The organism is Ensifer adhaerens, assembly GCF_013283195.1.
Taxonomy (GTDB): domain Bacteria; phylum Pseudomonadota; class Alphaproteobacteria; order Rhizobiales; family Rhizobiaceae; genus Ensifer; species Ensifer adhaerens_G.
This window is the reverse complement of sequence record NZ_JABEKT010000002.1, coordinates 452,676-681,383: the sequence shown is the minus strand read 5'-3', so window position 1 is coordinate 681,383 and position 228,708 is coordinate 452,676. Positions and strand designations below refer to the sequence as shown.

Genomic DNA, 228,708 nt, shown 5'->3' with positions numbered 1-228,708 from the left:
AGGACGGCCTGAAACCTTTGACCCCGAGGATATTGGAGAGGTCCACCTTGCCGTAGCTGGAGCGCAGGATGGGTGCCGTCTGGTTGAGCCGACGCAGCGACCCTTCCAGCGAATCGAGCGCATCCTCCTCGGCAAGGTCTATCTTGTTGACCAGAATGCGGTCCGCCGCGACGATCTGGTTGACCGCCTGATTGTCGCTGCCGTCGAGCACCGGATCGTATAGGTGCTGGTCGATATGCATTGCATCCACCAGTGTCACGACGGCGTCGAGCTCCACCTCGTCGGCCACACTGCGGTCTACGAAGAAGGCGGTGGCAACCGGCGTGGGATCGGCAAGACCTGAGGTCTCGACGATGATGTGGTCGAACTTGTCCTTGTGGCTCAGGAGCTTCTTCATCACGTCGATCAGATCATTGCGCACGTCGACGAAGCAGCAGATGCAGCCGTTCTGCATCTGGAAGATTTCCTCGTCGGAAGCGAGGACCAGATCGCTGTCCACGTCGACCTCGCCGTATTCGTTCTCGATCACCGCGATGCGATGGCCATGACGCTCGGTAAGGATGTAGTTGAGCAGCGTCGTCTTTCCCGACCCTAGGAACCCGGTAAGGATCGTGATCGGGAGTTTCTGCTGGCTCGCAGGCTCGATATGCATGTTCATGCGCCCTTCTCCCTCAAGGCTTTGAGAACGTCTTCCGGAGTAATCGGATAGTGGTGGAAGCGAATGCCGATCGCGTCGTGAATGGCGTTGGCGATGGACGGTCCGATCGCGATGATCGGATCCTCGCCCACACCCTTGGCGCCCCAAGGGCCGCCCGGATCGGGCGCTGCCTCGAGAATGATCGTCTCGATATCAGGCATGTCCATGGAGAGCGGCATCTTGTAGTCGACCAGGCCGGCATTGAGCGAGCGACCGGTCTTCTTGTCGATCAGGTAGTCCTCGGTCAGTGTATGGCCGATGCCCTGCTGGATACCGCCTTCGATCTGCCCCTGCGCGGCGATCGGATGGATCACCCGGCCGACATCGTGCACCGGCACGACACGCTTGACCTCAACGATCCCGGTTTCCGTATCAACGTCGACCTCAGTGAAGTGCGCCGCAAAGGAATAGGACTTGGTAGGTTCATAGGTACCGTTGCCGACAATGTTGGCGGCGGGAATTCCGCGCGAGGGCCCCATGGCTTCCGAAACCGTCATGGAGCGGTCGGGCTCGGCGGTGACGAAGACCTTGCCATCGCAAAGGTCGATCTCATCAGACGAGACCTGCAGCTTCATGGCTGCCCGTTCGAGCACGGCGGCGCGGACCTTGCCAGCGGCCATCTTGGCGGCGGTACCGACCAGATAGGTCGTGTGGCTGGCGAAGGCGCCGATGTCCCACGGAACCACGTCCGTGTCGCCGTGAATGACGCCGACGTCCTCGAAGCGGACGCCGAGTTCTTCCGCAACGATCTGCGCCAGCGCCGTATGCGCGCCGGTACCAAGTCCGGCAGCCCCGGTCAGCAGCGTCACCGTGCCGTCCTCGTTGATTTTCACCGTGGCGTTGCCCTGCTCCTTGATGCCCGGGTAAGCGGACGAGCCGTGCATTTCGCAGCCGATACCCCACCCTTTGCGGATGTGCGGGCGCTTGGGATCCGGCGTCCGGTCCCGGTTCCAAAGCGCCTTCCAGTCGAGCACGTCGACGCCGTGCTGAAGGCAGATTTCAAGCCCGTGGCCAATGATCGGGTGGCCTGATGGCGCGATGTCGCCCGCCCGCACAACGTTCTTCAACTTCAAATCCGCCGGATCCATGCCGAGCCGTTCGGCCGCCTCGTCCATCTGGATGTCGAGTGCATAGTAGCTCTGCACCACCCCGTAACCGCGGAAAGCGCCGTTAATCGGGGTGTTGGTATAGACGCAGCGCCCTTCCAGCCGCACGTTCTCGCAGCGATAGAGCGAGGTGGCGGCGGTGGTTCCGACAATGGTCACACCCGGACCGTGGGAACCGTAGGCACCGGAATCATAGACCAGCTTCATGTCGCGGGCGACAAGCGTGCCATCGTTCTTGAAACCCTGTTTCAGCCAGATCCTGCAGGGGTGACGCGAGCGACCAGCCACGAAGGTCTCGTGGCGGGTGAACTCCATTTTCACCGGCCGGCGGGTTTCCTTCGCCAGCAGCGCACACAGAAACTCGTGCTGGAAGAGGTCCTGCTTGGCTCCGAAGCCACCGCCCATATGGTCGACGAGCACGCGCACCTTGGTGAGCGGCAGGCCGAGCACTTCGGCGAGGATGCCGCGGACCATGAAGGAGGTCTGGGTCGAGGTCCAGAAGGTCAGCTTGTTGGAGCCGTCCCAGTCGGCGATGCAGACGTTCGGCTCCATGTAGGCCGGATGTGGCCGCCCGCCGGAAAAGGTGCCTTCGAGAACGAAATCCGCCTCGGCGAAACCCTTGTCGATGTCGCCGCGGCTGACGCGCACGGGGTCGAGCACCAGGTTGCCGCCGGGGCCGACGTCGTGGATCAGCGGTGCACCGGGCTGGGCGGCGTCCTCCGGCTCGAAGACGGCAGGCAGGGCCTCATATTCCACCTCGATCAGGTCGAGCGCCTCGTCGGCGATCTCCTCGCTGATCGCGGCGACTGCGGCAATGCCCTCGCCCCAGAAGCGGACCTTGTCGTCGAGGATGTACTGGTCCCTGGTGCAGGAGGCAGAGCGTGGATGCGGCGAGCCGTAGTGCAGGACGCGCGGCACGGTCTCATGGGTCAGCACTGCCTTGACGCCCGGATAGGCGAGCGCCTTGCTGACGTCGATCGCCTTGATGCGGGCATGGGCGATGGCCGCGCGCTTGATCTTGCCGTGCAGCATACCGGGGAGCTTGATATCGCCGGTGTACTGCGCCTCGCCTGTCACCTTCTCGAGCACGTCGTCGCGCTTGACGCTCTTGCCGACGATTCTGAACTCGCGCTGTTCGATAGGGGTGGTCATGTTCATGGTCTTGCAGCCTCCATCTCGCGCGCGGCGGATTTGATCGCGTCGAATATCTTGGTGTAGCCAGTGCAGCGGCAGATATTGCCGGAGAGCCCGAAGCGGATTTCCTCATCGGTCGGGCTCGGATTGTCGTCGAGTAACTTCTTCGCCATCATCAGAATGCCGGGCGTGCAGAAGCCGCATTGCGAGGCGCCGTGCCGCATGAAGGCATCCTGCAGGGGATGCAGCCTGTCGACGCCCGGCTGAAGACCTTCGACTGTCTCGACCGAGCGGCCCTCGGCTTCCACGGCAAGCATCAGGCAGGCGTTTACCGGCTCGCCATCGACGAGCACGGTGCAGGCACCGCAGTCGCCGACGTCGCAGCCCTTCTTGGTGCCGGTGAGACCGACATCGTCGCGCAACGCATCAAGCAGGGACCGGCAGCCATCGACGGCCATCTCGCGTGCCTCGCCATTCACGATGAATTCGACCATCCGTTTCATGCGAAAGTCTCCAATGCCTGTCTGATGGCCCGGCCGGTCAGGACGCCGACCATGTCGCGCCGGTAGTCCGCGCTGGCGCGAACGTTGCTGATCGGTGTGCATTCCTCCATTGCCTTGTCGGCGGCCTTCCTGACCGTCGCGGCGTCGAGCCTCGATCCACGCAGCATGGCTTCGGCTTGCGGCGCGCGGAGCACGGTGGCGCCGACCGCACCGAGCGCAATGCGGACGTCGCTGCAGACACCCTCGTCCATCGCCAGGCTCACGGCGACGCCGACGGTGGAAAGCTCCATCGCCTTGCGGCGACCGTGCTTGAGATAGGCCTTGCCGATATTGTCCGCCGCTGGCGGCACGGTGATGCCGGTAACGATCTCGCCCTTGGCGAGAACGGTCTTGCCGGGGCCGGTGAAAAACTCGGCGATCGGCACGACCCGCATGTCGGTGCGGCTGTAGATGTGCACGAAGGCGCCGTCCGCGACCAATGGCGGAATGGTATCGGCCGACGGCGAGGCGCGACAGATATTGCCGACGACGGTCGCGCGGTTGCGCACCTGGATGGAGCCGAGCGAGGCGAGTGCGGCACGCAGGTTCGGATATTGCTGGCGCACCAGCGACAGGTTCTCCAGCCGTCCGACGGTCACCAGCGCGCCGAAGGTCAGGCCGCGCGTCTCGTCGTAGGTGATGTCGGACAAGCCAGGGATCTGCTTGATATCGACGACGTTGCGCACGCGTCGCAGCCGCTCGCGGATCTCGACCAAAAGGTCCGTGCCTCCGTTGAACAGAAATGTATCGTCGCCGAGTTCGGTGAGAAGGCGGGAGGCATGCTCCAGCGTTTCCGCCCGATAATAGTCGAAGCGTCTCATGGAATTCCTCTTGGGGTTCGGAGCTCCGGCGGCGCGCGGCCGCCGGACTAATGGTGTTGCTCTCTAGGCAAGGTCGGCAGCCGGCGTGCCGTCCGCGAGCTCTGCTTCCTCCGGCTCCTTCGCCGGAACGCCGTTGAAGAGAATGTTGAGCAGCGCTGCCGCGAAGGTACCGACGAGGACGCCACTGTGCAGGAACTTCTCGATCGCCGCGGGCAATTGGTCGAAGATGTTTTCGGCGACAACCGGCACCATGGCGAGGCCGACGCTGACGGCGACGATGTAGAGGTTGCGCCTGTTCGCCGCGAAATCCACCTTCGTCAGGATCTTCACGCCCGTTGCCGACACCATGCCGAACATCACGATGGCAGCACCGCCGACAACGTAGCTCGGGATCGAAGCGCTGACGAAAGCAACTTTCGGCAACGAGCCGAGCAGGATCAGGATGACGCCGCCCGCCGCCACCACGAAGCGGCTGAGCACGCCGGTGATCTGAAGAAGGCCGACATTCTGCGCATAGGTCGTGTAGGTGAAGGTATTGAGCAGGCCGCCGATAATGTTCCCGACACCGTCGGTTCTCAAGCCCCGGGTCAGTTCAGCCTGGGTGATCTTGCGACCGGCCATGTCGCCTACCGCCAGGAATTGTCCTGTCGATTCGATCATCATGACCGTCATGACCGCACAGAGCGACAGGATCGACCAGAACTCGAAGATCGGCCATCCGAAGGCGAGCGGGTGAATGATGCGCACCCAGTCGGCCTCTGCAACGCCGTGGAAGTCCACCTTTCCGGCAGCGATCGCGATCACGAAGCCGACACCGATGCCAAGCAGGACCGCAAGATTGGCCATGAAGCCCTTGAGGACGCGGGTGAGCAGCAGGATCGACAGGAGCACGATGGCGGCGACGGCGAGCGCGAAGGGCGCGCCATAGGCGGGGTTGGGGATCATGCCATCCGGGCCCTTGATCATCGGCTGGCCGCCCGCCGCCCAGTTTACCCCGACGCGCATCAGCGAGAGGCCGATGACCAGCATGACGGTACCGGTGACAACAGGCGGAAAGAAGCGCACCCAGCGGCCGAAGAACGGCGCGACCAGGACCGTGAATACCCCGGAGCCTATGACGGCGCCAATGACGCCCGGCATGCCGAGATCGGGATTGGTGCCCGTCGCGATGATGGAGGGCACGGCGGTGAACGAAATCCCCATCATGATCGGCAGGCGAATGCCGACGTTCCAGATGCCGAGTGCCTGGATGAGGGTAACGATGCCACAACAGAACAGGTCGGCGCTGACGAGCATCGCGATCTGTTCCTTGGGCAAGTGAAGTGCGCTGCCGACAATGAGCGGTACGGCGACCGCTCCGGCATACATGACGAGAACGTGTTGCAGGCCCAGAGCCATCAGGCTCGGAATCGGGTACATCTTTTCGACTGGATCCGTCGTGTCGGACTTACGCATTCGCTTTCCTCCCAGCGAACAGCTTCCGGCGCGGTGGGGCATCTTGGCCTCATGATCTTTTAACCGCACGCCGTACACCGAGGATCATGCGGCTGGTCAAATCAGCAAACAATCGGCACAATTAGATTTATTCATATAATAATTGAATGAATGGATCGCGATGGACATCACGCTGAAACAGCTTAGGGCCTTCGTCACCGTGGCCAACCTCGGACAGTTCACCCTGGCTGCCGACAAACTCGGCTCGTCGCAGTCGGCCGTCAGCACGCTCGTGCGCCAGCTGGAGCAGAACCTCAATCTGCGTCTCTTCGACCGTCACACGCGACTTCTGCGCCTCACGGAGGCCGGCACGGACATATTGCCGGTCGCAGCACGCGCCGTGGCCGACATCGAAGGCATGGTGGAGAGCTCGCGTGAATTGAATGCGCTCCGGCGCGGAAAAGTTTCGATCGCAGCCGGAACTGTGCAGGCCGCTCTGATGCTGCCGCAGCTCGTCAACGCCTTCAACAAGCTCTACCCCGAGATCTCCGTCGCCCTGCATGATGTCGCGGAGAAAGCCGTCTTGGAACAGGTCGCCAACAGCTCGGTGGATCTTGGCATCGGCACGGTACCGGAGGACGACAGCGAACTCATGGGCACCCGGCTTACGACCGACGAATTCCTCGTCGTCCTTCACCCGGACGATCCGCTCGCCAAACTGACCGAGCTGCGTTGGACAGATCTTGTCGACAGGAAGCTGATCGGGCCGCAGCGGGGCAATCCGATCCGAGACCGCCTGGAGAACGAACTGGCGCGCAACGGCATCGTGCTGCCCTTCGATAAGACGATGCAGGAGGTGGCGCTGCCGCTGACGATCATCGGCATGGTCGAGGGCGGTCTCGGCGTCGCGATCATGACCTCGGCGGTCACGCGTCTCGCGACGTCGATGGGCCTCGTCGTGCGGACGCCGACCGAGCCGCACATCAAGCGGGAAGTCAGCCTGATCCAGAAGCGCGCGCGTTCGCTCTCGCCAGCCGCCCGACGGTTTCGCGACTTCCTGCTGAAATCCGTGCACTAGACTTTTACCGTAAAGGGTCAGCGGTGCCGCCCCCGGACCACCAGCCCGCAATTGACCGCGCAAGGCTTCGAGCGTTATCTGGTGGCGCTGCTGGACCGTGACGACTCGGGCAGGCAGGGCGCAGCCGCACGACGCTGCGCGCGGTAGCCTTCGGGCCAGCCGCCGCTCCCAGCCCAACCATGCCCAGGAGCACCCATGGCCCATTCTTTGAAATGCCACACCGATGCGGACCGTCACAACCGGCCCGATCTTTCCGCCGATGCCGTCCGTACGGCGAAGGAAGACCTTGCCGCTTGTTTCCGCATGGCAGCGCGCAACGGTTTTGAGGAGGGGATCTGCAACCATTTTTCCGCGGTCGTGCCTGGCCACGACGATCTCTTCATCGTCAACCCATACGGCTATGCCTTTCGCGAACTGACGGCGTCAAAACTCCTCGTGTGCGATTTCAATGGCACCGTCATCGACGGTGAAGGCGAACCGGAGGCGACAGCCTTCTACATCCATGCGGAGATACATCGCCGACTGCCGCGCGCAAAGGTCGCCTTCCACACCCACATGCCCTATGCGACAGCGCTCTCCATGACCGAGGGTGCTCCGTTGATCTGGGCTGGACAGACGGCGCTGAAATTCTACGGACGCACCGCCGTCGACGAAAACTACAATGGCCTGGCGCTCGACCACCAGGAGGGTGCGCGCATCGCCGCAGCCGCCGGCGACGCTGATATCGTTTTTCTGAAACACCATGGCGTGCTGGTACTGGCGCCCACGATCGCAGAAGCCTGGGACGACCTCTATTACCTGGAGCGAGCGGCCGAAGTGCAGGTGCTCGCCATGTCCACGGGCAGGGAGGTCTTGCCGGTAGATCCCGCAATTGCCGAGGCGGCCTACAGACAGATGCGCGAAGGCGATCCCGCGTCCGCCCAGGCCCATCTCGCAGCCCTTCGCCGCCAGCTGGATGGCGAGGAACCGCAGTATCGTCACTGATTTTGGGTGGTCGTCTGCGGTAGGTGATGGGCCACAACCCTCGACCCATCGCAGTCGCAGCACATTGATTTAGCTTATTACTTTCTTTGGAGATCTTTACTTGCGCGTATTCCCGACGAAAGCAATTATTGCGATTTACTTATCAAATGATTGAAATAATGAATTTGTTTCAATTAATGGCCCGTGCTTAGTCTTCCGCCATGACAAGAAGGTGGGGACGGAATGGCACGTGACAATCTAACGGCGTCGCTCGCAAAACTGACCGGCGGTCAGTCCTTTGCTCTCACGGGCGGAAGCGTCATTCATGACGACGGCTCACAATCGGTGAGCGACATTGTCGTCGGCGCCGACGGGCGCATCGCCATTGTCGAACCCTTTCTCGACAGCGGGTCCTACAGCGCCCATGTGGATATTACAGGCATGCTCGTTTCGCCGGGTTTCGTCGACGCGCACCAGCATCTCGACAAAACGGGCGTACTGCGCTTTACCCCCAATCCGTCAGGCACGCTCCAGGGCGCCCGCGAAGCCTTCGCGAAATATGCCCGTACCGCCGGCCCTGACGACATTCGCAAGCGCGCAACGCGCACAATCGGGCGATGTCTTTCCCGCGGCACGACCGCGATCCGCAGCCATATCAACGTCGACAAGGATGCCGGCTTCCACGGCATCGAGACGCTGGCGGCCATTCGCGATGCTGAGAGGCACCGGATCACGCTTCAACTGGTCGCCTTCATGACGCCCCATCCCGGCCAGGATTTCGAGTGGCTGGGCAAGAACATCGACCGCGCCGTCGCGCTCGCCGATGCCGTCGGCGGAACGCCCGCCGTTTCCGAGGACCCGCCGCGTTACCTCGACATCTTGTTTTCCGCGGCTGTGAAGTCCGGCAAGCCGATCGACCTGCATCTCGATGAACACCTCAATAGCGGGGTGCATCTTCTCGACGCCGCTCTCGATCGCGTGGAACACTTCGGCATGCAGGGGCGCACCGTCTTCAGCCACGTCTCTGTGTTGAGCGCCCTGCCCCGTCGGCAGTTCCAGCGGATAGCCGAGCGCCTGCACAAACTGAATGTCGGTGTCGTGACGCTGCCTGCGGCAAATCTCTATCTGCAAGGCCGCGACTACGAGGTCCTGCCGCCGCGCGGACTGACGCGCGTCGCCGAGCTCTATCGTGCCGGCATCACCATCGCCACGGCCTCGGACAATATCCAGGACCCCTTCGTCCCGACCGGCTCGGGCGACATGCTGGAAATCGCCCGCTGGACGCTGCTGGCCGGCCACCTGCGCGGTGATGAACTCGCCGCAGCGCACGGCATGATCACGACGGCCCCTGCCCGCCTGATGGGCCTTGGAAGAGACTATGGCCTAAGGCCCGGCGCGCGCGCTGACTTCGTGGTCACTGACTGCATCGATACCGACACGCTGGTTGCCGGCGGACCGGATCGGGCCTTTGTCTTCTCGAACGGGCGCCTGGTCTCGCAGAGCGCCACCGAAAATATCCGCCTGCAGGAGAACGCATAAAAGGGAACGGCTGCTCCGGGGGGATTGTGACTTCAATCTAATGGGAGGAATGAAATGATAACTGAAATTTCGCGTCGTTTACTGCTTGCGTCCACTCTCGGAATGGCCCTGACCGGAATGCTCCGGCTCGACGTCGCGCATGCGGAAGACTTTAAGATGGGCCTTCTAGTGCCTGGTAGTGTCTCCGAAGAAGGATGGAACCGGATCGGTTACAACGCGCTCAAGGGCGTGGAGGAACAGCTTGGCGCCAAGATCAGCTATGTCGAGCTGCAGCAGAACCCGGCCTCCTTCGAGAAGGCGTTTCGCGACTATGCCAGCCAGGGTTACAAGGTCATCCTCGGCCACGGCTTCGAGTTCCAGGACGCCGCGCGCGATGTCGCCCTCGACTACCCGGACACCTATTTCCTTATCTCGTCGAGCGCGATCCACGAAGGCAACGTCATCGGGCTCAACACCGATACCAGCCAGCCCTTCTACCTGATGGGCGTCATCGCCGCGAAAATGGGTGGCAAGGCCGGCCTCGTTGGCGGCATGGAAATCCCGCCGATCCAGCAGGCCTTCACCGGCTTCAAGAACGGCGCAAAAAGCATCAACCCGGACTTCCCGATCAGCGAGGCCTATATCGGCAACTTCACCGATACGACCGCCGCCAAGGAAGCTGCATTGAGCATGATTTCGCAAGGCGCGGACTTCGTCGTACCGAACGCCTCGGGCGCAACGGTCGGCGGCTATCAGGCCATCGCAGAGTCCGGCCCGGACGTGCGCTCCTTCTCGATCTTCAGCGATTTCACCGAGGTAGCGCCCAACAACATCCTGGGGCTCTACGTTGCCGATTACGCGCAAGGCGTGGTCGAGGTGGTCCGCGCGATCAAGGACGGTCACCCGCCGGCGGCAAACGTCGTTTTCGGCCTGAAGGATCCCAAGGTCATCTCGTTTACGTTTCGCGACGACGGCCCGGTCACCGTGCCGCAGGACATCCGCGCCGAGGTGAAGGCAATCAGCGACAAGATCGCCGCTGGCGAGATCAAGACCGGCGCAGAATAGCCGGCTTCACGCTGCGGCAGGTCGTCCGGCCGCAGCCCTCCCGCCTCACACCAACATCCGGACCGACCCATGGCTGAGATAAACCAGGGAGTGCGTGAGACCGTGAATTCTCAAGCAACCCACGCCTTCACCCACACGCTCTCGCGCGCCGCGATCAGCGCTCTGACACCCATCGCGGCGGTTCTCGTCGCTCTCGCCTTTGGCGCCGCCCTTTTATCGCTCAACGGCTTCAACGGCAGCGACGTCGTTACCGTGATGGTCTTCGGCTCGTTTCAAGACATGCGTTCGGTCGGAGAAATTCTCCTCAAGGCGACCCCCCTGATCCTGATCGGCGCGGGCCTCTGTGTAGCCTTCCGCTGTTCGATCTGGAACATCGGCGCCGAGGGCCAACTCTATGTTGGTGCGATCGCTGCAACTCTTGTCGGCACCAGCATCGATGGACTTTCCGTGTGGGTGCATGCGCCGCTCGTGATGCTGGCCGGGGCGTTGGCGGGCGCTGCCTGGGCCGGCATTGCCGGCTACCTGAAGGTGCGCTTTCAGGCGAGCGAGATCGTCACCACGATCATGCTCAACTACATCGCCCTCATCCTTACGAGCTATCTGGTCACCGGTCCGATGCGCGACGCGAGTGCTGCCTATCCGCAATCGGCAAGGCTGGTGCGCGAAGCCTGGACACCACGTCTGGTGACCGACCTGCGGCTTCACATCGGCATTCTCGTCGCTTTGGTGCTGGCCGTCGGCCTCTACATCTTCCTGCGAAGAAGCAGTCGCGGCTTTGCGCTGCGCGTCGTCGGTCTCAACCCCCACGCCGCCCGTTATGCCGGCATGAACGTCGCACGAAACGTCATGATCGCTATCTGCATCAGCGGCGCGATGGCCGGGCTTGCCGGCGCCTTCGAAGTGGCGGGCGTCACCCGACGGCTCTATCAGAACATCTCGCCCGGTTATGGCTTCGAAGGCATCGCCGTGGCGTTGCTGGCGGGCAACAACCCGTTGGCAGCGATTCTCTCGGGCGGCCTGTTTGCGACGCTGCGCTCGGGCTCGGAAGTCCTCCAGATCACCTCGCAGGTCCCGCAGGTCCTGGTGCTCGTCATCCAGGGCATTGTCATCCTCTCGGTCGTCGCCTTCGCCAAGCTGCGCGACGTCCTCAGGATCGTGGCTTGAAAGCATGGAAACTCCCGCACGACCCTTTGCCGTCCGCGGGAAAACAAAACCTTTGGCTACATTCCTAGAGGGTATAACCGATGGACGACATGATGCTCCTCACCTTCCTCGCGACGCTCGTCGGCGCCGCCTGGAGGCTTGCCACCCCCTTGATCTTCGCCTCGATCGGCGAGGTCTTTTCCGAGCGCGCGGGCGTGCTCAATATCGGACTCGAGGGCACAATGCTCGTCGGCGCATTCTGCGGCTTCGCTGCGGCCTCGGCCACCGGCAACATTCCGCTCGGGCTTTTGGCGGGCGTTGCCGGCGGCATGCTGTTCGGGCTCGTCTTCGCCTTCTTCACGATCACCATCAAGGCAGACCAGATCGTGGTGGGCGCGGCACTCAACCTGCTCGGCATGGGCCTGACGGCCTTCCTCTTCCGCACCTATTACGTCTCGACGGGCAAGGGCATCGATATCGCCCAGCCAGTCCACATACCGTGGCTGAGCGACCTGCCCTTCCTCGGGGAGGCGTTCTTCCGGCAAAACCTGATCGTGTACTCGACGATACTGGCCGCCATCCTCGCCACACTCGTGCTCTACCGCACCTCGTTCGGCCTGACGCTTCGCGCCGTCGGCGAACACCCGAAAGCCGTCGACGTCGCCGGTCGCAGCGTGCCTGGCTACCGTTATGCCGCCGTTCTCGTCGGTACCGGGTTTGCGGGGCTCGGAGGCGCGTTCCTGACGCTTGGTCACTCCAACCAGTTCGTCGAAGGCATGACCTCCGGCCGCGGTTTCATCGCCCTGGCTGTCGTGGTCTTTGCGCGCTGGTCGCCGATCGGGGCATTCTTCGTCTCTCTGCTCTTCGGCCTCTTTTATGCCCTGCAGCTCATGCTCCAGGCGCAAGCGTCCATCGTCGTGCCCTATCAGGTGCTGCAGGCGCTTCCCTATATCATGACGATCATCACGCTCGTCGTGTTCCGCGGCAAGGGTGCTGCACCCAGCAAGCTCGGCCAGCCCTACGAGATGAGGTGATCGACATGTCGACAAGACCCTTCCTGCGCATCGACAATATCCGCAAACGCTTCGGGCCCATCGTCGCCAGCGACGGTGTATCCCTCGAAATCGAGGAGGGCGAAATCCACTCGCTGCTTGGCGAAAACGGCGCCGGCAAGAGCGTGCTGATGAGCATGATATGCGGCATGGTCCGGCCGGATGAAGGCGATATCGTCTACAAAGGGCAACCGGTGAGCTTCGCCAGCCCGCGCGACGCGATCCGCCAGCGCATCGGCATGGTGCACCAGCATTTCATGCTGGTGCCGAACCTCACGGTGGCGGAAAACTACATCCTCGGCCAGGGTTCTGCACTCAGCGTCATCTCCGACATGGACAAGGTCCACCGAAAGATCCGCGCGCTTTCCGAACGCTACGCCCTCGACGTACGTCCCGACGCAATCGTCGAAGATCTCTCGGTCGGCGAGCAGCAGCGGGTGGAAATCTTGAAAGTGCTGTTCCACGGCATCGACCTGCTGATCCTCGACGAGCCAACCGCCGTTCTGACCCCGCAGGAGACCGACCGCCTCCTCTGCCTGATGAGCGATCTCGTGAAGGATGGAAAGACCGTCGTCTTCATCTCGCACAAGTTGGACGAGGTGATGCGCGTCAGCAATCGCATCAGCGTCATGCGCGACGGACGCGTCGTACACACGGTCAAGGTAGGGGAAACGAATGCGCGGGAGCTCGCCCGCATGATGGTGGGCCGCGACGTTCGCATGGAGCTGCCGCGCAACCCCGAGCCACCCGGCCCTATCGTGCTCTCTGTTGAAAACCTTGCCTGCCGCGCAGAGAATGGCATTCCGGCCGTGCGCGGCGTGAGCTTCGACGTGCGCGCCGGCGAAATCGTCGGCATCGCCGGCGTTTCCGGCAACGGCCAAACGGAACTCTCGCTCGCACTTTCCGGACTGCTGCCCGTCGATACAGGGCGCGTCGTTCTCAACGGAAAGGAGATTACCGGTCTTGATCCCGCCGCGATCAATGCCAGGAGCTTTTCCCACATACCGGAGGACCGTCACAAACATGGCATCGTGCTTCCGCTGTCGCTCAGCGAAAACACCATCCTCCAACGCTACGACCAAAAACCCTTCGCGACGGGCGGCATGCTGAATGGCCGGGTGATTGCCGAGCATACCCGCGACCTGATCAAGCGTTTCCGTGTGAAGAGCCGGGACGAGAACCAGCCAATCGCTGCGCTGTCAGGTGGGAACCAGCAAAAACTGGTCGTCGCGCGGGAGCTGGCGCGCAATCCCGATTTCATCCTCGTCAACCAGCTTACCCGCGGTATCGATATCGGCGCGATGGAGTTCGTGATGGAGGAGATGCTGAAGCAGCGCGACAGCGGTCGCGCCATTCTGCTTATCTCCACGGAGCTCGAGGAGCTGTTCGCAATCTGCGACCGCATCCTGGTGATGTTCCACGGCGGGATCCTTGGCGAACTGCCCCCGGACCGCACTCGTCTCGACGAACTAGGCTTGCTTATGGCCGGCAACAAGGAACAGCCGGCACCTGCGGGGTAGACAAGCGAAGATTTGGCAGGCTTTGATGGGGCAGGATAACGGGAGGTCGCGCGTACATGAACATAACCCTGCGGCAACTCAGGGCCTTCATCGCAGTGGCCGAGCTCGGCCAGTTCAACATCGCCGCACGCAATCTCCATCTCACCCAGTCCGCGGTCAGCATCCTCATCCGCGACCTTGAGACGGAAATCGGCGTGCGTCTGTTCGACCGGCATACGCGCATGGTCTCCCTCACTCTTGTCGGCCAGGAGTTTCTGCCGCAAGCGCGAAAGATCCTGAAGGACCTGGAACTGGCCGTCGGCGACGTGCGCGACAACGCCATGCTGAAGCGCGGCCAGGTGACGGTCGCCGCGGCGATCGTGCTTGCCGCCACCATCGTTCCGCCGATCATCGCGCGCTTCCTGCGCATGTACCCGGAGATCTCCGTCAATATTCGCGACATGCCCGAGGAGCAGATCACCCCGGCGCTCAAGCGCCACGAGGTCGACATCGCCGTCGGCACCCTCTCCGAGGAGGATCCGGAGATCACCGCGACGGCCTTGCTGCGCGACAAGCTGATGCTCGTCTGCCGGGAAGATCACCGGTTTGCAAAGCGCAAATCCGTGCGCTGGGCACAACTTAAAGACGAGACCCTGATTACGCTTGCCGCTTCCAATCCACTACGCAACATCGTCGAGCACAATCTTATCCGCGTCGTCCCGAACTATCGGCCGAAGTACGAGGTGCGTTTTTCGACGACCGCGATCAGCATGATCGCTGCCGGGATGGGTGTTTCGGTGCTGCCGGAGAATTCCGGACAACTCGCCTCGGCCGTCGGGGTGACCACAATCGATCTCATTGACCCCATCGTCATGCGCGATGTCTCACTGCTTCAACGGCGCCATCACAGCCTTTCTCCCGCTGCCGAGCATCTGAAGGCGGCCTTCATTGCCAGCGCTGCAAGAAACAATTGAGTGTTCGACAAGGCCCCGGGACGCTCTACCAGCGTGCTCGTCGCTTGCGATGACCAACTCTTAAGCCCCGCCCCTCTTTAAATCCCCGCGTGAGTTCACCGATCCGCCTGCTTCGCCCTGACCTGCTTTGAGCAAAGTGTCGTCAGAGCGGTGCGACACAACACCGACGGCTTGAAGCGATATCGAACTGCGAACCTCCTCATCAGGCCAATGTTCGATCCGTGCCTACTGCCGAAATGCTGGCCCAATCTCAGGCAACCGCCTGCGCGCCGGTGATTTCGACAAGTGAACCGCACATGAAGGCTGCTTCGTCCGAGGCCAGGAAGGCGACCAAGGCTGCGACCTCCTCGGGTTTCCCGATGCGCCCGAAGGGGACGAGCTTGTCGAGATCGGCAATGGTGCGCCCGGAACGCTTCACTCCGGCTTCCAGCATCGGGGTGTGGATCTCGCCTGGGCAGACGGCGTTAACGCGGATCTTGTTCGGCGCGTAGTCGCGCGCAAGGTTCTGCGTGAAGCTGGCCACCGCGGCCTTCGTGACGTTGTAGGCGATGTGATTGGGGGCAGGATAAAGGCCCCACTGGGAGGCCGTGTTCACGATCGCGCCGCCGCCTGCCTCGATCATGTGAGGGAGCGTCGCCTGGCACAGGTGGAACATTGCATCGACATTGACCGCAAAGCTCAGCCGCCAATCCTCCGGCATCAGCGAGAGGAGATTGCCGCGGCGGTTGATGCCGGCATTGTTGCAAAGCACGTCGATATGCCCTTCGGTCGCAATGACGTTATCGATGATGGCGCGGCAACCCTCGGCAGTGGCGATGTCGCTGGCGAGCGCACGGGCGTTGCCGCCCTCGCCCGAAATCTGCGCGACGGTCGCTTCCGCGCCTTCGCCGTTCATGTCCGTGACGATAACGCGCGCGCCCTCGGCAGCGAAGCGGGCGCTGATCGCTCCCCCGATGCCGCCAGCAGCTCCAGTGACGATGACGACCTTATCCTTGAAACGCATCCTGTTACCTCATGTAGCTGCCGCCGTTCACGTCCAGCACGGCGCCGTTGAGAGAGGCCTGCGAGGGACGGAAGGCGAAGGCGGTGATCTCGCCGATTTCCTGTGGGTCGACCATCCTGGCGATGGGGATGCCGGCCAAAGCCGCCGCCTCACCGTGTTCGGCGATATAGGCTTCGGCCATTTCGGTGCGCACCCAGCCGGGCGCCAGCGCTAACGCGGTCACGCCCTCATGCCCGTGGCTTTGCGCAATCGATTTGGTGAGATTGATCAGGGCGGCCTTCGAGGCGCCATAGGCCATGGCACTGGAGGTGTAGCCGCGCTGACCGGCACGGCTGGCCATGTTGACGATCCGGCCGCCGCCATGCACGCGAAAATGCTGGATGGCGAGCTTCGACAGATCGACTGCCGAAAGGAAGTTGACCTGCATTTCGCGCACCCAGACCCGCTGCCACTCTTCCATCGGCGCGTCGATCGCAACTTCTGACCGGATACCGGCATTGTTGACGAGGCCCGTCAGCCGACCGGCAACGGCCAGGGCCTGATCCCACAGGGCCTGCGGCCCGGCCGGATCCGACAGATCGGCTGGCACGCACCAGCCCCTGCCGTTAAGCGATTTCACAAGCACCTCGGCGGCATCGCGATTGCGGCCGTAGTGCACGACGACATTCGCTCCGTCCGCCACGAGAGCATGGCAGATCGCCCGCCCGATGGCGCCCGTCGCACCGGTGACGAGAATGGACTGTCCCGAAAGCTTCATAGTTCACCCACCTGCGGACCCCAGGTATCCGACAGGGCAAAGCCTTGCGCAAAGGGATCCTGTGGATCGAGCCGAAGTTGCTGGCGGCCGAAGACGTAGCCCTGGCCGGTGATGCGCGGCAGGACGGCCGGGCGTCCGCCGACGGTTGTCTCGCCGACAATCTCCGCCGTGAAGGTCCCGCCGATGATGCTGCGCGAAATGCGCCGGTCGCCGATCCCTGCCAGCCCCCTTGCATGCAGGATCGCCAGATTGGCCGAGGAGCCCGTGCCGCAGGGCGAGCGGTCGACCCGGCCCGGTTTCAGTGTTGTGCAGGTGATGACCGATCCATCAGGTTGATAGTCGCGGAACATCACATACGCGATCTCATCGAGACCCGGGATCTCAGGATGATCCACCTCCACCTGCTTGGCCAACAGCGCCTTGATCTCCGTCCCTGCCTCGGCCAGGGCGCGAGCCGCCTCCGGCACGATCCTTAAGCCCACTCGATCAACGTCGATCTGGGCATAAAAGACACCACCGAAGGCGATGTCCCCGGTGATGCGCCCCCATTTCGGCGTGTCGATCACGACATCGAGCGCGTGAACGAAGGCCGGGACATTGTCGAGGCTGACCGACAGGCATCGGCCGTTCTCACACCGCGCACGGGCGACGATCAGCCCGGCTGCGGTATCCAGACGGACCACCGTTTCCGGCTCAATCATAGCAACACGGCCGGTTTCGATAAGCGCGGTCACCACGCAGATGCAGTTGGAGCCCGACATCGGATGGGCACGATCCGGCTGCAGCACGATGAAGGCGGCATCGGCATCCGGCCGGGTCGGCGGCAGCAGCAGGTTGGTCGTGTGGACAACCTGTGCCCGCGGCTCGCGTGTCAGGAACAGACGCAGCGACGGGTCCACGTTGTTGAGATGGTTCATCTTGTCGAGGATGGTTGCGCCCGGAATGTCGGGGGCGCCGCCGATGAGGACATTGCCGCTTTCGCCCTTGCAATGCACGAGCAGGATATCGAGTACCTTGTCGAAGGTCATTTCAGATACCATCCCCACGGCTCATCACCAACCAGACGCGTGATCTGCTTTGTCTCCAGATAGTTGTCGAGGCCCCATCGGCCGAGTTCCCGACCAATTCCGGACTGCTTGTAGCCGCCCCACGGCGCTTCGGTGAAAGTCGGCTGCGAGCAATTGATCCAGACGATCCCGGCGCGGAAGGCGGCGGCCACGCGTTCGCAGCGTTCATCATCCGCCGACATGACGGCGGCGGCGAGGCCGAAGCGGGAATCATTGGCAAGATGGATCGCCTCCTCCTCGGTCTCGAAAGGACGAATGCAGACGACCGGGCCAAAGATTTCCTCGATCCAAGCATCGCTGTCGAGCGGCATGTCGGTGAGGATCGTCGGCGCGACCCAGAAACCCTTGTCGAAGCCCTCGTATCTGCCGCCGCACGCGACGGTCGCGCCCTGCTCTATCGCACGGTCGATGTGGCGCAGGACGTCCTCGTACTGGCCCTTGTTGACGAGTGGCCCGAGCAGCGTACCCGCGTCGAGGCCGTTGCCCATCTTGATTTTCCTTGCTTCCTCCACCAACCGCGCCAGAAGCTTCGGGTAGAGCGGGGCTTCCACCAGTACCCTTGACGTGGCCGAGCAGACCTGGCCCTGGTTCCAGAAGATGCCGAACATGATCCATTCGACGGCCTTCTCGATATCGCTGTCGGCAAAGACGACGAACGGCGACTTGCCGCCGAGTTCGAGACTGATGCGTTTAACGTCCTTCGCGCCGGCAGCCATGATGCGCGAACCAACCGGCCCTGAACCCGTGAAAGCCACCTTGTCGACCGCGGGATGCTCGACGAGGGCCTGCCCTACGACCGAACCTTTGCCCGAGAGAATGCTTAGCACGCCCCGCGGCAGCCCCGCTGCCTCGGCGATCGCGCCAAGCTCCAGCGCCGTCAGCGAGGTGGTTTCGGCGGGCTTGAGAATCATGGTGCAGCCGGCTGCAAGAGCAGGAGCGACCTTCCAGGAGGCCATGAGAAGCGGATAATTCCAGGGAACGATGGCGACCGCGACGCCGAGCGGTTCGCGCACGGCCTTGGAGACGAAGCGCGCATCCGCAAGCGTCACCTCCTCCACTTCGCCATCCAACTCCTCGGCAAGATCGGCATAGAAATCGAAGCAGCCTGCGGCGTCCGCCAGGTCCCATTCGGACTCGGGCAGCGGCTTGCCGTTATCGCGGGTCTCCATGCGCGCAAGCTCCGGCAGGCGATCGCGGATGCCCTTAGCCATGGCGCGGAGATAGTTCGCGCGCTCCTTGCCCGAAAGACGCGGCCAGGGCCCGTTGTCGAAGGCTTCGCGCGCCGCCTTCACGGCAGCTTCGGCCTCCAACGCGCCGGCGGCGGCAATGTGATGGAAAACTTCTTCGGTCGCCGGGTCGATCACCGCGAGCATCGCTCCGTCGGCGGGAGCGACCCATTGGCCATCGATGAAAAGCTTGTTCTGCATGATATCCTCACAGGTAATGCATGGGCGGCATCAGTCCGGACTGCGGACAACGCCCTTCAGAAACGGTCGACACGATAAGGACGCATATCGACAGGCGGTGTCACGCCGGTCATCAGGTCGCCCATCAGGCGCGCGGTCGTTGCGGCATAGGTAACGCCCAGATGACCGTGGCCTGTGGCATAGAAGACACCCGAGACCTTCGCCGAGGCAGACATGACCGGCACGGTGTCGGGAAAAGCCGGACGATGACCCATCCACTCCGAAAAGTCTTCGCAGCGCAGCCTCGGTAGGGCCGTCTGCGCCCGCCGCACGGTTGTCTTCGAGCGGCGGTAATCGGGTGGCGCGTCAAGGCCCGCCATTTCCACCGTGCCGCCGACGCGGATCCCGCCCGCCGTTGGCGTGACCATGAAGGCCCGTGCGGGCCAGATGATCGAATGGCGCATGGAAATGCCGGGAGCCATGATCTGTGTATGATAGCCACGCTCGGTTTCGAGCGGCATCGGCTCTCCCAGCATTTTCGAGAGCAACCCGCTATAGGCACCCGCTGAGATCACCACCTCATCGGCAGCGATGCGATCGCCTCCCGCGAGCCGCACGGCGGTGATGCGGTCGGATCGGTCAAACCCCGCCACCGCTGCGCGCCGGATTTCGCCGCCGCGTTCGCGGAAACGTTGCGCCAGGCGGTTCACCAGGCGAAACGGATCACGCAGGCTGCGGTTCTGCGGAAAGAGGACGGCGATGCCGATCGTGTCCGACAGTTCCGGTTCCAGTTCCCGCGCCTGCGCACCCGTCAGCCGGCGGTACGGAAAGCCGAAGCGCTCGAGGATTTCGATATGCTCACGGTCGGCGCGAAACTCCGCCTCGTCGCTGTAGAGCGAAAGGCAGCCCTGTTCCGTCAATTCGTCTTCCAGCCCCGTTTCGCACAGCAGAGGCAGGAGGTCGTCATAGACACGCCTGCAGAGGGCCGCACCCTCGGCCTCCAGCCGGCGCAGCTTGCCAGGCCGCGAGGCGGCAACGAAACGCGCGAACCAGGGAAGGAGCTTTGGCATATAGCCAGGACGAACGCGCACCGGCCCCTCGGGGTCGAGCATCCAGCCCGGGATCTGCCGCCAGATCGACGGGCGTGAAGCCGGCATGAACTCGGTCACGGCAATCGAGGCCATGTTGCCGTAGGACGCGCCGCGCCCGACCTCGTCCCTATCGAGAAGGACGACCTGGCGGCCGCGCGTCTGCAGCTCGTAGGCAATCGCCGTGCCGATGATCCCTGCGCCGACAACCACGGTCGTCATGCTCGCCTCTTTCCGTTGTTCATCAGTCTGGTCGGGCGGCTCATCCGCCTGGTCATGGGGACTTACCAGTTTAGGATCGGTTGCATGGCGGCGCGGAATTCGGCCTTTTCCTCGGCCGTCAGGAGCCCGAGCGGCCCTCGGCATTCGCCGACCGGCAAGCCCTGCAATTCGCAGCCATACTTGATCTTCTGGACGAACTTGCCGGACTCGAGGATGTTCATCGCCCGGTAAAGGGTCTTCATCATTTGGCGGGCCTTGCCGAGGTCCCCCGACCTATACGCCCGGTCGAGATCGCAGCAGGCCTTGGCCATGCAGTTCGATGGACCGCAGATCCAGCTTTCCGCACCCCAGAACATGAAATCGAGCGCGATGTCGTCCGAACCGCTGACAAGCTGGATTTTGCCTTCGTAACGACTGGCGATGTCGATCGCCCGTTGCAGCACGCCCGAGCTTTCCTTGATGGCAATGACGCGCGGATTGTCGGCAAAATGATCCATCAGTTCGAAGCTGATGTCCGACCCGTCCTTGGCGGGATAACTGTAGAGCACGAGATCGACGTCGACGGCGGCAAGAACGGTCTCGTAGTGCTTGATGAGCTCGGCCTGGCTCGGGCGGGTGTAGAACGGCGGCGCGAGCAGGACGGTGTCGTAGCCGATCTGCTTGGCAATCGCCGTCTGTTCGATGACCTCACGCGTGGCCGGCGCATTGGTGCCGGCGATCAGGATTTCACCTGGCTTGGCAAAGTCTTTGACGAACTGAAGAACGTCGCGACGCTCTTCCGTCGACTGGCTGAAATATTCTCCGGTGGAGCCGTTCGGCACCCAGCCCGTGACACCGGCTTCACGCAGGTGAACCATGAGCCTTTCGAAGGCCTTGAAATCGATCTGACCCTTGGCATCGAAGGGGGTGACGAGGGCCGGCATGACGCCTGACAGTTTCATGGGAATCTCCATTCGGATGTTCGTGTGGCGGGCGCGTCAGACGGCCAGCCGCTTGAGGATGCGTTGTTCGATGACCGTGACGGCGCGCGTCAGCGGGAAGGCGATGACGAAGTAGATGAGGGCGACGGCGGTCAGCACCTCGATGGGCCGGGCCGTGTTGTTGGATATGTTCTGGCCGACGAACATGAGGTCCGCCATGCCGACAGCCGAGACCAGCGCGCTTTCCTTGAAGAGGCTGATGCAGTTGGAAAGCAGCGTCGGTGCAGCGCGCAGCACCGCCTGCGGGAGGACGACGTTCGCCGTGCGTGCCCAGGGAGAAAGGCCCAGCGCCACGCAGGCGTCCAACTGCTCGCGCCCGACGGACTTCAGCGATGCACGGAACGTTTCGCTGCTGATCGCCCCCATGTAGAGCGTCAGCGCTATCACACCGGACGCCATGTTGGAGAGTTCGACGCCGAGGACCAATGGCAGGCAGAAAAATATCCAGAACAGCTGCACGAGCACGGGCGTGCCGCGGAAGAACTCCACATAGACGCTCGATGGGCCTCGCAGGATTGCGTTCTTGGAGGTTCTGGCAAGGGCGACAAGGAAGCCGAGGATGCAGCCGAGCAGGATGCAGATCAGGGTCAGCTTGAGTGTGGTCCAGAGGCCGAGCAAGAGTGCATGCTGGAATTTCAGCACGATCGCGAAGTCGAAGGTCATCGTTGAACTCCTCAGCTTGCCAGGGCTTCGCGGCGGCGTTCCAGGTAGCCGACGACCTGGGAAACCGGGAACGACACGGCGAAATAGAACAATGCGACGATGGTGAAGGTCTCGATCGGGCGGTATGTCTGCGTGGCCAGGGTCTTGCCCTGGTACATCAGATCCTGGACAGCAACGATGGCGACCAGCGCGCTCTGCTGGAAGATCCCGATCCCGTTGGTGAGCAGCACCGGCATCGAGTTGCGCACCGCTGTGGGTAGAACGATATAGAGAATTCTCTGGAATGGGTTCAAACCGAGCGCCACGCCGGCATCGAGCTGCTCGCGCGGCACGGCCTGGATCGAGGCACGGTAAGCCTCCGCATTGAAGGCCGCGAGATTGAGGCCGAGCGCCAGGATCCCCATCGTGACTGAACCGAGGAACACGTTGAACAGCATGGGGACGCAATAGAAGAACCAGACAATCTGGATGATCGCCGGCGTGCAACGGAAGAATTCGATGAAGAGCGTGACCGGGAGGCGGATCACAGCAAAGCGGCTCATCACGAGCAGCGCCAGTCCAAAGCCAAGCGTCAAGCCGATGGCATTTGCGGCAATCGTGAGTTCGACCGTGACGAGCAGGCCATCCCAAAGCGGTCCGAAATTGCGAAAGACGGACGCGAAGTCAAAACTGTAGTTCATGGCGTCCTCCTCAGTGCTTGATGTGGAACACCCGCTCGATGAACTCGCGCGTGCGCTCCTCCTTGGGAGAGCCAAGCACCTGCTCTGGCGGACCATCCTCGACGACCACGCCGCCGGCGCAGAAAATCACGCGGGAAGCAATGTTCTTCGCAAACCACATGTCGTGGGTCACAATGACCATCGGCATCTGCTGCTGGGCGAGTTGCAGGATCACCTGTTCGACTTCGGCCACAAGCTCGGGATCGAGCGCCGAAGTCACCTCGTCGAACAGCATGAGTTTCGGATCGAGCATCAGGGCGCGGGCAATGGCCACGCGCTGCTTCTGCCCGCCGGAGAGCTGGGCTGGATAGGCTTTAGCCTTCTGCGCGAGGCCGAAACGCGTCAGCAGCGCCATGGCCCTCGCCTCTGCCTCGGCCTTCTTCTCTCCCCGTACCTTCATCGGCGCGAGGATCAGGTTTCCGATCACGTCGAGATGCGGAAATAACGTGTAGTGCTGAAACACCATTCCGATCGACCGCCGGACCTTGGCATCAATCGTGGTCTTGCCGTTGCCGTTTGCGCAGATGTAGGGCTTTCCACCGAAACCGACGGACCCTCTGTCGATCTGTTCGAGTCCCATCAGAACACGCAGAAGTGTGGACTTGCCACCGCCGGAGGGCCCGATAACGACGACGCGGTCGCCCGCCTTCATTTCGATATCGAGGCCCTGCAGCACCTTGACGACGCCGCCGTAGCTCTTGTGCAGTCCTTCGATCTTAACCAGCGGGGCGGTGTCCGACATCGTCCAAACTCTCCTCCTTGAGACAGGGAAGCGGAGCCGCCGCGGGGCGGCTCCGGCATGGCTGATAGTTGCCGGGCTCAGTTGCCGGTTTTGAGAACCTGATCGACCGCCTTGCGGATCAGTTCCTCGATGTGACCGGTAGCAACCCGCTCTTCGAGGAAGATATTGATCACCTCGACATCGGCGGCGGAAAGCTGATGCGGCAGGCCAAAGGCGACGCCCTGTCTTGCAAGCGCCGGCGTGGGGTTCAGCGCAACGGCCCAATCCGGATTGGACTGTGTGAAGAGCTGGTTGGTATCGGACGCGTCGACAAGTATGTCCGCGCGGCGGGATACAACGGCAAGGCGTGTTTCATCGTTGGTTGGCAAGCGCAAGATCGTGGCAGTCTTGACGACCGAGGAGATCGCCTTGTCTTGTGCCGTGCCCGACATCACCGCGAGCGTGACGTCGGCCTTGTCGATATCGGCGACTGCGGCCGCGCCAGTCGGGATCTTGGGATTCTCCTTATTGTAGGCAAGCGAGATCTGATACTCCATCGCAGGAACGGAGAACTGCACGGCCATGGCCCGTGCCGGTGTCCGGTTGAGCGCCAGCGACACGTCCCATTTCCCGGCCTGCAGACCGGCGACGATATTGTCCCAGGTCGTGTCTACGAATTCGGGCTTGACCTTCAAAACCTCTGCAAACTCGCGGCAGAGGTCGGCAAAAAAGCCGGAATACTCGCCGCTTGCCGGATCGCGCATGACATAGGGCGGGGCGACAGCTGCTCCGCACCGCAGCGCCCCGGTTTTCTGGACGCCCTGCCAGTATCCGTCTGTGGTCTCAGCCGATGCGGCTGTGGGAGAAAAACTCGCCACCAGGACGAGCGCCGCCGTCGCCCGCAGTGCGGACGTCATCACTCTCGAAAGCATGTGCATTCCCCAATTTTTGTGCGCGTAAAGCGCGGTTCCACCGGTCGGCTGCGGCCGTTCTTTTTGTTTTTCGTGTCGGCTCCGTGTCGACTGAGTAATTTATGTCGTCTCCGTGTCGACAAAGTCAAGCGGAAATTTTACAATTGCTGCGCGGTCGTTTTTCTGGCCCAATGCCGAAGAAATACGGAAAGGGACGTAAGTGTCTGACGAGATTGATACGAAACGGGTGCGCGGCACCGGCTGGAAAAGCGTCTACGACACGCTGCGAACTGAAATTCTCGCTCTGGCCCTGCCGCCGGGCCAACTGCTGGATGAGACAACGCTTGCCGAGCGTTTCGATATGTCTCGGTCGCCGGTGCGCGAGGCCTTGATCAGGCTTGCGGGCGAGGATCTGGTGGTGACGCTTTCCAATCGCAGCACGATCGTGGCGCCGATCGAGGTCGCAAGCTTTCCAAAATATGTGGAGGCGCTTGATGTCGCCCAACGCATGAACACTCGGCTTGCCGCAGCTCTCAGGACCGACGCCGACCTTAAGATCATAGCCAAGCGTCAAAAGGAATTCGAGGCGGCCGTCAGGACCGGCATGCACCTGAAGATGTCGGAGGCCAACAAGCAATTCCACATGGCCGTCGCTTACGCTGGGAAGAACACCTATCTCGCCTCATTCTACGAGCGCCTCCTCAATCAGGGCCAGCGGATGCTGCACCTGCATTTCGAATATCTTGAGCGCACCGGCGACGGCTATCTCCTGACCGACGAGCATGAGTTGATGCTGGAGGCAATCCGGGCGAAAAACGTCGAGCGTGCCGACGAGCTGGCCCATGCCCACACCCGCCAGTTCCAGGATAATTTCATCTCGTTCCTGCGCGAAAATTACACGACCGATGTCGCCTTCGGGCCGCTTGCGGCTGCGGAATAGACCATGCCCCTGCCCCAGAAGATCGGATTCATCGGAACAGGCGCCATCACCGACGCCATGGTGCGCGGCCTGCTCGCAAAGCCCGCTGCGGTCCCGCATGTTATGGTGTCGATGCGCAGCGCGGATATTTCGGCGGCGCTCGCCGCCGAATTCCCGCAAGTGCTGGTCTCCAACGACAACCAGGCGATCGTCGACGGCTGCGATACGGTCGTCCTGGCGATCCGCCCGCAGATCGCCGAGGACGTCATTCGCCCCCTGCGGTTTCGTGACGACCAGAGGGTGATCAGCGTCGTCGCCGCTACCGGGAGACAAGCACTCCGCGACTGGATCGGCGCCGACGTTGAGCTCACTCAGGCCATCCCCCTACCCTTCGTCTCCCGGCGGAAGGGCGTCACCGCCGTCTACCCACCGGATGAGGGCACGGCCGCTATCTTCAACGTGCTCGGCAACGCCGTCGAATGCGAAACCAAGGCGGAATACGACCTCCTCGCTACCGCGAGCGCCCTGATGGCGACCTATTTCGGCATCATGCACCGCACGACGGAGTGGCTCGCGGAAAACGGGTTGCCGGAAGAAAAGGGCCGCGCCTATCTCACGCCACTCTTTGCCGGTCTTGCAGAAGCAGCAGCTCATGCCGAAGAAGATATCAAATTCATCGATTTGAGCCGCGAATTCGCCACCAGGGGCGGTTTGAACGAGCAAGTGTTTCAAGACTTCGACGGTCAGGGCGGGACGGATGCCCTGAGACGAGCGCTCGATGGTGTTCTTAAACGCATCTCCCGCTGAATCTGCGTTGGACCTTTGTCCGGTTGGGCGAATACGGCCCCCTGCCCAGCCAGAGTCCTGACATCAACAGCTGCGGAATAGCTCACCCCTGGAATGGCCGGGATTGGGTTAGATCGAGCTTGTTTTCGTCACAGTCGAGTTCGCCCAGTGCCGGCCATCGGTTCAGATGATTTTCGAATGACGGACGTCGCGAACCGCCGCTATTCGCCGAGACGTGGCGCGGCCTTGACCGTGTCGATGATGTTGCCGAGCAAGAGATGCAAGGCATCGCGGTAACCGGTGCGTGCCGACGGGGCGCTCTCCTGCGAGGTCATCACCACGGTCAGCTCGAGCGCCGACACGATATAGAGCATCTGGCCTCCATACCCCCAGGCGAAGTGCACAGTCTCGCCAGCGATCTGGCGCTGAAACCAGCCATAACCGTAGATGTCCCCGGAGAAGCGCGAATTGGTGCGCGGTTGCCAGGACTGCGCGATCCACTCAGCCGGCACGACCTGTCGCCCTTCGGCCGTCTTGCCGCCGTTGCGATAAACCTCGCCGAAGGCAAGCAGCGATCGCGCGCTCATCGCCATCTGGTTGCCGCCCAGATAGATGCCTTGCGGATCGCGGTCCCACCCATCGATGCGAAAGCCCTTGATCGGGCCGAGCCATTCGCGGGCAAGAGCAAGGGTCGGCTTGCCGCTAACCCTGGTCAGAATTGCGGAAAGCAGGTGAGTGGACGCAGTCGAATAGAGCATCTCCCCGCCGGGTTCATCGTCGAACGGCTGTGCCAACGCGGAGCGAACCCAATTGCGGCTCGACACCCAGCGGCCGTAATTGGGGCCGGACATTCGTCCAAGCCCGGCCTGCATCGACAGCAGATGACCGATGGTGATGTCCTGAAGCCGCGGGTCCGGGGACACCGGCAGGTCGGACTCGAGGATCGGCGCAATCTTTTGCTCCGGCCCCTGCAGCAGCCCCTTGTCGATCGCGATGCCGACGAGCGCCGACACGATCGATTTGGAAGCCGACTTGATGTTGGTGCTGTCCGAAGGGCGATTGCCCCGGTAGCCACGCTCGGCAACGACGGCACCGGATCGGGCGACGATCACCGTCTTCAGCGGCGTCAGGTCGTCTCGCGCTGCAAGTCCCTCCAACAGCGTCGGAAGCGAAGGCCGCTCCTGTGCGACTGCCAGGGAGCACATCGCCAGAAGCCAGAACAATGCAGCGGCAAATCTGATCATATATTCCGATCTAGGGTGAAAGCGCGGCCGCGTCATCGGACGACATTCATTGTCACGCTGATTTGAAGCCCGGTGAAAAGCCCGGACCTGGCGTATCCGTGCACCGGTTTCACGCTTCCTGCGGGCCGGCAGCGCCTGCGGCAAGCACCGACACGAAACGGCGCAGGCTCTGCCGGACGAAATCCGCAACCGGGATCTGCGGGTCGAAACTCCACCAAAGCAGAGCCCCCTGCCAATGGGACGCCATCAGCAAACCGATACCGGGCATCGGCGCCGACGGACCGGCGAGACGTACGTCCAGCGCTTCAGAAAGGGCATCGCGCCACCGCGCGCCGCGGGCGCGAAGCGCCGGGTCGCGCAAATCCTCGCGCAGGACCCGCAACCCGTCGGCGTAGGCTTCGATGCCACCATAATCGCCCGACAGTCCGGCGAGCAGATCGACGGCACCTTCCGGTGTCATCGGTAGGGTGGCCGCAAGCTCTGCAGTCAAGCGGTCGAGCCCGTCCCAGGCCTGCAGAAGCGTGCGCTGGACAAGGTTCTGCTTGTTTTCGAACCGCTGGACCAGCGTGGAGGCGGAGAGCCCCGTGCTCACGGCAAGGGCGGCGAAGGTCAGGCCCTCCGGTCCGCTTGCATGCATGATCGCCAGCGCGGCGGCCAGCACATCTTCGTCGGGCATCGTTTTGGGGCGCGGCATCTTGACTCTCATTAATAACCGAATAATCGTTTATATATCTCATTCCCGTCGCCACGACCAGATGGCGCGGATCGCCGATGGAGGAAAAATGATGCTCAAGGGAAAAATAGCGCTGGTCGCAGGCGCCACGCGCGGCGGCGGACGCGGCATTGCCGCTGAGCTCGGAGCCGCGGGCGCGACGGTCTATGTCACCGGCCGCACCACGAGAAGCCAGCAATCGGACTACAAGCGCCCGGAAACGATCGAGGAGACGGCGGAACTCGTCAGCGCGCTTGGCGGCGAAGGTATCGCGGTGCAGGTCGACCACCTGCAATCTCAAGAGGTGAAAGCGCTCGTCGAGCGCATCCGCACGGAACAAGGTCGGCTCGATATTCTCGTCAACGATATCTGGGGCGGCGAAAACCTTTTCGAATGGAACAAGCCGGTATGGGACCATGACCTCGACAACGGCTTGAAGCTGCTCCGGCTGGCAATCGACACGCATCTGATCACTGCCCATCACGCCCTGCCGCTGATGATCGAGAATAGCGGCGGGCTGCTGGTCGAGGTGACGGACGGGACTGCCGAATACAACGCAGAACACTACCGGCTCTCGCCGTTCTACGACCTCGCGAAGGTCGCGGCCAATCGCATGGCCTGGGCACATGCCAAGGATTTGGCGCCGCACGGCGCCACGGCCATATCGATTACGCCTGGCTGGATGCGATCGGAGATGATGCTGGAGCATTTCCAGGTAACGGAAGAAACCTGGCAGGAAGCAACGAAGCTCCAGCCGCATTTCGTCATTTCCGAAAGTCCGCGCTTCGTCGGCCGCGCCGTAGCCGCAGTTGCCGCGGACCCGCAAAAAGCGCGATGGAACGGACAATCGCTGTCGAGCGGCAACATCGCCCAGGCATACGGCTTCACCGACCTCGACGGCTCGCGCCCCGATTGCTGGCGCTACATGCGCGAGGTGATGGAAACGGACAAACCCGCTGATGCAGCAGGATATCGCTGAAACGGCCCGCCTGCGGGCAGGCCGCGCTCAAATCCATCAGATTGCCAGCGTCTGCACCGCGCCATCGCCGAACTCGCAATCGAGTTCCCATCCGGTTTCGGTTTCGGCCCGGCGAACGCGCAGGAACGTCGCCCCGTCACCAGGGGCCGGCAGCGTTGCGTTGACGGCGCACCGGTAGATCCTCGCGCCCGACCGGACTTCGATCGTTTCGCTTTCGACAATTTCCTCGTCGATGCGGTTGGCGAACGGATAGGGCGCAAACATCGCCGCCGTATGGATCGAGTGAACACGGGTGACGGAGCCATCCTCGTCGAAGAGGTCGACCGTCGCGACACCAGCACGGTGTTCGCCTCCCGAGAGAAACACCACATGCTCGATTCGGTTCTCGGAGATATAGCCAAGCACCTCGCCAAGCGTGTTGGGGTAGCCGTCCCATCCGTCGGAATGCAACGCGGACAAGTTCGTCCAGGAAAGGCTTTGATCGCGCTGGGTGGCGCGCCGATGCCGCGGCAGCAACATAGCAGGAGATACGACGAACTTCGGCCCGGGAGCTAGCAACAACCATTGCTTCAAGCTTTCCATCATCGACGGCGCGAACATCGCGGACGCCTTCAGGCCATCACCCACCTTTCGGTGGGCTCGCTGCGTACGCGTGTCGAGCATGAAGAAATGGAAACCGTCGAAATCGAACATATCGAGCTTGGCATCTTTGCCCCGTTGGTACTTCCGGTAGGCTTCGACACCGCGCATCGCCTTGCCGGCATTATCATCGTCATCCGGATCGGAGATCGGCTCCCAACTGTCGTCGATCTCCTGGTCGTCGGGCAGCATGAAGGACGGGATCTGTCGCAAGACGTTGCGCACGCTGCTCTGGCTCAGCCAGGCCTCGTAGGGCAGGCGGTAACGATCATCCCGTCGGGTAGGGTCATAGAGCCCCGCCGTCGGATCGACATAGACCTGGCCACCGACGAAAAGCGCGAAGCGCGGCTTGATCCCAGCACGGGCCTCCAGCCGTTCAGCAATGCGCCCATAGCCGCGGTAGGCGACCGCCGCGTCGAGAAACCCAGCCGGATACTGGCAGGAAGAGAGCGAGAAACTGGTTCCGTTCGGCGCCGGTTCCAGGGGCGGAAGTGCCGGTGGATCATAGGGGACGATGCCGTCCCTCAGATCGAAATCCTGCTCGGCAACAGGTGGATGCGCCGACTGCATGAAGCCCTGGCGCCCTGCCCTCGGCGATGGAAAGGCCATCGCGCGCTCCACGGCCGCGGCCATCTTCTCAAAACGGCTGTAGGCGAACGCGACAGCCTGCCCGCAAGCGGCATTGCCGGCCGCTCCCGTCGGATCGAGCCGCCGCATCCGCCTTTGCCCGATATCGGCAACGAAGTAACCATAGGCCGGCGCCAGGGCGGCAGGACCGGGCACGACGCGTTCAAGCGGCGACGGCGGCTCTTCACGATCGAGGTCCGGTGCGGCCACCGCCGCATCCTCGTCATAGGCCAGCAGAACCAGAAGGGCATCGCTGCGATCGGCAATTCCATGGCCGGGCATGCGGGCGAGCAATGGAACTTCGAACGCATCCCACCCATCGTCCTCAAGTGCCTTCGAGGTATAGGCAACGAGATGCTCCAGGAGATAGGCTGTGTCCCAGGGCTGTGTCGGATCATCCGGCCGACAGATACGATCATCGACCATCCGGATGCGCAGGAGCAATGCGGCTTCGGTCGCCCGATGCAAGGGCGCCGAACCGAGGCGGATGACCAGCGCCGGGGTCTTCGGGCGCTCTTCGGTAATGATCGGACCGATCCAGGGCGGATAGACCACTTTTTCACTGTCGGCCTTGACGACGCCCGCCGGTATGTCGGCGTCGAAAAACTGCTGTATCTGCGCCAAGGCCGCGTGCCGCGTCGTTCCGACCAGCGCGTCCTGGTGGCCCGCGCCCGGAATGACGAAGGGAGGCATATAGACCCGGCCGGCGGCGCCAAAAATCTGCCGCATGCGATCAACGGTCGAGACATGTGACAGTCCGTTTTCTCCCCCATGCACGCTGAAGGTCGGGAACGACCAGTGCTTTGTCAGGTTCTGGCGCGAGACCAGACCGTTGCGCCCTTGAAAATCCGTCATCGTCGAGGAACGCACGAAATGCAGGTGGGACGACACCGTCGACAGGCTCGACGGACCGAAATGCTCGTCGATGTAGCGCAGCACTTCGGGCTCCATGTTGCGCACATCGAAATGGCGTCCGTAGAGCGCGTCCATGCGATGCCGAGTGCGCGTCCAGGGCGTGCGCTTCGTTGGCCATCGCGGGTTCTCGACGTCCAACTCCTCGACCGGATAGGGCAGCGACGACAGAAGACGATCGAGAAGATCGTCCGCAAGCGTCGGTTCCTTCGGGTTGAAACTGTAGCTGCCCGGCAGGAAATCGATGAGGTAGCGCGTGAGATAGGCGCGAAAGATGTTGGCCGGCGCAAAAACGACGAGCGGCCCGACCTGCGTGAAGGCGGCGCGATGGACGAGCCCGGTCGCATGGCCGTTCAGCACGGCGATGCTGAAGACGACGGCTCCCATGCAATGGGCGATCACGTCGACCGTCCCGTCCGGCGACGTTGCCGCCACGGCCTTCAGTGCCGCCGGTACGTCGACATTGCCGATCTGGTCGAAGCTCCACGCCTCTGTCGCCGTCGGTTGGCCCGCGCTGGTTCTGAGATCGGCGATCCAAATGTCACGACCCGTGCACCAGAAATGGCTGGCGAAATTGGGGTTGACCGCGTGATGCGCAAAGGTGGTGCCGCTGGCGCTATGGCCGTGCAACATAATGAGCGGGCGCTTCTTGCTGTTGGGATGGCGGTAGCGCGTCAGCCGCACCTCGCCGGCCACATCGCTGCCTCCGCCATCCGGCCGTTCCGGCGCAAGCGCGATGCGATGCAGCTCGGCGGTAATCGACGCGCCGCCCGGGAGCTTCAGCGTCGTCGGTGGCAGGCGGTTGACGGTCGCCGGTCGCGGTCGCTTGTCCTGGTCGGGAGCACGAAAGCTCCAGAGATGCAGACCGAGCAGAAGCCGCGCGATGAAGCCGAAGACTGTCAGCAATTCGGCGATGGTGTTGACGCCGTCGCGTTGATCGACGACCCGGAACAACGGCACGCCGATCCGCGCGAGATAACCGACGTCGAGTTTCAGCACGCGCTCGCCGCTGCCGGGGCTCAAGCCCGGAAACGTGTCGAGCGTCATCTCCATAAGCTGGCGCCAGGGATTGCAGCGCCGCTCATAGGTGAAGGTCTTGACGCCGACGATACGGTTGCCGGCGAGCGCGATCTTGCCGCCGACGTCCTGCGGCCCAATGGTCAGATCATAGCCGAGCGTCCTGATCTCGCCGGAGCGGCTGGCAATCGCAAAAGCCGATTTGAGCCGCGACCAGAGGCCGGGGCCATCGTCTCCATCGGCGAGTGCCTGGTAGCCGTCCCGAAGCCCCCGGTTCAGCACCCAGGCCTTGCCCGCGCGCCACACGCGCCCAGGCATCGAGCTCTGCTGGCGCTCGAAGAGCCGCAGACTGCCGGAGATCGGCGCGCTGAATTCGGCGGCGGCATCGAGCCTTCGCTCCTTCACATGCAGGGGCAGCCAGGTCGTCTCCAGCGTTTCCCAGACGTCCCGAGGGAAAATCCGGATCTGGCTTCGGATGGCACCATCCGGCACTTCGGTTGCGACACGAAGGATCGGGTGGCTGCCATTGCTCGGCGTCAACTGCAAAAGCGAGATGGGCGTGAAGCGCATGGTCAGCTCGACGATCCGGGTTTCCTCGATCCCATCCACCGGCGTCAAGCTGATGGGGCCGACAAGCCTTTCGGTGATTTCGACCTCGCTTGACTGCGCCCGCGCGGCGACGTCGGTGTTGCGAAAGACCGGCCGAACCAGCGGGGAACCGATGGGCCGAACTTCGGCTGCATCATAGTTCCATTCCTCGGCCAGCGCTTCCGCGGCGCGCAGCGCAATCGCAGCAATCGTCAGGGCTGGGTTTGTCGCAAGTGCGGTCGGAACGATCGACCCGTCGAGCACGACGAGATCGTCATGCACCGCGTCGGAATCCACCGCTGTGAAGACGCGGCCAAGGTGATCGACCACACCGTCCGCGCCCGTATCGGCCATCGCGCAGCCGCCAAGCGGATGGAAAGTCGCCAGCGGCCCGCGCTGATCTTTCAGCAACCAGGTCAAGTCGGCCGGCAACAGCTTCCAGACCGGATTGGGAATAAGCCGGCCACCGGTGCCTTTCGTCAGCGCCGCGAGTGCCTCGACTTGCCTGTCGAAAACGGGCAGAGTTTGCAGCTTGTCCCAGCGGATCCGCGCAATGCCGTCCCGATCGACCGCATTTGGGTCGCCATCGAGTTCGATCCGGCCCTCAGCTCCATCGTCGGCCATGACGGCGTAAAGTGCCGAGCGGCCGATGCGTGCGGCCGGCGCTGCGTAGATATCGTCATCCGGAAACCCCGGACGGTGCCGCGTACCATCATGCCTGGCGAGGCCGTGCAGCATATTGAGGGTGGCGAAAACCTCGGCGAAGGCAATGCGCAGAGCCGCCGGCACCGACATCTCCTCGATCATCACACCCTTTGAGGCACGAAGGTCGATTACCCCGGTGATCATCGGCCCGATGGCCCGGGTCGATGGCTTGATCGTTTCGTCGGCGACGGTGTTGACATCGGCGGCGGTCGCATAGTCGGCAACCAGCATGTCGCCATTGGTCGAGCATCCTGTGCCGAGGTTCCTGTCCGCCAGTTGCAAGCCTGCGCCGCGAGAGCGCATGAGGATTTCGCTCGATCCGAGCGCACCGGCGGCGAGCACGACCTTGCGGGCCCTGATCGCCACCGGGTCGGTGTCGCGCTTGCGGAGCTTCGCGTTGGTGTGCACGCCCCTGACGAGCCAGCCGACATCTCCATCCCTGGCCAGGCTGAGGACCGTTGCGCCGCTGAAGATTTCGGCACCGTATTGGTTCGCGCTCACCAGCAGATTGACGTCGAGTGAGTTCTTTGCGCCACTATTACAGCCGGTCGCGCAATCACCACAGCGAAGGCACTTGTTCAGGCGCACATTGCCGGAACTGGTGGTGTCACTCATCGCGACCGTGATCGAAGCCGGTCTGAAATTGCCGTCCGGCGCGATTGCGCGCACCGACCTAAACTTTTGCGGCACGCCATCGACATGGTCGGCAATAGTGTTTGGAGCGCCCATGACGGTGCTACCGAGCAGATCGCGTGCACGATCGAAATAGGATTTCCAGGTCGAGAGATCCTTGAGGGCCGTGGGCCACCGCTTGTGGAAAACGCTTGGCAGCGGCGTTTCCATGACACCGGCATTGATCAGCGATCCTCCGCCGATCCCGTTGGCGACGACCGCAACGACCTCAGCACCGATCCTGATATCGATCAGGCCCTCCTTGTTGTTGTCACCACGAATATGGCGCGGCAATTCGCCAAGGCCTGTCGGAAAGGAGCCCGGCAGGTATTCGCGCCCGCGCTCCAGCACGCCGACCGAAATCGGCCTGCCCTCATGCGTGCGCCCGGCGAAAGTCGAAGCGGCAATCGCGCCGCCATAACCGCTGCCAATGATCAGGACATCGAAATGCACAGCGGCAGGAGCCTTGCGGACGCGATCGACCAGCCGCTCGAAGCCCTGGGAAATCCAGGCCGTCTTCGATTCCGTGTCGAGGTCGCTCATGCCAGCCCCCGCATCGAACCATCCCCACACGCGAGGGTGACGCGGCGCCCCGCATCATCGGCAGATGCGCCCGTTGGTCTGACAAGCTGCGATGTGCCGTTACCGATGTCGTCTGTCTGCACAGTGTTCTCCATCAGATTTGCCGCCGCGATCAATCGCGGTCGCCTTCCCTCCGGTCGTTCCATGCCTGCAAAATATGCTCGCACCGTCTCCACGGCTCGAGGGCAACAGATGCGATCTTAACTTTAAGTTGCATTCGAACACAAAGAACCGCGTCAGGCCTTCCGACCCGCACCCTGATTTTCAATGAAGCTGAGAGACCCCTCTTAGCGCCGAGCGGATTATATGCGAAAGTTCGCAGATACGTGAGAGGGGGACTACTAATCCAGAAGTAGTAGCCTTCTCGGCCGGATGCATGGCGCCAATGGCAACCACCCATCGGCCGTCGCATTTCCGGCCGCGACGTTGCTCCCGGTAGGACAACGCCTGACCGGCAAAAGGCGACCTCCAGAGCGCCGCGATCCAGCACCGTTTCGCTGGACGGTCTTGAACGAGCCCCTCGCCTCCTGTAGTGCGGGTCCTCATTGATTTTGGATTGGGACAATCGTGTCGAGAGATCGTTATTCGAGAAAACTGGAATGTGCCAAATGCGGTGCGTCCGGCTTTGCAGAAGCCTCGGAGAACGACGATCCGAAAAGCAGGACCCGTGGTTTTCTCATCGACCAGATGCCAGCGGGCTTTTCGACGGAGCGCCCGTCGAGCGATCCCGCGAAACACATGATACGGTGCCGTTGCGGCAATATCTTCGCGTTCAAGCAGAAGACGGTCTACGCGCCGAGCGGAGAACCGCGAAACTGAGCAGGTTCTTGCGACCTGCCGCTCGACGATTTAGGAAGCCCGGACCACCAGGCCCATGGCCTCGCAGATCATCACCGACTGCTCGATGGTGATGACGGCACGCTTCAGCGTCACCGTTTCCGGTTCGATCGACGTTAAATCGCTGCCACGCAGGTCACATCCACTGAAATTGGCACTGTGAAGCCAGGCGCCCGACAGGTCGAGGCCGGTCATCGTGCCGCTCTCGCAGCGGGCGCCGGTCAGGTCGGCCTCGCGCAGGACCGCGTCGGTGAAAACGGCGCTGCGAAGGTCCGCACCCGGCAATCCGACGAACGACCAGTTGCCGCCCTTCACCCTTGTCGCATCGAACTTGCAGCTGTCGAACATGCTGCCGACGAACTTGCAGTCGTTGAAGTCGACGTCGTAGAAATTGCACCCGACGAAGGTACAGTTGATGAAGGCGCTGCCCTCGTGGCGCGAGCAATTGAACTTGGCGCGACGGAAGGTGCATTCCTTGAAGACGGCACCAGCGCTGGTGGCCTCGGTCATATCCAGATCCGAAAACAGCGTGCGGCTGTGGTTGCGGTCGGAAATATCGAGCCCGTACCAGTCGGCACCGGCGATGGTCACGTCCGTGGCGGGGGCTGTTTCTCCGTGTTTGCGTTCGGCCATCGTCGCCTGCCCTTCGTCAATTCGATCACTGTTCGGATCACGTGTCTGGCGTGAAAACGCGCGTCAGGCAAGGCAGCAGAAAGCCATTTCCTCCCCTCTGCGTCTTGCAAGGCGCCCCCGCGACGCTTCAGATTTGCCGCAGACGTCGCAGCACCTGCAGTGCCTTGCCCTTAGTGGCCAGGCGCTTCGTCGTCGGTGTCGGCAGCGTCGACGGCGCGATCGTACACCGCGCGCCAGCCGAGAACCCTCGCAAGATATTCTTCGTCACCGCTCTGACGGGCGAGGTGCTCCTGCTGCCTGAGGCCAACGCGCATGGCCGCGCGGGCCGACCGGTCGTTCGGGCAGGCAAAGTTCTGCGGATGGTCATTGCGGCCCAGCGCCGCAATGAGATCGGCCTTTACGGCGACCGTCGACGCATTGCCGTAACACTCCAGAAGCCCCTGGAACCGCTGATGCAGGTGCGGATCGAAAGCCCTCTCCTCGCCCATCGGCCCGACGACCGGATTGCCAGGATGCAGGCTGCCGAGCGGCAGCAGGCCCGGCGGGATCGGAGTATTGGCGGAATGCGTGCGGCCGCTGCGCAAGAGTTGCGGCAACACGTGCGTGTGCGGACCGGGCGGAGATATGCCGCCGGTGTCCGGCCCGCCGATCTTCTGATAGACCTCGACACGGCCGATGGCTGTGACGGCAACGCGATGGGGATGGGCCTTCAAGATAGCCTGCATTGCCGGATTGTCGGCTTCAAACAGCGAGCGTCCGACACACCGCCTCATGACCTCAAGCAGCTCGATGTCTTCGGTGCGAATGCAAAAGTCGCATTGCGGCAGCGAAAGCCCCATATCAAAGAGGATGCCGTGGCGATCGCCGGGGCGAATGGCCCCTTCGTCAGGGCCGAGTTCGGTCAGGAGCGCACGCGCCTCGCGCCGCGCATCGCCTTCCGGCAGGCACAGAGCGACCGCGTGGCTCCAGCGGTGCGCTCTCGGGCTCAGCGCTTCGTAGGCGACCGGCACGAGATCGGCGACGCAGGCCGGATCGATCCGCACGCCACCTCTCTCCGTGGCCCTGCAAAACATCTCCGGCGCGTCGACAACGAGCGCTTCACCGGGATCCTGGTGGAACTCGGCAATGGCGCCGAAGGTCCCCATGCTCCACCCGGCCTCCGGGTCTTTCAGATGCGTGCTGAGCATGTCGGCGAGTTCAGCCATGGATATTATCCCCTGCAACCTCTTGTTCGATGCCGGCTTGCGCAAGGCGCGTCGGCTGCACGATCAGCCCCCCCGCCGCCTCGGTGACATAGGCTTCGATACCGTAGACGCGCCGCAAGAGGTCTGCGGTCAGCACCGCGGCAGGCGGGCCGTCGGCGACGATGCGGCCGCCTTCGAGAAGCACGAGCCGATCGCACCAGCGCGCCGCCAGACCGAGATCGTGCATCGAGGCTACGACCGAAGTGCCCTGCCGCGTCAGATCGCGGAACACCTGCATCAGCGCTATCTGGTGCGCCGGATCGAGGCCCGCGACCGGCTCGTCGGCCAGAAGCAGGTCGGCCTGCTGTGCCAAGGCTCTTGCAATCAGCGCGCGCGCTTTTTCGCCGCCGGAAAGATCGGTTGCCCGGCGCGATCGCAACTTGTCGATATCCATGCGCTGGAGCGCTGCTTCAACGGCTTCCTGGTCGGCGAGCGCCGATCGTGCAAAGGCGCCCCGGTGCGGCTGTCTCCCGAGGTCGACCAGAGCTTCCACCGTGATCGGCCAGGCGATATCCCTGTCCTGCGCGACATAGGCGACGTGACGGGCAAGGTCGGCTGCAGTCATCCGCCGCAGATCCCGCCCAGCAAGCTGAATTTCGCCGCTCGACGGGATCAGCCCCAGGCAGGCGCGCAGAAGCGTCGATTTGCCGGCACCGTTTGGCCCGATAAGACCAACGAATTCGCCCGGCCCGACGCTAAGAGCGATGCCCTTCAGCACCGTATTGCCGCCAAGCGAGGCGGAGAGATTGGAAACGGCAAGCCGGCTCATGCCATCTGCCTCCGCGCGCGCATCACCAGAACAAGAAAAAACGGCGCACCCAAGACAGCGGTCAGCACGCCGAGCTTGAGATCGCGTCCGGGTGCAACGACGCGCACGAGAATGTCGGCGGCAAGCAGCAAGGCCGCCCCGCCGAGCGCGCTGGCAAAGAGCAACCGCGAGGGCCGCGCCCCGACAAGGGGACGCAGCAGATGCGGAACGACCAGGCCGACGAAACCGATCGCACCGGCCACCGCCGTTGCCGCACCGACCGAGGCGGCCGTGCCGATAACCGCGAGCCGCTGCACCCTTTTCATATCAATCCCCATGCTCGCCGCCGTCTCGTGGCCGAGTGTCAGGGCATCGAGCGCCCGGCCGAGGCTTGCCAGCATCAGCCAGCCGAGCACCATGAAGGGCGCGGCCAGCCAGACATGGGTCATCGACCGGTCGGTGAGCGAGCCCAGCATCCAGAACATGATCTCCATCGCCGCGAACGGGTTTGGAGAGAGATTGAGCGCCAGCGAGGTCATCGCCCCGGCAAAGGTCGAAACCGCAACGCCGGCAAGGATGACGGAGAGCGGTCGGGCATCAGCCCCGGCCATCAGCCGGACGACCAGAACGGCGCAGAGCGCGCCGCCAAGCGCCATCAACGGCAGCGCAAGCGGTAGCAAGGCCGACAGTCCGGTGTAGATGGCGATCACAGCACCGAGCGACGCCGAGGCGCTGACCCCGATCAGCCCGGGTTCGGCAAGCGGATTGCGCAGATAGCCTTGAAGGGCGGCACCGGAAAGCCCGAGCGTCGCGCCGATCATCAGCCCGAGGATTGCCCGCGGCAGGCGGATTTCCCGCATCACCAGCCCGATCAGACTGTCGTCTCCAGCGAAAAGACCGGCGAGGCCCTGCCATGGGCTGACATCTGCAGGGCCGACCGTCAGCGAAAGGACGAAAAGCGAGGTGACAAGAATGGCAAGCAAGACGATGAGCAAGCGGTATCGGGCGGTTTCCGTCATCTTTTCCCCAAGTCGAGTTGCGTGGCATCGAGTTTCATAGCGGCCTGCTGCAGGATGCGTGCGGCAACCAGGGTGAACGGTCCGCCGCAGATGGTGTAGCGACTGTCGAGCTGGACGGCCTGGTGCTGCGAGGTAACTGCTCTGAAGGCGGGATGGGCGAAATTCTGCTTGGCGAGCGCCGGTCCGCGTTCGCTGCTGGCATCGATGGCGATCAGGTCCGGACGTGCAAGCACCAAAACTTCCAGTGGCAATTGCCCGGTGCCGGAGATGCCCAGCTTGTCGGCGAGATTTTCCAGTCCCGCGATGCCGACGATATCGGCAACCAGCGTGCCGCTGCCCGAGGTGAAGCCGTTGGCATAATAGAGCGCCAGATCGACATCGTGCACCTTGATCGTCTTCAACCGCCCGATCTCGGCATCCATTTCCGCCACCAGTTGATCCGCGCGCTGTTGACGACCGAGAAGCTTTCCCATGCGTTGGAGGTTTGCCCGGACCTCGGCAATCGATGCCTCCGGCGCGAACTCCTCGACTGCAAAACCGAGCCGCTTCAACAGATCGACGGTCGTGCGCGTCGTATAGGTCCCGGCAATCACCAGATCCGGCTTCATCAGGAAGATTTCTTCGGCAAGCCCATGATTGACCACATAGGAGTTCGCCTCGGCGGCAAGCGCCGAGGTCGAGCCATCGGTGGCCAGATAGGATACCGAATGGAGTTGCCCCTTGTCGGCCACCAGCATCGCCATCTGGTCGGTGCAGACGTTCATGGAGACGACGCGGCGCGGCGCTTCGCCTGCCCAGGCGCCAAAGGGCAAGGCTGTGCAAAGCACCCCTGCAACCAGATATCGCCTGCACCAACCGGATGTCATCAGAACGAGGCCTTCAGGCCGGCAAAGGCGGTCACGCCTTGCGTGTTGTAGCCGTAGATCTCCTCATAGTCCTCATCGAAAAGGTTGTCGACGCGGCCGAAGATCTCGAGCGTGTCGTTGACCTTGAAGCTGCCGCCAACATTGACCAGCGTATAGGCGCCGAGCGGCACTCGCTCCGGGCCCGGCCGATAGGCGACATCCTGCATCCGGCCATTGAGGATGACTTCGCCGAAGACCCTGATACGATCGTCATAGAAGACATACGCGGCATCGAGCGACGCGGCATGGCGCGGACGGCGGACCTCCTGCAGCCGCGGCCCGCCGGCAAGCGTCTGCTCGGTCGAAGCGGTGTAGGTGTAGGTCGCCGTCGTCGTCAGTCCGTTGAAGAAGTCGACCGTCGCGGAGACCTCGACCCCGTGGCGCAAGCTTTCGCCGGAGCGATTGACCGGCGTCGAACGGAAGCTGGCGTCGTAGACGGTGGCGATCTCGTTTTTAAGGTTCTGGTCAAAGTAGGTGACATCGACGGTCAGACCGTCTTCGAAGAAGCGCTGCTCGACACCGATGTCCCAGCCGAGGCTTTCCTCCGGTTTCAGGTAGGGATTGCCGATGAAGGTTCCCGGGATATAGCCGAACTGCTCGTAGAAGGTCGGATTGGTCACGCCGGTGCCGACGGATGCGTGCAGGCGGGTATCGCTGCCCGGTATCTCCCAGGAGGCGCTGAGGCTCCATGTGGTCGCGTCCTCGAAGCGATCGTTGAAATCGCGCCTGAGGCCTGCATTGACGAAGAACTGGTCGGCGAACTCGCCGCGATACTCGCCGACGAGCGAATGCGCATTGCGGCTGAAGGTCTGCTGCAGATGCGACGGCGTGAACGTCTCGCGCTGCCACTCGTAGCCTCCGGTGATCTGGTGGCGGATACCGTCTCCACCATCGAAGCCGTAGCTCGCCTGATAGCTGCCGTTGTAGCGGTTGCCGTCGTTCCAGGATCGCCCGAAGCCGCTGACATTGTCGCGGTGAACGTCAAGGCCGGAGACGCGCGCCTTCTGGGTGAGATCGCCGTCGAGCGCCGAATGGGTCAGGCCGAGCGAGCTCGAGAGCTCGCGCGATCGCGTATAGTCCAGCGTGTCGTAGGTCAGCGCCGTCATGTAATCCTGCGCGTCGAGGTCGGTCTTGCGGTTGACGGCGCGCAAGGTCGCATCGAGCTGCAGATCCGGCGAGAGATCGAAGGTGAACTTGCCGTTGACGGTGCCGTTGCGGTCGCCATCATCCTCGGAGCCGGTATCGGAGACATTGAAACCGCCGGTTCTCTGGAACACGCCGGACAGCGCGTAATCATAGCCCTCGCCGCCGCCGCGGGTCGACAGGCCGCCAAGCCAGGTACCGTCGCTGCCGACTTCGGTGCGGGCGTTTGACACGGCACCATCGCGGCTTCCCTTCTTGGTGATGATGTTGATGACACCGGCCATGGCATTGGCGCCCCAGAAGGTGCTTTGCGGTCCGCGCAGGATTTCGATGCGCTCGATGTCGTCGGCAACCAGGCCGCCGAAGTCGAACTCGCCCTGGGACACGTCGTTCGCCTCGACGCCATCGATCACCACCAGTAGCTGATTGCCTTCCGCACCGCGCACGCGCACCTGCGTCAGGCCGCCGGAGGCACCGGTGCGCGAAACCGAGAAACCGGGAACGAGACGCAGGGCGTCGGCGACGTAGCGGATCTGGTTTTTCTCGATCTGATCTCCGGTAATCACGGTAAAGGCGCGCCCGGATTTGCGCTGTTCGGTCGGCGTCAGGCCATCGGAAACCAGGATCTTCTCAAGCTTGGTCGGTTGTTCGTTTGCGGCCGTATCCTGTGCCTGAGCCCCGCCCACGAGTGTCAGAACCAGCGCCGCTGCGCCAGTCAATTGCTTCGTCATATCGTCCCCACTCCGGCGCGATGGGCACGATCCGGCCCACGCGCGATCGACCGCGGGCAAAGGGTGGCAGAGGCAAGACGACAAGCGACCACCCCGGCGCCGTCTGCGGCACGCGGCAACATTGCTCCAATGTCACCGCTACGGACGGCCGCGCCTCGACACCCCTCGTGTCCAGGCATGGGTGACCGAAACAGGCAGGTCTCCTGACTTCCGCGTCGTCGCTTCCTCCCGCCTTCCCACGCGAGAGTTCGCGCAGTGGCTTCATGGGGTTCCGCTCGGCGGTTACAGTTGCGGGGGCAGTCGCGGTTTCGGTCCCTTGCGGGCAATCCTCACCGTGTTCCCTTTTCATCCGTCGTCAGACGGAACCTGTTTCGCAAGAAATGACCTATCATATGCCGGCGGCCGGTCAACCGCCGGTCGCATTTTCCACTGGTAAAGTCTGCGCGCGCAGAGCTCGCAAGGCCCATGGCGCAAAGGCTACTTCAGGAACGCCCGGAAGCGCCGCATGGCGAAGGCAAAGAGAATGGCGCCGATCACCAGCAAGGCAAGGAGCTGCGGCCAGACGACATCCAGACCGGCATCGCGAAACAGGACCGCCTGCGCCAGAATGACGAAATGGGTGTTCGGCGCCGCCAGCATGATATTCTGGATGATCTCCGGCATGCTTTCGCGCGGTGTCATGCCACCGGAGAGCGCCTGGAGCGGCAGAAGAACGAGCATCAGCAGCAGGCCGAACTGCGGCATCGAGCCGGCAATCGTGGCCAGCAGGATTCCCATCGACGTGGTGGCAAAGAGTTGCAGGGCGGTGGCGAGCAGGAACAGCGCAAACGAACCCTGCACCGGGACGGCAAGCACCCCCTTGACCACGAAGATCAGCGACACCGCAGAAGCCAGCAGCACCACCAGCCCCATCGACCAGACCTTGCTGACCATGATTTCGAACGGGGTGACGGGCATGACGAGCAGATGCTCGACCGTGCCATGTTCGCGTTCGCGGATGAGGGCAGCTCCTGTCAGGACGATCGACAGGATGGTGATGTTGGTGATGACGTTCATCACTGCGCCGAACCAGCCCTTGTTCAATTCGGCATTGTACCGCGCGCGCAGGACTAGATCGACCGGCAGTTTCTGCTCGCTGCGGTGGCGCTCGAGGAAGCCCGCGACCTCGCCGGTGACGATCTGCTGGATGTAGCCGTTGCCGGAGAAGGCCTGGCTCATCCGGGTCGCATCGACATTCAGCTGGATCGTCGGCGTGCGCCCGGCGAGCAGATCCGTCTGGAAATTCGGCGGAATGTCGAGCGCAAAGGTATCCAGCCCCTGATCCATCCGCCGGTCCATTTCCGCCGGCGTGATCATCTGCGGCGGCACGAAATAGGGCGGATAGAAAGCCGTCGATATCCGCGTCGACACCGGCGAGCGGTCCTCATCGACGATCGCGACGGCGGCGCGGTTGAGCGTCTCCGGCATCGCCGTCGAGCCGGTATAGACCGACAGCGTGAAGGAATAGACGATCAGGATCAACAGGATCGGATCACGCCAGAGACCCCAGAGTTCCTTGATGCCGAGATGGTAGATGTGGGACAGGCGCATGGTCACCTCGCCTGCTTCTTGAGGGACAGGGTGCCGATCGCCAGCAGCACCGGCACCGCGATCAGCATCGGCACGAAAGCGCCCGCGAGATCGCCGAAGCCGAGCGCCTTGGAGAAGGTGCCGCGAGCGATGGTCATGAAATGCGTCGTCGGGTAGATCTGGCCGATGAAGGCGCCCGCGCCCTCCAGCGACGAGACCGGATCGATCATGCCGGAATACTGGATGGCCGGAATGAGCGTCAGGATCGCCGTACCGAAAATCGCGGCAATCTGGCTGGACATGAAGGTGGAGATGACGAGCCCCATCGCCGTTGCCGCCGAGACGTAGATCAATCCGGCGACCGTCCAGGCCAGCAGGCTGCCGGTGAACGGCACCCGGAAGACGAAGATCGCAAAGGCGGTCAAAAGCGCGAAATTGAGCATCGCCAGGGCGATATAGGGGAGTTGCTTGCCGACCAGGAATTCGAGCCGCGTCACCGGCGAGACGTAGAGGTTGACGATCGAGCCCAGCTCCTTCTCGCGCACGACGCTGAGCGCCGACAGCATGGCCGGGATCAGCATCAGCAACAGCGGAATGACGGCGGGCACCATGGCGACGATGCTCTTGACGTCGGGATTGTAGCGGAAGCGCGTCTCGATCTTGAAGGTGCCGGCGGTTGCCGCATCGCCGTAGCGTTCGCGGATCTTTCCGGTCAGCCAGTGGGCGTGCAGGCCCTGCACGTAGCCTTTGACCGTTTCGGCGCGGCTCGCCATGGCCCCATCTATCCAGGCGGCAATTTCGACCGCGTCGCCACGGGCCGCCCGTCTGGCAAAACCCGGCGGTATCTCGATCGCAAGGCTCAGTTCGCCATTGCGCATGCGCCGGTCGAGGTCGGCATAATCGGTGATCGGGTCCTTCTCGATGAAGTAGCGCGAGCCTGCGATTTCGAGAATGTATTCGCGGCTGGTGGTGGTCTGGTCATGGTCGAGCACCGCGAAGGTCAGGTCTTCGACATCCATGTTGATGCCATAGCCGATGACGAACATCAGGATGACCGTGCCGATGGTCGCGAGCGTCGCCCGGATGGGATCGCGCACCAGTTCCAGCGCCTCGCGACGGGTGTAGCTGAACATGCGTCCGACGTCGAAAAACGCCGACGTCGCCGACGCCTTTCGTTCGACCTCCTGCGCGATTGCCGGCTTCGACGGGTCGTGCGCCCTGACCACGGAAGGCGCCGCCGGCTTCGCGCCGGCGATCGCCTCTTCGAGATAGGCGATGAAGGCTTCCTCCAGCGTCGACGCGGAGCGGCTCTTCATGATGCCCTCCGGCGTGTCGCTGACCAGCACCTTGCCCGCATGCATCAGCGACATGCGATCGCAGCGCATCGCCTCGTTCATGAAGTGGGTGGAGATGAAGATCGTCACCTGCTCGTTGCGCGAGAGGTCAACGAGGATCTGCCAGAAACTGTCGCGCGCGACGGGGTCGACGCCGGATGTCGGCTCGTCGAGGATGAGGATGTCGGGCGAATGGATCAGGGCGACGGCCAGCGACAGCCGTTGGCGCACCCCGAGCGGCAAGGCGTCCGGCAGCGCCTCCATCACGCCGGCGAGATCAAAGCGATCCGCAAGCTCCTCGATCCGCTTTGGAATGGTGTCAGCTGCCATGCCGAAGAGCTTGGCATGCAGCTCGAGGTTCTGCAGGACCGTCAGCTCGGTATAAAGCGAGAAGGCCTGCGACATGTAGCCGACACGGTGACGCACTTCCATGTCGCGCGGGTCGACTTCGCGCCCGAAGAGCTTGGCCGTGCCTTCGCTGGCGGCGAGCAGGCCCGTCAGCATTTTCATCGTCGTCGTCTTGCCGCAGCCATTGGAGCCAAGGAAGCCGAAGATCTCGCCGCGGCCGATGCGGAAGCTGACATTGTCGACGGCGACGAAATCGCCGAAGCGCATGGTGAGGTTGTTGGCCTCGATGGCGATGTCGTCGCCCACCCCTTCCGGACGCGGCGGAATGACGACGTCGTGGTGCTCGCGCCTGAGATCTTCCGGAAGCAACGCGATGAAGGCGGCATCGAGCGTGTCGACGCCGGTATTTTGCAGCAACTCGTCAGGCGTGCCCGTTGCCAGCACCCGGCCGGCATCCATCGCCACCAGCCAGTCGAAGCGGGCCGCCTCTTCCATATAGGCGGTGGCAACGACGACGCTCATGCCAGGCCGCTCGGCGCGGATCTCATCGATCAGCTCCCAGAACTGCCGGCGCGACAGCGGGTCGACGCCCGTGGTCGGCTCGTCGAGAATGAGGAGGTCAGGGTCATGAATGAGCGCACAGCACAGTCCCAGCTTCTGCTTCATGCCGCCGGAAAGCTTGCCCGCGGGACGGTCGGCGAAAGGCGCAAGGCCGGTGCTTTGGAGCAGGCCGGCGATGCGCCGCTCGCGCTCCTCGCGATCGTGGCCGAACAGGCGGCCGAAGAAATCGACGTTCTCGAAGACGGAAAGCGTCGGGTAAAGGTTCTTGCCGAGGCCCTGCGGCATATAGGCGATGCGCGGGCAGGTCCGCCGCCGGTGGCCGGCATCGGCGATGTCTCCGCCGAGCACCTCGACGCGACCGCCCTGGACGGCGCGGGCGCCGGCGACAAGCGAGAGCAGGCTCGACTTTCCGACCCCGTCCGGCCCGATCAGGCCGGCCATGCAGCCGGAGGGGATGTCGAGCGTCACGTCGTCAAGCGCCCGGGTCTTGCCGTAGGAAAGGGTGACGGCGTTGAGGCGTACCACGGGCTCTGCCGGCGACAGGCCGGCCCTGTCGGGATCCGCCATCACTGCACCAGCGTGCCGGTCTGGCTCGCCGGCCACTCGGCCTTGGGATCGACCTTGACATAGGCGACCCCCGGAAGCCCCGTCTTGACCATGCGGATATACTTCTTCAGCAGTTCCTTCGGGATCTGCGCCTTGATCCGGAAGGTCAGCTTCTGGCGCTCTTCGGCGGTCTCGACCGTCTTCGGCGTGAACTGCGCGACATCGGCGACATAGGAGACCTTGGCGGGAATGATGTATTGCGGTGCTGCGTCCAGCACCAGCCGGACCTCGCTGCCGATAGACAACAGCCCGGCCTGATCCGTCGGCAGGAAGAAGGTCATGTAGACGTCGCCGAGATCGACGAGATTGAGCACCCGGCCGCCGGCAGCCAGCACTTCGCCGGGCTGGACCACCCGATACTGGATGCGACCGTCGCGCGGCGAAACAAGCGTGCTGTCGTTGATGTCGGCAACGATGCTCTCGACCGACGCCTTGGCGGCCTCGACCGAGGCTTGCGCATCGATAACCTGGGATTTCGCCGAATTGATCGCCGCATCCGACGCGGCAAGCGAGGCTTCCGCGGCACTGGCGGCAGCTCTCGCACCTTCCGCGGTGGCGCGGTCATCATCAAGCACCTGCTGCGAAACTGTGCTCGTCTTGACGAGTTGCTCGGAGCGGGCGAGGCGCCGCTCGGCAGCGTCCAGTTGTGCCCGGCGTTGCGCCAGCACGCCTTCGGCTGCCGCCTTTTCCGCCTCGCGCTGGGTCACAAGGTTCTTTGCCGCCTCGACGCCGACAATGGCGCGCTGCTGTTGCGCTTCGGCCTGTCGCTTATGCGCCTCGAGCTGGACCGTATCCATCTGGGCGAGCACCTGCCCGGCAGTGACGAAATCGCCCTCGTCGACCATGATCTCTCTGATTCTGCCCGGCGTTTTGGTCGAGATATCGATTTCGACCGCCTCTATGCGCCCGTTGCCGCTGGCAATCCCGGCAGGTAGGGCGTTGCGATCGAGATTCTGCCAGGCGTAGTAGCCGCCGGCCAGGGCCAAAGCGATCAGGCCGAGCACGAGCCAATTCTTCCGGGCTTTTTCCATATCAGCGTCCCACCTTGCAATGCACATCACGACAATAGCCCGCGACGACCCAAACACAACCGGGAATAGGCCCGGCGTGGCCAACCGTCACCGCGACGTAAACCGATCGCTAAGACAAACCCTTGGTATCGGGACCCTGCATTGACTCATGTCAATTCGAGTGGTGGGTAGATAGGAATTTGACAAAAGCCGATCAAAAAAATCAAAAGTAAAATCTCAATATTGACAGATGTCGATCAGCATGTGATTTTTGTCGAAATCGATAGCGGCAAAATCGCCATCGCAGCGTGGGAGGACACCATGCAACCGCTTTTGAAGGTTGAAGGACTGAAGAAATCATTCGGGGGCGTCGCAGCCTTGCGCGACGGCCGCCTTGAACTTCAGGCCGGTTCCGTTCACGCGCTTTGCGGCGGCAACGGCGCCGGGAAATCGACATTTCTTTCGATCCTGATGGGCATCCAGCAGCGCGACGGCGGCACGATCTGGCGGCGCGGCAAGGAGGTCCACTATGGCAACCCGGCTGAGGCGCTTGCCTCCGGCATTGCCATCATCGAGCAGGAACTGAGCCCCGTTCCGCACATGACGGTCGCCGAAAACATCTATCTCGGCCGCGAACCTTCGGGGCGTTTCGGCGGCATCGACTTCAAGAAAATGAACCGCGACGCGCAGCAGCTTCTCGATCGGCTCGAATTCGGCATCCGCGCCACCCAGACGATGATGACGCTTTCGGTCGCGCAGATGCAGCTGGTCGAAATCGCCAAGGCTTTCAGCCACGAAGCCGAAGTCATCTTCATGGACGAGCCGACATCGGCGATCGGCGAGAAGGAAGCGCAACACCTGTTTGCTGCGGTTGCCCGCCTCAAGGCCGAGGGCAAGGGCGTCGTCTACGTCTCGCACCGGCTTTCGGAAATCTTCCAGATCGCCGACAGCTACACGGTCTTTCGCGACGGCGGCTATGTCGGCAGCGGCCTGCTTTCCGACATCGATCGCCCAGGCCTGATCAAGATGATCGTCGGGCGCGAACTCGGCGAGGAATACATCAAGACCAACGACCCGACCGACGAGATCGGCCTGGAGGTCTCGGGCCTGACACTGCCCGGCAAGATCGAGGACATCTCGTTTTCGGTGCGCAAGGGCGAAATCTTCGGCATCTACGGGCTGATGGGCTCCGGCCGTACGGAGATCTTCAACTGCCTGTTCGGCCTCGACCGCCCGTCTCACGGCGATGTCATGCTCGAAGGTGAACGGATCACCGTCAGCAAACCGGCCGACGCGATGGCGAGCGGTATCGCGCTTGTCACCGAAGACAGAAAAGTCAGCGGCCTCAATCTGGCCGACAGCGTTCGCGGCAACATCTGCCTGGCAAGCCTTCCGGAGATGAGCCCGCGCTTCGTCATGAAGGGGCGGGACGAGGCCGCAGCCAGTGCCGAGATGATCGCCCGCTTCGGCATCAAGGCGGCGCGCGACACGATGCCGGTCTCGGGTCTTTCGGGCGGCAACCAGCAGAAGGTCGTGCTCGGAAAATGGTTCCTGCGCCAGCCGAGATTGCTTCTGCTCGACGAGCCGACCCGCGGCGTCGACGTCGGGGCCAAACGCGAAATCTACCGCATCATCTGTGATTTCACCGCGGCCGGCGGCACCGTCGTCATGATCTCCTCCGAGATCGACGAGGTGCTGGGCATGTCCGATCGCATCCTCGTCATGCGCCAGGGAAAATCCGCCGGCATCCACGATCGCCGGGCGACGGACGCCCAGTCGCTCGTGCATCTATCGACCTGAACCACCCGCGAGATCGACGCCAAAAAGCGCTTGTCCGACATCAAAGGGGCCTGAGAACCGTGTCCAACATCGAAAACAACGCATCCAGAAGCTGGTTCAGCGCCGAAAAGCGCGGCACGCTGATACAGGAATACGGCATCTTTCTCGCCTTCCTGCTGCTGGCGGTCATCCTGTCGTTCTCCAACGAGTATTTCCTGACGCCGGGCAACATTTCCAATGTACTTCTGCAGACGTCGATCAACGGCGTGCTGGCGATCGGCATGACCTTCGTCATCCTGACGCGCGGCATCGATCTTTCCGTCGGCTCGGTCGTGGCGCTTGCCGGCATGGTCAGCGCCAGCTTCGCGACGACCTCGGCAACGGCGGGCATTGCCGGCGCGCCCTACCCCTTCTTCGTGGCGCTTGCGATCGGCATTCTCGTCGGCGTCGCCTGCGGCATCATCGTCGGCTTCATCGTCTCGCGCTTCTCCGTTCCGGCCTTCGTCGCCACCCTCGGCATGCTATCTGCCGCCCGCGGCATGACGCTGATCTACGGCGGCGGCAAGCCGGTACCGGCACTGACGCCGGAATTACGCTGGATCGGCACCGGCAACATCCTCGGCATCCCGATGCCGGTAATCCTGCTTGGGATCGTCTTTCTCGCTTCCTGGTGGATCCTGACCCGCACGCGTTTCGGCCGCTACATCTACGCCGTCGGCGGCAACCCGCATGCGGCCAAGACCTCCGGCATCAACGTCACCCGCATCCGCTTCCTCGTCTACGTCATTTCGGGCGGACTTTCGGGCCTTGCGGGCATGATGCTGTCGGCGAGAACAGGTTCCGCCCTGCCGCAGGCCGGCATCGCCTATGAACTGGACGCGATCGCCGCGGTCGTCATCGGCGGCACCAGCCTTTCGGGCGGCGTCGGTCGCGTGACGGGAACGCTGATCGGCGCGCTAATCATCGGCGTGATGAACAACGGCCTCGATCTGATGGGCATCCAATCCTACTACCAGCAGGTCCTGAAGGGCGCGCTGATCGTCGGCGCCGTGATGCTCGACCAGAAACGCAATCAGGGTCTCTGACCCCCAAGACATCGGCCGCCCTGCGGCGGCCGTACACCAATCCGTGCGCCATGAAGGCGGCGGAAACCACAATGGAGGAGTAGCATGAAGAAACTCGTGATCGCCCTGGCTTCCGCCACGGCCCTCTTCGCGTCATCAGCTGTCGCGCAGGAAAAGCTCAAGATCGGTGCCGCACCCTACGGTCTCAATGCCGAATTCATGCAAATCTGGTCGGCGGCCCTTGAAGAGCACCCCGCCGTCAAGAGCGGTGAAGTCGAACTGACCGTGTTCGACGGCCGCTACGACGCACTGGTCCAGCAGGAACAGTTCAACACGATGATCACGCAGAAGTTCAACGCGATCATCTTCGTGCCGATCGACATCGAGGCTGGCGCAACCGCCGTTCAGGCCGCCCATGATGCCGGCATTCCGGTCGTCGGCTCCAACACCCGCGTCAACTCCGAGCTTCTGACCGCCTATGTCGGCTCCGACGACACCGTGTCGGGCTACATGGAAGCCAAGACCGTTCTCGACAAGATCGGCTGCAAGGGCAACGTGGTGATCATCGAGGGTCCGATTGGCCAGTCGGCGCAGATCTCGCGCCTGGAAGGCAACAAGAAGGCGCTTGCCGAGTGCCCTGACGTCAAGGTTCTCGAGCAGCAGACTGCCAACTGGTCGCGTGCCGAAGCCCAGACGCTGATGGAAAACTGGCTGACGGCTCATTCGGGCCAGATCAACGGCGTCATCGGCCAGAACGACGAGATGGCGCTCGGCGCGATCGAAGCGATCAAGTCGGCCGGCCTCAAGGTCGACGACTTCGCCATTGCCGGCATCGACGGCGTGACCGATGCTCTGACGGCCGTCAAGGAAGGCACGATGACCTCGATCCTGCAGGATGCCCGCGCCCAGGCGCAGGGCGCGCTCGACCTCGCGATCTTCCAGGCCAAGAAGGGCGACTACAAGCCGCAATCCGACATCTGGGCGCAGTATCCTGACATGCCGTTCAACGACGGCAAGGACAAGGAATACAACGTTCCGTGGACCCCGGTCACGACCGAGAACGTCGACAAGCTGCTTGAAGCCCGCAAGTAACGCCATCACAGGCGGGGCGGCTTGCCCGCCCCGCTTTCCAACCGCCGAGGGAAAACCGACATGACCGAGACCACACCCCAGATCGACCTCAACTTCCCGCTGACCGGCAAGGTTGCCCTCGTCACCGGCGGCGCCTCCGGCATCGGCGCGGCTGTCGCCAGCGCTTTTGCCGCCAAGGGCGCGAAAGTGGCCGTGCTCGACATCAACGAGGATGTCGCCCGCGCCAAGGCCGAGGCTCTCGGCGGGGATGCAAAACCGTTCGTCTGCGACGTTTCGGACGCGGCCTCGGTCAATGCGGCAGTCTCGGGCGTCGTCGCGGCTTTCGGCGGCATCGACATCGCCGTCAACAGCGCCGGCGTCGTGTTCCTCGCGCCTGCCGAAGAGCTGTCGCTCGACTATTGGGACAAGACCATCGCCATCAATCTGAAGGGCAGCTTCCTCGTCACCCAGGCCGTCGGCCGGGCGATGATCGCTGCCGGCAGGGGCGGCAAGATCGTCAACCTCGCCTCGCAGGCCGGCACGGTCGCGATCGAGGACCATGTCGCCTATTGCGCCTCGAAATTTGGCGTCATCGGCATGTCGAAGACCTTTGCGGCCGAATGGGGCAAACACGGCATCACCGTCAACACCATCTCGCCAACCATCGTTCTGACCGAGCTCGGCAAGAAAGCCTGGAGTGGCGAAAAGGGCGAGGCCGCCAAGAAGCGCATCCCGGCCGGCCGGTTCGCCTATCCGGAAGAGATCGCGGCCGCTGCCGTGTTCCTGACGTCGGCCGGAGCCGACATGATCAACGGCGCCGATCTCCTGATCGACGGCGGCTACACCATTCTCTGACGAAGCACGACCCATCTACAGGAGACACCATGCAAAGGTTCATCAACAATCCCGACGAGGTCGTCGAGGACACCGTCAAGGGCTTCGTCAAGGCTCACTCCGACATCGTCCGTCTGGCTGACAATCCGCGCGTCGTTGTCGCCAGGGGCGCGCCGGTCGCCGGCAAGGTCGGTGTCGTCACAGGCGGCGGCTCCGGCCACGAGCCGGCCTTCACCGGCTACACCGGCCGCAACATGCTCGACGCCGTCGCCGTCGGCGAACTGTTTTCGTCGCCGACCGCCAAGAGCTTCCATGATGCCATCCGCGAAGCCAATGGCGGCAAGGGTGTCGTCTGCCTCTATGGCAACTATGCCGGCGACAACATGAACGTGAAGATGGCAATCAAACTTGCGGCCAAGGACGGCATCGACGTCCTGACCGTCGTTGCCAATGACGATGTCTGCTCGGCACCGCCCGAGGAGCGCGAGAAGCGTCGCGGAGTGGCCGGCGAGATCTTCATGTGGAAGATCGGCGGCGCCAAAGCGGCCGAAGGCGCAAGCCTCGAAGAGGTGCGCGCAACCGCACAGAAGGCGATCGACAATTGCCGTTCGATCGGCGTCGGCCTTGGACCCTGCACGCTTCCGGCCGTCGGCCATCCGAATTTCCAGATCGAGCCCGGCACCATGGAAGTCGGCATCGGCCACCACGGCGAACCGGGTGTGCGGGTCGAGGCGCTGAAGACCGCCGACGAAGTCGCGAAAGACATGTGCCAGATCGTGCTCGACGATCACAACCTCGCGTCTGGAACCGAAGTCGCGGTGCTGGTGTCCGGCCTTGGCGCCACGCCGCTCAACGAACTCTACATCCTGAACGACACGATCGAGAAGGAAATCACCGGCCGCGGCCTCAAGATCTACCGCACCTATATCGGCAACTACTTCACCTCGCTGGAAATGGTCGGGGCGACACTGACCGTGCTGGCGCTCGACGACGAACTCAAGGCGCTCCTCGACGTCGAGGTTCGCTGCACCACCATCTTGTGACGAAAGAGGCGTATCATGCAGACGTTTAGCAACGCCAATTCCGGCGCGATCGTGCTGTCGCTCGCAGAGCGCATCATCGAGAACCGCGCTTACTTGAGCGAAATCGACGGCAAGATCGGCGACGGCGACCATGGCGTCAACATGGCCAAGGGTTTTGCCATGGCCGCCGACCGGCTGAAGGACAGGGAAACCACCCTGTCGGAGGCGCTCGACACGCTCGGCACCGTGCTGATGACCGAGATCGGCGGCTCCATGGGGCCGCTCTACGGGGTGATGTTCACCGAGTTCGCCGAGAAGCTCGACGGCGTGCCCGCCATCGATGCCGCGACTTACAGCAACATGCTGCATGCCGGTCTCGAGGGCATCCAGTCGATCGGCTCGGCCAAGGTCGGCGACAAGACGCTGATCGACACGCTCGTTCCTGCGGTCGAAGCCTTTGACGGGGCGACCGCGAACGGGAAATCGTTCGATGAAGCGCTCGACGCCCTGGTTGTCGCCGCCGAGGCGGGGCGCGATTCGACCCGCGATCTCGTTGCCAAGATCGGGCGCGCCAGCCGGCTCGGCGAGCGCTCGCTCGGTGTGCTCGACGCAGGCGCCACCTCCTGCGCGATCATCCTCAAGGAGCTTTCGCTCGGCGCCCGCGCACGCATTGCGTAGTTCATGATGAAGGCCACGGCACGCAACTGTGCCTTTGCCGGACAAAGATGCCTCCCAAGGCCGGCGCGATCCCGCTGAACGCAGCGGGATCGCGCACCGCGACCAGAGGAAATTCAGCCGGCGGCGCCGGCCGCAGCCCGCACCAAAATGCGCAGCGGGCCAATTCGACTGTATAAACACGGCACTTCCAATGGCCCTATTAAAGTCGCAGTGCTGCAAGGTTGCAAAAGCACGACGTTGCTTCCATGTTCACCAACCAAAACAGGGAACGAACGCAACCAGATGACATCGAAGACATCCTCACCACGCAAGGGCGGCGCGAACAGGAGCGGCGCGACCGACGCGTCCGATGCCATCCCGCTGCGCTATGGTGACGATCCCTATGTCTGGGCCTGCTGGCTCTACTACGAAGATGGAATGACCCAGGGCGAGATCGCCGATGCCATGGGTGTCTCGCGCGCGACCGTCAACAGCTACCTCGCCGATGCCCGCGAGAAGGGTATCGTCAACATCTCGCTTGAGCCGGCCCGGCTCGCGTCACTGACAATCGCCCAGGAACTGAAGCGCCATTTCGGCCTTGCCGACTGTCTCGTCGTTCCGAGCGACGACAACGCCCGGCCGTTGATCGACCGGCTCGGCGTCGCCGGGGCAATGGCGCTGCAGAAGTTGATGAAATCCGGCGACACCCTGGCTGTCTCCTGGGGACGCACTGTGATGTCGGTCGGTGAGCACGCGGATGTGCAGGCACTGCAGGACGCAACCGTGGTGCAGGCGACCGGTGGCACGACGGCGGCGTTCTCCTACACCCCGGAACTCTGCGCCGCTTCGATCGCCCGCGCGATTGGTGCACGCTGCGTCGGCATCACCGCGCCGGCGATCGTCAAATCGAGGGAATTGCGGCAGATGCTGCTCGACGAGCCGCTGCTGCAGGAGCAATTCGCGACGTTGGCGCAGGCCAACCGCATTCTTTTCGGCATTTCGTCGCTGCGGCCAAACTCCACCATCCACACCAGTCGTTTCTTCGAATCCGTCTCGCTGCAGGATTATCTTGCGGCCGGTGCCGTCGGCGTAGTCGCCGGGCGTTTCATCGACGAACGCGGACGCCCCGTCGCCGGACCGCTCGATGACAGGACGGTCGGCATTTCGCTCGAGATGCTGCGCCGGATCGGCACGCGCATCGCCGTTGCCGGAGGCTTCGACAAGGTGCCGGCCCTGCTGGCGGCGCTTCGCGGCGGCTATGCCAACGTGCTGATCACCGACGCTGCAACCGGCCACGGCATTCTCCGGGCTGATGGCGTCACCGGCCTCGACACCCGGATTTCGCAAAAACCGAAGCTTGTCCAGGCGCCCAGCTCCTACCGCACCCACGTCAAGAAATTCCTCAACAATCCCAATGAGGTGGTCGAGGAAATGCTCGACGGCGTCGTCAGGGCGCACCGCGACTACATCGAACCGATCAATGGTTCGCACCGCGCGCTCGTCGCGAAATCCGGGCCGCGCCCGGGCAAGGTCGGCCTCGTCATCGGTGGCGGCACAGGCCACGAACCGTGCTTCCTCGGCTATGTCGGGAAGGGTTTGGCGGACGCGGTCGCTGTCGGTAACATCTTCTCGTCGCCGCCGCCGGATCCGATCGTGCAATGCGCCGTTGCCGCGTCGGGCGGCGAGGGCGTGCTTTTCGTCTACGGCAACTATGCCGGCGACGTGATGAACTTTGAGATGGCGGCCGAGATCGCCGAGGAAAAGGGCATCAAGGTCCGCACCGTCTTGACCACCGACGATATCGCCTCCTCGCCGATCGAGGATCGCGAGGGCCGGCGCGGCGTCGCCGGCAATTTTTTCATCTTCAAGATTGCAGGGGCGGCCTGCGACCGGGGCCTTTCGCTCGATGCTTGTGAGGCTGTCACCCGCAAGGCGAACTTGCGCACCTATACCGTCGGCGTTGCGCTCGAGCCCTGCTCGATGCCGCAGACGCGGCGGCACAATTTCGAGATCGGCCCCGACGATATGGAAATCGGCATGGGCATCCATGGCGAGCCCGGTGTAACGCGCGAGCGCATCAAGCCAGCCGACGACATCACCGACGCAATCATGGACAACATCTTTAAGGAGATGAAGGCAACGGCGGGCGATCGCGTGGCCGTTCTCATCAACTCGTTCGGCGCGACGCCGCTGATGGAGCTCTACATTCTCTACCGGCGCGTGGCGCAGCGCCTCGCCGCCAAGAACATAGAGATTGAAGCGAACTGGATCGGCCATTATTGCACGTCCCTCGACATGGTCGGCGCATCGATCTCGATCCTCCATCTCGACCAGGAACTGACCGATCTGCTGCATCACCCTTGCGAAACGGCTTTCCTGCGTATCAATTAGCATTCCGTCAGGGATCCATGATCAAGCATGGGTATCGGGCGTTCTGGGAGGACAATGATGTCGGAAAATGCGGCGCGCCGCTTGGTCAGCATGTTTCAGGCGATTTCCGATGCCGTGGAAGCCGAGAAGGATCATCTGTCGGAGCTTGACGGTGCCATCGGCGATGCCGATCACGGCACCACCATGTCGCTCGGCTTCCTGGCGGTGAAGGCCGAACTGTCAAAGCTCGACCTTGATCAGGCGCAGATCTCCGACGTCATGGCCACGGCGGCAGGCGCATTCCTCAATGCCGTCGGCGCCTCGACCGGCCCGCTCTATGCCACGGCCTTTCGCCGTGCAGCGCAGGCCGTTGCCGGCAAGACGGAACTCGACCTTGCCACCTGCGCGGCCATCATCGAGGCCATGGGCTCGGGAATGCGCGAGCGCGGCAAGGGGCAGCGCGGCGACAAGACGATGCTCGACGCCTGGCTGCCGGCAGCCGATGCCGCCGCGGCAGCGCTTGCCGAAAACAAGGGTGCCGACGGTTTCTGGCGCGATATCGTCGCCTCGGCGGAGGCTGGAGCCAACGCAACGCGCTCGATGATTGCCACCAAGGGACGCGCGGCACGGGTGCGCGAGCGCTCGCTTGGCCATGTGGACCCCGGCGCCGCATCGTCGGTGGTGATCCTTCGCGCCATGGCGTCTTCGCTCAACCGGGCGGCCTAGCGAACGGGCGGCGACAAGGGCCGGACGAGTCACGCGCACGTGATGCCGCTGTTTGGACAAAATTTACCATCACATGCCAAGGCTGGTGTGCACCGGAGATGCAGGCGCGTTCAAGTTTTGTTGAACCGCCGCGTCACGAAAGCCAGCGGCAAGCGCTTGCAGCTAAAGCCGCTAGAGGTCTTATGGTCCGGTCGCCATTTCAAGGAGCCCGCATGCGGCGCATAACGAGACATCTTCTTTCCCTGTCATCAGCAAATGCCGCTGAATTGCTGGGCAAGACGAAGCAGGCCCGGCGCGCCACCCTTGCCGTGTCGGTCGCCATCGCCCTTTCCGGCTGCATGTCGGCCTTCGACGACGTGCGTGCGCCGCCGCCGATCCCGACAAAGCTGATCGCCGCCATGGCCAAGAATGGCTCCAAGCCGGAAAGCCCGGTGCTCGTTCGCATCTTCAAGCAGGAAAGCGAACTGGAGATCTGGAAACAGAACAAGTCGGGCCAGTATGCGCTCTTGAAGACCTACCCGATGTGCCGTTGGTCCGGAAAGCTCGGGCCGAAGACCAAGTCGGGCGACCGCCAGGCGCCGGAAGGCTTCTACCATGTGTCGGCACGCATGCTGAACCCGAAGTCGCAATATTACCTGTCGTTCAATCTCGGCTATCCGAACCGGCTTGAGTCGGCGCTCGGTTATACCGGCGAGGCGCTGATGGTGCATGGCGCCTGCTCGTCATCCGGCTGCTACGCGCTGACGGACCAGGGGGTTGGCGAAATCTATCCCGTGGTTCAGCGTGCGCTCGCCGGTGGCCAAGGGCAATTTCAGGTGCAAGCCTACCCGTTCCGCATGACGGCAACGAACATGGCCAAGCACAGCAGCGACCCGAACTTCGATTTCTGGAAGAACATCAAGCAGGGCTACGATATCTTCGAGGCGACGAAGCGCCAGCCGAAGGTTTCGGTCTGTGGGGGCCGTTATGTCTTCAATACCGAGTTTGCCGATGGCGAGCCGACCGATCCGCTTGCCGCCTGCCCTGCAGCAACCACAGCTCCCGACGCCGGGCTAATGGCAAGGCTGCAGACGGAAGACGCAAAGATTGCCGGCCTGGTCGCCAATCAGACGCCCGCACCTGTCAATGCCTATGTCGACGGCGGCATGCACCCGAGTTTCCGGGCACTGCTCGAGAAAAACGGTGCTGAAAAGCTGGCCGCAAAGATATCGGCAACTAAATACCCCATTAGCCGACCGGATGCGGCACTGGCAGATCCCTATGCCGGCCTGTGATCGGCGTCGGGAGATGAGCGACAGCAATGCGTCATTCCCGGTGATCATCGAACACAGGTAACTGAGGACCCCCATGCCCCAACGTGACGTCGGTCGCCGATCCTTCCTCAAGCTTTCCGCCGGGATAGCGGCGCTCGGACTGGCGGGTTGCGGGTCGACGCGCGAGCGGGTTTCGCAGCAATATGCCCCGGCACCGGAACCGGTGCCGGCCGCCAATACCTTTGTTGCCGAGATGTATGGCGAGCGGCCGGGAGAAACTTACCCGCTGCCGGCGATCCCCTACGAGAAGATCGACCCGCGGTATTACAGGCAGATGGTTCCCGACCCGACCGGTGAGCGGCCAGGCACACTGGTCGTCGATGTCGGCAACCATTTCCTCTACCGTGTCTACGAGAACGGCCAGGCGATGCGCTACGGCGTCGGCTTGGGCCGCGCCGGCTTCGCCTGGGCCGGGCGTGGCGTCATCCAGTACAAGCGGCCATGGCCGCGCTGGAAGCCGCCGAACGAGATGGTCGCCCGCCAGCCGGAACTGCAGCAGTACAGCATCGAGGCAGGAGGCATGGAGCCGGGGCTGAAGAACCCGCTCGGCGCCCGCGCCATGTACATCTTCCAGAATGGCGAAGACACGCTCTACCGCATCCACGGCTCGCCGGAATGGTGGACCATCGGCCAGTCGGTATCGTCGGGCTGCGTGCGCATGATCAACCAGGACGTCGTCGATCTCTATGATCGCGTGCCGAACGGCACGCCGATCGTGGTGACGGACCTGTCGGGCGGCGGCATGGCGGCGCAACAGGCGGAGCCGTTGCCGCAGGACAATCTCCTGCCCGGAGAAGGCGGCATTCCCGGTGCACCGCCGCCTATCTATTAAGACGGACCAGTCCACGTGGGAGCAATGGATGCCCCCACGAACGAAATCCGGCCTTAGATAACGAGCAGCGGTGTCTTGCCGCGGACGCGGTTGTAAAGATCGATCGCATCCTGCTGCAGCATCCGCACACAGCCGGCAGACGCATTCTTGCCGATCGAGCGCCACTGCGGCGAACCGTGGATGCGATAGAGCGTGTCCTGGCCATCCTGGAAGATGTACATCGCCCGCGCGCCGAGCGGATTGCTGAGGCCCGGATCCATGCCGCCGGCCTCGATACCGTATTTCTTCAGGTGCGGCTGGCGCGCGACCATGTCATCCGGCACCGTCCAGCGCGGCCACTTGCGCTTCCAGTGCACGACGGCCCTGCCCTTCCAGGCGCGACCCTGGGCGCCGAGACCGACGCCGTAACGGATCGCCTTGCCGCCGGGCAGCACCCAGTAGAGGAACATCTTCTGGGTATCGACGACGATTGAATAGGCCGGCTCGTTGGTCGCATAGGCAACTTCCTGCCGCAGGAATTCGGGCTTGATCGCACCGAACTCGACTGCCGGAACATCATAGCCCTCGTCCTTAACCGGGCCGTAGATCTTGGCGTAGTCGAGCTTCGGCGCCGGTTCGTCCTTGCGCTCAGGCTCGATCGGATCGATCTCGCGAGGGGTAATGACGTCCTTGTTGGCCTTGTCGGCGGCTTTTGCCTCGAGACCGGGCTTCGGGACCTGGGTACAGGCGCTCAAAATGGAGCTTGCGACCACTGCAAGCAGCGATCGGCGGGACAATTGAAAAGACACTGTTTTATTCCGGGGTTGGGGACATGCGCGGAGAGAGGTCTGCTTTTGGTCCCATTCGTGACCGAAATGTGGTCAAATCCGATCTCACTGGTGGATGATCACCGCCAGGGGTTCGCGGTCATCCGACTGTTGCAAAATTCACTCGGTCGGGCGCGCGCGAGGAGCTGATGCGGCCCATGCCGGAGCAACATCCAAAGTCAGCCAGGGGCGAAACAACCCGACAGAGCAGATGAATTCGACGGGCCTTGCCTCTATCGGACGGCATCCTTCCGCAGCGCGCTTTCCGCCTCGCCGAGGCTCATGTCGAATACTTTTCTGCCGATCTCGAAGCCGAAGCCGTTGCGGGCAAATGCGGACAGTTCCTTGGCTTTGCGCTTGTCGTCGAGCTCACCGCGACGAAAAGGACCGAAGCCGCGCTTGCGGGCAAAGACGACGGCCGCGTAGAGATCATCGGTCGCCTCGAGCGCGAGGGCTGCGGTTTCCCGGTCTATGCCTTTTACTTGGAGTTTCTGGGCAATCGCCCGTTTCGATTTTCCGCTGCGCACCGCCGATTGGGTGCTGACCTGCGCGTAATCGGTATCGTTCAGGGCGTTCAGATCATAGGCGAACTTGACCGCGAAGTCGGCAACAGCCTTCAGCTGCTCCTGGCTGATATCCTCGAACTTCTGTCGCGCCTTCCGGGTGATGGCGTCGAACAATTGCTTCTCGGTCATCATCTGGCGCTCGAGGCGATAGACCGCCGAGTTGCGCGCCCAGGACAGCATGCGTCCGGTGGGCGTGTCAGAAGGCGGCGTATCGGAGGACAAATTGTCGGCTTGCAGATCGTTTGGTGTCACGGTGCGGGCGGGCTCGTTTGCAGTGCGCTTGTTGGCTAAAGTCTGGCGCGAAGGCATAACCTGCTAGCACGCGGCTTCGGTAGCCGCCAGCAATGGGACAGATTGTCGTGCCGCCGGATCGAGAATTTGCGGGCGGAAACCGCGGCGCATCTTTGCCATTGCCAACGGGGCCTTTGCAATATGTCCCGCGGCTGATATGTTCCTTATTCGTTCCCCGTCAAGAATCGCTCATTTCGTGGGCGGGGATGCCTCGGCATTGCCCGGAGCGCCGGGCAATTTGCACCGGCGCGCGGTGCAAGGGGTAGCATCTGCAGAGACTTACCGAGGACTACGGCGTGGCGGCGGCCTATCTGGAAAAATTGAACGACCGACAGCGCGATGCCGTCGAATTTGGCGTGACCGCTCCGGGCGAAACGATCGCCGGGCCACTTCTGATCATCGCGGGCGCCGGGTCGGGCAAGACCAATACGCTCGCCCATCGCGTCGCCCACCTCATCGTCAATGGCGCCGATCCGCGCCGTATCCTGTTGATGACGTTTTCGCGCCGCGCGGCATCCGAAATGGCCCGACGGGTCGAACGCATCTGCGCCCAGGTGCTTGGCGCTAACGCGTCGGTGGCCACCGATGCGCTCACCTGGGCCGGAACGTTCCACGGCATCGGCGCGCGCCTCTTGCGCATCTACGCCGAACAGATCGGGCTCAATGTCGATTTTACCATCCACGACCGGGAAGACAGCGCCGACCTGATGAACCTCGTGCGGCATGAGTTGGGCCTCTCCAAGACCGAGACACGCTTTCCGACCAAGGGCACGTGCCTGTCGATCTATTCGCGGGCGGTCAATTCCGAGACGTCGCTCGGCGAAGTCTTGCGCGCGCACTACCCCTGGGTTTCCGGTTGGGAAGAACAGTTGAAGCAGCTGTTTGTCCGTTATGTCGAGGCGAAGCAGGCGCAGAACGTGCTCGATTACGACGACCTGCTGCTCTATTGGGCGCAGACCGTCAGTGTGCCGGAACTCGCCGAGGACATCGGCAACCGTTTCGACCATGTGCTGGTCGACGAATATCAGGATACCAACCGCCTGCAATCCTCCGTGCTGATGGCCTTGAAGCCCGGCGGTCGGGGCCTGACAGTTGTCGGCGACGATGCGCAGTCGATCTATTCGTTCCGGGCGGCGACCGTGCGCAACATCCTGGATTTCCCGGGAACGTTCACCCCGCCGGCCGACGTCATCACACTTGATCGAAACTATCGCTCCACCCAGACGATCCTCGCTGCCGCCAATGGTGTCATCGATCTCGCCCGCGAGCGCTTCACCAAGAACCTCTGGACCGAGCGCCAGTCACCAGAACGACCGAAACTGCTGGCGGTCGCCGATGAGGCCGACCAGGCGCGCTATATCGTCGAGAAGGTGCTGGAAAACCGCGAGGTCGGCATGACGCTGAAACAGCAGGCAGTGCTGTTTCGCACATCGAGCCACAGCGGACCACTCGAGGTGGAACTGACCAGACGCAACATCCCCTTCGTGAAATTCGGCGGGCTGAAGTTCCTCGACAGCGCCCATGTCAAGGACATGCTGGCCGTGCTGAGGTTCGCCCAGAACCCCAGAGATAGGGTCGCAGGCTTCCGCCTTCTGCACATGATGCCGGGTGTCGGCCCGCAGACCGCCGGAAAGATCCTCGACGCCATTGCCGCCGATCCGGAACCGCTGGCGGCACTTGCGGAAATCCCCGCGCCGCCGCGCTCCGGCGACAGCTGGAGCGCTTTCGTGACCCTGATCGAGAGCTTGCGCAAACAGGCCGGCGGCTGGCCGGGCGAAATTGCCCAGGCGCGCGAATGGTACGAGCCGCATCTCGACCGCATCCACGAGGATGCGGACACACGAAAAGCCGACCTGCTGCAATTGGAGCAGATTGCCGGAGGGTATCCCAGCCGCGAACGGTTCCTCACCGAGCTGACACTCGATCCGCCGGATGCGACCAGCGACCAGGCGGGCGTGCCGCTGCTTGACGAGGACTACCTGATCCTGTCGACCATCCATTCGGCCAAGGGGCAGGAATGGCGCTCCGTCTTCATGCTCAATGTCGTCGACGGCTGCATCCCCTCCGATCTTAGCGTCGGCACGACTCATGAGCTTGAGGAGGAACGCCGGCTGCTCTATGTCGGCATGACGCGGGCGAAGGACAGCCTGACACTGATCACGCCGCAGCGGTTCTTCACGAGCGGCCAGCACGCGCAAGGCGATCGTCACGTCTACGCCGCGCGCACGCGCTTCATTCCGGCAACCCTCCTGCAGTTCTTCGAGACGGCTTCCTGGCCACTGGTCAGCGCCTCCGCGTCCGAGCGCAGCGCCCGTCAGATCCGCATCGATGTCGGCGCGCGCATGCGGACCATGTGGAAGTAAGGAGCGGCACGTGGCCGAGCCTATCGAAAGCATGAACGAAAGGCAGCCGGCGGCGAATGCGTCAGTAGCCGAGCGGCAGCGCAAGATCATCCACATCGACATGGATGCCTTCTATGCATCGGTCGAGCAGCGCGACAATCCGGAATTGCGGGGCAAGCCGGTCGCCGTCGGCGGCGCCGCCGCGCGTGGCGTCGTTGCCGCCGCCAGTTACGAAGCGCGCAAGTTTGGCGTCCACTCCGCCATGCCGTCCGTCACGGCGAAACGAAAATGTCCCGACCTCATCTTCGTCAAGCCACGCTTCGACGTCTATCGCGGCGTATCGCAGCAGATCCGCGAGATTTTCGCCGAATATACGCCTGTCATTGAGCCGCTCTCACTCGACGAAGCCTATCTCGACGTGACCGACAATCTGAAGGGCATGGAGATCGCCACCGAGATTGCCGAGGAAATCCGCGCAAAAATCAAGGCGACAACGAAGCTGACGGCGTCAGCCGGCGTCAGCTACAACAAGTTCCTCGCCAAAATGGCGAGCGACCAGCGCAAGCCTGATGGACAGTTCGTAATCACGCCGAAGAACGGACCAGCCTTCGTGGAAGCACTTCCGGTGAAGAAGTTTCATGGCGTCGGGCCGGCCACGGCAGAGCGGATGAAGCGACTGGGAATCGAGACCGGCCTTGATTTGCGGCAGCAATCCCTGGCGTTCCTGCAGGAGCATTTCGGCAAATCCGGACCGTATTTCTACGGCATCGCCCGCGGCATCGACGAACGGCGCGTCCAGCCAGACCGGGTACGCAAATCGGTGGGCGCGGAGGACACGTTCATCGAGGACATCTTCGAGCTCGAGCCGGCCTGTGCCGAATTACTGCCCTTGACCGACAAGGTCTGGCGCTATTGCGAGGCGCATGGGATGAGCGGCAAGACCGTGACGGTCAAAGTGAAATACTCGGACTTTACCCAGGCAACGCGCAGCAGAACGCTCAGTGGTCCCGTCGCCGCGGCACCCGAGATGCTGGAGGTGGCGGTGTCGTTGCTGACGTCCGTCCATCCGTTCAAGCGCGGCGTACGCCTGCTGGGCGTCACCCTGTCGTCGCTCAACGGCAATGATGCCGACGAACGACCCCAGCTCGAGCTTTCGTTCTGAAGTACCCGCACGCCCAAATGAAAAAGCCTGCCGCGGGAGGAGGTGCGGCAGGCTCTTAAAGGGATTGAATGGCAACTGGGAGGAGGAGTGTTGCCATTCCGACAGGCGCTCTTTGGGAGGAGGAGAAAGCGCCTGCATTCATCGAAGCTCTGCGGGAGGAGGTGCATCACTCCGATGAGTGGAATATACAGGAAGCCGGCCACTTTCGTAGCGCCGACTTCGCAGGGCAGCCATGCGCTGAGCGCCGGTCGGACGGGTCAGCGCGCTTTGAACCGGTCGAAGGCGGTCAGCCGCACCATAGGCGGGTCGGCCTCGCTCCAGCGATAGATTTCGCTTCTGAGGTAGCGAAGCTCCTCGTCCAGCGCCTCTTCGCCGATCTCGATCCACCAGGATTTCGGGCGACCATCGCTGCCATCAGACCATCGGTAGCCGCGACCCTTCAGGTGGTCCTTCATCTCGAAGGGGCTGTTTTCCGCGTAAAGGCGGACGCGCGAGCGCTGGCTTGCCGCATAGAGTTCGGCAAAGGGTGTCTGCTGCGATTGATCTGCAGGCCCGGCGATCACCTCAAGCAGCGCAAAGCAGTCGTCGACGGCACGATGACCATCGTGAAAATATCCCGCCTGGCCGATAAGGTAGCCGAGCTTCGTGCCTTCGAAACCGCGGTCGCTCCAGCCGATCTCGGAAACCGAGCACGCCCAGGCCTTCTTCTCGAAGATCGGCGAAAAGGCTTCGCAAAACGGCCGGTCGAACCCGGCATTGTGGGCGATAATCAGGTCGGCACGTTCAATGATCGCCTGGAGCCGAGGAAGGTCGATCGTCTGGCCGGCGACCATGTCGTCGGTAATGCCGGTGATGCGCGTGATGTCGGCAGGAATGGGACCGCTCGGCTGCCGCAGACCGCCATAAACGTCGATGACGTCGCCGATCGCACCATGGGCGTCGAAGGTAAACGCGATCACGCCGATCTCGATGATCTCGTCCTTGCGATGATTGAGGCCCGTCGTTTCAGTATCGAGAATGACGCCGACGAGCGGAAATTCCGCCCGCGGCGGCGTCACGACGGGACGCGCCTCAAGCTTTTGCAGCACGCGGTAGCGACCCGTCGCCTCGAGATGATCGACCATCGCCCCGGCAGTCATGCCGGCAGCCGCGCGAGACGATGCGCGCTTGGAGCGTGCTCCCTTTTCGTCCGGATCGGACGAAACAAACATGTCGTATTGCAATGCCATCAGCCTTTCTCCCGGAACTTTTGGTGAAAGGGAAGACCGAGTGGCCATCGCGCCATCACTTTCCCGCTCTGTCAACAGACCTGTGTCGAGAGGACCGGATTTAACGCGGGAAAACCTGTCATTGGGCCCGGATGCTGCGGGCGGGATACCCGCAGCGTGCCGTCACGCGGCGTGAGCATCCTGCGCCTCATCGAGTTTGGGAAACGACAGCCTCTGTGATGAGGCATGGGGGCACGATGTCACGCGGCACGCCGCAGGCGGCGCATCAGATAATCTCCGAGACTGTCGAGCATCGCCGCCCAGCCATCCTCGTGCCCGAGCGCGCTATCGCTGCCATCGAGATAGACGCCACTCTCGGTCATGACGACACGCGTCGCGTCGTCGACGGCCGAGAATTCTACGGTGACAACGCCGGCAAAGATAAGGTCGCCCATGTAGGAGATCGTGCTTGTATAAACGATGCGTTGGTTCGGCTTGATCTCTTCGTAGCGCGTGGTGTTGATGTAGGGCTCGGCATCGATCGCGCCGAACGTGCAGATATCCGTGTGCCCGACGGTGAAATCGAAGGCGCGCCAGGCCAGCTCCCAACCATCGCCGGGCGCACTCCAGGTTGCGAGCACATCGCGGTCCGACCAGGCGGCAAAGACGAGATGCGGCGGGGCTGCATAGGTTCGTTCGACGATGACGGTGGCGTGTTCGGCTTTCGACGTTTTCATGGCGCTCTCCTTGATATGCCGGTCGGGATTGACTGCCTGCGGGAAAGCTAAGCCGGGGGCCGTCGACCTGTTAGAGCCGATATGGACAGGAGCGGGGCATTCATGCCAATCATCGGCGATGTTTCCGAAAAACACCGATGGCGCCGATCTCACCGTCAGCATTCTGGTCCTGCCTGAAACCGGCCCCATGGCAGTTTACGGCCTTTACGAGGTCATGAGCCATGTCGGCAGGTTTGATGCCGGCACGAGGCGGCCTCCCGTTCGCCGATTGCGCCCGCGCATCGTCGCGCGGCAGATGGAACCGTTTCCTTCCGCCATCGGCGTGCCGATCGCGCCGCAGGAAACGATCGACACGCAAGCCGATGCAGACCTGATCATCATTTGTGATCTGGAGCTGGGGCCGACGGACTTTCCCAGCGGACGCTGGAGCCAAGAAATCGCCTGGGTGCGCGAACAGTTGCGGCGCGGCGCGACGGTGTGCTCCACCTGCAGCGGCTCGCTGCTGCTCGCCGAAGCAGGCCTGCTCGACGGCAAGGACGCGGCATCGCACTGGACTGCCGCCGGGCTATTCCGTGACCTCTATCCCGCTGTCCGTTTCCGGCCGGAGCGCATCCTGTGTGAAAGCGGCTACGATGGACGGCTGATGACCAGCGGCGGCGCCTCGGCCTGGCAGGAGCTTGTGCTTTACCTGATCGGCCGCTTCTGCGGCCCGACGGAGGCGGCCCGGATCGCCAAGCTCTTTCTGATCGGCGATCGTCGGGACGGGCAACTGCCCTTTGCGGCGATGGCGCAGCCACGGCGGCATGAGGATGCCATCATCGCCGGCAGCCAGATATGGATCGCCGACCATTATGCGGTGAGCAATCCGGTAACCCGGATGGTCGAGCAATCCGGGCTGCCGGAACGCACGTTCAAGCGTCGCTTCAAGCAGGCCACCGGCTACGCGCCTGTCGACTACGTGCAGGCCATCCGCATCGAGGAGGCCAAGCAGATATTGGAAACCAGCGACGGCGGCATCGACGACGTCGCGGCGGACGTTGGGTATGAGGACCCGACCTTCTTCCGCCGGCTGTTCAAGCGCATGGCGGGCATCAGCCCGGCGCAATACCGTCAGCGTTTTCGCGCGCGCTAGCCGCGCACGCGCCATCCTGGATGGGGCATTTCACCCTGCCTCAGCCAAAGGGGATAGTGGCGCGATGAACCCGCCACGCAGGCTTCGGACGGGCGCCCAGGGTGACACCCGTCCTCGTTCCGGTTAGCCAAGCGCCGCAACAGCCTCGATCTCAAACAGCATTCCGTCGAGCGCCAGCCGCGGAACCGGGATCAGCGTGCATGTCGGCTTGGTACCGTGGCCGAGTGCCGCTTCCAGTTCGGCGCCGAAGACGTGCAGTCGCTCTTCGGAGTGATCAACGATCAGCACCGTCAGTTTGACGATATCACTTGGCCCAGCGCCCGCCGCGGCAAGCGCGGTGCGCAGATTGGCAAGCGCCCGGCGAACCTGCTGCCGGAAATCCGGATCGAGGCTGCCTTGCTCATCCTCCCCTCCCTGGCCGGCGATGAAGACCATCCGCACGCCTGATGGAACCACGCCGACATGGGAATAACCATTGACCGATGCATCATAGAGCCCGACCGGGTTAAAGAGACGGACAGGCGATTTCGAAAGTGTCGATGCCATTGTTTTGCTTTCCGTTTGTTGCACGAGGAAGCCTTGGAAAGCGCATTTGCACGATCGTCGATACGGTGTGCCGTCGTGCGCACCTTCCGGCTCCATATCACCTTGACGAACCGGCAACGCCCGCTGTGACGCGGTCGCGTGGCATTTTTTTCGCTTGCTCATGCACGTCGCGAACACCAGCCGGCGCGCCCGCCGGGACCTTCGCAGCGAAACAGACAAGATCCGACGCCGACGCCCCCGCGACACCATGGACGAACTGCTTCCACCCTCGCAAAGTTGGATAGCCTCCCGGCGACGCTGAAGGCGGCCTTGATTGCCCCAGCGGCAATGGCGTAGCTAGAGGCAGTCGGTTCGACGGATCGATCCAACCGACATGGCAAAAGGTGTCGCATGAACGAAGAACCGAAAATCGTCCTGTCCCCGCTCTCGCAGGAATTCTCGCGCGACGGGATCACTGTGACAGTCGAAATCTCCCGCGTCGAGGACGGCAACGAATGGGCGCTCGAAGTCACCGATAGCCAGGGCATGTCGACGCGCTGGGAAGACCTGTTTGCGACCGATGCGGCCGCGCTCGCCGAATTTCTGAGCGCCGTCGAAGAGGACGGCATGTCCGTGTTCGTGATGCCCTCTGCACTGCACTGACAAGCGTCAGCGAAGATAGATCGTCACGAGATGCGATAGGGGGGCGAGGGTTGCCCCTTACGCCTCGGCATAGCTCTCCGTCCGTCGCCAAGAGAAGACAACCTTGTTCGTCTGTAGACAGACGCGACAAGGCCATCCGGCCGGTCATTGCACCGACCCCGTTGGTTTCTCACGCGAGCCGTTCGCTTAAGGCAGACGTGCGAAGGCGGGTCTCGTTCAGCAATCCCGCCGCCTGGATCAGCGGGTAGGCCGCAGCGGCTATGTGCGAATTGATCCGGTGCAGGTCGCCGACGAGATCGATGAACAGGGCGTTGCTGCTCAAACTGACGCCCTTTTCCATGCCTTCCCGGCCGAGATGCCCGTTGATTGCGCGCTCTTCAAGCGCGCGGAAGCGGTCCTTCTGCGAAGCCAGACGAGCTGCCGCGCCGACGTCGCGTGACGAAAGGGCCGCGGGCACCAGGCGCAGCGAGGAGGCCACCTCCTCGCAAAGCCTGTCGATGGCCTCGCGCTGGCTCGGCGCGAGCTCAATGTCCTGCCTGATCTTTGCCCGGATGCGGTCAGCCAGGTTGAGCTTGATGACGTCGCCGGCATGCTCGATATTGCTGGCAAAGAGCATGATCTCGAAGGCACGGCGGGTGTCGACCGCCGAAAGCTCGCCTTGGGCCAGGCGGCCGAGATAGGCATGGACCGAGCCCATGTAGGTCCCGAGCTTGAGATCGATGGCGTTGACCTCCTTCAATGCCTCCAGCCGACTGGAAGACAGCGCGGTCAGCGACGTCAGGAACATTCGCTCCAGCAACTCGCTCATCCGGATCGTCTCCATCGTCGCATTGGAAAGCGCAATGGCTGGCGTCGCCAACGAGACGCTGTCGAGATAGCGCGGCGTCGCCAGGGGATCGTCGGCGGTCGCGGCATTCGGGATCAACCGGTCGACAATACGCACGACGACTGGGGTGATCGGCAGGAACACGGCTGCGACCACAAGATTGAACGCGGCATGGAGCCCGACCGCAACATGCAAGGGGTCTATCGGCAGATGCCCGGCAAGATCGACGATCTGTCGTGACAGCGGCAGCAGTGCCACGGCCAGAAAACCACGACAGAGCAGATTGGCGACCGGAAGCTTGCGGGCGACAGACGGCTGATCGAGGGTCGCGCTGACGGCAGGCAGACCGCCGCCGAAATTGACGCCGAGGATCAAAGGCACGGCGCCGGCCACCTCCAGGCTGCCATTGGTCATGAGCGATGCGATCAACAGAATGACCGCCAGGGTCGAATGGCAGAACCAGGCGAGGATCGCACCGACGAGGAAGCCGAGAACCGGCTCATTGGCAATCGCCGCCAGAACGTCGTGAAACAGCGTGGCCTCCCGCAAGGGAGCCGTCGCCGAGACGATGACCTTCAGTGCCAGGAGCATGAGACCAAGGCCCATCATGATCCGACCGGCATTTCGCGGGCGAAACTCGCTCGACGCGCCGAAGGTGAGATAGCCCGCGAACAGAAAGAGTGGCGCCATCGTCGTTGCCAGCGACGAGCCCGACGCGAACAGGCCGGAAACGAGCGCCGAGCCGATATCGGCCCCCAGCAGCACCGCAAGGCCCGTCGCCGACCCGATAGCGCCAGCCCCTGCCAGGCCGGCGATGATCAGCGCCATCGCCGTGGCGCTGCCGAGAACGGCGGTGGCGGCGATACCACCACCGAACGCGGTCAGCCGGTTGGAGAGCCGCTGCTCGACGAAGCGCTGCAGCCGGTCACCCCAACCGCGCATGACCCCGGTCCGCACCATCCGCACGCCCCAGAGCAGCAGCGCGACGCCGCCGAGCAGTTCCACAATGACAAACGTTCCGGAATTCATGTTTTGCGAGGCCCTTGCGCTTCAGGCGATCAATCGGCGACAGATATGTCGGGAGCGACAGATCCAATGTTGTAGCCTTCGAGCTGCGCTGCAGACCGGTCCGCCACGGGGAAGTTCAGGATGGTTGCCGTTCCCGGCGTGACGGGAACGACGCGCGAGGGCGGCAGGTCCAGAAATTCGTGGCAGGCCGCGCGGATGACGCCGCCATGCGCCACCACGAGCAGGTCGCCGTCCGTTCGCGACATCCAGTCGCGAACCCCGTCGGCGACGCGTTTGCGAAAGGCGATCCAGGTTTCGGCATTGGCGGGCGTGAATGTCCCGGCGCGCCAGGCGGTGTAATCCTCCGGGCGCTCGGCGATCAGCTCCGGCTTGCGCCGCCCCGTCCATTCTCCCATGTCGAGCTCGCGAAAGCGCTCGTCGGACGGTGCATCTGGATGCCCGATAAGCGCAACGGTCTGCCGAGTCCGGCCGAGATCGGAGGCGATGATGCGCGCAGGCTTTAGCGCCTTGGCATAGGGACGGAACCGCCGGACCTGGGCCATGCCGCGCTCGGACAGAAGCGAGTTGTCCTGGCCCTGTAGTCGTTGTTCGGCGTTCCACTCGGTTTCGCCATGGCGCATGAGGATCAGCCTCATTGAGTTATCCTTTCTCCGCTGACGGCAAAGACTGCGTCAGGGGTCCGTATGAATGACAGTGTGACGGGGTCGCCAGGCATGGCGCTGAAATAACCTTCCGCCATGCCGGTGATCCTGAGTTCGCCGAGCATAGCCGTGACCATCGTGCGTCCGGCAATCGGCGCGGCCTCCGCGAAACGCGCGGTGACCGAAGGCTTGTCCGCCACCGCGCCAACAGACACGTCTTCGGCGCGATAGAGGAGCTGTACCGCGTCGTGACCGGGCGCGATGGAACCCGAGGTCAGCGGTGTATCGTTGAAGACGAACATGTCCGCGACCCGGCGTGCCGGCAAAAGATTGGCCGGCGGCGTGCCGAGAAAGGTGGCGACGAAGGTCGTGGCCGGATTGCGCAGCAGTTCGATCGGCTTGCCGAACTGCTCGACGCGGCCATTGTTGAGCACGGCGACATGCGTCGCCATGGTCATGGCCTCTACCTGATCATGCGTGACATAGACAGAGGTAGCACCGGTTGCCCTGTGGATCCGCATCAATTCGCTGCGCATCTCGATACGCAGCTTGGCATCAAGGTTCGACAGGGGTTCGTCAAACAGCAGAATGCTCGGCTCCGGCGCGATGGTGCGGGCGATCGCCACGCGCTGCTGCTGGCCGCCGGAGATTTCCGCGGGATAACGCTCGGCAAGGGCGCCGATGCCGAGCAAAGCAAGGACTTCCTTGACCCGACGATCGCGCTTTTCGCGCGGCCACCGAGCAACCTTCAAAGGCCATGCGATATTGCCGGCGACCGTCATGTGCGGCCACAAAGCGTAGCTCTGGAAGACGAGGCCGGCGTTGCGTCGGCCCGCATCGGCAATCACGCCGCCCGCACCACTCGACACGGTCTGGCCGACAAAGGCGATCTCGCCTTCACTCGGACCTTCCAGTCCCGCCAGCATGCGCAGCAATGTCGACTTGCCGCAGCCGGAGGGGCCGACGAGGACCAGGAACGAGCCGGCTGGTACCGATATGTTGACATCCTTGACCGCGGTGAAGGCGCCAAATCGCTTGACGAGGTTGCGGATCTCGATGGCGTCCGCGGCGCCGGTTGCAAGTGCGTTCATGGTTGTTTCCATTTCTGGACGCGGTTCTGGAGGCCATGGGCCAGAAACGAGGCCGCAAGGCAGACGATAAGGATGACGAGGGTGATGGCATTGGCGAACTGCATGAAGCCCTCGGCGGCATAACGATAGGCGACCATGCTGAGCACGGGCGACGTCGCGGTGAACAGGAGCACGACCAGCGAGAGATCACGCACCATCTTGACGAAAACGAGGATCGCTCCGGCAAACAGGCCGCGGATTGCCAGCGGGAAGATGATCGCGAACAACCGGCGAAGCAGGCCCGCTCCGGTCAGCCGCGCGCTTTCCTCAATGTCGGCGGAGATCTGGCCGAGAACCGATCGGCCGGACTGCACCGCGAAGGGGAGATTATGCGCAGATGCCGCAATCACCAGCAGAGCGAAGGTGCCGTAAAGCGAAGGCAGCGGGCCGATCGGTGCACCAAAGAGGGCAATATAGGCGGCGGCAAAGGCGATGCTCGGCACCAGAAGCGGGACGAAGGCAAGCTGGGAAAGGATCGTGGCCAGCAGGCTGCCACGGCGCTGGACGATGGTGTAGGCGAGCGCGAGGCCCAGCAGCATCGTTGTCAGCGCGACGACAAGGCCGAGGCGGATCGTGTTCCAGAGGGCGTCGATCAGCACCGGGTTGCGGAAGATACCCGCCTGCCCTTGTGCAATTTCGCCGCCGCCTTCGCCAATCCAGAAATGCAGCGTCCAGTTCGAAAACAGCGCGCCGCTTTGCGGTGCAAGGCTTGAGGCGGCGAGCACCAGAACCGGTACCACGGTGGTCAGAAGACCGATGGTTACGGCAACCGCAAAGAGCGGCCAGCGCCAGGCACCAAGGGGAAATCGTTTCGTGCGACCGCCCTTGCCGGTGACCGTGACGAAGGCCTTGCGGCCAGAGACGATGCGGTCCGACATCCAGAGAAACAGCGCCGACACGGCGATCAGAAGCAGAGCGAGCACGAAGCCGCGCTCGTTTTGACCGGTTTCGATCATGCCGAAGAGGCGGGTGGAAAGCGTCTGCATGCGCACCGGCAGGCCAAGAAGTGCGGGCGCTGCGAAGTTGGCGACGGCGCCGGCAAAGGTAAGAGAAGCGGCGGCGATCAGGGCCGGCGTGACCACGGGCAGGATGATGCCGAAGAAGATGCGCGGCCGTTTGGCACCGGCCATCTGCCCCGCCTCAACCAGATCCGCGCCGACCGAACTCAGGGCTGCGGCGATAATCGTATAGGCGAGCGAGTAGTAGTGGGCGATCAGTACGATCGCGGTCGGCACCAGCCCCCAGGCGAGCCAGTCGGGAATGGCAAGGCCATTGGTCTCGAAGAAGCCAGCGGAACCGCCGAGGCGGGAATTTCGAAACAGCGTTCCCCAGGCGAGCGCCGCAGCGAAGCTCGGAATCATATAGGGCAAGGTCCCCATAAGTCCGAGCAGGCGACGTCCGGGCACGTCGGTCAGAACTACGAGCCATGCCAGAAATCCGCCGAGGATGAGGCAGCCGCTGGCGACCCCGAAGCCGAGAACCATTGTGTTGAACAGCGGTCGCCACCAAAGATTGAAGGACAGCGGGCTGACAAGCACCGCCTGCCAGGCCGCGATGCCTTCAGGGGTGAGCGTCGACAGAAGGATGCGCGCAAGCGGCGCCACCACCAGGATGGCGACGATGGCAACGAGGATTGCCGGCATGACGAAGCCTGATCGGAGCAGCCGGCGACCGCCCGATGGCGCGAAGGTCGATATGAATGTCATTTGCGAACCTCGGCGTTTGCCGGCGCAAGCTCAGTTGCGCCGGCAAACAGCCTGTTATTGAAGCGTGATGATGAGATCGGAGACGCGTCCGCGGGCGGCGGCGGTCTTGGCCGGGTCGATAGTCCAGGCCTTCAGCTCCCCGAGTTTGACGGAGTCCGGATGGTGGGCGATGGTCGTGCGCGTGGCATAATCGCCGGGAACGTTGAAGGGTTCAAAGCCGGCACCTCCCGTGGGCGTGTCGTCGCCGAACATAAAGTCGATCAGCAGCCGCGCGGCGGCCGGATGCGGTGCCTTGTCGGCAATCGTCAAAATCGCGGGAAACAGAATGCCGTTGGCCGGCTCGACATTGTTGGCGACCTGCAGCGCCCATCCTTCCTTCTCGTTGTCGCGGCGGTCCGAATAGGTGCCAAAGCCGACGGGCGGGTTCTTGGCCGTTGCGTCGCCGACCGACTTGTTGAGCACGTCGCTGTTGGGGACGAGGATCAGGTCGTTGGCAAAGAGATCCTTGATGAACTGCTCGCCGGCGCCCTGAAGATCGGCGTCCACGGCAATATCCTTGCCGAACTGCGCCTTGTAGGCCGCGGCCATCTCATCCGGATGGAGCGCGATCTCGGTCAGGAGGTCGAGCAGTTCGCCACGCTGGCTCGGATCGACCATCAGCACCTTGCCCTGCCACTCCGGCTGGGTCAGCTGCCACAGATTGGTGACCGGTGAGCCGCCGGGAAAAGCCTTCTCGTTGTACATCAGCACCTTGGTCGACAAGCGCTGGGTGAGCAGCGGACCTTTGTATCGATCGTCGATCTGACCTGCCACGCGCGGCGGCACGTAGTTGACGATGCGCTTGGCTTCGAGAAGCTTGCTGAAGACCACCGGCGTGTCGGCGATGTAGAGCACGTCGACGGCATGCACGCCGGCCTGCTGTTCGGCTTCCAGGCGCGCGATCTGCTTCGTCGAACTCATGTCGAGACCGATCAGATCGATGCCCGGATAGGTTTCCTCGAAGGCTTTCTCGATCTTGGCGATGCGGCTCGATAATGAGAAGACGGTGACGCTGCCCTCCTTCTGTGCGAGCGGCAGCAGCTGCTCGGGTGTCATGCCATCCAGATCTGCCGCCATAACTGCCGTCGGCAGCACGACGCAGGCCGCAAGTGCGGACTTCATCAGTCGCTTCAACATGGTTTCCTCCTCCATTTTCCCCAGTCAATCGAAGTCGTTGAACAGCTCCGACAGTTTCTCCAGCCTGCCGATCACCTCGCGCTCATGCCTGCCGGCAATCGTCAGGACGATGCCGTTGACGATGGCAAACGGAATGGTCGGTGTCTGAAACTCGCTTCCCGAACGCCCGCGGGGTGCTGCGAGCATCAGGTCCGCAACCGGCTCCATCAGCGGGCCGGCAAGGTCCGAAATCAAAATCGTCCGCGCGCCGACGCGCCGGGCATGCTGCACCAGCGGCGCATAGCTTTGCGGCTGCTTGCGAAAGGCGAGTGCGACGACGATGTCGTTCTTGTCCATGCTGACCATGCGCTCGGCGATATCGCGACCACGGCCGGTCAGCGCGATCGTCGTCATGCCGAAGCGGTCGAGCCGGCGCTGCAGGAAGCCGGCGACCGACTGCGCGTGCCCCTGACCGAACACGAACACCCGGCGCCCCTCGAAGATCATGTCGGCGGCCAGGTCCACGTCACCTTGCGGCACCGAACGCGCCAGTGTCTCCAGGGCCGAAATCTCGGCCGCGATCAGATCGGTCAGGTAGTCGCCGTGCTCGACCTTGGCGACCGAGCGGCGCATGCGGGTCGCGGCATCCTGATCGTCAAGCACCTCACGCTGCAGTTGCGCCCGCAGGTCGGGAAAGCCGCGGTATCCGAGCTTCTGCGCCAGGCGGGTCACCGTTGCCTCATGAACGCTGGCGCGCTGCGACAGCTGCGGCCCGGACAAAAAGGCAGCCTCCGCCCGGTTCTCAAGCATCGTCGAGATCAGCTTCTGATCCGCCTCGGTCAGCCTTTTCGATTGTGCCTTTATGCGATCGATGAGTGTCATGGCGCTCTACAAGTTTCTTTGCGTGACCCATCGTTCAAGCAAACGATCTTGCAGTCAAGGCTACGCCCGCAAGAATCCTTGCAAGACCCTGCAAGGCTTGGTCCAATGCTCGAAAGTCAGTCCAATTTCTGGGGTTTTCTGCAGCTATCGGACGAAATTAGCGCCAAAGTCGGTAGAAAACTGGCGCTTGCGACAGTGCAGAATGGTGCCGACAAAAATCTTTGCAAAGACCCGCAAAGGATCGGACGCCGCGCCGCCGATCAGCGGGACGGCGGTCGAAGGCGCGGGCGGCTGCAACGGCGGTTGGCACCGAAACATCGGCCTGGTCAGCAGGGCATCCATTGGCCACCACGATGTTCAATCGCGGCCCATGGGAAAGCATTTTGGAAAGGAGGCAGCAGGCCTCCCGCGACGACGAACGAAGGCAGCGCAAGTGGAGCGCCCTTGGCGCTGCTCAAGCCTCGAAGTCGCCGAACACGTCCTGAAGCCGCGTCAACATGCCGACGCGCTCGCTGACCTCGTCGCCGAGAACGACGATAATGTTGCTGAGCATCAGGTCCATGACGGCGATGGTCGTCGCCGCGCCGTCCCATAGGGGGCCGTGCGAACCCGGGACAACCAGGCAGATATCCGACACTTCCGCTGCCCAGGGGCAATATTCGTCGGTGTAGAGGATAACCTTGACGCCGGCGCGGCGCGCTTCCATCGCAAGCGGCTTAGCCTTGGCAGCAAAGCGCCTGACATCGTGCAGGAAAAGCACGCGCCCCTCGACCGAACCATCCAGCAGTTCCGAATAGGTGCCGTTCAGGCCATCGACGAACTGCACCCGCGAGCGGGTATAGGAGAGCTGGCTTGCGAAATACTGGGCGATGCCGCGCACGTTCTGATAGGCTGCGACATAAACCTCGCTGGCGCTGATCAGCGCCTCGATCGCCTGCTGCCATTCCGGCGAGGTGGTCAGTTCGTAGACCAGACCGAGATTGTTGATCTGTTCCTGGATAAGGCCGGCGAGCAGCTTGCCCTCGCGAATGTCTTCGCGCAGTCGATCGACCGGCCCCTTCACCTGCCAGGCCGGGTTGGAGCTGCCGCGCCGCAGCTCGTGCTTCAGCTGATCGAGGCCATCGAAACCCATGCGCCGGAGGTAGCGCCCGACAGTCATCGGCGAGAGCTCGAGACGGCTTGCGATCGATTTTGCCGTTTCGAACGGGATCTCCGCCAGATTGCGCTCGATGTAGTGGGCAATCAGCCTGTCGGATTTCGACCGCCTGAGTTCCTCGCTCTGCACGAGCTTCAGGATTCGTTGTGCCACATCCCCTCCCCGGAGGTATTTCCGCCCGCTTGCAGTGCCGCGCGCCCGATATCCGACGCAAAATACGCTGTACGCGGGCGGAATTGCCGATCTTTCCGCCGTTACTGCGCCGTCTTCACCTTGGTCCAGACGCGATCGAGCTGGCGCACGCCGGAGCCCAGGTCCTCGAAGATCTGGAGCCGTTGCATCGTTTCGGGCGTCGGATTGATCTCCTTGCTATTCTTGATCTGGTCGGGGGTCAATTGTCGCGCCGGCACGTTGGCGGTGCCGTTGGTCTGCTGGGAAACGTTGAGGGCAGCGACTTCAGGACGGGTGTAGAACTCCATGAACTTCATGGCGTTGTCCTTGTTCGGCGCCGTCTTCAACACGCACATATCCTCCTGATACATGGTCGCGCCTTCCTCCGGGATCACGTAGCCGAGGTCCTTCTGGTTGGCGAAGACATCGACCATCGCGCCGACGAAGAAATGGCCGGCGGCCACGTCGCCAGACTGCACCATCGGCCGCGTATCGTAGGTGAATGCAGCGACGTCAGGCTTCATCGCGATGATCGTATCGGCCGCCTGCTGCAGCTCGGCCGGGTCGGTCGAGTTGACCTTGTGGCCGTTGAGGATCAGCCCGACGGCCAGCACTTCGCGCATGTCGTCGAGCAGGGTGAACTTCAGCCCCTTTTCCTTGACGGTCGCGATCAGGTCCTTCCAGCCGACGACGTCCTTGCCGAGCACCTTGCGATTGTAGACGATGCCGACGGTTCCGAAGGCATAGGGCAAGCAATACTCGCCCTTCGGGTCGCTCTTTGCCCTCAGGAATGCCGGGTCGATGTTCTTGAAGCCTTCAAAGGCATTGATATCGGTCTTCTCGAGGAGGTCGAGCTTGGACATGATGTCCTGCATGTGGACCGACGGAAAGACGACGTCGTAGCCGGTGGCGCCACCCTGGATCTTCGCCAGCATCTCCTCGTTGGAGGAATAGGTAGAAAGGTTGACCTTGATCTGCGTCTCTTCCTCGAACTTCTTCAGGACGGCTGGATTGATGTATTCGCCCCAGTTGTAGATGTTGAGTTCGGCCGCCTGGCCAAGGCCGGCCATGGCGAACAAGGCGGACAGCGAGAATGCGGCGGCCCGCGTGGAGCCCAGGAGTTTGGCCTTGGTCGCCCGGACGACGCGGCTTGCTTTTGTCATAGATAGTCTCCTCTGATGGTTCGTGGGGCTTGGCGCCCCAGGATCGGACCGTTCCCTGGTCCTTGCCGGCTCCGGCTTCTGCGGCCGTTGACACCGATGAACAAATGGTATCCATATATCCAAAACGCACAAGCGTTATTTAAATAACATTTTGGGGAATGACAGATGCAGGATTCCATTGTCCGGCTGGAGGGGGCGAGCAAAGCCTTCGCCACTCCGGAAGGCGGGAGCGTGACCGCGCTCGACGCCATCGATCTTCAGGTGCGGCGCAACGAGTTCCTGACGCTGCTCGGTCCATCCGGCTGCGGCAAGACCACGTTGCTGCAGGCGATCAGCGGCTTCGTCGAACTCGACGGCGGACGCATCCTGATCGACGGCGAGGACATGACCGACAGGCCGCCCTACCGCCGCCCCGTCAATACCGTGTTCCAGAACTACGCGCTGTTTCCGCACATGACCGTCGGCGAAAACACCGCCTATGCGCTTGAGGTTGCCGGTGTCGCCAAGGCCAAGCGGCGCGAGCAGGTGGCAGCGGCGCTGAAAATGGTGGGCCTTGAGGGCATGGAGGGCCGGCGTCCGCGCCAGCTCTCAGGCGGCCAGCAGCAGCGCGTCGCCCTGGCCCGCGCCATCATCGCCCGTCCAAAACTGCTTTTGCTCGACGAGCCGCTTTCAGCCCTCGACAAGAACCTGCGCCAGGCCATGCAGATCGAGCTGAAGACGTTGCAGCACGAACTCGGCATCTCCTTCATCTTCGTAACCCACGACCAGCAGGAGGCTTTGACGATGTCGGATCGCGTCGCGGTTCTCTCCGGCGGTCGCATCCAGCAGCTCGATACGCCGCGGGCGATCTACGACCGTCCGGTCAACAGTTTCGTCGCCACCTTCATCGGCGCGAGCAACCTGTTCGAGGGGCGGATCGATGGCGACCGGTTGATGACCAGCGACGGCACGGAAATTCGCTATCGGCGAACCCCGTCGACAACGTCGGGTGCCGCGACTGCGCTGATCCGTCCGGAACAATTCTTTCTCGCCGACGCGGGAGAGCCGTCCCCCACGCTTGACGTCGACCTCGAAGCGATCGTGTTCGTCGGCTCGACCTTCGAATTGTTCGGCCGCACACCGGCAGGCAGAAAGATCGTCGCCGAGATCCCAGCCGGCCGCCGCAGCCTGATCGGCGAGATCGAGCGAACGCGCCGCGCCAGGCTCGCCTATGATCCGGCCGCCGTTCACCTCATTCAACCGTGCGCGGAGGCGTGAGATGTCGATCGCCATTCGCCGCCGCGTCCAGCTCGTCGTCCTGCTCGGTCCCGTTTCCCTGTTCCTTGCCGTGTTCTTCCTTGGCCCGCTGGCGATCATGATGGTCACGAGCTTTCTGGCACCGGGGCTTTACGGCGGCGTCGAGTGGACCTTCTATCCCCACAACTTCGGCCGCATCCTCGGTTTCGCCGATCCGATGTTCGAGGATTTCGATCCCGTCTACATCGCCATCTTCCTCCGCTCGGTAAAGATCGCGGCACTGACGGTTCTGGCCGCCCTGCTCGTCTGCTATCCCGCAGCCTTCTGCATTGCCCGGTTGTCGGAGCGGTGGAAGAACTTCTGCCTGTTCCTCATCACGCTACCCTTCTTCACCAGCCTGATCGTTCGCCTATTCGTCTGGGTGCTGATCCTGCGCCAGACCGGCCTCGTCAACGAGATGCTCCTGTCGACGGGCATGATCGCCCGGCCGCTGGACCTGATCTATACGGACGGCGCCATCATTCTCGGCATGGTCTATGTCTTCATCCCGTTCATGTTCATGCCGGTCTATGCCAGCGTCGAGAAGCTGGACTGGACGCTGGTGCGCGCCTCGCTCGATCTCGGCGCCGGCCCAATCCGCACCTTCTGGCGCATCATCCTGCCGCTGACGGCCCCCGGTATCGTCGGCGGTGCGATCATCGTCTTCATCCCGGCGCTCGGCAACTTCGTCGTTCCGGCCATCCTCGGCGGCGCCAAGGTGATGATGCTCGGCAACCTGATCGAGCAGCAGTTCCTGGCCGCCCGCAATTGGCCCTTCGGCTCGGCGCTGGCGATGATGGTCATGAGCGTGATGCTGGTGCTGCTGCTCGTCTACGTGTTCGCATCGGGCCGCCGCGGCGCCGACGCCGCGCTCAATCGTTGAGGTCTCCCCATGAAGATCGCTCAATCCCTCTTCCGCGGCAGCCTCGTCGCCTACACCGGCCTCTTCTTCGCCTTCATCTACATTCCGCTGGTGGTGATCGCCGTCTATTCATTCAATTCCAACCCGGTCAACATGATGACCTGGACCGGCTTCACCACCGAATGGTACGCGCAGGTGCTGGGCTTCAAGACGACGGTGTCCGAAAACGCGCTCTATATCGAATCGACCGGCCAGCTTCTCCAGGCCGTGTGGAACAGCCTCGTCATCGCCACCTCCACGACGCTGATCGCCACCGTGTTCGGCACGGCAATCGCGATCGGCCTCTACCGTTTCGACTTTCTCGGCCAGCGCTTCTATCGGGTGATCATGTTCATGCCGATGCTGATGCCCGACATCGTGCTCGGCATCGCGCTTTTGATCTTCTTCGTCAATTCGGGCATCCACCTCGGCCTGACGACGATCATCATCGGCCAGTGCACCTTCCTGATTTCCTATGTGTTCATCGTCGTCTCGGCGCGCCTTGCGGGCATGGACCGCACGCTGGAAAACGCCTCGGCCGATCTCGGCGCCGACGAATGGACGACCTTTCGCCGCGTGGTGCTGCCGCAGCTTCTGCCCGGCATCGTCGGCGGCGCCCTGCTCGCCTTCATCATCTCGATGGACGATCTTGTTATCACTTACTTCATCGCCGGCGTCGACGTGACGACACTGCCGATGTTCATCTTCGCCATGCTTCGGCGCGGCATCAAGCCGGAGATCAATGCGATCGCCGTGATGATGCTGACCTTCTCCTTCGTCGTCGCCTCGCTTGGCCTCTACCTCCGCTCCCGGCAGAAATGATCATGGACAATAAGAACACTCCCACCACTAAAGCCCGCGCCCGCGACCTCGGCCTGCCGTTTTCCGGCCGCACCGGCCCTTTCAACGCCATCACCGATGTCGAAGGCATTGCCGTCGGCTTCCACACTATCTCTGAGGACGTACCTCGCCCGGGCCGCAAGCGCCCGGTGAGAACCGGGGTCACCGCCATCCTGCCGCACGCGGGCTCGGACGTGCCTGTCCCGGTCTATGCCGGCGTGCACCGTTTCAACGGCAACGGTGAAATGACCGGCACCCACTGGATCGAGGACGGCGGCTTTTTCCTCGGGCCGGTGATGATCACCAACACCCACGCTGTGGGCATGACCCATCACGCCACGATCAAGTGGATGCTGGAGCGTTATGCCTCCACCTATGACAGCGACGATTTTCTCTGGATCATGCCGGTGGTCGCCGAGACCTATGACGGCGTACTCAACGACATCAACGGCCAGCCGATCGGCGAGCCGGAGGTTCGATCGGCACTCGACGCGGCCGTGGGCGGACCTGTTCAGGAAGGCAATTGCGGCGGCGGCACCGGCATGATCGCCTATGGCTTCAAGGGTGGCACCGGCACCGCCTCGCGGGTGGTCGAATTTGGCGGGCGTGATTACACGATCGGCACGCTTGTGCAGGCCAACCACGGTCAGCGCGACTGGCTGACGATCTGCGGCGTACCGGTCGGGGAACACATGCGCGATGGCACGCCGCAGAGCCAGATGCAGGAGCGTGGCTCGATCATCGTCGTCATCGCCACCGATCTGCCGATGGCTCCGCATCAGTTGCAGCGCCTCGCCCGCCGCGCGGCTATCGGAATCGGCCGCAACGGCACGCCCGGCGGCAACAATTCCGGCGACATCTTCCTGGCGTTTTCGACCGCCAATCCGCAGCCGATGGCGCACCGCGCCCCGCCGCGCCTGACGCTCGAAATCGTCAATGACGAAATGCTCGATCCCGTCTATCTGGCCACGGTCGACAGCGTCGAAGAGGCGGTGGTCAATGCCATGTTGGCGGCGGAAGATTCAGGCGGTACAGCGCACGACCGTTTCAAGATCGATGCCATCAAGCATGGTCCGCTTGTTGAGGTCTTGCGCAAATACGGGCGCTGACACCGCCCGCTCCCGGCCGGGCGCAATCTCGATTGCCCCACGCCGGCCGGCACTCCTCGCCGTTTGCGGTGACCCCGGCAGTGGATTTGGCGTGCCGCTCATTTCTTGTGCAGCTGATCAACGCAAAGACAGATGCCGTTAAACGATGCAATAAATGCGTATATATTGATCAATAATTTACTAATATTCGACCTTGACGGGGTATCGACGACATGTAACCCTTAAAAACATGGGAGGATGCGTAGCATAAAAATCACCGTTGGAGATTAAAGCTATGTCTTCCAAGACAAACAAAGACATTTCTACAAATCATACTAAATCAGTCAGAATTTTATCTCTTGGTGTGCTCGGTGTTGTCGGATCGACGTTCATGACAACGATTGCACCGCCGGTCTTCTCATCATCAACGACACGCGCCGTCACCAACGCCCCGGTCGTTTCAATCACCTCGCCGATCGGCGGGCGCGTGGTCGAGGTCAACAGTGAAGCCGACGGCAACCTCCCGCTTGCAACGATCGAAAACGACCGCGTCGACCGCTCGACCTTGATCGGCCTGACGATCGAGCTGACGTCGCTTCAGAACGATCTGGCGCTCAAGCAATCGATCCACGCGGACTATCTGCGCCGCATCGCCGATCTCGAACGAGACCTGGACCGCCAACAGGCGGCGATCATCATTCGGTCAGACAACGACCTGCGCAACGCGCAAGCCCACCTGGAAATCGTCAGCCTGTCGTCCGCCAACGAGAAGAACGCCGCGGTGCGGAAACTCGGCCTCGTGAAAAAGGGCGTGATCGCCGGCAACCGGGATGAGCTTGCCAATACGCTGAAACTTGAGGATACGAAGATCGTAGCCGCCAGATTGCGGGTCGAGATGTTGAGTGCGGATCTCGGCAATGCCCGCTCGGGCATCTTCGTCGGCGGCGAACAGCAATCGTTGCAGGACCTTCAGCGGGAAATCCGCAATGTGAAGGCCGACCGCTCGCAGATCAGCATCCAGACCGCAACCATCCAGGCGCGCATCGACCAGCTGAAGGCTCTGGCGAAAGCGGAAGAAGAACGCATCGCCAAGCTCGTTCGCGCCGATGTGGCGATTTCCGCGCAGGCAAAGCTCTTCAAGACCGTGGCACAAGTCGGAAAGCAGGTCAGCGGTGGCGACACTCTGGCAGAATCCGTCAGCTGTGCCGATGCCTTCGTCGTCGCCATCTTCTCCGAGCGCCAAGCACAAAGCCTGTCATTGGGGGCAAGCGTGACGGTGGAGGCCGACGGTTGGGACGGTCCGGTTCTTGGCCGCGTCGAGCGACTGGTGCCAAAGACGACGGAGCGGGTCGATCTCGACTATGCCGTGCCATTTCCGCCGACGGAACGGCGCGAACTCTACGCCTTCATAACCCCCGATGCGGCGCATTCGGACAATGGGGTCGTGAACAAGTTCTGCGAAGTCGGCACGTGGGTGACTGTCAGCATGCCGAAAACCTGGGTCGTGTGGACCCGCCGCCAGCTCGACAACACGTCGAGCGCACTTGCCGGTTATGCCGGCCAGCTCCGGCAGCACCTGGCAGCGTTTACGGACGCTCCCACGGCAACCCCAGGCGAGCAGGCGAAGATCACGCGTGTTTCGCCCCGCGGTGCCCGCCTTGCCGCCACCACCACGCTGGCCGTGGCGATGAAGCCCGACAGCACCGGCATTCGTGAGAAAGCACTCTGACGTTTGTGAGGTTTCGGCTGATGTCTCGCTCACCCCTTGCCCTGGGATCACGGGCCGTGGCGATCGCCTGCCTTGCCTGCCTTGCCTCGCCTGCCACGGCCGCCGAGGGCACGGCGCAGGCGCTTTGCGATGCGATCGCAGCCGTGCAGCACGAAACGGTCGGGCAGCCTCCGGCGGTCGGCTTCATCCCAAGTTATCGGCCGGGACCGAACGAAACGGCCTTGCCGCAGCCGCTGGCGACGGCGGCGTTCACTTACGACAACGCGCTTGCAGTCATGGCCTTGCTTGCCTGCGGCAGGATTGCTGCAGCCCGATCGATCGGTGACGCATTGCTGGCCGCATCGAAGACAGACCGGCAGTTTCGCGACGGCCGCCTGCGCAACGCCTACCGGATCGGCGAAATCACCGTGCCGGTTGCCCTTCCCGGATGGTGGGATGCCGACGGGGGCCATTGGGCCGAAGACGAATATCAGGTCAGCACCGCCCTTGGAAATGTCGCCTGGGCCGCACTCGCCCTGCTCCAGCTTCATGCTCGCACGCGCGAGCCCGCCTATCTCGAGGGCGCCATCGATCTCGGTACGTGGCTGAAGAGCGGACTTCGTGAAGACAGCGCCGGCCTGACCGGCGGATATTTCGGCTTCGACCCGGTATCAAAGCCCATCCCGTGGAAATCGACGGAACACAATATCGATGCGCTTGCCGTCGCGCGCTGGCTGAAGTCGGAAACCGGAGACCCGCAATGGGATCCATTAGCGCGCTCGACCCTGCATTTCGTCACGAGCATGTTCGACGGCGAGCAAGGGTTCCTGATCGGCACCGATACGTCAGGCAAGCCGGTGCGCAACGGCATAACCGTTCTCGACGTCCAGATATGGCCGTTGATGGTCGTGCCCGCGGGCGAGCGACCGGCGGGGTGGAACGAGGCACCCTTGCGCATCGACGCCAAACTCGCAGTCCCAGGCGGCTACGACTTCAACGACGACCGGGACGGAATGTGGATCGAAGGAACTGCGCAGGCAGCACTGATGTTTCGGCTGGAGGGTGACGAAGAGCGTGCCGAAGGGTTGTTGGAAAGCGTGATGGACAATCGCGACGCGGCGTCGGGCTGGCTGTTTGCCACCCGCGACGAGGAATTATCGACCGGGCTTACGATCGACGCTGCGGGTGTCGGGGGGGCATTTCGGTACTACCGACGGCCGCATCTGGGCGCCACGGCCTGGGCCGTTCTCGCAGCCACGGCTTACAATCCCTTCCGCGCCAATTGAGTGCTGTCATGTTTTTCCACCTCGATTCCGATCTCACAAGCGTCCTTCTGTTCGATCTCGGCGTTGCACTGGCGTTCCTGGCGCTTGCCGCCCTCGCGGATCCGCGAAACCCGCTGGAGAGGGTTGCCTTCAGCATCGTCACCGCAGCGTCGCTCACGCTCTATATCTGCTGGCGACTGCTCGACACCCTGCCCGACCTGGAACCGACTGCGGAAAGCCTCTGGCCCTATGTCTATTTTTCGTTCGAGGCTATCTCGATCGTCTACGCGGTCGCCTCCGTCCTGATCCTTTGCCGCACCACGGACTGGACGGCCGAGGCGGATGCCGCAGAGAGCGAACTTGCCGCAAACGGCCGCTATCCATCGGTTGCCGTTTTCATCTGCACCTACAACGAGCCGATCCATATTCTGGAAAAATCAGCCGTTTGCGCCAAGGCGATGGATTACCCGGATTTCCAGGTCTATGTCTGCGACGACACCCGTCGCCCCGAAGTGCGCGAATACTGCGAGACCATCGGCGTCAACTACATTACGCGCCCGGACAACCGGCATGCCAAGGCCGGCAATCTGAACAACGCGCTGCATCTGACGAACAACGAGAGACCATCCGATTTCATCATGGTCCTCGACGCGGACTTCGCGCCACAGGCAAACTTTCTCAAGCGCGTCGTCGGCCTGTTCAGAAACCAACGCATCGGCATCGTCCAGACACCGCAGTTCTACTTCAACGCCGACCCGATCCAGCACAACCTGCACATCGCGTCGAGCTTTGTCGACGATCAGCGCGTCTTCTTCGACACGTTCCAACCGGCAAAGGATGCGGTCGAGTGCGCCTTCTGCGTGGGAACGAGCTTCGTGGTGCGCCGGGCTCTCGTCAACGAAATCGGCGGGTTCCCGCACGAAGCCCTGTCGGAGGACATGCTGCTCTCCTATCGTCTGATGGAGCGCGGATACGTGACCCGATGGCTGAACGAGAAACTCAGCGTCGGCCTTTCCGCCGAGGGCATTCCCGAATACATCACCCAACGAACCCGGTGGTGCCTCGGCACGATCCAGATCGGTCTCCTGAAGGATGGCCCGCTGTGGCGGGGGCATTTTACCCTGCGCCAGCGCTTTCACTATCTGCACGGACTGCTGTGCTGGCTGTCGAAGCCCTTCATTCTGTGCCTGCTTTTCGCGCCGTCGATTTACTGGCTCTTCGGCATTTCCGCGCTTCAGGCCGACGAGCTTCTGTTCATGAAGTACGGCATCTCGTCATTGCTGGTGTTCTGGGTCTACGCATCCTGGATCTCGGGAAAACGGACATTGCCGCTGTTCACCGAGGTCACCCATGCGCTGACGGCGCTGCCGGTCACGCTTACGCTGCTGCAGGCGATCCGCCGTCCGTTCGGCCGCCCCTTCAAGGTGACGGAGAAAGGCGGCGACCGTGCGCGCATGCGTGTACACCTGCCGACGGCGCTCTTCTTCGGCCTGGTGACGGTGCTTTCCGGTCTTTCGGTGCTGCAGACGGTGCTCGCTTGGAACGCGCCCACGGATTTTTCCGAACGCGAGATCCTCAACCTCGTCTGGTCACTCGTGTCGATGACCATCGCCTTCGTCAGCCTGCTCGTCTGCATCGAACTGCCACGATACGGGCAGGAAGAAGTCATCGACGTGTCGCTGGACGGGCAGTATCGGCAGGCGGGCCAGACCGTCGACATCAGCATAGGCGGGCTGTCGGCGGACAGCGTCCGCATTCCGGGCCTCGACGCGGCGCGAACAGATGATGCAGCGGTCTACCTGCCGCAGATCGGCTGGGTCCGCATTGCCGAAGGCCATGAGGCCGATGGCGGATTGACGATCCTGCCGACAGCCGAACAACGCAGCGGCATCCTGCGCCTGCTGTTCGGCGTGCCGCGCGCCCAAATTGCCGATCGCGGCAGCTTGCGCGCATCGATGGCCGGCCTTCTGCGGCGCGCCTTTATCGGTTGACCCTTGTCGGAAACGGTGGGTGCGAGGTGCTCCGGCACCCCGGTCATCGCGTGTGGCGCTCCTATCCGGCCTGCCTGAACTTGCGGTGATTGCGGCGTAGAGCGACCGCGTCGGCCGCTTCGATGATCGAGTCCGTATCGATGCCGAAATGGGCGTAGAGGTCGGCGATCGTGCCCGTCTGCCCGAAATGCTCAACCCCAAGCGAAACGGTACGGTGACCGTGCACCGATCCGAACCAGCCGAGGGTGGCGGGATGACCATCGGTGACGGTGATGATCTCGCAGGCATCCGAAAGCGGTGCCAGCAGCGCCTCGATATGGCTTTCAGCGGCGTGATGGCCGTGCCGTCGTGCCCGCTGCGCCGCCGTCCAGCCGGCGTTGAGCCGGTCGGCCGACGTCACCGCCAGCACGGCGACATCGCGATGACGCTCGGCCAGCCGCCCGGCCGCCATCAGCACCTCTGGCGCGACGCACCCCTGATAGGCCAGCACCAGCTGGGTATTCGGTCGCGGCTCACGCAACCAGTAGGCACCGTCGATCACGCCCTGGCGGAAGGCCGCATCCTCGCGGCGCTGCATCTGCTCGAGCGGGCGGGTGGTCAGCCTGAGATAGACCGAGCCGCCGGTCGTATCGCGCAGCCATGTGCGTTCGTCGTGCACGGCGTCGCCGTCGCGCTGCATGTAATCGAAGGACCAGTCCATGATCACGGAGAGTTCGTCGAGATAGGCAGGTTCGAAGCTGGCAAGCCCGTCCTGGCTCATGCCGATCAATTGCGACCCGATCGACTGGTGGGCGCCGCCTTCCGGCGCCAGCGTCACGCCCGAAGGTGTGCCGACGATCATGAAGCGTGCATCCTGATAGCAGGCATAGTTGAGGGCATCGAGTCCGCGGGCGACGAACGGATCGTAGACCGTGCCGATCGGCAGCAGGCGTTCGCCGAACACCGAATGGGAAAGGCCGGCCGCGGCCAGGAGCAGGAAGAGGTTCATCTCGGCAATGCCGAGTTCGATGTGCTGCCCGCCGGGACCGAAGGCCCATTTCTGCGCCGAGGGAACCTTCTCGTCTCGGAACGTGTCGGCCTGGGTCTCGCGGGCAAACAGGCCGCGCCTGTTGACCCACGGCCCGAGATTGGTCGAGACGGTCACATCAGGCGCCATCGTCACGATGCGGGCGGCGAGCGCATCGTCGCGCTGCGCCAGCGCATCGAGGATCTTGCCGAACCCCGCCTGGGTCGAAAGCTCGCGGTCGTCGAGCAGAACCGGACCGGCAGATTGCACCGGTTGCGACGTGAACCGTCGTGTGCCCTCGGCAAAAAACGGCACACTCTTCAGAAATTCCTTTGCCGCCTGGGCATCGGCCACCGCCGCGAACTCTTCCCATTCCTCGCCGGCGCGAACGCCGATCTTCTGCTGGAAATCCTGCATCTGCGCCTTGGTCATGAGGCCGGCATGATTGTCCTTGTGGCCGGCCAGCGGTGTTCCCCAGCCCTTGATCGTATAGGCAAGGAAGACCGTCGGGCGATCGTGGTCGATGCTGGCAAAGGTGTCGGCAAGTGTCTGGATGCAATGACCGCCGAGATTGCTCATCAGCGCCGAGAGGTCTTCGTCGCTTCGGGAAGCCAAGAGCTTGCTGACATGACCCTGGTCACCGATCTCGTCCTGAAGCCGCTTGCGCCAGGCGGCCCCGCCCTGGAAGGTCAGCGCGGAATAGAGCTGGTTCGGGCAACGGTCAATCCAGGCGCGCAGTACCTCGCCGCCGGGCTCCCTGAAGGCCGCCTCCTGCAAGGCGCCATATTTGACGACCTTCACGTCCCAGCCGAAAGCGGTGAAGATCGCCTCGATGCGTTGCCAAAGACCTTCGCGAACGACGCCGTCAAGGCTCTGACGGTTGTAGTCGATTACCCACCATGTGTTGCGCAGATCGTGTTTCCAGCCCTCCTGCAGGCACTCGTAGATGTTGCCTTCATCGAGCTCCGCATCGCCGACGAGCGCGATCATGCGGCCATCGCTCTTCTTCTGCGCCCAGGGTTTCGACGCGATGTAGTCCTGGATGATCGAGGCAAAGGCAGTAATGCCGACACCGAGCCCAACGGAGCCGGTCGAAAAATCGACGTCGTCGATATCCTTGGTGCGACTGGGATAGGATTGCGCGCCGCCAAAGCCGCGGAAATTCTGCAGCTTCTCGCGCGTCTGGTTGCCCATCAGATACTGGATCGCATGGAATACAGGGGCCGCATGCGGCTTCACCGCGACCCGATCTTCCGGCCGCAGGATGTGGAAGTACAGCGCCGTCATGATCGACGTGATCGAGGCGGAGGATGCCTGATGCCCGCCGACTTTCACCTCGCCCTTTTCCCGGATGTGATTGGCGTTGTGAATCATCCAGCACGCGTGCCACAGCACCTGCCGTTCCAGATCTTTCAGGCAATTCAGCGTGGCGGTCGAAAGTTTATGCGCTTGCATGTCGGCTCCTCCCAGAACATGAAAACGCTACACCCGGTCGCGCGAAATATCCGGTCTATCTTTGTTGGAAATTTTGTCATTTCCGGCAATACTGACCGATGAAACGCCATTTCAGGAAATTTCATGCCGAAGAAACTACCAAGCTTTGACGCAGCGACCATCCGCATTCTCGATCTGCTGCAGCAGAACGCCGAGATCAGCACGGCCGAGCTTGCCGAAGCAACCGGGCTTTCGGCCTCTCCCTGCTGGCGGCGCGTCAACGAACTTAAGGAGAGCGGTGTCATCAAGGGTTCGGTGGCGCTCGTCGACGCATTCGCGCTTGGCCTTGCCGTCAACGTGTTTGTGCACGTATCGCTGAAGCAGCAGGACCGGGCTTCGCTCGATGTCTTCAGCGCCGCGATCAGGACCAAGCCCGAAATCGTCGAATGTTACCTGATGACGGGAGAGTCGGACTACATGCTGCGCGTCGTCGTCGAGGACCTGATGAAGTACCAGGCGCTCGTGGTCGACTTCCTGACGACGATCCCCGGCGTCTCCAGCATCCGATCGAGCTTCGCACTCAGCCAGATCAAGTACACGACGGCGCTGCCGACCGAGCACCTTCGCAACGGTTAAATGCTGCCAGCAGAGCTGTCTCTAGCTCTTGAGGTAACTCAGCACGGCATCGGCGATCAGCCCCTTGTGCCGCTGCATCGTCTCCGGCTCGGAAAGGTCGCGCCGGAAAATCGTGCCGAACGTGTAGCGGTTGGAGACCCGGAAGAAACAGAAGGCGCTGATCAGCATGTGCACGTCGATCGGATCGGCCGTGCGCTGGAACACGCCCTCCGCGACGCCGCGCTCCAGAATGCCGGCGATGGTCTCGATAACCGACACATTGAGATCGCGGATCGCCTCCGAGCGCATCATGTGGGCGGCGTGATGGATGTTTTCGATGCTGACCAGGCGCACGAATTCCGGGTTCGCCTGATCATGGTCGAAGGTCGTCGAGATCAAGGTGCGCAGCGCCGCCTCGGGTGCCAGGCTCGACAGTTGCAGATCAGCCTCCAGGGTGCGGATCTTGCGGTAGGACCGTTCGAGCACCGAGAGATAGAGCCCCTCCTTGCTCTCGAAGTAGTAGTAGATCATCCGCTTGGAGGTGCGGGTCTTCTCAGCGATCGCATCGACACGTGCGCCGGCCAGACCATGGGTCGCGAACTCGTCCGTCGCCACGATGAGGATGTCCTCCTTCGTGCGCTGTGGATCGTTCTTGCGTCCATTCTCTGCTCGCGCCGCCATGCCCCGTCGCATCCTCCACCCTTGATTCTCAACGCGAAATGGCTGCCGCCGCCACGCGTTGGCCGCGGCTCCACTCCGCGACCTGCCCCAAGTCTTATTGGGCTTGCGCGCTTCTTTCAAGACATGCCGCTTGACATTCGAACTAGTTAGTACATTTTGAAATGGCATTCGGTCGCTTGGAGGAGAGATCGGCATGTCAGCCTTGCACACTTGCCAACCTTGTACACTTGGATGCCCTGACCGATGACGGACGTCACAGGCCGCAAGACACGGTTGATCGCCTGGGAGGAGCGAAATGGTGAGGATAATCGAATTCTGCTTCCTGCTGCTGAAGGTCGCCATCGCGCTTCTGCTTGCGGGCATGGTCGTGCTGGTCTTCGGCAATGTCGTGCTGCGCTACGCCTTCAACACAGGCATCACCTACTCCGAGGAACTGTCGCGCATCTTCTTCGTCTGGCTGACTTTTCTCGGCGCCGTCATCGCGATGCGCGAACACGCCCATCTCGGCGTGGATTCGCTTTTGCGCCGGCTGCCGCCCAATAGTGCAAAGGTCGCGATCCTTTCAGGCCAGGTGCTGATGCTGGGCGCAACATGGCTGATGATCAGCGGCAGCTGGTCGCAGACGCTGATCAATCTCCATGTCGCGGCACCCGCCACCGGCATTTCCATGGGCTTCTTCTACGGTGCAGGCCTCGCCTTCGGCATTCCCGCCTTCCTGATCATCCTCTGGGACATGTTCTCAATCCTCACCGGTCGCGTCGACGTGGCGACGGCCGAGTTGGTGCGTGACAGCGAGGATCAGGCGGCGCTCGACGAGCACCCGGGATCCCCGCTCGCCCATCCCGTCGCCAAGCCCTGAGGAGAGACCGATGACCGTCACGATTTTCCTCGGCGCCCTGCTTGGCCCGATGGCGCTCGGCGTGCCGATCGCGTTTGCGCTGATCATCACCGGCGTCGCGCTGATGATGTATCTCGGCCTCTACGACGCCCAGATCGTCGCCCAGAATGTGCTGAACGGCGCCGACAGCTTTCCGCTGATGGCCGTGCCCTTCTTCATGCTCGCCGGCGAAGTGATGAACACCGGCGGCCTGTCGCGGCGCATCGTCAATCTCGCCATGGCGATGGTCGGCCACATTCGCGGCGGCCTCGGCTTCGTCGCCATCTTCGCCGCCTGCATCATGGCGAGCCTCTCCGGCTCGGCCGTCGCCGACGCGGCGGCGCTCGGCGCGCTTCTGCTGCCGATGATGCTGAAATCCGGCCACGACCCGGCCCGCGCCGGCGGCCTTCTTGCCTCCGCCTCGATCATCGGTCCGATCATACCGCCGTCGATCGGCTTCATCCTTTACGGCGTCGTCGGTGGCGTCTCGATCACCAAGCTGTTCCTCGCCGGCATCTTCCCCGGCCTGATGATTGCCGCCGCCCTCTGCATCACCTGGATGATCGTTTCGCGCAAGGAGCAGCACCAGTTGCCGCCGCGCCAGAGCGGCGCCGTCAGGATGAAGACCTTCATCGACAGCCTCTGGGCGCTGTTCCTGCCTGTCATCATCATCGTCGGCTTGAAGTTCGGCGTGTTCACGCCGACGGAAGCCGGCGTGGTGGCGGCCGTCTATTCACTGTTCGTGTCGATGGTGATTTACCGCGAGCTGCCGCCAGCCAAGCTGTTTCACGTCTTCGTCGCGGCTGCTAAGATCACGTCGATCGTGATGTTCCTCGTCGCCTGTGCCGCCGTTTCGGCCTGGCTGATCACCGTTGCCGACGTGCCCGGCGATCTCGTCGCCCTTCTCGAGCCGCTGATGGACAACCAGACGCTGCTGCTGCTGGCCATCATGGCGCTCGTCGTCGTCGTCGGCACCGCCATGGACATGACCCCGACCATCCTGATCATGACGCCGGTGCTGATGCCTATCATCAAGCAGGCCGGCATCGACCCGGTCTATTTCGGCGTGCTGTTCATCATCAACAACTCGATCGGCCTGATCACCCCGCCTGTCGGCACGGTGCTCAACGTCATCTGCGGCGTTTCCAAGCTCAAGATGGAAGAGCTGATGAAGGGCGTCATGCCGTTCCTGATCGCCGAGCTGATCGTGCTTTTCCTGCTCGTGCTGTTCCCGCAACTGGTGACCGTTCCGGCCTCCTGGTTTGCGCGATAGGCACCACGCAACATCTGCAAGCTTAACCGGCCGGAGGGAGAAACCGGCCAAACCTGGGAGGGAAATATGTTCAACAGACTGATGAAAATGGCGCTCGGCGTTGCAATACCGGTAGCACTGATGGCGGCAAGCCCGGCACTCGCCGAGATCCGCGAGCAGCAACTCAAGTTCGCCGCCGCCAACAACAAGGGCCATCCCCAGGTCATGGGCATGGAGAAATTCGCCGAACTGGTGAAGGAGAAGAGCGGCGGCAAGATCGAGGTCAAACTCTTCCCCGGCGGTGTGCTTGGCGGTGACGTCCAGACCGTCTCGGCGCTGCAGGGCGGCGTCATCGAAATGACGGTCCTGAACGCCGGCATACTTGCCGGCAACGTCAAGCAGTTTGGCGCGGTCGACCTGCCCTTCCTCTTCAACAATGGCGAAGAGGCCGACAAGGTGATGGATGGCCCCTTCGGCACCAGCCTGACAGAATTGCTGCCCGCGACCGGGCTCGTCGGCTTGGGATACTGGGAGCTGGGTTTCCGCAATCTCACCAACAACCGCCACGCGGTCACCAAGCTCGAGGATATCAAGGGCCTGAAGATCCGCACGATCCAGTCGCCGATCCCGATCGAGCTGTTCAACAATCTCGGCGCCAATGCGGTGCCGCTGCCCTATACCGAGCTTTACACCGCGCTTGAAACCGGCACGGTCGACGGCCAGGAAAATCCGGCAGCCAACATTCTCAACGCCAAGTTCTACGAGGTGCAGAAGTACATGACGGTGACCCGTCACCAGTACAATCCGCAGATCGTACTCATCAGCAAGAAATTCTGGGACGGCCTCAACGACGAGGAGAAGGCGGTGCTGCAGGCATCGGCGACCGAAGCCCGCGACTACCAGCGCAAGGCCTCGCGCGAATTCGACGCCAAGGCGATCGCCGACATCAAGGCGACCGGCATGGAAGTCACCGAGCTGTCGCCGGAAGAAACCCAGAAGCTGCGCGACGCCGTCAAGCCGATGATCGAGAAATTCAGCGCCGAGATCGGCCCCGAAACCGTCGCTGCCCTGTTCAAGGAACTTCAGACACTTCGCGGCCAGTAAGCCTGCCGCCGGTCCGCAATGTCCGCGGGCCGGCACCCCGTCCCATCATGAAAGCCGTCGAGATGACCGAGACCCTTCTCAGACCGTTGAAAGCCGGATTGATCGGCGCAGGCATCCAAGCCTCGCTTACACCGGCGATGCACATGCGCGAAGGTGCGGCACAGGGGCTCGCCTATGAATACGAGCTGATCGACCTCAGCCAGCGCGGTGCTGGTCCCGAAGACCTACCGCAATTGCTCAGCGAGGCGGAACGGCGAGGCCTATGCGGGCTGAACATCACCCATCCGTGCAAGCAGTTGGTCATCCCATTTCTACACGAGCTGTCGGACGAAGCCCGCGATCTCGGCGCAGTCAACACGGTGGTGCTTCAGGCAGGCCGTCGCATCGGTCACAACACCGACTGCTGGGGTTTCTCCGAGAGCTTTCGCCGAGGCCTACCAGACGCGGCTCTGACGCACGCCGTCCAGCTTGGCGCCGGCGGCGCCGGCGTTGCGACGGCCTACGCCATCCTTTCGATGGGGCTGGCGTCGCTGACCGTTTTCGACCGGGAAATGGAGCGTGCGGAGGCATTGGCATCCAGCATGTCGGCGCTGTTTCCGCAGGCCAACATTGCTGCAGCCACGGACCTTGCCGCGGCGATGCAGGCAGCGGATGGCCTCATCCACGCGACGCCGACCGGCATGGCGAAATACCCCGGATTGCCGCTTCCCGCCGATCTGCTCGAGGCCCGCCACTGGGTGGCGGAAGTCGTCTATTTCCCGCTCGAGACAACCCTTCTGGCCGAAGCCCGACAGCGCGGCTGCCGCACGCTCGACGGCGGCGGCATGGCGGTGTTCCAGGCCGTCGGCGCCTTTCGCCTGTTTACCGGCCGAGAGCCGGACGCCGCGCGCATGCTTGCCCATTTCAAGGCCCTGACCGCCTGACGACAGGGCAACGAAGGAGACACGCATGAAAACCTCGATCGCCACCGTCTCCCTGAGCGGCGACCTGCGCAGCAAGCTTAAGGCGATCGCCAAGGCGGGTTTCGACGGCGTCGAGATCTTCGAGAACGACTTTCTCGTGTTCGACGAAAGCCCGCGTCAGGTCGGGCATATGGTGCGCGACCATGGTCTGGAGATTTCGCTGTTCCAGCCGTTCCGCGATTTCGAGGGCATGCCGGAGCCGCTCCGAACCCGGACATTCGACCGGGCGGAGCGCAAGTTCGACTTGATGCAGGAGTTGGGCACAGACCTGGTGCTCGTCTGCTCCAACGTTTCCCCCGCAGCCCTTGGCGGGCTCGACCGCGCAGCCGCCGACTTTCGCGAGCTTGGCGAGCGGGCGGCAAACCGCGGCCTTCGCGTTGGATACGAGGCGCTTGCCTGGGGACGTCACATCAACGACCACCGCGACGCCTGGGAAGTGGTGCGCCGCGCCGACCACGCCAATGTCGGCCTGATCCTCGATAGTTTTCACACGCTGGCGCGCAAGATCGACGTCAACTCCATCCGCTCGATCCCGAAGGAGAAGATCTTCATCATCCAGCTGGCCGATGCGCCGCTGATCGACATGGATCTGCTCTATTGGAGCCGACATTTTCGCAACATGCCCGGCGAAGGCGACCTGCCCGTGCTCGAATTCATGCGGGCAGTGGCGGCCACCGGCTATGACGACTATCTGTCGCTCGAGATCTTCAACGACCAGTTTCGCGGCGGCTCGGCAACGGCGATATCCGTCGACGGCCAGCGCTCGCTGCTCTACCTCGGCGATCAGGTGCGGCGGGCCGAGCCGGACATTGCGCTTCCCGTTCCCGAAATGCCCGATCGATCGGGCGTCGAAGGCATCGCCTTCATCGAATTCACCATCGACGAAGACGAGGCGCCGCACCTCGAGGCACTGATCCGCACACTCGGTTTCCGCAAGGCCGCACGACACAGAACGAAAAGCGTCACGATCTTCCAACAAGGTGACATCCGGCTGGTGATCAACACGGAAAGCCGAGGCTTTGCCAACTCCTCCTACCTGGTGCACGGCGCTTCGGCCTATGCGATGGGCCTTCTTGTGGACGATGCCAAGGCTGCGCACCGGCGGGCAATGGCGCTCGGTGCCGAGACCTTCGTCCAGCCGCTGGACGACGGTGAAATCGAAATGCCGGCGGTGCACGGCGTCGGCGGCGGCATCATCTACTTCCTCGATCGCGACAGCGAACTCGGGAGAATATGGGACGTCGAGTTCGAGCAGATCGAAGACCCTATCGCGACCGCCGCCGGGCTGCGTTCGATCGACCACATCGCCCAGACGATGCACTATGACGAACTGCTGACGTGGCTGCTCTTCTATACCTCGCTGCTGGAGGCCCATAAGACGCCGCTTGTCGACATCATCGACCCCTCGGGCATCGTGCGCAGCCAGGTGGTGGAAAATGCCTCGGGATCCCTGCGCATCACCATGAACGGGGCTGAGAACCGCAACACGCTGGCCGGACGCTTCATCGCCGAGACCTTCGGCTCCGGCATTCAGCATCTGGCCTTCACGACAGACGACATCTTCGCGACAGCAGACGCGCTTGCCGCAGGCGGCTTCGTCTCGCTGGCGATCTCGCCCAATTACTACGGTGACCTGGAAGCCCGCTTCGGCCTCGATCCCGATTTCACCGAAAGGCTGAAGTCAAAGAACATCCTCTACGACAGGGACGAAAACGGCGAATATTTCCAGCTCTACAGCCCGACCTTTTCCGGCGGTTTCTTCTTCGAGATCGTTGAGCGGCGCGGATATCGCGGCTATGGCGCGGCGAATGCGATCTTCCGCATCGCGGCGCTGCGCAAGTTCCTTGAGCCGGCCGGCATGCCGCGCGCGTAAGCATCTGGCATGCGCATGTCCTGGATTACTCCATGGACAGGTCATGGCGCCGTAACGCCCGTTCGCCGGCAGCACGACATTCCGATCGGGCCGCACGCAGAATTGACGGATCGCGTCACATTGCTTCGAACGCCGATGTAACAGTTACGGAAGGGCGATTTACGCTTCAAAGGCAGAGTATTCGTGACTACTGTGCGGGTTGAGCAGACTCCGTGGGACTGAACCTGGCTTTGTTGCCGAAAGGGTGTCGCATGACCGTGCCGAAAGCTGCCTTCTCTGCCTTTTCCGTCCTTCTCGCGTTCATGTTCAGCGCACCGACTGCCTACGCGCAGCAGGCGCCCGCCGTGGTGGTAGCGCCCGCGCGGATCGTGGACCTTCGCGAAAGCGTCGATCTGACGGGTCGCGTCGTCGCAACCCAGAAGGTTGATATTCGCGCCCGCGTCGCCGGTTTCCTTGAGGCCGTGAACTTCAAGGAGGGGCAGAAGGTAACGGCCGGGACCCAGCTCTATCAGGTCGAGGATGGCGCCTATCGTGCGGCCGTGCAGGAAATCGAGGGCTCGATCGAGGCCGCCGAGGCGCAGCGGGATCTGGCCGTGCTTGAGCAGGAGCGCGCCAAGCAACTGATTGCGACCAATACGATCTCGCAGGCCAAGGTCGATACAGCCAATGCCGAAGTCAAGAAGGCGGAAGCTGATCTCGTGAAGCTGCAGGGCAGCAAGCAGAGCGCAGACCTCAACCTCTCCTACACCAAGATTACCGCACCTTTCGACGGCGTGCTGGGCCTGAGCACCGCCGATGTCGGCGCGCTGGTCGGTCCGGATACCGGCCCGCTCGTCACCTTGACGAAGCTGGACCCGATCTATGTGGAGTTTCCGGTCTCGACGTCCTTGCTGCTGACCTATCGGGAACGCGTGCTGAAGGGGATGACGCCTGGCGGTGCCAATGTCGGGCTGACGCTGCCAAATGGTACCGAGTATCCATTGAAGGGCACGATCGATTTCATCGGCAGCAACGTCGCGCAGGGGACCGACACGGTGACTGTACGCGCGCAGTTCGACAATCCCAACGCACTGTTGCTCGACGGGACGCTGGTGCGGGTCACGCTGGAACAGTCCGACAAGCAGGATGTCTTGGCAGTTCCGCAAGAGGCGGTGCAGCGCGACCAGCAGGGTGCCTTCGTCATGGTTGTCGACGCCGCCTCCAAAGTCGAACTGAGGCGTATCGACGTCGAGCGCTCGGCTCGTGGGCTCTCCGTGGTCAGCAAGGGGCTGAAGGAGGGCGAAAACGTCATCACCGAAGGTGTCGGCAAGGTCAGGCCGGGCATCGTCGTTGACGCAGCAGCGGCGACGGGTGGCTGAGCATGATCTCTGAAATCTTCATCGATCGTCCGCGCTTTGCCGCCGTCATCTCGATCGTATTGACGCTCGCCGGCCTGATCGCGCTTACCCGGCTGCCGATCGCCCAGTTTCCAGACATCGTGCCGCCACAGGTCAGCGTCACCGCAAGTTATCCCGGCGCCGGCGCCGAGGTGGTCGAAACCACAGTCGCCCAGCCGATCGAGAGCAAGATCGTCGGCGTCGACGACATGCTCTACATGAAATCGACGAGCGGCGCTGACGGTTCCTATACGCTGACCGTCACCTTTGCCGTCGGCACAGACCCAGACATCGCCACCGTCAACGTGCAGAACCGCGTGTCGCTGGCCGAGGCCGGGCTGCCTTCGGAGGTCAAGCAGACCGGCGTCAGCGTGCGCAAGAAATCGTCGGCGCTGATGCAGGTGATCACCATCTACGGCAAGGACGGCAGCGACTTCGATTCGCTGTTTCTTTCGAACTACGCGACGATCAACGTGCTCGACACGATCAAGCGGGCGCCGGGTGTCGGCGATGCCTCGCTGTTCGGCGCCAAAGACTATGCCATGCGGATCGTGCTCGATATCGATCGCCTGACCAATCTCGGTCTGACGCCGACCGATGTGATCAACGCGCTGAAGACGCAGAACGTCCAGGCCGCCATCGGCCGGATCGGCGCGCAGCCGATGACCGACGATCCGCTGTTTCAGCTCAATCTGACGACCCAGGGCCGCCTCACCGATCCTTCCCAGTTCGAGGACGTGGTGTTGAGGGCCGAGCCGGACGGGTCGTTCGTGCGTATTCGCGATATCGCCAAAGTCGAGCTGGGCGCAGCGAGTTCTGACTCCAGCGCTCGTTTCAACGGCAAGCCGGTGGCGATGATCGGCACCTATCAGGCACCAGGAGCCAATGCGCTTGCCGCCGCCGAAGGCGTCAAGCAGGCGATGGAAAGGCTTTCCCAGTCGTTTCCCGAGGGCCTGACCTACTCGATCTCCTATGACACGACCCAGTTCGTCGAGGCGAGTGTGGAAAATGTCGTGCATACGCTGCTCGAAGCCTTCGTGCTCGTCATCATCGTCGTCTTCCTGTTCCTCGGTAATGTCAGGGCGACATTGATCCCGCTTGTCGCCGTGCCCGTCGCGCTGATCGGCACCTTCGCGGTCATCCTCGCCATGGGTTTCTCGCTGAACACCGTTTCGCTCCTGGCGATGGTGCTGGCGATCGGCATCGTCGTCGACGACGCGATCGTCGTGGTCGAGAACATCGAGCGGGTGATGGAGGAGAACCCCGGCATGCAGGCCCCCGAGGCGGCGCGCCTCGCCATGGGCGAGATCACCGGTGCGATCGTCGCTATCACGCTCGTTCTCCTGTCGGTGTTCGTGCCCGTCGCGTTCATTCCCGGATTGAGCGGTCAACTGTTCCAGCAGTTCGCCGTGGCGGTGTCCGTGTCGATGGTGATCTCCGCCATCAACGCGCTGACCTTGAGCCCGGCCCTCTGCTCGATCCTGCTGAAGCCCCATCACGGCCCGAAACGCGGCATCCTCGGCTGGATCTCGCGGCGGATCGACAACGGACGCGACGGCTATGTCCATGTCGCCGGGCATATCGCCCGTCGGGCTGTCCTTGGCCTTCTCCTCCTGGCAGTGGCGATCGGCGCCAGCGGTTGGCTGTTCCGCGTCGTGCCGACAGGCTTCCTTCCAAGCGAAGACCAGGGCGCCTATTTCACCGAGATAAGGCTGCCTGAAGGAGCATCCTACAACCGCACCGATGCGGTCGTTCGCGACGTCGAGAAAATGCTCGGCGGCATCGATGGCGTTGCCGACGTCATCACCGTCACCGGCTACAGCTTCCTCGACGGCCTGTCCAAGTCGAACAGCGCCTTTGCCATCGTCACGATGAAGCCGTTCGCCGAGCGCACCGGCAAGGCGAGCTCCGTCGACGCAGCGGTTGCAACGACCATGGCCAAAGGCACGGCGATCCGCGCCGCACAGATCTTCGCCTTCAACCTGCCGCCGATCATGGGCCTCGGCACCGGTTCGGGCTTCGAATACCAGTTGCTCGACCTCCAGGGCCGAACGCCCGCGGATCTGGCGGCGACGGCCGGCGGCCTGATTGTCGCCGCCAACCAGAGCCCGCTGCTCGGCCCGACCTTCACCACCTATTCGGCAAGTTCGCCACAGCTTTACCTCGATCTCGATCGGGATCGCCTGCAGGCGCTCGGGGTCTCGGTGAGCGATCTCTTCACCACGCTGCAGGGCACGCTCGGGTCTTTCTACGTCAATGACTTCAATCTCTTCGGGCGCAGCTGGAAGGTCAACATGCAGGCGGCCGAGGCCGACCGTGCGTCGGTCGACGACATCTCGCGCCTGCACGTACGCAACGCCTCGGGTGGCATGGTGCCCGTCGCCTCCGTCGCGCGCGTCGAATATATCATCGGGCCGCAGTCGATCGTCCGGTACAACAATTACCGCTCGATCACGCTGAATGGTCAGCCGGCACCCGGCGTGTCTTCCGGCGAGGCGCTCGCCGCGATGGAGGCGCTGTCGGCGACCACCCTGCCCCCCGGCTACAGCTACGAGTGGACCGGAACCGCGTTGCAGGAACTTGAAGCGGCGGGACAGACGACGGCGATCCTCGCGCTGGCGGTGCTGTTTGCCTATCTGTTCCTGGTGGCGCTCTACGAAAGCTGGACGATCCCGATCCCTGTCCTTTTGTCGGTGGCGGTCGGCGTCGCCGGCGCCCTCGTTTCGATCCTTATCGCGGGCCTGTCGTTCGACATCTATGCCCAGATCGGCCTCGTCGTGCTGATCGCGCTCGCCTCCAAGAATGCGATCCTGATCGTCGAATTCGCCAAGTTTCATCGCGAGAAAGGTGCCGGCATCGTCGAGGCGGCGGTCGAGGGCGCCCGCGCCCGCTTCCGCGCAGTGATGATGACGAGCTTCGCCTTCATCGTCGGGCTCATTCCCCTGGTGACGGCCGAAGGCGCCGGCATGCTGAGCCGGCGCGCCGTCGGCACAGGCGTTGCGGGCGGCATGCTCGCGGCCTCGCTGATCGGCATTTTCATCATCCCGGCCCTTTATGTGGTGTTCCAGTGGTTGCGTGAACGTGGCCACAGGCTTGCCGGTCTCTCGACCACGGGCGGCGTCCACGCATCAGCGACAAAGGCTGATGCCGGAGCCACGCCGGCTTCTGCAGAGACTGGCGAGGATGCAGGTCGCGCCGCTGCCGAGCAACACGGCCCCTAGCTCGAGCACGTCGTCACACCTGTTTTACAGAAGCACATTATGCGGTGTGGCCGCAGGCAACGCGGCTGCTATCGCTCCGGCAGGCGCGGAGCCGCGACTTGACAGTCTGGGCGAAACGGCGGCAATAATCCGACATGGGGTCGCGATCACCCCACGAGGCGACAGCCGAAGTATCGCGTCCATTCAACCGCTCAGACGGAGGACGCGTTATGCCGTCACTTCTTGAAATTTCCCCCGACAAACTTGCCCGCCTCATCGGCACGCCCAAATGTCCTGTGCTCGTCGACGTCAGGACCGACGAAGATTTCGACGCCGATCCGCGCCTGATCCCCGGATCGCTCCGGCGCGACTACCGGCTGGTTCAGGACTGGGGTCAGGATTTCACTGGCCGATCCGCCGTCATCATCTGCCAGCGCGGCAAGAAGCTGAGCCATGGGGCCGCCGCATGGCTGCGACACGCGGGCATTCCGGCCGGTGTCCTGGAAGGCGGCTTCGAGGCCTGGGCGGAGGCCCCCTATCCGGCTGTGCCCGTCTCCGCCATGCCGAAACGCCAGGCAAGCGGCCACACGCTCTGGGTCACGCGCGCACGCCCGAAAATCGACCGGATCGCCTGCCCATGGCTTATTCGGCGCTTCGTTGATCCGAACGCCGTCTTCCTGTTCGTGGCACCCGCGGAAGTCGAAGCTGTTGCGGATCGTTTCGACGCCACGCCGTTCGACATCGACGCTCCGATTCAATGGAGCCATCGGGGCGACCACTGCACCTTCGATGTGATGGTGCAGGCGTTCGGGCTGGAAACGGAACCGATGCTGCGGCTCGCAACGATCGTGCGGGGCGCGGACACATCACGCCTCGACCTTGCTCCCGAGGCGGCGGGCCTGCTTGCCGTTTCTCTCGGCCTGTCGCGCATGTATGCCGACGATCATGAGCAATTACAGGCAGGCATGCTGCTCTATGACGCCTTTTACCGCTGGTGCCGCGATGCCACCGGCGAAACGCACAATTGGCCCTCGCCCAAGAAGGGGGCATGAAATGACCGATATCACACACACGACCGAAACCGGCAGGGCGTCGGTGCCCCATGGCCATGGCATTTCATTCTCCGAAGCGTTCTGGGTCTGGGTCCGGATCGCCGCTCTGAGTTTTGGCGGCCCGGCAGGGCAGATCGCGGTGATGCATCGCATCCTCGTCGATGAAAAGCGCTGGATTGGCGAGCACAGGTTCCTGCATGCGCTCAACTACTGCATGTTGTTGCCCGGGCCTGAGGCGCAGCAGTTGGCAATCTACATCGGCTGGCTCCTGCACCGTACCGCCGGTGGCCTCGTCGCCGGCATCCTGTTCGTGCTTCCGGGCTTCCTTGCCATCCTCGGCCTCAGCTACGTCTATGCGGCATTCGGTAATGTCGACCTGATCGAAGGACTGTTTTTCGGGTTGAAGGCGGCCGTGCTTGCCGTCGTCATCCAGGCTGTTTTCCGCATCGGCAGCCGGGCGCTGAAGAACAGACTGATGATCGGCATCGCGGCTTTGGCCTTTGTCGCAATCTTCTTCTTCCGCGTTCCCTTCCCGCTGATCATCCTGACAGCCGGCATCGTCGGCTACATCGGCGGACGCGCGGGCTCGCCACTTTTTCGCATCGGTGGCGGCCACGGCAAGGCAACCGGACCGGTCCTCAATGACGCGGATTCGGCGCTCGGCGAGCAGGTGCCGATCCATGCCCGACCCAACCTCGCCTGGTCCCTCAAAATCTCGTCCGCGTTTCTCGCCTTGTGGCTCGTGCCGCTGGCGTTGCTGTTTGTGGTCCTCGGACCGACCAACGTCTTTACCGAGATCGGATGGTTCTTCAGCAAGATGGCGGTCGTCACATTCGGCGGCGCCTATGCGGTGCTCGCCTATGTCGCACAGGAAGCCGTGCAGCATTACGGCTGGCTCCGGCCGGGCGAAATGCTCGACGGTCTCGGCATGGCCGAAACGACGCCTGGGCCATTGATCATGGTCGTCCAGTTCGTCGGTTTCATGGGCGCTTACCGCGATCCCGGTACGCTCAACCCGATGACCGCGGCCACGCTTGCAGCACTGCTGACGACCTGGGTGACCTTCGTGCCCTGCTTCCTCTGGATCTTCTTAGGTGCACCCTTCATCGAGAAGCTGAGGGGCAATGTCGCGCTCACCGGCGCCATGTCGGCCATCACCGCCGCCGTCGTCGGGGTCATCCTCAATCTGGCGGTCTGGTTCGGCCTTCACACGTTGTTTTCACAGGTCGTCCCGTGGCGTCTCGGCTACCTTACACTGGATCTGCCTGTCTTGAGCTCACTGGTGTTGCCCTCGCTCTTGCTGACACTTGCGGCGGCACTGGCGATCTTCCGCTTCAAAGCCTCGGTGATCGCGACGCTGCTCGCCTCGGCGCTGGCCGGCATGGCGTGGGTCCTTGTCGGCGCATAGGGGAACGACCGAGACCATGGTGCAAGCCTGCGATTGCCAAGCGGGACGTCGCGGCCATCAGGCCGCGGCATTCTCCGTCGCCGGCATGTTGGCGTCTCCCCAGACTTTCAGCGCCAGGATGACCGGCTCCAGCGTACGGCCTCGTTCCGAGAGATCATAGTCGACCCTGGGCGGGACCTGGGCAAACACCGTGCGCGTGATCAGGCCGTCGGCCTCGAGTTCGCGTAACTGGTTAGTCAGCATGCGCTGGGTCACGTTCGGCAGCTTCCGGCGGATTTCGTTGAAGCGCAGGGTGCCGGACATCAGGTGGTAGAGCACCACCCCCTTCCACTTGCCGTCGATAAGGCTGAGCGTCGCCTCGACGGCGCATCCGGGGCTGCAGTCGAAACGGTCGTGGCGCGTGCGTCCCATCCAATGGTATCCTTTTCGACACTATGGGCGTTATATGTGCGTTCTTGCGATACCTGATCATAGTGCGCATCTTGTCTGTGTTCAACCGATGGAGCATTCAATGCGAGCCGTAGCCTACCAAGTCCCCCAAGCGATCGAAGCCGAGATGTCACTGGTCGATATCGACCTGCCGCGCCCGGAGCCCAAGGGCCGGGACATTCTCGTCGAGGTCAAGGCGATCTCGGTCAACCCGGTCGACACCAAGATCCGCAAGAGCGCAAAACCAGAAGCCGGCCAGTGGAAAGTCCTTGGCTGGGATGCGGCCGGTATCGTCAGCGCCGTCGGCCCGGACGTGTCCTTCTTCAAGCCCGGCGACGAAGTCTTCTATGCCGGCGCCATCAACCGCTCCGGCACCAATGCAGAGTTTCACCTGGTCGACGAACGTATCGTCGGCCGGAAACCCAAGTCGCTGGATTTTTCCGCCGCGGCCGCCCTGCCGCTGACATCGATCACCGCCTGGGAAATGCTGTTCGATCGCCTTGACGTCACCCGTCCTGTACCGGGCGCTGCCCAAGCGATCGTCATCATCGGCGGTGCCGGCGGTGTCGGCTCGATTGCCATTCAGATCGCGCGGGCGCTGACAGACCTCACTGTCATCGCCACCGCCTCGCGTCCCGAGACTGTGGAATGGGTGAAGTCACTCGGTGCCCACCATGTCGTCGATCACCGCCAACCGATAGCAGCGCAGATCGAAGCCCTCGGGATCGGCCAGCCCGGCTTCGTGTTTTCGACGACCAATACGGACGATCATATCGGCGAAATCGTCGAGCTGATCGCGCCGCAGAGCCGCTTCGGACTGATCGACGATCCCAAACAGTTGGACGCGCTCCCGCTCAAGCGCAAGAGCATCTCGCTGCACTGGGAGCTGATGTTCACCCGCTCGCTGTTTGCGACCGCCGACATCGACAAGCAGAATGCCCTGTTGAACGACGTGTCCGAACTGGTCGATGCCGGCAAGATCAAGTCCACGCTCAACGAGGATTTCGGAACGATCAATGCGGCAAACCTCAAGCGCGCGCACACGCTGATCGAGTCCGGCAAGGCCAAGGGCAAGATCGTGCTTTCGGGCTTCTAGCCGCGCGGGCGAAAAGGCCTACGCGTCCTCCGCAACGGCATGGTGTCTGTCGCAAAGCCGCCCCGTCGGGGCGGCCATCGCCGGCGCATGTACAAAATCAACCGAGAACACGACGACGAGATGGTCGCGGATACGACACGCGCGCCGCCCGGCGGCCCCATGCAGTGCAACCGGCCGCGCCTCCCTCCGCCCGTCGTCCAAGGAAAAAGATGATGATACAGTCAACGGAGAAGCTCATTTCTCTGGCAATCCTGACGGCCCGGCCCGGCAACCGAGATGCATTGCGTGACGGGCTGCTTGCCCTGGTCGAGCCGACCCGCAAAGAACCCGGCTGCCTCGACTACGTCCTGTTCGAAATGCAGGACGCGCCGGGAACGTTCTACATGCGCGAGGCCTTCACGAGCCGCGCCGCGCTCGACGCGCACTTTGAGACCCCGCATTTCCGAGCCTTCGCTGCGACGGTCGAGAGTTTGCTTGCCCGCCCGCTGCAGCTGGTGTTTCTCGACCAGCTGTCAACCTGAGGAAATCCGGGCTTTCGTCCTTCGTGATGCGCCTTGCCACCCTGGTGGCGGGGCGTTTTCGCTTTCGCCGTAAAACCGGCGAGCACCGCAGCGATTGCCCGTGTGCGAGCGTTCAGATGGCCCAGAAAGGCGTGTCACGCAGCGGTCACGCGCAAAGGGAGAAGAGGCGTGCTACCACAACCATACCCGAAGCGGCGCGAGTGTTTTTCGTCAATCGCCGTATAGTGTGAGTGAGATCATGCAACGCTATCTTTTCCATATCCACCTGGCAGGTATCACAAGCCGCGACAGCGTCGGCATGCTGCTTGCCGATGACAGTCAGGCAGTCGAGCATGGCCGCCTGGTTGCGGACGAGATCGCCGAAGAGGATGACTACCGCGGCGTCATCGTCGCGGTAGAGAATGCCGAGGGCCGTTTGCTGGCAAGGCTGACGGCTTCCAGGGCCATGCCCCCCTGGCTGATCGCGAGATCAAGGTTCGAGCATGCCTGGGCGGAAATGCGAATTGATTTCAGCAAATTGTAATCTGAAGATTTCAGCACGAACATATTAGACAAACGGCTGGAGCAACCTGCCGGCAAAGAGGAAGAGGCATCGGCGATGCCTCTTCCTTTGATACCATTTCAGAATGTCGCCTTGGCGCTCAGGATGAAGGAGCGACCAGGCTCGTAGAGTGGCGTGACCGTGCCGAATTCCTGGCCATAAGTGGCGCGCTCCGAATAGGTCTCGTCGAAGACGTTCTTGATTTCGGCGCGCAGCGTCAGGTTGCTGTGGCTCGGCGGCTGATATTCGACGAAGGTGTTGAACACCTTGTAGCCTTCGAGCGTCGGCGTTCCAACCACGACATCATCATTGTCGAGCGCGATCTCGACATCGCCGCCGACGGTGACGCCCCAATCGATGAAGCTATGCGCCGCCACCAGCGTGATGAACTGGCCGGCAGGTGCTGCCAGATAGATCCCGGTGTCGGAGTCGGCCGGCTTGCCGTCGATCGAAACATCTATGTTGGCGTATTTGACCTTGAAATATCCGTCACCCCAGTCATAGCCCGCACCAAGCTCGAAGCCCTTCGAGCGCACCTCATGGTTCTCGATCGCCCTTACCACCGCGTACTTGGCGGTGCGCGCGTTGTCGATATCGGTGCGGAACAGGCTGCCCTCCACGGTAAAGCCGTCATGCTTGGCGACAAGGCCGAAGGCGTAGTTGTCGGCTTTGCTCGTTTCCGGTCCGTCCCCGTAATTCCATCGCGGGTTCATGATAAAGTTTTCGGCAAGCGGAACCCCGGCCCAGACGTGGGAGTAGCCGGCTTTCGCCGTCAGCAGGTCCTCGATCAGGTCATATTCGCCGGAGATATTGCCGCTGAAACCGGCATTGTCCCACTTTTCATTTGTCGTGCCGGTGAACCATTGCTGGTCGCCGCGCATGCCGAAGGAAAGACGGGTGCGTTCCCAGGGCTCCAGCCGCGCCTGCGCATAGATGCCGACATTGCGGGCGCGCTCCGTCGAGGCGTCGAAAGGATCTTCGAGATCCGCCTTGTCGTTGTAGAAATCGACGCCCGCGGTGATGCTGCCGAGATCGAAGCCGAACCGGTTTTCGAACTTGCCATTGAAGCTGCCGGTTTCGCCGGCACCGGGATAGGGAACGGATACCGTGCTTGGCGCCACCGGCCGGGGAAAGATCGGAATCTCGAGCCGGGTCGAGCTGTAGGCCAGCACCACGGTCGGATCCCACCAGCCCTCAGGCGTGCTGTCGGTATAGGAGAAGACCGTGTTCTGCCGGTCGAGCGTATAGTCGCGCACACGCGGTTCCCACGGCGGGCGACCGCTGATGAAGCCGGTATTGGCGCGGAACGGGCGCGGTGCATCGTCATAGACACGCTCGTGGCTGAGCTCGAACCGATCGCCACTCTCAAACTCGTAGGCGACCTTGCCTATGCCGCTCAGCAGATCGGTGCTTGTGCCTTCAACGATGCTGCCGTTTCCAGCTTTGAACTCATCGCCCTTGGCGAAGTTGAAATAGCCTAGAAACTCCAGCCCTTCCTGCATGCCATAGGCGGAAATCCCGGTCTGGAAAACCTTGCCGTTGAAATTGTAGTTGGACGAGACGAAGCCACCATAGCCGTCGCCGTCGAGCAGGTCGCGGGCGTCCTTCGTCTCATAGGCAATGGCGCCGCCGAGCGCGCCCGGTCCTGCGTCCGCGGGCGCGATGCCGGCGTCGACCCGTACCGCCTTCAGCAGGCTCGGATCGATGAGGTTGGTACCGTTGTGATGGAAGACCTTGTTGTTCTGGCGGCCGCCATCCATGGTGACGGCAAGATTGGTTTCCTCGATACCGTGGACATAGACCTTCTGCGACATCGGCAGCGAGCTTCCCACCGAGATGCCGGGCTCTCCGCGAAAGACGTCGGCGATCGTCGCTGGGTTGCGCAGTTCAAGATCTCTCTGGCTGATGACGATTTCACCGACCCCGGTTGCGTCCCCGAACACCGAGATCGGATCAAGCGCCGTGGAGCCATCGGCCGGCACAACCCCCGCACCGCCGCCGGCCGCGCCTGTCCCGATGACAGCCGTCCGGCCGCCAGAGATGCGATGTTCGATACCCGTGCCCGAAAGCAGCCGTGCAAGTGCCTCCTCCGGCGCGTAGGAACCGACAACGGCCTTGGACATGACGCCGCGCGAGACCGAAGCGGCGAGCGTCACCTGCAGGCCCGATTGCCGGCCGAAGACGTTCAGCGCATCGGCAAGCGGTTGGGCGGGCACGTTGAAGCTGCGTGCAGCGCTCGCCTGGGACGTTGCATCCTGCGCAAGTGCCGGGCTCGGCCAAGTCAGCGTCGAGGCCAGGCAGATCGCCATTGCCGTCGTTGCCATCAGCCGTCCGATCGGACGCCCGCCGTCGTCGCCCCACTTCAAACGACGGGATCCCTTGCGGCCTTGCGATATGCACATCGTACTCTCATCTCCTTGAACTGCGCCCCGTTGCCGAGCGCTTTCCAACAAAGACGAGGAACTCCATCTTTTTTCTCAGATAAATTGAATCTTTTTGTCAGGATTTTCAGTATTGCGTCAGCAGGCGACCGTAGGTCGAAAATGTCCGCACGCGGCCGCCATAGGGCTCGACCAGCGCCTTCAAGGCACTGTCCGGATCGTGAAGGTCGTAGAGACCGGTGACCTTGAGACCGGCGAGCTTTCGATCCGGCACCGCGATCCACGCCGAATGATAGCGTTGAAGCTGTTCGGCGACCGCGCCGATGGAAGCATCCTTGACGAAGATCCGTCCGCTGCGCCAGGCGGCGACCTGATCGGGCTGGATGGTATTGCGGGTAACCGCACCGTCATTCCTGTTTACGACAGCCATCTCGCCTGGAAGCAGCCGGAAGTCCGGCATTTCCCTGGCTTCAGCGACCGACACCTGGACGACGCCCCTTTCCAGCTCGACGGTCGTTTCCTCACCCGCAAGCCGGACGTCGAACGCGGTGCCGACGACCAAAACCTCGACGCCTCCAGCCTCCACCGTGAAAGGGCGCGCCGGATTGTGTGCGACATCGAAAAACGCTTCGCCGGCAAGCAGAGTGACGTGGCGGCCGGCGGCCGTCATTTCGGTCTTGATGGCACTGTCACCGCCAAGCTCGATGACCGTTCCATCCTCCAGCGCCACCCTGGCATTCTGGCCGGTGGCGGTGATGTGGTCCGCCTGAAGGCGGATCAACAGCGACGGGCCTGCAAGGACGAGGAACAGGGTGGCGGCAATAGCAGCGGCGGAGGCGATCACCGGGCGGCGCCAGCGGCGGCCGGTGATCGGAATGACGTTGGCGCGCGGTGCGTCCGCCCACAGTTGCTCATGCACCGGGGCGACTTCCCCCATAAGCTGCCATGTGCGAAGCGCATACTCCCACGCCCGCCGATGATCATCAGAGCGATGCAACCAGCGCTGGAAATCCGCGGCCAGATCGGGACAATTGGGCTCAGCCTTCAACCGCAGAAACCAGTCCATGGCTTCTTCCAGGGTAACAGCTGCGATTTGCTGATCTTGGGTCAATGACATCCTACGCCGGTCTGGCCTCTTCAGAGGCACTTCTACCCGAACAATCCCTCTTTTGACAAAGACGAATGACGCGCTTTTTTTTCTCAGGGAGCGACCACTTTAAGTCGCGTTGACCAGAAGTGCTGTGGCAACCTTCATCATCGCCGCGGTGACGTAGCGATGCGCGCTGGCCGTGGAGATGCCGAGATGGGCTGCTACTTCGTCAAGCGTGTAGCCGCCGAAGCGATGCATCTCGACAGCCACCCTCGCTTCAACCGGCAGTTCGGAGAGGATCTGCGAGATCCGCCTGATGTCGTCGCACAGCAAAGCCGATTGTTCCGGCGTCTGCACGTCGGCAGGAACCGACCAGAATGGGACGTCGTCCTGATGACCGATTGCGGCCACCTTCCGGCGCCTCAAAACGTCGAGCGAAAGGTTCCTGACCGTACGGTAGAGATAGGCGAGGAGCTGGCCCTTCGAAACCGATCGGGTGCTGGAAGGCAGGAACCGAACAAACGCGTCCTGGACGATATCTTCGGCAGCATCGCGCGAACCGAGCAGGCGAACCGCATAGGCGATGAGCGCCGGACGGTGGGCAAGAAAGATATCGACGCGCGTTTCGGATTGGGTCTCGGTCGTCATGGGATCCTGGCCGGGAACGGGTTCGTCCGCGCGTGGTGCTTTGCGCGAACGGGCGTAAAATTGAAAACATGCCTATAATAGTCAAGTTTAAAATTCGACCGAACACCAACTTTTGCCGCGGAAGAAGGCGAGTGTGTCTCAATCGCCGCCATGATCGACGGGGGGTGCCCTTGCACCCGCCAGGTGACGTGAACGGCGCAAGGCCGCCCAGTTCAAGAGATGCCGGATGACTATCACCACAACCAACGGGCATCACCAACCACCGGTGGCCATGGCGTTTCCGCACGTCTGAAGAGGCTACATCAGGCCATCACCGCAACCTGGACATCGAACCGGCATGGCGCCGCTGCGTGAGGCCAGACACGCCTCCAGCCGGAAGCAGCAGACCACGAACGCGGTACAGTCGCGGCATGACATGTGACGATTGGACCTGGTGGGGAATGGACGGACGTGGCCGGTGTCGGCCGCAGGAGGCTAAGTGGGCAGTTGATCGCCGGCGCCCTGCCAGAGAGAACAGCACGTTCCGACGACAATAGCTTACGGCCAACATGCGGTTGCCGGATATGGCCGTGCCGCTGTTTGCAGACTGCGGGACTAGCCGCCCATAACCTTCCGCATGGTGTCGTCGCGGACGACAGCCTCGGAAGTGCCACTGAAGACGAGAACCTTCTTCGCCGCGTCTTCGGCGAGTGTCTCCCAGCTGTTTCTGATCGTCGTCGCCATCTGGATCCAGGATCGGTCGACGCTGTTCTCCTCGAGCGCCAAGATCAGCGCGTCCATCCGCTCCACGCACTCGTCAATGTTCACATGCAGCCGGGAAGCCTGGTCGAGCGTGATGCCCGGATGCTGCAGCAGCCTCGGAATGGTTGTCGCTGCCTTTTTGACGAGTTCGTCTTCTTCGATCAGCGATCGCTGCCACGCCTCACACATAGCTGCCCCCATCCTGTCCTTGAGCGACAGGATCGGTGCGCGCCCCGCAACGGTCAACTAAGCAAAACGGGCATGGCTGCGGCAATGCATCCGTCATCCGGACAGACGCGTAGTCCTTCTGGACGTACCACGCGCTGCAAGGGTTCGGCATTGAGCAAAAGGTGGAGATCGCAAGCCCTTGCCGCCACCTGTCCTCGCCCGCCGGCTCACTCGCCGTCTCATCGATCCATGTCTGCACGCCGCTGTGCAATCGACAGCTATCGCAGAGACGTCACCGCACTGGGCCGCTCGCCGACGCCGCATCAAACGATGGTGATCTGGTTGCGGCCGTTGCGCTTGGATTGGTAGAGGCCATCGTCGGCCCGCCGCAAAATATCGCCGATGCTGGCGTCGGACCGGGAAATTTCAGTGAGCCCACCGCTAATCGTGGAGAAAAGCGCCAGCTTGCTCTGCAGCTCCAGTGAGATCTGCTCACGCAACTCATTGGCAATGAGGTCACCTTCGCCGCTTGTCGTTGCCGGCATCAAAACCACGAACTCGTCGCCGCCCAGGCGCGCCAGGACATCGCCGGACCGCAATGCGCGTCGGCAGACAGTTGCAATCGTCGCCAGCAGCTCGTCGCCGACGGAATGCCCCAGCTCGTCATTGACCGCCTTGAAGTTGTCGACGTCGAACATCAGAAGGGATGTTGGTGTGCGGCTGCTGGAGGAGAGATCGAACTCGACTGCAAGCACATCGAGCAGCTTTCGGCGATTGTAGAGCCCGGTCAGCGGATCGGTTTCGCTTTGCAGGCGCAGTTGATGCTCGACGGCATTCTTTTCCGTGATGTTGCTGGCAACCCAGACCACCGCGTCTTCGTCGTCGACGGGGAAATCGAGGGCCTGCACCCGTCCTTCAAACCAGATCGGGTGGTCGGGGCCGGCTTCCTTCAGGCCCTTAACGTCGCTGCCGGCGAGACTGTATTCGACGATGTGCAACGCCCGCGAAGAAAGCGCCTTCTCGATCTCCAAAGCAAACCAGCGCGCCTTGTCATGGGCCAAGACGTCGAAGACACTCTGACCGACAAGATTGCTTCCGTCGTGATAGTAGCGGTGATCCGATCCGCCAAACAGGGCGGCATAGTGCCCACTGCGCGTCAGGATGAAAGCGGGATCGGGCAGCGCCGCCAGGATGAGATTGAGTTGATCGAGCGAGAACCGCACCGCGTTTTTCACGGGTGCATCCGCGCCGGCACGACTAGGCGGTACGCTCATGACGATGGTATCCAGGCATTGACTTCTTCCCTTGTCTCTTCTGCCCATAAACGAAAGGGCAGGCTGCACGGACTTGGCTCAAGGCGATGCTGTCGCAAAAATCCTTCGAAATATTCAATTTTTCTAAGCTACATCCATCAGCGTTCTCGTGAGGCCCGGAGCCATTCGAACCGCAAGTGCGAATGCCGCGTTCGACAGCGGGTAGCCTCTTGGTTTATGCACCAGGCTCCGATGTCGGCGGAGGGCATTATGCCAACAGATGATCTGCTCCAGAAATCGCCGCGCCCTTTGCCGCCGCTAAACGCGCTGCGGGCCTTCGATGCGCTCGCCCGCTGCGGTAGCCTGCGCGCGGCCGCGATCGAGCTCGGTGTCGTGCCCGGTGCCGTACGCCAGCAGCTTGCAAGCCTTGAGGAACATTTCGGCTTTGCACTACTCGATCGCGAAAGCGGACGGGTGACGCTCAATCCGGCCGGGCAAAGGCTCGCCGATGCCGTCGGCGTCGCCTTTGCCATCGTGTCTCGGGCCGCGGAGGAGATTTCGTCGAGCGGTAGCACGGTCCGGCTGCGGCTCGGTGTTCCAATGCCGATGGCATCCGCATGGCTGATGCCACGTCTGGCGGCACTGTCGAGCGCCGTTCCTGGGCTCGAGGTCGACATCATCCCGGTTGCAGTCACCCAGTCGCTGACCGACATGCCCGAAATCGACGCCCTGATCGTCGGTGGAGAGTACCGGCCGCTCCCCGATATAACGGCAGTCGCCTTCATGGCCGATCGGTTCGGCCCGGTGCTTGCAGCCGGACAACCGTCACCCGCCGACCTGGCAGACATGACGGCGCTGATCGCCCGCAACGTGGCGTATCTCTGGGACGACTGGTTTCGCGAAAGCGGCAATCCACCCATCCGCTTTCGCAAGCGCATCGAGGTGGACGACCTGACGCTGGCCCTCAGTGCCGCCCGCAGCGGGCTCGGCGTCACCATTGCCCCGGCGGCATCGATCGAGGCTGAGCTTGCCTCCGGCGCGCTCGAAGCGCCCTTTGGTTTCGTTAGCCGGCCGACCGGTTATCGTTTCTGCTGTCGCATCGCCGACAGGGATCGCAAGCCGATCGCAGCGCTTCGGGCCTGGCTTCTCGCAGAGGGGCAGAACCTGGAAGGAAAACTACCCTCCGCCGCAGTTTAATGTCTCTGCCCGTGGGCATGTTGCCCGGACTATGCTGCCGGCACCACAGACAGACAGTCAGGACCCTCACCATGACCACTCCCAGCCATCCGTCCCGCATCGAGTGGGTTGGGCAAAGCTGCGCCCTGCTGCGCACCATTGCCGCCGAGTTCGAGACGACGCGCCCGTTCAACGGCCTGACCATCGGAACGGCGATCCATCTGGAGCCGAAGACGGTGGCGCTGCTGATGACACTCAAGGCCGGCGGCGCCAAACTCGTGGCGACCGGCAATCTAAACAGCACCCAGCCGGCGACAGTCGATTATCTGAGACGTGAGGGCATCACCGTCATCGGTGGGCAGACCACCGATGCGGCCGCGCATTCGGGCTTCATCAACGAACTGCTCGATCATCAGCCCGACCTGCTGCTTGACAATGGCGGCGACCTTTTCGCCCGGGTCGCCGAACGGCCCTACGCGACATTGCTCGGTGGTACGGAAGAGACCACTTCCGGGCGAGCCCGGCTACGGCCGATGCGCGACGCGATCGGCCTGCCCGTGCTGGTGATCAACGACAGCCCCATCAAGCAGTTCGCGGAAAACCGCCATGCAGTTGGCCAAAGCCTGTTCGAAAGCTACATGCGGTTCACAAATCGCTCGACCAATGGCAAACGGGTGACCGTTTTCGGTTATGGCGCCTGCGGCAAGGGCACCGCTGCCTGCTTTCGCAATGCCTACAGCGCGGTCAGCGTCGTCGACATCGACCCGGTCGCCGCACTCGAAGCCCATCTCGACGGCTTCTCGACCCCAAGGCGCGACGACGCCATACGCTCGGCCGACGTCATCGTCACGGTTACGGGCTCCGCGAACATCCTGACGGCCTCCGACCTCGCGGCGTTCAAGAACGGCATCATTCTCCTCAACGGTGGGCATTTCCCGCACGAGATCGACATCGCCGGCATGCGCGCCGACACCGCGGTGGTGTCGGCGGAAAACTACCTCGACGAAGGCATCGAGACGCTCGCCCTTGCCGATGGACGGCGCGTCCACAGTCTCGGCGCAGGCCACATGGCCAATCTTGCCGGGCCAAGGGCCCTTGGCAATTCGGTCGAATCCATGGATCTCGGCTTTGCGCTCCAGGCCCGCTGCCTGGAGAGGGTGGCGAGCCGGACGCTCGACGCTTCGATGTGCGTCGTGCCGGTCCCCGGCGACATCGACGCCATGGTCGCATCCGCCTATCTCGAACTGAACCGCTGAGGGAACGGACACATGCTGCGCTGGGGAATTCTTGGAACGAGCTTCATTTCCGACACCATGGCCGAGGCCATCACCGCAAGCGACGGTTCGCGCATCGAGGCGGTGGCGGGCCGCGATGGGTTGCGTCTTTCCGACTTTGCCGCCCGGCACGGTATTGCCAAGCACTATTCCGGCTACGACGCCCTGCTCGACGACCCTGCCATCGATGTCGTCTATGTCGGCCTGCCCAACAACTTGCACCATGAGGCGGTGATCCGCGCTGCGGCAAAGGGCAAGGCCGTGTTGTCGGAGAAGTCGCTGACCACAACGATGGCCGAAGCAGACGCTCTGGCACAGGCGGTGCGCGACAGAGGCATCTTCTTTCTCGAAGGCCTGATGTATCTCTGCCATCCGTTGATGGCCAAGGCCGGCGAAATCCTGCGCTCCGGTCGGCTCGGTGCGATCCGGTCGGTTTCGGGGCTATACGCCGCCGACATCTGGAAATTCGTCAACCCGATGGGCAAAGGCACGATCTTCAATCTCGGCTGCTACCCGGCTTCGCTGCTGCATTACGTGATCCAGACGGCCTGCGGGCCGGATGCCTTTTCAACCCGGGTGACCAGCGCTTTCGGCAACGTCTCGCCGCATGACGGCAACATCTGCGATGCAAGCCTTTCGGTCCGTTTCGACAACGGCGTTCTCGCCACGCTGCAATCGACCGACAGCTTCGGCATGTCTTTTGCGTTCTCCATCCACGGGGAGCGCGGCAGCCTGCGGTTTCTCACCAACCCCTGGCTGCCGGTGGCGGGCGAAAACCGGATGGAGCTTTGCGAATATGGTCATCCGGCAGAAGAGATCGTCGTGCTTTCCGATCACGACGCCTTCGGCCATCAGGTGAAGCTGGTCGAGAGCTGCCTGAGGGCGGGCGTGAAGGAAGCGCCGCGCCCGGCGCCACGCCTGTCCGATTCGCTAGAGATCATGTCGCTGCTGTCGGCTTGGGATGAGCAGGCACGAATGTCAGACGGCAGAAACAACCCGCAACGCTCCTTCTGATCAGGTCGGAGCTGCCATTTTCAGCAACCCAGGCCAGGCACCAGGCGACGCCACCAAAAATGAATGCGGGCCCACCTTGCGGACCGTTTCAAACGTCATGGTTTGTGCGTAACAATTGCGAACCGCGCGAGGGGCGCGCGGGTTTCTTGGGGGACTTATGAAGAGAATGTTGCTCACCGCGGCGCTGTTTCTCGGCGCGGCCGCGGCCGGGAACGCCCAGACCGTCAACGCCGGCAAGTACACCGTCGAAGGCACGAACCTGGACGGATCCAGCTATTCCGGAACCGCGGAAATCACGCTTGCCAGCGAAACCACCTGCGTCATCGAATGGGACACGGCCGGCGTGAAATCCACAGGCGTCTGCATGCTGAACGGCGATGCCTTTGCCGCGGCCTATGTGCTCGGTGACGCCCTTGGCCTAATCGTCTACAAGGTCAACGGCGACGGCTCGCTGGACGGCACCTGGACGATCACCGGTAAGGATGGAAGCGGGACTGAAACGCTGACTGAAGCGAAGTAGCCTTCACGGCGGGATGGCCGTGTGTCGAACGAGCGATGACAGCATCATCGACACTCAAGCAAACGCGTGCGGCGGGCAAATCCCCGCCACACGCGTTTTGGCGAGACGCTCAGGAGAGTTCCACCTTCGCGGTCTTCTCCCTGTACGCCTCCTTCGGGTCGCTGCCCAAAAGCAGCTTGATGCCCGCAAACAGGCTGGTCTCGTTGAGCCAGATTTCGGCTTCGCTCGGCTCGAAACGCAAAAGCGCGAGTTCGGGATCGTCCTTGCCACCCTCATACCAGGCGGCGACAAACTGGTTCCACAGCCGGTCGATCACGGCGCGGTCGTTGTCGAGGCGAAGCGTGCCGTGAGCGGTTGCAAACAGCTCGTGATCCTTCGACGCGAAGGCGAACATGGCGGGCGTGTCCGTGTGCACATTCTGTGCGACGGCTGCACTGCGAACGGTGAAGAACCAGATCGGACCGTGCTCGCCCTCGACCTGTGCGGTCATCGGACGCGTGTGCCCATGCTCCGTTTCAGGCAGACCAAGCATCACGGTCATGTCCGATTTCAACGTTTTCCAGAATTTTCTTTTGAGCTCTTCGGGGCTTGCCAATGTCCTATCTCCTTGACGGTTCGGCGCGCCGGCACGGCTCATCTTAGGGGATGACCTCCGGGGCAGACGTGAACGGCGTGAAACAAAAAACAGGGGCCGACCGATCGGCCGGCCACCTGGCGTTCCCATGCTGGCGTGCAGCTAGCGGTTGGCGTAGCGTGCCCGCTGTTCTTCGACCTGCGTGGGGCTATAGGGATCGAGGCTCTCGTCGAACCTGCTCCAGCCTTCCGCGCGGTAAGCCGAACGGCGGTCTTCGAGATCGACCCAGTTGGAGCGCTTGAGGATGGCCTCTGCCTGCGCAACGTCATCGTCTGCGACACGCGCCGTCACCAAGGTGCCGCCACGGCGAACGCCCTCGGCGTAGACGTGGGCGTCTTCTTCCGGCACGCCGGAATCGGTCAACGCACCGATGATGCCGCCGACCGCGCCTCCGGCAACGGCACCGGCGGCAGCGCCTGCAGCCGTCGCCGCCAGCCAGCCGGCCGCCACGACCGGACCGACGCCTGGAATCGCCAGCAGACCAAGGCCGGTCAGAAGACCGCCTGCGCCGCCGACGGCAGCGCCGAGCCCGGCGCCAGTTCCGGCGCCCGTTGCAGCGCCTTCGGCATCATCAACCTTGTATCGACCCTCGGCATTGCTTGCGACCATGCTGACGTCATCATCGGGGATGCCGAATGCCTTCAGTTCGCGCACGGCCTGCGAGGCCTGGTCATAGGTGTCGAACAGTCCTGAAACAGTTTTCATATCGATTTGTCCTTGAATGGGTTTGCTGATCTTCCGGCCAACATCAGTTGGCGACGATGTTGCCCTGGTAGTCGAGTGCGACGTTCACGGGCTTTCCGTCCTTGGTGGCAGCCGCCTGCCAGATGCCCTTGTCGTCGAGCTTCAATCCGCTGACGGCAGTGTAGCCGCCTTCCTGCAGCCGGGCGCGCGCCTGCTCTTCGGTGAAGCTGTTGGCGCCGGCCACCGGTGCAGTAGGATTTGTGGTATCGGGCGTCGCTACAGCGGGGGTTTCGGCCTCGGGTGAAGGCGTCGGCGTCTGGGCGTATGCACCGAGCGCACCTGCCATCAGAAAGGCCGTCGCGGCGATCATTCTTTTCATCGTTGTCTCCTTGGTCGGTCATTGATCGATGCTGGGACAACGCGGGTGATTGGCGATGGTTCCTGCTTCACCGCAGAAGAAAATGAAAATTATCCAATCAACTGAATATGTTACCTGCGCCCAAAAGGACATCGACCGGGCGCGACGAAGCCCGCCGGTTTCACGACAGCGCCCAGCCAAACGCTTGTCGCGCCCGAAGGTTCAGGCAGGACTTGCTACCGTTCGCACTGAGAGCAAGGCCGACGAGGCGCCGGAAGGCATCAACATTCTGCACTTCGCCGATCACGTTCCTTCACCCCATCCAGAAACTGCCGTTGTTGAATTTCGACAACGCCCTAGTTCCCGTTCGAGTTTTGATCGGATCAGCATCGGCGACCTGAATGGCGAGCAATCAGAAAAGTGACTGGATCAGGAAAGCGGATGCCGACCAGACGCGGGCGAGCTTTCCCGAGCTGTTCTTCGACCTCGTTTTCGTCTTCGCGCTCATTCAGCTCGCCCACAAGCTCGCGTCCGATTTCAGCGCCACGGCCATCATCGAGGCTATTCTTTTGATCCTTGCCGTCTGGTGGGTCTGGATCCACACGACCTGGGTGACCAACCTGCTGGATACCGAGAAGGAGCCTGTCCGTCTGCTGCTGTTCGGGCTGATGTTTGCGGGCGTCCTGCTGGCGATCGCCCTGCCCGAAGCATTTGGCGATCAAGGTCTGGTGTTTGCGGCAATCTACAGCGGAATGCAGATCTGTCGGTCGGTTTTCACCCTCTATGCCTTTCGCCATTCCGATCGGCGATCGTTCCTGACCTTTCTGCGCATTACCCTTTGGATGCTACTATCGAGTGCCTTCTGGCTCGCCGGCGGGCTGATGGCGCTCGAAGGGCGCCTGGTCCTGTGGACGCTCGCCCTGCTCGTCGAATACGCCTCGCCGGCCCTCCGGTACTACGTGCCGTTTCTCGGCAGATCGCCCGACGAAACGCTGGACGTGTCCGGCGCTCACATGGCGGAGCGCTGCGCGCTGTTCGTCATCATCTGCCTCGGTGAGACCATTCTGACCACCGGCCGCAACGCGACGGAGCACATGACGGATGACATGACCTTTGCTGTGTTTTGCAGCGCATTCCTCAGCACCGGATTCATGTGGTGGATCTATTTCCACCACGGCCAGGAAAAGGCCGCGTCCAAGGCAGAGGCGACATCGAGGCCGGAAACCGTCGCACTCAATCTCTTCACCTATGGTCACCTGCCGGTTGTCGCCGGGATCATCCTGACTGCGGTCGGGGAGGATTTCAGCCTGTCGCATGCCGAGGAACCCAGCTCACTGAAACACGCGCTTGCCATGCTTGGCGGCCCGGCTCTCTTCCTCGGGGGAAACATCTGGATCAAGGCCGTCGCCACGCGCCAGTTCCCGGTCTCGCATATCGCCGGGCTCGTGCTCCTGGCGGTCGCGGTCCTCATCGTGCCAGTTGCCCCCAACTACGTCGTTCAGGCCGTGGCGACGGCGGTTCTGTTCATCGTCGCCCTGTGGGAGTACCTGGCGCTGCGCCGTGTATCGGCACAGCCTGAGGACGTCGGGGCGGAACTTAATCCGCATCTGCGCATTCCCGAATGCGCAGACCTGGCCCGAATGCGCTGACCTGGAGGAACACTTGCACACATTGACCCGCAAACGGGATCTTCGGAAGGCCGAGCCTCTGTGGGCCGATAGGCCGCACCACGCGGTACGCGCGCGGAAACGGGTCTCTGCTCACGATGTCGACGTGCTGATCGTCGGCGCCGGGATCAGCGGCGCGCTGATGGCCAACGCCCTCATCGGGCACAAGCTACGTGTGCTGATGGTCGACCGTCGAAAGCCGATCAGCGGCAGCAGCATGGCCAGCACAGCCATGATCCAGCACGAAATCGACGTGCCGCTGCACCAATTGAACCGGGTGCTTGGCGCGGACAACGCCGCGCGCATCTGGCAACGCTCGGCAAAAGCCGTCGAACACCTCGCATCGCTGGTCGACGCCCTGCGGATCTCCTGCCAGTTCGAGCGAAAGAACACGCTTTTCCTCTCAGGCTCCAGCTATGGCGCCCGTGCACTTCAGGCGGAAGTGGAAGCGCGGGCGGAGGCAAAACTCGAAGCGACGCTTCTGTCCAAGGCGGATCTGCGCGCGAGATTCGACATCGATCGCACGGCGGCTATCGAGACGAGAATCTCCGCATCGGCCAACCCGGCCCAATTGACATCCGGCTTCCTCCGCCACGCTCAGGCCAACGACATCCCCATCGTCGAAAACGTGGAGATCACCGATATCCGGGAGATCGAGGGCCGAAATGCGGTCGCGACATCCGATGGCCAGATCATCACCGCGACCCACGTGGTCTTCTGCACCGGCTACGAGTTTCTGGAGGCCGTGGCACACAAGGACCATGCCATCGTCTCGACCTGGGCACTGGCGACCAAGCCCCGTCATCATCGGCCGGAATGGCTCGACGATTATCTCGTCTGGGAAGGTGCCGACCCGTATCTGTACTTTCGCTCAACGCGAGACGGCCGCATCATCGTCGGCGGCGAAGACGAGAAAAGCGCAGACGCGTTCCGGGATCCGGCAAAGCTGAAAGCGAAGTCCGAGATCCTGCGGCGGAAGCTTTCCGACCTCCTCGGGATGAAGATCGGCGAGCCGGACTATCGATGGGCCGCCGCCTTCGGGGTCACCGCGCAGGGCCTGCCGATGATCGGGCGTGTTCCGGGCATGCGGAATGCCTTCGCAGCCATGGGCTATGGCGGCAACGGCATCACCTTCAGCCAGATCGCCGCCGAAATCATCTCGTCGAGCATCCTGGGGCACGCCGACCCGGACGCTTCACTGTTTCCGTTCGTCTAACGGCAGGCCGGTAGGTAGGCGCGTTTACGAGACCGTCATTCGTGATAGCTTCTGACAAATCCGAGAGGGAATAGACTTGGGCAAGGCAATCGATCAGATCCGCGATCTCGGTGCGCCCTCGATGCAGGGCGTGCGCCCGGCCATGCCGACATCGCTGACCCTCGTCGGCGCCGCTGCCATCCTCTATCTGGCCCGCGACGTCTTTCTGCCGATCGCGGTCGCGCTGCTGTTGACCTTCGCGCTTGCCCCCGTCGTCGCGGCCCTGCGCCGCATCGGTCTACCCCGCGCATTTGCGGTGATCTCCACCGCGTTGATTACCTTTACCTTGATCGGCATTTTCAGCCTCGTGGTCGCCCTGCAGGTTGCCGAACTGGCGAAAAACCTTCCCGCCTATCAATCCAACATCGTCACCAAGGTGAAGGAGCTGAAGGAGGCCGGGGCCGAAAACGGCATCGTCGATCGCATTGGCAATGTCATCGAACGCATCAACCGCGAGATAGATCGGCCGATGGCGGAGGCGCCCACCGGGGTTGAAAGCCCGAAGAGAGACCCGCTGCTGGTCGAGATCTATTCGCGCGACAATCCGATCCAGGTCCTGACCAACATCATCGCGCCGCTCGTTGGACCAGTGGCGATGGCCGGCTTGGTCGTGGTCGTCGTCATCTTCATGCTGCTGGAGCGGGAGGATCTCAGGGACCGGTTCATACGGCTCGCCGGCTTCGGCGACCTGCATCGAACCACCGAGGGCCTGCAGGATGCCGGCACGCGCGTCGGCCACTACCTGCTGATGCAGTTGATCGTCAACACCGCCTATGGCCTGCCCGTTGCCATCGGCCTCTGGTTCATCGGCATACCCAATGCGGTACTGTGGGGGTTGCTGGCGATCGTCCTGCGCTTCGTTCCCTATATCGGGCCTATCATTGCGATGGTGCTGCCGTTGTTCCTGTCGGTCGCAGTCGACAGCGGCTGGTCGATGCTTTTGTGGACAGCCGGGCTGTTCATCGCGATGGAGTTGGTGATCAACAATGTGATCGAGCCGATGCTCTACGGCTCCAAGACCGGGCTGTCGCCGCTGGCGATCATCGTGTCAGCGATCTTCTGGGCTTGGATCTGGGGCCCTGTCGGCCTGATCCTGTCGACGCCGCTGACGGTCTGCCTTGTCGTGCTCGGCAAGCATGTACCGCAGTTCGAGTTTCTGCAGGTGCTTTTCGGCAGCGACCCGGTACTGGCGCCGCACGCACGCCTCTACCAGCGGCTTTTGGCCGGCGATCCCGATGAAGCGACCGATCAGGCCGAAGAGATCCTCGAAGACGAGTATCTCGTCGATTACTACCGCGCAGTGGCAATCCCCGCTTTGGCGCTGGCGGAACAGGACCGCGCCCGCGGCGTCATGAGCGACGAGCAGCGGCTGCGCGTGGCGGCAAGCGGCCTGTCGCTGGTGTCCAACCTCGAGGACGTCGCGATCGAGGAGAGTGAGGACGACGAGCTCGAAAACGACGATGAGAAGAGCGAAGCTGCAAGCCAGCCCATTCCGGACGGCGAAGGCATGACCATCCTTTGCGTCGGCGGCAGAGGCGAGATCGACGACGTCTCGGCCGCCATGCTCGCCCAGGTGCTTCGCGCTGAAGGGGCGTCGGCGACGGCGCTGAATTTTCACGAGATCGAAGCGGCCAATATCCGCAAACTCAAGATCGATGCCGTCGATGCGATCATCGTCTGCTTTCTCAATCAGGATTCGATCAAGCACGCCCGCTTCGTCGTGCGCCGGCTGAAGCGCGTCAACACCCGGGCAAGGGTGGGTATCGTCATCTGGGATACCTCAGCCGACGACGCAGCGGGCCAGCGCAAGCCCGATACCAGCCAGGAGCAAGTTCCGGGTGCCGACTTCGTTGCATCGGACATGACTTCGGCTGCAATCGAGGCATTGACGAAACGACCATCGCTTCCGCTTGCCCCACCAAGCAGGACCAAGGCACGCCGCCGCCTGGTGCCGCAGCCCGCACAATGATGCCTGCAACGCCACTGGAGCGGACCTGGCTGTTTGGGATCGTGATCGGTCCTGCGCGGCAGAACAGGATCGCGCATTGCGACACGGCGTCGTTTCAATAAAAGATGGTACCAAGACGAGCGTAGCCGCCAAGGAAATCAGCTCGGCCAAACACGTGACGCGGCCACCCTTTGGCCAACCGTCGATTTCGCCTCGCAGCCGATGGACCGACAAAACAAAAGCGCCCGCTCGTTGCCGAGCAGGCGCGTCATGAATTGGTCAGTGGTCTCAGGCGCGATTAGCGGCCGTAGGCAGTCCGTGCGATGCTCTGGATGTCCGAGCGCTCGATGCCGAGGTCGCGCAGTTCACGCGAGGACATGCGGCCCAGTTCGGAGACCGTCTGCCGGTACTTGAGCCAGTTGTTGAAAGAGCGTGCTACGTTCATGATGATCCCCTTTCCTTGGGCTTTCCAAGCTCAGCTGCCAGTCCTTGGCGCTTCGTTCGCTTCGATGAGAGGAATATAGGCGATCACCCCCGCGAGCAGTAGCGCCAAGACCTCAGCCCACCCCTGCAAGCCGTGCATGGATCGTTGTTCCCAAGGGGACTGCAGCATCCATAGGGTCAGGATCGCGCCGCGTCGGTCTCGCGCACGCTGGCGCTGTCTATCGCCCGTTTCAGACTTCGCTCGTTGTAAGGCTTGACCAACAGAACGGCGGACGGATCCGCGCCCGGTGGCATCGACGTTTCGCCCGTGGCAAAGACAATTCCAATGCCGGGACGGATCTCGCGTACCGCCACGGCCAGATCGCCGCCCTGCATATCCGGCAGGCCGATATCGGTCAGCAGGATGTCGATGCTTGTCGCTTCTGCCGCCGAAATCGCCTGCGCCGCAGTCCCCGCTTCGATCACGTCGTGGCCGAGGTCGCGCAGCACCTCCGCCGTATTCATGCGAATGAGAAAATCGTCCTCGACGAGAAGAAGCTTCAGCGGCAAGCGTTCCTCCGCAGGCGCAGGCGCATTCGTGGCCGCGTCGCGCTCGCGCTGTATCGCCTGCCGACTGTTGGCCAGAAGATGCCGAATGCGACGGTCCAGCGCTTCGCGGGTATAGGGCTTCGACAAAAGCTCGACGCCATGGTCGAGCTTTCCGCCGTGCACGATCGAATTCTCGGTATAGCCTGAGGTAAACAGCACCACGAGATTTGGAAGGCGCGCCTTGGCGAGCTTTGCCATTTCCGGGCTCTTCAATGTTCCCGGCATCACCACGTCTGTGAAGAGCACATCGATGGCGATACCGCTTTCCACCACCGACAATCCGCTCTGCGCGTCGCGCGCCGTCAGCACGCGGTAGCCAAGATCGCTGAGCGTCTCGACCACGGTGTCGCGGACATCGTCGTCGTCCTCCACCACGAGCACGGTTTCCGTTCCGCCAACGGCAGGGCCAGCGGCATGGACGACCGTTTCGCGCGCTTCCTCGGCAATCTCTCTCGGCAGGTACAGCTTGACCGTCGTTCCATGGCCGACTTCGCTATAAATCTTCACATGGCCGTTGGACTGCTTGGCAAAGCCATAAACCATGGAAAGGCCGAGGCCCGTCCCCTTGCCTTCGGGCTTGGTGGAGAAAAACGGTTCGAAGACCTGTTCGAGGATGCCGGGCGGCATCCCGGATCCGGTATCGGACACGGCGAGAATAACGTATTGGCCGGCGCTCACATCGGGATGCGTTGCCGCGTAGTGATCGTCGAGGAAAGCGTTGCCGACTTCGATGGTCAGCTTGCCGGCACCGTCCATGGCGTCGCGCGCATTGATCGCCAGGTTGAGGAGCGCGTTTTCCACCTGGGTTGGATCCGCGAGTGTGTTCCAGAGCCCACCGGCAACGATCACTTCTATATCGACGCCCTCGCCGATCGAACGGCGCAGCAGATCGTCCATGCCTTTGACGAAGCGGCCGACATTGATGACCTTGGGTTCCAGCGCCTGCCGCCGGCCGAAGGCCAGCAACTGGCTCGCGAGTTTCGCGCCGCGAGCGACACCCGCCAGGGCATTGTCGACCCGGCTCGCCGCCCGCTCGTTGCCTGAGACGTCCCTCGAAAGAAGCTGGAGATTTCCGGCAACAACCTGCAGCAGGTTGTTGAAGTCGTGCGCCACCCCGCCGGTCAGCTTGCCGATGGTCTCCATCTTCTGCGACTGCTGCAGCGCCTTTTGCGACAGGAGCAGCTGCTCACTGCGCTCGGCGATCCGCTCTTCGAGCGTCGCGTTCAGATCCGCCAGAGCCGCCTCGTTCTTCTTTGCGTGATCGATGTCGGTGTTGGTGCCGACCCAACGGCGCATCTCGCCGCACTCGCCCCGGACCGGAACGGCCCTGACCAGGTGCCAGCGATAACGGCCGTCAGCCCTGCGAATGCGAAACTCCGTCTGGTAGACCTCATTTCCTGCCACTGCCGCCGACCAGGCTGCCGCCGCCGTCTCCAAATCGTCCGGATGCACGATCGACGCCCACCCGTTGCCCGCAAGCTCCCCGGCGCTCTTGCCGCTGAACGCGAGCACGCGATCGTTGAACCAGTCTAGCTGACCATCCGGTCTTGCCGTCCAGACGTGGTTGAGCATCGATTGCGACAGTGTTCTGAACTCCGCCTCGCTTGCCTTCAACGCCACTTCTGTGCGTCGGCGGTCGGTAACGTCGCTGAAGAGAACGGCGACATGTTCCGATCCCAAACCATCGATCGGAAAGGCCTGGACTTGATACCACCGGCCAAGCGCCTCGGCGGAGTTCTCGAAGCTGACCGGCTCACCGGTTCGGGCCACTTTGCCGTAAATATCGAACCAGTATTGTTCATGGTCGGCGGCGACATCGCGGCGCACGCGTTTGCCGATGGCCGAAGTGATGCCCGTGTGCTTTTCGAACGCGGAATTGACCTCAAGAAATTCGTAGTCGACCGGCACCCCATCCGCATCCCAGATCATCTTGATGACGCAAAAGCCGTCAGGCAGCATTTCGAACAGCGATCGATAACGCTGGCGGTTCGCGTGGGCATCGCTCTCGGCCAATCTGCGGGCGGTGACATCGAACAGGACACCCGGGAAGCGCGCCGGCCGATGACCCTTGGCCTGGACCAGCCGACCCCGCGCCAGGACATGCGACAGCGATCCATCGGACCGAAGGACGCGATATTCACTGTTGAACGCGGGACCGCCAGCAACCGCAGCCTCGATCTCCCGGGTCACCCGTGCCCGATCGTCCGGGTGGATGCCGGCGGCAAAGTGCGCCAGTGGCAGCCCCTCTCTGGCTCTCTCGGGATCAACGCCAAACACCTGTGCGAAGCGCGTGTCAGCGACCACCCGATCAGCGGCAATGTCCCAGTCCCAGGCGCCGATGACATCGGCGTTGGCAAAGGTCAGTTCGAGCTGCTCTTCCAGCAGTTGCCGGCCGTTGCCTCTCAGCGCCCATACGGACCCACCATCCGGAGACAGCACTTTTTCGGCGTCGAGATCCTGGGGGCCGGTCGAACCGATGAAAAAACCAAGTTCATCGAAAATCGTCGACAGAGGTTGCCCGACCACGTCGTCGCGAGACCAACCGAGCAGGCGTTGAGCCCCTTCGCTCCAACCGGAAATCACATTGTCGGAACTGACGAAAACAAGCGGCGGCGTGAGCGTGGTGTCCATGGTTCATTTCGTAGCGCCGCGACGGGGTCTGCAGGCAGTTGAGAGTGCAATGAGGCGTGAAAGCGTTGGTTGGCCCGAAGGGCCCTGCGGGCAAGAAGCTACGTTAAATGTCCGATTTCGGTCGAAGTTCAAGTCCGCCGAGAGATATTTCGAAACAAGCCGATCAGCGATCGTCGGCATGACCAGCCGCGTAAGCAGCGCGGACGAAAAGCGACATTTTTCAGATGGGTAGCGGAACACTTCGGACGGAAGGCCGTTATCGACCTGTCACGGCAGATCAACTGCCGGTATCATGCAGGAGTATCATATGAAGTTGTTTCCCATCGTTGCCGCGACCGTTTTCTCCCTGTCTGCGTCCGCAGCCCTGGCACAGGAAGCCGCCGCAACGGGCGCCGACGCAACGTTGGCCGGCCCGGGCCTGACCATGGGCAAGGCTGCGACGATGCCGCTGAAATACGTCAACATCCAGGACAGCGACCTGGTCGTGTCCAAGCTCATCGGCGTCGATCTCTACAACAAGAATGACGAGAACATCGGCGAGATTTCCGACGTCGTCATCGGCGGCGGCAAGTCGGTTATCGGCGTCGTCGCCAGCGTCGGCGGCTTTCTTGGCGTCGGGGAGAGCTACGTCGTTCTCGACCCCGCGTCGATTGCCCTTGCCGAAGAGGACGGTGCCTGGAAGGCCTATGTCGACACCACCAAGGACGATCTGACGAAAGCGCCGAAACTCGACTACTCCAAACTGAAGAAGTAGGCAGGCGAAGCCAGCCCCATCGCTGGCTGAGCGTCCACCTGCACCGGGCTTCAAGCCCGGTGCAGGTGGACGTGCCGTTGCGATGACGATCGTCAGGCGGTGTCTCTGCGGTCCGTTCGCCATATCCTGTCGATGACGTCAAACGCCAGCGCGACGTTGGGATCGGTGCGCCGGGGCCGAAGACAGACAAAGCCGAGCGTGGTTTCGAGCTTGACCCGGTTGGCGATGACAAGCCCGTTTGCCTGTTGCTCGCTGAGCGCAATCGACTCCCGGCAGAGGCTGAGCCCGAGCCCGGTGCGGACCATGGCCAACATCGACGTTTCCTGATCGACCAGAGCGACCACGTTCTGCCTGAGGTTCAGGCCGCCGAGTTTCCGCGCAAGCAGCCGATGGTGGACCGACGCCGGCGGCGTTCCGATCCAGGGCAGGCCTGCAAGCTCGCTCCACTCCTTGTCCGCGACGATGCCGGCAAAGGCCGGAGGTGCGACGACGCGATAGGTCAGCCGCGACAGCGGCTTGACGAAGAACTGCGCATCGGTCTCGCCAGCCAACGCATCTGTACTCGTCCCGAAATCATCGAGGTCGCCGAGAAAAAACCCGACATCGAGTTCGTTGCGCTTCAAACCGGTCGCGACTTCACCGCTCATGCCCTGGCGCAGCGTCGTTTCGATGCCCGGACCACTTTCGACCAGTGCCTGGAGGAAAGCGCCGAGCCGGGTGAATTCCGGGTCGATGATCGTGCCGATCCTGAGCGTGCCGCGAAGCTGCGCCGTCAGATGCATGGCCGTCTGCCGAAACTCGGTCACCGACGCCAGCACCTGTTCGCCCTTGGCCGCCAGCAGCGCGCCATCGCGGGTCAGTTCAAGCCCGCTGGCTGTTCGGTGAAACAGCGTGAGCCCGAGTTCCTGCGACAAGCGCTTCACTTGCAGGCTGACGGCAGGCTGAGTCAGATGCAGCAATTCGGACGCCCGAGTGACGTTGCCTTCCCGCGCCACGGTGACGAAGGCCCTTAGCAATCGCAGATCCAGATGATCAGCCATATAAATTTCCTTTATAATACCGAGCTCTATTTATCATTGGATTTCGTGATCGGGTAGCCGTTTACTGATCTTTGGGAGGATCGCAATGCTGCGATCGCTGATGAACGTTATAAAAGTGGGATGATCTTGGTCCGCTGCACAGTGCAAGCTGCGGCTCGTTCATCCCCTTTCGCCGGATTGGGAAATGCTTGCGATGAAGCCCTACGCCTCGACTGCTGACGCCGCCGTTTTCGACTATGTGATCGTCGGAGCCGGCTCGGCCGGTTGCCTGCTTGCCAACCGCCTCAGCCGCGACCCCGGCAAGCGGGTGCTGCTGATCGAGGCAGGCCGGCGCGACAACTATCCCTGGATCCATATTCCCGTCGGCTATCTCTATTGCATCGGCAATCCGCGAACCGACTGGCTCTACAAGACCGAACCGGAAGCGGGATTGAACGGTCGCTCGCTGCGCTATCCGCGCGGCAAGACCCTTGGCGGCTGTTCTTCGATCAACGGCATGATCTACATGCGCGGGCAATCGCGCGACTATGAAAGCTGGGCAGCCCAGACCAACGACCGCGAATGGTCCTGGGAGAATTCTCTGGGCGATTTCAAGGCCCATGAGGATCACTACCGGCTCGACGATGGCGCCGATCCGGCAACCGGCGACAACAGCCGCTTTTCCGACATGCATGGCCGCGGCGGCGAGTGGCGCATCGAAAAGCAGCGACTGAAGTGGGATATCCTCGAATCCTTCGCGGGAGCCGCCGTCGAGGCGGGCATTCCGCGATCGACGGACTTCAACAGCGGCGACAACGAGGGCGTCGGTTACTTCGAGGTCAACCAGAAGGCGGGCTGGCGCTTGAACACCTCCAAGGCGTTCCTGCGGCCGGTGCGCCACCGGCGCAATCTGGTCGTCTGGACCGAGGCCGAAGTGGAAAAGCTGATGATCGAAACGTCAGCGGATGGGGCCAAGCGCTGTACGGGCGTCTCGCTTTACCGTGGCAACGAGAAGGTGACCGTTCGGGCGACCGACGAGGTCATTCTCTCGGCAGGCGCCATCGGCTCGCCGCAGATCCTGCAGCTCTCCGGCATCGGACCGGCCCAGTTGTCGCAGGCCATGGGCATCTCCGTTGAACAGAACGTGCCGGGGGTCGGCGAGAACCTGCAGGACCACCTGCAGATCCGCGCGGTCTTCAAGGTCAAGAATGCCAAGACGCTGAACACGCTGGCGAGCAATCTCGTTGGCAAGGCGCGGATCGGGCTCGAATATGTGCTGAAGCGCAGCGGACCGATGAGCATGTCGCCGTCTCAGCTCGGCGCTTTCACCCGCTCCGACCCGGATCGTGCCCATGCCAACCTGGAGTATCATGTGCAGCCGCTTAGCCTCGATGCCTTTGGCGAGCCGCTGCACAGTTTTCCAGCCTTTACCGCCAGCGTCTGCAACCTCAATCCGACGAGCCGGGGTCATGTGCGAATCCGCTCGCGCCACCGTGGCGATCCGCCGGCCATTGCCCCGAATTATCTCAGCACCGACGAAGACCGCCGGATCGCTGCCGACAGCATCCGGCAGATCCGGTCGATCGTCAGCCAGCCCGCACTTTCACGATACCAGCCGGTCGAATGGAAGCCGGGGATAGAATTCCAGAGCGATGGCGAACTGGCGAAACTGGCCGGCGATATCGCCAACACCATCTTTCATCCCGTCGGCACCGCCAGAATGGGCGGCAAGGACGACGGCATGGCTGTCGTCGACAGCCGGCTTCGGGTTCGCGGCATCGAGGGACTGCGCGTGGTCGATGCCAGCGTGATGCCGACCATCACCAGCGGCAACACCAGCGCGCCGACCATGATGATCGCGGAGAAGGCCGCACGCTGGATTATCGCAGACGCTCAAAACCGGGCCTAGACGGGCCATCCTGACGGCGGCCTCACGAAGCTTATGACGGATGCGCCTCGCCCGGCAGGACGAGGCGCACCGGCAATTGCTATTGGAACATGCCCTTTGGCGTCTCGCCCTTGAAGAATGGCACGACCAGAGCTTCCAGCAGCTCCGGCTGATTGATGACGGCCGTGTGCGAAGTTGCAGGCAGGATGGCGAGGCGCGACGCCGGCAACGGCTTGCCCATGTCGCCCATGCCACCACCGCCGAGCAGCCGGAACATCGCGACCGTATGTTCCAGGGTTGCGACATCGGCATCGCCGGCAATGATCAGGACGGGCGTCTTCATCGCCTTGACGTCCTTTTCCCAGGCCATCGGCTCCTTCTCGAGCGCGATCAGCTTGGCGACGAGCGCAGGGAAGCCGTCGGGATTGGCAGCAAGCTTGCGATAGTCCTCAGCGAAAGGCATGCCGACGAACATGTCGACGTTCATCTGCGGGATGAAGGCCTTGAATTCCGGCTGCCAGCCCTCGGCGTCGTAGCCGACGGAAGCTGCCGCCAGCTTGTTGACCTTTTCGGGATGGCGGATGGCGAGCTGCAGCCCGGCAGCCGCCCCCATCGAGTAGCCGAAGACATCGGCCTTCTTGACGCCGACGGCGTCCATGAATGCCGCCACGTCGTCGGCGAGATTTGGATAGGTGATCGGCCGGTCGATGTCGGTCGTGCGGCCATGCCCCTGGAACTCGATCGCGTAGACCTTGTTGGTCTCGGCAAGCTTGGGAATGATCGCGCCCATCGATGGAATGTTCATATAGGCGCCGTGCAGGACGATCAGCGGCTCGCCTTCGCCGGACACCTCATAATACATCTTCATGCCGTTGACTTCGACCCGCTCACCGACCGGTTGGCTGTCGGCAAGTGCCGGCCCGGCAATGATGAGGGCTGCGGCGATAAGGGCAAAACGAAACATATCTCTTTCCTCGCGGTTTCACGCGTCTTCACCAACGCTGACAATAGGACGAGCGGGACCCGCGCGAGCCGACACGGTCCCTGCGATTTTTTTCGCAACCGCGCGCTCTAGCCCCGTGCAACACCCGGTTTTGGGCCACCTGCGAAACACGTTCGCCTCCGCCGCGTGCAGCCAAAAGCATCCAAAGTCACAAAACTGTCACAAACAAGAGGCCGGATCGCCCCGTTCGATTCATGTTTGCCACGACAATGCGAGGACGAGACGCCATGAGTGCCAAGGCACAGACGCATTCGCCCCCGGCACCGACCGGCAGGTGGCATCGATCGGAGGCCGGCACGATCATCGCCGTCCTCCTTGTTTCCGTCGTCATTCTCGCATCGCTCGTTGTCGCCGACAGGGTCTTCGGCATCGATTACTACGATCTCGTTCGCGACCCGAACGCGATCGCCCGCAACCCCGGCTATTTCGGCATCGTCTCCAACATCGGGGTCATCCTGTGGATCGTCGGCGCGGCCGCGGCACTCCAGGCCTTTGCGGCAACGTTTGACGCGGGGACCACGGCTCTTCGGCGGACGTTGCTCGCCGGAGGGCTGTTTTCAACCCTGATGGGTATCGACGATTTCCTCATGCTGCACGAGGCGGTGGCGACCATGGGCATCCCGGAAGAAGTCGTTCTCGTGCCGCATATGATCCTGCTCGGTGCGCTCTGCTATTGCGCCTACACCGTTCGGGCGGCAACGCCGCGATTGCTGCTTGTCGCTTCGGTGCTGTCGATGGGCCTGTCCTTCGCCGCCGATATGGCCCCGATCCATGTCGGCGGAGCAACCTTCGTCGAAGAGGCCTTCAAGCTCATCGGCATCCTGTTCCTGACCTCCTATCTCGTCGCCATCAGCCACCAGGCGCTGCGACATGGCGGGGCGTCGAGACGACCCGCCATCAGATAGAAGCCGGCATCGGCTGATGCTGCGGTCACTTCGTCGCGCCCGTCAGCGCCTGCTCCAGGAAGACATACTTCATCGCAGTCTGCGCTGCCTGTATCCGGCGGTCGCCGCGCCCGCCATGGCCGCCTTCCGTTTCCTCGAAGAACAGCACATTCGCGTGACCGGCGGCCTGCAGGCGCGCCGCCATCTTGCGCGCATGGCCGGGATGCACCCGGTCGTCGGCGGTGGACGTCGTCAGCAGCACGGGCGGATAATCGGCGTCGTCAGCGACGTGCTGATAGGGAGAATAGGTTGCCAGCCACGCCGCCTCCTCGGGCTTCGACGGATCGCCGTATTCGGCCATCCAGGACGCGCCCGGCGGCAATTCCGTATAACGAAGCATGTCGAGCAAAGGCACTTCGATGATGACGGCACCGAAAAGCTCGGGCCGCTGGACCAGGGAAACGCCGGTGAGCAAGCCACCATTCGACCCGCCTTGAATGCCAAGCATCGAAGGGGTCGAGATACCGCGGCGCACCAGATCTTCGGCAACGGCGGCAAAGTCGTCGAACGCGTTCTGCCGCTTGTCCCTGAGTGCCGCCTGGTGCCACCGCGGACCGAACTCGCCACCACCGCGGATGTTGGCCTGGACGTAGGCATAGCCCTTTTCGAGCCACAGCTTGCCGCGCAGGCCGGCATAGGCAGGCAGAAGCGGAACTTCGAAGCCACCATAGCCGTAGAGCAAGGCCGGCACCGGCTCCTGCTGGTCGCGACGCCGAACGACAAAATAGGGAACGAGCGTGCCATCTCTCGAGCGTGCCTCGAACTGCTCCGAGACCAGTGCGGATGCATCAAAACGCGCGGGCTGAGCCTTGACCGTCGTCAGCGTATCGCCGTCGTCGTCGGACCAGATGATCGAGCTCGGCGTCAGGAAGTCGGTGATGGAGAACGAGACGCTGGAGCCGAACTGATTGATGTGGCTGATGTCGACATTGCCGTTTTCGGGCAAGGCAACCGGAGTGAGTGACCACCCGCGCTCGCCCCGCTCCGCAAACACCACCCGACCGCGAACATTGTCCATGAGACTGACGAAGAGCCGGTCGCGTGTGCTCGCGACATGCGCGATCGAAACGCGCGCTGCAGGCGCCAGCACCGTCTCGATGCCACCAATGTCACCGGTCTTCAGCCAGCGCGTGAAATCGAAGGCGTAGAGCCCGTCGGGCAGGCATGTCGTTCCGCCCGGGGCCGACCAGGGGCTGCGCACGCCGAAGACCATTTGACCCTTCAAAAGGGCGATGTCGCCGACATCGTCCGGCAACGGCAGCCGCCGGTTTTCGCCCGAAGCCAGCCTGACAAAATGATGGCCGGAGTAGAAGTCGATCGATCGCGTCAGCAGCAGGTATTGCGCGTCGCCGTCGAACTCGAGTGCCCCGCCGACAGCAAGATCGTCGACCTGCCCCTCGAAGATCGGTACCGCCTCGGCGAGGCTCGTTCCGCGTTTCCACAATTTGACCACGCGAGGATAGCCGGATTGCGTTCTCTCTTCCGCCTCGAATGCGGCTGCGACGATGACCGTATCGATATCGAGCCAGCTGAAACTCGATTTTGAAACTGGGGCTTGAAATCCGCCCTCGACGAAGGTCCCGGTTTCGATGTCGAACTCGCGCATTTCACTGGCATCGCCGCCATCCGGCGACAGGTTCAGGAGGCAACGGCTGAAATCCGGATAGAGACGGCGTGCGCCGCTGAACACCCATCTGACGCCCTCCTTTGCCGAAAGCGCGTCGAAGTCGATGATCGTCTGCCACTCCGGCTTGTCGGTCTTGTAGGAGGCGACTGGGGTGCGACGCCAGAGGCCGAGGACGTTGGCCTTGTCCTGCCAGAAATTGTAGACATGGCCGCGCAGTTCATAGCCGACAGCGATGTTGTCCTCTGCGGTCATCAATTCCAGCGCCGTTTCATACTGCGGCGGATACGAAACATCACCCTGCAACCTCTCCTTCGTCCGCGCGTTCTGACCATGAACCCAGTCGAGCGCCGGTTTGGACGTCCTGTCCTCCAACCAAAGGAACGGATCTTCGCCAATCGTGGGAAGCGGTGCGTGGATGGGTTTGGTCATGAAATCTCCAGAGGCAACATCAGAAGGGCAATCGCGAGGTGCCGCAGCGGTATATGTTGTCTCGTCACCTGGCTTTGCAATGTCAAAGGCCGATTAAAGGCGGACGAATGTTGGGCCGGCATGGCTTGCAAATTGGTCGCCCGGCAGCCTCGGCCACGCCAAGCCCGAACGACCCACCCATTCAGTGATCGGCAAGCTGTTCCAGGCAAACCTCCCGAACGCAGCCGCGCAGCCATCGATGCGCCGGATCGGCATCGAGCCGGGGGTGCCAGAGCATCGAAACCGTAACCTCGGGCACCGGGACCGGTAGTGCAAAACTATACATGCCGGCGCGCAGATTTCCGGTATGCCGCTCTGGCACGCTGGCGATCAGGTCCGATCCTCGCGCCAGCGCCAGCGCCGACGAGAAGCCTCCCACCGTGATGACAATCTGCCGCGCCAAACCGAGCGTTTCCAGGGCGTCGTCGATCGGACCTCGGTCAAGGCCGCGCCGGGAAACGAGCACGTGCCGGCCGCCGGCATAGCTGGCCGTCGTCACCGGGCCCTGGCTCAAGGGATGCTCTTTGCTGACGGCACCGATGAAGCGGTCGCGAAACAGGGCCTGCGTGCGCACTTCAGGGCCGGTCGAAGCCCCGATCACACCGGTTTCCAGATCGACGCTACCGTCGCGCAGCGCAGTGCTCTCCTTGTTCGGCTTTGGCAGGAAGCGCAGGCTGACGCCTGGCGCTTCAGAGGTGATGCGCCGGAGGAGGTCTGGACCGAAGTTCTCCACGAACCCCTCGCTCGTGCGCAATGTGAAGGTCCGAACGAGCCGACTGAGCTCCAGCATGTCCACCGGGCGCAGGACCGCCTCGGCGTCATCGACGAGTTGACCGACGCGTTCGCGCAACTCCAGCGCCCGCGGCGTCGGAACAAGGCCGCGTCCCGCCCGCACCAGAAGCGGGTCTCCCGTCACTTCTCTCAGCCGCGCCAGCGCCCGGCTCATGGCCGAAGGACTGAGCCGCAACCGTTCGGCCGCACGCGCGACGCTGCCCTCCGCGAGCAGGACGTCAAGTTGGACCAACAGATTGAGATCAGGTTTCGACATCCTCCCAGTATAGCGCAGTGTCATCGGGATGTGGCGTCATATGCATGAATAAAGTGCAAACCATGCGCGTTCCGCCATGCCGCGTAAAGACCTAGGCTTCTGACAGCTCCAATTCGGAGAATTGCCAGCAGATGGAGTTAGTCTTGAAAAGAGATGGTTCAGCACCCACCGGGTCAAATTTCGAAGGTGGCGAACGGACGCGGTCCGTCCGGTGGTCGCTCATCGGCCTGTCGCTCTCCATGTTGTTGTCCGCACTCGGCACCAGCATCGCCAATGTCGGCCTGCCGACGCTCGCCCATGTTTTCCAGGCGCCATTCCAGGACGTGCAATGGGTGGTCCTTGCTTATCTGCTCGCGATCACCGCACTGATCGTCGGCGTCGGTCGGCTCGGCGACATTGTCGGGCGGCGCCGGCTGCTGCTCGGTGGCGTCGCGGTCTTCACGCTGGCCTCTGGATTGAGCGGCCTTGCCCCGACGCTTTGGCTGCTGATCGTCGCGCGCGCGGCACAGGGGCTCGGCGCGGCGGTCATGATGGCGCTCACCATGGCCTTCGTTGCAGAAACAGTACCGAAGGCACGCACCGGCAGCGCCATGGGTTTGCTCGGAACGATGTCCGCCATCGGCACTGCACTGGGGCCGCCCCTGGGCGGCGCGCTGATTGCCGGCTTCGGCTGGCGTGCGCTTTTCCTCATCAACGTGCCGCTCGGCATCCTGACATATGGGGTCGCGCGTCGTCATCTGCCTGCCGACCGCAAGGCCACGACACGCGCGGACGCTCGCTTCGATGTCCCCGGTACGCTCGTGCTGGCATCGACGCTTACCGCCTACGCGCTTGCCATGACCATCGGACGCGGCCACTTCGGTCTGCTCAATGGCGTACTTCTATTGGCGGCGGCCCTGGGCGTCGGGGCTTTTGCAATGATCGAGACAAAGGTCACCTCCCCATTGATACGCCCGACGACATTTCGCGATCCGGCCTTGAGCGCGAACCTGATCACCAATGGGCTGGTCTCGACGGTAATGATGACGACTTTGGTTGTCGGTCCCTTTTATCTCACCCGCGCTCTGGGGCTCGATCCGGCCGTGATCGGGCTGGTCATGGCGGTCGGCCCGGTCGTGGCGGCAATCAGCGGCGTTCCGGCGGGCCGCTTCGTCGATCGCTTTGGCGCACGACCGGTGACACTGGCCGGACTGGCGGCAGTCGCGACCGGCGCCGTCGGGTTGTCCACTCTGCCGGCAACGCTCGGCATCCCAGCCTACCTTGCACCCATCGTCATCGTTACCGCCGGCTACGCCTTCTTCCAGGCCGCCAACAACACGGCCGTCATGGCAGACGTGCCACCGGATCGCCGCGGCGTGATTTCAGGCATGCTCAACCTGTCGCGCAACTTGGGGCTCGTCACCGGCGCCTCGGTCATGGGTGCGGTTTTTTCCCTGGCGTCGGCGGCCTCCGACATCGCCACGGCATCACCCGAGGCCGCCGCATCCGCCATGCGCGTCACCTTCGCAGTCGCGGCCGGCCTCATTCTTCTGGCAGTCGCCATTGCAGTTTTGGGTCGCGCTTTCGCCCTCCGCTCTGCGTCGTCAGGCGATGGCTCCGAAATTGAACACGGTGAAGGCAGGCTGGCATCCGCGCCCGTAGCGAGGAAACCGGCCTCTACTCCAGATCCACCGAGGTAAACACCCGGCAGTTGGCAGCCGCCGGCACCGTCGCGCAGACTTCGATCGATGTCAGGAATTCGACGCCCCCCAGTTCGGTGGTCAGCTTCATCTCCAGCATCGCGACAGGCTCGATCTTGCGGATATCGGTCGCGGGCGTGACCTTCATCAGATTGACGACGGCATGGTCGACGCCCATGTCCGTGAGGTACGTTTCCAGCTTGCGCTCGGTCGCCTTGCTCATCTCATAGGTCTTGTAACCGCCGACATTCCTTCGGCCGACGACTTTCTTGCTGGTGACTTTCTTCTTGCCGTTCACGACGCGGTATTTCATCCGATACTGCGTTTCCATCTGAACGTAGGTCGTGGTGATCTGGTGCACGCCCAGGAACGCCCACTCGCCGACCACGCGCCGCGTTCCACCGGCAAACATCAGCGGACAGGCCGAATTGCAATAGGCTTCCCCGGAATAGGCGATGCCGATGTGACGCGCGCCCTTGCCGTCGTTGGCCCTGCAATCCCGCTGCTCCGGCTGGCAGCCGACGAAGCGGGTCTTGCCGACCGCCACGTCAAGCTTTCGCGCCCTGATCATGCGCCCGATCGCCAGCGCAGCATCGACGTCTCCGCCGGGCGACGTCACCACGATCGGCAGGCGACGATTGCCGAGCGATTTGAGCAGCTTCTTGAAGCGAGCCGGGCTTTCGTCAACGATAGTGCCTTCTGCCGATACCCATTCCGGGCAGGTCGGCTCGCACCCCGGCTGGCCGCTGCGCACCACGAAGAACTGCATATCCGCGCCCTCCGGCGGCGATGCGCGACCGGATGTGGCTGAGAGCATGAGCCCAACCGACAGGCAGCCGATGGCCAACGAACGCTGAGATAGATCGCTTGGAAATGCCCTGCCGAACAAAGAAGCACACCTCCTCCCGCCTGTTTCCGCCCCCCGCCTGTTTCCGCTTCGGCGTTCGAAACGGTGCGATCTTCCGGTCGCTTGCATCACCGATGCGTTGCCGGACGAAACAGATTTTTATGCTGCAAATATGAGTATCGAAACGAACAGCGCTTCCGATGCAGCCTCGGAGATTGTGCGTCGGAATGCGAAATGAGAATGCGGGTTGCACCCATTTGGAATGAAATCAAGGATAGCATGGACCGCGAATATAAGGCAACACTCATATAATTAGGAATAGATGAGACCCCGGGCGCGGTCATCGAAGCGGTTGCCTGTAGGCCGAGGACTCTTGCCTACCGAAAAATGCCGAATTCCCCGCCCGACAGTTACCAACAACTGCCCTATCAACCGGGGTCAAGCCCCTGCTGTGAAAGGATAAACGCGCGTACTTCGTTGATCGGGCACTCTGGGGACTAGATACGTCGCCGACGCTTTGACAACATAGGCGCTCAAGGCAGGGTTGGCGATTCGATGACGATATTCTTCAAGGCAGCGATTTCCGATGACGTGGCGTTCGGGATGATCGAGCGGTGTTTCTCCGATCCGGACGACTATGACGGTTATCTCGACATCTTTAGCGATCACACCGAGCAGACCATTTCGTGGAGCAAGGGCAGGTCGGCGGACGAGTTCAAGGACCAGGTAACCGAGGCATTGCGATCGGCCTGGGAGACGGCACGTTTCTTTCAGGTGTACGAGCGGCGGGAAGATAGAGACGATGCCGGCACCAATGAAATTCGCAGGGCCGCAATCGATCTGACGCGTGCCTATGGCGGCGTGGTTGTGATCACGCTCAGCCTGCTTGGGCGGCGTAGCAGCACGAACGATCTCGAACTGGTGTTTCTCTGCTTCCAGGAGGACGCACAGCGCCGGAATTTTCGCGTGCGATACGATGGAAAATTCGTAGCGGCCTAAGCCATCGATCCTTGACCTAGGTTCCGAACGGAGAAGTCAGCCGCTTCAAGACGACGGCGGACCGCTGAGCGCCGCGCGTTCAGAACAACGCTCGAAGAACGCTCTCGCACCTTGATTGGGGAGCATCCTATCCGTCTTCAGTGAACCCACCTGCAGGCGGGATTCTCTAATGGAGCTTTCTTGAGAGCAGCAGTGAGGACGTGATCTCCTCGAGCATGTGGATGTCCTCGTTAAGTGTCGTGCGATGCTTGTGCGACAGGTTGACGAGACAATCCGCCACTTCGTCCGACGTCCAGCCCGCGGCCTCCGCACGCTCGACCAAATCCAGGAAGGCATCTTCAACCGCGCATTCGCAATCCGGCTCGCGATCCGGGTGTCCGTGACTGACCAGCGGTACGGCTATCTTGGTCATGATTGATCCTCCCGGACAAAGAATAGTCCCGCGGCAGGGGCCTGCAAAGCGACTAAAGTCGTACTTTTAAGGCGACTTTGGTATTCGGCGATGCCCATCGCCAGATGCCCCGCCAAACACTGATCGATTGCTAAACAATCTGACAGCCGCCGCGGCCGCAACGCGTCATTCTGCCATCATCGGAAACGACATGAAGGGAGATGACCCGATGTCCGACACAGCTTCATTCCATGACAGTCTGATCCATGTCTCCACCCAACAGATCGCCCCGCGGCAAAGGATTGCGGCTCCGGCCGAACTCGGAGCGCGAGGCTTGCCCCGGCGGCTGTTTTGGCGCTTTTCGCGCTGGATGGAAACCAGGCGGGGACGTCTGGACCTGCTTGCGCTTTCCGATCATCAGCTGAAGGATATTGGCCTGTCGCGCGGGGACGCCTATAACGATTTCCACCAACGCGACGAGTAGGACTGCAATGTCCCAGTTTTCGTGCCAGACGCTTCTCGACACGTCGATCGCCTCGCTTCGGGACGTGGTGTGCGATGGATCGTGCCGTGGGAAAAGCGGCGAGGAATGTGCGCATCGAACAAGCCTCGTCTATCCCTATCGCGGCGTCTTCATGCGGCACGTCGGCAAGGCCGACACGGTGGCTGAATCCAATCAGGTGATCTTCTTCAACCGCGGCGAGGACTACCGCGTCAGCCACCCGGTCGAAGGTGGCGATGCCTGTCTCGATGTGCAGGTGGACGAAGCCGTTCTCAGCGAGCTCGCGCCGAAGGAGCAATTGCGCTCGGGCGCGCTTGCCTTGTTCAAAAGACCGCGCCGGCGCATCGATCCACGGGCGCAGGCGCTGGTCGCCTTGTTGCGCTACAGCCTTCATCGCGGGGTCGCAGAAACGCTCGAAGCCGAGACCATGACGCTTACATTGATCCGGCGCTCGCTCGGCGAGCGGACGTCGCACAGCGCTGCAACCACCTACGGCCGGGAAAAACTCGTCGATCGGGCGAAGCTGGTTCTGTCGAGCGATCTCGCCCGCCGCTGGACCCTGACCGAGGTGGCAACTGAGGTCGGCGTGTCGCCGGTCTATCTCACTCAGATGTTCCAGCAGGTCGAAGCCATGCCGCTCTATCGCTACCAGCTGCGGCTGCGGCTTGCCCGGGCACTGGATCTGCTCGGCTCCTGCCGTGACTTGACGGCCCTCGGCCTCGATATCGGCTTTTCAAGTCACAGCCATTTCAGCGCCTCCTTCAAGCAGGCCTACGGGCGCACGCCCGCCGATTTCCAACGCGCCCTCCATCTTCGCTAACCTTCAGCGCGGTTGCACGCGGCGGCGGCAACGGCCAAGTGGCTGTCGCGGGCGAAGTTTAACTGGACAAAAATAATCATAAAAAAATCCGGGATCGGTGAAAAAAAATCCGGAGCCGGTCGTCTTAGTTTGAAAGCGCATGCTGAAGCAGCGCGCCGAAAGCAGAGACGGGTGGAAGATGAGCGCACCGGAATGCCCTAACGGACGCCTGCCTTTGGAAGCGGAACGCGGCCGCACTGGTCCATTTCTGCGTGGAGCGCTGGCGACAGACGCGTTTGCGTTCACGACCTTGCAAGCAGTGGCCAGCAACCACTCCAGCGGACGTCGCCAATGGCGCCCGTCCGGATCGCGCTCATGTGGCGCTTGGCTAGCAGCCGGCCGCATCCTGCGCCAAGCCCATCCGCCTCCACGGGCGGCTGACAGACCGTGCGTGACGCACACCGCGCCGACCTAAGCCAAATCACCACGAAAATTCAATGCGTTGCGCCTCCCACGCGACGCGATTGCGCGACTTTGCATGTCGCGTGCCGAGGATTGAAAAAATGAAATCGTCTAGGCAAATCGCAGAAACTGCGACATTTCAAAGCTTCGCCAACTGCTACCTCCGCGAGGTCAATCCCGGCGTGCCGGTGATGCACCGGACCGCTGGCGGCGCCTGCGACAGCATCGAATGGTCGCTTCCCCGCCAGCAAATGATGCTGCGTGTCGAGGTCACATCATCGTCTCTTTGCGGCCCGCTTCACTTCGGCAGGGCCTGGGGGCGCCATGTCTCCGAACCGTCGTGGCGGCCGATCGAGCTGATGTCCGCCCTTCATATGTTGGTCCAGGCCGCCTATCGCCAGGACGATGGCGGCCTGACGGATGCGCTGCGCGGCTTCGAACTCGAGCTCCTGATCCGCGTGCTCGAAAGCTACCAGCAGACGGCACTCTACCTCGACAGGACGATGCCCACTCAAGAAGGCGTCGATGATTTTCTCGAGGCCGAGCAGTCGCTCGTCTTCGGGCACTGGTTGCACCCGACGCCGAAGAGCCGACAGGGCATGAGCTACTGGCAGCAGGAGAGCTACGCGCCGGAACTGCGTGGCCAGTTCAGGCTGCAGTATTTCGCGGCGAAGACGGCCCATGTCCGCCACGCGTCCTCGCGCCCGATAGAGGCGCCGGACATCGTGCGCTCCCTGTCCAGCCTCGATGCGGCAGATCTCGGCCTTGCCGGTGACGAATGCCTGTTGCCGATGCACCCGCTCCAGGCGGAAGCCCTGCTCCTCGACCCGCGCATTCAGGCGATGCAGCACGCCGGCATCCTGCGTCACCTCGGCCCGGCGGGTTCCCCCTTCAGCGCCACGTCCTCCGTCCGTACCGTCTATGGCGCGAACGAAGACTGGATGCTGAAATTCTCGCTGCCGGTTCGCATCACCAATTCCGTCCGCCTCAACCGCATGCAGGAGCTGGAAGCCGGCGTCGCCATGGCCCGGCTGATCGACCGCATCGGTTTTGCCGGGCGCTCGGCCAATTTCCGCATCATCCAGGATCCAGCCTATGTCACGCTCGATCTGCCGGGTGAAAGCGAGAGTGGCTTTGAAGTCATCCTGCGTGAAAACCCCTTCACCCACGGCAGGGGGCAGGGCGTCATAACCGTGGCGGCGCTGACGGCCGACCCGCTTCCGGAAACGCAATCGAGGCTTGAGACGCTCCTGCGCATGCTTTCGATCCGCGACGGAGAAGCCGTTGCCGACGTCAGCACCGCCTGGTTCCAGCGCTATCTCGATTGCGCCGTCGAACCGCTGATCCGCCTCTACGACGACTATGGCATCGCGCTCGAGGCGCACCAGCAAAACAGCCTGCTCGACGTCGGCGCCGGCTACCCCGCCGTCAGCTACTATCGCGACAATCAGGGTTTTTATCTCTCCGAGCGCTATCGCAGCCTGCTATCGGCCCACGTTCCGGAAACCGAGACGATCCCGTCACTCTACTTCCCCGAAAGCGAAATCCGCGACCGCTTCGCCTATTATCTCATTGTCAATCAGGTCTTTTCCGTCATCAGCCGCATGGGCCATGACGGGCTTTGCGACGAAGGTGCGCTGCTGCGGATGCTGCGCAACCACCTGGAGCAGTGCGCGCTTTCGATGACTGGCGCTGGACGCGACTTCGCAAGGCACGTGCTGGACCTGCCGACGATCGCATCCAAGGCCAACCTGACCACCCGGCTGTTCAATGTCGACGAACTGCAATCCGACCACGCGCCGATCCTCTATCGCCCCGTTGCCAACCCATTGCGGGCGCCGGCGGCACTGACGGCAGCAAGGACAACCCATGCCATTGCCTCTTGATATCAAGGGACGCCCCGATGACCGGGTGCTTCGCCAGTTGATCGCCGCCCTCTTGTTCGAAGGTATCGTCGACGCACATCGAAGTGACGGCGACGGCACCACGCATTTTCGCTGGACGCTCGTCGATCACGACTTTCGGTGCGACGCCATCCTCGGTGCATTCGGGCGAATTTGGCCGTTGCCGGGATCAGTGCAAATGCGGGAAAGCGACGGAAACTGGAACGAGGCGTCACTCTCGCTTGTGGTTTCCTCCCTGCCCGGCACCGGCATCACCCGGGCCAAGCTCTTGAACGAGATGAAGCAGACGATTGCCTTTTCCGAGTGGAACGACCGCCATCTAGTCACCGGTCCCCGCCGGGAGATGGATTTCGCCGAGCTCGAAGGCGCCATCGACGAGGGGCATCCCTATCATCCCTGCTACAAGGCGCGCACTGGCTTCTCATTCGCCGACCACGCACTCTTCGGCCCGGAGGCCAGCCAGCCGTTCCAGCTCGTCTGGCTGCTTATCGCCCGCCGCCATCTGCGCCAGGCCCTACCCGACAGCGAGGAAGCGTTCTGGCGCACCGAACTTGGCGCGGAAACCTGGGCGCATTTCCAGGGCATGCGAGAACAGCTCGGCGCCTCCACTGAGGATTACGGGCTGGTGCCGCTGCATCCCTGGCAATGGCGCAATCTGGGCGAGACGCTCGCCTCCGGCTGGATCGCAGCCGGCGAGGCCCATTGCATTGGCCCTGCCGGCGACCGCTATACGGCCACGCAATCGGTACGCTCCTTGCTCAACCGGGATCGACCGCTGGCGGCCAGCATCAAGCTGCCGCTCAACATCGTCAACACATCCTCGCGGCGCATCCTCGAACCGCACTCGGTGTGCACGGCGCCGGTCATCTCACACTGGATTGGCGAGATCGTCGCTTCAGACCCAGTGTTTCGGGACGACTATCCGCTGACCATCCTGCAGGAATATGCCGGGATCATCGCCGATGCCGATGAACCGCTGGCGGGCCAAGTGGGCGCAATCTGGCGCGAGAGCGCGGAGGCGACGCTCAAAGCCGGAGAAGCCGTCATTCCCTTCACCGCGCTGATGATGGTGGAGACCGACGGACGGCCCTTTGCCGACGACTGGATCAGGCGCTTCGGGCTGATGCCATGGCTCAACCGGCTGCTCGAGGTCGCCGTCCTGCCGGTCTGGCATCTGCTCGTCCATCACGGCATCGCCGTCGAGGCCCATGGTCAGAACATGCTGCTCGTCCACCGCGACGGCTGGCCGGTGCGGCTGATCCTGCGGGATTTTCACGAGAGCATCGAATTTTCGCCGGACTTCTTGCGCGAACCGGAAAAGGCACCGGATTTTTCATCCCTGCATCCGTCCTACCGCGACGCCGAGCCCGACCAGTTCTACTGGACGGACAACCTGGATTCCCTGCGCGAACTGGTGATGGACACCCTGTTCGTCTACAACTTGAGCGAAGTCAGCCACCTTCTCGCCCATTGCTACGCCCTTGGTGAACCGCTGTTCTGGCAGCGGGTCGAAAACCTGCTGTCATCCTACCCGCACAGGTACGGCATGGCTGCCAGGCAGGCGCAGCTCGGCCACGACAGGCCCGAAATCATCACCGAATCCCTGATGACGAGGAAGCTTCTCGCACGCAAGCCGGAGTACCACCACGTGGTGCCCAATGCGCTCGCCGCGGACAGACTTCAACGAAGGAGAAAGCCATGATCCGCATCGACGACAGGCTCTATGACCGCGCCTATTTCGACGAGACATCCGCACGGCTTGCCGGACAGATCGGCCTGAAAGACCGCGACGACGGTCGCTATGCGGTCTGCTTTACAGAGCCCGCCGACTGGCTGGCGCTGTTCTTCGCCATCCGCAAGGCCGGCGCCAGCGTCTTGCCGATCCATCCGGGCACGCCCTATGCCGCAGCACGCAAGCTGGCGATCGGTGCCGGTTGCGACCGGCTGTTCTACAACAGCCTGACGGCGGAAGTGCTGGAACGGCCGGCGAACGTCTCGCCCGTCGGTACGCTGCTGCAGATGAGTTCCGGCACGACCGGCGCGCCGAAATGTGTGGCGCGAACCTGGCAGGACATCGACGCCGAGATCGAAAGCTATATCACCGCCTTCCGCGAGCCGGTGGACATGACCCCGATCGTCGCCTGCCCGACTACCCATTCCTATGGCTTGATCTGCGGCATCCTTGTGGCGCTGAAGCGCGGCCAGACGCCCGTCGTCGTCAACACCGCCAATCCGAAATACCTCCTGAAGATCCTGCGCGAAACAGAGCGACCACTGCTCTATTCCTCGCCGGCGATCCTGCACACGCTGGCCCGGCTCCTGCCGGAGGGCGAACAGATCCACGCGACGATGACATCCGGCACGCTTCTGCCGGACCCATGGTTTGCCCAGATCCGGGCGAAGAGCCGGCACATGTTCCAGCAATATGGCTGCTCGGAAGCCGGATGCATCGCCATCAATCCTGACGTGACCGCCGCCGGCGACATGGGGTTCGTGCTGCCGCATCTTCTGCCACAGACTGGCAGCAGCGCCGAGGATACCGGCGAAATCGTGGTGACCAAGGACGACGGCATCGCCATCCACACCCGCGACCTCGGCTATCGCCGCGGTGACGGCATGCTGGTCTTCGTGTCGCGCATGGACGACATGATCAATGTCTCCGGTCTCAACGTCTATCCCCGCGACGTTGAAGATGCGGTGATGGCGATGCCCGAGGTTTCCGATGCCGTTGCCTTCCGCATCGGCGACCGCTTCGCCGGCGAACGTGTCGCGCTTCTGTTCAGTGCAGAAGAAACCGTGGCACCGCAGGCGATCCGCGAATGGTGCAACAAGCACCTCGCCAGCCATCAGTTGCCGATGGACATCCGCCAGGTCGATGCCATCCCGCGCCAGGCCAATGGCAAGATCAGCCGCCGCGAGGTTGCCGCCCGGCACGCCGCCGGCGAGTTCAGCAAAACAATCGCCGGAGCAGCATCATGACCAGCGAAGAAACCCTGGAAGCAATCCATACGGTCCTCAGCGATCACATGATGCATCCGCATCTCGACGGCTTCGGTCCGGAAGCGCGTCTCAACGAGGATCTCTATCTGGATTCAGTGCTGATCCTGCAGATCTTTCTCAATCTGGAGCTGGAATACGGGCTGAGCGTTCCCGAAGAGGCGATCGCGCGCCAGGACGTGCAGACGGTCGCCGACCTCGTCGCCCTCTACCAGCCGAAGGCGGCAGCGACAGTCATCCCGTCGTTTCCGATGACCGGCGGTACGACCGACGAAGGGGTGCACGGTGAAGCCTATTATGACATCAAGGTGCATTGCTTCGTCAGCTGCGTCTGCGACGGGCTGAAGCGCCGGGGCCTCGACCACCGGCCGTTCTACTTCGGTGTCTGGGACGCGAAATTCGCGCTCAGCGACCGCTTCCAGCTGCTCTATCACGCACCCGAAATTAGCCAGGAATTCTTCCGTGCGTGGTTTCAGCGGCTCTACGGCGTCACCGTCCGCGAGTGGTACGACCCCGACATCAGCAAGAGCGACAACCTCGCGGTTATGCTCGATCTCGTCCGTCGGCGCCCGGACACCGGCTCCGTCATGGTCATGCTCGACATGTTCCACCTGCCGGAGCGCGAGAACAAGTTCAACCAGAACCCCTTCCCGCATTACCTCATGCTGCAGGAAACCGTCGATCCGGATACCTGGTTCGTGCACGACCCCGATTATCGCTGGGAAGGCGAGATCACGCGCGACAAGGTGATCCATGCGGTCATGCAGCCGACCGTCGGCGGCGGCTATGTGTTCGACAATGCCGAGGCGCACGCGCCGGCCGCTGAAGACCTCAAGGCTTTCTTCGAGGCGTGCTTCATCAGGGACAACAATCCGCTGGTCGACAGCATGCATCAGATCGTCACCGCCCATCTGGAAGGACGCGGCGGCATCGGTCTTTCCGATCTGGCGGCGGCCGTGCGCGAACTGCCCGTCATCACCATCCGCAAATATGCCTACGAGCACGGCTTTGCCTTCTTCTGGCGCGCCTTGAAGCTGCCGGCGCGCGAATTCGAAGGTTGGTGCGACGAGATCGAGGCACTCGTTCAGGCGCTGAAGACGCTGCATTACGACTGCATGAAGCTGAGCCACACCGGTGAGCGCGCATTGGTCGCCCCGGTTTTCGAGCGGCTGGCTGAAGCCGACCGGATCGAGGCGAAGCTGAAAGGCAAGCTAGCGGAAATCTTCGATCTCTGGTGCGACCAGAACATTCCTGCTGACGCTCCCATGCTCAAGAGGGTTGCGCGATGAACATCTCGCTGTGCACGATCACGTTCCGTCATCATCTGATGTCGCTTGGCGAAATCGCCGCCTGGGCGCAATCCAACGATTTCCAGGGCATCGAGCTTTGGGGCGCGCATGCGCGCAACCTGGCGCAACAACCCGACCGCAATGCCGATTGGCTTGATACGTTCGGATTGAAGGTGCCGATGCTCAGCGACTATCTGCCACTCGATGGCGACCCGGAAACGCTCAGGCACAAGACCGTCGAGCTGTGCAGGCTCGCCCGCCGTTGGCGAACCCGCAAGATCCGCACCTTCGCCGGCAATCGCGGCAGTCTCTCCGTCTGCGAAGAAGAGCGACAATTGATCGTTGACCGGCTGAAGGAGATATGTGCGATCATCGCGGGCTATGGCATTCGGCTGCTGGTCGAGACGCATCCGAAGACGCTGGCCGATACCGCCGCCTCGACATTGCGCCTGATCGAGGAGGTCGATCACCCAGCCTTTGCCATCAATTTCGATACGCTGCACGTCTGGGAAGGCGGCGACGACCCCATTATCGTTCACCGCCAAATGAAGCAGCACATTCGCCACTACCATCTGAAGAACGTTCGTGATCGGTCGGATCTACAGGTCTTCGAGCCGGCGAACGTCTATGCCGCTGCCGGCAGCCGCGACGGCATGACGCCGTTGTTCGAAGGCACGGTCGACTATGTCGATCTTCTCCTGGAGATCGCTGACGGCGAACAAATCGATGCATCGCTGGAGTGGTTCGGCAATGATTGCCTCGACATCCTCAGGCGCGATCGCCGACAGCTGCGTCGCGTGATCGAGAGACAGGAGCCCGTTCGGCGCGCAATCAACTTTTCGTGATCGCACCGTCAGGGACCATCGCCCCTCAACGACGCACCCGACAAAAAAAATGGCCCTGGCTAAATATGCCGGGGCCTATTTTTTGTTTGTTGTTTTCGTATGGAAAATTCTTAATCGATATCGTTTCGGAGCACCGAAATACTGCCTCGCCCGCATCTTAGCTCATTTTTGTCGTGAAGCGGACAAGCTGTGCTCTACCTCGCTACTGTGGCTGTCTTGCCGATGAAAATCAATCAACTTTTATGGGGTAATTTTTCATAGAACTGTGCTGGAGCATCGGGCATGAATCCAGTCTCCACACAGCCACGTTCCCCGTGGCGAGCGACGGAAAGATCGGCAATAGCCGCATCAGATCGCTAAAGAATCTGACAGCGGCGCAACCGCTCCAAATGGTCTTTTACGATGGTTGAAACCACAACCAAGAGGAGACGAAGACGATGAGCCAGAAAACCTGTGCAGCCTGCGACTGCGAACTCGATCAGAACAGCATCAAGGTCAAGCTTGGGGGCAAGACGGTGGAAGTCTGCTGCGAGGAATGCGCTGCCGCGATCGGCGAAGCGGAAGCCGCAAGACAGTCGGCCGCTCCCGCCGGAAAGTGATGAAAATTCCGGGCGTTTCGCGCCCGGAATTTTCATGGAGCACCAGCCCCGCGAAGCCACGGATTGCTTGTTGCGGGCAATCAATGTCCCCTGAGGGCAGCAACTTCCGCCTGGAGTGTCGCCACAGTCTCTTCCAGAGTCCGCAGGCGCTGCTCCAGTTCGGAAAGACCGTTCCCGCCAAACGCGGCTGCACCTGGCGTGGCGACGGCCGTCTGGTCGACCTCGCCGCACAGGAGATGCGCAAACCGGTCCTCGCGCTGGCCGGCGCCACGGTTGAGCTGCACAATCAACGGCGGCCGGCGCCCGATCATCAGATCGAGATTGTCTTTCAGATCCTCCACCGACTGGAACCGCGCCATGCGTTCGCTGCGGGACCAGAGCTCGTAGGCGGTCTGCGGACCGCGCAGCAAAAGCAGCCCGAGCACGACGATTTGCGGCGAGGTCAGCGAAAAGCGGTTGGCGGCGAGGTGCTCGTAGCGTTCGACGCGCGACGCGAAGGCCTGTCGAACCAGGCCCTTCTGGGAGAGCGAGTTGAGCGCCCGATGCACATCCGCCTGTTCCAGCGCCATCACCGGATCGCGCGCCGTCTTCTGGTTGGCGGCGGAGTGGAGGGAGTTGAGCGTCAGCGGATAGACGTCAGGCGTGGTTTCCTTCTTCTCGATCAGGCAGCCAAGAACGCGCGCTTCGATCGCATTGAGTTCAGGGAAATCGGTGTCTGGATTGGTGTTCATAAGCTCACTCTTCACGGCACGAGTTCAATGGCAGCCCGGGTTCTCCGACCGGAATGATCTTGCCCAGATCGTCCACCCATCTTGGGGCGAACGTTGCGAAATCTCCAGCCGGCCGAACCGCGTCCCTCGATAAACCGTTGCGCGACCAAGGCCAAGTTGCTTTGCGCTTGCCACAGTCGATAAGTGGTCAGCGGCGGCCGCCGCCCGTCGCGAGGCAGGGGGCCATACGTCGCCTCGTTTTATTTCATCAACCAGGCTCAGGGCGTTTGATCGATCACGATTGCGCCGCAGTTCGCGTCGATACGGTGCCGGTCAATTTCAAGCTGATTCCACCCACTGCCCTCCCTTGCCTCACGTCGCCAGATCGCCAGCGGTTACCCAAACGGGACCGCCGCCGCGTCGCTCGGCGACAGCCCTCGAAACCAAGTTCACAGATGCCTCCCATGCCCCGTGTCACGAAAAGGGTCGTCCTGCATTTTCCGGGCTTTGAGCCCTTCGATGCGGAAGCACACCGCCTGCGTTATCAGCGTTCAGCACAACAAAGCGCCACGGCATGGGACTTCAGATCCGATGTCGGACCATTGGTCAGAACGAAACAGGCAGCGCATTTCGATGTCGATTGCGCCGGGTCGGACTGGCAGGCGTCGAGCCGCATCCATGTTTTCGATCACGATGTGCTCGTCGACGCCTTGAGCCGGCGGTCGTTGGCGCGTCGGCTGGCGGGGGGATTTGCCAGCGCGCTGCATGTGGCGTTCAACGGCGGGCTTTGGGGTTACTTTCGCCACGCCTGGCGCTTCGGCCTGTTCGCGCTGTTCCCCTTCCTGTTGGCCGGCCTGATGACGGCGGCCGCCCTTGTCGTCGCATTCTTTCCGCACTGGTTAGACCTCTCCTACTGGAACCTCCTGTGGAGCGTGCCGCTGGCAGCGCTTCTGGTCAGGCAGGTCCTGCTGCCGTTCGCGGCGAAGTTCCACACGTTGCATCTGTTTGCCGACTGGGAAATGGCCGTTGCCTTGGCGAGACTGGATCGGCCCGATTTCAACCGCTGGCTCGAAAGCTGTGTGGACGGCGCCCGCGAAGCGTTCAGCGAAAACGCCGACGAGTATCTGATCAGTTCGCACAGCATGGGTTCAAGCGTCGCCGCGCATGTCATCGGCCTGTTGATCGAGCGGCACCCGGATATTCTGGCCGGCAAACGGGTGGTGTTCGCAACGCTTGGCGGCGCGATCCTGCAATGCGCGCTAATGCGGCCGGCACGAGCCCTTCGCGCCCGGATCGGAGCGATTGCGCGCGCCAAGGAGATCTTCTGGTTCGAGGTGCAGTGCCTGACGGATGTGGTCAATTTCTACAAGACGCGGACCGTCACGCTGGCCGGACACCCGCAGGAAAAGCAACCGTCCATCGCTTACATCAGGGTCAAGCACATGCTGTCAGCTGACCGCTACCGTAAGATCAGACGCAACTTTCTGCGCGTGCATCGTCAGTACGTCCTCGGCCCAGACGTTCGCGCATGCTTCGATTTTACCTTGCTGACCGCAGGTCCACTGTCGGCGGCGGCGTTTGCAAGCTTCTCGCGAACGAACATGCCGGTCCTTTGAGCTTTATGACCATTGATCGTTGATGCCCGTGCCAGGGCCATCTTCTCCGGGCTGAAGGCAAATGCATCTCGTTTCGATTTCAATCGGCTTTTGCGGGCTTCGCGACGCCGGAACGGTCGCGCGCGTCTGCATCAGGATCGCATCGCCTCGATCAAGTGACGGTCAAGTGACCACGCGAGTTGATCCGAGGGGCAGGGAGAAGTATTTATCATGTCGACATAAGGATTCTCGACATGACCGACACCGATTCCAGCCCAACACTCGAGCGCAAGCGTGGCTCCGGCGTAAAGATGGTCTATGACCTTCTGCGTGACGAAATTCTCGATCTGGCGCTGCCGCCGGGCAGCCCGATCGACGAGGTCCAGCTTGCGGAACGCTTCAAGATGTCCCGCACGCCGATCCGCGAAGCGCTGGTGCGACTTGCCGGTGAAGGCCTGATCGACACGCTACCGAACCGATCGACGATGGTTTCGAGCATCGACTTCCTCAACATGCACACGTTCTTCGACGCACTCGTGCTGATGTATCGCGTCACGACGCGGCTTGCCGCGCAGAACCACCGGCCGGAAGATCTGCCTGTTATTCGCGGCTTCCACGAAGACTATGCCGAAGCCATCAAGTCGGGCGACGCGCTGGCGATGATCGCCACCAATGCCGCCTTCCACGCGGCGATCGCAGAAGCCGGCCGCAATCCTTATTTCACCAGCCTTTTCCGCCGGCTTCTGGACGAAGGACGGCGCATCCTGCGCCTCTACTACCAGTCCTACGAGGAGCAATTCCCGCAGCGCTTCGTCGACGAGCACGCCGAAATCATCGCCGCGATTACAGCCCGCGATCTTGAGGCCGCCGACCGTCTTGGCAAAGCCCATGCCGAGCAGATCGTCCAGCAGGTGCAGAAACTCTTCGCCCGGAAAAACACGCTCGACATCGCTCTGTAGCGATCTTTGTATTTTTCTTGTCGACAAATAAAATACAAACAGATATATCTGATCTCCAGAGGCACGGGAAACGTCCGCCGCGGATGGCGCATACGAACCGTGCCGAGTGACCAAGCCGAGAGGAGTTTCAGATGAAGGCACAGATTTTCACCGGCGTCATTCCGGCGTTGATGACCCCCTGCAAGGAAGACCGCACCCCCGATTTCGACGCGCTGGTGCGCAAGGGCAAGGACCTGATCGCCCAGGGCATGTCGGCTGTCGTCTATTGCGGCTCGATGGGTGACTGGCCGCTTCTGACCGACGCACAGCGCATGGAAGGCGTCGAGCGCCTGGTCAAGGCCGGCATTCCGGTCATCGTCGGCACCGGCGCCGTCAACACCGCATCGGCCGTCGCCCACGCGGCGCATGCCGAGAAGGTCGGCGCCCAGGGCCTGATGGTCATCCCGCGCGTGCTGTCGCGTGGCTCTGTTGTCGCTGCCCAGAAGAACCACTTCAAGGACATCCTGTCGGCCGCCCCGAGCCTGCCGGCAGTCATCTACAACAGCCCCTACTACGGCTTTGCCACCCGCGCCGACCTGTTCTTCGCATTGCGCGCCGAACATCCGAACCTCGTCGGCTTCAAGGAATTCGGCGGTGCCGCCGACATGCGTTATGCGGCTGAGAACATCACCAGCCGTGACGATGGCGTCTCGCTGATGATCGGCGTCGACACGGCGGTGTTCCACGGCTTCGTCAACTGCGGCGCGACCGGTGCGATCACCGGCATCGGCTGCGTGCTGCCGAAGGAAGTCATCCACATGTGCAACCTGTCGCGGGCAGCCGCCGAAGGCGACGTCGATGCACGCCTTCGCGCGCTGGAGCTGGAACAGGCGCTCGCCGTGCTTTCCTCCTTCGACGAAGGCCCGGACCTGGTTCTCTACTTCAAGCACATGATGGTGCTGAAGGGCGACAAGGAATACACGCTGCACTTCAACGAGAGCGATGCGCTCTCGGACAGCCAGCGCGGCTACGTCGAAGCCCAGTTCAAGCTGTTCAACAGCTGGTACGCCGAGTGGAGCAAGCTTACGGGCGCGGTCCAGAAGTACAAGGCCTGATCGTCCGCATCGGCCCTAAAAACAAAAGGCCCTCCGGTTGGAGGGCCTTTTTCGTTTGGCATTTCCGTCTTTGCGCCGAGGGATGCGGCGCGGCTGCGCCGTCGCTTATGCGACGGCGTCGAGCCCGAGTGCGAGCAGTCGGTCGAGCTGCTCCATCTCTGCCTTGTTGAGGACAATGCCTTCGGCTTGCGACTTGGCGCGCGCCACGAAACGGCGCTGCGACGGCAGGCGGGCGCCCTGGCCGACGATCGCCTCGAACAGAACCTCAGCACGATCGAACGGATTGCCCGGTCGTCCAGCCGCGAATTTCTCCGGCGAGAAGGCGATGATCAGCTCGCCATGGAAAGGTGCCAAGGTCGTGGTGCCGAGATACTCCAGTACTTCGGGGCTCGTCAGGTCGCCGATCATGATGCCGGCGAGAAGTTCGACCATGGTGCCGATGGCCGACCCCTTGTGACCGCCGAAGGGCAGCATGGCGCCGGCAAGGGCTGCTTCCGGATCGGTCGTCGGATTGCCCTCGGCATCGATCGCCCAGCCCTCCGGCAGCGGCTTGCCCGCACGTCGATGCAACTCGATCTCGCCGCGCGCGGCAACCGAGGTCGCAAAGTCGAAAACGTAGGGCGGTTGGTTCTGGCGCGGCCAGCCGAAGGCGAAGGGGTTGGTGCCCAAAAGCGGCTTGTTGCCGCCGGTCGGCGCGACCGTCGCATAGCTCGGGCACATGACGAGGCCGGCAAGCCCTTCTCCGGTCAAGCCTTCCACTTCAGGCCAGAGCGCCGAGAAATGGGTGCAGTCGTTGATGACGAGTGCGGCCATGCCCAGCGTCCGGGCACGTTCGGCGAGCACTGGCAGACCAAGTTCGAAGGCCGGGTTGGCAAAACCGCCTTTGGCATTGACCTTGACGATGGCCGAGCCTTCCTGCGCCAGCAGTTCGGGGACCGCGTCCGGTTTCACCTTGCCGGCCTTGACGGTACGCAACGCGCCTTCGATACGGTAGATGCCGTGCGACTTGCAGGCGTCACGCTCGCCCGCCACGATCACCCGTGCAAGGGCTCCGGCCTGGACGGCGTTGAGCCCGCCTTTGCGGAAGATCGCCTCGACCCGCTCCTGAACTGCGGAGATCGTCAGGGTGGTGGTCTCACTCATCTTGTACCTTTCTGGCTGCGTATGACCCTATGCGGGCGGTTGAAGTTCTGCATACATAGAGTATACAAAGATCTGACAAGTGCAAATCGGCTGCGAGCTATTCATGCCGAAAGACACCGGTGTTCTCAAGAAAGGATCCGCAGATGGTCTTCACCCCCAAAGGAAAACATCTCGTCGCCGGCGAGTGGCTTGACGGCGCAGGCACCTTCGCCTCGACACCGGCGCACGGCCCGGCGCACGACTTCGCCGTCGGCACCGTGGAGCTGGTCAACCGCGCATGCGAGGCTGCCGAGGAAGCGTTCTGGACCTACGGCAATTCTTCGCGGGCCGAGCGCGCCGCCTTCCTGCGCGCCATCGCCGACGAGATCGAGGCCCGCGCCGAGGCGATCACCGAAATCGGCAGCCAGGAAACCGGCCTTCCGGAAGCGCGTCTGCAGGGTGAACGCGGCCGCACCACCGGTCAGCTGCGGCTGTTTGCCGACCATATCGAGGCAGGCGCCTACCTTGACCGTCGTTTCGACGCCGCCCTTCCCGAGCGCCAGCCGGCGCCCCGCCCCGAAATCCGGCTGATCCAGCGGCCGATCGGCCCGGTTGCCGTCTTCGGCGCCTCCAACTTCCCGCTCGCGTTTTCGACCGCCGGCGGCGATACTGCCGCAGCGCTTGCCGCCGGTTGCCCCGTCGTCGTCAAGGGCCACTCGGCCCATCCCGGCACCGGTGAGATCGTCGCCGAGGCTGTCGAAGCCGCCATCCGCAAGACCGGCGTCCATCCGGGCGTCTTCTCGCTGATCCAGGGCGGCAACCGACAGGTCGGCGAAGCACTGGTACAGCATCCCCTGATCAAGGCCGTCGGCTTCACCGGTTCGCTCGCCGGTGGCCGTGCGCTCTTCAATCTCTGCGCCGCTCGGCCGGAGCCGATCCCGTTCTTCGGCGAACTCGGCTCGGTCAACCCGATGTTCCTGTTGCCGGAAGCGTTGAAGGCCCGTGCCGAGTCGCTCGGCCAAGGCTGGGCAGGCTCGCTGACGATGGGCGCAGGCCAGTTCTGCACCAATCCGGGCATTGCGGTGGTGATCGAAGGCTCCGACGCCGACCGCTTCACGGCGGCGGCGACCGAAGCACTCGGCAAGGTGGCGGCGCAGACCATGCTGACCGACGGGATCGCCAAGGCCTATCGCGACGGGCAGGAGCGGTTCACCACCCGCAACAGCGTCAAGCCGCTGCTGGTGACCAACTCGGCAGACCGCACCGCATCGCCCAATCTGTTCGAGACCACCGGCGCGCAGTTTCTGGCCGACCACGCGCTCGGCGAGGAAGTTTTCGGTCCGCTCGGCCTCGTCGTCCGCGTGAATTCTGAGGACGAGATGGAGCAGCTCGCGCGCGGGCTCCAGGGACAGCTGACGGTCACCGTGCACATGGATGCGGGCGACACGCAGCCAGCCCTGCGCCTGCGCCCCATTCTTGAGCGGAAAGCTGGCCGCCTCCTGGTCAACGGTTTTCCGACCGGGGTCGAAGTGGTAGATTCCATGGTGCACGGTGGGCCTTATCCGGCCTCGACGAACTTTGGGGCAACCAGCGTCGGGACCATGTCGATCCGTCGGTTCCTGCGTCCCGTCGCCTACCAGAACATGCCGGAGGCCTTGCTGCCCGAAGACTTCGGCAACTGACACGCGACCGATCGCTGCGTTGGGATCCCGTTTGACGAAATAAATGGGATCCCCGCACGCGGCCGGCGTTAGGATCATATACTTTTTGTATACTGTTTGTATTTTTAGGTTGATTTACGCTCTCCAAAGCGGAATATTGCGGTCGCCGTCAAACGGCACACCAATTCAGGGAGAGAGAAAAATGAAGACCTCGGTCCTAGCCTTCGGCCTCGTTGCCGCCACTGCTCTGACCAGCCCGGCCCATGCCGACAAGCTGGATGACATCATCGGCTCGGGTACGCTGCGTTGCGCAGTGGTTCTTGACTTCCCGCCGATGGGTTCTCGCGACGAGAACAACAACCCGATCGGCTTCGACGTCGACTATTGCAACGACCTGGCAAAGGCGCTTGGCGTCACCGCCGAGATCGTTGAAACTCCCTTCCCCGAGCGCATTCCCGCGCTGATGTCCGGACGCGTCGACGTCGGTGTCGCGTCGACCTCCGACACGCTCGAGCGCGCCAAGACTGTTGGCATGACCATCCCCTACTTCGCCTTCGAAATGGCCGTCACCGCCAATGAAAAGACCGGCATCAAGTCCTTCGAAGACATGAAGGGCAAGGTTGTCGGCGCCACCGCCGGCACCTTCGAAGCCATCGCTCTCGAAAAGCAGGTCAAGGAATGGGGTGCGGGCGAATTCCGTCCTTACCAGACCCAGGCCGACGTCTTCCTCGCTCTCAGCCAGGGCCAGATCGATGCAACCGTGTCGACCTCGACCGTTGCGCAGGCCAATGTGAAGACCGGCAAGTTCCCGGGCATCGCAGTCGTCGGCAAGGCGCCGTTCGACACCGACTACGTCGCTCTCTTCACCAACCGCGAAGAATACGGCCTCATCAACTATCTTAACCTCTTCATCAACCAGCAGGTCCGCACCGGCCGCTATGCCGAACTCTACGAAAAGTGGGTCGGCGGCGAGCTGCCTTCGCTGGCGGTGAACGGCGTATACCGCTAATCTGTCCGTTTCTCTGGCGGCGCGAGGCAAACACCTCGCGCCGTCATACCAAGATGCGTTGATATTGACTGATTGCGTGGGGCTGCAAGGCGGCCCACCCGAGAGGCCGGGCACTCCGGATTGATCGGCCAATGTCAGCGCATATTGGTATCGCCCATTTTCGAAAAGGTGAGACGGCGATGTTCAATTACACCTTCCATTGGAACCAGGCGCTGAAAGCATTGCCGCAAATGCTTGACGGCGCGCTGGTCACGCTGCAGATCGCGCTGCTGTCGATGCTGATCGGCGTGATCTGCGCACTCGCGCTGACGGGGTTCCGCCTGTCCGGCAACCGCGTCCTCAGCGGCTTTGCCACCACCTGGATCGAGATCGCGCGCAACACGCCCGCGCTGTTCCAGATTTACATGGCCCATTTCGGCCTCGGCAATTTCGGCATTCACCTCAGCCCCTACACCGCGCTGCTCGTCGGCATTGCCTTCAACAATGCGGGATATCTGGCCGAAAACTTCCGCGGCGCCCTGAAGGCGATACCGGACACCCAGACCAGAGCCGGCCGTTCGCTCGGCATGTCGGCGATACAGGCCTTCCGCTACATCGTGCTGCCGCAGATGCTGCGCATCGCCTTCCTGCCGACCACCAACCAGATGGTCTGGGCAATCCTGATGACTTCGCTCGGCGTGACCGTCGGCATGAACACCGATCTTGCCGGTGTCACGCAGGAGCTGAACGCACGGTCGTTCCGCACCTTCGAATTCTTCGCGCTGGCTGCGGTGATCTACTACATCATCGCCAAGGCCGTTACCCTCGCTGCCCGAGCAATTGCCTCGCGCATGTTCCGCTACTGAGAGAGGTGAGAGATGTTTAATACCGCCCTCACCTGGAGTGATCTCGCCTTTCTGGCACAGGGTGCGGCGATGACGCTCGCCGTCACCGCCGTCTCGGTCACCGCCGGCACGCTGCTCGGCATCCTCTTCGGGGTGATCCGCGTTCAGGCCGGACCCTACTGGTCCATGCCGCTGACCTTCGTGCTCGACGTGTTTCGCTCCGTGCCGCTGTTGATCCAGCTGGTGCTCGCCAATGCCTTCCAGTCCATCGCCAAATTGGGCTGGGCTCCGTTCACCACCTCCTGCGTGGTGCTGTCGCTCTATACGGCCGCCTATTGCACCGAGATCGTGCGCGGCGGCATTACGTCGGTGCCGCCGACCACGCGCCGCGCCGCGCGCTCGCTCGGCATGACCTGGTGGCAGGACATGCGCTACATCGTGGCGCCGCTTGCCACCCGCGTCTCGCTGCCCTCCTGGATCGGCCTGACGCTCGGCGTCATGAAGGACTCCGCGCTCGTGCTCTGGCTCGGTCTGATCGAGCTTCTGCGCGCCTCGCAGATCCTCGTCACTCGCCTGCAGGAACCGCTGTTCATTCTTCTGATCTGCGGTGCAATCTACTTCCTCATCAGCTTCCCCATCGCCCGGCTTGGTGGGTATCTCGAAAAACGGTGGTCCCCCAATGATTGAGATTGAAAACGTCCGCAAATCCTTCGGCACGCTGGAAGTTCTGAAAGGCATCGACCTTACCGTCCAGAAGGGTGAAGTCGTCACCGTCATCGGCGGTTCCGGCTCCGGAAAATCGACCCTGCTCACCTGCATCAACGGCCTCGAGCCGATCGATGCCGGTCGGATCAAGGTCGACGGCACCGAAGTTCATGCCAAGAGCACGGATCTCAACAAGCTGCGCAGCAAGATCGGCATCGTCTTCCAGCAATGGAACGCATTTCCGCACCTGACCGTGCTTGAAAACGTCATGCTCGCCCCGCGCAAGGTGCTCGGCCAGTCCAAGCAGGCGGCAGAGGAAATGGCCGTCAAGCAGCTGACCCATGTCGGCCTCGGTGAGAAGCTCCAGGTCTACCCGAACCGTATGTCCGGTGGCCAGCAGCAGCGCATGGCGATTGCCCGCGCCCTTGCCATGTCGCCGGAATACATGCTGTTCGACGAAGTGACCTCGGCGCTCGACCCGCAGCTCGTCGGCGAAGTGCTCGACACGCTGCGCATGCTTGCCTCCGAGGGCATGACGATGATCTGCGTCACGCACGAAATGAAGTTCGCCCGCGAGGTGTCCGACCGAGTGGCCTTCTTCCACAAGGGCGTGATGGCCGAGATCGCCCCGCCGGAGGCGCTGTTCGGTGCGCCGAAGGATCCAGAACTGCAAAAGTTCCTGGCTGCGACACACTGAGCCGATCATGAAGGATGCAGCTCAGCCTGACGTCATCGTCATCGGCGCCGGCGTTGTCGGCCTTTCCGCCGCAATCGCGGCCCAGGCACGGGGGCTTTCGGTCACCGTGCTCGACCGGGAAGGCCCCGCGGCCGGGGCTTCGGCTGGTAATGCCGGGGCCTTTGCCTTCACCGACATCCTGCCGCTCGCCTCACCCGGCATTTTGAAGAAGGCACCGAAGTGGCTGCTCGACCCGCTCGGGCCGCTGAGTGTCCCGCCCGCCTACGCCGCGCAGATCGCGCCGTGGATGTTCCGCTTCTGGCGCGCCTGCTCGCCGAAGCGGGTGGCCCATTCGACCGCCGCCCAGACGGCGATGATGGACCTGTCCAAGGCGGAGCTGGAACCGTTCCTTGCTGCAACCGGCACCTTGGCCATGCTGCGCAAGGAAGGCAATCTTCAGGTCTATGAAAGCGACGCCGAGCTCAAGGCTTCGCTGCCCGGATGGCAGGCACGTGCAAACCATGGTGTCGAGTTCCGCCATATGAGTGCTGCCGAGATGGCCGGGATCCAGCCGGGTCTTGCACCCTGCTTCACCCATGGCACGTTTACGCCGGGGTGGTACTCGATCGCCGACCCCAAGCTCTATACGCTGGCGCTCGCGGAGCATTTCCGCTCTAGAGGCGGCGCCATCGAGCGCGCCGAGGTTACGGCCCTTGCGACGATCGACGACGGTGTCGAAGTCCGCACGACGAACGGCAACACGCGCCGTGCGGCGCAGGTCGTGCTTGCAGCCGGCGCCTTCTCCCACCGGATCGCCAAATCCCTCGGCGAGAGTATTCCGCTCGAAACCGAGCGCGGCTACAACACGACGCTGCCGGCAGATGCCTTCGACCTTCGCACGCAGGTCACCTTCGGCGGCCATGGCTTCGTCGTCACCCGCCTTTCGACCGGCATCCGTGTCGGCGGTGCGGTGGAACTCGGCGGCTTGACGCTGCCGCCGAATTATCGCCGATCCGAGGCCATGCTCAAGAAGGCCCAAACCTTCCTGCCAGGCCTCAAGCCCACGGGCGGCGTGCAGTGGATGGGTTTCCGCCCGTCGCTGCCCGACAGCCTTCCGGCCATCGGCCGCGCCCGCACGACGGCGCGGGTCGTCTATGCTTTCGGTCACGGCCATCTCGGCCTGACCCAATCGGCGGGCACCGCCCGGCTGGTCGCGGATCTCCTGACCAACCAGTCCCCGACGATTGACATCGCCCCCTTCTCGCCGCAACGGTTCTGACAGAGGTTTCGACCATGGCCACCTACACCTTCTCCTGCATCGACGGGCACACCTGTGGCAATCCCGTCCGCCTCGTTTCCGGCGGCGGCCCTCGTCTCGAGGGCGCCAACATGCTGGAAAAGCGCGCCCATTTCCTGCGGGAATTCGACTGGATCCGCACCGGCCTGATGTTCGAGCCGCGCGGCCATGACATGATGTCCGGCTCGATCCTCTACCCGCCGACACGCCCCGATTGCGATGTCGCCGTTTTGTTCATCGAGACCTCCGGCTGCCTGCCGATGTGCGGCCACGGCACCATCGGCACGATCACCATGGCGATCGAGAACGGGCTAATCACGCCGCGCGAGCCCGGCAAGCTGTCGATCGACGCGCCTGCCGGCAAGGTCGACATCAGCTACCGCCAGGAGGGCCGCTTCGTCGAGGAAGTGCGCCTGACCAACGTGCCCGGCTTCCTCTACGCCGAAGGCCTGACGGCCGAGGTCGAGGGCCTTGGTGAGATCGTCGTCGACGTCGCCTATGGTGGCAACTTCTACGCCATCGTCGAGCCGCAGAAAAACTTCCGCGACATGGCCGACCACACGGCCGGCGAACTGATCGGCTGGAGCCCAAAACTGCGCGCCGCCCTGAACGCCAAGTACGAGTTCGTCCATCCCGAGCATCCGGAGATCAAGGGGCTCAGCCACATCCAGTGGACGGGCAAGCCGACGCAGGCCGAAGCGCACGCCCGCAACGCCGTGTTCTACGGCGAAAAGGCGATCGACCGCTCGCCCTGCGGCACTGGCACCTCCGCGCGCATGGCGCAGCTGGCCGCCAAGGGCAAGCTGAAGGTCGGCGATGAATTCGTGCATGAATCGATTATCGGATCGCTGTTCAAGGGTCGGGTCGAGGCGGCGACCAAGGTCGCCGACCGCGATGCGATCATCCCCTCCATCGCCGGATGGGCGCGCATGACCGGCATCAACACGATCTTCATCGACGATCGCGACCCCTTCGCACACGGCTTCGTCGTCAAATGACAAATTCGATCTCCGCTCACAGCATCCTTGGCGGCACCGCCGAGGGACCCGTCGTTGCCGCACCGGAAGCGTTGAGCTTCTGGGGGGGCGTCGATCCGGCGACCGGAGCGGTGATCGATGTTCACCACCCGCTGCACGGGCTCTGTCTGACCGGCAGTATCCTGATGATGCCGTCGAGCCGGGGCTCCTGCACCGGCTCCGGCGTGCTGCTCGATCTGGCGCTGACCGGCCGCGCTCCGGCAGCGCTCGTCTTTTCCGAGGCAGAGGACGTGCTGACGCTGGGCGCGCTGATAGCCGCCGAGATGTTCGACAAGCGGCTGCCCGTCCTGCGCCTCTCACGCGATGCGTTCGCAGCACTCGCCAAGGCAAAGTCTGCGCGCATCACCGAAAAGGCGATCGAGGCCGAGGGGCTGACGATCGAGATTGCACCGCCTGCGACCGCAAGGCTCGACCTTGATGACGCTGATCGAGCCATGCTTGACGGCCGCGACGGCGTGGCGGTTGAGGCAGCCATGCGCATCATCTGCGCCATGGCGGCGCAACAGGGCGCCACCCGCCTTATCAGCGTCACCCAGGGGCATATCGACGGCTGCATCTATGCCAGCCCCGCCAACCTGACCTTCGCCGAGAAAATGGCTGACATGGGCGCGCAAGTCCGGCTGCCGACGACGATGAACGCCATCTCGGTCGACCGGGCCAACTGGCAGGCGCAGGGTGTGCCCTCGTCCTTCGGCGACCCGGCCGCCCGTCTTGCCGACGCCTATGTCCGCATGGGCTGCCGCCCGACCTTTACCTGTTCGCCCTATCTGCTCGACAGCGCGCCTGAGGCCGGCGAAGCGATCGCCTGGGCGGAATCGAACGCCGTGATCTACGCCAATACCGTGCTCGGCGCTCGCACGGCAAAACACCCTGATTTCCTCGACCTGTGCATCGCGCTGACCGGTCGCGCACCGCTCTCCGGCGTCTATCTCGATGAACACCGCAAGGCGAGCCGCGTCATCGACGTGGATCTGCCGGAAACCGTGGATGACGCCTTCTGGCCGCTGATCGGCTATCTCGCCGGGCGCGCCGCGCCGGATCGTATTCCGCTTTTGCGCGGCCTTGCCGCTGCGAAACCTTCGCCCGACGACCTGAAGGCACTCTGTGCCGCCTTCGGGACGACGTCCGCTTCGCCAATGCTGCATATCGAAGGCGTCACACCCGAGGCCGAAGGCGCCGCGGCAGACGACGCCGATACCGTAACGATCACGCGCGCCGAGATGGCGGCCGCCTGGACGGTGCTGAACAGTGGGCCGGAGGATGTGGACCTCGTCGCGATCGGCAGTCCCCATGCGTCGCTTGCCGAATGTCGGGCACTCGCCACGGCCCTCGGCGGTCGTCCGCGGCACAAGCATGTTGCCGTCATCGTCACCGCCGGCCGCGACGTGATTGCCGCTGCCCGCACCGAAGGCGTGCTGGCCGCCCTCGAGGCAAGCGGCGTTCAGGTCCTGCCCGACCTCTGTTGGTGCTCGATTTCGGAACCCGTGTTCCCCACACAAACCCGGGCGCTGATGACCAATTCCGGTAAATATGCCCATTACGGCCCCGGCCTATCCGGCCGTGCGGTTCGCCTTGGCAACCTTGCCGATTGCGTGACAGCGGCGCTGACGGGACGCGTGTCGGCGCGGATGCCGGACTGGCTTTCCCCCGCGGATCGATAACGTCCGCCGACAAGATGCCGGCTGGGCATCTTGACCTGAATGCGTTTCTGCCTCGCCGCCGCAACACTTGCGGCGGGTTCGGGTGCGCTTAAAGATCAGGCGCGCGGTCGACCAGCGTCTGAAACAGGACGTTTGCGGCCTCCTGCGGGGTCGAGGCGGCAAACCAGACAGGATCGGTCATCAGGACGACATGATCCTTTCGGGCGGCGGGGCCCGATGCTTCGCTTTCGTAAATGCCGCAGGCGCGACGCTGCTTCCGATTGAACGCGATTTCGAGAACCCCCGAAGGCGGCGCATCCAGCGCCTCGAAGATCTGCAGAACGTAGCCGCGAAATCCGGTCCGCCCCCCATTTGCGTCAATCTCATCGAGAACGGACGGATTGAGCTCCGCCTGCCCCACTGGAATGGGTCGTGTCCAGAATGGCCCCCGGTCACTGCGGTCCGCGCTCAGCATGTCACTCGCCCTCGTCGCCTTGGAGCCGCGATCTTAACACTTGATCGGCGCGCATTCAGCCGATCCAGAATAGAATATGGCCCGCCGCACCCGCCTGCTGGGTTGCAAAGCGCAGCTTTTCCAGGCGAGGATCGGGTTGGTGGGCATGTTGGCGCCATCCTGGAGACTGGGCAGCGCGCTGCAAGCGTCACAGCATCGACGCAGGCTCATGCGATCGTCTACCGTGACGCAGCAACAGGGGGATGGAACAATGCGCAGAATGCTCCGCGGACTGTCGGTCATTGCAGTGCTGGCCTTTACGATCGGCACCGGCGTCGCGAACCCCGCCGCAGCCCAGGGCGGATCACAGGACCGCTCACGCAATGCCGAGGCATCGGGAAGGCCGTCCGCCGCGCCTGCGAAAAACAAGCGTCCTGCCGTGGTCGTCAACCACCCTCCGCCGAGGAACGGAGCCTACTACAAGGGCATATTCCGCAATTAAGAGCAGCGGCTGAAGGCGCAGCGGGCAGAGGGTTTTCACGTTGATCCGCCTGCGCACGTCAACCGAGGCTCCCCATGGACCGACATCCTGACCGGTCTTCGAAAAGGCTTCGGGGCGAGGGCGTGAGCAACGCCGAAGGTTATCGCCGCCTGCCTGGTCTATCCTCTTCAGGAACGACGACGGTGCAGCAGCAGAGCGAACACCGGCGCCCCGACCAATGCGGTCACGATGCCTGCCGGCAACTCGCGTGGCGCAATGACACTGCGTCCCAACATATCGGCGACGACGACGAGAACAGCGCCGAGGACCAGCGAAACAGGTAGAAGGCGCGCATGTTTCGGACCGGCGAGAAGCCTTCCGGCATGCGGCGCGAGCAGACCGACGAAGCCGATAGCGCCGACGGACGACACCGCGCCGGCGACGAAGGCGGCGGCGCACGCGGCCGCAGCAAGACGGGTTCTGCTGGTCGAGAGCCCCAGCGACCGTGCCGTGTCGTCACCGAGGACCAGCACATCGAGCCGCGAGCAGAACGACACGGCTGCAACGAGCAGAAGCAGGAGCCAGGGTAGGAGGGCTACCGCGTCGTCCATGCCGCGAGCATGCGTGGACCCTGCCAGCCACGACAAGGCCTGCGTGGTCTGCAGCCGCGCCTCGACGACGACGATGGTGCCGCAGGCGCCGAGGCTCGCCGCAAGGGCAATGCCGTAAAGCACCAGCCTTTCCGGTGTCCGGTGAACGCCGAAGGCAAAGAGGCAGAACAGGGCGGCAAAGGAACCCGCAGCCGCCACCAGCTGGAAGCCCGGCGAGCCCGGCAGCAACCCGCCGAGAAGCGCCACAAGACTGAAAAGGGCTGCCCCCTGTGCCAGACCCAGGGTTTCCGGCCCGCACAAGGGATTGCGGGTGGCCGCCTGAAGGAAGACGCCGGCGCCAGCCAGAAGCATGCCGGCGCCCATGGCGACCAGAAGGCGCGGCGCCCGCAAATCGAAAACGGCCACCAGCTCCGACACGGTCCTGGCGACGCCGTCGCCGACGGCGAGTGCCGACGCGACGGCAACCGCCGATGCGACCAGGAGAACAGCAAAGAGGAGGCTGGCCGGCAGCCGAGCGGATATCGAAAGCGCCCGCGGCCGCTGTTCCTGGCCGATCCTGGCAAATCTGAGCAGGACCAGCATTGCCGGGGCTCCAAGGCAGGCAACGATCGCGCCGGTCGGGATCGACGAGCCTTCGGCGCCCAGCCACTGTGCCGTGACGTCGGCAATCAGAACAGCCACAGCGCCCCAGATTGCCGAGAGGGGAATGACATGGCGATGCCGGGTGATGCCGATGCCACGGAGCAGATTGGGAACGGCAAGTCCGACAAAACCGATGGGACCGCCGAGCGTCACGGCCGATCCGGCCAGAACCACGCTGGCACTAAGGGCAAGCAACGTCACCGCCCGGGTCACGCCAAGGCCCCTGGCCGAATCCTCGCCGAGCCCCAGCAAATCGAGAGACGGCGCCATCAAGCTGACCACGAACAGCCCCGCGAAGACGGCCGGCCCGACGGTTGCGATCTTCGTCCAGCCTGTCTGGTCGAGGATGCCGGCCGACCAGAGGACGATGCCGGAGGCCCTATCGTCGGCCATCAGCACGATCGCCGACGAAATCGCCGCAAACGACAGCGAAACCGCGATGCCGGCAAGCGCCAGACGAACCGGCGGCGCACGGAGGCCACCACCCAGCGTCAGGCAGGCGAGCCCGCCGAAAACGCCGCCGAAAACGGTCGCCGCGAGGCTCGGCACATAGAACGGCAGAAGCAGCGTGACGATGACCAGCGCAAGCTGCGCGCCCGTCGTCACCGCCAGAATATCGGGTGCAGCAAGCGGATTGCGCAGCACGGTCTGCATCACGGCGCCGGCGACAGCGAGACAGATGCCGACCAGGATCGCAGCCGAAAGCCGGGGCGCGCGAATGGCCTCGATGATGGCTTGCGCCAGCGTCTCGGGGCGCGAGGGGGCCGCGACAATATCGCCCCAGGCGACCAAGCCGCCGCCCTGTTTCAGCGCCAGGAGCGCAAGGCCGATCAGCAGGACCAGCCCCAACCCGAACATCAGCCTCAGTGAAACTGCGGTCGACGCATGCAACGATGCCGAACGCACTAGCGATCGTCTCCAGCGCGATCGCGACCGCGATCGTCGCCGACCCAGTCGATCAGGCAGAAGGGTCGGCCTGTATGCGGATGCGCGACCACATCGACCTTGCACCCAAAGGCATGGCTGAGGCTCTGCGGCGTAAAAATATCAGCCGGCGCACCCGTCGAAAGCACCTGCCCCTTTTTCATCAGGATGACGTCGTCGGCAAATTCGATCACCTGATTGAGATCATGCAGCACCGCAATGATCGTCAGCCCATCCTCGCGGTTGAGCCGGCGCAGCAGCGTCAAAAGCTCTGCCTGATGGCGCACGTCGAGGAAGCTCGTGGGCTCGTCGAGAAACAGGATCTGCGGCTCCTGGGCGAGCGCCATCGCCACCCAGGCACGCTGGCGTTCGCCGCCGGACAGCGAGGCGAGTTGGCGCTTGCGCATGTCCGCGAGATCGACGGCGGCGATTGCCCGCTCGATCGCGTCCCTGTCATTGGTCCTCAGCCGCGTCAGCCACGGCCGATGCGGGTATCGCCCTTGCTCAACCAGTTCCTCGACGTTCAATCCCGCCGGCGTTTCGGGGTTTTGCCCGAGCACGGCAACCTGTCTTGCGATGTCGCGGCGGCTGAGACCGCCAAGGGCTTGACCGGCGAGCCGGATATCGCCGCCGGTCGGCGCCTCGAGGCCTGAAAGGCACTTCAGCAGCGTGCTCTTGCCCGAGCCGTTGGCACCACAGATCGCAGTGATCCGGCCGGGATGAATTGCCACCGAGGCCCGATCGACGGCAGCCACGCCATTGAAGACAACGCTGACATCCGTCGCCTCGATGATTGCGGCACGCCTTGCCTCAGCGGTGTCCACCGCCATCGCCGCAACGGTCACGACAGCACCTCGCGCAGTGCATTGCGCAGGGCCGAAACGGAGCGATATCCGACGTCAACAGCCGCCTCCTCCAGCCGTGCGCCTTCGGCACGACGCCGCATGACATGGGCGATGCGCAGACGCCGCCGCCACTCGGCAAAGCTCATGCCGGTCTGCATCCTGAATTTGCGGGTCATCGTGCGCCGGCTCATGCCCAGCATGTCGGACCAGCTGTCGATATCGAGATCGATGGACGGCCTGTCGGAGAGATCCATGCAGAGTTTCTGCAACCGCTTGTCCTGCGGCATCGGCAGGGCGAAGGGACCTTCCTTGGCGCGTGTGATTTCCTGCAGGATCAAGGCGACGAGATGCCCGCCCCGGCCATCCTCGTCATAGAGCACGGGCTCTTCAAGCAGGGCCGAAACGGTCGCCGACAGCAACGGCGAGGTGGGAATGACCCGGACGGGCTCCCAGCCGAGCACCGGATCGGTCACCGGCTCGATGTAAAGCGACTGCATCCTTACCCGGCCATGACTGGTAACCGCATGCGGCAGGTTCGGTGCGATCAGCAGGCCATGCCCGCTCGGCACGATGAACGATGCATCCAGCGTTCGCGCCGTCATGAAGCCTTCGACACTCTGCAGCAATTGCCCGCGCCGGTGGCTGTGCCAGCCGAAATCGACACTCGTCTCGTAGAGACGTGTCATCGCCGCAACGGGCCGCGGAACCGTCTGAAGATCGATGGCTTGCTGCGGGCGCTTCACTTCGTCCTCATCAATTGCTATCCGCTGAGCGCTACCTTGCGTTGCGCCTCTCGCTCATGCCCGGCGGGATTGCTCTTCCGGCCCATATTTCGGTGAGCAATAGACACGGCACCGGGTATTTTCAAAGCGATATTTGGCCCATTTCCCTTATTCAATTACTTCGCACTTCATCGGGCCATATATTGGCCCGATCGCGATCGTTTTTGACCTGACAATGTTGACTACAAAAGTCTAGTTAGTCGCCGTAAGCGGTTCGACAGACCCGCAAGAAGACGACAGGCACCGACCTTTCTGCACCCGCAGGCGGGTCCGCCGCTCTGGACATGCAAGGTCAGGAAAATTGGCAATGGTACACAGGCATTCGAGTTCCGCGCGCTCCTCCAACGGCGACCTGCCGATGCGTTCCGCGCAAAAAGCCCGCTCGAAGACCCATGGCCTGCTGATTTCCAGTGTCGCCGGTTTCGCAATTCTGTCGCAGATGCCACTCGCCCATGCGCAAGATGGCCAGCCGGCGACAAAGCTGGAGACGATCACGGTCGACGGCAGCCGCGCCTCGACGAAGACCTCGCGCTCGCCCGGCGAAGGCTATGTTGCCAAGGACAGCGCATCGGCCACCAAGACGCCGACACCGGTCGCCGAGACGCCGCAATCCATATCGGTTATCACGCGGGCCAGCATGACGGATCGTGCAGTGCAATCCGTCGCCGACAGCCTGGTCTATAGCGCCAACGTCAACGGCCAGCGCTACGGCAACGACACGCGCTCCGACTACTTCACCGTGCGCGGCTTCCCGGCCGATCTTTATCTCGACGGCCTGCGCATCCCGCAGATCGCCAACCAGACAGGCGGCTATGCCGGCTTCCGCGTCGAGCCATATTTCCTCAACCGCGTCGAAGTCCTTCGCGGCCCGAGCTCGGCTCTGTTCGGCCAGACCAATGTCGGCGGCGTCGTCAACATGATCAGCAAGGACCCGTCCGACGAAGCAAGCGGCGAAGTCTACGCGCGCTACGGCAGCTTCAGCCAGAAGGAAACCGGCTTCGACCTCACCGGCCCGCTCGGCAAGGACGGCGATCTCGCCTATCGCCTTATGGGCATCTACCGTGACAGCGAAACGGGCATCAAGCTCGGCAAGAACGACCGTTTCGCCATCAGCCCGACGATCTCCTGGACGCCGGACGAGGATACGAGCCTCACCGTCTACGGCGCCTACATGAAGGACGACGCCGGCCAGGCTGGCGCGATCATCCCGGCGCGCGGCAGCGTACTGCCCAATAGCCTGGGAATGGCGATCCCACGGAACTTCACCGACGGCGACCCGCGCTATGACACCTATGAGAAGGAAACGGCCTATGTCGGCTATCGCCTGGAACAGGCGCTCAGCGACGACCTGACGCTGCGACAGAACTTCCGCTACTCCCGTCTCGACGCAAACTATCAGAACCTGTTTACCAGCGGCCTGCTCCCCGACGACCGGACCATCACGCGCACCATCTACAATGCGCAGCCGGTGCTCGACGCCTATGCGCTCGACACCAACCTCGAGTACAAATTCGATACCGGCCCGATGCAACACACGATGCTGGCCGGCGTCGACTTTCAATGGCAGCGCCTGATCAACAACACCGGCTCCAAGGTCGGCCCGACTCAGGATCTGTTCGATCCGACCTACGACCAGCCGTTCACGCCCGCGGCGCTTACGACCCGCCTCGACCAGATCCAGCGACAGGTCGGCATTTATGTCCAGGACCAGATCGAACTGGGTGGACTGCGGCTCACCGCCGGCGGGCGCCAGGATTTCGTCAACATCAGCTCTCAGTCCAAGGCGCTGGCAACCGGCGTGACGACGCCATACACACAGGATCCGAGCCAGTTTACAGGCCGCGTCGGCGCGGCCTATGTCTTCGACAACGGCGTCGTGCCCTACGCGCTCTATTCGACCTCGTTCCTGCCGGTGCTGACGCTGGCCAATACGCCGCTGAAGCCGACGACCGGCACGCTCAAGGAAGTGGGCGTCAAGTATGCGCCTGACGAAGCAGACTTCGACGTGACGCTGTCGGCCTTCGAGGCGACGCAGCAGAATGTGGTCAACCGTATCGCCACCGTCTATTATCAAACCGATGAAGTCCGGGTGCGCGGCGTCGAGATCGAAGCCAATGCCAGCCTTTGGGATGGCCTCAACCTGACAGCGGCCGCCAGCTTCCAGGATCCGGAAGTCACGGAAAGCCAGACCGCGTCGCAGATCGGAAAGATGCCCTATACCGTTCCCAAGCAGCAGCAGTCGCTGTTCGTCAGCTACGACATGCCCCTGCCGGACGCCTGGGAAGGCGAACTGGTGATCGGCGGCGGCGTGCGCCACATCGGCAAGACTGCCGGCGACACCACCAACACGTTCTTCGTCCCGGGGTACACGCTCGTCGATGCTTTCGTTCGCTACGAACACGATCGCTATCGCCTGCAGCTCAACGGCTACAACCTCGGCGACAAGACCTATGTCGCCGGCTGCAACACCACCACTCAGTGCTACTACGGCCAGGGCCGGTCCGTCGTCGCCACCGCGAGCATCAAATGGTAATCAGTCAGACACGACGGGGTTTCGTTTTCGGCGCCCTGTCGCTTCTGGCCGCACCGCGCCTTCATGCCGGCGAGCCGCGCAGGCTCGTCACGCTCGAATGGCTGGCAACCGAGATCGCCCTGCTGCTCGGCGAACGTCCCGTCGGCGTGGCCGATCTCGACGGCTATCGACGCTGGGTGTCGATCGAAAACGACGGGCTTGTCGATGCGATTGATGTCGGCGGGCGCCAGCAACCGAGCATGGAGGCTCTGAACCGTCTTCGGCCGGACCTCATTCTGTCTTCCGCCCTGCGACACCGGGCGCTCGAACAGCAGCTTTCGGAAATCGCCCCGACGCGGCTCCTCGATGACCAACCGCAAGACGGTGACCTGCTGGCCGCAGTCTACACCGCAACCAAAGCTGCAGGCGAAGCGCTCGGCCGCAGCGAAGCGGCCAACGGGCTGCTTGCGGATTTCGACAGGAAGCTTGCCGACATCGCGGCCAATATCACCGATAGCAAGCTTGGCGGCCAGCCAGTGCTGATTGCCCAACCGCTGCCGGGCGTGCCGCGCCTGCGCATTTTCACATCGAACTCGGCGGTGATGCAGATGTTCGTCCGGGCCGGCTTTGCCGCGGCCCTCGATCTGCCGGCCGAACCGTTCGGGTTCAGCACCATCGGGCTCGAGGGCCTCGCTGCGCTCGATGGAAAATCCAAACTTATCCTGCTTGCCGACGAAGCGCCGGTAGAATTGGAAAATAGCGCGCTGTGGCCGATGCTTCCGGTGGTCGCGTCGGGAGGCATGGTTCCAGTGGGCCTGCCAAGCTGGCCATTCGGCGGCCCCGCGTCGCTGCTCGGACTGGCGACCAATGCGATTGCGAAAATGCAGGCCTGATCGACGCGGGTCCGGCCGGGTCTATACGCTTGGCAGATCAGGGGCGAAGGCACAGTTTTTCGCCCGTCAGGCAAGTCGGACGCCGCCGCGATCGTGCGCGACGGCGTCCGGTGAAAAAGCAATCAGCTGTGTCTGATCGAGATGCTTAACCTATCGCGGCGTGACGTCGAAGCCGAACCACTTTTCTGAAAGCGTCTTGATCGTTCCATCCGCTTTGGCGGCTGCGATCGCCGCGTTGAACAGTGCCTTCAGTTCCGGATCGGTCTTGCGCAGGCCAACCGAACTGCCACGACCGAGAAAGCCGCCCTGGAAGCGGGGGCCGGTCGTGGTCATGTCCTCGTTTCCGGGCTTTTCGGAAGCGGTCGTCAGATAGGCCATCGAGGCCATGACCAGATCGACGCGGCCGGCAGCCAGATCAAGGTCGTGTTCTTCGGTGGTCTTGTACTCGCGCACCTCGACCACGCCCTTCAGATACTTGTCGACGAAGGCGGCACCGGTCGAGGCGATCTGGACGCCGATCGTCTTGCCTTCGAGCAACGGCTTCAGCTTCTCGATCTCGGCGACAGCGCCTGCCTCGTTCGATGCGAGCGAAAACACGACGCCCTTTTCAGGCAGCGCCGCGAGCGGGCCCGACTTCGAGGTAGCAAATGCCTGGCCCGTCGAACCGTAGGAGTCGCTGAAGTCGATGACCTGTTCGCGCTTGGCGGTCGCCGACATGCCGGAAATAATCGCGTCGAACTTGCCGGCGTTCAGCGCCGGGATCATGCCGTCGAAGTTCTGGACGTTGATCTCGCATTCCACCTTCATATGGGCGCAGAGATATTTGCTGAGCTCGATCTCATAGCCGTCGAGCGTGCCGTCGGGCTTTGTGAAGTTGTAAGGCTTGAACCCGCCTTCGGTTGCGATCGACACGCGCGTCCACGTCTTGTTTTCCGCATGCACGCCGGTGGCCGAAAACATCATCGTCGCGATGCACAATGCCTTCATTGCCGATTTCGTGTAGTTCATTGGTAGTTCCCCTTTTTTGAGTGGTTAAGGCCGCCGGTTCACGCCTTGATGAACCGCCGGAAGCGTTCGGATTTGGCGTTGCCAAATACCTCGTCTGGTCGACCGTCTTCCTCGATCTGACCCTGGTGAAGAAAGATGACCCGGCTCGAGACATCGCGCGCAAAGCCCATCTCGTGGGTGACGACCAGCATCGTGCGCCCCTCTTCGGCGAGCGCGCGCATCACGCGCAGCACCTCACCGACGAGTTCGGGATCGAGTGCCGATGTCGGCTCGTCGAACAGCATCACCGCCGGGCGCATGGCGAGCGCCCGGGCGATCGCCGCCCGCTGCTGCTGGCCGCCGGAAAGATGCGCCGGGTAGTGATTGCGCTTGGCTGCGATCCCGACCTTGGCAAGAAGCGCTTCAGCCTCCTCGATGCATTCGGCGCGCGGGCGCTTCTGCACGTGGATCGGGGCCTCGATGACGTTTTCCAGCACCGTCTTGTGGGACCAGAGATTGAAGCTCTGGAACACCATGCCGAGGCGCGAGCGGATGCGATCCACCTGGGCGCGATCCCGCGGGCGGCTCTTGCCGTTGCCGGCAGCAAGCATCTCGATGGTCTCGCCTGCAACCGTGACCGCGCCACGATCGGGCGTTTCGAGCATGTTGATGCAGCGAAGCAGGGTCGACTTGCCCGAGCCGGACGAGCCGAGAATGGAGACGACCTCGCCTTCGCGTGCGTCGAGCGAAATGCCCTTCAGGACTTCGATCGGGCCGAAACTCTTGTGGATGTCCCGAACGCTGATGGCGACGGGCGCAACGGACGACGCGGGCGAACTCAATGCGCTTCTCCTTCGATGATGGCGGGCAACACCGCGACCGGCTGCCTGAGGTGTGGGCTCAGCCGGAACTCGACGAGCTGCACCAGGCGGGTGAGCAGGAAGTTGATGGTGAGATAGATGGCGCCGGCGACGACGAAGACTTCGATCGCGCGGTAGCTCTCGGAGATGATGCGCGCCGCAACGCCCGTCACTTCCATGAGCGTGATGATCGATGCCAGCGACGTCGCCTTGACCATCGAGATCATCTCGTTGCCGTAGCCGGGCAGCGCCTGCCGGACGCCGAGGGGCAGCGTGATGCGCCGGAAGATCATGAAACGTGACATGCCGCATGCCCTGGCCGCTTCGATTTGTCCGAAAGGAACCGAAAGCAGACCGCCGCGGACGATCTCGCTGGCATAGGCGGCGGTGTTGAGCGCAAGCGCCAGCACTGCACACCAGTAGGGCTCCCTGAGGATCGGCCAGAGCGGACTATGGCGAATGGCCGGAAACTGGCTGAGGCCGTAGTAGATGATGAAGAGCTGGACGAGCAGCGGCGTGCCGCGGAAAACGAAGACATAGGCCTGCGCCAGCCAGCGCAGCGGCGCGATGGCTGAAAAACGGGCAACGGCGATGCCGACCGCCAGGACCGCGCCGAACGCGATCGCGTTGACCGCCAGCAGCAATGTCAGCGGGACGGCAGAAATGAGACTGACGAAGGTCTCCTGAAGGAAGGTCCAGTCCATCAGTTTCTCCTCACGCCGCGGCTGAAATGATGCTCGGCCCGGTGCAGGACGGCACTCGATACCGTCGAGATCGCCAGATAGATGCCGCCGGCGATCAGGTAGAAATCGAAGGGCAGGCCGGTGGAGCCTGCGGCAACCTGGGACTGGCGGAGCAGTTCCGCGACGCCGGTAATCGAGACCAGCGCACTCTCCTTGAGCACCACCTGCCAGACATTGCCGAGGCCGGGCAGCGCGTGCCGAAGGGTCAGCGGCGCAACGATGCGCCGGAAGCGCAGCCACCGCGGCATGCCGCAGGCAATCGCCGCCTCGATCTCTCCGGGTTGCACTGCCCTGAACGCGCCACGAAAAACCTCCGTATGCTGTGCGCCGGAGGTAATCCCGACCGCAAGCATGCCGGCAAGGAAGCCCGGAAAGCCGATGAAGCCTTCGGCACCGAACAGATGCCCAACCGCGGAGATTGCGGCGGAACCGCCGAAATAGAGCAGATAGATGACCAGCAGATCCGGAATGCCGCGCAGCACCGTCGTGTAGACATCTGCAACCAGACGCGTGACCGGCCCGCCCCTCACTTTCGCCCAGGCGCCAAGGACGCCGATGACAGCACCGGTCGCGTAACCCGACAGTGCGATCAGGATCGTCATCATCGCGCCGGCAAGCAGGATGTTTCCCCAGCCGTCGGGGCCAAAACTGAGGAGTTCGAGGATACCGGGTTGGGTCACAATGCCTGCGCTCCCTTTTCGGCGAAGCTTGCCTCGCGCACAGGAAGAGGCGGATCGACATCATCAGGGATCGGATTGACGAAGGGCGTTCCGTCGAGCCGGCTGCGATGGTCCGCCTTGGCGGCGGCCACCAGTTCGGGATCCGACATCAGGTCGATGGCAAGGCTCGCCATGGCTTTCGCCGCATGGGCCATGCCCTTGTGGGCCGCCGGCAGTTTTCCTTGGGCGACCAGCTGCCAGGAATGGCCCGGCGTGCCGATCGCATAGGTCGCGCCACGCATCTGCACCGTTGGGACGACCCAACTCACGGTGCCGACGTCAGTGGAGCCGACGATGCTGCCGTCGCCGCCATAAAGCGGATAGATCATGTCGCACAGTGGCTGCCCCTTGCGCGGCGACAGGCCGAAGCGGGCGTAGGATGCGGAAATATCGTCAGGCGTATAGGTGGCCTGGAACTTTCGCGCCGTCTCCAGGTCGGCGGCATCGAAGGCGGCAGGCCCGAGATGCTCGAGACAGGTGTGGAGCCGCGCCTCGAGCGGACCGTTGCCGACAAGATTGGCATCCCCGCTGATGACCTCATGGCGCACGGTCGTTTCCGTCATCAGCGCGGCCCCTTCAGCGATCTTCTTGACGCGCTCGATCAGGCCGAGCAGGTCCGGCAAGGAACGAGCGCGAATGAGATAACGCACCGTCGCGCGGGCCTGCACCACGTTCGGTGCGTTGCCGCCGGCATCGGTGATGGCATAGTGCACCCGGGCGCTCGATGGCATGTGCTCGCGCATGTAGTTGACGCCGACATTCATCAGCTCGACGGCATCAAGCGCGCTGCGACCGAGGTGCGGCGTCGCCGAGGCATGGGAGGCGCGACCGGAGAAGTGGAAATTGATCTCGTTGCAGGCAAGCGAGATCGGATTGTTGACGCCGGAAAAGGCTGCCGGGTGCCAGGAGATGGCGACGTCGACATCGTCGAAGGCGCCGGCCCGCACCATGAAGCCTTTGGACGAGCCGCCCTCTTCGGCCGGACAGCCATAATAGCGCACGCGCCCTTTCAGACCATTGGCCTTGAGGTAATCCTTGACCGCGGCAGCCGCAAGCATGGAGCCGGAGCCGAGCAGATTGTGGCCGCAGCCGTGGCCGTTGCCTCCGGGAACGACCGGGCGCTCTTCGGCCAGGCCCGCGACCTGGCTCAGGCCCGGAAGCGCGTCGAACTCACCGAGGATCGCGATCACCGGGCCGCCTTCGCCGGCCTCGCCCGTCACCGCAGTCGGCAGGCCGGCGACATTACGCTCGACGCGAAACCCCTCGGCTTCAAGCAGGCGGGCGTGCTCGCTGGCGGATTGAAACTCTTCGTAATTGGTTTCGGGACTGTCCCAGACGCGGTCGCTGAGCGCGAAGAAGGCCGGGCTCTTTTCCTCGACGATCGACCATACGTGTTCCGTATTCTTCATTGCGTTTAGCGTCCCACATGCGATAGTTACCAAAATTGGCGCCAATTTAGGATACAAAAATAATTTGCGCAATGGGCGGCGATGGATATTTTCGGTATCCATCTCACGCCGAATTCGCACCGATCGCGGATCGAACCAAACGAGCCCGCCGGCAAACGAGAAAACAGGAATGCCCATGACCGAAATGCACGATGTGACCGAAAATGCGGCCAACGACCGAGACGTCACCGATCTCGTTCTCGAAGACATCCTGACCGGGGTGCTTCCGGCCGGCACCTGGCTCAAGCAGATCGACCTGGAAAAGCGCTACGATTGCACCCGGCCGGAGGTTCGTCGGGCTCTTGACCGGCTGTCACAGAAGCGTCTGGTCGAACATGTGCCCAACCGCGGCTATCACGTCTATCAGCCGGACGGGCGGCGCGCGCAGGAAGTCAGTGACATCCGCGTCATCCTCGAAACCGCGGTGGCGGACCTGATGGTGGAAAGGGCCACGCCCGAAAGCATCGCCAAACTGCGCCAACTCGCCAGCCATTTTGACCGGATGACGATGGAGGGCACCGTGCTGGAGCACTACGAGGCAAACCTCGCCTTCCATCGCGAACTCTTGCTCCTGTCGGGCAACAACGAGCTTGTGGATCTCGTTTCCGAAATCCGCCAACGCACCTCGTCGGCACCGGTCTCGCAGTGGCGCACACGAGCCCGCGTCGAACGCTCGGCGCGCGAGCACCACATGATGGTCGATGCGCTCGAAGCCCGCGATGTCGCCGATCTCAAACACCTGATCGAGGCGCATATCCGCCAGACGGGCGATGCCGCCCCAACTGAAAGCGCTGCGCGTCAGGCATGACGTACCGTGCTTTCTGATGGGTAAAACGGCCGGTTCCCCCTGATTTCTCAGAGTTGTGACGGAGTGGTGCAGAACCTAAGCTCAAGGCGAAAATGAGGTTCTGCCATGTCAAACACCCGCAATCCGCCAGCAACCGATATCATCGAGATGCGTGAAGCTCTGGCCGAGTGGTGCACCCAGAACAATTGCACCCAATCCGACCCACCCGCCAACCGGATCGCGCTTCGGATTTTCGACGTCGCGAGCGGCAAGAAGCTTAACCGCACCGAGATCCTGGCCCTTCTGTCGAACGGCTAGAAAGCGGCAGGCACGCCGATCCCGGCTGACGGGACGGAGCCCCGGCGACGCCGGGGCCTTTTCGATCAGCGTTGCGCCATTCGGCTTGCCGTCAACTTGACGCCGTCGGCAATGCGGTCCCGGCCGATCGACGAGTACCCCATGCGGAAGAAGCGGCAGCTTTCCTCTTCGGTCGGAAAGAACGGCGATCCGCATTCGATCAGCACCCCGTCTTCCCGCAGGTCGGCCATCAGCCTGTCGGCATCCAGACCGTCAGACCCTTCGATCCAGAACGAGGTCCCGCCGAAGGCTGCCGATCCGGCGATCTTCAGTCCGTTGGCATTGAGCGCCTCTGCCATAACCCGATGGCGCAGGTGATATTCCTCCCGCATCCGGTGCAGCACGGCGTCGTAGTGGCCAAGCGCCAGGAAATAGGCGGCCGTGCGCTGCAGATGGCCCGGCGGATGGCGCAGCATCAGGGCGCGCAGCGCCCGCGCCTCCCGGATCACAGGCGCCGGCGCCACGAGATAGCCGAGCCGCAGACCGGGAAAGAGCGATTTCGAGAAACTGCCGATGTAAAACACCCGCCCGTTTCTGTCGAAGGCCTTCAGCGCCGGCGACGGCGGGGCGAGAAAGCTCATTTCGAACTCGTAATCGTCCTCGATGATGACGAAGTCCCTGCTTGAAGCGGCTTCGAGCAGCGCGACGCGGCGATCCATCGGCATCGTTGCTCCCGTCGGGGAGTGATGGCTCGGCGTCACGAACACGGCGTCGACCTGCTCAGGCAGGTTCGCCGGCGGCAGCCCGCCGTCGTCGACGTCCAGCACCGTGACCTTGGCACCGCTCAGCCGCAGCGAGGCACTCATATCCGGGTGGCAGGGGTTTTCACAGACGGCATGCGAGCCACGCCGCAGCAACAGCTGAATAACGATCCAGAGCGCATTCTGCGCCCCCACCGTCACCAGGATCTCATCGGGATTGGCCCGAATGCCCCGCCCGGGCAGCGTACGCGAACAAATGTAATTGACCAGTTGCACGTCATCCGACGCGGCGAAATCGCCGGCCATCAGTTCGAAGTCTTCGCGCGCCAGCGCTCGTCGGGCACAATCTCGCCAGGCGGAGAGATCGAACAGAGACGGGTCCATCTGGCCGTAGAGAAAGGGGTACGGATACCGCCTCCAGTCGAGCGGCTTGCGCATCTGCTTGGCGACACGAAAGGTCGAGCGCAGCTTGGACGACCAGTCCACAGCTTCCGCGTCCGGTGGAGCCACGTCCGCGCCGAGCACGTTGAAGGGGGGCTTGTCGGCGACCCGGAAACTGCTGCGGTCGGCCGCGTCGAGATATCCCTGGGTCGCCAGTTCCTGATAGGCAAGCGTGACGGTCAGGCGGGAAATATTGAGATAGTTTGCAAGCTTGCGGGTAGAGGGAAGCTGGGCACCTGGCGGCAGTCGTCCCGACAGCACGGCGGAAACGACCGTCTCGCGGATCTGGGCCTGCAAGCTGGCGCGGCCCGCCCGGTCGACGAAGAACACGGTTTCCGGAACAGAGATGCGCGCCACGTCCGATCTCCCAACGACGACAACTGGACTTATCTAACTTTCAATCTGGCTATAAAGCAAACGGCAAAGCTGCTCTATTCCTAATGGTCGAAAATGAGATCGGCAAAACAGTCGACAGATCCCGAAAAACGGGGTCGGAACCAGAGGGAAACACATGTTCTACTCCAACGCCTTGAAATATATGGCGGGGGCAGCCACGATTGCGGCCAGCCTCCTGACTTCCAGCCTTGCCCGCGCCGAGACCAACGTGATCATCGGCTACCAGCAGATCGTCGGTCCGTTCATCGCGGCGATCGCCGACGGCCGCTTCGACGCCGCCGCCAAGGAGGCGGGCTATATCGTCGACTGGCGCCAATTCAGCTCCGGCGGCGACATCTCGACGGCGCTTGCATCCGGCAACGTGCCGATCGGCGTTATCGGCTCGACCGGGACCACGGCCGCAGCAACCCGCGGCGTCGATCTCGAACTGTTCTGGATCCTCGACAACATCGGCAAGTCGGAGGCGCTCGTAGCCCGCGAAGGTTCCGGCATCGAGAAGCCCGAAGATCTGGTCGGGCGCTCGGTAGGCGTGCCGTTCGTCTCAACCTCGCATTTCCATCTGCTGGTCGGCCTTGAGCAGGTATGGAAGGTCGATCCGCGCGAAGTCAACATCCTCAACATGAAGCCGCCGCAGATCGTTGCCGCCTGGCAGCGCGGCGATATCGATGCCGCCTATGTCTGGCCGCCGGCCCTGTCGGAACTCCTGAAGACCGGCAAGGTGATCTCCGATTCCGAAGTGATCGGCGCGGCAAGCGTGCCCACCTTCGACGGACTGGTGGTCGACAAGAAATGGGCCGCCGAAAACCCGAAATTCATGGCCGCCTTCACCAAGGTACTGGCCGAATCCTATGCCGACTACAAGGCGAACGCCGCCAGCTGGACGGCGGACTCCGCACCGGTCCAGAACATCGTCAAGCTGATCGGCGGCGATGGCGCCGGCACCGTGGAAGCACTGAACCTCCTGTCGTTCCCGACGGCTGAGGAGCAGGCCTCCGAAACCTGGCTTGGCGGCGGTGCGCTTCGCGCGCTCACCGAAAGCGCAAAGTTCCTTGCCGACCAGAAGCAGATCGACAAGGCGCTCGACGACTACGCGCCCTATGTCAACAGCGCCTACGCGAAAGAGGCTGCGAAGTAGCCGACGCTTAGCTCCTGGCCACCCGTCGGCCAGGAGCGCCGCCAACGCCACTCAACAGCCGTTTTTCGAAAGGCCTTTCCAATGGAAACTCTCAATGTCAGCAATGTGAGCCTGACCTATCCTGGTCTCTACACGGACGAGGCGGTCATCGCGCTCAAGGGCGTCAACCTCGAGATCAAGAGCGGCGATTTCGTCGTGGCACTCGGCGCCTCCGGCTGCGGCAAGACCACGCTGCTCAATCTGATGGCGGGCTTCATGGCCCCGAGCGCCGGCGAAATTACGCTCGGACACCGCCGCGTCTCCGGCCCCGGTGCCGACCGCGGGGTCGTGTTCCAGAAGCACGCGCTGCTGCCTTGGCTCAACGTCATCGACAACACCGAATTCGGACTGAAACTGCGGGGCGTCGACAAGGCGACGCGCCACGAGGTGGCCGCCAAGAACCTTGCCCTCGTCGGCCTGCAGGATTTCCACCGGCACATGATCTATCACCTGTCCGGCGGCATGCAGCAGCGCGTCGGCATCGCCCGTGCCTTGAGCTGCGATCCGTCGATGCTGTTGATGGACGAGCCGATGGCGGCGCTCGACGCGCTGACGCGCGAGACCATCCAGGAACTGCTGCTGAAAGTCTGGCAGCTGACCAACAAGATGTTCTTTTTCATCACCCACAGCGTCGAGGAGGCGTTGTTCCTCGGCTCGCGGCTGATCGTGATGTCGCCGCGGCCCGGACGGATCACCCACACCTACGAGCTCGATTTCAACAAACGGTTCCTGGAAGGAGGCAATGCCCGTGCAATCAAATCCAGTCGCGACTTCATCGACATGCGTGAACAGATCCTCAGCATCATCTACGGCGACGAGCGCCAGTCCGGAAACCCGGAGCTCCTCCATGCTTGAGCGCGTGATGAAGGCCAAGCCGGTCAAGCCGGGCCGGATCTACGGCGCCCCCGGCGAAGGCATGAGCGGGCATATCAGCCTCCTGACCGCGCTGACGCTCGTCGCGCTCTGGCTGCTGATCACCGAGATGCAATGGGTGAAACCGCTGTTCCTGCCGTCGCCTTTGGCCGTCTGGGACAAGTTCGTGATCGCGCTGACGGAGGGCGTCTCCAACTCGACACTCGCCCAGCATACGCTCGCAAGCCTCGGCCGCGTGCTCGGCGCCTTCGCGCTGGCGCTCGTCACCGCAGTTCCGATCGGCATCCTCATGGGCGTCAACCGGGTGATGCGCGGGCTGTTCGATCCGATCATCGAGTTCTACCGCCCCCTGCCGCCGCTTGCCTACCTGCCGCTGATCATCATCTGGCTCGGCATCGGCGAATTCCCCAAGGTGTTCCTGATCTTCCTGGCGATCTTCGCGCCGATGGCGATTGCCGCCCGCGCCGGCGTGCGCTCCGTTTCGATCGAGCAGATCCATGCGGCCTATGCGATGGGTGCGAGCCGGCGTCAGGTCATCAGCCACGTCATTTTGAAGGCAGCGCTGCCCGAGATCTTCACCGGCATGCGCATCGGCATCGGTGTCGGCTGGACGACGCTGGTTGCGGCCGAAATGGTCGCCGCTCACCGAGGCCTCGGCTTCATGGTTCTGAACGCCGCCGAGTTCCTTGCCAGCGACACCGTGATCATGGGCATCATCGTCATCGGCGTCTTCGCTTTCGCTTTCGACCTCCTGATCCGCCATCTCGAAAAGGCGCTCATTCCCTGGAAGGGCAAGGTGTGACGATGCTCCCTTCGACAGGACGCCAGCCGCCGAGCGGATAACCGCTCGGCCCTAAAGGCCCCATCACCAGACAGACAAAGCCGATCCTGCCGGTTCATCCGGCCACGGCGAAGCCATGCCCGAATTCATCGCCTGCAACACGCAAGGAACTGACATATGACCGCCCCGATCACCGCCAACGACCTCTCCGACCTCTTCGACGCCTTCAACCGGCACGACATCGACGGCGTGATGTCCTTCTTCGCCAGCGATTGCATCTTCAACACGGTCGCCGGCGACGAAGCCCACGGCACGCGTGTCGAAGGCACCGATGCGATCGCCACCGCCTTCAGCGGCGTGTGGGGGACGATGGCGGATGCACACTGGGCGCATCACGGCCACTTCGTCCATGGCGACCGCGGCGTTTCGGAATGGACCTTTTCCGGCACCAACGCCGACGGCAGCCGCATCGAGGCGGAGGGCTGCGACCTCTTCACGCTGCGCGACGGCAAGATCGTCCGCAAGCAGGCCTTCCGCAAGAACCGGCCGCTGATTGCGGCTCCCTTCCGCTACTGAGTACGAGCCAGGCCAGGAGACCGACATGGAACAGCTTGTCAGAACACCACGGCAGAGCAAGCCCTTCGACCCGGCATACGATCCCAACCGCGCGCCCAATCCCGGCGACGGCAAGGACTATGCGCCGACCTACTGGATCGCAACGGCCGGCCCGCCGCCAGCCGACGACGGGCCCGTTTCGAAGGATATCGACGTCGACGTCGCGATCGTCGGCTCGGGATATACCGGCCTCTCCTGCGCCATCCATCTGGCCAGGGAGCATGGCATCAAGGCGACGGTGCTGGAAGCCAACGGCGTCGCCTGGGGCTGCAGCACCCGCAACGGCGGTCAGGCACAGATTTCCGCCGGCCGGCTCAAGCGCTCGCAGTGGATCGAGCGCTGGGGCGTCGATGTTGCAAAGAAGATGCACGTCGAAATCAGCGAGGCCTTCGATCTCTTCCGCGACCTCATCCGCTCGCCGGAGATCGCCTGCGACCCGCAGGACGGCGGACACCTCTATATCGCCCATCGCAACAAGGTGATGCCGTCACTGGAGGCGGAATCCTGGGTGCTCAATGATGTCTTCGGCTACCGCACCCGCATCCTCGGCCGCGACGAGATCCATCGCGATTTCGTCCGAGACAACGAAGCGGTCGGCGCGCTTTACGAGCCCGACGGCATGGGCATCCACGCGGCCAAGCTCGCCTTCGGCTACCTCACTCTCGCGCGAAAGCTCGGCGCCCGCGTTCATACCTCGAGCCCGGTCCTCGCCTGCACTCAGAAGGGCAATGTCTTCCACCTTCGCACCCCCGGCGGCATCGTTCGGGCAAGGGCCGTCTGCTTCGCGACGGCCGGCTATACCTCACCCGGCCTGCATCCGCTGACGAAGCACCGGCTGATGCCGATCCTCTCGAACTCGATCGTCACCCGCGTGCTCACCGACGAGGAACGATCAGCGCTGAACTTTCAGACGCACATCCCGCTCACCGACACGCGCACGCTGCGGCACTACTACCGGCTGCTGCCGGATGGACGCGTGCAGATCGGCAGCCGCAGCGCGATCACCGGCACCGATGCGGTCAACCCGAAACACCTCGACCGGCTGCTGGAAGGCCTCTACCGCAAGTTCCCGGTGCTAACCGGCATCAAGGTCGACTACTCCTGGTGGGGCTGGGTCGATGTCAGCCACGACATGATGCCGCGCATCTTTCGCCCGGATCCGAAACAGGCGCTGTTCTACGCCATGGGCTATGGCGGCAACGGCGTCATGTACTCGGCCCAGGCCGGACGACGCATGGCGCAGATGGTCGCCGGCAAAGGCGGCACCCTCGACCTGCCGATCTTCACCTCTCCTCTTCCCAGCCACGGGCTGCTGACGCCGTTCCGGCGCATCGGCCAGTGGGGGATGTACCGCTGGTACTACCTCAAGGACGAAATCCTCTAGCCGCTCGGTCGGCCCCAAACTCAACATGAAAGGAAACAGACAATGAAAATGACGACCGAAGAGGCTTTCATCAAAGTCCTCCAGATGCACGGCATCGAACACGCCTTCGGGATTATCGGCTCGGCGATGATGCCGGTCTCCGACCTCTTTCCGAAAGCGGGCATCACCTTCTGGGACTGCGCCCATGAAACCAACGCCGCGCTGATTGCCGATGGCTACACCCGCGTCACCGGCAACATGTCGATGGCGATCGCCCAGAACGGCCCTGGCGTCACCGGCTTCGTGACCGCGGTCAAGACCGCCTACTGGAACCACACGCCGATGCTTCTGGTCACGCCGCAGGCGGCCAACAAGACGATCGGCCAGGGCGGCTTCCAGGAAGTCGACCAGATGGCGCTGTTCGAGGAAATGGTCTGCTACCAGGAAGAGGTGCGCGACGCGAGCCGCGTTCCCGAAGTGCTCAACCGGGTCATCGAAAAGGCCTGGCGCGGCTGCGCCCCGGCGCAGATCAACATTCCGCGCGATTACTGGACGCAGGTGATCGACGTCGAACTGCCGAGCATCGTCCGGCTGGAGCGTCCCTCCGGCGGCAAGCAGGCGATTTCCGAGGCGGCGAGACTGCTGTCGGAAGCAAAGTTCCCCGTCATTCTCAATGGTGCCGGCGTGGTCATCGGCGGCGCGATTGCGGAATCGATTGCGCTTGCCGAGCGGCTCGATGCGCCGGTTTGCTGCGGCTATCAGCACAACGACGCCTTTCCCGGCGGCCATCGCCTGGCGGCCGGCCCGCTCGGCTACAACGGCTCCAAGGCGGCAATGGAACTGATCGCAAAGGCCGATGTCGTGCTCGCACTCGGCACCCGCCTCAACCCGTTCTCGACGCTTCCAGGCTACGGCATCGACTATTGGCCGAAGAACGCCGCGATCATCCAGGTCGACATCAACTCCGATCGCATAGGGCTCACCAAGAAAGTGACCGTCGGCATCTGCGGCGACGCCAAGCAGGTGGCAAGCCAGATCCTTGAGCAGCTGTCGCCCACGGCCGGCGACAGCGGCCGCGAGGAGCGCAAGGCACTCATCCACACCACCCGCTCGGCCTGGCTGCAGCAGCTGTCGTCGATGGACCATGAGGACGACGATCCGGGCACCGAATGGAATGCCTCGGCACGTCGCCGGGAGAGCGACCGCATGTCGCCGCGCCAGGCATGGCGGGCGATCCAGGCGGCGCTGCCCAAGGACGCGATCATCTCGACCGACATCGGCAACAACTGTGCCATCGGCAACGCCTATCCGAGCTTTGAGCAGGGCCGGAAATACCTGGCGCCCGGCATGTTCGGCCCCTGCGGCTACGGCTTCCCGTCGATCGTCGGCGCCAAGATCGGTTGCCCCGATGTGCCGGTGGTCGGCTTTGCCGGCGACGGCGCCTTCGGCATTTCGATGAACGAGATGACCTCCATCGGCCGCGCCGGCTGGCCGCCGATCACCATGGTGATCTTCCGGAATTTCCAGTGGGGAGCCGAGAAGCGCAACACGACGCTCTGGTACGACAACAATTTTGTCGGCACCGAGCTCAACCCCAACCTCAGCTACGCCAAGGTAGCCGACGGTTGCGGCCTGAAGGGCGTGACGGTCGACACGCAAGTCGATCTGACCGCCGCCCTGCAGCAGGCGTTGCAGGACCAGGCAAAGGGCGTGACGACATTCGTCGAGGTCATCCTCAATCAGGAGCTGGGCGAGCCCTTCCGCCGCGATGCGATGAAGAAGCCGGTGCAGGTCGCCGGCATCGAGCGCTCCGACATGCGGCCGCAGCAGCACGTCTGACATCCACCCCATGCCCGGCTGCTGATGTCGCCGGGCATGGGCTCCAATTTGGTATTCTCGGACGGGAAATTTGACATGAATGCGGTATCCGAAACGACCCGACGGTTTCAATGGCTGCCTGAAGCCCTGTCGACTTATGGTCCCGGCCTCCTGGTGACGGCGGCCGTCGCCATGGCGGCGCAGTTCCTGTCGGATCACTATGGCGCGCCCGCCATGCTGATGGCGCTGCTGCTCGGCATCGCCTTTCATTTTCTCTCCGAGGAAGGCCGCTGCGTCGCCGGCATCGAACTATCGGCAAAGATGATCCTCAGGATCGGCGTCGCCCTGCTCGGCATGCGCATCAGTGTCGACCTTCTGATCGGGCTCGGTAGCGGCACCATTTTCCTCCTGGTCGCCGCGATCGCCGCGACTATCCTGTTCGGGCTGGCGGCTGCCAAGGTCCTTGGCAGGGGCTGGCGGCTTGCGCTTCTGACCAGCGGCGCTGTGGCGATCTGCGGTGCATCCGCCGCGATGGCAATCGCCGCCGTCCTGCCGAAAAACGAGTTCTCCGAGCGCAACCTGATCTTCACCGTGCTGTCGGTGACGGTTCTGAGCACGCTGGCGATGATCGGTTATCCCATTCTCGCCCAAGCTCTGGGGCTTGACGCCCGCGGCACCGGCATCTTCTTCGGCGGCACCATTCATGACGTGGCCCAGGTTGTCGGGGCCGGTTTCTCGGTGTCGCCAGAGGCCGGCGAGACGGCGACGCTCGTCAAGCTCATCCGCGTGACGATGCTGGCGCCCGTCGTCCTCATCTTCTCCATCGCGCTTCGAAACGTTCCCCAGGAAGGTGTCGAGGCAGGCAAGCGCCCACCCCTGCTGCCCGGCTTCGTCGTCGCCTTCCTGATCCTTGCCGCCACGAACTCCGTCGGGATGGTGCCGGCTGCCGTCGCCGAGCTCGGCATGGAGGCGTCGCGCTGGTCGCTGCTGGCGGGCATCGTCGCCGTCGGCATGAAGACGTCGCTGCGCCGCGTGCTCGATGTCGGCGGCGACGCGGTCGCACTGATCGTCGCCGAAACCATCTTCCTCGGCGTCTTCATTCTCGCTGGCATGCATTATCTGGGGCACCTCTGATGAAACCGCTCGACAAGATCATCGAAACCGCAAGAAAAGCGCCGCGCCATATCGTGCTTGCCGAGGGCGAGGATGGGCGCGTGGTGGCAGCCGCCCTGCGCGCCCGCGCCGAAGGCCTTGCCGAGATCACGCTGATCGGGCGGCGCGAGATCGTCGGCGAACACCTGCGCGATCACGGCGGCGAGAAGCAAGACGTCCGGATCGAAGACCCGGCAACGTCAGCGCTGACAGAGCGGTTTGCCTTCCGGTACCACGAACTGCGCCGGAGCAAGGGCGTCGACCGAGAGGCCGCAGAGAAGGCCGTGCGCGAGGATTTGGTCTTTGCCGCCATGATGGTACGCGAGGACGAGGCGGACGGCACCATCGGCGGGGCGGTGGCAACCACCGCCGACACGGTGCGCACCGCACTACAAGTGATCGGTCGCGCGCCGGATGCCGGCCTCGTCTCCAGTTTCTTCCTGATGATGCTGTGCCAGCCCCACCATGCGAAGAAGGGCGCCTTCGTCTTTTCCGACTGCGGCCTCGTCGTCGACCCGGACGCCGCCGGCCTTGCCGATATCGCCCGCATGTCGGCACAGTCCTATCAGTCGCTTCTGGGGGATCGGGCCAAGGTCGCGATGCTTTCCTTTTCGACCAATGGCAGTGCCGCCCACGATCGCGTTTCAAAGGTGGTCGAGGCGACGAACATTGCTCGGGCCGCCCAGCCCGACCTGCTGATCGACGGGGAATTGCAGTTCGACAGCGCCTTCGTTGAAGCCGTATCGTCCTCCAAGGCACCCAATTCGGCGCTGCACGGGCAGGCAAACGTTTTCGTCTTTCCCAATCTCGATGCCGCCAACATCGGCTACAAGATCGCCCAGCGCATCGGCGGCGCGACTGCCATCGGCCCGGTTCTCCAAGGGCTCGCCAAGCCCGCCAACGATCTGTCCCGTGGCTGCACGGCAGACGACGTCTTCCACATGATTGCCGTCACCGTGGTGCAGGCGGCATCGCGATAAAGGCACCATCTAGCCCGCGGCCGTGGCCTCTTTCGCGGCGATCCGGCCAGAAGGCATTACCGTCCACAAACCGAAAACAACTTCAAATCACCCGCATGCAATGGTGCCGAAGATCTCGGCCTATAGTTCCGGCATCGCGTTTGAGGAGACGCGCAGATTAGACAGCACACGCATCTGGGAGGAGACGCATGGATGTTTCGCATCGAAACGATCACATCGAACAGACGATCGAGCGGCCGGAGGACAAGCGCCTGGGCGCGGGCGCGAACCTCGTCTACGGCCTTCAGCACGTGCTTACCATGTATGGCGGCATCGTCGCCGTCCCGCTGATCATCGGCCAGGCCGCCGGCCTGTCACCGGCCGATATTGGCCTTCTGATCACCGCGTCGCTGTTTGCCGGCGGCCTCGCGACCATCCTGCAAACCATCGGCATCCCGTTCTTCGGCTGTCAGCTGCCGCTGGTTCAGGGCGTCTCGTTCGCCGGTGTCGCCACCATGGTGGCGATCGTCACCAGCCGCGAAGGCGGCGGATTGCCGGCGGTCATGGGTGCCGTGATGGTGGCCTCGCTCGTCGGCCTCGCCATCACCCCGATCTTTTCGCGCATTACAAGGTTCTTTCCGCCGCTCGTCACCGGCATCGTCATCACCACCATCGGCCTCACCCTGATGCCGGTCGCCGCGCGCTGGGCCATGGGCGGCAATCCGACCGCGCCGGATTTCGGCAGCGTCAGCAATATCGGTCTGGCGGCCGTGACCTTGCTCACGGTCCTGCTTCTGAGCAAGGTCGGCAGCTCCAGCATTTCACGCCTGTCGATCCTGCTTGCCATGGTCATCGGCACGCTGATTGCGCTTGCGTTTGGGATGACCGATTTTTCCAAGGTCGCCGAAGGTCCGATGCTCGCGTTCCCCTCGCCCTTTCATTTCGGCGCACCGGTGTTCACGGCCGCCGCGATCATCTCGATGTTCATCGTGCTGCTGGTGATCCTGGTCGAGACATCGGCGGACATTCTGGCCGTCGGCGAGATCATCGGCACCAAGGTCGATTCCAAGCGGCTCGGCGACGGCCTGCGCGCCGACATGATATCGAGCCTGTTTGCCCCCATCTTCGGCTCGTTCACCCAGAGCGCCTTTGCCCAGAACGTCGGCCTCGTGGCGGTCACCGGCATCAAGAGCCGCTATGCCGTTGCCACCGGCGGCCTCATCCTGGTGACGCTCGGCATCCTTCCGGTCATGGGTCGGGTGATCGCGGCCGTTCCCCCTGCGGTGCTGGGCGGCGCCGGCGTCGTGCTGTTCGGCACGGTGGCGGCAAGCGGCATTCGCTCGCTCTCCAAGGTCGATTACCACAACAACATGAACCTTGTCATCGTCGCCACATCGATCGGCTTCGGCATGATCCCGATCGCGGCACCGCATTTCTACGATCACTTCCCGGCCTGGTTCGAGACCATCTTCCACTCCGGCATCAGCTCGTCGGCGATCATGGCGATCTCGCTCAATCTGCTCTTCAACCACTTCAAGGCTGGCAACTCCGATCAACAGTCGGTGTTCGTGGCCGGCACGGAGCGCATCATCCGCTACCAGGACATTTCCGCCCTGCGCGACGGCGACCACTATCGCGACGGCAAGCTCTTCGACCGCGACGGCAACGAGGTACCGGTCGCCGCAGTTCATCACTGAAGCGCGTCACGAATTATGCGGTAGGCATCACGGAAGGATTTCAGCTACGAAGCACAAATTGATGCGACGAATGCGCCGCGGGGTCTCCCCGCGGACCCGCTGGAGACGGTGATGGAAGGACTGTTTGTCATACTGGTCTGCCAACTGATCGGCGAGATCGTTGTCAGAACGCTCGACCTGAGCATGCCTGCTCCGGCACTCGGCATCGTGCTTCTGCTTGCCTATCTTTGGCTTGCCGATAAAAGAACGGGGTCCGAGGACGGCGCTGCCCATACCCGCGTCAGCGGCGTCGCCGACACCCTGCTCAAGAACCTCGGCGTACTGTTCGTGCCGCTTGGCGTCGGGGTGATGCAGAACTACCGGCTGATCTACGACTACGCCGGCACCATCGTCATCGCCGTCGTCGTGTCGACAGTTGTGACGCTGATGGTCACAGTCGGCGCTTTCCTGCTGGTCAGCCGAGTGTTCGGCGCAAAAGGAGCTGGCGATGGACACTAGCGGCCGCGTTTTCGAACTCTGGGTCTATCTCTCGACCAGTCCGCTTCTGTGGCTGACGGTAACGATCGGTGCCTATATCGCCGCTCAAAGACTGGCCGCCTGGAGCGGCTTCAACCCGATCGTCAATCCCGTGCTGATTGCCGTTGGCCTCGTCGTCGCGATCCTGGCGGCGACCGGGACATCCTATTCGACCTATTTCGACGGGGCACAGTTCGTGCATTTCGCACTCGGCCCCGCGACTGTGGCGCTGGCCGTTCCGCTCTATAGAAACCGCACCCTGATCAGGCAGAACTTCGTACCCGTCATCGTCGCGCTTTTCGCCGGCAGCCTGACGGCGATCGTCTGTGCGACCGGTGTCGCCATCCTGCTCGGCGCACCCGACAGCGTCGCCATCTCGCTTGCGCCGAAATCGGCAACGGCAGGCATCGCCGTCGGCATCTCACAGCAACTCGGTGGCGATCCGGCCCTGACAGCGCTTCTGGTGATCTTCACCGGCGTCCTCGGGGCGATCATCGTGACGCCATTGATGAACCTGCTGCGCATCAAGAATTATGCGGCACGCGGGTTTGCGGCCGGCCTGACGTCACACGGCATCGGTACCGCGCGCGCCTTTCAGGTCAACGAGATCGCCGGCACGTTTTCGGGCCTGGCCATGGCACTCAACGGCATATTGACCTCAGCCATCGCCGCGATTGTCCTCGGGCTGCTGCTCTGAGCAGCCAGCCTTCCGGGACAGCCCGCTACCAGAAAGCGCCGTAGAGGGTGACACAGCCGACGACACCCAGCACAATTGCCAGCGACGATCGGACCGTGAAATCGAGGAACCTGAACTGGTATCCGAAACTTCCGACAGATGGCTTCATGGATTTCTCCCTTGGTTGTGTCTCAATGCGATAACGGCCCGGGTCGCCGGCAACCGGCGTCGCCATGGCCAATGAAATTGCGGCCTCAGGCCGACTTTGCATATTTGCCGTCGTGGTGACGGTAGAAAGCCTCGGCCGCAACCAGCAACGCTTCCTCGTCCAGAGGGCGACGAAATTCGCTCATGAGAAACCGGGCCAGATGCTGGATCTGCTCGCCATCTCTCGGAATGTCGTATTCGATGCACACCGTCTCGAAGACGCGCCAAAGCATGGAGACTTCCGCCTTGCTCAAGGCGGCAAGCATGTCGTCGGGAATTCCACGCATAGGAACCTCGCTCTGCATTCGCGCCGGCCTATCCGCAATGAGGACAGGGACCATATACCCATGGAGGGGTCGATAACCGGGCGCGTTGGCAGACCTGCGGTCGCCGCCGCAGCGAAAAGCCAGATGAGCCAGAGAATGACCATAGAGGGTTAGCCGGTGATTGGGGCTTTACTGAGATGATCTGCCACGTCGCCGGAATGCCGCAACGTATCCGCGTGGCGACGGCAAAAGAGCGATCACCGGGCGGCGCCTTGCTACCCCCCAAACCTCGGGAACGACCTCTGCGAAACCGGGCACCGTTCTGCCGAGCGGGCGTTGATGCACTTGCATTGTAACTGCTCCGTGCATTAGCATCCCAGAAATAAGACAGGAAGCCGGCTGGGGACTGCTTGCACTGCGCTTTGACAGGGGGATGCAATGAGCCGGGATACCAGCGGCAGGACGTGCGATGCACCTCCTGAACGATTTCGAACCGGCGCAATCGTCGCCATGCTTGTCTTTGTGCTGACCGCATGCGGAGGCCATCCCAAAGGCGTGCTGACACCGGTCGCCGATACCTCTCCAGGTTCGAGCCGTGTCAACATGCTCATCACCACGACACGCAGCCATTCGCCGAACCCTGGAGAGATGTACAGCGGCGAACGGGCCTTGGCCGCCACCTTCGCCGATATGACCGTGTCCATTCCGCCGGTGCGCAAGGCGGGCGAGGTTGCCTGGCCTAAGCGTTTGCCCCCCAACCCGGCAACGGATTTTGCAACATTGAAGGCTGAGGAGCTGGATGTCGCTGCCGCCAAGTCCTGGCTGAGCACCAGCGTGCGCAAAAGCCCCGACAAAAGCGTCTTCGTCTTCATTCACGGTTTCAACAACCGCTTCGAGGATTCCGTCTATCGCTTTGCCCAGATCGTCCATGATTCCGGCGTCCGCAGCGCGCCTATTCTCGTGACGTGGCCGTCACGTGGAAGCCTGCTGGCCTACGGTTACGATCGAGAGAGTGCCAACTACACCCGCAATGCGCTGGAAAACCTGTTTCAATATCTCTACCGCGATCCGGAAGTGAAGGAGGTCTCGATCCTCGCGCACTCCATGGGCAACTGGCTCGCACTGGAGGCGCTGCGCCAGATGGCGATCCGCAATGGCGAACTGCCGGCAAAGTTCAAGAACGTCATGCTGGCGGCCCCCGATGTCGACGTCGATGTCTTCCGCCAGCAGATCGAGGACATGGGCGAGAAACATCCCAATTTTACGCTGTTCGTCTCGCGCGACGACCGTGCGCTCGCTGCCTCGCGCCGGGTCTGGGGTGACGTAGCCCGGCTCGGGGCGATCGACCCTGAGCAGGAACCCTACAAGAAAGAACTCGAGGACAACGAAATTACTGTGATCGACCTGACGAAGATCAAGGCGGGCGACCGCCTCAATCACGGCAAGTTCGCGGAATCCCCGGAGATCGTTCGCCTTATCGGTTCGCGCATTTCCGAGGGCCAGACACTGACCGACAGCCGGGTCGGCTTCGGCGACAAGATCCTGGTGGCAACGACCGGAACGGCCGCGGCCGTGGGCAACGCTGCCGGTCTGGTTCTTGCAGCACCGGTCGCCGTTGTCGATCAAAACACCCGCGACAATTATGCCGAGCACCTCGGAGGGATTGCTGCAAAGAACAACAATCGTGCGGCGACGGCGAAAGGATGCGACCGGACAAACCCGACGGCGCCAGGATGTGCCCGCTAAGGTAAACACGACAGAGGTTCGTGGTCATCGTAACGCTCGATGGCCGTTGCCCCAGGGGGCATTGAGCGACGTGAGACGCACGGATGCGAACCACACGTTCGCATCCTGACGGCCCCGACGGCAGTCGAGGTTGCTCTGGTCGATTGTATCAGGGCTGGTCCGGAAATTCGGTGATGGCGGCCGAGCGCAGCTGGCGACCGCCTGGGGCCATCAGCCGCTGCTCAAGCCGCGACGGCGCTGATGTGAGGACACACCGCCGCGTGTTTCCTGACGCCCGATCAGCTTCAGGGACAGAAACCATGCGGCCATGCGACTGAAGACAGCGACCTTTAAGCGTCTGAAAAGACACGCGGCGTTGTGGGCCCCCTACACCTTTACCCACGCCCCGTTTCGTTTTGACGACTGGACGCAGGCGTCGACGAAGGCCATGCCCTTCATGCCATCGTCGATGGTCGGATAGGTGACGGCGGGATCGATGGCCTCACCCTTGCGCTTGGCGAAGATGGCGCGGGCGGCTTCGCTGTAGATGTTGGCAAAACCCTCGAGATAACCTTCGGGATGTCCGGACGGGACGCGGCTGACGCGGGCAGCAGCAGCGCCAGAGCCCGCACCCGCCCGCGTGATCAGCCGCTTCGGCTCGCCGAACGGCGTGTACCAGAGATAGTTCGGATCCTTCTGCGTCCACTCCAGTCCGCCCTTGGTGCCGTAGACCCTGACCATCAGCCCGTTCTCGTGGCCGGGCGCCACCTGGCTGCACCACAAGAGCCCCTTGGCGCGCTCGCCGTCCTTCTGCTTGAAGCGCATCATCACATGGGCATTGTCGTCGAGCTGGCGTCCTTCGACAAAACTGTCGAGGTCGGCGGCCAGTTCTTCGAGTTCCAGCCCGGAGACGAAGGCGCCGAGATTATAGGCATGCGTGCCGATGTCGCCGGTCGAGCCGCCGGCGCCCGAGCGGGCCGGATCCGTGCGCCAGGCCGCCTGCTTCTGGCCCGACTGCTCGATATTCTCCGTCAGCCAGTCCTGCGGATATTCCATCTGCACCAGCCTGACGGCGCCGATGTCGCCGTTTTGAACCATCTCGCGCGCCTGGCGCACCATCGGATAGCCGGTGTAGTTGTGCGTGAGCACGAACAGCGCATCGCTGTCGTCGGCCGCCTTCTTCAGCTTCTTCGCGTCCGACAGCGTCGAGGTCAGCGGCTTGTCGCAGATCACATGGATGCCGCGCTTCAAAAACTCTTTGGCCGCTTCATAGTGCACGTGGTTGGGGGTGACGATCGCCACCGCCTCGATACCGTCCTTCAGCTTGGCCTCGCGGATCGCCATCTGCTTGAAATCGGAATAGACCCGCGACGGATCGAGCCCGAGTTCGCGGCCGGAGCTTTCGGCTCTGTCCGGTGTCGACGACAGCGCGCCGGCCACCAGCTCGTAGTGATCGTCGAGCCGGGCGGCGATGCGGTGCACCGCGCCGATGAAGGCGCCCGAGCCGCCGCCGACCATGCCGAGCCGGATCCGCCGCTCGCGCTTTTCGCTCGTTCCCTCGATTGCCATCGTCCTGTCTCCTCGTGTCTGTCCATCTTGTTGTTGTGGGGCCGCCCATATCGTGGACGTAGCCCCTCATCCGCCTGCCGGCACCTTCTCCCCGCCAGCGGGGAGAAGGGACTTGCCGCAGCGTTAGGCTTTCCCCAGGCCTGCGCGTCGTCAGCCGCATCGTCTGCCACGTCCCCTCTCCCCGCCTGCGGGGAGAGGGTTAGGGTGAGGGGCAGTCGCTGGCAGCTACGGCAGCGGTTGGAACTGCGGCTCCCGCTTGCACCGCGCCGTAGCTGCCACTGAACCGGCGGCCTTGCCTCAAATCCCCAGCAGCCGCCGGTTGGCCGCCTCGTCGGTGCCGCCGTCAGCAAAGTCGTCGAACGCCTTCTCGGTCACGCGGATGATGTGGTGCTTGACGAAGTCGGCGCCCTCGCGCGCGCCGTCTTCGGGATGCTTCAGGCAGCACTCCCATTCCACCACCGCCCAGCCGGCAAAATCATTGGCCGCCATCTTGGAAAACACCGCGCCGAAATCGACCTGGCCGTCGCCGAGCGAGCGGAAGCGGCCGGCCCGGTTGACCCAGCCCTGGTAGCCGCCATAGACGCCCTGCCGACCCGTCGGGTTGAACTCGGCATCCTTGACGTGGAACATCCGGATGCGATCCTTGTAGATGTCGATGTTGTCGAGATAGTCGAGGCATTGCAGCACATAGTGCGAGGGGTCGTAGAGCATGTTGGCGCGGGCATGGTTGCCGGTGCGCTCGAGAAACATCTCATAGGTGACGCCATCGTGCAGGTCCTCGCCCGGATGGATCTCGTAGCAGATATCAACGCCGCAGTCCTCGGCATGGTCGAGGATCGGCTTCCAGCGTTTCGCCAGTTCGTCGAAGGCGGTCTCGACGAGGCCCGCCGGCCGCTGCGGCCAGGGATAGACGAACGGCCAGGCCAGCGCGCCTGAAAAGCTCGCCATCGCATCAAGCCCCAAATTCTTCGAGGCCGTCAGCGCCAACTTCACCTGCTCGGCCGCCCACTCTTGCCGCGCCTTCGGATTGCCGCGCACTTCCGGCACGGCAAAGCCGTCGAACACCTCGTCATAGGCCGGATGGGTGGCGACCAGCTGGCCCTGCAGATGGGTCGACAGCTCGGTGATCTCGACACCGTTGTCGCGGGCAATGCCCAAAAGCTCGTCGCAATAGGCCTTTGACGTCGCCGCCTTCTTCAAATCGATCAGCCGCGCATCCCATGTCGGCACCTGCACACCCTTGTAGCCGCAATCGGCAGCCCATTTCACAATCGACGCAAACGAGTTGAACGGTGCGACATCGCCCGCAAACTGCGCCAGAAACAGGCCGGGGCCCTTGATCGTTTTCATGATTTTTCCTCGTCTAGGTGGCCGTGACCGGATCGATGTCACACTGAAGAAGCGCAAGGCGCGGGTTGGCCAGGCGCGGGATCGACCTGAAGAATGCGTGCGGATGGAAGGGCGCGCCCGCCTGGCGGGCGCGCCTTGTTGATCAGAACGGAGAATCCGGGAAGTAGAACTGCTCGGCATTGTCCTTCGTGACCAGCGTGGCATCGAGGATGTATTCGCCGCTGACCGGAACCTGGTCATAGAACTTGGCGGCCGTCAGCTGCATTGCGGTTGCCACCATTGCCGGCGGATAGAGCACGTCGACCGGAACCATCTTGTCGCCGTCCATGACCTTCTTGATCATGTCCTTCGAGCCGGCACCGGCAACGATGTACTGAATGTCCGTGCGCTTGGCCTGCCCGATGGCTTCGAGAACGCCGACGGCCATGTCGTCATCCTGGCACCAGACCACGTCGATCTTCGGATACTTCGTCAGATAGTCCTGCATGACGCGGAAGGCGTCATCGCGGTTCCAGTTGCCGTACTGGCGATCGAGAACCTTGACGTTGGAGCCGGCAATGCCCTTGTCGAATCCATCCTGGCGCTGCTGGTCGATCGGGATCGGCAGACCGCGGATGACGACGACTTCAGCGTCCGGGGTCGTCTTCTTGATGTATTCGCCGGCGACCTGACCGAGCGCCGGATTGTTGCCGGCGACATAGAGGTCGCGGATCGAGCTGTCGTTGACCGACGGCGCGCGGTCGACGAGTGCGACGAAGGCGCCGGAATCCTTGACCTGCTGGATGGCGTTGACGAGCGGATCGGGATCCGACGGCAGGATGACCAGCGCATCAAGTCCCTGAACCGCCAGGTCCTGCACGGCGTTTGCCTGGGTCGCGGCATCGGCCGATGTCTTGACGATGACGTTCAGGCCCGGATGCTCCTGCATCAGGAGCTTGGCGACGCGTTCGGCGTGGAAGACGACGCCGGCCGTCCAGCCATGGTCGGCGGCAGGGATCGAGACGCCGATCGTTACCTTCTTGTCCTGCGCAAAGGCGCCCGGTGCAGCGCCCGCAAATGCCGCCACGGCGGCGACGGTCAAACCGAAAATTGTCCTACGCATAGTCTCCCTCCCAAGAGTTCCACGGGGCCTCGATAGCAATGAAACCGGGCTCGCCCCAACGGCCCGGCCAATCTTCAGGCGCGGCGCATAAGCGAGCGCTGCACCAGCATGGCGATGATGATGATCGCGCCCTGGATGGCGCCGATCAGATACTCGCTGACAAAGTTCGAAAGCAGCATGATGTTGCCGACGATCTCCAGGATGAAGGCGCCACAGACCGTGCCCCAGATGCGGCCGACGCCACCCCGCAGAGCCGTGCCGCCAACGACGACCGCCGTGATCGCCTGCAGCTCCCAGAGAATGCCTGTTGTGGCCGATGTCGAGCCGAGGCGCGGCACATAGAGCAGCACGGCGACGGCGACACAGAGACCCTGGATCACATAGGCGATCGTGCGGACCTTGTTGACCGAGATGCCGGAATAGCGCGCGACGTCCTCGTTGGAACCGACTGCGACGACATGACGGCCATAGCGGGTGCGATAGAGGACGAAGGCGGCGATCGCCGCCGTGACGAAGATCATGATGATCGGCACGGGAATGCCGGCGACCGAGCCGAAGTACACGGGCCGATAGATCTGCTGCAGCTCACGGTCCTGAAGCGTGATGGCGCCGCCTTGCGACAGCCAGGTCGTCAGCCCGCGATAGATGCCCATGGTGCCGAGCGTGGCGATGAAGGGTTCGATCCGGCCGACCGTGGTGATGAGCCCGTTGACAAGCCCGCAGGCCGCACCGAGCACCAGAGTGAGCATTGCCGCGCAGATCAGCATCAGCACCGGATCGGCGATGACGCCGCTGTTGATGAACAGGATCATCAGGCTGGCGACGAAGGCGACCATCGAGCCGACGGAAAGATCGAGCCCGCCGGACGAAATCACATAGGTTGCGCCCAGCGCTATGATGGCGATGAAGGCGCTGCGCGTGATGACGTTCAAGAGATTGGCGACGGAGACAAAGTTCGGATTGGCGAAATAGCCAAGGATGAGCAGCAGCGCCAGCGCGACAAAGGGCGCGATCGCGGCCATGTCCCAGTCCCGCGACGTTCGCGGCGCCTTCTGCGTTTCGGTTGCAACATTCGTCATGATCGTCTCCCGCGCTTACGCGGCCTCCCCGGTATTGGCGCCTGTCGCAAGAACGACGATCTCATTTTCCGTCATCTTGTCTCCCGTAACTTCGCCGACGATGTGGCCCTCTCGCATGACGAGGATGCGATCGGAGATGCCGATCAGTTCCGGCATTTCCGATGAGACGACGATGATCGACCGCCCCTCCTCGGCGAGCTTGGCGATGAATTTGTAGATCTGCTCCTTGTTGCCGATATCGATGCCGCGTGTCGGCTCGTCGATGATGACGATCTCCGGATCCAGCATCATCATCTTGGCGAGCAGCAGCTTCTGCTGATTGCCGCCCGACAGCTGCCCGGCCAGGATATCCTTGCGGCCGGTTCGGATGTCGAACTCGCGGATCGCCGTGTCGAGCGCTTCGGCTTCTTGTCTGCCGTCGATCTGCATGGTTTTGACAAACCTCGAAAGCGATGCCAGCGTCAGGTTGACCCGCAGGTCCTTGGTCAACAGCAGGCCCTTGCCCTTGCGGTCCTCGCTCAGATAGACGAGCCCGGCCTTCAAACTTGCCTGAACGCTCGAAAAATCGACTGATTTGCCGTGATGCCTGATCCAGCCGTGGCCCGGGCGAAGCCCGACGACGCCCTCCATCAATTCGGTGCGGCCGGCACCGACAAGGCCGGCAAAGCCGAGGATCTCGCCCTTGCGCAGCTGAAACGTCGCATTGCGGGCAAAGCCCGGCACCGAAAAGTCCTCGACCTCGAGCACGGCTTCCCGCGCCGGCCCGCCGTGCCGCTCGGGGTAGAGTTTTGCCACATCGCGTCCGACCATCAGCCGCGCCATGTCTGCCGGCTGCAATTCCGCGGCATCGTGCACGGCAACAACCCGACCGTCACGCAGCACCGTCACCCGGTCGGCGATCTCCTTCACCTCCGGCAGGCGATGGGAAATGTAGAGAACGCCCACACCCTTGGCGCGGATGTCCCTGATGACTTTCAGCAGCGCTTCGGTTTCGTGTGGTGTCAAGGACGCCGTCGGCTCGTCGAAGATCACCACCCGGTGCGGAACCAGCAGCACCCGTGCGATCTGGACCAGTTGGCGCTGGGCGATCGACAAGCGGCGGACGATGGTCTTCGGGTCGATCTCGGCACCGAGATCGCGGATCGCTTTGGCGGCGCCTTCGTTCATGGCCCGGTCATCGACCGTGAGGCCTTTGCGCAGTTCGCGACCGAGATAGATGTTCTGCGCCACCGTCAGATCGGGGGCGAGCAGGATTTCCTGATGGACGAGAACGATGCCCGCCTGCTCAGCATCGACAGGACCGGAAAAATGCACCGGCTTTCCGTCGATCGCAAGCTCGCCCCGGGTCGGCAAGTGGTTGCCGGCCAGAATCTTCATCAGCGTGGATTTGCCGGCGCCGTTTTCGCCGATGATCGCGTGGACCTCGCCTGATCGCACGGACACATCGATGTCGCGCAGCACTTCGACGATACCAAACGTCTTGGAAACGCCCTTTGCCTGCAGCACAACCGGCGCACTCTGGGATGCAGCAGCCGTCATATGGCGACCGGAATCGTCAAGCCACACCCCATAGGGGCGGCAGCCACGCCCCGTGCCCCGGCACGAACGCAACGAAAAAATGTCATCAGAACTCCTCCGGAAGTACTGCTAACGCATTTTCTGAGGTACGTAAATCAGAATTTGTTTCGATCTCGGCTGATTTGAAACACCGGTGGCACAGCGGCCTCTAAGAGGAGCGTGAAAGCAGGGAGAGTCCGATCGCCTGGGACGCGGACACCAAGAAGGACGATCGATTTTCCAAGGAGCGTCCCCGCCCGCCTGGCGCACCGGACAGGCTGCAAATGGTTTGAGTCATCGCACGGATTTCATGCTATCGGGGTGCGCTGTGATTGAGAGTACGTTTGCGCAATGACCCCTAAGACCCGCGGTTACCTGTTCGCTTTCCTGGCGATCTGCATCTTTGCCGGCCAGGATGCGATTACCAAGTATCTTGGTGATCGCTACCCGGCACTCTTCATAACAATGATCCGGTTCTGGGCATTCGCGCTGTTCGTGTTCTGCTTCGCAGCGTCGTCGCCGGGCGGAATTCGGGGCGCAATCCAGACGCGCCGCCCGTGGCTGCAGATCACCCGCGGACTGCTGCTGGTTGCGGAAATCGTCATCATCGTCTTTTCCTATGTGCATGCCGGGCTTGCCATGAGCCAGTCGATCTTCCAGGCAACGCCGCTGATCATTACCGTGCTTTCGATCCCCCTTCTCGGAGAAACGGTCGGCTGGCGGCGGGGGATGGCGGTCATGGTCGGCATGATCGGCGTTCTGGTGATCATCAATCCGATCGACGTTCACTTCGACCTGTCGCTGCTCTTGCCGCTTGCGGCAGCCGTGCTGTTTGCCCTCTACAGCATCGCCACCCGCGCCGTCAGTCACGAGGATTCTGCGGTCACAAGCTTGTTTTATGCCGGCGTAGCAGGCGCAGTCGCGATCTCAATGATCGGCCCGTTCTATTGGACCGATGTCCAGCCGTCCGACTGGTTCGCCCTTGCCGCGCTGTGCGTCTGCGGCACGCTGAGCCACTATTTCCTCATCAGGGCCTATGGACTGCTACCGGCCGCGGAGGTGCAACCCGTCACCTATTTCCAGCTGGTTCTCAATGTCATCATCGCTGTCGTTCTGTTCAACGAGATTGTCACGCTGAACATGATCGCCGGTGCAGCCATCGTTGTCGGTGCCGGCCTTTTCACCATCTGGCGAGAGCACCAGCTGGCGAAGCGATCTTAAACTCTGACGAGTAGCACGACCGATATGTCTGCAGCCCGATCGTATCGGGGCCATAGCCGCGTCCACCACGCGCCGGTCTTCTAAAGCATTTCCAGGAAAAGCGCGGAGCGGTTTCCGTCAGGAAATGCTCAAAAACAGAGACATAGAGCGTTTCTGTGTTTCCGTCTAAATCGGAAACGCTCTAGCGCTCGTCGACGGGGCCAGCTTCCGTCAGCCATTCAACGAGATCCGCAACCTTCCGTCGCGTCTCGGTGCGGGCCGGATAGAGGGCGTAGTAGCCATAGCCGCTATCGATGATGCGCGGGAACGGCGTCACCAGCTCGCCGTTTTGCAGGTCCTGCTTTGCCAGATAGAGGTCGCCCATCGTGACGCCGTAACCGCTTGCGGCAGCCGTCATCGCGAAATCCTGCGTGTCGAAGATCTGGTTGCGGGCGGCGCGGAAATCATAGGCCCCTTCCGCCTGCAGCCACAAGGTCCAGTCGCTCTGGCGCGGGTTGGAATGCAACAAGACGCAGGCCGACAGGTTTTCGAGCGACGCAGGATCGCCGAGCGTTTCGGCAACGGCTGGCGAGCACATCGGCGTCAGTTTTTCCGGAAGCAGCAGGAAAACATCCATGCCCGGCCAATGGCCGTTGCCGTAGGTGATCAGGAGGTCGATGTCGCCGACCGTAAAGGTCGGGCGGGCAAACCACGCCGTGTCGATCGTAATGTTCAGATCTTCATGACGGCTTTGCAGTTCCGGAAGCCGCGGCAGCAGCCACCGCCGCGCGAAAGTGGGCGGCATTCGGATCGTGAGCGATCGGCTCTTCGTTCGCGTCGCCTCGAAAGAATTGCGCAGCGAGACGAGCAGTCCATTGACGATCGGCATGATCGCCGCCCCCTGCTCGGTGATCACCACCTTGCGCGTGTGGCGCTCGAACAGACTGCAGCCGAAATAGTGCTCCAGTTGCTGGATCTGGCGGCTGATCGCACTCTGGCTGAGGTTGAGTTCGGTGGCTGCGGCCGTGAAGCTGCCGGTTTCCGCAACGATCGAGAATGTCTGGAGCGTCTGCAAGGGCGGCAAGCGATTCTGCTCGAAAACCGGCTTCAAAGGGCTCCTCCGCGATGGCAACCGGGGCATTTAAACAGTCGCCATCGCGTTGGTAAAGCGCAGACTGGCACGATCAGGCAAGAAGCGCGCGGAGCTCGGCGATGGCGCTTCTCACCTGCTCAGGCGCAGTTCCGCCCGGATGGTTGCGACTGCCAACGGAGCCCTCGACGCTCAGCACCTCATAAACATCCTGACCGATGGCCGACGCAAAGGTCTGCATCTCGGCAAGCGGCATTTCGGAAAGCGTCGCCAGACCCTGCTCTCGCGCCGCGCCAACGATCGCCGCGACAGCATGATGGGCATCGCGGAAAGGCAGGCCGGCACGCACCAGATAATCGGCCAGATCCGTCGCCGTGGAATACCCCTGTTCGGCTGCGGCCAGCATGTTGGCGGCACGCACCTTGATCGTCGGCAGCATCTGAATGGTCACCGTGACGGCACCGCGCACATTCTCCAGCGTATCGGTGAGGGGAGGCTTCGATTCCTGCTGGTCCTTGTTGAAGGCCAGCGGCTGTGACTTCATCAGTGCTGCCGATGTCGCCAGATTTCCGATTATGCGCGCCGCCTTGCCACGCACGAGTTCGGCGAGATCGGGGTTGCGCTTCTGCGGCATGATCGAGGAGCCAGTGCAGAACTGGTCGCCGACCTCGATGAAATCGAACATCGGCGTGCACCACAGAATGACTTCCTCGGAAAAGCGCGAGAGATGCCCCATAATGATGGCGCCGGTTGCACAGATGTCGACGACGTAGTCCCGATCGGATACGGCATCGAGCGAATTGCGGAAGGCGCGGGAAAAGCCGAGTTCGCGTGCGCTATAGGCCGGATCGATGGGATAGCCGGTGCCGGCAAGTGCGGCCGCCCCAAGCGGCGAGACGTTCAGCCGCTCGCGCGCCTGCCCTACGCGTTCAAGATCACGCAGGAACATCTCGGCATAGGCCATCATGTGATGGCCGAAAGTCACGGGCTGGGCGACCTGCAAATGGGTGAAGCCCGGCATGATCGTCTCCGCGTGGCGATCGGCGAGGTCGACGAAAGCCAGCACCAGCGACTTCAGCTCAGCCGCGAGCGCGTCCAGTTCGGCACGGGAGTAAAGACGGATGTCCGTTGCCACCTGGTCGTTGCGTGAACGCGCCGTGTGCAATTTCTTGCCGGCGTCGCCGACAAGGGCGGTCAGGCGGCTTTCGACGTTCATATGAACGTCCTCGAGCTCCTTCTTCCACACAAATGTGCCGGCGCGCATTTCGTCCGCGATCTGATCGAGGCCAACCTGGATCCGGTTGTTTTCCTCTTCGGTCAGTATGCCGGCCCGCGCCAGCATGCGCGCGTGAACCTTGGAGCCAGCGACATCATAAAGCGCGATGCGCTTGTCCTGGTCGAGGCATTCGTGGAAATCGCGGAAGTCCGTGGAGACCGCTTCCTTAAAGAGCGGCGACCAGGTCGTCTCAGCCATCGTAGTCATCTCATCCTCCAAGCATTCTTGCGATTTGTTGTGACGCGCCCCAGCCGATCCAGCGTCAATGCAGCCACTGCAAAAGCTCGCGTGCGTCGGTGCAGCCGTCGAGCGCGAGAACGCAATCCCGCAGGCCGTCGGCCTTCGCCTGCCCCAACACGGAGCGAGCCAAGGCGTCGTATTTTCCGATCAGACGGTCGTCGCTCAGCGGGTTCGCGGGGCTTCCAAGCGGGAAGTCGATCGTCGTCCGCACGTGTCGACCGTCGATCGTGGCGAGCGCGACTGCAGGCTCGGCCTCGTCGGGCATGGCGGGATCGATCCGGATGTCCATGCGTTGGAGCCACCGGTGAACGCTCGGGTGGCGCCAGGCGCGCTCCTCAAGTTCCGCGAGCGATACCTTCCCGTATTGAAGCCGCGCAGCGATCGCATACGGAAGGCTCATCTGCGCCTGCGCGCGCGACGTCAGCACCTTGCCGCCGCACATGCCGAACTGAAAGCCGCTCATGTCGACCGTGATCGCGGCGATGTCTTGGCTCGCGAGCTCCTGGTCGCCCAGCAGCTTGTCGACCGCGTCGATTGCCGAATGGGTGCCGCGGCAGGTGGCGTGCGGTTTGATCGAGCAACGCTCAATGCGCCAGTTTTCACCGAAGCCGTGAAGCAGCATCGCCGGATCCCCCTCGCCCCGACAAAAGGCCTGAAAGAAACTTCCCCAGGCGCTCCCATCGAAAACGTCGCCCGGTCCGACAAAGCCGCTGGCGGCGAGGCGCGCGGCGAGAAACCCGCCTTCCGCGGCGCGACCGGCATGAAGCTTCTTGGCAGGACTGCCGTCGTGGATGAAGGCCCATGTGCCGCCGGCAAAGGAACAGGCAAGGCCGAGCGCCGAGGCGATGCGCTGCGCGTCGAAGCCGAGCAAGGTTCCGACGGCCGCCGCCGCCCCAAAGGCACCACAGGTGCCGGTCGAATGCCATCCGAGCCCGTTATGCGTCTCGTAGCCGCCGGCGGCCTCCAGCACGCGCCGGCCGACCTCGTATCCGATCAGAACGCTCTTCAGAAATTCCTTGCCATGAACAGGGCGTGTCACCTCGCCCAGGGCAGCGACGACCGCCGGCAGCACGACTGCACCGGAGTGGTCGCATCCACCGCTGTCATCGAGTTCAAGGGCGTGGGCTGAAACGCCGTTGACGAGCGCGGCGGTGCGCGCATCGGCAAAAAGCGGAGTTCCCCAGATGAGCGAAGAACCGTTCGCTGCGCTCAAGCCCGATGCAGCAAGCGCCATGCGCGTCTCGGCCGATGCCGAGCCGGCGACAGCGACGCCGAAGGTGTCGAGCACATGCTGCTTCGCCTTGCGGATGGTTGCTTGCGGAAAGTCGTCGAACGCCGTGGCCGCGACCTTGCGCGCCAGCGACTGAAGGACCGTCTCAGCCATGGGATTGCTGCTCCTGCAGGTAGGCATCGTAAACATGGAGGGGATGGGTCGGCGGCGGCGCGACACCGTTCTTTCGGTGCCAGTCCGCAATCATTGCGCCGGTGGTGATCCAGACGTCGTCGAAGCCGCGGATATGGGCCAACAGGTCTTCGACGATGGAGATCCGTCCTGGCGTGCCGGTCCACTCGGGCCGCAGTTGCAGCACGTAGCAAAGGCCGAAGCGGCGATAGGCATCGAACTCCGCGATCCAGTTGTGAAGAACGCCGTCGTAAGACGGGATACGGCTCTGCCCTTTCGGAAAGGCGGGGGTGAAATTGAACTGGAAGTAGGGACGATCCTCGAGCTCGATATGAACAGGGATCTCGACCAGGCGGGAGGGGTGCAGGTAGGGGACGTCATCGCCATTGAGCGACGTCGACCATTCGTATCCGGCCTCCAGCAACGTTTGATCGAAACCTGGCGGCCAGTTTCCTGCCGGGAGGCGGAACCCAGTGGCCGCCTTGCCCGAGAGCTGGCCGAGTGTTTCCCGCGACCGTTTCAAGAGATCCAGCGACTGCGACGCCGGCATGCTATCGTGGCGCTCGAAGGCCCAGCCATGACTTTCAAGATCGTGACCAGCGCCGGCCACCGCCTTGAGCAAACCGGGATGCTCCTCGGCCACCTGCCCCGGCGTAAACCAACTGGCGGCGATATCGAAAGATGCGAAGGTCCGGCACAGGCGCTCCACGCCGCGGGTGGCGCCATACTTCCAGACGGAAAAACTCTTGCTGCGCTGGAGAAGGTCCGGGGCAGCAGCAGCCGCATCCATCCCGTCGTCAAAAAGCACCGAGATCAGCACCGCGCATCGCTTGCCCTTGGGCCACATCGTTGTCGGCTGTTCGTTCATGCCGGCGTCCTTCCGGTGTCTTGGCTGTGTCGATCGATCCACCAGCGCGCGATGTCGCCGCAACGGGCGGTCCAGACCGCATCGCCATGCGCCGTGATCGCTTTGAAAAGGCCTTCGAGTATCGAAAGGCGACCCGGCTTGGCGCAAACCTTGGGGTGGAGGATCGTCGTCCAGCACAGGCCTTCGCGGTGGTATCCCTCAAATTCCGCGCGCCAGTTCTGCTCGACTGTCCGGTAGTCGGAGATCCGGTCGAGACCAACAGGGAAATCAGGCTCCTCCGTGTAGGCGAGTGCCGTATAATCATCGATGTCCCAGCGGCCGGGAATTTCGACGAGGCCCAGTTTGGCTGCCGTACCTGGATGGAAATAGGGACGGTCGTCGCCGCGCATCGAGCTCGAATACAGCACGCCAAAGGCGCGCAGCAGATCCGCGGTCTCGGCGCTCCAGTCGCCGGACGGGGTGCGAAAGCCGATCGGCGTCACGCCCAGCCGCTCCTGAAAGACGGCACGCGAGCGCTCCATGATGGCGAGCTGCTGCTCACGGCCCAGATCGATGAAGACCTCGTGGCGATGGCCATGATAGGCGACCTCATGGCCTTCGCGAACGATCCGCTCGCAGTGGGCGCCCCAATGCAACACGACCCAGGTGGGAATGAAGAAGGTCGCCTTGAGATCGTAGTCCGACAGCAGATCGAGCAAGCGCGGCAAGGCTTTCCATGGGCCATAGGCGCCCTGCGTGAAATAGCGGGGATTGGCAAGCAGCGAACCGTCGAGCATCGCGTCGCCCGTTGGGCCATCGACATCGAAGGCAAGCGCGACCGCGGATTGTTTTCCTGGCGGCCACAACGGGGCCAGACGCGTGGCAGCAGAGATAGTTTCGGTCAGCATGGTCTTTGTCCGGTTTTCGCCACCCCCGGCGGGAGCGCCGGGAGCGGTTTTCGCAAGACAAAGCTCTCCCGTTCCGGCGCTGAGGCCAGTTGAAAAGGGAGGAACTTTGGAGGGTTTACCGCCCGCCTCTCTCCGAGAGATCAGGTGCGGGAGCGGGAGACGACGGCTTACTTGACGCCGTTGATCACGGCCTTGGGCACGGCATTGTGCACAAGGCCCCACTTCGTCAGCAGTTCGTTGTAGGTGCCGTCCTTGATCAAGTCGTCGAGAGCGCCGGCGATAGCGTCGCGCAGGGCCGAATTGTCTTTCTTGAAGCCCATGCCGAACGTGTCGTTGCTAAGCAGCGGATCGCCGACCAGCGTGAACGTGTCCGGCTCGACGCGCATCTGGTAGGCGATGGTTTCGATGCCTTGCACAACCGCGTCATAGCGACCCTGTTTCATGCCGAGGCGGGCGGCGTTGGAATCGGCCGTGCCTTCGAACTTGATCGCCGGCTTACCCTTGCCCACGCAATTGGCCTCGCTCCAGCCGGTGACGTTTTCGCCGAAGCTGGTGCTGCGGCTGCCGGCAACCGTCTTGCCGCAAAGGTCCTCGGGCGACTTGTACTGTTCGGCGCTGGCTTTGGTCGTGAACAGGATCGGGCCGCTCGTCAGGTAGTCGACGAAGTCCATGCTTTCCTGGCGTTTGACGTTGTCGCTCATGCCGGAGATGATCACGTCGCCGCGGCCCGTCTGGAGCCCGCTCTGCAATTCCTGGAAGGCGGAGGTGACGAACAGCGGGTTCAGCTTGAGCTTGGCCGCAATCGCCGTCGCCAGATCGACATCGAAACCGTCAAGCGTGCCCTTCTCGGGGTTGACGAATTCCATCGGCGGATAGATCGGGTTGGTCAGGATGCGTAGCTCGCCGTCATTGACCAGGTTGAGCTTGGTCTCGGCCGAAGCGACCCCGGCGGAAAGAAGCGCCAGCGCAGACACGGCCATTTTCAGAAATCTCATGTCATTCTCCTCTTGAGGTTATTTTTCGTTTTCAAAGCACCGCAGAGATGAAGCTCTTCACTCTGGGATTTGTGGGATTCTCCAGGATCTCCGCGGGCGTTCCGGTTTCGATGATCCGGCCTGCGTCCATGAACACCACCCGGTCGGCCACTTCGCGGCAGAAGCCGAGTTCGTGGGTCACGACGATCATGGTCGTGCCGGTGGCAGCCAGTTCCTTCATGACGCCGAGCACTTCGCCAACCAGTTCGGGATCGAGCGCCGACGTCGGCTCGTCGAACAGCATCGCCTTCGGCTTCATCGCGAGCGCCCGGGCAATTGCGACACGCTGCTGCTGGCCGCCTGACAGTTCGCCCGGATAGGCGTCCGCCTTGTGGGCCAGGCCGACGCGCTTCAACAGGGCACGCGCTTCCTCGGTGCATTGCTGCTTGCGGCGTTTCTGGACGCCGACCGGACCTTCTATGATGTTTTCGAGCACGGTGCGGTGCGGGAAGAGATGAAAACGCTGGAAGACCATGCCAACGGACTGGCGCTGGCGCGCGATCTCGCGGTCGGACAGCGGATAGAGGTGATTTCCGTCGCGGCGGTAGCCCGCAATCTCGCCATCGACGCTGACATAGCCACCTTCGATGCTTTCGAGCTGATTGATGCAGCGCAGGAACGTGCTCTTTCCGGAGCCGGACGGACCGATGATGCACACGACTTCGCCCTTGCGGATGCTGAAATCGATGTCCTGGAGCACATGGAAGGTGCCGAAGTATTTCTGAAGGCCATGGGCCACGATAAGCGCTTCCATCAGGCCGCCTCCTCGACAGTGGTCTGCGGCGCCGGCGTGGTTTCGTTCCGGCCGGAGGCGCCCCATCCCTTGGAGAAATAGCGCTCGATATACATCTGCGCGATGCTGAGGACCGTGACCACGGCCATGTACCACATGGCGGCAACGATCAGCAGTTCGATGACGCGTGAATTGACGTAGTAGATGTCCTCCACGCTGCGCAGCACCTCGGAATACTGGATGACGCTGGCAAGCGAGGTCAGCTTGACCATGCCGATCGTCTCGTTGCCGATCGGCGGCACGATGACACGCATGGCCTGTGGCAGCACGATCTTCAGTGTCGCACGCAGCTTGGTCATGCCGATCGACAGGGCCGCCTCTGTCTGTCCCTTGTCGATGGAGAGAATGCCGGCGCGCACGACTTCCGCCGTATAGGCGCCCTGCTGGATGCCCAGGCCGAGGAAGGCCGCGACAAAGGGGGTCATCACGTCGACGGTGCGCAGCGAAAACAGGCCGGGAATGCCGATCGTCGGGAAAATCAGTGCCAGATTGAACCACAGCAGCAATTGCAGCAGCGCCGGCGTACCGCGAAACAGCCAGATGTAGCCGACGGAAACGCTTCTCAACACCGGATTGTCGGACATGCGCATGACGGCGGCGAGCACGCCGAGCAGAATGCCGAGGGCCATGGCGCAGAAAGTCATGATGATCGTGTTGACCACGCCCGCCATCACCGCCTTCGAGAACAGGTTTTCTCCGACGTAGCTCCAGGCGATATCGCCGAGCCAAAACGCCCTCGCAAGCAGGATCAGCATCGTGATGAATACGAGGGCCAGTATCTTCGTGCCGATCTTGCGTCGCGGCACGACGACAAACTGGCCTGGGTCGGCAAGTCTGGTATCGCTCATGGAGGTTCCCCGAAGCTTTGCGCTTCACTGTTGTTCTGGATTGATGGCAGCCTAGTCCTGACGGCTCGGCACGCGCAAACGAGATATCGGCATGCAATTCATGCGTTGAATGCATAAATCGCAAGCCGGCACCGCGGCTGGGCACGTTTCCTTGGAAACCTGCCAGGAGCAAGGCAGGTCTCCGCTTCCTTGCCGATAACCGTGGACTTTGTTGAGAACAACCTATCGCTTGGATATAACTCCGCCGCTTTCGCCCTTGCGTCAGATATTCGTTGGCCCTGCGCCCCGAACGACAGTAAAACTTTACTAAAAGCGATTTCAGAATTTGGGCGCATGTGACATAGTCGCCCGATGACAACAATGGAATGACGGCATGGTCACTATCAAGGAAATCGCCAAGAGCGTTGGCGTGTCGTCGGCCACGGTGTCGAGGGTACTCAACTACGACCCGGCCTTGTCCATCTCGCCCGCGAAGCGGCAGGCGATCATCGAGACGGCCGAGGCGCTGAACTACGAGACCCCGCGCAATCGCAACAAGGCGAACGGACAGGCTGCCCCCAGCCTGTTGACCAAGCTTGTCATCGTGCACTTTCTCGAGCCTTCGGACGAGATTGCCGATCCCTATTATGTCGGCGTTCGGCTTGGTATCGAAAGCCGTTGCCGCGACCTGAGAACTGAGATCGTCAAGGTCTTCCATTCCGATGCTCTTCCTGAAGCGTCCCTGCTTGAAGGCGCATCGGGCGTGATCGTTATCGGCAAACACTCGGACAACGAGATCGCGTGGCTGAACGAGCATGCCCGCCACGTGGTTTTTGCCGATTTCGACCCCAGGAACGACCGGCTGGACAGCGTGTTTTCCGACGTTGGCCTTGCGACCCGCAAGATCCTTGATGCCCTGAAATCCAGCGGATACAAGCGCGTCGGCTTTATCGGCAGCCACGAAAATCTCAATGGCGCGGTCCAGCATTTCGCCGAGCGCCGATGTGCCGCCTATATCGACTGGCAGACGAAGAACGGCACGTTCGCGCCTGAGCTTCTGGCGCTCGCCGACTGCTCGTCGGGTCAGAGCCTTCGGCTCGATACCGGCTATCGTCTTGCGCGCGAACTGCTTGCGCTTACCGACCGGCCGGATGTGATCGTGACGTCCAATGACAACATGGCGATCGGCACCTATCGCGCGATCCAGGAGTTCGGTCTTTCGATCCCGGGCGACCTTGGCGTCATCTCCTTCAACGATATCCCGGTAGCACAGTTCCTGACGCCGTCTCTCAGCACGGTGCGCATCCACAGTGAACATATCGGCGAGACGGCCGTCGATCTGTTGCTCGAGCGGCTTTCCGGCCGCAGCTACGGCAAGCAAGTGCGCATCTCCACCGAACTCGTTTGGCGCGACAGCTGTCGAAACCCCTTGGAATCCTAGGCGTCGGGGACCCGGTTTTCATTCGAGATAAATATTTACTAAATCTTCCTTGCGTGTTTCCTGAATTTCGGTAACTGTTGCGCGGACGGCGGGAGAGGAGAACCTGCCCTCAGCAAGTTTCTAGGGAGGAAACGATGTACAGCAAAACGAATCTGTCGCGCTTTGCGGCTGGCGCGCTCGCCGCAGCAAGCCTGCTTGCGTCCACCGCCGCCTTTGCCGGCGAAGTCACGGTCTGGTGTTGGGATCCGAACTTCAACGTTGCGATCATGAAGGAAGCAGCCGCGCGCTATAGCGCAAAGCATCCCGAAACGACTTTCAACATCGTCGACTTCGCCAAGGCCGATGTCGAGCAGAAGCTGCAGACAGCGCTGTCCTCGGGCACGACCGATGCACTGCCCGACATCGTGCTGATCGAGGACTATGGCGCGCAGAAGTATCTTCAGTCCTTCCCCGGCGCTTTCGCTGAGCTTTCCAGCAAGGTCGATTTCTCCGGCTTCGCGCCGTACAAGGTTCAACTGATGACGATGGATGGCGCCGTCTACGGCATGCCGTTCGATTCCGGCGTCACCGGCCTCTATTACCGCAAGGACTATCTCGAGCAGGCCGGCTTCAAGCCCGAAGATATGCAGGACCTGACCTGGGACCGCTTCATCGAGATCGGAAAACAGGTCGAAGCCAAGACCGGCAAGAAGATGCTGGGTCTCGACGTCAATGATGCCGGCTTCGTCCGTATCCTGATGCAGTCCGCCGGCGGCTGGTATTTCGACAAGGACGGCAATCTGTCGATCGAGAACAACGCCGCCCTGAAGGCAGCGCTCGAGACCGAGCAGAAGATCCTTCAGGCCAACATTCACAAGCCGGCTGCCGGCTGGACGGAATGGGTCGCGACCTTCACCTCCGGCGATGTCGCCACCGTGACGACGGGCGTGTGGATTACCGGCACCGTCAAGGCCCAGGCCGATCAGTCCGGCAAATGGGGTGTGGCCCCCATTCCGAAGCTGAACGTCGAGGGTGCATCCCATGCCTCCAATCTCGGCGGTTCCAGCTGGTACGTGACAGCAAGCTCCGCCGAGAAGGACGAAGCCATCGATTTCCTCAACGAGGTCTATGCCAAGGATGTCGATTTCTATCAGAAGATCCTGACGGAACGCGGTGCTGTCGGCTCGCTGATGGCGGCGCGCAACGGACCGGCCTATTCCGAAGCCGATGCCTTCTTCGGCGGCGAAAAGGTCTGGCAGAACTTCTCCGACTGGCTGGCGAAGGTTCCGGCGGTCAACTACGGCGTCTTCACCAACGAGGTGGACACGGCGGTCACCGCGCATCTGCCGTCGCTTGGCCAGGGCGCGCCCATCGACGACGTGCTGAAGGCTGTCGACAGCCAGGCCCAGGGCCAGATCCAGTAGTCATCCCAAGGCAGGCGGCGACCGCCTGCCTCTTTCGCTGGAGCGGCATGCGGCCACCGGGCCGCTGTCGCCCGCAATGTCATCCCTTTTTCCTGAGGGCGTTCCATGGCTGCCGGCAAAACAGGCGGATTGAAGCGGTATTACGACCTGAACGGCTGGCTGTTCGTCGCTCCATCATTGCTTCTCATCGCGATCTTCCTCGTCTACCCGATCCTGCGCTCGCTCTACCTGTCCTTCTTCGCGGGCAAGGGCATGATGATGAAGTTTGCCGGCTTCGGAAACGTCGTGCGGCTATGGAACGATCCGGTCTTCCTTCAGGCGCTGACCAATACCGTCACCTTCTTCATCATCCAGGTGCCGATCATGATCACCCTGGCGCTCATGCTCGCCGCGGTCCTGAACAACGACAAGCTGAAATTCATCGGCTTCTTCCGCACCGCCATTTTTCTGCCCTGCGTCGCCTCGCTCGTCGCCTATTCCGTGCTCTTCAAGAGCATGTTCTCCGTCGATGGCGTGGTGAACTCCGCACTGCTGGCGATCGGTCTGATCTCGACGCCGATCGGCTGGCTGACGGAACCCTTCTGGGCCAAGGTGCTCGTCATCCTCGCCATTACCTGGCGCTGGACCGGCTACAACATGATCTTTTACCTGGCGGCCCTGCAGAACGTCGACAAGTCGATCTACGAGGCGGCGCGGATCGATGGCGTGCCCGCCTGGGCCCGCTTCGTCTATATCACCGTGCCGATGCTGAAGCCGGTGATCCTGTTTACGACAATCATCTCGACCATCGGCACGATCCAGCTTTTTGACGAAGTCTACAATCTGACCGAGGGACGCGGCGGCCCGGCGAACGCGACGCTGACACTCTCGCTTTATATCTACAATCTCACCTTCCGCTTCATGCCGAGCTTCGGCTACGCGGCGACGATTTCCTACGTCATCGTCCTCATGGTGGCGCTTCTGTCCTTCCTCCAGTTTTACGCCGCGAGGGACCGGTCATGAACGTCTCGCGCCTTGCAACGACTGTGCTGCAATACGTCTTCCTGGGGACGGCGGCCTTCCTGTCGATCTTCCCGTTCATCTGGATGGTGATCAGCTCGACCAACAAGTCGATCGACATCATCAGCGGCCGAACGGGGATAGGCGATGCCTTCGGCATCAACGTCGCCAACTTCTTCTCACAGGTCGACGTGCCGCTGGTTTTCTGGAACTCGGTCAAGGTATCCGTGCTTGCGACGCTGCTGACGATCGTCGTGTCGTCGCTCGCCGGCTACGGTTTTGAGATGTTCAGGTCAAAGGCGCGCGATCGTATCTACGCGCTAGTGCTTCTGACGCTCATGGTGCCGTTTGCAGCGCTGATGATCCCGCTGTTCATGATGATGGCGAGAAGCGGCCTCATCAACACACATATTGCGATCATGCTGCCGACGATCGCGTCCGCCTTCATCATCTTCTATTTCCGCCAGTCGACCAAGGCCTTCCAGACGGAGCTTCGCGACGCCGCCAAGGTCGACGGCCTCAAGGAATGGCAGATCTTTCTCTACATCTACGTTCCGGTGATGCGCTCCACCTACGCGGCCGCTTTCGTCATCGTCTTCATGACCAACTGGAACAACTACCTCTGGCCTCTCATCGTCCTGCAGTCGAACGAGACGAAGACGATCACCCTCGTCGTCTCCTCGCTCGCCTCCGCCTACTACCCCGATTACGGCGTGGTCATGATCGGCACCATCCTCGCCACCCTTCCCACCCTTCTCGTCTTCTTCGTCATGCAGCGCCAGTTCGTGCAGGGCATGCTCGGTTCAGTGAAATAGGAACGTCGTCAATGCGCATTACCGAAAACTTCAATGCCAACTGGGTCTTCCGCGACGGTTTCGAACCGACGCATGCGCATTCGCTCCAGACGGGAGAAACCGTGCGGTTGCCGCACAGCGCCGTCGAACTGCCCTACAACTATTTCGACGAGACCGATTACCAGAAGCCGTTTACCTATCAGAAGCGCTTCGACTGGCGCACCGAATTCGAAGGCCGCGAAGTGTCGCTGGTCTTCGATGCCGCCATGGCCGACAGCGTCGTCTATCTCAACGGCAAGGAGATCATCGCGCACAAGGACGGCTACACGCCTTTCGAGGCACGGCTGACGCCGCATCTGGTGCGCGGAGAAAACCTGATCACGGTCAAGATCGACGGCTCTGAGAACCCAGAGATTCCACCCTTCGGCGGCCAGATCGACTATCTCTGCTATGCGGGCATCTACCGCGACGTCTGGCTGAAAGTGACAAGCCCGGTATCGATCGCCAACGTCAAGATCGAGACGCCGGACGCGCTCGCAGAGAAGAAATCCGTCACCGCCCGCGTCTTCCTCGCCAATCCGGAAAACCTCGCCTTCTCTGGCACGCTGGCTGCAAAGATCCGCCGCAAGGGTGGCGACGACGTTGCTGCGTCCTCGGTTACGGTTGATGGCAACGAGGCGATGTTCACGTTCTCCGATCTCGCCGGCATCGAGCTTTGGGATATCGACAATCCGGCGCTCTATGCCCTGTCGCTCAAACTCGAGACCGAACACGGCGAAGACGTGCTGACCCAACGCTTCGGCTTCCGCACCGCCCTCTTCACACCGGAAGGCTTCTTGCTGAACGGCCGGCCGCTGAAACTGCGCGGATTGAACCGTCACCAGGCCTTTCCGCACACCGGCTATGCGATGGGACGGCGCGCGCAGGAGAAGGATGCCGACATCCTGAAACATGAGCTCGCCTGCAACATCGTGCGCACATCGCACTATCCGCAGTCGAAGTGGTTCATCGAGCGCTGCGACGAGATCGGCTTGCTCGTCTTCGAGGAAATTCCGGGTTGGCAGCATATCGGCGGTGACGCCTGGCAGAAGGAATCGATCGAGAATGTGCGCCGGATGATCGAGCGGGACTGGAACCATCCCTCGATCATCATCTGGGGCGTTCGCATCAACGAAAGCCAGGACAACCACGCGTTCTACGCGGAGACGAACCGTCTTGCCCGCGAGCTTGATCCTACCCGCCAGACCGGCGGCGTGCGCTTCATCACCAATTCGGAACTGCTCGAAGACGTCTACACGATGAACGACTTCATCCTCGGCAATGAGGAGCTGCCCGGCAACAATCGTGGACGCGTGGTGCTGCGCGATCGCGTGGAGACAACGGGCATTACCCGGCCGATCCCTTACATGATCACCGAATACAACGGTCACATGTATCCGACCAAGCGCTTCGACCAGGAACAGCGCCAGGCCGAGCACGTGACCCGGCATCTCCTGATCCTCAACGCCGTTGCCGGCGACCGGGATATCTCCGGCTCCACCGGTTGGTGCATGTACGACTACAACACCCACAAGGATTTCGGCGCCGGCGACCGCATCTGCTATCACGGCGTGCTCGACATGTACCGGATCCCGAAACTGGCCGCCTATGCCTACGCCTCGCAAGGGGATCCGAAGGACAATGTCGTGCTTCAGCCGGTCACCTTCTGGGCGCGCGGTGAGCGCAATATCGGCGGCGTGCTGCCGCTGATCGTGCTGACGAACTGCGACTATGTCGAAGTGAAGTTCGGCGAGTGGCCGGCGAAGACGATCTATCCGGACAGGGAAAATTACCCGCATCTGCCGCACCCCCCCGTCGTGCTCGACCTGCGCAGCGTGACGCCTGAAGAATTCGGCACCTGGGGCCGTGTCTGGCGCGAGGGCACCTTTACCGGCTACGTCGACGGAAAGCCCGTCAAGACCTTGACGCTGCCGGCCGATCCCGTCCCGGCCTCGCTCGAGGTCATCGCCGACGACACGGAGCTTCGCGCTGGCGAAAAAGATGCCGTGCGCGTCGTGGTGCGGGCCCTCGACCAATGCGGCAACCTGTTGCCCTATTTCGAGGAGCCGGTCATGCTGTCACTCGAAGGTCAGGGCCGGATCATCGGTCCGTCCGAACACACGCTGAAGGGCGGAGCGACCGGCTTCTGGATCGAGGCCGGCGAGACCAAGGGCAAGCTTGAGTTGACGGTGAGGAGCCGCCGCTTCGACACCCAGTCCATCACCTTTACCGTCAACTGAGTAATCACCATGGCCGAAGTCCGTCTCACCGACATTCGCAAGCGCTTCGGCGCGCTCGAAATCATCAAGGGCGTCGATCTGTCGATCGAGGCAGGGGAGTTCGTCGTCTTCGTCGGGCCTTCGGGCTGTGGAAAGTCGACGCTGTTGCGCATGATCGCCGGACTGGAGGACATCTCCTCCGGCGAACTTTCGATCGGCGGCACGGTGATGAACGATGTCGATCCGTCCAAGCGCGGCATCGCCATGGTGTTTCAGTCCTATGCCCTCTATCCGCACATGACCGTGCGCGAGAACATGGGTTTCGCACTCAAATTCGCCGGCATGGCGAAGGCGGACGTCGACAACCGGGTCAACGATGCAGCGCGCATCCTCGAGCTTGAGCCGCTGCTGGATCGCAAGCCGAAGGCACTCTCGGGCGGCCAGCGACAGCGCGTCGCGATCGGCCGCGCCATCGTGCGCAACCCCCTCGTCTTCCTGTTCGACGAACCCTTGTCGAACCTCGACGCCGAACTGCGCGTCCATATGCGCGTCGAGATCGCCAAGCTGCACAAGGAGTTGAAGTCGACCGTCATCTACGTCACGCACGATCAGGTGGAGGCGATGACGCTTGCCGACAAGATCGTTGTGTTGCGGGCAGGCGTGGTCGAACAGGTGGGCGCGCCGCTTGCGCTTTACGACGACCCGGCAAACACCTTCGTTGCCGGCTTCATCGGCTCGCCGCGCATGAATTTTCTCAAAGCAAACGTGGCGTCGATAGCTGCCGGAAATGTAACGGTTGCGCTGACAAGCCAGCCCGATGTCCATCTGACCCTTCCCATTGCCGCGTCATCCATCGCGGTCGGGGATGTCGTCACGCTCGGCGTCCGGCCGGAGCATTTTCTCGCACAGGGGAAAGGCGATACGGACGTCAAAGTCAAAGTCGATGTCGCGGAGCATCTCGGCAATACCAGCTATGTCTACGCCCACGTCTCCGACGAAGAGCGCATCATTATTGAGCATGGCGATGTTCGCGATATCGTCAGCCGAGAGACCCTGACCGTCGCAATCGCTGCGTCCCGGTCCTTCCTTTTCGACAAGAACGGCAACCGACTGCGCTGACGTCGGGTCTAAAGCACGAAGCGTGTAAGCCTGATCCTTAGCAGATGGTGCTTGGCTGCCATCGGCTGCCTTGGTTTTGTGGCGTTGCTCACGGCTTGCCCTGCGCCACCGCGCCCTGATTGTCTTCAATCACGCCTGACGCCCTGACAGCCAAGGGAAACCCCGGAACTGGGAGGTTCCGGGGTTTCCTGGCCGCGCGACCGGGAGAAAGAGCTACGCGGCGTGAACCTTTCTGGCACTTCTCGCCCATTCCGGGATCCAGTTGCCGTGAGCGGCGAGCAGATCGTCGGTGAGCGCCCAGATCTGGTCGAGATCGAGTTCGGCAGCGGTGTGCGGATCCATCATCGCCGCGTGATAAAGGTGTTCGCGGTTTTCGGTCATCAGGGCGGCGACCGTCAGTTCCTGGACGTTGATATTGGTGCGGATCAACGCCGTCAGCTGCGGCGGAAGATCGCCGATGAATGTCGGCTGGATGCCGTTTTCGTCGACAAGGCAGGGCACTTCGGCGGCGCAATTGGCGGGCAGCGAGGTGATGCAGCCATTGTTGCGCAGGTTGCCGTAGATGACAGAGGGTTCGCCCGTCCACACGGAGTTCATGATCGACGAAGCATATTCCTTCGACGGCTTGACCTCGATCTTGTCGGCGGAGCGATAGGCTGCCGCCTGCCCCTTCCAGCGCTCGACCTGCTCGATGCAGCGTTTCGGATATTCGTCGAGCGGGATGCCGAATTTTTCGATCAGGTCGTCGCGGCCTTCCTTGATGAAGTAGGGCGTGTACTCGGCGAAATGCTCCGAGCTTTCGGTGACGAAATAGCCGAGCCGGGTCATCATCTCGTAGCGCACCTTGTTCGGGCAGCGCGGGTTCCAGCCGGGCTTGGGCGCGCGACCTTCGCGGTAGCCACGCAGCAAATCGGGATAGAGGTTGCGGTAGGACCCGTCCGCCTGGCGATGCTCGAACTTCAGAAAGAACGCCATGTGGTTGATGCCGGCCGAGCGGTAGCGGATCTCCTCATAGGGAATGTTCAGATCCTCGGCGAGTTCCATCGCCGTGCCCTGCACGGAGTGGCAAAGACCGACCTGCTTGATGTGCGGATACTTCTCGGCGATCGCCCAGGTGTTGATTGCCATCGGGTTGACGTATTGCAGCAGGATCGCGTCCGGGCAGACCTCTGTCATGTCGGCGCAGATGCTCCAGAGGTGCGGCACGGTGCGCAGGCCGCGCATGATGCCACCGACGCCGAGCGTGTCGGCGATCGTCTGGCGCAGGCCGTATTTCTTCGGCACTTCGAAATCCGTCACCGTGCACGGTTCGTAACCGCCGATCTGGAACGCAACGACGACGAAATCTGCACCGTCGAGTGCCTTGCGCTGGTTGGCGTGCAGCTCGATGGTGGCTTTGGTGCCGAGCGTTGAAATCAGCTTGCGAACGACGACTTCGCTCTCCTCCAGCCGTTGCGGATTGATGTCCATCAGCGCGATCCTCGCATCCGCCAGCGCCGGTCGCTGCAGAACGTCGCCGATGATGTTTTTCATGAACACGGTCGAGCCGGCGCCGATGAAGGTGATTTTGGGTTGTCTCGTCATGAAATGCCTCTTTTGTGCTAGGCAGCCACTTCGAACGCGGCTCTGACGAGCCGTTCCGTGTAGGCGGTCTTGGGATGGGAAAGTACGTCTTCGACCGGCCCCTCTTCGACGATCTTGCCGTGCTGCATCACCACCACCCGGTGGCAAAGTGCGCGCACGACCTTGAGATCGTGGGAGATGAAGAGGTAGCTCAGTCCCTTCTCGTCCTGCAGCTTGCGCAGCAGTTCGATAATCTGTGCCTGAACCGAGAGATCGAGCGCCGACGTCGGCTCGTCGAGCAGTATGAACTCCGGCTCCAATGCGATCGCCCGGGCGATCGCGATACGCTGCCGCTGGCCGCCTGAAAACTCGTGCGGGAAACGCGACAGGATGTTGGTGGGAAGGCCGGCGCTGTTCAGCGCTTCCCTTACCCGCTCCAGCCGCTCGTTGCGCGTGGCGCCGAGCCGGTTGACGACTAGCCCTTCCTCGATGATCTGGCCGACCGACATGCGCGGATTGAGCGATGAGAACGGGTCCTGAAAGACGATCTGCATGCGCGAGCGCAGCGGCCGCATCTCGTCGCGGGTCTTGTTCTGGATCGGCTCGCCGTCAAACAGGATCTCGCCGCCTTCGGCCCGCAGAAGCTTGACCAGAGCCTGGCCGAATGTCGTCTTGCCCGAGCCGGATTCGCCGACCAGACCCAATGTCTCGTGACGATGAAGCTTCAGGCTGAGGCTGTCGACCGCGACCAGCTCCTTGAGTTGCGGCTTGAAGAAGCCGCCCGCCCGCAGCATGAAGGAAACGCGCACCGAGCGACCTTCGAGGATGGCGGCCGAGCCCGGCGGCATCGGGTTAGCATTGCCTCTCGGCTCGGAGTTGAGCAGGTGGCGAGTATAGGGGTGCTGCGGGTTTTCAAACAGCGCTGCCGTGGTGTTGTGCTCCTTCACCTCGCCGTTCTGCATGACGTAGACATAGTCCGAAAACTGCCTGACGACGGTCAGATCATGGGTGATCAGGATAACGGCCATGCCGAGCGTTTTCTGCAGGTCGCGGATGAGGTTGAGGATCTGGGCCTGCACGGTGACGTCGAGCGCCGTCGTCGGCTCGTCGGCAATCAGCACGTCCGGGTTGTTGGCGAGTGCCATGGCGATCATGATGCGCTGCCGCTGGCCGCCGGACAGCTGGTGCGGATACTGGTTGAGACGCGCTTCCGGGTCAGGAATCTGGACCTGGCGCAACAATTCCAGCGTGCGCACGGTTGCCTGCTTGCGGCTCAGCTTCTGATGCACCCGGATGGCCTCGATGATCTGGGCGCCGATGGTGTAGACCGGATTGAGCGAGCTCATCGGCTCCTGGAAGATCATCGAGATGCGGTTTCCGCGTAGCGCCCGGCGCTGGCGATCGGAGAACTTCAGCACGTTCCGGCCGTCATACGCGATGCTGGACCGCTCCGACACGCTTGCGCGCTTGGTGAGCAATCCCATGACCGTGCGGGCGGTCACCGATTTTCCGGATCCGGATTCCCCGACCGCGGCGATCGTCTCGCCGCGGTAGAGCTGGAAGGAGACGTCCTTGACGGCATCGACGAGACCGCCCTCGACCTTGAATTTCACCGCCACATGGCGCGCGTCGATGATCGGAGAGCCGATGGCTGCAGCATGATCGTGCCGCTGTTCGGGCGCAAGCAGGTTTAGGTCAACGGGTGCCATGGGCGCCTCCTCAATAGGGATCGACGGCGTCGCGCAGGCCATCGCCAAGCGCATTGAACGCAAAGACGGTGATCAGCACGAAGGCGACGGGCGACAGGATCCAGGGATAGGATCCGATGACGGAATAGGTGGCGGTATCCTGCAGCATCAGTCCCCAGGACATCAAAGGCGGCTTGACCGCAAACCCGAGGAAGCCGAGGAACGATTCCAGCAGCACCACGTTGGGGATCGCCAGCGTCACCGCGACGATGACGTGGCTCATGACGTTGGGAAAGATGTGCTGGAAGATGATGCGACGATCGGTGGCGCCGATCGCCATGGCTGCCCGCACGTAGTCTATCCTGGCGAGCGCCAGCGTCTTGCCGCGCACCTCGCGCGACATCTGTGCCCAGCCGAGCGCCGACATGACGAAGATGACGAAGGCGAGGAAGACGTTGGTCGGCGCCGTCACCGGGATCAGCGACGTCAGCGCCAGATAGAGCGGCAGTTGCGGAAAGGCCAGCACCAGCTCGACGAAGCGCTGCATCCAGATGTCGAAGCGGCCGCCGAAGTAGCCCGACACCATGCCGATCGTAGTTCCAACGACCGTGACGATGAACACCACCGTCAATGCGATCATCAGGGATACGCGCGAGCCATGGAAGATGCGCGACAGCACATCCCGGCCGAACTTGTCTGTGCCGAGGAAATTGACCGGCGTTCCATCGACGGCGCCGAAGAAATGCCGGTCCGTCGGCAGGACGCCAAGAAGCCGGTAGCTGAACCCCTTGACGAAGAACCCGAGGTCCTTGGGATTGGCATAGTCAGGGCCGACGATCGGCTGGAAGGTGATCGGGTCGAGCTCGGTGCCCTCGCCCACCTGGTAGGTGCGCGGCCAGACGAAGTTGCCGTCCTGGTCGGTGATGCTGATTACTTGCGGCGGCGCAAAGGCGACGCCGGTCAGCTTCGGATCGACGGGCGAGAAGAACTCCGCAAAGATCGTCATGAGCATCAGCAGGCAGACGAGGATGAGGCCGGCCATGCCGGTCCAGGACCGCTTGAGGCGGCGCCAGACGAGCGCCAGATAGGTCTCGTTGCCGTGGTGAGCAGCCGGTGCCGGCACGGCGATGATGTCTTGAATGTTGGCCTTCATGCGTGTGCACCTCCGCCAAGCCGCACCCGCGGATCGAGCATCGCCAGCAGCATGTCCGCGATGATGTTGCCGATGATGAGCGTCGCCGACAGCACCAGCATGAAGGTGGCGGTGACATAGACGTCGCCGACCCACATGGAGCCGACGATGGCCGGCCCGACGGTTGGCAGGGCAAAGATGATCGCCGTCTCGATTTCGCCGGTCAGCATATAGGGCAGAACCACGCCCTGATACATGACCAGCGGGTGCAGCGCATTCGGCACGGCATGGCGCATGATGACCGCCCCCTCCGAAAGCCCCTTGGCACGAGCGGTCTCGACATATTGGGCGTTCAGCGTGTCGAGCAGATTGCCCCGCATCACGCGCATGTTGTAGGCGAGGCCGCCGAAAGTGGCGATCGCGATCACCGGCCAGACATGCTTCAGGAGATCGACGAATTTATCCCAGGACCAGGGCGCGCCGCCATAGCGGGCGGAATGGAAGCTGTTGATCTCGGTCACGTTGAAATGGAAGACCATGATATAGACGATGATCAGCGCCATCAGGAAGCGCGGCACCGTCATGCCCAGGAAGGAAATGCCTGACAGCAGGCTGTCGATCCAGGAATATTGCCGCGTGGCGGCAAGGATGCCGAAGGTGATGCCGATGATCGATGCGAGGATGTGGCAAACCAGCGCCAGCGCCAGAGTGCGCGGCAGCCGTTCGCCGACCACGTCCGCCACCGGCTTGTTGTAGAACAGGCTATGGCCGAAGTCGCCGCGGGTCAGAATGCCGGTGATCCAGTTGACGTACTGAACCGCCATCGGCTTATCGAGGCCGTTGGCGACCTTGTAGGCCTGGGCCTGGGCATCCGCTTCCTCGAAGGAGGCGCCACCCTGGTTGATCAGCTGCGAGCGAATATAGTCGCTGTAGTCGCCCGGAGGGGCCTGAATGATCGCGAACGTGACGACGCTCAGCACGAAGAGCACGGGTATGGCGGATGCGATGCGCACAAGCAGAAATCGGAACATGGCTGTTAGGTTCTCTTGTGTTGTTGAAGGATCGCTCCGGCCACGATCGACTGCGGCCGGAGCGAATGCCGCGAAGGGTCAGTTGATCGGGCCGCCTTCACCCGGCTTGCCCGGCAGCTGCTCGGGGAACAACTCGTAGTCCCCCTGCTTGTCGGCGGCCACGAACACCCTCTCCCGGATGATCGTGTCCTCCGCCCAGTTGAACATGAAGATCGGCGCACCGCTTGGAATGTTGGAGAAGCGCTTGTTGATGACCAGCGCGCCCGGATACTCCGTCAGACCGACCGTATCGACATTGCTCGTCGAGACCTTCTGGTACTGCTTCATCAGATCAGCCCGCTCGTCGTTGTCGTTGCTGGCGATGAACTTGTTGACGATGTCGACGAGTTCCTGTTCGAACGGCATCAGATCAAGTTCGCCGCTCTCCGGCACGCGGTGATGCCAACTTGTACGTGGACCGGTGGCAGCCAGCTGAGGCGTGTTCTGTACGACGGACGACAATTCGGCGCCGTTGCGATGCACCATCCAGTCGAAGCGTCCGGCATAGTTGGTGGCGTCGCGCTGCTTGCCGTCCAGCGCGTTGAGGACGATGCGCAGCCCGAGTTTTTCCATCTGCCCGACCACGCCTTCGGCGAGATTCTTGTCGGTGTTGTACTCGGAGGTAACGAGAAGCACGATCTCGACATCCTTGCCGCCCAGCGTGTCGGCGGGATAGTTGACGAAGCCGTTGCCATCCGTGTCCTTCAAGCCCGCCTTTTCAAGCAGCGCCTTGGCGCCTTCGAGATCGAAAGGATAATAGACCGTCGACTGACGATCATAAAAGCTGGTGCCGGACGACAGTCCGCCGGGATAGATCGCGGTGAACGGGCCCTTGACGAGCGACTCGCCGAGCTTCTTGCGATCGATCGCCATCGTCACGGCCTTGCGGAAGTCCGCGTTGCGATTGAGCTCGCGTACGGCCTTGGCGCGTTCATCCGGATCGCCCCAGCCATTGCCGGAAAAGTTCATGTGCAGGTTATAGCCGATCAGGCGAGCACCGAAGGCAAGGCGCGCGGGTGCCGTTTCCGATGCGGCGCGCTTCAGGGATTCGACGAAATTCTCCGGCTGCTCGAGATTGGAGAAGTCGCCGGAGCCGGCGATTGCCTGCACGTCGCGGTCGGCCCAGGTCGACAGCTTATAATGCATCTCATTGAGGTAAGGCAGCTGGTTGCCGGCCTCGTCGACCTTCCAGTAGTACGGATTTCGGCGCAGCACGATGATGTCGTCCGAGCGATATTCGACCGGCACCCATGCGCCCATGACCGGGATGTTCAGATACTCCGGCGGAAAGCCGTTCTTGTACTGATCGTAGGTCATGTCCTTGTTGTATTTCGGGTGCTTCGTCTTCAGGATATGCGCCGGGCCCGGGCAGAAGGTGCCATAAGCCATCGAATAGAGATGCTGGCGCGGGAACGCCTCCTTGAAGGTCCATTCGACCGTGTTGGCGTCGATGGCCTTCAGCGTCGTGCCTTCTCCAAACGTTTCCGGCGTTGCACCGTTGAGCGGCGAGACGTTCGGATCGACGACATTGTCCTCCCAGTAGAACATCACGTCATCAGACGAAAACGGAACGCCATCCGACCATTTGGCCCCTTCGATCAGGTGCATGGTCAGCTTGTGGCCGTCCTGTGACCACTCCCAGCTTTTGGCGAGGTTCGGCAGCGGCTCCATGTCCTTTGCCTCGACCTGGTAAAGCGGCGCCGTCCGGGTCAGGCACTCGAACATTTCGATGTCGATGCCGCCCCAGCCCTGCGTCTGTCCGGCCGAGTAGTTCCACCCTTCCGGACGCCCACCGACGACGTGGCGCATCGTGTCGCCATAGACGCCGAGGCCGTCGGGCATGTTGCCCGTCTTGAAGACGAGGGGCTCCTTCGGCAGCCGTTCGGCAACCGACGGCAGCTTGCCGGTTTTCACGAATTTCTCGGTCACCCAATCGGGCTCCCGATACTCCGGCAAAGCCTTGTATTCGAGGATGGAATCGCGGGGCACATAGGTGATCTTGCCCTGTGCGGGAAATGGCGGCTGTTCGGGCACCACGGTCGGCTCGGAAGCCCAGGCTTGCACGGCAAAGGTCGATACGCCGACCATCAGGGCGGCTCGCAGTCTAAAATGGCGCATTGCGTTCATCGTTTCTCTCTCCCTCATGCTTCACGCCGGACCGAAACGGCACGGCTTGCTCCTCACGCATTTTCCTTCATTCGCAGACGCGCGTCTGATCCGAGGGGGCGGCTCTCCCAAGCTGCCGCGTCCCCTCGCCTCGGCCTGTCAGCCAGCCGCACGCAATGTCGTCGCTTCCTTCTCGGCGCGCAGTTCCTCGATCGATCGGATTTCGCGGCGGGCAGCGCCCTTCCATTCGCGGGTCCTGACCGTTGCCTTGCTCAGGCGCTCGCGGGCCGCCGGCACGGCGTCGGCGTACTGGGGAAGCCATTGCGCCTGAGCGACGACCATTTCGTCGACCATTTGCCAGACTTCTTCCGGCGTGCAGACGGCGCCGACCAGGGGGTCGTGCAGAACCGCAAGCTTCAACAGATCGATATCGCCGGAGATCGCTGCGTGGACAGACATGCGCTGGACGTTGATCGATGAAATGCAGGTGGCAGCACAAGCCTCGGGGAGCGTGATGCCCGCGACCATGTTGATGCCGAAGCGATCGACGAAGCCGGGCGATTCGATGATCGCGTCCGACGGCAGGTTGGTGATCACGCCGTTGTTCTTCACATTGAAGTGGCCGCGATAGACGCGCCCGGTCTCCAGAGCCTCGAGGATATGGCTCGCATGCTCGTTGGAACGGCGAGCAGGATCGATCGGCCTGGCGGCGGCTTCAAGGAACTGCGAGAACTCGGTCTCGAACCAGTTACGTGTCTCGGTCGAGTGGCGCAGATAGCCGCCGGTCTCACCATGGATCCAGTCCGACATGTCGATCCAGCGCGTCACTTCGTCAGGCCGCTTGCGATACCAGGGCAGGTATTCCGACAGGTGGCCGTTGCTTTCGGTGGAATAGACGCCGAAGCGCTTGAGCACGTCGATGCGCAGCTTTTCCTGTTTGGAAAAGACCGGGTGCGCCTCGAAGGCGGCAACCAGCTCGTCCTTGCCGATCTTGCGGCCGCGCAGCCTCACATCGACGAACCACGTCTGATGGTTGATGCCCGAGCAGATGAAGTCGAGTTCGCCGTCCTTGGCGCCGAGGATTTCGGCGATCTGCTCACCGCCGTGCTGAACCCCATGGCAAAGCCCGATCGCATCGACCTTGCCGTACTCGATCGCCGCCCAGGTGTTCATCGCCATCGGGTTGGCATAGTTGAGGAATTTTGCACCCGGCTCGGCCAGTTCGCGGATATCCTTGCAGAAATCCAGGATGACCGGGATGTTGCGCTGGCCATAGAGAATACCGCCGGCGCAGATCGTATCGCCGACGCACTGGTCGACACCGTATTTCAGCGGGATCTGGATGTCGTCCGCATAGGCGCTGAGCCCACCGACCCGCACACAGCTGATGATATAGCGTGCACCTTCGATCGCCTCGCGGCGGTCGGTCGAGGCGGTGACCTTGGTCGGCAGTTTGTTGGCCTCGACGATCCTGTCGAGAATCGACTTGATCATCTCGAGATTGTTTGCGCTGACGTCGGTCAGCGCGAACTCGACATCATGGAACTCCGGCACGCAGAGAATATCGGTGAAGAGCTTCTTGGTGAATCCGACGCTGCCGGCGCCGATGATGGCAATCTTGAAGTTACCCATGCTGTCCTCGTCGCTGCTCGTTCGGCTGGATGTGAGAGATTGGGTAAAATTGGTTCAACCGGAAGGTTACACCTAAGCGTGCTTTCCCTGCCGATCCGTTCCGTCCATATCGCTCAAAATCAGCCATCTTGCGTTGTTGAGAGGCATTATGCGTATAATGCGTGATGCCACCAGAGAGGTATTGTGCTTTCATGGGTAATTCTGTGCTGAAAAGATTGATCGAGAACGGCCCGGCGATGAAGACGGTCTCGCTGCCGCGCGGACGTCATAGCCTGCACACGATGCCGACCAGCACGGGCTATGAGATTCGCACCGATGCAAGCTACGACTGGGACGGTCGCAAGCGGGGCCAGACGCCGTTCACCGTGCTGCAGCACACGCTCTCAGGCGCCGGAAACCTGCGCTACGAGACACGCAACCACCGTGTGCGCGCGGGCGAAACGTTACTCCTCATGGTCCCGCACAATCACCGCTACTGGCTCGAACAGGGCGGCCGGTGGGAGTTCTTCTGGATCTCGATGAACGGCGAGGAGGCGTTGCGCATCCACAAGGCCATACTTTCGACGACCGGACCGGTCCTGAACCTGAAGCCCGAGACGATCGAGCATCTGGCAGACTGCAGCCTGCGGCTGATTTCAGGTGGGGGCGAGGCGTCGGGCAGTGCGTCGGCCATCGCCTATGAGGCGGCGATGGCCCTCTACGACGACGTCTTCGGCGCCCATCCGGTCTTCAGCCAGGAGTACCGGACGATGCAACAGGTCATCCAGCATATCATGGCGAACCTTGAGCATCCCCTGCCCGTCGAGAAACTGGCCGAAGTCGCGGGGCTCAGCCGTGCACATTTCTCGCGCGTCTTTGCCGCCAGCGAGGGCATGCCGCCGGCGGAGTTCGTGCTGCGTAAAAGGTTGCAACGGGGGGCGAAACTTTTGACGAAGGCTGCGCATCTGTCCGTCAAGGAGGTATCGAACATGTCCGGCTTCGAGGATCCGAACTATTTCGCCAAAGTCTTCCGACGCCATTTCGGGGCGAACCCTACCGAGTTTCGCACAACCGGGATGTATTCGAGCGTCGCCGCCAAAAGCCGGGACGCACTGAACTCGGCAAAGCGGACCTGAATGGCGGCGCTGCATTCATCAAGGTCGGCATCGCCAAATGCGACGTGTAGACAGGCACCGGCCGGCAAGGCCGTAGTCAGGCATACGGGCGCAGTGCAGCGCACGCATAGCTGCATTGCACAAAAAATGTTTTCCAACTGATCAAAAAACGAGCATAACGCCTGCAGCTGATGCACATGGCGGTCTCCTCCCAGTTCCGCCGCAGCAGCTGTTCCCCTCTGGAGGTTTATTGACCTTCACACTTAAGGGCCGCGGTTTTCCGACGGCCCCTTTTTTTTGCCCTTTTTCCGCAGGTCAGTGCCTGCGGCAATACCATTTGGCGCCAGCTGCAGCCCTTGGCGGGTTTTCGGCACCGATAATGCTGGCCCGGCGTCAACTGCCGGGTTCGCAAGGGCGTGTTGTGGCCTCGCTCCCGAGGAATTCCAGAAGCACGGCGTTGAACGAGGAGGCGGACTCGATGTTGACGATATGCCGTCCCGGCAACGACACGTGGCGACCGCGCTGAACTGCGGCTGCGATATCTTCGAGACCCGCCGGCGGGCAAACCGGATCCTGCTCGCCGGAGATGGCAAGCACGGGCGTTTCTATCTGCGCAAGCGCATTTTGCAGGTCCGCCTTTGCCAGTGCTGCGCAACACCCCACATATCCAGCGGGCGATGTGGCGGCGAAACTGTCGAGCACCTCGGTAACAGATCGCGCTTCGGAAGCGCGGAATTTCGGTGTGAACCAACGCTCTGCCGTCGCGGGCACCAGCG

The 228,708-nt window shown here is 62.6% G+C and carries 196 protein-coding genes and 1 riboswitch (2 of these 197 running past the window's edge); of the genes, 103 read left to right on the top strand and 93 right to left on the bottom strand.

The window, feature by feature from the left end; translation table 11 throughout:
• The 5 genes from LPJGGPFB_RS19595 to LPJGGPFB_RS19575 all read right to left on the bottom strand — a co-directional run.
• A protein-coding gene (locus LPJGGPFB_RS19595; RefSeq protein WP_427858288.1) for a CobW family GTP-binding protein crosses the window boundary here: on the bottom strand, positions 1 to 652 show its 5' portion. Its footprint begins 482 nt before the window's first position; 652 of the gene's 1,134 nt are visible here — the first part of the coding sequence; it begins with the start codon at positions 650 to 652; its stop codon lies off the left edge, out of view.
• Positions 653 to 654: 2 nt separating this feature from the next.
• The gene (locus tag LPJGGPFB_RS19590; RefSeq protein ID WP_173421601.1) at positions 655 to 2,961 is read right to left on the bottom strand and encodes a xanthine dehydrogenase family protein molybdopterin-binding subunit; all 2,307 of its coding nucleotides are present in this window, start codon (positions 2,959 to 2,961) and stop codon (positions 655 to 657) included.
• Entirely contained in the window at positions 2,958 to 3,440 is a 483-nt protein-coding gene (locus LPJGGPFB_RS19585) for a (2Fe-2S)-binding protein (RefSeq protein WP_173421600.1), read from the bottom strand. The genes LPJGGPFB_RS19590 and LPJGGPFB_RS19585 overlap by 4 nt, the downstream gene beginning before the upstream one ends.
• Positions 3,437 to 4,300 (bottom strand): FAD binding domain-containing protein, encoded by an 864-nt coding sequence (locus LPJGGPFB_RS19580; protein ID WP_173421599.1) that lies wholly within the window; start codon positions 4,298 to 4,300, stop codon positions 3,437 to 3,439. The genes LPJGGPFB_RS19585 and LPJGGPFB_RS19580 overlap by 4 nt, the downstream gene beginning before the upstream one ends.
• Positions 4,301 to 4,363: 63 nt before the next feature.
• On the bottom strand, positions 4,364 to 5,755 hold the full coding sequence (locus LPJGGPFB_RS19575; protein ID WP_173421598.1) for a nucleobase:cation symporter-2 family protein: 1,392 nt from the start codon (positions 5,753 to 5,755) through the stop codon (positions 4,364 to 4,366).
• A 160-nt stretch (positions 5,756 to 5,915) separates the two neighbouring features.
• Here LPJGGPFB_RS19575 and LPJGGPFB_RS19570 point away from each other — a divergent pair, with 160 nt between their 5' ends.
• The 8 genes from LPJGGPFB_RS19570 to LPJGGPFB_RS19535 all read left to right on the top strand — a co-directional run bounded on the left by LPJGGPFB_RS19570 (position 5,916) and on the right by LPJGGPFB_RS19535 (position 15,026).
• Positions 5,916 to 6,812: a LysR family transcriptional regulator gene (locus tag LPJGGPFB_RS19570; protein ID WP_173421597.1), complete on the top strand. Its 897-nt coding sequence runs from the start codon at positions 5,916 to 5,918 to the stop codon at positions 6,810 to 6,812.
• A 195-nt stretch (positions 6,813 to 7,007) separates the two neighbouring features.
• Positions 7,008 to 7,796 (top strand): aldolase, encoded by a 789-nt coding sequence (locus tag LPJGGPFB_RS19565; protein WP_173421596.1) that lies wholly within the window; start codon positions 7,008 to 7,010, stop codon positions 7,794 to 7,796.
• 222 nt (positions 7,797 to 8,018) lie between these two features.
• Positions 8,019 to 9,314, top strand: coding sequence for an amidohydrolase family protein (locus tag LPJGGPFB_RS19560; protein ID WP_173421595.1), 1,296 nt, complete (start codon positions 8,019 to 8,021; stop codon positions 9,312 to 9,314).
• A 54-nt stretch (positions 9,315 to 9,368) separates the two neighbouring features.
• Positions 9,369 to 10,358 carry a BMP family protein gene (locus LPJGGPFB_RS19555; RefSeq protein WP_173421594.1) on the top strand — a complete coding sequence of 330 codons (990 nt, stop codon included), beginning with the start codon at positions 9,369 to 9,371 and terminating at the stop codon, positions 10,356 to 10,358.
• A gap of 69 nt (positions 10,359 to 10,427) precedes the next feature.
• Positions 10,428 to 11,522, top strand: coding sequence for an ABC transporter permease (locus LPJGGPFB_RS19550; protein WP_173421593.1), 1,095 nt, complete (start codon positions 10,428 to 10,430; stop codon positions 11,520 to 11,522).
• 80 nt (positions 11,523 to 11,602) lie between these two features.
• Positions 11,603 to 12,535 (top strand): ABC transporter permease, encoded by a 933-nt coding sequence (locus LPJGGPFB_RS19545; RefSeq protein WP_173421592.1) that lies wholly within the window; start codon positions 11,603 to 11,605, stop codon positions 12,533 to 12,535.
• Positions 12,536 to 12,540: 5 nt separating this feature from the next.
• Positions 12,541 to 14,073, top strand: a complete 1,533-nt coding sequence (locus LPJGGPFB_RS19540) for an ABC transporter ATP-binding protein (RefSeq protein WP_173421591.1) — start codon at positions 12,541 to 12,543, stop codon at positions 14,071 to 14,073.
• A 56-nt stretch (positions 14,074 to 14,129) separates the two neighbouring features.
• A complete protein-coding gene (locus LPJGGPFB_RS19535) occupies positions 14,130 to 15,026 on the top strand; it encodes a LysR family transcriptional regulator (RefSeq protein WP_173421590.1) in 897 nt (298 codons plus the stop codon).
• Between the two features lie 250 nt (positions 15,027 to 15,276).
• On the opposite strand, the gene LPJGGPFB_RS19530 is transcribed toward LPJGGPFB_RS19535, so the two are convergent.
• The 10 genes from LPJGGPFB_RS19530 to LPJGGPFB_RS19485 all read right to left on the bottom strand — a co-directional run bounded on the left by LPJGGPFB_RS19530 (position 15,277) and on the right by LPJGGPFB_RS19485 (position 24,584).
• On the bottom strand, positions 15,277 to 16,029 hold the full coding sequence (locus tag LPJGGPFB_RS19530; RefSeq protein WP_173421589.1) for an SDR family NAD(P)-dependent oxidoreductase: 753 nt from the start codon (positions 16,027 to 16,029) through the stop codon (positions 15,277 to 15,279).
• A 4-nt stretch (positions 16,030 to 16,033) separates the two neighbouring features.
• Positions 16,034 to 16,786 (bottom strand): SDR family NAD(P)-dependent oxidoreductase, encoded by a 753-nt coding sequence (locus LPJGGPFB_RS19525; RefSeq protein ID WP_173421588.1) that lies wholly within the window; start codon positions 16,784 to 16,786, stop codon positions 16,034 to 16,036.
• On the bottom strand, positions 16,783 to 17,814 hold the full coding sequence (locus LPJGGPFB_RS19520; protein ID WP_173421587.1) for a proline racemase family protein: 1,032 nt from the start codon (positions 17,812 to 17,814) through the stop codon (positions 16,783 to 16,785). Before LPJGGPFB_RS19520 ends, LPJGGPFB_RS19525 begins: the two co-directional genes overlap by 4 nt.
• A complete protein-coding gene (locus LPJGGPFB_RS19515) occupies positions 17,811 to 19,280 on the bottom strand; it encodes an aldehyde dehydrogenase family protein (protein WP_173421586.1) in 1,470 nt (489 codons plus the stop codon). The genes LPJGGPFB_RS19520 and LPJGGPFB_RS19515 overlap by 4 nt, the downstream gene beginning before the upstream one ends.
• A 56-nt stretch (positions 19,281 to 19,336) precedes the next feature.
• A complete protein-coding gene (locus LPJGGPFB_RS19510; RefSeq protein ID WP_173421585.1) occupies positions 19,337 to 20,569 on the bottom strand; it encodes an NAD(P)/FAD-dependent oxidoreductase in 1,233 nt (410 codons plus the stop codon).
• Between the two features lie 62 nt (positions 20,570 to 20,631).
• Complete coding sequence (locus LPJGGPFB_RS19505; RefSeq protein ID WP_173421584.1) at positions 20,632 to 21,510, bottom strand: dihydrodipicolinate synthase family protein; 879 nt, start codon at positions 21,508 to 21,510, stop codon at positions 20,632 to 20,634.
• 36 nt (positions 21,511 to 21,546) lie between these two features.
• Positions 21,547 to 22,212 (bottom strand): amino acid ABC transporter permease, encoded by a 666-nt coding sequence (locus LPJGGPFB_RS19500; RefSeq protein WP_173421583.1) that lies wholly within the window; start codon positions 22,210 to 22,212, stop codon positions 21,547 to 21,549.
• A gap of 11 nt (positions 22,213 to 22,223) precedes the next feature.
• Positions 22,224 to 22,892 carry an amino acid ABC transporter permease gene (locus tag LPJGGPFB_RS19495; RefSeq protein ID WP_173421582.1) on the bottom strand — a complete coding sequence of 223 codons (669 nt, stop codon included), beginning with the start codon at positions 22,890 to 22,892 and terminating at the stop codon, positions 22,224 to 22,226.
• A 10-nt stretch (positions 22,893 to 22,902) separates the two neighbouring features.
• On the bottom strand, positions 22,903 to 23,673 hold the full coding sequence (locus LPJGGPFB_RS19490; RefSeq protein WP_173421581.1) for an amino acid ABC transporter ATP-binding protein: 771 nt from the start codon (positions 23,671 to 23,673) through the stop codon (positions 22,903 to 22,905).
• Positions 23,674 to 23,750: 77 nt separating this feature from the next.
• A complete protein-coding gene (locus LPJGGPFB_RS19485; protein ID WP_173421580.1) occupies positions 23,751 to 24,584 on the bottom strand; it encodes a substrate-binding periplasmic protein in 834 nt (277 codons plus the stop codon).
• A gap of 199 nt (positions 24,585 to 24,783) precedes the next feature.
• On the opposite strand from LPJGGPFB_RS19485, the gene LPJGGPFB_RS19480 reads away from it, so the two are divergent.
• Together LPJGGPFB_RS19480 and LPJGGPFB_RS19475 are read left to right on the top strand one after the other, a co-directional pair.
• Entirely contained in the window at positions 24,784 to 25,503 is a 720-nt protein-coding gene (locus tag LPJGGPFB_RS19480; RefSeq protein ID WP_173421579.1) for a GntR family transcriptional regulator, read from the top strand.
• 3 nt (positions 25,504 to 25,506) lie between these two features.
• Positions 25,507 to 26,289 carry a pyrroline-5-carboxylate reductase gene (locus LPJGGPFB_RS19475; protein ID WP_173421578.1) on the top strand — a complete coding sequence of 261 codons (783 nt, stop codon included), beginning with the start codon at positions 25,507 to 25,509 and terminating at the stop codon, positions 26,287 to 26,289.
• Positions 26,290 to 26,489: 200 nt separating this feature from the next.
• Here LPJGGPFB_RS19475 and LPJGGPFB_RS19470 read toward each other — a convergent pair whose 3' ends face one another.
• Entirely contained in the window at positions 26,490 to 27,512 is a 1,023-nt protein-coding gene (locus LPJGGPFB_RS19470; protein WP_173421577.1) for a serine hydrolase domain-containing protein, read from the bottom strand.
• A 109-nt stretch (positions 27,513 to 27,621) separates the two neighbouring features.
• Positions 27,622 to 28,206 carry a TetR family transcriptional regulator gene (locus LPJGGPFB_RS19465; protein ID WP_173421576.1) on the bottom strand — a complete coding sequence of 195 codons (585 nt, stop codon included), beginning with the start codon at positions 28,204 to 28,206 and terminating at the stop codon, positions 27,622 to 27,624.
• An 88-nt stretch (positions 28,207 to 28,294) separates the two neighbouring features.
• On the opposite strand from LPJGGPFB_RS19465, the gene LPJGGPFB_RS19460 reads away from it, so the two are divergent.
• Positions 28,295 to 29,203 (top strand): SDR family oxidoreductase, encoded by a 909-nt coding sequence (locus tag LPJGGPFB_RS19460; protein WP_173421575.1) that lies wholly within the window; start codon positions 28,295 to 28,297, stop codon positions 29,201 to 29,203.
• A gap of 36 nt (positions 29,204 to 29,239) precedes the next feature.
• Here LPJGGPFB_RS19460 and LPJGGPFB_RS19455 read toward each other — a convergent pair whose 3' ends face one another.
• Positions 29,240 to 34,906, bottom strand: coding sequence for an alkaline phosphatase D family protein (locus LPJGGPFB_RS19455; RefSeq protein ID WP_173421574.1), 5,667 nt, complete (start codon positions 34,904 to 34,906; stop codon positions 29,240 to 29,242).
• Between the two features lie 603 nt (positions 34,907 to 35,509).
• On the opposite strand from LPJGGPFB_RS19455, the gene LPJGGPFB_RS33105 reads away from it, so the two are divergent.
• Positions 35,510 to 35,764 carry a hypothetical protein gene (locus tag LPJGGPFB_RS33105; RefSeq protein ID WP_327795830.1) on the top strand — a complete coding sequence of 85 codons (255 nt, stop codon included), beginning with the start codon at positions 35,510 to 35,512 and terminating at the stop codon, positions 35,762 to 35,764.
• A gap of 30 nt (positions 35,765 to 35,794) precedes the next feature.
• Here the strand turns inward: LPJGGPFB_RS33105 and LPJGGPFB_RS19450 are convergent, their stop codons facing one another.
• The 9 genes from LPJGGPFB_RS19450 to LPJGGPFB_RS19410 all read right to left on the bottom strand — a co-directional run bounded on the left by LPJGGPFB_RS19450 (position 35,795) and on the right by LPJGGPFB_RS19410 (position 47,654).
• Positions 35,795 to 36,415, bottom strand: a complete 621-nt coding sequence (locus tag LPJGGPFB_RS19450) for a pentapeptide repeat-containing protein (protein WP_173421573.1) — start codon at positions 36,413 to 36,415, stop codon at positions 35,795 to 35,797.
• A gap of 170 nt (positions 36,416 to 36,585) precedes the next feature.
• A complete protein-coding gene (locus tag LPJGGPFB_RS19445; RefSeq protein ID WP_173421572.1) occupies positions 36,586 to 37,620 on the bottom strand; it encodes a DUF6925 family protein in 1,035 nt (344 codons plus the stop codon).
• On the bottom strand, positions 37,613 to 38,428 hold the full coding sequence (locus LPJGGPFB_RS19440; protein WP_173421571.1) for an ABC transporter ATP-binding protein: 816 nt from the start codon (positions 38,426 to 38,428) through the stop codon (positions 37,613 to 37,615). Before LPJGGPFB_RS19440 ends, LPJGGPFB_RS19445 begins: the two co-directional genes overlap by 8 nt.
• A complete protein-coding gene (locus tag LPJGGPFB_RS19435; protein WP_173421570.1) occupies positions 38,425 to 39,426 on the bottom strand; it encodes a FecCD family ABC transporter permease in 1,002 nt (333 codons plus the stop codon). The genes LPJGGPFB_RS19440 and LPJGGPFB_RS19435 overlap by 4 nt, the downstream gene beginning before the upstream one ends.
• A complete protein-coding gene (locus tag LPJGGPFB_RS19430) occupies positions 39,423 to 40,292 on the bottom strand; it encodes an ABC transporter substrate-binding protein (protein WP_173421569.1) in 870 nt (289 codons plus the stop codon). Before LPJGGPFB_RS19430 ends, LPJGGPFB_RS19435 begins: the two co-directional genes overlap by 4 nt.
• Positions 40,292 to 42,205: a TonB-dependent receptor plug domain-containing protein gene (locus LPJGGPFB_RS19425; protein ID WP_173421568.1), complete on the bottom strand. Its 1,914-nt coding sequence runs from the start codon at positions 42,203 to 42,205 to the stop codon at positions 40,292 to 40,294. The genes LPJGGPFB_RS19430 and LPJGGPFB_RS19425 overlap by 1 nt, the downstream gene beginning before the upstream one ends.
• Before the next feature lie 176 nt (positions 42,206 to 42,381).
• A riboswitch (cobalamin riboswitch) is annotated at positions 42,382 to 42,590 on the bottom strand.
• Between the two features lie 92 nt (positions 42,591 to 42,682).
• Positions 42,683 to 43,795 carry an ABC transporter permease gene (locus LPJGGPFB_RS19420; RefSeq protein ID WP_173421567.1) on the bottom strand — a complete coding sequence of 371 codons (1,113 nt, stop codon included), beginning with the start codon at positions 43,793 to 43,795 and terminating at the stop codon, positions 42,683 to 42,685.
• Between the two features lie 2 nt (positions 43,796 to 43,797).
• The gene (rbbA, locus tag LPJGGPFB_RS19415) at positions 43,798 to 46,584 is read right to left on the bottom strand and encodes a ribosome-associated ATPase/putative transporter RbbA (protein WP_173421566.1); all 2,787 of its coding nucleotides are present in this window, start codon (positions 46,582 to 46,584) and stop codon (positions 43,798 to 43,800) included.
• The gene (locus LPJGGPFB_RS19410; protein WP_173421565.1) at positions 46,584 to 47,654 is read right to left on the bottom strand and encodes an HlyD family secretion protein; all 1,071 of its coding nucleotides are present in this window, start codon (positions 47,652 to 47,654) and stop codon (positions 46,584 to 46,586) included. Before LPJGGPFB_RS19410 ends, rbbA begins: the two co-directional genes overlap by 1 nt.
• Positions 47,655 to 47,954: 300 nt before the next feature.
• On the opposite strand from LPJGGPFB_RS19410, the gene LPJGGPFB_RS19405 reads away from it, so the two are divergent.
• The 10 genes from LPJGGPFB_RS19405 to LPJGGPFB_RS19360 all read left to right on the top strand — a co-directional run bounded on the left by LPJGGPFB_RS19405 (position 47,955) and on the right by LPJGGPFB_RS19360 (position 59,301).
• Positions 47,955 to 49,433: a sugar ABC transporter ATP-binding protein gene (locus tag LPJGGPFB_RS19405; RefSeq protein WP_173421564.1), complete on the top strand. Its 1,479-nt coding sequence runs from the start codon at positions 47,955 to 47,957 to the stop codon at positions 49,431 to 49,433.
• A gap of 59 nt (positions 49,434 to 49,492) precedes the next feature.
• A complete protein-coding gene (locus tag LPJGGPFB_RS19400; RefSeq protein WP_173421563.1) occupies positions 49,493 to 50,497 on the top strand; it encodes an ABC transporter permease subunit in 1,005 nt (334 codons plus the stop codon).
• An 84-nt stretch (positions 50,498 to 50,581) separates the two neighbouring features.
• Positions 50,582 to 51,568 carry a substrate-binding domain-containing protein gene (locus tag LPJGGPFB_RS19395; protein WP_173421562.1) on the top strand — a complete coding sequence of 329 codons (987 nt, stop codon included), beginning with the start codon at positions 50,582 to 50,584 and terminating at the stop codon, positions 51,566 to 51,568.
• 60 nt (positions 51,569 to 51,628) lie between these two features.
• A complete protein-coding gene (locus LPJGGPFB_RS19390; protein ID WP_173421561.1) occupies positions 51,629 to 52,402 on the top strand; it encodes an SDR family oxidoreductase in 774 nt (257 codons plus the stop codon).
• Positions 52,403 to 52,431: 29 nt separating this feature from the next.
• Positions 52,432 to 53,424, top strand: coding sequence for a dihydroxyacetone kinase subunit DhaK (locus LPJGGPFB_RS19385; RefSeq protein ID WP_173421560.1), 993 nt, complete (start codon positions 52,432 to 52,434; stop codon positions 53,422 to 53,424).
• Positions 53,425 to 53,439: 15 nt separating this feature from the next.
• Positions 53,440 to 54,081 carry a dihydroxyacetone kinase subunit DhaL gene (gene dhaL / locus LPJGGPFB_RS19380; protein ID WP_173421559.1) on the top strand — a complete coding sequence of 214 codons (642 nt, stop codon included), beginning with the start codon at positions 53,440 to 53,442 and terminating at the stop codon, positions 54,079 to 54,081.
• A 282-nt stretch (positions 54,082 to 54,363) separates the two neighbouring features.
• Positions 54,364 to 56,451, top strand: a complete 2,088-nt coding sequence (locus LPJGGPFB_RS19375; protein WP_173421558.1) for a bifunctional sugar-binding transcriptional regulator/dihydroxyacetone kinase subunit DhaK — start codon at positions 54,364 to 54,366, stop codon at positions 56,449 to 56,451.
• A gap of 57 nt (positions 56,452 to 56,508) precedes the next feature.
• On the top strand, positions 56,509 to 57,156 hold the full coding sequence (gene dhaL / locus LPJGGPFB_RS19370) for a dihydroxyacetone kinase subunit DhaL (RefSeq protein WP_173421557.1): 648 nt from the start codon (positions 56,509 to 56,511) through the stop codon (positions 57,154 to 57,156).
• 212 nt (positions 57,157 to 57,368) lie between these two features.
• Positions 57,369 to 58,430, top strand: coding sequence for a L,D-transpeptidase family protein (locus LPJGGPFB_RS19365; RefSeq protein ID WP_234902939.1), 1,062 nt, complete (start codon positions 57,369 to 57,371; stop codon positions 58,428 to 58,430).
• A 73-nt stretch (positions 58,431 to 58,503) separates the two neighbouring features.
• Positions 58,504 to 59,301 carry a L,D-transpeptidase family protein gene (locus LPJGGPFB_RS19360; RefSeq protein ID WP_173421556.1) on the top strand — a complete coding sequence of 266 codons (798 nt, stop codon included), beginning with the start codon at positions 58,504 to 58,506 and terminating at the stop codon, positions 59,299 to 59,301.
• Between the two features lie 53 nt (positions 59,302 to 59,354).
• Here LPJGGPFB_RS19360 and LPJGGPFB_RS19355 read toward each other — a convergent pair whose 3' ends face one another.
• Positions 59,355 to 60,089 (bottom strand): L,D-transpeptidase family protein, encoded by a 735-nt coding sequence (locus LPJGGPFB_RS19355; RefSeq protein ID WP_173421555.1) that lies wholly within the window; start codon positions 60,087 to 60,089, stop codon positions 59,355 to 59,357.
• Between the two features lie 251 nt (positions 60,090 to 60,340).
• Complete coding sequence (recX, locus tag LPJGGPFB_RS19350) at positions 60,341 to 60,895, bottom strand: recombination regulator RecX (RefSeq protein WP_173422244.1); 555 nt, start codon at positions 60,893 to 60,895, stop codon at positions 60,341 to 60,343.
• 365 nt (positions 60,896 to 61,260) lie between these two features.
• Here recX and LPJGGPFB_RS19345 point away from each other — a divergent pair, with 365 nt between their 5' ends.
• Positions 61,261 to 63,327, top strand: a complete 2,067-nt coding sequence (locus tag LPJGGPFB_RS19345; protein ID WP_173421554.1) for an ATP-dependent helicase — start codon at positions 61,261 to 61,263, stop codon at positions 63,325 to 63,327.
• Between the two features lie 31 nt (positions 63,328 to 63,358).
• Positions 63,359 to 64,468: a DNA polymerase IV gene (gene dinB / locus LPJGGPFB_RS19340; protein WP_173422243.1), complete on the top strand. Its 1,110-nt coding sequence runs from the start codon at positions 63,359 to 63,361 to the stop codon at positions 64,466 to 64,468.
• A gap of 257 nt (positions 64,469 to 64,725) precedes the next feature.
• Here the strand turns inward: dinB and LPJGGPFB_RS19335 are convergent, their stop codons facing one another.
• Positions 64,726 to 65,697 (bottom strand): 3'-5' exonuclease, encoded by a 972-nt coding sequence (locus LPJGGPFB_RS19335; protein ID WP_173421553.1) that lies wholly within the window; start codon positions 65,695 to 65,697, stop codon positions 64,726 to 64,728.
• Positions 65,698 to 65,936: 239 nt separating this feature from the next.
• Positions 65,937 to 66,413, bottom strand: coding sequence for an SRPBCC domain-containing protein (locus LPJGGPFB_RS19330; RefSeq protein WP_173421552.1), 477 nt, complete (start codon positions 66,411 to 66,413; stop codon positions 65,937 to 65,939).
• Positions 66,414 to 66,627: 214 nt separating this feature from the next.
• On the opposite strand from LPJGGPFB_RS19330, the gene LPJGGPFB_RS19325 reads away from it, so the two are divergent.
• Positions 66,628 to 67,545, top strand: a complete 918-nt coding sequence (locus tag LPJGGPFB_RS19325; protein ID WP_234902938.1) for a GlxA family transcriptional regulator — start codon at positions 66,628 to 66,630, stop codon at positions 67,543 to 67,545.
• 123 nt (positions 67,546 to 67,668) lie between these two features.
• Here the strand turns inward: LPJGGPFB_RS19325 and LPJGGPFB_RS19320 are convergent, their stop codons facing one another.
• A complete protein-coding gene (locus tag LPJGGPFB_RS19320) occupies positions 67,669 to 68,091 on the bottom strand; it encodes a RidA family protein (protein ID WP_173421551.1) in 423 nt (140 codons plus the stop codon).
• Positions 68,092 to 68,481: 390 nt separating this feature from the next.
• On the opposite strand from LPJGGPFB_RS19320, the gene LPJGGPFB_RS19315 reads away from it, so the two are divergent.
• Positions 68,482 to 68,733 (top strand): hypothetical protein, encoded by a 252-nt coding sequence (locus tag LPJGGPFB_RS19315; protein ID WP_077501159.1) that lies wholly within the window; start codon positions 68,482 to 68,484, stop codon positions 68,731 to 68,733.
• A gap of 169 nt (positions 68,734 to 68,902) precedes the next feature.
• On the opposite strand, the gene LPJGGPFB_RS19310 is transcribed toward LPJGGPFB_RS19315, so the two are convergent.
• The 8 genes from LPJGGPFB_RS19310 to LPJGGPFB_RS19275 all read right to left on the bottom strand — a co-directional run bounded on the left by LPJGGPFB_RS19310 (position 68,903) and on the right by LPJGGPFB_RS19275 (position 78,592).
• On the bottom strand, positions 68,903 to 70,588 hold the full coding sequence (locus LPJGGPFB_RS19310) for a Na/Pi cotransporter family protein (RefSeq protein WP_173421550.1): 1,686 nt from the start codon (positions 70,586 to 70,588) through the stop codon (positions 68,903 to 68,905).
• Between the two features lie 29 nt (positions 70,589 to 70,617).
• Entirely contained in the window at positions 70,618 to 71,223 is a 606-nt protein-coding gene (locus tag LPJGGPFB_RS19305; RefSeq protein ID WP_173421549.1) for a histidine phosphatase family protein, read from the bottom strand.
• Positions 71,220 to 72,320, bottom strand: a complete 1,101-nt coding sequence (locus tag LPJGGPFB_RS19300; protein ID WP_173421548.1) for an ABC transporter ATP-binding protein — start codon at positions 72,318 to 72,320, stop codon at positions 71,220 to 71,222. Before LPJGGPFB_RS19300 ends, LPJGGPFB_RS19305 begins: the two co-directional genes overlap by 4 nt.
• Positions 72,317 to 74,065 (bottom strand): ABC transporter permease, encoded by a 1,749-nt coding sequence (locus LPJGGPFB_RS19295; protein ID WP_234902937.1) that lies wholly within the window; start codon positions 74,063 to 74,065, stop codon positions 72,317 to 72,319. The genes LPJGGPFB_RS19300 and LPJGGPFB_RS19295 overlap by 4 nt, the downstream gene beginning before the upstream one ends.
• Positions 74,066 to 74,119: 54 nt before the next feature.
• Entirely contained in the window at positions 74,120 to 75,238 is a 1,119-nt protein-coding gene (locus LPJGGPFB_RS19290) for an ABC transporter substrate-binding protein (RefSeq protein WP_427858287.1), read from the bottom strand.
• A 27-nt stretch (positions 75,239 to 75,265) separates the two neighbouring features.
• Complete coding sequence (locus LPJGGPFB_RS19285) at positions 75,266 to 76,102, bottom strand: MurR/RpiR family transcriptional regulator (RefSeq protein ID WP_173421546.1); 837 nt, start codon at positions 76,100 to 76,102, stop codon at positions 75,266 to 75,268.
• A 454-nt stretch (positions 76,103 to 76,556) separates the two neighbouring features.
• On the bottom strand, positions 76,557 to 77,411 hold the full coding sequence (locus LPJGGPFB_RS19280) for a MurR/RpiR family transcriptional regulator (RefSeq protein WP_173421545.1): 855 nt from the start codon (positions 77,409 to 77,411) through the stop codon (positions 76,557 to 76,559).
• A 101-nt stretch (positions 77,412 to 77,512) separates the two neighbouring features.
• Positions 77,513 to 78,592, bottom strand: coding sequence for a polyamine ABC transporter substrate-binding protein (locus LPJGGPFB_RS19275; RefSeq protein WP_210264526.1), 1,080 nt, complete (start codon positions 78,590 to 78,592; stop codon positions 77,513 to 77,515).
• 165 nt (positions 78,593 to 78,757) lie between these two features.
• Here LPJGGPFB_RS19275 and LPJGGPFB_RS19270 point away from each other — a divergent pair, with 165 nt between their 5' ends.
• From LPJGGPFB_RS19270 to LPJGGPFB_RS19240, 7 genes are all read left to right on the top strand, one after another.
• On the top strand, positions 78,758 to 79,849 hold the full coding sequence (locus tag LPJGGPFB_RS19270; protein WP_173421544.1) for an ABC transporter ATP-binding protein: 1,092 nt from the start codon (positions 78,758 to 78,760) through the stop codon (positions 79,847 to 79,849).
• Between the two features lies 1 nt (position 79,850).
• Complete coding sequence (locus LPJGGPFB_RS19265; protein ID WP_173421543.1) at positions 79,851 to 80,750, top strand: ABC transporter permease; 900 nt, start codon at positions 79,851 to 79,853, stop codon at positions 80,748 to 80,750.
• Between the two features lie 9 nt (positions 80,751 to 80,759).
• Positions 80,760 to 81,590 (top strand): ABC transporter permease, encoded by an 831-nt coding sequence (locus tag LPJGGPFB_RS19260; protein ID WP_173421542.1) that lies wholly within the window; start codon positions 80,760 to 80,762, stop codon positions 81,588 to 81,590.
• A 2-nt stretch (positions 81,591 to 81,592) separates the two neighbouring features.
• Positions 81,593 to 82,717 (top strand): DmpA family aminopeptidase, encoded by a 1,125-nt coding sequence (locus LPJGGPFB_RS19255; RefSeq protein WP_173421541.1) that lies wholly within the window; start codon positions 81,593 to 81,595, stop codon positions 82,715 to 82,717.
• 370 nt (positions 82,718 to 83,087) lie between these two features.
• Positions 83,088 to 84,425: an HlyD family secretion protein gene (locus LPJGGPFB_RS19250; protein ID WP_173421540.1), complete on the top strand. Its 1,338-nt coding sequence runs from the start codon at positions 83,088 to 83,090 to the stop codon at positions 84,423 to 84,425.
• A 20-nt stretch (positions 84,426 to 84,445) separates the two neighbouring features.
• Positions 84,446 to 85,690: a hypothetical protein gene (locus tag LPJGGPFB_RS19245; protein ID WP_173421539.1), complete on the top strand. Its 1,245-nt coding sequence runs from the start codon at positions 84,446 to 84,448 to the stop codon at positions 85,688 to 85,690.
• Between the two features lie 8 nt (positions 85,691 to 85,698).
• Positions 85,699 to 87,660 carry a glycosyltransferase family 2 protein gene (locus LPJGGPFB_RS19240; RefSeq protein WP_173421538.1) on the top strand — a complete coding sequence of 654 codons (1,962 nt, stop codon included), beginning with the start codon at positions 85,699 to 85,701 and terminating at the stop codon, positions 87,658 to 87,660.
• A gap of 61 nt (positions 87,661 to 87,721) precedes the next feature.
• Here the strand turns inward: LPJGGPFB_RS19240 and LPJGGPFB_RS19235 are convergent, their stop codons facing one another.
• Positions 87,722 to 90,121, bottom strand: a complete 2,400-nt coding sequence (locus LPJGGPFB_RS19235) for a transketolase-like TK C-terminal-containing protein (RefSeq protein ID WP_234902936.1) — start codon at positions 90,119 to 90,121, stop codon at positions 87,722 to 87,724.
• 123 nt (positions 90,122 to 90,244) lie between these two features.
• Between LPJGGPFB_RS19235 and LPJGGPFB_RS19230 the strand changes: the two genes are divergently transcribed.
• A complete protein-coding gene (locus LPJGGPFB_RS19230; protein ID WP_173421537.1) occupies positions 90,245 to 90,736 on the top strand; it encodes an Lrp/AsnC family transcriptional regulator in 492 nt (163 codons plus the stop codon).
• A gap of 21 nt (positions 90,737 to 90,757) precedes the next feature.
• On the opposite strand, the gene LPJGGPFB_RS19225 is transcribed toward LPJGGPFB_RS19230, so the two are convergent.
• Positions 90,758 to 91,396 carry a TetR/AcrR family transcriptional regulator gene (locus tag LPJGGPFB_RS19225; RefSeq protein ID WP_077501126.1) on the bottom strand — a complete coding sequence of 213 codons (639 nt, stop codon included), beginning with the start codon at positions 91,394 to 91,396 and terminating at the stop codon, positions 90,758 to 90,760.
• Positions 91,397 to 91,691: 295 nt separating this feature from the next.
• On the opposite strand from LPJGGPFB_RS19225, the gene LPJGGPFB_RS19220 reads away from it, so the two are divergent.
• The 9 genes from LPJGGPFB_RS19220 to chrA all read left to right on the top strand — a co-directional run bounded on the left by LPJGGPFB_RS19220 (position 91,692) and on the right by chrA (position 104,500).
• Positions 91,692 to 92,255, top strand: coding sequence for a TRAP transporter small permease (locus LPJGGPFB_RS19220; protein ID WP_173421536.1), 564 nt, complete (start codon positions 91,692 to 91,694; stop codon positions 92,253 to 92,255).
• Positions 92,256 to 92,265: 10 nt separating this feature from the next.
• A complete protein-coding gene (locus LPJGGPFB_RS19215; RefSeq protein WP_173421535.1) occupies positions 92,266 to 93,546 on the top strand; it encodes a TRAP transporter large permease subunit in 1,281 nt (426 codons plus the stop codon).
• A 66-nt stretch (positions 93,547 to 93,612) separates the two neighbouring features.
• A complete protein-coding gene (locus LPJGGPFB_RS19210; RefSeq protein WP_173421534.1) occupies positions 93,613 to 94,629 on the top strand; it encodes a TRAP transporter substrate-binding protein in 1,017 nt (338 codons plus the stop codon).
• Between the two features lie 62 nt (positions 94,630 to 94,691).
• Positions 94,692 to 95,552, top strand: a complete 861-nt coding sequence (locus LPJGGPFB_RS19205; protein ID WP_173421533.1) for a shikimate dehydrogenase — start codon at positions 94,692 to 94,694, stop codon at positions 95,550 to 95,552.
• A 25-nt stretch (positions 95,553 to 95,577) separates the two neighbouring features.
• Complete coding sequence (locus tag LPJGGPFB_RS19200; protein WP_173421532.1) at positions 95,578 to 97,464, top strand: bifunctional sugar phosphate isomerase/epimerase/4-hydroxyphenylpyruvate dioxygenase family protein; 1,887 nt, start codon at positions 95,578 to 95,580, stop codon at positions 97,462 to 97,464.
• Between the two features lie 251 nt (positions 97,465 to 97,715).
• The gene (locus LPJGGPFB_RS19195) at positions 97,716 to 98,822 is read left to right on the top strand and encodes an efflux RND transporter periplasmic adaptor subunit (RefSeq protein WP_173421531.1); all 1,107 of its coding nucleotides are present in this window, start codon (positions 97,716 to 97,718) and stop codon (positions 98,820 to 98,822) included.
• Between the two features lie 2 nt (positions 98,823 to 98,824).
• A complete protein-coding gene (locus LPJGGPFB_RS19190) occupies positions 98,825 to 102,061 on the top strand; it encodes an efflux RND transporter permease subunit (protein ID WP_173421530.1) in 3,237 nt (1,078 codons plus the stop codon).
• A gap of 209 nt (positions 102,062 to 102,270) precedes the next feature.
• Positions 102,271 to 103,092, top strand: a complete 822-nt coding sequence (locus LPJGGPFB_RS19185) for a chromate resistance protein ChrB domain-containing protein (protein WP_173421529.1) — start codon at positions 102,271 to 102,273, stop codon at positions 103,090 to 103,092.
• 1 nt (position 103,093) lies between these two features.
• Complete coding sequence (gene chrA / locus LPJGGPFB_RS19180) at positions 103,094 to 104,500, top strand: chromate efflux transporter (RefSeq protein WP_173421528.1); 1,407 nt, start codon at positions 103,094 to 103,096, stop codon at positions 104,498 to 104,500.
• Between the two features lie 57 nt (positions 104,501 to 104,557).
• On the opposite strand, the gene LPJGGPFB_RS19175 is transcribed toward chrA, so the two are convergent.
• Positions 104,558 to 104,911 carry a winged helix-turn-helix transcriptional regulator gene (locus LPJGGPFB_RS19175; RefSeq protein ID WP_173421527.1) on the bottom strand — a complete coding sequence of 118 codons (354 nt, stop codon included), beginning with the start codon at positions 104,909 to 104,911 and terminating at the stop codon, positions 104,558 to 104,560.
• 100 nt (positions 104,912 to 105,011) lie between these two features.
• On the opposite strand from LPJGGPFB_RS19175, the gene LPJGGPFB_RS19170 reads away from it, so the two are divergent.
• The 3 genes from LPJGGPFB_RS19170 to LPJGGPFB_RS19160 all read left to right on the top strand — a co-directional run bounded on the left by LPJGGPFB_RS19170 (position 105,012) and on the right by LPJGGPFB_RS19160 (position 107,069).
• Positions 105,012 to 106,025 carry a zinc-binding alcohol dehydrogenase family protein gene (locus tag LPJGGPFB_RS19170; RefSeq protein WP_173421526.1) on the top strand — a complete coding sequence of 338 codons (1,014 nt, stop codon included), beginning with the start codon at positions 105,012 to 105,014 and terminating at the stop codon, positions 106,023 to 106,025.
• Positions 106,026 to 106,237: 212 nt separating this feature from the next.
• Positions 106,238 to 106,546: a putative quinol monooxygenase gene (locus LPJGGPFB_RS19165; RefSeq protein WP_173421525.1), complete on the top strand. Its 309-nt coding sequence runs from the start codon at positions 106,238 to 106,240 to the stop codon at positions 106,544 to 106,546.
• A 238-nt stretch (positions 106,547 to 106,784) separates the two neighbouring features.
• Positions 106,785 to 107,069 (top strand): DUF6894 family protein, encoded by a 285-nt coding sequence (locus LPJGGPFB_RS19160; protein ID WP_173421524.1) that lies wholly within the window; start codon positions 106,785 to 106,787, stop codon positions 107,067 to 107,069.
• Positions 107,070 to 107,167: 98 nt separating this feature from the next.
• Here the strand turns inward: LPJGGPFB_RS19160 and LPJGGPFB_RS19155 are convergent, their stop codons facing one another.
• The 5 genes from LPJGGPFB_RS19155 to LPJGGPFB_RS19135 form a co-directional block, all read right to left on the bottom strand.
• Positions 107,168 to 109,489: a TonB-dependent receptor gene (locus LPJGGPFB_RS19155; protein WP_210264525.1), complete on the bottom strand. Its 2,322-nt coding sequence runs from the start codon at positions 109,487 to 109,489 to the stop codon at positions 107,168 to 107,170.
• 106 nt (positions 109,490 to 109,595) lie between these two features.
• A complete protein-coding gene (locus LPJGGPFB_RS19150; RefSeq protein ID WP_173422237.1) occupies positions 109,596 to 110,534 on the bottom strand; it encodes a FecR family protein in 939 nt (312 codons plus the stop codon).
• A 150-nt stretch (positions 110,535 to 110,684) separates the two neighbouring features.
• Positions 110,685 to 111,206 (bottom strand): RNA polymerase sigma factor, encoded by a 522-nt coding sequence (locus tag LPJGGPFB_RS19145; RefSeq protein WP_173421523.1) that lies wholly within the window; start codon positions 111,204 to 111,206, stop codon positions 110,685 to 110,687.
• Positions 111,207 to 111,800: 594 nt separating this feature from the next.
• Entirely contained in the window at positions 111,801 to 112,136 is a 336-nt protein-coding gene (locus LPJGGPFB_RS19140) for a hypothetical protein (RefSeq protein WP_173421522.1), read from the bottom strand.
• 302 nt (positions 112,137 to 112,438) lie between these two features.
• Positions 112,439 to 113,389, bottom strand: coding sequence for a GGDEF domain-containing protein (locus LPJGGPFB_RS19135; RefSeq protein WP_173421521.1), 951 nt, complete (start codon positions 113,387 to 113,389; stop codon positions 112,439 to 112,441).
• 249 nt (positions 113,390 to 113,638) lie between these two features.
• On the opposite strand from LPJGGPFB_RS19135, the gene LPJGGPFB_RS19130 reads away from it, so the two are divergent.
• The 4 genes from LPJGGPFB_RS19130 (at position 113,639) to LPJGGPFB_RS19115 (ending at position 117,352) form a co-directional block, all read left to right on the top strand.
• The gene (locus LPJGGPFB_RS19130) at positions 113,639 to 114,565 is read left to right on the top strand and encodes a LysR substrate-binding domain-containing protein (RefSeq protein ID WP_173421520.1); all 927 of its coding nucleotides are present in this window, start codon (positions 113,639 to 113,641) and stop codon (positions 114,563 to 114,565) included.
• 71 nt (positions 114,566 to 114,636) lie between these two features.
• On the top strand, positions 114,637 to 115,800 hold the full coding sequence (locus LPJGGPFB_RS19125) for an adenosylhomocysteinase (RefSeq protein ID WP_173421519.1): 1,164 nt from the start codon (positions 114,637 to 114,639) through the stop codon (positions 115,798 to 115,800).
• 12 nt (positions 115,801 to 115,812) lie between these two features.
• On the top strand, positions 115,813 to 116,832 hold the full coding sequence (locus tag LPJGGPFB_RS19120) for a Gfo/Idh/MocA family protein (protein ID WP_173421518.1): 1,020 nt from the start codon (positions 115,813 to 115,815) through the stop codon (positions 116,830 to 116,832).
• 157 nt (positions 116,833 to 116,989) lie between these two features.
• The gene (locus LPJGGPFB_RS19115) at positions 116,990 to 117,352 is read left to right on the top strand and encodes a hypothetical protein (protein ID WP_173421517.1); all 363 of its coding nucleotides are present in this window, start codon (positions 116,990 to 116,992) and stop codon (positions 117,350 to 117,352) included.
• A gap of 109 nt (positions 117,353 to 117,461) precedes the next feature.
• On the opposite strand, the gene LPJGGPFB_RS19110 is transcribed toward LPJGGPFB_RS19115, so the two are convergent.
• The 3 genes from LPJGGPFB_RS19110 to LPJGGPFB_RS19100 all read right to left on the bottom strand — a co-directional run bounded on the left by LPJGGPFB_RS19110 (position 117,462) and on the right by LPJGGPFB_RS19100 (position 119,049).
• Positions 117,462 to 117,989, bottom strand: coding sequence for a pyridoxamine 5'-phosphate oxidase family protein (locus LPJGGPFB_RS19110; protein WP_282438136.1), 528 nt, complete (start codon positions 117,987 to 117,989; stop codon positions 117,462 to 117,464).
• A gap of 99 nt (positions 117,990 to 118,088) precedes the next feature.
• Positions 118,089 to 118,691 carry a hypothetical protein gene (locus LPJGGPFB_RS19105; RefSeq protein WP_173421515.1) on the bottom strand — a complete coding sequence of 201 codons (603 nt, stop codon included), beginning with the start codon at positions 118,689 to 118,691 and terminating at the stop codon, positions 118,089 to 118,091.
• A gap of 43 nt (positions 118,692 to 118,734) precedes the next feature.
• On the bottom strand, positions 118,735 to 119,049 hold the full coding sequence (locus tag LPJGGPFB_RS19100; protein WP_173421514.1) for a PepSY domain-containing protein: 315 nt from the start codon (positions 119,047 to 119,049) through the stop codon (positions 118,735 to 118,737).
• Positions 119,050 to 119,104: 55 nt separating this feature from the next.
• On the opposite strand from LPJGGPFB_RS19100, the gene LPJGGPFB_RS19095 reads away from it, so the two are divergent.
• From LPJGGPFB_RS19095 to LPJGGPFB_RS19080, 4 genes are all read left to right on the top strand, one after another.
• Entirely contained in the window at positions 119,105 to 119,452 is a 348-nt protein-coding gene (locus LPJGGPFB_RS19095) for a hypothetical protein (RefSeq protein WP_173421513.1), read from the top strand.
• Positions 119,430 to 120,677: a low temperature requirement protein A gene (locus tag LPJGGPFB_RS19090; protein ID WP_173421512.1), complete on the top strand. Its 1,248-nt coding sequence runs from the start codon at positions 119,430 to 119,432 to the stop codon at positions 120,675 to 120,677. Before LPJGGPFB_RS19095 ends, LPJGGPFB_RS19090 begins: the two co-directional genes overlap by 23 nt.
• Positions 120,678 to 120,690: 13 nt before the next feature.
• The gene (locus tag LPJGGPFB_RS19085; RefSeq protein ID WP_173421511.1) at positions 120,691 to 121,911 is read left to right on the top strand and encodes an NAD(P)/FAD-dependent oxidoreductase; all 1,221 of its coding nucleotides are present in this window, start codon (positions 120,691 to 120,693) and stop codon (positions 121,909 to 121,911) included.
• A gap of 76 nt (positions 121,912 to 121,987) precedes the next feature.
• Positions 121,988 to 123,919 carry an AI-2E family transporter gene (locus tag LPJGGPFB_RS19080; protein ID WP_427858277.1) on the top strand — a complete coding sequence of 644 codons (1,932 nt, stop codon included), beginning with the start codon at positions 121,988 to 121,990 and terminating at the stop codon, positions 123,917 to 123,919.
• Positions 123,920 to 124,196: 277 nt separating this feature from the next.
• On the opposite strand, the gene LPJGGPFB_RS19075 is transcribed toward LPJGGPFB_RS19080, so the two are convergent.
• Both LPJGGPFB_RS19075 and LPJGGPFB_RS19070 read right to left on the bottom strand, forming a co-directional pair.
• A complete protein-coding gene (locus tag LPJGGPFB_RS19075) occupies positions 124,197 to 124,343 on the bottom strand; it encodes a DUF1127 domain-containing protein (RefSeq protein WP_077502675.1) in 147 nt (48 codons plus the stop codon).
• 176 nt (positions 124,344 to 124,519) lie between these two features.
• Complete coding sequence (locus LPJGGPFB_RS19070) at positions 124,520 to 127,561, bottom strand: PAS domain-containing protein (RefSeq protein ID WP_173421510.1); 3,042 nt, start codon at positions 127,559 to 127,561, stop codon at positions 124,520 to 124,522.
• Between the two features lie 307 nt (positions 127,562 to 127,868).
• On the opposite strand from LPJGGPFB_RS19070, the gene LPJGGPFB_RS19065 reads away from it, so the two are divergent.
• Complete coding sequence (locus tag LPJGGPFB_RS19065) at positions 127,869 to 128,315, top strand: PRC-barrel domain-containing protein (RefSeq protein WP_173421509.1); 447 nt, start codon at positions 127,869 to 127,871, stop codon at positions 128,313 to 128,315.
• A 92-nt stretch (positions 128,316 to 128,407) separates the two neighbouring features.
• On the opposite strand, the gene LPJGGPFB_RS19060 is transcribed toward LPJGGPFB_RS19065, so the two are convergent.
• Positions 128,408 to 129,355: a LysR family transcriptional regulator gene (locus LPJGGPFB_RS19060; RefSeq protein WP_173421508.1), complete on the bottom strand. Its 948-nt coding sequence runs from the start codon at positions 129,353 to 129,355 to the stop codon at positions 128,408 to 128,410.
• A 193-nt stretch (positions 129,356 to 129,548) separates the two neighbouring features.
• Between LPJGGPFB_RS19060 and LPJGGPFB_RS19055 the strand changes: the two genes are divergently transcribed.
• Positions 129,549 to 131,243 carry a GMC family oxidoreductase gene (locus LPJGGPFB_RS19055; RefSeq protein WP_173422235.1) on the top strand — a complete coding sequence of 565 codons (1,695 nt, stop codon included), beginning with the start codon at positions 129,549 to 129,551 and terminating at the stop codon, positions 131,241 to 131,243.
• Positions 131,244 to 131,322: 79 nt separating this feature from the next.
• On the opposite strand, the gene LPJGGPFB_RS19050 is transcribed toward LPJGGPFB_RS19055, so the two are convergent.
• Entirely contained in the window at positions 131,323 to 132,186 is an 864-nt protein-coding gene (locus LPJGGPFB_RS19050; protein ID WP_173421507.1) for an alpha/beta fold hydrolase, read from the bottom strand.
• 266 nt (positions 132,187 to 132,452) lie between these two features.
• On the opposite strand from LPJGGPFB_RS19050, the gene LPJGGPFB_RS19045 reads away from it, so the two are divergent.
• On the top strand, positions 132,453 to 133,130 hold the full coding sequence (locus LPJGGPFB_RS19045; RefSeq protein ID WP_173421506.1) for a hypothetical protein: 678 nt from the start codon (positions 132,453 to 132,455) through the stop codon (positions 133,128 to 133,130).
• Between the two features lie 25 nt (positions 133,131 to 133,155).
• Here the strand turns inward: LPJGGPFB_RS19045 and LPJGGPFB_RS19040 are convergent, their stop codons facing one another.
• Both LPJGGPFB_RS19040 and LPJGGPFB_RS19035 read right to left on the bottom strand, forming a co-directional pair.
• Positions 133,156 to 135,225: a prolyl oligopeptidase family serine peptidase gene (locus LPJGGPFB_RS19040; protein ID WP_173421505.1), complete on the bottom strand. Its 2,070-nt coding sequence runs from the start codon at positions 135,223 to 135,225 to the stop codon at positions 133,156 to 133,158.
• Positions 135,226 to 135,406: 181 nt separating this feature from the next.
• Positions 135,407 to 136,312 carry a LysR family transcriptional regulator gene (locus tag LPJGGPFB_RS19035; RefSeq protein WP_173421504.1) on the bottom strand — a complete coding sequence of 302 codons (906 nt, stop codon included), beginning with the start codon at positions 136,310 to 136,312 and terminating at the stop codon, positions 135,407 to 135,409.
• A gap of 143 nt (positions 136,313 to 136,455) precedes the next feature.
• Here LPJGGPFB_RS19035 and LPJGGPFB_RS19030 point away from each other — a divergent pair, with 143 nt between their 5' ends.
• Positions 136,456 to 137,991, top strand: a complete 1,536-nt coding sequence (locus tag LPJGGPFB_RS19030) for an MFS transporter (RefSeq protein ID WP_234902934.1) — start codon at positions 136,456 to 136,458, stop codon at positions 137,989 to 137,991.
• Here the strand turns inward: LPJGGPFB_RS19030 and LPJGGPFB_RS19025 are convergent.
• Positions 137,969 to 138,808 (bottom strand): COG3904 family protein, encoded by an 840-nt coding sequence (locus LPJGGPFB_RS19025; protein ID WP_173421502.1) that lies wholly within the window; start codon positions 138,806 to 138,808, stop codon positions 137,969 to 137,971. The two genes, LPJGGPFB_RS19030 and LPJGGPFB_RS19025, sit on opposite strands and share 23 nt — an antisense overlap.
• A 585-nt stretch (positions 138,809 to 139,393) precedes the next feature.
• On the opposite strand from LPJGGPFB_RS19025, the gene LPJGGPFB_RS19020 reads away from it, so the two are divergent.
• Positions 139,394 to 139,837 carry a hypothetical protein gene (locus LPJGGPFB_RS19020; RefSeq protein WP_173421501.1) on the top strand — a complete coding sequence of 148 codons (444 nt, stop codon included), beginning with the start codon at positions 139,394 to 139,396 and terminating at the stop codon, positions 139,835 to 139,837.
• Between the two features lie 166 nt (positions 139,838 to 140,003).
• Here LPJGGPFB_RS19020 and LPJGGPFB_RS19015 read toward each other — a convergent pair whose 3' ends face one another.
• Positions 140,004 to 140,249, bottom strand: coding sequence for a hypothetical protein (locus LPJGGPFB_RS19015; RefSeq protein ID WP_115422369.1), 246 nt, complete (start codon positions 140,247 to 140,249; stop codon positions 140,004 to 140,006).
• A gap of 208 nt (positions 140,250 to 140,457) precedes the next feature.
• Between LPJGGPFB_RS19015 and LPJGGPFB_RS19010 the strand changes: the two genes are divergently transcribed.
• From LPJGGPFB_RS19010 to LPJGGPFB_RS18975, 8 genes are all read left to right on the top strand, one after another.
• Positions 140,458 to 140,712: a DUF1127 domain-containing protein gene (locus tag LPJGGPFB_RS19010; protein WP_173421500.1), complete on the top strand. Its 255-nt coding sequence runs from the start codon at positions 140,458 to 140,460 to the stop codon at positions 140,710 to 140,712.
• 7 nt (positions 140,713 to 140,719) lie between these two features.
• Positions 140,720 to 141,550: a helix-turn-helix transcriptional regulator gene (locus tag LPJGGPFB_RS19005; RefSeq protein ID WP_173421499.1), complete on the top strand. Its 831-nt coding sequence runs from the start codon at positions 140,720 to 140,722 to the stop codon at positions 141,548 to 141,550.
• A 542-nt stretch (positions 141,551 to 142,092) separates the two neighbouring features.
• Positions 142,093 to 143,877, top strand: a complete 1,785-nt coding sequence (locus LPJGGPFB_RS19000) for an IucA/IucC family protein (protein ID WP_173421498.1) — start codon at positions 142,093 to 142,095, stop codon at positions 143,875 to 143,877.
• Positions 143,861 to 145,597, top strand: a complete 1,737-nt coding sequence (locus tag LPJGGPFB_RS18995; RefSeq protein WP_173421497.1) for an IucA/IucC family protein — start codon at positions 143,861 to 143,863, stop codon at positions 145,595 to 145,597. Before LPJGGPFB_RS19000 ends, LPJGGPFB_RS18995 begins: the two co-directional genes overlap by 17 nt.
• Positions 145,594 to 146,874 (top strand): AMP-binding protein, encoded by a 1,281-nt coding sequence (locus tag LPJGGPFB_RS18990; RefSeq protein WP_173421496.1) that lies wholly within the window; start codon positions 145,594 to 145,596, stop codon positions 146,872 to 146,874. Before LPJGGPFB_RS18995 ends, LPJGGPFB_RS18990 begins: the two co-directional genes overlap by 4 nt.
• Entirely contained in the window at positions 146,871 to 148,181 is a 1,311-nt protein-coding gene (locus LPJGGPFB_RS18985; RefSeq protein WP_173421495.1) for a DUF6005 family protein, read from the top strand. Before LPJGGPFB_RS18990 ends, LPJGGPFB_RS18985 begins: the two co-directional genes overlap by 4 nt.
• Positions 148,178 to 149,026, top strand: a complete 849-nt coding sequence (locus LPJGGPFB_RS18980) for a sugar phosphate isomerase/epimerase family protein (RefSeq protein WP_173421494.1) — start codon at positions 148,178 to 148,180, stop codon at positions 149,024 to 149,026. Before LPJGGPFB_RS18985 ends, LPJGGPFB_RS18980 begins: the two co-directional genes overlap by 4 nt.
• Before the next feature lie 437 nt (positions 149,027 to 149,463).
• Complete coding sequence (locus tag LPJGGPFB_RS18975; protein WP_173421493.1) at positions 149,464 to 149,625, top strand: hypothetical protein; 162 nt, start codon at positions 149,464 to 149,466, stop codon at positions 149,623 to 149,625.
• 80 nt (positions 149,626 to 149,705) lie between these two features.
• Here LPJGGPFB_RS18975 and LPJGGPFB_RS18970 read toward each other — a convergent pair whose 3' ends face one another.
• Entirely contained in the window at positions 149,706 to 150,356 is a 651-nt protein-coding gene (locus tag LPJGGPFB_RS18970; protein ID WP_173421492.1) for a YceH family protein, read from the bottom strand.
• Positions 150,357 to 150,493: 137 nt separating this feature from the next.
• Between LPJGGPFB_RS18970 and LPJGGPFB_RS18965 the strand changes: the two genes are divergently transcribed.
• The 3 genes from LPJGGPFB_RS18965 (at position 150,494) to LPJGGPFB_RS18955 (ending at position 153,983) form a co-directional block, all read left to right on the top strand.
• Positions 150,494 to 151,951: a hypothetical protein gene (locus LPJGGPFB_RS18965; protein ID WP_345791051.1), complete on the top strand. Its 1,458-nt coding sequence runs from the start codon at positions 150,494 to 150,496 to the stop codon at positions 151,949 to 151,951.
• A gap of 233 nt (positions 151,952 to 152,184) precedes the next feature.
• Complete coding sequence (locus LPJGGPFB_RS18960) at positions 152,185 to 152,889, top strand: GntR family transcriptional regulator (RefSeq protein WP_173421491.1); 705 nt, start codon at positions 152,185 to 152,187, stop codon at positions 152,887 to 152,889.
• A gap of 131 nt (positions 152,890 to 153,020) precedes the next feature.
• The gene (locus LPJGGPFB_RS18955; protein ID WP_173421490.1) at positions 153,021 to 153,983 is read left to right on the top strand and encodes a dihydrodipicolinate synthase family protein; all 963 of its coding nucleotides are present in this window, start codon (positions 153,021 to 153,023) and stop codon (positions 153,981 to 153,983) included.
• Between the two features lie 105 nt (positions 153,984 to 154,088).
• On the opposite strand, the gene LPJGGPFB_RS18950 is transcribed toward LPJGGPFB_RS18955, so the two are convergent.
• Positions 154,089 to 155,126, bottom strand: coding sequence for an Ldh family oxidoreductase (locus tag LPJGGPFB_RS18950; RefSeq protein WP_173421489.1), 1,038 nt, complete (start codon positions 155,124 to 155,126; stop codon positions 154,089 to 154,091).
• A gap of 143 nt (positions 155,127 to 155,269) precedes the next feature.
• On the opposite strand from LPJGGPFB_RS18950, the gene LPJGGPFB_RS18945 reads away from it, so the two are divergent.
• From LPJGGPFB_RS18945 to lhpI, 8 genes are all read left to right on the top strand, one after another.
• A complete protein-coding gene (locus LPJGGPFB_RS18945) occupies positions 155,270 to 156,787 on the top strand; it encodes an aldehyde dehydrogenase (NADP(+)) (RefSeq protein WP_173421488.1) in 1,518 nt (505 codons plus the stop codon).
• A gap of 181 nt (positions 156,788 to 156,968) precedes the next feature.
• Positions 156,969 to 157,775, top strand: a complete 807-nt coding sequence (locus LPJGGPFB_RS18940; RefSeq protein WP_173421487.1) for an ABC transporter substrate-binding protein — start codon at positions 156,969 to 156,971, stop codon at positions 157,773 to 157,775.
• Between the two features lie 179 nt (positions 157,776 to 157,954).
• Positions 157,955 to 158,620: an amino acid ABC transporter permease gene (locus tag LPJGGPFB_RS18935; protein ID WP_173422233.1), complete on the top strand. Its 666-nt coding sequence runs from the start codon at positions 157,955 to 157,957 to the stop codon at positions 158,618 to 158,620.
• 12 nt (positions 158,621 to 158,632) lie between these two features.
• Positions 158,633 to 159,286 carry an amino acid ABC transporter permease gene (locus tag LPJGGPFB_RS18930; protein WP_173421486.1) on the top strand — a complete coding sequence of 218 codons (654 nt, stop codon included), beginning with the start codon at positions 158,633 to 158,635 and terminating at the stop codon, positions 159,284 to 159,286.
• Entirely contained in the window at positions 159,279 to 160,001 is a 723-nt protein-coding gene (locus LPJGGPFB_RS18925) for an amino acid ABC transporter ATP-binding protein (RefSeq protein ID WP_173421485.1), read from the top strand. Before LPJGGPFB_RS18930 ends, LPJGGPFB_RS18925 begins: the two co-directional genes overlap by 8 nt.
• Before the next feature lie 7 nt (positions 160,002 to 160,008).
• Entirely contained in the window at positions 160,009 to 161,259 is a 1,251-nt protein-coding gene (locus LPJGGPFB_RS18920) for an NAD(P)/FAD-dependent oxidoreductase (RefSeq protein WP_173421484.1), read from the top strand.
• 14 nt (positions 161,260 to 161,273) lie between these two features.
• Positions 161,274 to 162,275, top strand: coding sequence for a 4-hydroxyproline epimerase (locus tag LPJGGPFB_RS18915; protein ID WP_025429445.1), 1,002 nt, complete (start codon positions 161,274 to 161,276; stop codon positions 162,273 to 162,275).
• The gene (gene lhpI / locus LPJGGPFB_RS18910; protein ID WP_173421483.1) at positions 162,272 to 163,975 is read left to right on the top strand and encodes a cis-3-hydroxy-L-proline dehydratase; all 1,704 of its coding nucleotides are present in this window, start codon (positions 162,272 to 162,274) and stop codon (positions 163,973 to 163,975) included. Before LPJGGPFB_RS18915 ends, lhpI begins: the two co-directional genes overlap by 4 nt.
• 88 nt (positions 163,976 to 164,063) lie before the next feature.
• On the opposite strand, the gene LPJGGPFB_RS18905 is transcribed toward lhpI, so the two are convergent.
• On the bottom strand, positions 164,064 to 164,429 hold the full coding sequence (locus LPJGGPFB_RS18905) for a hypothetical protein (protein ID WP_173421482.1): 366 nt from the start codon (positions 164,427 to 164,429) through the stop codon (positions 164,064 to 164,066).
• A 250-nt stretch (positions 164,430 to 164,679) separates the two neighbouring features.
• Between LPJGGPFB_RS18905 and LPJGGPFB_RS18900 the strand changes: the two genes are divergently transcribed.
• Positions 164,680 to 164,910: a hypothetical protein gene (locus tag LPJGGPFB_RS18900; protein ID WP_173421481.1), complete on the top strand. Its 231-nt coding sequence runs from the start codon at positions 164,680 to 164,682 to the stop codon at positions 164,908 to 164,910.
• Positions 164,911 to 165,077: 167 nt separating this feature from the next.
• On the opposite strand, the gene LPJGGPFB_RS18895 is transcribed toward LPJGGPFB_RS18900, so the two are convergent.
• The 3 genes from LPJGGPFB_RS18895 to LPJGGPFB_RS18885 are packed head-to-tail and all read right to left on the bottom strand — an operon-like array spanning position 165,078 to position 168,654.
• A complete protein-coding gene (locus LPJGGPFB_RS18895) occupies positions 165,078 to 167,048 on the bottom strand; it encodes an iron ABC transporter permease (protein WP_345791050.1) in 1,971 nt (656 codons plus the stop codon).
• Positions 167,048 to 167,911, bottom strand: a complete 864-nt coding sequence (locus LPJGGPFB_RS18890) for an ABC transporter ATP-binding protein (RefSeq protein WP_345791049.1) — start codon at positions 167,909 to 167,911, stop codon at positions 167,048 to 167,050. The genes LPJGGPFB_RS18895 and LPJGGPFB_RS18890 overlap by 1 nt, the downstream gene beginning before the upstream one ends.
• Positions 167,908 to 168,654, bottom strand: coding sequence for a helix-turn-helix domain-containing protein (locus LPJGGPFB_RS18885; RefSeq protein WP_173421480.1), 747 nt, complete (start codon positions 168,652 to 168,654; stop codon positions 167,908 to 167,910). The genes LPJGGPFB_RS18890 and LPJGGPFB_RS18885 overlap by 4 nt, the downstream gene beginning before the upstream one ends.
• Positions 168,655 to 169,000: 346 nt before the next feature.
• On the opposite strand from LPJGGPFB_RS18885, the gene LPJGGPFB_RS18880 reads away from it, so the two are divergent.
• Both LPJGGPFB_RS18880 and LPJGGPFB_RS18875 read left to right on the top strand, forming a co-directional pair.
• Positions 169,001 to 171,226, top strand: coding sequence for a TonB-dependent siderophore receptor (locus LPJGGPFB_RS18880; protein ID WP_234902933.1), 2,226 nt, complete (start codon positions 169,001 to 169,003; stop codon positions 171,224 to 171,226).
• Positions 171,220 to 172,098 carry an iron-siderophore ABC transporter substrate-binding protein gene (locus tag LPJGGPFB_RS18875; RefSeq protein WP_173421479.1) on the top strand — a complete coding sequence of 293 codons (879 nt, stop codon included), beginning with the start codon at positions 171,220 to 171,222 and terminating at the stop codon, positions 172,096 to 172,098. Before LPJGGPFB_RS18880 ends, LPJGGPFB_RS18875 begins: the two co-directional genes overlap by 7 nt.
• 150 nt (positions 172,099 to 172,248) lie before the next feature.
• On the opposite strand, the gene LPJGGPFB_RS18870 is transcribed toward LPJGGPFB_RS18875, so the two are convergent.
• The 5 genes from LPJGGPFB_RS18870 to LPJGGPFB_RS18850 are packed head-to-tail and all read right to left on the bottom strand — an operon-like array spanning position 172,249 to position 176,816.
• Entirely contained in the window at positions 172,249 to 173,106 is an 858-nt protein-coding gene (locus tag LPJGGPFB_RS18870; protein WP_173421478.1) for a transporter substrate-binding domain-containing protein, read from the bottom strand.
• Positions 173,107 to 173,144: 38 nt separating this feature from the next.
• The gene (locus tag LPJGGPFB_RS18865; RefSeq protein ID WP_173421477.1) at positions 173,145 to 173,927 is read right to left on the bottom strand and encodes an ABC transporter ATP-binding protein; all 783 of its coding nucleotides are present in this window, start codon (positions 173,925 to 173,927) and stop codon (positions 173,145 to 173,147) included.
• Complete coding sequence (locus LPJGGPFB_RS18860; protein WP_173421476.1) at positions 173,924 to 174,649, bottom strand: ABC transporter permease; 726 nt, start codon at positions 174,647 to 174,649, stop codon at positions 173,924 to 173,926. Before LPJGGPFB_RS18860 ends, LPJGGPFB_RS18865 begins: the two co-directional genes overlap by 4 nt.
• A complete protein-coding gene (locus tag LPJGGPFB_RS18855) occupies positions 174,649 to 175,368 on the bottom strand; it encodes an ABC transporter permease subunit (RefSeq protein ID WP_173421475.1) in 720 nt (239 codons plus the stop codon). The genes LPJGGPFB_RS18860 and LPJGGPFB_RS18855 overlap by 1 nt, the downstream gene beginning before the upstream one ends.
• Complete coding sequence (locus LPJGGPFB_RS18850) at positions 175,365 to 176,816, bottom strand: M20 family metallopeptidase (protein WP_173421474.1); 1,452 nt, start codon at positions 176,814 to 176,816, stop codon at positions 175,365 to 175,367. The genes LPJGGPFB_RS18855 and LPJGGPFB_RS18850 overlap by 4 nt, the downstream gene beginning before the upstream one ends.
• 175 nt (positions 176,817 to 176,991) lie before the next feature.
• On the opposite strand from LPJGGPFB_RS18850, the gene LPJGGPFB_RS18845 reads away from it, so the two are divergent.
• Both LPJGGPFB_RS18845 and LPJGGPFB_RS18840 read left to right on the top strand, forming a co-directional pair.
• On the top strand, positions 176,992 to 177,663 hold the full coding sequence (locus LPJGGPFB_RS18845) for a GntR family transcriptional regulator (RefSeq protein WP_173421473.1): 672 nt from the start codon (positions 176,992 to 176,994) through the stop codon (positions 177,661 to 177,663).
• Between the two features lie 105 nt (positions 177,664 to 177,768).
• Positions 177,769 to 177,960 carry a hypothetical protein gene (locus LPJGGPFB_RS18840; protein WP_173421472.1) on the top strand — a complete coding sequence of 64 codons (192 nt, stop codon included), beginning with the start codon at positions 177,769 to 177,771 and terminating at the stop codon, positions 177,958 to 177,960.
• 65 nt (positions 177,961 to 178,025) lie between these two features.
• Here LPJGGPFB_RS18840 and pdxR read toward each other — a convergent pair whose 3' ends face one another.
• Positions 178,026 to 179,498: a MocR-like pyridoxine biosynthesis transcription factor PdxR gene (pdxR, locus tag LPJGGPFB_RS18835; protein WP_173421471.1), complete on the bottom strand. Its 1,473-nt coding sequence runs from the start codon at positions 179,496 to 179,498 to the stop codon at positions 178,026 to 178,028.
• A gap of 154 nt (positions 179,499 to 179,652) precedes the next feature.
• Here pdxR and tauA point away from each other — a divergent pair, with 154 nt between their 5' ends.
• From tauA to LPJGGPFB_RS18780, 11 genes are all read left to right on the top strand, one after another.
• Positions 179,653 to 180,672, top strand: a complete 1,020-nt coding sequence (gene tauA / locus LPJGGPFB_RS18830; protein WP_173421470.1) for a taurine ABC transporter substrate-binding protein — start codon at positions 179,653 to 179,655, stop codon at positions 180,670 to 180,672.
• Positions 180,673 to 180,753: 81 nt separating this feature from the next.
• Positions 180,754 to 181,566, top strand: a complete 813-nt coding sequence (locus tag LPJGGPFB_RS18825) for a taurine ABC transporter ATP-binding protein (protein ID WP_173421469.1) — start codon at positions 180,754 to 180,756, stop codon at positions 181,564 to 181,566.
• Positions 181,559 to 182,386 (top strand): ABC transporter permease subunit, encoded by an 828-nt coding sequence (locus LPJGGPFB_RS18820; protein ID WP_173421468.1) that lies wholly within the window; start codon positions 181,559 to 181,561, stop codon positions 182,384 to 182,386. The genes LPJGGPFB_RS18825 and LPJGGPFB_RS18820 overlap by 8 nt, the downstream gene beginning before the upstream one ends.
• Positions 182,387 to 182,554: 168 nt before the next feature.
• Positions 182,555 to 182,941 (top strand): nuclear transport factor 2 family protein, encoded by a 387-nt coding sequence (locus LPJGGPFB_RS18815; protein WP_173422229.1) that lies wholly within the window; start codon positions 182,555 to 182,557, stop codon positions 182,939 to 182,941.
• A gap of 25 nt (positions 182,942 to 182,966) precedes the next feature.
• On the top strand, positions 182,967 to 184,364 hold the full coding sequence (locus LPJGGPFB_RS18810) for an NAD(P)/FAD-dependent oxidoreductase (RefSeq protein WP_173421467.1): 1,398 nt from the start codon (positions 182,967 to 182,969) through the stop codon (positions 184,362 to 184,364).
• A gap of 42 nt (positions 184,365 to 184,406) precedes the next feature.
• Positions 184,407 to 186,182 carry a sulfoacetaldehyde acetyltransferase gene (gene xsc / locus LPJGGPFB_RS18805; RefSeq protein ID WP_173421466.1) on the top strand — a complete coding sequence of 592 codons (1,776 nt, stop codon included), beginning with the start codon at positions 184,407 to 184,409 and terminating at the stop codon, positions 186,180 to 186,182.
• Positions 186,183 to 186,257: 75 nt separating this feature from the next.
• Positions 186,258 to 187,295, top strand: coding sequence for a YeiH family protein (locus LPJGGPFB_RS18800; protein WP_173421465.1), 1,038 nt, complete (start codon positions 186,258 to 186,260; stop codon positions 187,293 to 187,295).
• On the top strand, positions 187,295 to 188,293 hold the full coding sequence (pta, locus tag LPJGGPFB_RS18795) for a phosphate acetyltransferase (RefSeq protein WP_173421464.1): 999 nt from the start codon (positions 187,295 to 187,297) through the stop codon (positions 188,291 to 188,293). The genes LPJGGPFB_RS18800 and pta overlap by 1 nt, the downstream gene beginning before the upstream one ends.
• Before the next feature lie 188 nt (positions 188,294 to 188,481).
• Positions 188,482 to 189,969, top strand: a complete 1,488-nt coding sequence (locus LPJGGPFB_RS18790) for a nucleobase:cation symporter-2 family protein (RefSeq protein ID WP_173421463.1) — start codon at positions 188,482 to 188,484, stop codon at positions 189,967 to 189,969.
• 111 nt (positions 189,970 to 190,080) lie between these two features.
• Positions 190,081 to 190,467: a CidA/LrgA family protein gene (locus tag LPJGGPFB_RS18785; RefSeq protein ID WP_210264523.1), complete on the top strand. Its 387-nt coding sequence runs from the start codon at positions 190,081 to 190,083 to the stop codon at positions 190,465 to 190,467.
• A complete protein-coding gene (locus LPJGGPFB_RS18780) occupies positions 190,457 to 191,182 on the top strand; it encodes an LrgB family protein (RefSeq protein WP_173421461.1) in 726 nt (241 codons plus the stop codon). The genes LPJGGPFB_RS18785 and LPJGGPFB_RS18780 overlap by 11 nt, the downstream gene beginning before the upstream one ends.
• 25 nt (positions 191,183 to 191,207) lie before the next feature.
• Here LPJGGPFB_RS18780 and LPJGGPFB_RS33470 read toward each other — a convergent pair whose 3' ends face one another.
• Positions 191,208 to 191,330, bottom strand: coding sequence for a hypothetical protein (locus LPJGGPFB_RS33470; protein WP_268833705.1), 123 nt, complete (start codon positions 191,328 to 191,330; stop codon positions 191,208 to 191,210).
• Positions 191,331 to 191,415: 85 nt separating this feature from the next.
• Complete coding sequence (locus tag LPJGGPFB_RS18775; protein ID WP_115422714.1) at positions 191,416 to 191,655, bottom strand: hypothetical protein; 240 nt, start codon at positions 191,653 to 191,655, stop codon at positions 191,416 to 191,418.
• Positions 191,656 to 192,144: 489 nt separating this feature from the next.
• Between LPJGGPFB_RS18775 and LPJGGPFB_RS18770 the strand changes: the two genes are divergently transcribed.
• Complete coding sequence (locus LPJGGPFB_RS18770) at positions 192,145 to 193,380, top strand: alpha/beta hydrolase (RefSeq protein ID WP_173422228.1); 1,236 nt, start codon at positions 192,145 to 192,147, stop codon at positions 193,378 to 193,380.
• A 366-nt stretch (positions 193,381 to 193,746) separates the two neighbouring features.
• Here the strand turns inward: LPJGGPFB_RS18770 and LPJGGPFB_RS18765 are convergent, their stop codons facing one another.
• From LPJGGPFB_RS18765 to LPJGGPFB_RS18745, 5 genes are all read right to left on the bottom strand, one after another.
• Positions 193,747 to 194,928: a Gfo/Idh/MocA family protein gene (locus LPJGGPFB_RS18765; RefSeq protein WP_173421460.1), complete on the bottom strand. Its 1,182-nt coding sequence runs from the start codon at positions 194,926 to 194,928 to the stop codon at positions 193,747 to 193,749.
• A 297-nt stretch (positions 194,929 to 195,225) separates the two neighbouring features.
• The gene (locus LPJGGPFB_RS18760) at positions 195,226 to 196,278 is read right to left on the bottom strand and encodes a sugar phosphate isomerase/epimerase family protein (RefSeq protein WP_173421459.1); all 1,053 of its coding nucleotides are present in this window, start codon (positions 196,276 to 196,278) and stop codon (positions 195,226 to 195,228) included.
• A gap of 142 nt (positions 196,279 to 196,420) precedes the next feature.
• Positions 196,421 to 197,380, bottom strand: coding sequence for a substrate-binding domain-containing protein (locus tag LPJGGPFB_RS18755; protein ID WP_173421458.1), 960 nt, complete (start codon positions 197,378 to 197,380; stop codon positions 196,421 to 196,423).
• A gap of 74 nt (positions 197,381 to 197,454) precedes the next feature.
• Positions 197,455 to 198,459, bottom strand: coding sequence for an ABC transporter permease (locus LPJGGPFB_RS18750; RefSeq protein WP_173421457.1), 1,005 nt, complete (start codon positions 198,457 to 198,459; stop codon positions 197,455 to 197,457).
• Positions 198,460 to 198,474: 15 nt separating this feature from the next.
• Positions 198,475 to 199,998: a sugar ABC transporter ATP-binding protein gene (locus tag LPJGGPFB_RS18745; protein ID WP_173421456.1), complete on the bottom strand. Its 1,524-nt coding sequence runs from the start codon at positions 199,996 to 199,998 to the stop codon at positions 198,475 to 198,477.
• Positions 199,999 to 200,367: 369 nt separating this feature from the next.
• On the opposite strand from LPJGGPFB_RS18745, the gene LPJGGPFB_RS18740 reads away from it, so the two are divergent.
• On the top strand, positions 200,368 to 201,237 hold the full coding sequence (locus tag LPJGGPFB_RS18740; protein ID WP_173421455.1) for a DMT family transporter: 870 nt from the start codon (positions 200,368 to 200,370) through the stop codon (positions 201,235 to 201,237).
• Between the two features lie 181 nt (positions 201,238 to 201,418).
• Here the strand turns inward: LPJGGPFB_RS18740 and LPJGGPFB_RS18735 are convergent, their stop codons facing one another.
• From LPJGGPFB_RS18735 to LPJGGPFB_RS18700, 8 genes are all read right to left on the bottom strand, one after another.
• Positions 201,419 to 202,327: a LysR substrate-binding domain-containing protein gene (locus LPJGGPFB_RS18735; protein ID WP_173421454.1), complete on the bottom strand. Its 909-nt coding sequence runs from the start codon at positions 202,325 to 202,327 to the stop codon at positions 201,419 to 201,421.
• Between the two features lie 73 nt (positions 202,328 to 202,400).
• Positions 202,401 to 203,789, bottom strand: a complete 1,389-nt coding sequence (gene argH, locus LPJGGPFB_RS18730; RefSeq protein ID WP_173421453.1) for an argininosuccinate lyase — start codon at positions 203,787 to 203,789, stop codon at positions 202,401 to 202,403.
• 55 nt (positions 203,790 to 203,844) lie between these two features.
• Positions 203,845 to 205,206 carry an MmgE/PrpD family protein gene (locus LPJGGPFB_RS18725; protein ID WP_173421452.1) on the bottom strand — a complete coding sequence of 454 codons (1,362 nt, stop codon included), beginning with the start codon at positions 205,204 to 205,206 and terminating at the stop codon, positions 203,845 to 203,847.
• Positions 205,199 to 206,092, bottom strand: a complete 894-nt coding sequence (locus tag LPJGGPFB_RS18720) for a polysaccharide deacetylase family protein (protein WP_173421451.1) — start codon at positions 206,090 to 206,092, stop codon at positions 205,199 to 205,201. The genes LPJGGPFB_RS18725 and LPJGGPFB_RS18720 overlap by 8 nt, the downstream gene beginning before the upstream one ends.
• Positions 206,089 to 206,979 carry a polysaccharide deacetylase family protein gene (locus tag LPJGGPFB_RS18715; RefSeq protein WP_173421450.1) on the bottom strand — a complete coding sequence of 297 codons (891 nt, stop codon included), beginning with the start codon at positions 206,977 to 206,979 and terminating at the stop codon, positions 206,089 to 206,091. The genes LPJGGPFB_RS18720 and LPJGGPFB_RS18715 overlap by 4 nt, the downstream gene beginning before the upstream one ends.
• Positions 206,980 to 207,146: 167 nt before the next feature.
• Positions 207,147 to 207,974 carry an ABC transporter substrate-binding protein gene (locus tag LPJGGPFB_RS18710; protein ID WP_173421449.1) on the bottom strand — a complete coding sequence of 276 codons (828 nt, stop codon included), beginning with the start codon at positions 207,972 to 207,974 and terminating at the stop codon, positions 207,147 to 207,149.
• A 31-nt stretch (positions 207,975 to 208,005) separates the two neighbouring features.
• On the bottom strand, positions 208,006 to 208,767 hold the full coding sequence (locus LPJGGPFB_RS18705) for an amino acid ABC transporter ATP-binding protein (protein ID WP_173421448.1): 762 nt from the start codon (positions 208,765 to 208,767) through the stop codon (positions 208,006 to 208,008).
• Positions 208,767 to 209,654, bottom strand: a complete 888-nt coding sequence (locus LPJGGPFB_RS18700; protein ID WP_173421447.1) for an amino acid ABC transporter permease — start codon at positions 209,652 to 209,654, stop codon at positions 208,767 to 208,769. The genes LPJGGPFB_RS18705 and LPJGGPFB_RS18700 overlap by 1 nt, the downstream gene beginning before the upstream one ends.
• A 373-nt stretch (positions 209,655 to 210,027) precedes the next feature.
• Here LPJGGPFB_RS18700 and LPJGGPFB_RS18695 point away from each other — a divergent pair, with 373 nt between their 5' ends.
• The 6 genes from LPJGGPFB_RS18695 (at position 210,028) to LPJGGPFB_RS18670 (ending at position 217,647) form a co-directional block, all read left to right on the top strand.
• Positions 210,028 to 211,074 carry a LacI family DNA-binding transcriptional regulator gene (locus tag LPJGGPFB_RS18695; protein ID WP_173421446.1) on the top strand — a complete coding sequence of 349 codons (1,047 nt, stop codon included), beginning with the start codon at positions 210,028 to 210,030 and terminating at the stop codon, positions 211,072 to 211,074.
• A 134-nt stretch (positions 211,075 to 211,208) separates the two neighbouring features.
• Entirely contained in the window at positions 211,209 to 212,477 is a 1,269-nt protein-coding gene (locus tag LPJGGPFB_RS18690; protein WP_173421445.1) for an ABC transporter substrate-binding protein, read from the top strand.
• A 105-nt stretch (positions 212,478 to 212,582) separates the two neighbouring features.
• Positions 212,583 to 213,479, top strand: coding sequence for a carbohydrate ABC transporter permease (locus LPJGGPFB_RS18685; RefSeq protein ID WP_173421444.1), 897 nt, complete (start codon positions 212,583 to 212,585; stop codon positions 213,477 to 213,479).
• On the top strand, positions 213,476 to 214,291 hold the full coding sequence (locus LPJGGPFB_RS18680) for a carbohydrate ABC transporter permease (RefSeq protein WP_173421443.1): 816 nt from the start codon (positions 213,476 to 213,478) through the stop codon (positions 214,289 to 214,291). Before LPJGGPFB_RS18685 ends, LPJGGPFB_RS18680 begins: the two co-directional genes overlap by 4 nt.
• Positions 214,292 to 214,302: 11 nt before the next feature.
• Entirely contained in the window at positions 214,303 to 216,549 is a 2,247-nt protein-coding gene (locus LPJGGPFB_RS18675) for a glycoside hydrolase family 2 protein (RefSeq protein ID WP_173421442.1), read from the top strand.
• Positions 216,550 to 216,558: 9 nt separating this feature from the next.
• The gene (locus LPJGGPFB_RS18670; RefSeq protein WP_173421441.1) at positions 216,559 to 217,647 is read left to right on the top strand and encodes an ABC transporter ATP-binding protein; all 1,089 of its coding nucleotides are present in this window, start codon (positions 216,559 to 216,561) and stop codon (positions 217,645 to 217,647) included.
• Positions 217,648 to 217,860: 213 nt separating this feature from the next.
• On the opposite strand, the gene melA (LPJGGPFB_RS18665) is transcribed toward LPJGGPFB_RS18670, so the two are convergent.
• The 6 genes from melA (LPJGGPFB_RS18665) to melA (LPJGGPFB_RS18640) all read right to left on the bottom strand — a co-directional run bounded on the left by melA (LPJGGPFB_RS18665) (position 217,861) and on the right by melA (LPJGGPFB_RS18640) (position 226,838).
• Complete coding sequence (gene melA, locus LPJGGPFB_RS18665) at positions 217,861 to 219,231, bottom strand: alpha-glucosidase/alpha-galactosidase (RefSeq protein ID WP_173421440.1); 1,371 nt, start codon at positions 219,229 to 219,231, stop codon at positions 217,861 to 217,863.
• 17 nt (positions 219,232 to 219,248) lie between these two features.
• Complete coding sequence (locus tag LPJGGPFB_RS18660) at positions 219,249 to 220,919, bottom strand: ABC transporter ATP-binding protein (RefSeq protein ID WP_173421439.1); 1,671 nt, start codon at positions 220,917 to 220,919, stop codon at positions 219,249 to 219,251.
• 10 nt (positions 220,920 to 220,929) lie between these two features.
• On the bottom strand, positions 220,930 to 222,051 hold the full coding sequence (locus LPJGGPFB_RS18655; protein WP_173421438.1) for an ABC transporter permease: 1,122 nt from the start codon (positions 222,049 to 222,051) through the stop codon (positions 220,930 to 220,932).
• On the bottom strand, positions 222,048 to 223,061 hold the full coding sequence (locus tag LPJGGPFB_RS18650) for an ABC transporter permease (RefSeq protein ID WP_173421437.1): 1,014 nt from the start codon (positions 223,059 to 223,061) through the stop codon (positions 222,048 to 222,050). Before LPJGGPFB_RS18650 ends, LPJGGPFB_RS18655 begins: the two co-directional genes overlap by 4 nt.
• A gap of 78 nt (positions 223,062 to 223,139) precedes the next feature.
• On the bottom strand, positions 223,140 to 225,218 hold the full coding sequence (locus tag LPJGGPFB_RS18645; RefSeq protein WP_234902932.1) for an ABC transporter substrate-binding protein: 2,079 nt from the start codon (positions 225,216 to 225,218) through the stop codon (positions 223,140 to 223,142).
• A gap of 147 nt (positions 225,219 to 225,365) precedes the next feature.
• A complete protein-coding gene (gene melA, locus LPJGGPFB_RS18640) occupies positions 225,366 to 226,838 on the bottom strand; it encodes an alpha-glucosidase/alpha-galactosidase (protein WP_173421435.1) in 1,473 nt (490 codons plus the stop codon).
• 191 nt (positions 226,839 to 227,029) lie between these two features.
• Between melA (LPJGGPFB_RS18640) and LPJGGPFB_RS18635 the strand changes: the two genes are divergently transcribed.
• The gene (locus LPJGGPFB_RS18635; protein WP_173421434.1) at positions 227,030 to 227,953 is read left to right on the top strand and encodes an AraC family transcriptional regulator; all 924 of its coding nucleotides are present in this window, start codon (positions 227,030 to 227,032) and stop codon (positions 227,951 to 227,953) included.
• Positions 227,954 to 228,325: 372 nt separating this feature from the next.
• On the opposite strand, the gene pcaD is transcribed toward LPJGGPFB_RS18635, so the two are convergent.
• Positions 228,326 to 228,708: the 3' end of a 3-oxoadipate enol-lactonase gene (pcaD, locus tag LPJGGPFB_RS18630; protein ID WP_173421433.1), read on the bottom strand. 436 nt of this gene lie beyond the right edge of the window; 383 of the gene's 819 nt are visible here — the last part of the coding sequence; the start codon falls outside the window, past its right edge; the stop codon is at positions 228,326 to 228,328.

Excerpts from the sequence above, each read along its gene's own strand:
- LPJGGPFB_RS19305 (WP_173421549.1), bottom strand. The coding sequence starts at position 71,223 with ATGAGGCTGATCCTCATGCGCCATGGCGAAACCGAGTGGAACGCCGAA.
- LPJGGPFB_RS19590 (WP_173421601.1), bottom strand. The coding sequence starts at position 2,961 with ATGAACATGACCACCCCTATCGAACAGCGCGAGTTCAGAATCGTCGGC.
- LPJGGPFB_RS19035 (WP_173421504.1), bottom strand. The coding sequence starts at position 136,312 with ATGTCGAAACCTGATCTCAATCTGTTGGTCCAACTTGACGTCCTGCTC.
- LPJGGPFB_RS19140 (WP_173421522.1), bottom strand. The coding sequence starts at position 112,136 with ATGTGTGAGGCGTGGCAGCGATCGCTGATCGAAGAAGACGAACTCGTC.
- LPJGGPFB_RS19485 (WP_173421580.1), bottom strand. The coding sequence starts at position 24,584 with ATGCTTTCGAGAGTGATGACGTCCGCACTGCGGGCGACGGCGGCGCTC.
- LPJGGPFB_RS18825 (WP_173421469.1), top strand. The coding sequence starts at position 180,754 with ATGGAAACTCTCAATGTCAGCAATGTGAGCCTGACCTATCCTGGTCTC.
- LPJGGPFB_RS18880 (WP_234902933.1), top strand. The coding sequence starts at position 169,001 with ATGGTACACAGGCATTCGAGTTCCGCGCGCTCCTCCAACGGCGACCTG.
- LPJGGPFB_RS19475 (WP_173421578.1), top strand. The coding sequence starts at position 25,507 with ATGCCCCTGCCCCAGAAGATCGGATTCATCGGAACAGGCGCCATCACC.
- dhaL (WP_173421559.1), top strand. The coding sequence starts at position 53,440 with ATGCAGACGTTTAGCAACGCCAATTCCGGCGCGATCGTGCTGTCGCTC.
- LPJGGPFB_RS18800 (WP_173421465.1), top strand. The coding sequence starts at position 186,258 with ATGAATGCGGTATCCGAAACGACCCGACGGTTTCAATGGCTGCCTGAA.
- LPJGGPFB_RS19135 (WP_173421521.1), bottom strand. The coding sequence starts at position 113,389 with ATGAGCGTACCGCCTAGTCGTGCCGGCGCGGATGCACCCGTGAAAAAC.
- LPJGGPFB_RS18820 (WP_173421468.1), top strand. The coding sequence starts at position 181,559 with ATGCTTGAGCGCGTGATGAAGGCCAAGCCGGTCAAGCCGGGCCGGATC.
- LPJGGPFB_RS18760 (WP_173421459.1), bottom strand. The coding sequence starts at position 196,278 with ATGAAAACGATCAAGGGCCCCGGCCTGTTTCTGGCGCAGTTTGCGGGC.
- LPJGGPFB_RS19215 (WP_173421535.1), top strand. The coding sequence starts at position 92,266 with ATGACCGTCACGATTTTCCTCGGCGCCCTGCTTGGCCCGATGGCGCTC.
- LPJGGPFB_RS18850 (WP_173421474.1), bottom strand. The coding sequence starts at position 176,816 with ATGAAGAATACGGAACACGTATGGTCGATCGTCGAGGAAAAGAGCCCG.
- LPJGGPFB_RS19235 (WP_234902936.1), bottom strand. The coding sequence starts at position 90,121 with ATGCAAGCGCATAAACTTTCGACCGCCACGCTGAATTGCCTGAAAGAT.
- LPJGGPFB_RS19460 (WP_173421575.1), top strand. The coding sequence starts at position 28,295 with ATGATGCTCAAGGGAAAAATAGCGCTGGTCGCAGGCGCCACGCGCGGC.
- LPJGGPFB_RS18980 (WP_173421494.1), top strand. The coding sequence starts at position 148,178 with ATGAACATCTCGCTGTGCACGATCACGTTCCGTCATCATCTGATGTCG.
- LPJGGPFB_RS19515 (WP_173421586.1), bottom strand. The coding sequence starts at position 19,280 with ATGCAGAACAAGCTTTTCATCGATGGCCAATGGGTCGCTCCCGCCGAC.
- LPJGGPFB_RS18845 (WP_173421473.1), top strand. The coding sequence starts at position 176,992 with ATGACCGAAATGCACGATGTGACCGAAAATGCGGCCAACGACCGAGAC.
- LPJGGPFB_RS19090 (WP_173421512.1), top strand. The coding sequence starts at position 119,430 with ATGGCGAGCAATCAGAAAAGTGACTGGATCAGGAAAGCGGATGCCGAC.
- LPJGGPFB_RS19465 (WP_173421576.1), bottom strand. The coding sequence starts at position 28,206 with ATGCCGCGCCCCAAAACGATGCCCGACGAAGATGTGCTGGCCGCCGCG.
- LPJGGPFB_RS19120 (WP_173421518.1), top strand. The coding sequence starts at position 115,813 with ATGCTGCGCTGGGGAATTCTTGGAACGAGCTTCATTTCCGACACCATG.
- LPJGGPFB_RS19500 (WP_173421583.1), bottom strand. The coding sequence starts at position 22,212 with ATGACCTTCGACTTCGCGATCGTGCTGAAATTCCAGCATGCACTCTTG.
- LPJGGPFB_RS19160 (WP_173421524.1), top strand. The coding sequence starts at position 106,785 with ATGCAACGCTATCTTTTCCATATCCACCTGGCAGGTATCACAAGCCGC.
- LPJGGPFB_RS18705 (WP_173421448.1), bottom strand. The coding sequence starts at position 208,767 with ATGGAAGCGCTTATCGTGGCCCATGGCCTTCAGAAATACTTCGGCACC.
- LPJGGPFB_RS18755 (WP_173421458.1), bottom strand. The coding sequence starts at position 197,380 with ATGCGTAGGACAATTTTCGGTTTGACCGTCGCCGCCGTGGCGGCATTT.
- chrA (WP_173421528.1), top strand. The coding sequence starts at position 103,094 with ATGACCGATATCACACACACGACCGAAACCGGCAGGGCGTCGGTGCCC.
- LPJGGPFB_RS19295 (WP_234902937.1), bottom strand. The coding sequence starts at position 74,065 with ATGACATTCATATCGACCTTCGCGCCATCGGGCGGTCGCCGGCTGCTC.
- LPJGGPFB_RS19110 (WP_282438136.1), bottom strand. The coding sequence starts at position 117,989 with ATGAGCCGTGCCGGCGCGCCGAACCGTCAAGGAGATAGGACATTGGCA.
- LPJGGPFB_RS19155 (WP_210264525.1), bottom strand. The coding sequence starts at position 109,489 with ATGTGCATATCGCAAGGCCGCAAGGGATCCCGTCGTTTGAAGTGGGGC.
- LPJGGPFB_RS19005 (WP_173421499.1), top strand. The coding sequence starts at position 140,720 with ATGTCCCAGTTTTCGTGCCAGACGCTTCTCGACACGTCGATCGCCTCG.
- LPJGGPFB_RS18700 (WP_173421447.1), bottom strand. The coding sequence starts at position 209,654 with ATGAGCGATACCAGACTTGCCGACCCAGGCCAGTTTGTCGTCGTGCCG.
- LPJGGPFB_RS18840 (WP_173421472.1), top strand. The coding sequence starts at position 177,769 with ATGTCAAACACCCGCAATCCGCCAGCAACCGATATCATCGAGATGCGT.
- LPJGGPFB_RS18715 (WP_173421450.1), bottom strand. The coding sequence starts at position 206,979 with ATGCTGACCGAAACTATCTCTGCTGCCACGCGTCTGGCCCCGTTGTGG.
- LPJGGPFB_RS19060 (WP_173421508.1), bottom strand. The coding sequence starts at position 129,355 with ATGGCTGATCATCTGGATCTGCGATTGCTAAGGGCCTTCGTCACCGTG.
- LPJGGPFB_RS19530 (WP_173421589.1), bottom strand. The coding sequence starts at position 16,029 with ATGCGTTTCAAGGATAAGGTCGTCATCGTCACTGGAGCTGCTGGCGGC.
- LPJGGPFB_RS18945 (WP_173421488.1), top strand. The coding sequence starts at position 155,270 with ATGGTCTTCACCCCCAAAGGAAAACATCTCGTCGCCGGCGAGTGGCTT.
- LPJGGPFB_RS19310 (WP_173421550.1), bottom strand. The coding sequence starts at position 70,588 with ATGAATTCCGGAACGTTTGTCATTGTGGAACTGCTCGGCGGCGTCGCG.
- LPJGGPFB_RS19200 (WP_173421532.1), top strand. The coding sequence starts at position 95,578 with ATGAAAACCTCGATCGCCACCGTCTCCCTGAGCGGCGACCTGCGCAGC.
- LPJGGPFB_RS19430 (WP_173421569.1), bottom strand. The coding sequence starts at position 40,292 with ATGACATCCGGTTGGTGCAGGCGATATCTGGTTGCAGGGGTGCTTTGC.
- argH (WP_173421453.1), bottom strand. The coding sequence starts at position 203,789 with ATGACTACGATGGCTGAGACGACCTGGTCGCCGCTCTTTAAGGAAGCG.
- LPJGGPFB_RS19435 (WP_173421570.1), bottom strand. The coding sequence starts at position 39,426 with ATGACGGAAACCGCCCGATACCGCTTGCTCATCGTCTTGCTTGCCATT.
- LPJGGPFB_RS19040 (WP_173421505.1), bottom strand. The coding sequence starts at position 135,225 with ATGACCAAACCCATCCACGCACCGCTTCCCACGATTGGCGAAGATCCG.
- LPJGGPFB_RS19445 (WP_173421572.1), bottom strand. The coding sequence starts at position 37,620 with ATGGCTGAACTCGCCGACATGCTCAGCACGCATCTGAAAGACCCGGAG.
- LPJGGPFB_RS19425 (WP_173421568.1), bottom strand. The coding sequence starts at position 42,205 with ATGACGAAGCAATTGACTGGCGCAGCGGCGCTGGTTCTGACACTCGTG.
- LPJGGPFB_RS18950 (WP_173421489.1), bottom strand. The coding sequence starts at position 155,126 with ATGAGTGAGACCACCACCCTGACGATCTCCGCAGTTCAGGAGCGGGTC.
- LPJGGPFB_RS19270 (WP_173421544.1), top strand. The coding sequence starts at position 78,758 with ATGCAGGATTCCATTGTCCGGCTGGAGGGGGCGAGCAAAGCCTTCGCC.
- LPJGGPFB_RS19065 (WP_173421509.1), top strand. The coding sequence starts at position 127,869 with ATGAAGTTGTTTCCCATCGTTGCCGCGACCGTTTTCTCCCTGTCTGCG.
- LPJGGPFB_RS19020 (WP_173421501.1), top strand. The coding sequence starts at position 139,394 with ATGACGATATTCTTCAAGGCAGCGATTTCCGATGACGTGGCGTTCGGG.
- LPJGGPFB_RS19420 (WP_173421567.1), bottom strand. The coding sequence starts at position 43,795 with ATGCGCCTGTCCCACATCTACCATCTCGGCATCAAGGAACTCTGGGGT.
- melA (WP_173421435.1), bottom strand. The coding sequence starts at position 226,838 with ATGGGTAACTTCAAGATTGCCATCATCGGCGCCGGCAGCGTCGGATTC.
- LPJGGPFB_RS18685 (WP_173421444.1), top strand. The coding sequence starts at position 212,583 with ATGGCTGCCGGCAAAACAGGCGGATTGAAGCGGTATTACGACCTGAAC.
- LPJGGPFB_RS19470 (WP_173421577.1), bottom strand. The coding sequence starts at position 27,512 with ATGATCAGATTTGCCGCTGCATTGTTCTGGCTTCTGGCGATGTGCTCC.
- LPJGGPFB_RS18775 (WP_115422714.1), bottom strand. The coding sequence starts at position 191,655 with ATGCGTGGAATTCCCGACGACATGCTTGCCGCCTTGAGCAAGGCGGAA.
- LPJGGPFB_RS19395 (WP_173421562.1), top strand. The coding sequence starts at position 50,582 with ATGAAGAAACTCGTGATCGCCCTGGCTTCCGCCACGGCCCTCTTCGCG.
- tauA (WP_173421470.1), top strand. The coding sequence starts at position 179,653 with ATGTTCTACTCCAACGCCTTGAAATATATGGCGGGGGCAGCCACGATT.
- LPJGGPFB_RS18995 (WP_173421497.1), top strand. The coding sequence starts at position 143,861 with ATGCCATTGCCTCTTGATATCAAGGGACGCCCCGATGACCGGGTGCTT.
- LPJGGPFB_RS18935 (WP_173422233.1), top strand. The coding sequence starts at position 157,955 with ATGTTCAATTACACCTTCCATTGGAACCAGGCGCTGAAAGCATTGCCG.
- LPJGGPFB_RS18905 (WP_173421482.1), bottom strand. The coding sequence starts at position 164,429 with ATGCTGAGCGCGGACCGCAGTGACCGGGGGCCATTCTGGACACGACCC.
- LPJGGPFB_RS18970 (WP_173421492.1), bottom strand. The coding sequence starts at position 150,356 with ATGAACACCAATCCAGACACCGATTTCCCTGAACTCAATGCGATCGAA.
- LPJGGPFB_RS19205 (WP_173421533.1), top strand. The coding sequence starts at position 94,692 with ATGACCGAGACCCTTCTCAGACCGTTGAAAGCCGGATTGATCGGCGCA.
- LPJGGPFB_RS19495 (WP_173421582.1), bottom strand. The coding sequence starts at position 22,892 with ATGAACTACAGTTTTGACTTCGCGTCCGTCTTTCGCAATTTCGGACCG.
- LPJGGPFB_RS19260 (WP_173421542.1), top strand. The coding sequence starts at position 80,760 with ATGAAGATCGCTCAATCCCTCTTCCGCGGCAGCCTCGTCGCCTACACC.
- LPJGGPFB_RS19255 (WP_173421541.1), top strand. The coding sequence starts at position 81,593 with ATGGACAATAAGAACACTCCCACCACTAAAGCCCGCGCCCGCGACCTC.
- LPJGGPFB_RS18960 (WP_173421491.1), top strand. The coding sequence starts at position 152,185 with ATGACCGACACCGATTCCAGCCCAACACTCGAGCGCAAGCGTGGCTCC.
- LPJGGPFB_RS18915 (WP_025429445.1), top strand. The coding sequence starts at position 161,274 with ATGGCCACCTACACCTTCTCCTGCATCGACGGGCACACCTGTGGCAAT.
- LPJGGPFB_RS19265 (WP_173421543.1), top strand. The coding sequence starts at position 79,851 with ATGTCGATCGCCATTCGCCGCCGCGTCCAGCTCGTCGTCCTGCTCGGT.
- LPJGGPFB_RS18655 (WP_173421438.1), bottom strand. The coding sequence starts at position 222,051 with ATGAAGGCCAACATTCAAGACATCATCGCCGTGCCGGCACCGGCTGCT.
- LPJGGPFB_RS19335 (WP_173421553.1), bottom strand. The coding sequence starts at position 65,697 with ATGGCATTGCAATACGACATGTTTGTTTCGTCCGATCCGGACGAAAAG.
- LPJGGPFB_RS19275 (WP_210264526.1), bottom strand. The coding sequence starts at position 78,592 with ATGACAAAAGCAAGCCGCGTCGTCCGGGCGACCAAGGCCAAACTCCTG.
- pta (WP_173421464.1), top strand. The coding sequence starts at position 187,295 with ATGAAACCGCTCGACAAGATCATCGAAACCGCAAGAAAAGCGCCGCGC.
- LPJGGPFB_RS18740 (WP_173421455.1), top strand. The coding sequence starts at position 200,368 with ATGACCCCTAAGACCCGCGGTTACCTGTTCGCTTTCCTGGCGATCTGC.
- LPJGGPFB_RS19125 (WP_173421519.1), top strand. The coding sequence starts at position 114,637 with ATGACCACTCCCAGCCATCCGTCCCGCATCGAGTGGGTTGGGCAAAGC.
- LPJGGPFB_RS19210 (WP_173421534.1), top strand. The coding sequence starts at position 93,613 with ATGTTCAACAGACTGATGAAAATGGCGCTCGGCGTTGCAATACCGGTA.
- LPJGGPFB_RS33470 (WP_268833705.1), bottom strand. The coding sequence starts at position 191,330 with ATGAAGCCATCTGTCGGAAGTTTCGGATACCAGTTCAGGTTCCTCGAT.
- LPJGGPFB_RS18770 (WP_173422228.1), top strand. The coding sequence starts at position 192,145 with ATGCTTGTCTTTGTGCTGACCGCATGCGGAGGCCATCCCAAAGGCGTG.
- LPJGGPFB_RS19170 (WP_173421526.1), top strand. The coding sequence starts at position 105,012 with ATGCGAGCCGTAGCCTACCAAGTCCCCCAAGCGATCGAAGCCGAGATG.
- LPJGGPFB_RS19375 (WP_173421558.1), top strand. The coding sequence starts at position 54,364 with ATGACATCGAAGACATCCTCACCACGCAAGGGCGGCGCGAACAGGAGC.
- LPJGGPFB_RS19525 (WP_173421588.1), bottom strand. The coding sequence starts at position 16,786 with ATGAAGCTTTCGGGACAGTCCATTCTCGTCACCGGTGCGACGGGCGCC.
- LPJGGPFB_RS19225 (WP_077501126.1), bottom strand. The coding sequence starts at position 91,396 with ATGGCGGCGCGAGCAGAGAATGGACGCAAGAACGATCCACAGCGCACG.
- LPJGGPFB_RS19245 (WP_173421539.1), top strand. The coding sequence starts at position 84,446 with ATGTCTCGCTCACCCCTTGCCCTGGGATCACGGGCCGTGGCGATCGCC.
- LPJGGPFB_RS19585 (WP_173421600.1), bottom strand. The coding sequence starts at position 3,440 with ATGAAACGGATGGTCGAATTCATCGTGAATGGCGAGGCACGCGAGATG.
- LPJGGPFB_RS19025 (WP_173421502.1), bottom strand. The coding sequence starts at position 138,808 with ATGCTCTCAGCCACATCCGGTCGCGCATCGCCGCCGGAGGGCGCGGAT.
- LPJGGPFB_RS18745 (WP_173421456.1), bottom strand. The coding sequence starts at position 199,998 with ATGACGGCTGCTGCATCCCAGAGTGCGCCGGTTGTGCTGCAGGCAAAG.
- LPJGGPFB_RS19405 (WP_173421564.1), top strand. The coding sequence starts at position 47,955 with ATGCAACCGCTTTTGAAGGTTGAAGGACTGAAGAAATCATTCGGGGGC.
- LPJGGPFB_RS19185 (WP_173421529.1), top strand. The coding sequence starts at position 102,271 with ATGCCGTCACTTCTTGAAATTTCCCCCGACAAACTTGCCCGCCTCATC.
- LPJGGPFB_RS18930 (WP_173421486.1), top strand. The coding sequence starts at position 158,633 with ATGTTTAATACCGCCCTCACCTGGAGTGATCTCGCCTTTCTGGCACAG.
- LPJGGPFB_RS18690 (WP_173421445.1), top strand. The coding sequence starts at position 211,209 with ATGTACAGCAAAACGAATCTGTCGCGCTTTGCGGCTGGCGCGCTCGCC.
- LPJGGPFB_RS19325 (WP_234902938.1), top strand. The coding sequence starts at position 66,628 with ATGAGCCATGTCGGCAGGTTTGATGCCGGCACGAGGCGGCCTCCCGTT.
- LPJGGPFB_RS19365 (WP_234902939.1), top strand. The coding sequence starts at position 57,369 with ATGCGGCGCATAACGAGACATCTTCTTTCCCTGTCATCAGCAAATGCC.
- LPJGGPFB_RS18765 (WP_173421460.1), bottom strand. The coding sequence starts at position 194,928 with ATGGCAATCGAGGGAACGAGCGAAAAGCGCGAGCGGCGGATCCGGCTC.
- LPJGGPFB_RS18785 (WP_210264523.1), top strand. The coding sequence starts at position 190,081 with ATGGAAGGACTGTTTGTCATACTGGTCTGCCAACTGATCGGCGAGATC.
- LPJGGPFB_RS18975 (WP_173421493.1), top strand. The coding sequence starts at position 149,464 with ATGAGCCAGAAAACCTGTGCAGCCTGCGACTGCGAACTCGATCAGAAC.
- LPJGGPFB_RS18645 (WP_234902932.1), bottom strand. The coding sequence starts at position 225,218 with ATGCGCCATTTTAGACTGCGAGCCGCCCTGATGGTCGGCGTATCGACC.
- LPJGGPFB_RS19240 (WP_173421538.1), top strand. The coding sequence starts at position 85,699 with ATGTTTTTCCACCTCGATTCCGATCTCACAAGCGTCCTTCTGTTCGAT.
- LPJGGPFB_RS19360 (WP_173421556.1), top strand. The coding sequence starts at position 58,504 with ATGCCCCAACGTGACGTCGGTCGCCGATCCTTCCTCAAGCTTTCCGCC.
- LPJGGPFB_RS19540 (WP_173421591.1), top strand. The coding sequence starts at position 12,541 with ATGTCGACAAGACCCTTCCTGCGCATCGACAATATCCGCAAACGCTTC.
- LPJGGPFB_RS19505 (WP_173421584.1), bottom strand. The coding sequence starts at position 21,510 with ATGAAACTGTCAGGCGTCATGCCGGCCCTCGTCACCCCCTTCGATGCC.
- LPJGGPFB_RS19490 (WP_173421581.1), bottom strand. The coding sequence starts at position 23,673 with ATGTCGGACACCGCCCCGCTGGTTAAGATCGAAGGACTGCACAAGAGC.
- LPJGGPFB_RS19010 (WP_173421500.1), top strand. The coding sequence starts at position 140,458 with ATGTCCGACACAGCTTCATTCCATGACAGTCTGATCCATGTCTCCACC.
- LPJGGPFB_RS19165 (WP_173421525.1), top strand. The coding sequence starts at position 106,238 with ATGATACAGTCAACGGAGAAGCTCATTTCTCTGGCAATCCTGACGGCC.
- LPJGGPFB_RS19545 (WP_173421592.1), top strand. The coding sequence starts at position 11,603 with ATGGACGACATGATGCTCCTCACCTTCCTCGCGACGCTCGTCGGCGCC.
- LPJGGPFB_RS19535 (WP_173421590.1), top strand. The coding sequence starts at position 14,130 with ATGAACATAACCCTGCGGCAACTCAGGGCCTTCATCGCAGTGGCCGAG.
- LPJGGPFB_RS18780 (WP_173421461.1), top strand. The coding sequence starts at position 190,457 with ATGGACACTAGCGGCCGCGTTTTCGAACTCTGGGTCTATCTCTCGACC.
- LPJGGPFB_RS19095 (WP_173421513.1), top strand. The coding sequence starts at position 119,105 with ATGGTTCCTGCTTCACCGCAGAAGAAAATGAAAATTATCCAATCAACT.
- LPJGGPFB_RS18720 (WP_173421451.1), bottom strand. The coding sequence starts at position 206,092 with ATGAACGAACAGCCGACAACGATGTGGCCCAAGGGCAAGCGATGCGCG.
- LPJGGPFB_RS19075 (WP_077502675.1), bottom strand. The coding sequence starts at position 124,343 with ATGAACGTAGCACGCTCTTTCAACAACTGGCTCAAGTACCGGCAGACG.
- LPJGGPFB_RS18750 (WP_173421457.1), bottom strand. The coding sequence starts at position 198,459 with ATGACGAATGTTGCAACCGAAACGCAGAAGGCGCCGCGAACGTCGCGG.
- LPJGGPFB_RS19195 (WP_173421531.1), top strand. The coding sequence starts at position 97,716 with ATGACCGTGCCGAAAGCTGCCTTCTCTGCCTTTTCCGTCCTTCTCGCG.
- LPJGGPFB_RS18925 (WP_173421485.1), top strand. The coding sequence starts at position 159,279 with ATGATTGAGATTGAAAACGTCCGCAAATCCTTCGGCACGCTGGAAGTT.
- LPJGGPFB_RS19250 (WP_173421540.1), top strand. The coding sequence starts at position 83,088 with ATGACAACGATTGCACCGCCGGTCTTCTCATCATCAACGACACGCGCC.
- LPJGGPFB_RS18875 (WP_173421479.1), top strand. The coding sequence starts at position 171,220 with ATGGTAATCAGTCAGACACGACGGGGTTTCGTTTTCGGCGCCCTGTCG.
- LPJGGPFB_RS19145 (WP_173421523.1), bottom strand. The coding sequence starts at position 111,206 with ATGACGACCGAGACCCAATCCGAAACGCGCGTCGATATCTTTCTTGCC.
- LPJGGPFB_RS18955 (WP_173421490.1), top strand. The coding sequence starts at position 153,021 with ATGAAGGCACAGATTTTCACCGGCGTCATTCCGGCGTTGATGACCCCC.
- lhpI (WP_173421483.1), top strand. The coding sequence starts at position 162,272 with ATGACAAATTCGATCTCCGCTCACAGCATCCTTGGCGGCACCGCCGAG.
- LPJGGPFB_RS19100 (WP_173421514.1), bottom strand. The coding sequence starts at position 119,049 with ATGAAAAGAATGATCGCCGCGACGGCCTTTCTGATGGCAGGTGCGCTC.
- LPJGGPFB_RS18710 (WP_173421449.1), bottom strand. The coding sequence starts at position 207,974 with ATGAGATTTCTGAAAATGGCCGTGTCTGCGCTGGCGCTTCTTTCCGCC.
- LPJGGPFB_RS19385 (WP_173421560.1), top strand. The coding sequence starts at position 52,432 with ATGCAAAGGTTCATCAACAATCCCGACGAGGTCGTCGAGGACACCGTC.
- LPJGGPFB_RS19115 (WP_173421517.1), top strand. The coding sequence starts at position 116,990 with ATGAAGAGAATGTTGCTCACCGCGGCGCTGTTTCTCGGCGCGGCCGCG.
- LPJGGPFB_RS19410 (WP_173421565.1), bottom strand. The coding sequence starts at position 47,654 with ATGGAAAAAGCCCGGAAGAATTGGCTCGTGCTCGGCCTGATCGCTTTG.
- LPJGGPFB_RS19440 (WP_173421571.1), bottom strand. The coding sequence starts at position 38,428 with ATGAGCCGGCTTGCCGTTTCCAATCTCTCCGCCTCGCTTGGCGGCAAT.
- LPJGGPFB_RS18650 (WP_173421437.1), bottom strand. The coding sequence starts at position 223,061 with ATGTTCCGATTTCTGCTTGTGCGCATCGCATCCGCCATACCCGTGCTC.
- LPJGGPFB_RS18985 (WP_173421495.1), top strand. The coding sequence starts at position 146,871 with ATGACCAGCGAAGAAACCCTGGAAGCAATCCATACGGTCCTCAGCGAT.
- LPJGGPFB_RS19045 (WP_173421506.1), top strand. The coding sequence starts at position 132,453 with ATGAGTGCCAAGGCACAGACGCATTCGCCCCCGGCACCGACCGGCAGG.
- LPJGGPFB_RS19520 (WP_173421587.1), bottom strand. The coding sequence starts at position 17,814 with ATGACCTTCGACAAGGTACTCGATATCCTGCTCGTGCATTGCAAGGGC.
- LPJGGPFB_RS19050 (WP_173421507.1), bottom strand. The coding sequence starts at position 132,186 with ATGTTTCGTTTTGCCCTTATCGCCGCAGCCCTCATCATTGCCGGGCCG.
- LPJGGPFB_RS19580 (WP_173421599.1), bottom strand. The coding sequence starts at position 4,300 with ATGAGACGCTTCGACTATTATCGGGCGGAAACGCTGGAGCATGCCTCC.
- melA (WP_173421440.1), bottom strand. The coding sequence starts at position 219,231 with ATGACGAGACAACCCAAAATCACCTTCATCGGCGCCGGCTCGACCGTG.
- LPJGGPFB_RS18635 (WP_173421434.1), top strand. The coding sequence starts at position 227,030 with ATGGGTAATTCTGTGCTGAAAAGATTGATCGAGAACGGCCCGGCGATG.
- LPJGGPFB_RS19150 (WP_173422237.1), bottom strand. The coding sequence starts at position 110,534 with ATGGACTGGTTTCTGCGGTTGAAGGCTGAGCCCAATTGTCCCGATCTG.
- LPJGGPFB_RS19015 (WP_115422369.1), bottom strand. The coding sequence starts at position 140,249 with ATGACCAAGATAGCCGTACCGCTGGTCAGTCACGGACACCCGGATCGC.
- LPJGGPFB_RS19220 (WP_173421536.1), top strand. The coding sequence starts at position 91,692 with ATGGTGAGGATAATCGAATTCTGCTTCCTGCTGCTGAAGGTCGCCATC.
- LPJGGPFB_RS18920 (WP_173421484.1), top strand. The coding sequence starts at position 160,009 with ATGAAGGATGCAGCTCAGCCTGACGTCATCGTCATCGGCGCCGGCGTT.
- LPJGGPFB_RS18940 (WP_173421487.1), top strand. The coding sequence starts at position 156,969 with ATGAAGACCTCGGTCCTAGCCTTCGGCCTCGTTGCCGCCACTGCTCTG.
- LPJGGPFB_RS19450 (WP_173421573.1), bottom strand. The coding sequence starts at position 36,415 with ATGGCCGAACGCAAACACGGAGAAACAGCCCCCGCCACGGACGTGACC.
- LPJGGPFB_RS19330 (WP_173421552.1), bottom strand. The coding sequence starts at position 66,413 with ATGAAAACGTCGAAAGCCGAACACGCCACCGTCATCGTCGAACGAACC.
- LPJGGPFB_RS19555 (WP_173421594.1), top strand. The coding sequence starts at position 9,369 with ATGATAACTGAAATTTCGCGTCGTTTACTGCTTGCGTCCACTCTCGGA.
- LPJGGPFB_RS19560 (WP_173421595.1), top strand. The coding sequence starts at position 8,019 with ATGGCACGTGACAATCTAACGGCGTCGCTCGCAAAACTGACCGGCGGT.
- LPJGGPFB_RS18725 (WP_173421452.1), bottom strand. The coding sequence starts at position 205,206 with ATGGCTGAGACGGTCCTTCAGTCGCTGGCGCGCAAGGTCGCGGCCACG.
- LPJGGPFB_RS19455 (WP_173421574.1), bottom strand. The coding sequence starts at position 34,906 with ATGAGCGACCTCGACACGGAATCGAAGACGGCCTGGATTTCCCAGGGC.
- LPJGGPFB_RS18870 (WP_173421478.1), bottom strand. The coding sequence starts at position 173,106 with ATGAACTACACGAAATCGGCAATGAAGGCATTGTGCATCGCGACGATG.
- LPJGGPFB_RS18680 (WP_173421443.1), top strand. The coding sequence starts at position 213,476 with ATGAACGTCTCGCGCCTTGCAACGACTGTGCTGCAATACGTCTTCCTG.
- LPJGGPFB_RS19300 (WP_173421548.1), bottom strand. The coding sequence starts at position 72,320 with ATGAACGCACTTGCAACCGGCGCCGCGGACGCCATCGAGATCCGCAAC.
- LPJGGPFB_RS19230 (WP_173421537.1), top strand. The coding sequence starts at position 90,245 with ATGCCGAAGAAACTACCAAGCTTTGACGCAGCGACCATCCGCATTCTC.
- LPJGGPFB_RS19570 (WP_173421597.1), top strand. The coding sequence starts at position 5,916 with ATGGACATCACGCTGAAACAGCTTAGGGCCTTCGTCACCGTGGCCAAC.
- LPJGGPFB_RS18990 (WP_173421496.1), top strand. The coding sequence starts at position 145,594 with ATGATCCGCATCGACGACAGGCTCTATGACCGCGCCTATTTCGACGAG.
- rbbA (WP_173421566.1), bottom strand. The coding sequence starts at position 46,584 with ATGGCGGATCCCGACAGGGCCGGCCTGTCGCCGGCAGAGCCCGTGGTA.
- LPJGGPFB_RS19285 (WP_173421546.1), bottom strand. The coding sequence starts at position 76,102 with ATGACACTCATCGATCGCATAAAGGCACAATCGAAAAGGCTGACCGAG.
- LPJGGPFB_RS18790 (WP_173421463.1), top strand. The coding sequence starts at position 188,482 with ATGGATGTTTCGCATCGAAACGATCACATCGAACAGACGATCGAGCGG.
- LPJGGPFB_RS19565 (WP_173421596.1), top strand. The coding sequence starts at position 7,008 with ATGGCCCATTCTTTGAAATGCCACACCGATGCGGACCGTCACAACCGG.
- LPJGGPFB_RS19510 (WP_173421585.1), bottom strand. The coding sequence starts at position 20,569 with ATGACGACCGTGGTTGTCGGCGCAGGGATCATCGGCACGGCGATTGCC.
- LPJGGPFB_RS19105 (WP_173421515.1), bottom strand. The coding sequence starts at position 118,691 with ATGAAAACTGTTTCAGGACTGTTCGACACCTATGACCAGGCCTCGCAG.
- LPJGGPFB_RS19000 (WP_173421498.1), top strand. The coding sequence starts at position 142,093 with ATGAAATCGTCTAGGCAAATCGCAGAAACTGCGACATTTCAAAGCTTC.
- LPJGGPFB_RS19190 (WP_173421530.1), top strand. The coding sequence starts at position 98,825 with ATGATCTCTGAAATCTTCATCGATCGTCCGCGCTTTGCCGCCGTCATC.
- LPJGGPFB_RS18810 (WP_173421467.1), top strand. The coding sequence starts at position 182,967 with ATGGAACAGCTTGTCAGAACACCACGGCAGAGCAAGCCCTTCGACCCG.
- xsc (WP_173421466.1), top strand. The coding sequence starts at position 184,407 with ATGAAAATGACGACCGAAGAGGCTTTCATCAAAGTCCTCCAGATGCAC.
- LPJGGPFB_RS18860 (WP_173421476.1), bottom strand. The coding sequence starts at position 174,649 with ATGGACTGGACCTTCCTTCAGGAGACCTTCGTCAGTCTCATTTCTGCC.
- LPJGGPFB_RS19575 (WP_173421598.1), bottom strand. The coding sequence starts at position 5,755 with ATGCGTAAGTCCGACACGACGGATCCAGTCGAAAAGATGTACCCGATT.
- LPJGGPFB_RS19320 (WP_173421551.1), bottom strand. The coding sequence starts at position 68,091 with ATGGCATCGACACTTTCGAAATCGCCTGTCCGTCTCTTTAACCCGGTC.
- dhaL (WP_173421557.1), top strand. The coding sequence starts at position 56,509 with ATGTCGGAAAATGCGGCGCGCCGCTTGGTCAGCATGTTTCAGGCGATT.
- LPJGGPFB_RS19175 (WP_173421527.1), bottom strand. The coding sequence starts at position 104,911 with ATGGGACGCACGCGCCACGACCGTTTCGACTGCAGCCCCGGATGCGCC.
- LPJGGPFB_RS19130 (WP_173421520.1), top strand. The coding sequence starts at position 113,639 with ATGCCAACAGATGATCTGCTCCAGAAATCGCCGCGCCCTTTGCCGCCG.
- LPJGGPFB_RS19550 (WP_173421593.1), top strand. The coding sequence starts at position 10,428 with ATGGCTGAGATAAACCAGGGAGTGCGTGAGACCGTGAATTCTCAAGCA.
- LPJGGPFB_RS19070 (WP_173421510.1), bottom strand. The coding sequence starts at position 127,561 with ATGGACACCACGCTCACGCCGCCGCTTGTTTTCGTCAGTTCCGACAAT.
- LPJGGPFB_RS18670 (WP_173421441.1), top strand. The coding sequence starts at position 216,559 with ATGGCCGAAGTCCGTCTCACCGACATTCGCAAGCGCTTCGGCGCGCTC.
- LPJGGPFB_RS19390 (WP_173421561.1), top strand. The coding sequence starts at position 51,629 with ATGACCGAGACCACACCCCAGATCGACCTCAACTTCCCGCTGACCGGC.
- LPJGGPFB_RS18900 (WP_173421481.1), top strand. The coding sequence starts at position 164,680 with ATGCGCAGAATGCTCCGCGGACTGTCGGTCATTGCAGTGCTGGCCTTT.
- LPJGGPFB_RS18660 (WP_173421439.1), bottom strand. The coding sequence starts at position 220,919 with ATGGCACCCGTTGACCTAAACCTGCTTGCGCCCGAACAGCGGCACGAT.
- dinB (WP_173422243.1), top strand. The coding sequence starts at position 63,359 with ATGAACGAAAGGCAGCCGGCGGCGAATGCGTCAGTAGCCGAGCGGCAG.
- LPJGGPFB_RS19055 (WP_173422235.1), top strand. The coding sequence starts at position 129,549 with ATGAAGCCCTACGCCTCGACTGCTGACGCCGCCGTTTTCGACTATGTG.
- LPJGGPFB_RS18695 (WP_173421446.1), top strand. The coding sequence starts at position 210,028 with ATGGTCACTATCAAGGAAATCGCCAAGAGCGTTGGCGTGTCGTCGGCC.
- LPJGGPFB_RS18675 (WP_173421442.1), top strand. The coding sequence starts at position 214,303 with ATGCGCATTACCGAAAACTTCAATGCCAACTGGGTCTTCCGCGACGGT.
- LPJGGPFB_RS19315 (WP_077501159.1), top strand. The coding sequence starts at position 68,482 with ATGAACGAAGAACCGAAAATCGTCCTGTCCCCGCTCTCGCAGGAATTC.